The sequence below is a fragment of the Stenotrophomonas sp. YJH_SMC_64 genome, from assembly GCF_059371375.1.
Map to the genome: position 1 here is coordinate 1 of NZ_JCAFUN010000001.1, position 230,686 is coordinate 230,686.

The window sequence follows — 230,686 nt, forward strand, 5'->3', positions numbered from 1 at the left end:
CTCAACCAACTGTTCGGGCGGTTCAGGGAGAATCCGGCGTGGGGACCCAAGCTACTTCTCGGTCGCAAGACCTGGATCCACACGGTCGCCCACGCCGGGCTCTCGGCACCCAAGGTGCCAGATTGGCAAGAGATAAGATCCGCGCCACGCGTGGATGAAGAAGCCCGGGTGTGCAGACACCCGGGCTTTTCTGTTTGCCCTTCAATGAGGCAGACCCACGCCATGCGTGGATGAACGAGACCGGGCAAGCCACCGCAGCAGCAGGCCCGCGACGATTGCCAGCAGCGCCACGGCAGCGGCCACCACGCCCAGCGAGGCAAGCCCAAAGCGTTCGATGGCGCCACCTCCCAGCAGCGCGCCCAGGCCGATGCCGGCGTTGGCCGCGGACACATTCAAGGTTCCCGCCAGCGCCTGCGCCTGCGGCGCCGCACGCATCACCCGCACCTGGCACAGCGGGAACAATGCGGTATGCGCCACACCCCACAGGGCCAGTGCGATCAGCACGAACGTGCCGTGGCCGGCCAGCCCGACACTGGCCAGCATGCCCAGCGCCAGCACCGCGCAGAACACCAGGGTCGCGCCCAGCGGCGCACGATCGACCCAGCGCCCACCCAGTGCATTGCCGATCAACCCGACAGCCCCGAAGCCCATCAGCCACCAGCCCACCTGTGCCGCCGGTACCTGCATCAGCCGCTCCAGCACATCGGCCAGGTAGGTATAGGCAGCAAACATCGCGGTGAACACCAGCACCGACAGCAGCACATCGCCCAGCAACTGCGGCTGGCGCAGCACTCGTGCCTGTTCGCCCAGCGCGCGCCGCGGTCCGGCCACGGTGTCCGGCATCCACAACGCCAGCGCGCCGGCCATCAACAGCGACAGGGCCGCCAACAGCCAGAAGCTGCCGCGCCAATCGAGGGCGTCGGCAGCCAACGTACCCACCGGGATACCGAACAGCATTGCGGCGGTGATACCCAGGTAGACCCGCGCGACCGCACGACCGCCCTGCCCTGCAGGGGCCAGCTGCGCAGCAGTCTCACTGGCGGTGCCCCAGAACACCGGCAGGGCCAGTGCCGGCAGCACCCGCGCCAGCGCCAGCAGCCACGGCTGCGTGGCCATCGCGGCCAGCGCGTTGGAACCCGCGAACAACAGCAGGATGGCCACGAACAGGCGGCGCCGGCCGACGTGTGACAGCAGCGCGGTCAACGGTGGCCCGGCCAGCATCACGGTGAACGCGAACAAGGTAACCAGCTGCCCGGCGCGGGCGATGCCCAGGCCAAGGTCGCGCGCCAGCGCCGGCAACAGGCCGACGATCAGGAACTCGGTGGTGACGATGACGAAGGCGGACACCGCCAGCAGGACAACCGAAAGGCGTGCGCGGGCGTTTGCGTGGACAGCGGCCGCAGCGGAATCGAGGGAGGACATGGGCGGGCATCAGAACAGGGGCCGCCAGCCTATTTCCTCCCCGGATTCCGATTACTGCTATGTTTTCCATCGATTCCGGACAGAAATTCCCCATGCTTCCCACCGAGCGCCTGCGCGGCATCGAGGCCTTCGTCGCCACCGCCGATGCCGGCAGCTTCACTGCCGCCGCCGAACGCCTGCACCTGACCAGTTCGGCGGTGGGCAAGACCATCGCGCGGCTGGAGGCACGCCTGGGCGCGCGGTTGTTCGAGCGCAGCACGCGCCGCCTTCGCCTGACTGAGGCCGGTGAGGGCTTCTACCGCACCTGCGTGCGGGTGCTGGGCGAGCTGGCCGATGCCGAGTCGGTGCTGGTCTCGCACGCAGACGCGCCCGTGGGCCGCCTGCGGGTGGATGCGCCGGCCACCTTCGGGCGCCTCAAAGTCTGGCCGTTGCTGCTGCAGCTGGCCGCCGAGTTTCCACAGTTGCATCCGCAGGTGACCTTCAGCGACCGCTTCAGCGACCTCGCCGAGGACGGCGTCGACCTCGCCGTGCGCATCGGCGGTCCCGAGCCGCTGCCCGCCACGCTGGGCAGCCGCCTGCTCGGTTACGAATGCCTGCGCTTCTGCGCCTCCCCGGCCTACCTGCTTCGGCATGGCCAGCCCCGCTCGGCCGCCGAGCTGGCCGGGCATGACGGTGTGCTGTTCGGACGCGCGGACGGCAGCATCGGGCCGTGGCAGGTGGCCGATGGCAGGCAGCGCAGTACACCGCTGCAGGCCCGCGCGCGCCTGGTGGTTGGCGGCGCCGAGGCCCAGGTGGCGGCGGTCGAGGCCGGCTTCGGCATCGCGCAGCTGGCCACCTGGCTGGTCGATGACGCGCTGGCGCGCGGCAGCCTGGTCTCGATCCTGCCATCGCTGGACTGCCGCGGCCTGCCGCTGCGCCTGCTGTGGCCGCAGGGCCGGCAACGGCTGCCACGCGTGGACGTGGCCCTGGACCGTCTTGGCGCCGGGTTGCAGATCGATCCGCCGCGCTGAGCGAAGCGCCATCGGCGGCGGTCGCATCGAACAGCTGCGACTGCCGGTCGCATTGCCCGCATCCCGCCCCTCACCCACCATCCGCGCAGCGTTTCAGCGTGGGCAGGACATGGACGGATTCCCCTGGTTGCTGGTTGCCGCCGCCGGTAGTGCCATCGCAGCCTTGCTGCATATCGGCTGCATTGCCTTCGGCGCCGCGTGGTACAGGTACTTCGGTGCTGGCCAGCGCATGGTCCGGCTGGCACAGGCCGGGCATTGGTGGCCACCGCTGATGACCGCCGGCATCACTGCCGTGCTGGTGGCCTGGACGCTGTACGCACTGGCAGCCGCGGGCTGGCATTCGCCGCTGCCGGCCAGCCGTCTGGTCCTGTCGGGTATCGCCCTGCTGTTGCTGCTGCGCGCGGCGATGGGCTTCGGGTTGGCGTTGTTCCGCCCGGGATACAACGGCGCACGTTTCTGGATAGTCAGTTCGCTGGTCTGCTTGGGTCTGGGCCTGGCCTTTGCGCTTGGCGCCCGCCAAGCGTGGGAAACGCTGGGCTAGCCGATGGAGGTGGGGCGACCGGGTAGAGTCGACTGCTTTCAGGCCAGGTCGCGGAAACCCCGCGCTTCGCGCGATAGTCGACTGACAGTCGACTCTACCCCGTCTCGCCACATCCCCAGCCCGGCGGCATTGGCCTTCACCAAGCACCCCACCATCACCCGCCCTTGGGGGCGGTGGAAGCAACCGTCAAGCATCTGCTGATGCCGGTACGGCATGAGGTCGGTGCCGATCGGCCTGAACCGGACCGCGCCCGACGCGGCCGTACCGCCGCGCGCGCCCTACAATGGGCGCATGCAGATCGGCCCGTACACCATTGCCCCCAACGTCGTGCTGGCGCCCATGGCCGGCGTCACCGACAAGCCCTTCCGCCTTCTGTGCAAACGGCTGGGCGCGGGTCTGGCCGCCTCGGAAATGACCATCAGTGATCCGCGCTTCTGGAACACGCGCAAGTCGATCCACCGCATGGACCATGACGGCGAACCGGCCCCGATCAGCGTGCAGATCGCCGGCACCGAGCCGCAGCAGCTGGCCGAGGCCGCGCGCTACAACGTCGACCACGGCGCGCAGATCATCGACATCAACATGGGCTGCCCGGCCAAGAAGGTGTGCAACGCCTGGGCCGGTTCGGCACTGATGCGCGACGAGCAACTGGTGGCGCGCATCCTCGAGGCCGTGGTCAACGCGGTGGACGTGCCGGTCACGCTGAAGATCCGTACCGGTTGGGACTGCGATCATCGCAATGGCCCGCTGATCGCACGCATCGCCGAGGACAGCGGTATCGCGGCACTGGCGGTGCACGGCCGTACCCGCGACCAGCACTACACCGGCCAGGCGGAGTACGCCACGATCGGCGAGATCAAGGCCGCGCTGCGCATTCCGGTGATCGCCAACGGCGATATCGATTCGCCGCAGAAGGCCGCCTACGTCCTGAAGGAAACCGGCGTGGATGCGGTGATGATCGGTCGCTCGGCGCAGGGTCGGCCGTGGATCTTCCGCGAAGTGGCGCACTACCTGGCCACCGGCGAGGAACTGCCACCGCCATCACTGGCGGAAGTGCGCGACATCCTGCTTGGCCACCTGCACGCGCTGCATGCGTTCTATGGCGAGCCGCAGGGCGTGCGCATCGCGCGCAAGCACCTGGGCTGGTATGCCAAGGACCGGCCGGAGAATGCCGCTTTCCGCGCGGTGGTCAACCGTGCCGAGGATCCGGCCAGCCAGATCGCATTGACCACCGAATACTTCGACCGCCTGATCGCCGGGGAACCGGCGCTGCCTTCGGCGGCCTGAGCCACCAGCCCCGCGTTTGCGAACAGTCGAGCCAGCTCGACGCTACAAGAGCCCACCATGACCCCGCCGATTTCCTCCCCGACCTATCTGCACGGGTTTTCCGGCACCGAGCAGCAGCGCCTGATGACCCAGGCCCGGCTGCTGGAATCGAGCATCTTCGGCCAGATCGACTACAGCGGCGCGCGGCGCCTGCTGGAAGTCGGCAGCGGCGTGGGCGCACAGACCGAGATCCTGCTGCGCCGCTTCCCCGAGCTGCACGTGACCGGCGTGGACCTGAGCGAAACGCAGCTGGCCACCGCGCGCGAGAACCTGGCGCGCACGCCGTGGTGCAGCGACCGCTATACCCTGCAGCAGGCCGATGCCAGTGAGCTGCCGTTCGAGGCACGCAGCTTCGACGCGGCGTTCCTGTGCTGGGTGCTGGAGCACGTGCCGTCACCCGCACGTGTGCTGAGCGAAGTGCGCCGGGTGCTGGCACCGGGTTCGCCGGTGTACATCACCGAAGTGATGAATGCCTCGTTCTTGCTCGATCCGTATTCGCCGCACATCTGGCGCTACTGGATGGCCTTCAACGATTTCCAGTACGACCACGGGGGCGACCCGTTCGTCGGCGCCAAGCTGGGCAACCTGCTGCTGGCCGGCGGCTTCCGCGACGTGCACACCGAGATCAAGACCATCCACCTGGACAACCGCGAGCCGGCGCGTCGCAAGACGATGATCGCGTTCTGGGAACAGCTGCTGCTGTCGGCCGCCGACCAGCTGCTGCAGGCCGGCTCGGTGGACGAGGAAACCGTGGAAGGCATGCGCCGCGAGTTCCGCCTGGTGCAGAACGACCCGAACGCGGTGTTCTTCTACTCGTTCGTGCAGGGCCGCGCGACGGTGTATTGAGGCCATCCTCGCCACAGGATGGCCTGCGGCTCCGGCGGCAACCGGCTAGAATCCGGCAGTCCCGGCCTCGGAACGGCGCGTGCCGGGATCCCCCTCTATTGCCCTCAGGCATCGGTGTGCGGGTACGTCGCGCATGGATGGACCTTACCTGCGAGCGCATGATGAGTGACAGCGGCCGAACGCCTTTCTCCGCCCATGATGTGAACCTGCCGGGCGGGCTCCCGCCCGGCCAGACGCGTCTGCTCGCCGGGATCATCGCGCTGTTGTGCATTCTCTACGTCGCATTCGCACTGACGCCTTCTTCCTACTCGCTCGCCTACGAGTATCTGGGCCTGGCGCCACAGCAGCCCTTGCTCGGCACCGCGCGCTACATCCGCACCGACGAATGGATGGTGTTCACGCCGTACATCCAGATCGCGGTCAACAACGACTTCGGGCAGGTCAATGCGCACCCGCCGTACCACGAATCACTGCGCACCTTCCAGGCGCTGCCGCTGCTCGACTGGGGCCTGCTGTTCAAGCCCTACCACTGGGCGTTCTTCGTGTTGCCAGCAGCGAACGCCTATTCGTTCTTCTTCATGTTCATGGCCATGGCCTTCCTGAGCGGATGGGCTCTGTTCCTGCGCCAACTGCGGATGCCGGTACCAGCCGCAGTGCTGGTTTCGGCCACGCTGTTCTTCGCGCCATTCGTGCAGGTCTGGTGGACCAGCAATGCCGGTGCCTTCGCGCTGGCGCCCTGGGCTGCGGTGGCATGGCTGGGCATCAGCCATCGCGCGCTGCGCATCGCAGCCAGCGCCTATGCACTGGCGGCATGGCTGATCTCGGTGTCCTACCCGCCTTTCATCATTTCCTCGGTGCTGGCGCTGGCAGTGCTGATACTGGCAGTCCGGCGCGATGCCCTCACGCTTCCACGACTGATCGATGCCGGCATCGCAGGCGCGCTGGCATTGGCCGTGTTCATCGGTTACTTCCACGACATCATCCCGATCGTGCGCAACACGGTTTATCCGGGCCAGCGCCAGAGCGCCGGAGGTGGGGTCGGGCTGACGTCCCTGTTCGCGCACGCCTTCCCGAACCTGATGACCTACCGTTTCGCACCGTTGCCGCTGTTCAAAGCATCCAACGATTGCGAAATCGCGGTGCTGGGCAGCCTGCTGCCGCTGTTCACCCTGGTGCTGGCTGATGGCACACGGCTGCGCGAATGGGCGAGAAGCCACCGCAGCAGCGTGCTGGCCCTCGCCGCTGGCGTACTGCTGATCGCCTGCTGGATCTTCCTGCCCGTGCCCGTTCTGGTCGGCAAGTTGACCGGACTCTCGATGGTGCCACCCGCACGCGCGCTGCTGGCGTTCGGCCTGCTGCTCAACATCGGCTGCGCGATGATCCTGGTGCGGTGCGGCGTACGCCTGGAGCGCAGGCGTCTGCTGCTGCTGGCTGCGCTGCTGATGGCTGGCAGCGTGGCCAAGTTCCTGTTCGGCGAAGGCCAGTTCAGCCGCCTGCACAGCGCCGCCGATGCCATTCCCTACCTCTGCTTGGCGGGGCTGGCCGTTGCCGCCCTCCGCCCAAAGCTCTCGGCGCATGCGGCCACCTTGGTCCTGGCCACCGCCGCTTTGGCCAATCTGCTGGGCAATGGCTTGTTCAACCCTGTGCAGCCTGCCGGGCCGATCTTTGCGATGGACCGCGCTGCCGTCCTGCACTCCCTGCAAGCCCGGGGCTCAGCCACCACGTCCGAAGGCGCGCTGGTGGCTCCCGGTGGGTTCGGGGCCCTCCTGCCGGGTGTTGGTATTCCCGCCGTGAACCATGTGCTGTACCTGCCACAGATGGAATACTTCCGCCGGTACTTCCCATTGATGCCCGACGAGGCGTTCAATTTCACCTTCAACCGCTACCACCACATCACCGTAGCGCCTGAGGGCGACGTACCGCAGGTGCTGCAGGGGGATCTGGTGGAACTGCCGGCAAAGGCCCTGCTGGCCCACCCAGCCCCATGAGTCCGATGACCACCATTACGCCCTCCGCATCCACGCCGGCTCGGATCGCCGTGATCATCCCCTGCTACAAAGTGACCCGCCACGTGCTGTCCGTCCTCGCGGCGATCGATGATGCGGTAACGGCGATCTACTGCGTGGATGATGCGTGCCCCGACGGCAGCGGCCGCCTGATCCAGGCCGAAGCCAACGACCCGCGTATCGCCGTGCTGTTCCATCAGCACAACCTGGGCGTCGGCGGCGCGATCAAGACCGGGTACCGCGCGGCCATCGCAGATGGCATGGACATTCTGGTGAAGGTCGATGGCGATGGGCAGATGGACCCGGCGCTGCTGATGGACTTTGTCGCGCCGATCGCCGACGGCCATGCCGACTACACCAAGGGCAACCGATTCTGGAACCTGACCCACATCCGCCGCATGCCCCCGGTGCGGCGCCTGGGCAACCTGCTGCTGTCCTTCATGACCAAGGCCTCATCCGGGTACTGGCAGGTGTTCGATCCGACCAACGGCTACACCGCCATCCATGCAAAGGTCGCCAGCCACCTGAAGCTCGAGGCGGTCAGCGACCGCTATTTCTTCGAGACCGACATGCTGTTCCGACTGAACACCGTGCGCGCGGTCGTGCAGGATGTGGCAATGGACGCCCACTACGGCGACGAAACCAGCAACCTGCGCATCGGTCGCATCCTGGGTGAGTTCAGCTTCAAGCACCTGCGCAACACGCTCAAGCGCATTGCCTACAACTATTTCCTGCGCGACCTCAGCATCGCGTCACTGGAGCTGATCGCCGGCAGCAGCCTGCTCGCCTTCGGGGGGCTGTTCGGGCTGTACCACTGGGTGCGGTCGGCCCAGGCCGATGTCGCCACGCCGGTGGGTACCATCATGATCGCCATGGTCGCGCTGATCTCCGGGCTGCAGTTCCTGCTGGCGTTCGTTGGCTTTGACATTGCCAACGTCCCACGCCAGGTGCTGAACCGTTCTATCAAGCTCAACCGCCAACCGCAGTAGAGCCACGCCATGCGTGGCTGCCACTGCCGATGTCACGCCATCCACGCATGGCGTGGATCTACGGGTGCGCCGCACCAGTCCCGGAGGCTGCCGGCTCGTGCCAGATCCGCTGCCACATCGCCGCCAGTCGGCGCCCGGCATCCGCGCGCGCGGCCGGGCTGCTGTAATCCGTCCGCACCTGCTCGGGCGTGATCGGTCGCCACCGCCCGTCGACCTGCTCGGCCACGGCGAAGTTGAAGGTGTAGTCCGGCTCCAGCCCCATGCGAAGGTCGCTCAGGACCAGCCGCCCGTCCACCACCTGTGCACGCATGAAGCCCCGGTTGAACCACGTCAGCTGCTGCACTGCCGGGATGCTCCCTGCTTCGCGCAACGCCTGTACATTGGACGCATGGCCTTCGAACTGCATCGGTCCATGGTCGGCCACCAGCGAGCGGTCGCCCACCACGTAGCCGTTCGGCGTCATCGCCACCACGCGCCACAGCAGGGTGTTGAACGGCATCGGCACCGAGAAGCGCGGTGCATCGCCCAGACCCATCGCCGCCAGGCTCTGCTGGGCAGCACGGTCGACCTGGGCCTTTGCGATCAGGCCCCAGCCCAGGTAGCCGCTGCTGACCAGCAATGCCACGCCCAGCACCTTGCCAGCCCAGGGGCGGGCGCGGCCAAACCAGGCCAGCACGCAACCCAGCAGCAGCCACACCGTGTAGCCAAGATCGATGATGAAGACACTGGAACCCATGGTCGGGTGTGGGCGCAGCGGCCACCACAACTGGGTGCCGTAGACGGTGAACGCATCCAGCACGGGATGGGTGACCAGCGCCAGCTGGATCGCCCAGAACCAGCGCACCGGTGACTGCGCGACGCGGCCGTTGCCGAAGCGCTTGAACAACCACCAGATCAGTGCCGCCACCCAGGGCAGCACCAGCAGCGAATGGCTGAAGCTGCGGTGCTCGATCATGCTCGCCACCGGGTCGGTGGCGGTTAAGCCGAGCCACAGCGCGTCGAGGTCCGGCAGAGTACCGAGCGCGGCACCGGCCAGCAGTGCCGCACGGCGATGGCCGGGCGGAGCAATGGCAGCGGCGACGGCGCCACCAAGTACGATCTGGGTCAGGGAATCCATGGGCCGATGCTAACGGCTTACGGGCGTGCCGTCTCACCCCCGGACACCGTTTCTGTAGAGTCGACTGTTAGTCGACTGCTCTTCCATCAGGCTGCGGACACCACGCGCTACGCGCGATAGTCGACTCTACGGAAACGGGTTACGCCGCCTGCGACAAGCGCGCGCCCTGCAGTTCCACCAGGGTCTGGCCATTGTGGTCCAGCAGGCGCAGCGCGCCATCATGGTCTTCGGCCAGTGCAGTCAGGCTCTCCACCCAGTCGCCGTCGTTGGCATAGACCAGGCCATCGCGTTCGATCAACGCAGCGCGATGGATGTGACCACAGACGATGCCATCCAGTCCGCGCCGGCGCACGTCATCCAGCCCGGCCTGCACGAAACGCTCGATGTAGCGTTCGGCGGCACCACTGCGCTTCTTCAGGAATTCCGACAGCGACCAGTAGCGCATGCCCAGCCGGCGCCGCACCGCGTTCAGCGCCTGGTTGCCGGTCAGGATGCGGTAGTACAGCCAGTCGCCGAACTTTTCCTGCAGGCCGCCGAAGTGGGTCACGCCGTCGTACTCGTCCCCGTGCGCGACCAGCAGGCGACGGCCATCGGCGGTCACATGGATGGCGCGGCGGCGCACCTGCATCGCTGGCAGCATCAGCCCGCACACCTGGCGCAGCGAGGCATCGTGGTTGCCGGGGATGTAGACGATCTCGGTCCCGGCACGGCGCAGCGCGTGCAGGGCCTGGATGACCTCGCTGTGCGACTGCCGCCAGTTGGCACGGCGATGGGCCATCCACCACAGGTCGATGATGTCGCCGACCAGGTACAGACGCTCACAGCGCAGCTGCGAGAGAAAACGTGCCAGTTCGGTGGCATGGCAATGACGTGAACCCAGGTGCACGTCGGAGACGAACACTGCGCGCCGGTGCGGCGACAGGTTCGCCAGCACGCTCATGCCGGCGTCCCCGCATCGCGCAGGTAGCGTTTGCGCTTGTTCGGCCGGATCGCGCACAGGTCCACTTCGATCAGGCCGTCGATCGAATCGCTGAAGTCCGGGTCCACACCGAAGGCGAGGAAGCGCGCGCCACCGGGTTCGCACAGATCGGTGTACTGGCGATACAGCGTCGGCACGCCGGTGCCGAGTGCGGCCAGGTTGGCCTTGAGCACGTCGAACGCGGCGCCTGCATCCAGCTCACCGAAACTCGGCGGTGCGGCGAAGTACTGGAACGGCCGGTTCGATTCGGCCAGGCCAGCGGTACCGCCGTAATAGCGCTGGTAGTACGCCACCAGCTGCTCGCGCGCATCGCGTGGCAGCGCCGCGCTGATCGACACGGCGCCGAACAGGTAGCGGATGCCCGGCCGGCATTGCAGGTAGGCACCGATGCCCTGCCACAGGTAGTCCAGGCTGCGGCTGCCCCAGTAGTCGGGCACCACGAAGCTGCGGCCCAGTTCCAGGCCTTCGGCGATGTGGGTGATGGCATCGTCGGAATAGCGGAACAGCGACGCGCTGTAGAGCCCGGACAGTCCGTGCCGGGCCAGCGCATGGGCGCCGCGCATGATCCGGTAGGCGCCGGCGATGCGCTGCGCGGCTGCGTCCCAGATCACGATGTGTTCGTACCGCGGATCGTAATCGTCCAGGTCGCGGCTGCGCCCTGTGCCCTCGCCTACCTGGCGGAAGGTCAGCTCGCGCAGGCGGCCCAGCTCCAGCAGCAGCGGTGAATCGGTGCTGCAGGTCGCCAGCAGGATCTGCTTGCCGTCGGCGGTCTGGCCCAGCTGGGTGGCTGCGGCAATGCCGGCGGCAACCTGCGAAGGTGGTACCGGCGACGCCAGCGGCTCCGGACCTGCAACAGCAGCGGCATCGCCCGCCGCCCCATTACGGCCCAGCGCATACAGCGCGCGGCGCACGGCCAACAGCTGCGCGCCCGGGTCACCGCCCTTGCCCAGCTGCATCGGCTCACCGATGCTCAGGCGCAGCGGGCGGCCGCGGCGGGTGAACATCTCGCGCGCCAGCAGCGCGGTGCCGGCCGGCTTGAACAGGGTCGAGGCGCCGTAGAACAGCGCCGAGTTGCGCGCTTCCACCCGTACCGGCAGCACCGGCGCGCCGGCGGCACGGGCAAAGCGGACGAAACCGCGCTGCCAGCGACCATCGCGGATGCCTCGCAGCGAGAGGCGCGAGACCTCGCCGGCCGGGAACACGATCACGCACTGCTCGGCGGCCAGCGCCTCCTCCACAGCGTGCAGGCTGCCACGCTGGGCCTTGCCACCGAGGATGCGCACCGGCAACAGCAGGTCCTGAAGTGGCGCGATCGCCCCCAGCAGGTCGTTGGCCACGATCCGCACATCGCGGCGGATGCGGCCGACCGCGTCCAGCAGTGCCAGCGCGTCCAGTGCCCCGGAAGGGTGGTTGGCAACGATCAGCAGGCGGCCGGTGGCCGGGATCTTCGCCAGAGCGGCCGGGTCCACCTGGTACTGGCCATCGATGAACTCCAGCCCGGCAGCGACGAAGCCGAATCCACGCAATCCTGCACTGCGCTGCAGGAAAGCTTCGATCTGGTCCAACCGCGACCAGCGCCCGACGCTGCGAAGCAATGGCCGCGCCAGTTGGCCACGACGGCCATGGAACCAATCGGGAAAGCGTTGCTGGAGACGCTGTTCAAGTTCCTGCATGGCGGATCCACTCATGCCCGGCGACCGTATTGGCCGACAGCCTGCGCCCGGCAGGCGGCAGCCAGATGGCGGTTTCGGGGCAGAACGATGACGGTCGTCCCCGGCCGGAGGGGCCGCAACCGCCCCCCTCGCCACCCGGCCCGCCGTCACACTGGTGGAACACTGGGCCTCGAGGCCGGGGCCCAATCCCGTCAGGACGGCCCTTGCCGGGCCTACGCGGGCTTAACCACCGGCAACCGGTACAGGTTCACAATGCACAGGCGGCGCACCCCGTGTATCATGCGCGCCCATCTTTCCATCCGAATCAAGGGATATTACGCCTGATGTCCAGCTATCTCTTCACCTCCGAGTCGGTCTCCGAAGGCCATCCGGACAAGGTTGCCGACCAGATCTCCGATGCGGTGCTGGACGCGATCCTGACCCAGGACCGGCGCGCCCGCGTGGCCTGCGAGACCATGGTCAAGACCGGCGTTGCCATCGTGGCCGGTGAAATCACCACCAGCGCCTGGATCGACCTGGAAGCCCTGACCCGCAAGGTCATCACGGACATCGGCTATGACAGCTCCGACGTCGGCTTCGACGGCGCCACCTGCGGCGTGCTGAACCTGATCGGCAAGCAGTCGCCGCACATCGCCCAGGGCGTGGATCGCAAGAAGCCGGAAGAAATGGGCGCTGGCGACCAGGGCCTGATGTTCGGCTATGCCACCAACGAGACCGACAGCTACATGCCGGCCGCGATCCACCTGTCGCACCGCCTGGTCGAGCAGCAGGCCAAGATCCGCAAGAAGAAGAACTCGCCGCTGTCGTGGCTGCGTCCGGACGCCAAGAGCCAGGTCACCCTGCGCTATGAAAACGGCGTGGTCTCGGCCATCGACGCCGTGGTGCTGTCGACCCAGCATGCCCCGGGCATCAAGCAGAAGGACCTCATCGAGGCCGTCCGCGAAGAGATCATCAAGCCGGTGCTGCCGGCCAAGTGGCTGCACAAGGGCACCAAGTTCCACATCAACCCGACCGGCAAGTTCGAGATCGGCGGCCCGGTGGGCGACTGCGGCCTGACCGGCCGCAAGATCATCGTCGACACCTACGGCGGCTGGGCCCGTCACGGTGGTGGCGCCTTCTCCGGCAAGGATCCGTCCAAGGTCGATCGTTCGGCGGCCTACGCGGCCCGCTACGTCGCCAAGAACGTGGTTGCCGCCGGCCTGGCCGACCGTTGCGAAGTGCAGGTCTCCTACGCCATCGGCGTGGCTGAGCCGACCTCGATCTCGGTCACCACCTTCGGCACCGGCAAGATCAGCGACGACAAGATCGAGAAGCTGATCCGCAAGCACTTCGACCTGCGCCCGTACGGCATCATCAAGATGCTGGACCTGATCCACCCGATGTACCAGCAGACCGCGGCCTATGGCCACTTCGGCCGCAAGCCGAAGGAGTTCAGCTACCTCAACGGCGAAGGCGAGACCGTCAACGCCACGGCCTTCTCCTGGGAGAAGACCGACCGCGCCGCCGCCCTGCGCGCCGATGCGAAGCTGAAGTAAAGCCGGCGGGTAGAGCCGACCGGTAGAGCCGACTGTTAGTCGGCTGACCTTGAAGAAGGGCCGCGCAAGCGGCCCTTCTGCTTTCTGGTAGAGCCGGCCGCTGGCCGGCTTTTTCATGGCCTCCGGAAACAATCGCGCGGTTGCCGATACAATCCGCCGCATGTCGACCGAACTGAAAACCCACCAGCTGTCCATGACCGTGCTGATGTCGCCGGAAATGGCCAATTTCTCCGGCAAGGTCCACGGTGGTGCGATCCTGCGCCTGCTCGACCAGGTCGCCTACGCCTGCGCCAGCCGTTACGCCGGCAGCTACGTAGTCACCCTGTCGGTGGACCAGGTGATGTTCCGCCAGCCCATCGCGGTGGGCGAACTGGTCAGCTTCCTGGCCTCGGTGAACTACACCGGCACCTCGTCGATGGAGATCGGCATCAAGGTGGTGGCCGAGGACATCCTCAAGCGCAGCGTGCGCCACGCCAACAGCTGCTTCTTCACGATGGTGGCGGTGGACGAGGAAGGCCGGCCGACGCCGGTGCCGCCCCTGCAGCCGGCCACATCCGACGAGAAGCGCCGCCAGGCCGCCGCACAGATCCGCCGCCAGCTGCGTCAGGAAATGGAACAGCGCCATCTGGAACTGCTGGCGTCGAACCCGCCGTCGCCGGAGGAATGAGGTAGTGCCGGCCGCTGGCCGGCAACCTCGTGCGTGCCGCCAAACATCATGAGGTTGCCGGCCAGCGGCCGGCACTACCGCTACACCTCACCCGGTGTTCTGCACGCCCTGCGAAACACCGTTCACGCACGCAACCAGCGCGCGCAGCAGGTCGTCGTCCTCGCGGCCGCTGGCCCGCCAGCGCTGCAGCAGATCCACCTGCAGCACGCTGATCGGATCGACGTAGGGATTTCGCAGGCGGATCGACAGCGCCAGCCGCGCGTCGTGGTCCAGCAGCGTCTGCTGGTCCATCAACGCCAGCAGCCAGTGCCGGGTCAGGTCCAGCTCGCGCTGCACCTGCGGGAAGAAGCGTTCGTGCAGTTCGCCCGACAGCTTCGAGAACTGCTCGGCGATGGTGATATCGCCCTTGGACAGCACCATCGCGATGTCGTCCAGGAAGGTGCGGAAGAACGGCCAGTCGCGCGCCATCTCGCGCAAGGTACCCTCGTGACCGGCATCCACCGCCGCCTGCAGGCCACTGCCCACGCCATACCAACCGGGAATCACCGCGCGTGCCTGGCTCCAGGCGAATACCCACGGAATCGCACGCAGGTTGCCCAGTGCTGCGTCCTGGCCGAGCCGGCGCGAAGGACGCGAGCCCAGCGTCATCCGTTCGATCACATCGATCGGCGTGGCGGTACGGAAGTAATCCATGAAGCCGGCCTGGCCAACGAACGCGCGATACACCTCGCTGCTGGCCGATGACACTGCATCCATCACCGGTCGCCACTCATCCTCGCGCGGCTCGGCAGCGCGCGGGCGCAGGCTGGCGCGCAGCACCGCGCCGGTGGCCTGTTCCAGCGAGCGCAGCGCCAGCGCGCGGATACCGTACTTGCGATGGATCACCTCGCCCTGCTCGGTCACCCGCAGGCGACCATCGATGCTGCCGCGCGGCGACGCATCGACCGCATGCGTGGTCTTGCCACCGCCGCGACTGATCGAGCCGCCCCGGCCATGGAAGAAGGTCAGTCGGATGCCGGCCTCGGCCGCCACTTCCAGCAGTTCCACCTGTGCACGCTGCAGGCCCCAGCGCGAGGCCGCGATACCGCCGTCCTTGCTGCTGTCCGAATAGCCCAGCATCACCATCTGCACGTCGTCGCGTGCTTCCAGGTGCGCGCGATAGATCGGGTCGGCCAGCAGGTCACGCAGGGTCGCGGTGCCGCGCTTGAGATCATCCACCGTCTCGAACAGCGGTGCGATATCCAGCGGTACTGATCCGTTCTCTTCCACCAGGCCGCCACGGCGTGCCAGCGCCAGCACCGCCAGCACGTCGCTGCGGTCGTGCGCCATCGAGATGATGTAGCTGCCCAGCGCATCGCTGCCATGCCGCGCACGCGCATCGGCCAGCGCGGCGAACACCGCATCCAGCCGCTGGTTGCCTTCGTCGTCGCCGTTGGGCAATGCCGTTTCACCGCTGGCATGCGGGCTCAGCAGCCGCGCACGGCCCGCCGCATCCAGCGCCTGCCAGGCCTTTTCGCCACCCAGCACGGCGGCCAGCGCGCGCGCGTGCACGCTCGACTCCTGGCGCACATCCAACCGCGCCAGGTGGAAGCCGAACGTCTTCACCCGCCACAGCAGGCGCTGCACGGCAAAGCCGCCGGCATGTTCGCCGCGATTGGCGCGCAGGCTGTCGAGGATCAGCTGCAGGTCGTCGATCAGTTCGGCGGGGCCGGCGTAGGCGCCCCCGCCATCGTCCAGCGTCGCCTGCAAGCGTGCGCGCATGCGGTCGTTGAGCAGGCGGTACGGCATATCGGCGTGGCGCGGGCGCGACTGCACCTGCGGCAGCAGCTGCTGGTACTGCGCCACGCGCGCCTGCAGCGCATCGCTCACCCCTACCCGCTCGGTGGACTGGCTGAGCAGGCTGGCCAGCTGCAGCAGTTCCTTCTGGTAGCGCCCGAGCACCGCCTGCCGCTGCGCATCCAGCGTATTGCGGATGGTGTGGGCATCCACGTTCGGGTTGCCGTCCATGTCGCCGCCCACCCACGTGCCGAAGCGCAGCAGGCGCGGAAGCGGCAGTTCTTCGCCGTACGTATCGCGCAGCGCCTGCTGCAGCGATTCGTACAGCACCGGGATCACCCGGTACAGCACCTGCACCAGATAGAAGCCCACATGCTCGCGCTCGTCATCGACGGTCGGCCGCACCGGTGAAGAATCGGTGGTCTGCCACGACGCGGTGAGCGCCATGCGGAAGCGCGCGGCATCGGCGGCAGCCTCACCCGGCGTGCGCTGGCCGTCGAGGTTGTCGACCAGGCTGGCCACCATCAGCTGCTCCTTCTCCAGCAGCGCGCGGCGCACTGCTTCGGTCGGATGCGCGGTGAACACCGGTTCGATGTCGATGCGCGGGAGCCACTGCGCCAGTTCGTCCAGGCCCACGCCCTGCGCCTTCAGGTGCTGCAGTGCATCCTGCAGGCCATCCGGCTGCGCACCCGCGGTACCGGCGCGCTGGTAGTCACGGCGGCGGCGGATGCGATGCACGCGCTCGGCGATGTTGACCACCTGGAAGTAGGTGCTGAACGCCCGCACCATGGTCTCGGCCTGCTGCGGCGTGCGCCCGGCCAGGCCATCGGCCAGCTCCGACAGCGGCGCCTGGTTCTCGCGGCGGGCGATGGCACGGGTACGCACGTCCTCGACGTCATCAAGAAACGCGGCCGACACCTGTTCGACCAGCAGGTCGCCGACCAGTGCGCCAAGCCGGCGCACATCATCGCGAAGCGGAAGATCGGGAGAAGCAAACTCGATGCTGCTGCGGTACTCGTTCATCGGCGACGCACAGGCCTCGGTCAACGGATCCAGGCCCCAAGCCTATCCCAGATCGGGCGTCGTGCTGCGATGCAAAAATGGTTTCATCTGGTAGTGCCGGCCGCTGGCCGGCAACCTCAGGTTGCACGTCTCCATGAGGTTGCCGGCCAGCGCCCGGCACTACCAGGCCCGGTCAGCGCTTCTTCTTCGCCTTGCCCTGCTCGGCCGGGCCGATGGTCTGCTCCAGCCAGCGCTCGCTTTCGGCCAGCATGGTCATGATCGATTCGCGTGCGCGGTAGGCGTGCGATTCGTTCGGCAGCATCACCAGCCGCGCGGTGCCACCCAGGCCCTTCACCGCAGCAAACATGCGCTCGCTCTGGATCGGGAAGGTGCCGGAGTTGTTGTCGTCCACGCCGTGGATGAAGAGGATCGGGTCCTTGATCCTGTCGGCGTAGTTGAACGGCGCCATCTTCTGGTAGACGTCCTGCGCCTGCCAGTAGTTGCGCTCCTCGGCCTGGAAGCCGAACGGCGTGAGTGTGCGGTTGTAGGCGCCGCTGCGCGCGATACCCGCCTTGAACAGGCGCGTATGCGCCAGCAGGTTGGCGGTCATGAACGCACCGTAGGAATGGCCGCCGATGGCGATGTGGTCGCGATCGGTCACGCCACGGCGCACCACTTCATCCACCGCTGCCTGCGCGTTGGCCACCAGCTGTTCGATGTAGGTGTCGTTCGGCTCCTTGTCGCCCTCGCCGATGATCGGCATCGACGGGCTGGCCAGCACCACGTAGCCCTTGGCCAGGAACGCCTGCGGGCCCCAGTAGCTGACCGCGTTGAAGCGGTACGGCGAATCGGTCACCTGGCTGGCCGCGGCTGCGCTCTTGAACTCACCCGGATAGGCCCACATCAGCAGCGGGCGCGGGCCGTCGCGCTTCGGGTCGTAGCCCGGCGGCAGCAGCAGGGTCGCGGTCAGGTCGACGCCATCCTTGCGCTTGTAGCGGATCTGCTCCTTCTGCACGCCCTTCAACTGCGGCAGCGGATGGGCGAAGCGGGTCAGCGCACGCGGCGCAGCACCCGCATCGGCCAGCGACTGCACGTAGAAGTTGGCCGGCTCGTCCGGGCTCTCGCGGCTCAGCAGCAGCGAACTGCCCTGGTTGTCCAGCAATGCCACCGGCAGCGAATAGCTCGGCGCCTGCGAGTGGAACAGGCGGGTTGCCTTGCCCGTGGCGATGTCGAAGCGGTCCACGAACGGACGATCGCCTTACGGCGATGCACCGGCACCGGCCAGATACAGGCTGCTGCCATCGGCGCTGGTCTGCAGCAGCGAGCGCCCGCGGTCGTCGCTGGACAACAGCGGCCGGCCCGGATCGGAATAGCGGTCCTGCCCGTCTCGATCCCACAGCAGGCGCGGCTCGGCACCGGCGTTGTCCGGGGCGATCAACCAGGTCTTGGTCCTGCGGGTCTTCCACCACGATTCGGTCAGCAGGGCCAGGTCACCGCGGCCCCAGCTGATGCCGGCCAGGCGGCTGCCAAGCTGGGCCAGGGTGACCGGCGGTTTGTCGAACGGCGCGGCCTGCATCAGCACCGCATCGCGTACCTTGGCGTCCCTGTTCGGGTCGCCGCCGTCCTGCGCTTCGGCCCAGACCAGGGTGGCGTCGGCATCACCGCGCCAGCGGATGTCGCGCACGCCGGTCACTTCGGCGTCGTTGCCGGTCGGCAGCCCTTCCACCAGCGGGCGCACGGCCACGGTGTGCACCAGCTTGCCGCTGGCACGGTCGATCACTTCGATGCGGCGCGGGAAGCTGTCCACCGGCACCACGTACGAATACGGGCGCTGCACCGGCTGGCGCAGCACGAAGCGGCCATCCGGCGACACCGAGAAGCCCATGAAGATGCCGGCCGCGCCGATCGCGCGGGTACTGCCATCCAAGCTGACTTCCATCGGCTGGGTGGTCGCGTAGTAATCGAACTGGCGCGCATCAGCCTCGTTCTTCAGCAGGTCCTGGTAGGTACGGATCGACACCACGCCGCCGCCCTGGCTGGTCTGCTGCACTGCCGGGCCGGTCGGAATGCCGTCGGCGGCCGGGGCCGCACCGAGGTTGGCCGGGCGGGTGAACACCACCAGTCCGCGGCTGTCCGGCAGCCACTGGTAGCCGCTGCCGATCACCGTGTTCAGGCCGGCAACCAGGCGACGGGCGCGGCCGCCGGCCACGTCCACCAGCCACAGTTCATTGGCGCCACTGCCGGCGTCGACCTGGTTGAAGGCCAGCCACTTCTGGTCCGGCGACCACGTCACACTGGCGATCGACAGCTTGGCCGGCAGGCCGCTGATCTGCCGTTCCTTGCCATCGGCCACGTTCATCAGCCACAGCTTCTCGCCGAAGCTGAAGCGGCTGTCGGAGAACGTGCGCGGGTTGATGCGCAGGCCGGCCAGCTTCAGTTCCGGCTGCGCCACCACCTGGATCGACGGCAGCGACGGCATCTGCATCATCGCGGCCACGTCGCGGCGCGGCGACAGGTACAACGAGGGCGCACGGGGCGCGTCCACCACCGCCTGCAGCGCGGCCGACGGCAGTTCGTAGCCGTTGACGCCCTGGGCCTGTGCGGCCGCGGGCTGCGGCGCTGCCGCCCAGGCCAGTGGGGCCACTGCCAGCAGTCCCATCGACAGGACCAGGCCGGTCCAGCGCCGTGTGCGGCGCGCGTGCATGCTCATCGTTCCACCTGTGTGATACGTGAAAACACCGACCTTAACAGGCCGTGCACGCGGCCCCATCTGCCGATGGTTGGGTCATCCGGATGTCACGCCGGGGCCGCGATATAATGGGGGTTCTCCCCTGCCGAGGGGCGCTGCGACCGGATCCCACGAGGCCCGGCCAGGCTCGGTAAGGTGGCTTTGTAACAACGGCGCCCGGCTAGATGCGAGCATCCGCTCGTCCACAACCGGAGCACACGAATGAACGCTGTTGCCAAGACCTTCTCCACCGAAGGTGACTACAAGATCCGCGATATCACGCTGGCCGACTGGGGCCGCAAGGAACTGGACATCGCCGAGCACGAAATGCCGGGCCTGATGTCGATCCGCCGCAAGTACCAGGCCGAGCTGCCGCTGAAGGGCGTGCGCGTGACCGGCTCGCTGCACATGACCATCCAGACCGCGGTGCTGATCGAGACCCTGAAGGACATCGGCGCCGACGTGCGCTGGGCCTCGTGCAACATCTTCTCGACCCAGGACCACGCCGCTGCCGCCATCGCCGCCACCGGCACCCCGGTGTTCGCCTGGAAGGGCGAGACCCTGGAAGAGTACTGGGACTGCACCCTGGACGCGCTGACCTTCACCCTGGCCGATGGCACCCTGACCGGCCCGGAGCTGGTGGTGGACGACGGCGGCGACGTGACCCTGCTGATCCACAAGGGCTACGAACTGGAAAACGGCAGCGACTGGGTCAACACCCCCTCTGCCTCGCACGAAGAACAGGTCATCAAGAACCTGCTCAAGCGCGTCGCCAAGGAGCGCCCGGGTTACTGGGGCCGCGTGGTCAAGGACTGGAAGGGCGTCTCCGAAGAGACCACCACCGGCGTGCACCGCCTGTACCAGCTGGCCCAGGCCGGCACCCTGCTGATCCCGGCGATCAACGTCAACGACTCGGTCACCAAGAGCAAGTTCGACAACCTGTACGGCTGCCGCGAGTCGCTGGCCGACGGCCTGAAGCGCGCGATGGACGTGATGCTGGCCGGCAAGGTGGCCGTGGTCTGCGGTTACGGCGACGTCGGCAAGGGCTGCGCCGCCTCGCTGCGTGCCTACGGCGCGCGCGTGATCGTCACCGAAATCGACCCGATCTGCGCCCTGCAGGCGGCGATGGAAGGCTATGAAGTCAACACCATCGAATCGACCCTGGGCCGTGCCGACCTGTACGTCACCACCACCGGCAACAAGGACATCATCCGCATCGAGCACCTGAGCGCGATGAAGGACCAGGCCATCGTCTGCAACATCGGCCACTTCGACAACGAGATCCAGGTCGATGCGCTGGTGTCGTTCGCCGGCATCAAGCACGTCAACATCAAGCCGCAGGTGGACAAGTACATCTTCCCGAACGGCAACGCGATCTTCCTGCTGGCCGAAGGCCGCCTGGTGAACCTGGGCTGCGCCACCGGCCACCCGAGCTTCGTGATGTCCAACAGCTTCGCCAACCAGACCCTGGCACAGATCGACCTGTGGGCGAACAAGGACAGCTACGAGAAGAAGGTCTACCTGCTGCCGAAGAAGCTGGACGAGGAAGTGGCCCGCCTGCACCTGGAAAAGATCGGCGTGAAGCTGACCACCCTGAGCCAGGAACAGGCCGACTACATCGGCGTGCCGGTGGAAGGCCCGTTCAAGCCGGACCACTACCGCTACTGATGCCTGCGGGGTGCCGGCCAGCGGCCGGCACTACCTGTGCATGCAACACCACGGAACGGGCGCCTTCGGGCGTCCGTTCTGCGTTTGCGTGTGGTCGTACACCCCGCATCCAGTCCCCACTGGTAGATCCACGCCATGCGTGGATGCTCCGGCAGTAGCTTCGGTCAAGGCAACGCGCCCAGCGCGCGCTACGATGCAGCCATGACCCCGGCCATCAACCTGCTCAAGCGCGAGAAAATCGCCCACACCGTGCGCAGCTACGTGCACGACGCCCACGCCGAATCCTATGGCGGCGAAGCCGTGGACAAGCTCGGCCTCGATCCGGCCCAGGTGTTCAAGACCCTGCTGGCCAGCACCGAGACACACGAACTGCTGGTGGCGATCGTGCCGGTGGCCGGCCAGCTGGACCTGAAGGCACTGGCCGAAGCCGCCGGCTGCAAGAAGTGCGAGATGGCCGCCGCCGATGCCGCGCAGCGCGCGACCGGTTACCTGGTCGGTGGCATCAGCCCGCTCGGGCAGAAGAAGCGCCTGCGCACCTTCCTGGACGCCAGCGCCGAAGCGCTGCCCAGCCTGCATGTCAGCGCCGGTCGCCGTGGCCTGGAAGTGGAACTGGCGCCGGCCGATCTGCTGCGCCTGACAACCGGCAACTACGCTGCCATCGGCAAGTCACGCTGATGCGCTGGCCGTGGTCTGCAGCGCCGATACCCCGGCTCGACGATGCACAGGCCGATGTGCTGCTGCAGGACCTGTTGTCGCGCGACGCAACGCGCATCACCGATGCCGCCCGCGTCGTCGCACGACTGTTCAGTGCCTCATCGTTGGACGCGTTGAGCGCACATGTGGATCTGATCGAACAACGCTGCCAGGGCATCGCGCTTGGCGGCATGCTGATCAGCAACCAGGCGTATCTGAAGGCCGCCCTGCGTCGGCTGCGTTACTGGCGTGCACGCGAGGGTTGCCTGTGCGCGCTCAACCCCGGCTACCCGTTCTTCGATCCCCGTCGCCTGATTGAACAAGGACAGATGCAGCTGCTCTCGGTGGAAGAGGCTGAGGGCTGCTGGGGCGACTGCCACGCCGTTGCCTGCACGCAATGCGGCCAGCATTGGCAGGCCATCGACCGCGAGTACCATTACCCGTGGTGGGAATGGAAAGCTGCCTGAAGGCCAAGCGGCCACGCATGGCGTGGCTCTACTGCGGTCCGCACATTCACGCGATGCGTGGATGACAAATGTTGCTCACGGCCGCCAGTTCGCGTTGTTCTCCCAGAACTCGACGGAACGCCGGTAGGCTTCGCGGTCCAGCGGCACGCCGGATCCGCCCTCGTCCACGCCCAGCGCATTGCGCATCATCGTGATCGGTGCCATCGGTACCTCTTCCGGTTCGGCGGTGTAGATGCAGCCGACGATGCCCCAGTCGGCCTCGATCGGCGAGCCTTCCCTGGCCAGCTGCCCGGCGCTGTACAGGATCACCACCAGGTAGCTCGCACGCGGTGATTCCACGCCCTCGAACCAGCGCACCAGCACCGGTAGTTCCTCGCGGTTGCGCGCTTCGTAACCACTGCGCAGCAGGTGGCGGTTGGCCTCGGTGATCGGTACGGTCAGGCAGCGCGTGCTGGTCCAGTTCTCGTAGACGAACAGCTTGCAGAACGGCGCGTAGCCATCCAGCACCTTCAGCGGCGCATGCGCATTGAGGTGTGCCTCGAACTGCTCGGCGGTGCAGTCCTGGATGGTGTTGCCACGCGGCACGCGCGGGAACAGGCGGGGACGGGCGAAATCGGTGAGGACGATGGACATGGCGCGGGTGTGATCAGGAGTTCTGCTGCACAGGGTAACCGCCCCGGAGGCAGACAGGGCCGGATGCCGATGGTCACTGGCGCCCGCGTCCGGCTTGCAGCACTCTGCGGGCGACCCAATGCAAGGATCGCAGGCTCATGGATGCAGCACGCGCGTTGTCCCGTTCCGCCCGCCGTCGGCGATGGCCGATCGTCCTGGCCACCCTCCTGCTGGCGCCGCCATTGCTGTTCGCCGCCGCACTGCTCTGGCCGCTGTCGGCACCTCCGTTGCCCGAGCCGGGCAACAGCCGCGTGATCGTCAACGCGCGGGTGGTGGACGTGGCGCGCGGCCAGGTCAGCGAACCCACCACCGTGACAGTGCGCCACGGCACCATCACTGCCATTGGGGAAGATCCGCAGGACGCGCGGCTTCCCGTGCTCGACGCCGGCGGCCGCTGGCTGCTGCCCGGTTTCTGGGACATGCACACCCATGCACTGCAATTGTCGCCGCAGCTGCAGTTCCCGCTGATGCTGGCCAACGGCATCACCGGCACCCGCGACATGATGGACTGCCCGCAGACCACCGATCCGCTGATCGCCTGCGTGGCCGACAAGCGCCACTGGACCGCACAGGCCATTGCCGGGCAGCAGGTTGCACCGCGCTTCGTACAGATCGCCAGTTTCTACTTCGAAGATCCGTCACTCACGCCGGAGGCCGCCGCTGCGCGTGCACGGACGTACAGCGCGCGCGGGGTCGACGCGTTGAAGGTCTACAACCGGCTGCGTGCGGACACCTATCAGCGGCTGGCCACCGAGGCGCAGCAGCTGCGCCGTCCGTTGGTCGGCCACCTGCCCAAGGCGGTGCCTCTGGACGACGCGGTGCAGGCGGGCCAGCGCAGCTTCGAGCACGCCCATCTGTTCGTGCGCCACTGCTTCGACAACGCGGCGGCATGGCGGGGTGGCACGCTCGACGGCGAAGACCCGATCGTATTGGCCGAACGCATGGTTGCCAGCTATCAGCCCACGCTCTGCAACAAGGCGTTCGCTTTGATGCAGGCCAGCGGTGCCGCGTTCGTACCGACCCATGTCACCCGCGAAGAAGATGCGCGCGCAAGCGACCCCGCCTTCGTCGACGATCCGCGCCTGGCCTATCTGGACCCGCTTTCACGCTGGGCGTGGCGTGATGACCTGCAGGCCACCGCAGCGCGCTATCCCGGCCGACGCGGCCAAGACGCACTGAAGACCTACTTCGAGCATGGCCTGGCTCTCACCGGTGCGGCCCATCGTGCCGGCGTCACCGTGCTGGTCGGCACCGATACCGGATTGGGCGGCTTCCGCTACCACGATGAACTGCAGTGGCTGCGACAGGCCGGCCTGAGCCAGGCCGACGTGCTGCGCGCAGCTACGCTGCAGGCCGCACGTCATCTGCAACGGCAGGCATCGCATGGAAGCGTCGAGGTCGGCAAAGCCGCAGACCTGGTGCTGCTTGATGGCAACCCGCTGCACGACATCGCCAATACCCGCCGCGTGCATGCCGTGCTGCTGGCCGGCCACCTCTATGACCGCCCGCGGCTGGATGCGCTACAGACTTATGCGCGCAGGCAGGCACGCTCGCCCGCAGTGATGGCACGCCTGCTGTGGGGATTCATCACCAGCCCGGTCAGTGCCGAGCTGTAGCGGCAGCTACAACGCCATCCGCTCGCGCAGTTCACGTGCCTGCCGCCGCGATACCTCCACCTCGCTGCCGTCGTCCAGCGCCAGATCGTAGCCATCTGCAATGTTGGGCGTCACGCCACGAATGCGGCGCAGGTTGACCAGCGTGTTGCGGTTGGCGCGGAAGAACAACTCCGGCGGCAGGCGTGCTTCCAGCGCGCTCAGGCTGCGGGTCAGCAGGGCGTTCTGGTCGCGGAACCACAGTCGCGTGTAGTTGCCATCCACCACCAGCCGACGGATCTCCGAGACCGCGACGAACCAGCAGCGTTCGCCCTCGCGCACGAACACCTGGTCCTGCGCGCCCAGCGTGCTGCGCGGCTCCGGCGTTTCGCCCGCCACCACCTCGCGCTGGCGCGCCCGCTGCAACGCTTCCAGCAAGCGCGGCGCCTCGACCGGCTTCACCAGATAGTCCAGCGCGTTGGCCTGGAAGGCGCGCACTGCGTAGGTGTCGTAGGCAGTAACGAAGACCACCGCCGGCACCGTCTCCAGCCCATCCAGCACATCGAAGCCGCTGCCGGAGGGCATCTGCACATCCAGCAGCACCAGGTCCGGCGCCAGTGTGGCGATCGCCTCGCGTGCAGCGGGCACATCGTCGGCCTCGCCCACGCACTGCACCCAAGGCAGCGCCGACAACAGCGTGCGCAGCTCCTGGCGCGCCAGCCGTGCATCATCAACGATCAACACACGCAGCACGCCACTCATTGCGGAATCTCCAGCAGGGCCTGCATGCGGTCGCCGACCGGCTGCAGCATGAAACTCCCCTGCGTGCCAAGCTGCGCACGCAGGTAGGCAAGGCCGACGCCATGGCCATGGGCAGGCTCGCTGGCGCCGCCCAGCGGATTGTCGACCTGCAGACGCAGCACATCATTGTCCAGCGTGGCACGGATCTGCACCTCACCGCCGCCCGGGCGGCTGGCGATGCCATGCTTGATCGCGTTTTCCACCAGCAGCTGCAGCGCCATCGCCGGCAGTTGTGCCTGCAGGGCGTCGGCATCGATCTGCCGGTTCACCTGCAGGCGCTGTTCGAAGTGGACTGCCTCGATGGCCAGGTAGTCGTCCACTACCGCCAGTTCCTCGGCCAGCGTGACCTGCTCGCTGCGGTTGTGTGCCAGCGCCTGGCGCAGCGTGCGCGACAGGTGGGTGACCATGTCGCGCGCACGCTCCGGGTCTTCCAGGATCAGCGCGCGCAGGTTGTTCAGCGCATTGAACATGAAATGCGGGTTGAGCCGTGCACGCAGTGCATCGCGCTCCAGCGCGCTGCGCTCGGCCTCGGCACGCAGGCGGGCCAGTTCCGCACTGCGTATCCGGCGCAGGCTGTGCAGGCCTGCCCAGAGCGCTGCCCACAGGGCCAGCATCACCGCAGTGGTGTACCAGTAGAGCAGCAGCGCCTTGGGGCTGAAGTCGGCCGTCTGCCGCCCCAGGCTCACCCAGTTCCAGGCCAGCGCCGAGTGCAGCGCGATGTTCACCAGCAGCTGCGCCACTGCCGCGCCCAATGCCACCGACAGCGCCAGCCGCAGCAACAGCCCGGCCGTGCCGCGCGCCCACCACTCGGCACGCAGCGCCAGCGCGCGGATGGCACCGCTGCACCCGAACAGGGCCAACGCCAGGCCCAGCGTGATCAACACGCCTGCGCTTCCGGCATCGCTGAAATAGGCCTGGCGCAGGCCGATTCCGGCAACGCCATAGAGCGCCCACACCAGCGCATTGAGCAGCCAGAAGCGTACCGTCGAGGAGGAATCCGGCATGTCCATTCCGAGGCGTGTTGAAACTCAGTGGTGGTGGTCGAGGAAGGCCTGCACCTGACCGCGCAGCCAGCGCGGATCATCCCACATCAGGAAGTGGAAACCCTGCGCGCTCATCGCGATCTGCACGCCCTGCAGTTTCGCGTACTGCGCCTGGAACACCGCGCGCGTGCTGTCCTCGGTGCCGCCCATCGGCTGGTAGCCGGCCCAGCTGCCCAGCACCAGCGTCGGTGCGGTGATCGAGGCGATGCTGTCACGCAAGTCGGTGGTCATCACCGCATGCATGGCGTCAGCGGTGGTCTGGCGGTCGCTGGCTTCGCCCCAGCGGCCCAGTTCGGCCTGCCGTTGCGGATCGCGGGTCATGCCCGGCAGGCCGGCTTTCAGCTGCGCCTGCCACTGCGCGGCATCGGCGGCGAGCATGCCCTTGCGCAGCTGGTCGGCCATCGGCAGCACGCTGTCTGCGGTGGCGTTCGGGTCACGCGCCGCCGGCAGGAACGGCAATGCGTCGACCACCACCAGCGCACTGACTGCCTTCGGCTCGGCCTGCGCCATCTGCAGCCCCAGCAGGCCGCCAAGACTGTGGCCGATCACCACCACCGGGCCCAGCTGTTGGTCATGCAGGTAGGCAAGCAGCTGCCCGCGCATGGCCGGCAGGAATTCGGCCGGGCGCGGGTCGGCTGGCGCAGCGCCGGCAAAGCCCGGCAGCTGCACCAGATGGCACTGCACGTCCTTCAGCGCCAGGCAGGTCTCGCGCCAGACCTCGGCGCTGCTGTTCAGGCCGGGGATCATCAGCAGCGGACGGCCCTTGCCGACCACCTCGACCTGCACCTTGCCGGTGCCGGTGGCCGCCGCCGCATGCGCCGAGCCGGAACCGAGCACGGCCATCGCCATGCCGATCATCGCCAGCCGGGCCAGGGCCTTCATTGCGTACCAGAGTGCCAGGAAGATCTTCATCGTCTGCTCCTTCATTGGGTGGGTGGTGCCGGGATGGGAGCAGCGTGGGCCTGGCGGAGGCACCCCGGTTGCGATTTCGGAGCAGCGGCCGCACGGCGGGGCGAACGGTCGCGGGCTGGGGACGACGGGCTCTCACGCAATCATCATGCATCCATCTTGATGAAGAGATATACTGTTCCGCACCGACCGCCGCCATCCGCGCCATGACCGCCATCAGCTTCGAGTTCTATCCGCCCAAGACCGACGAACAGCGCAGCCAGCTGGACCGTGCTGCGGCCAAGCTGAAGGACTACGCCCCCGAATACGTGTCGTGTACCTTCGGCGCCGGTGGCTCGACCCTGAGCTATACCTCCGAGACCGTGCGCCACCTCAACCAGCACCATGGGTTCGATGCCGCGCCGCACCTGTCGTGCGTGGGCGGCACCCGCCAGGAGATCCGCGAACTGCTCAAGCTGTACCGCGCCATCGGCTGCCGTCGCCTGGTCGCGCTGCGCGGTGACCTTCCCTCGGGCATGGGCTTCCCCGGCGACATGCGCTACGCCGCCGAGCTGATCGACTTCATCCGCACCGAGCACGGCGATGCGTTCCACATCGAAGTGGGCGCGTATCCGGAAACGCATCCGCAGGCGACCGATGCGCTGGCTGACCTGAAGCACTTCAAGGCCAAGATCGATGCCGGTGCCGATGCGGCGATCACCCAGTACTTCTTCAACCCGGACGCCTACTTCCACTTCGTCGATGAAGTGCGCCGGCTCGGCGTGCAGGTGCCGATCACGCCCGGCATCATGCCGATCGCCAACTTCAGCCAGTTGCGCCGCTTCTCCGAGCAGTGTGGTGCGGAGATTCCGCGCTGGATCGGCCGCAAGATGCAGGCCTACGGCGATGACGCCGAGTCGGTACGTGCATTCGGCACGGAAGTGGTGGCCCGGCTGTGCCAGCGCCTGATCGAAGGCGGCGCGCCCGGCCTGCACTTCTACACCTTGAACCTGGCCAAGCCGACCACCTCGGTGCTGAAGCTGCTGCAGGGCTGAAAGCACGCCATGCGGACCGGATCGGCGCTACCCTGCGAGGATGATCCGGCTTTCCTTCCTGCTGTTGCTGCTGCCGCTATGCGTACTGTCGAGCGTCGCCCACGCACAGTCCACGCGCCTGAACCGCTGCACCGATGCGCAGGGCCAGAGCGTGTATACCGACCGGCCCTGCGACAGCGTGGGTGCACGGTCACGGCTGCCGCCGCCCTCCCCGACCGGCAATACCGCAGCGCGCGACACGCTGGGTGCACGCTGCCCGCGCCGGCTGAGCGAGCTCGTGGACGCATTGCGCAACGGCATCCTCAGCAACGACGTCAATCGGCTGTCTTCACTGTACCTGTGGGGTTCGGTGTCCGACGCGGGCGCGCAGCGCATTCTCGGCCAACTGGAATCGTTGGCGCGGCGGCCGCTGGTGGACGTGGTGCCGGTGTATCCGCGGCAGGACCAGGTCGCAGTGCCGGAGGAGGGTCAGAGCCCTGCTGCGCAGGGGTCCGACCCTGAGCCGCCGGCCGTGCGGCATCCGGTCGGCCTGCGCCTGGAGCAGACCTTGCCGGGCAGCGTGGCGCGCGCTTCGACGGTGCTTGGGCTGCGGCGGCAGTATGGGTGTTTCTGGATCACGCTGTGATCGGGAGGGGTCAGAGCCCTGCTGCGCAGGGATCTGACCCCGCATGCCGGCTCACTCCGGCCACAGCCCGCGAATGGCGGCGATGCCCTGCCCGCCATGGCGACGCGCTTCGGCGACGTGACCGCGGCCCATGCCGCCCAGCGCATAGATCGGCAGTGACACCTGCGCCCGCAGCTCGGCGAACGCGTCCCAGCCCAGCGGCACCGCGTCCGGATGGCTGGCCGTGGCCTGCACCGGGCCCAGCACGGCGAAGTCGCAGCCCAGCTGCTGTGCTGCCTGCAGCTGCTGCAGGTCGTGGCAGGACGCGGCCACCAGCTTGCCCTCGGGCAGCGGGCGCTGCGACAGCTGCAGCAGCTGTTCGCTGCCCAGATGCACACCCACGCCCAATGCGCGTGCCAGTTCGATATCGCGATTGAGCAGCCACTGCACCCCGCTGCGACGATGCGCGCGCACGGCCTGTTCGACCATCGCCTGCCGCTGCGGATGCGCCGTCGGCAACCGCAGCTGGATGCGCTGCTGGCCCGCGGCCACCACGCGCTGCAGCTGTTCATGCCAATCCTGCAAGCCGCCCTCATCATCGGCCGGCGCCGGGGTGATCAGGTAGCTGTCGGGCTGGCGCAGGGCAGCCACCACCGGCAGGTCGGCCGGTGGCATTGAATAGCGGCCCAGCTTGTCCGGCGCCACCCAGGTGATTGCCTGGCCCTCCCGCCCGCGCGGCGTCCCCTTCCAGCTGCGCACATGGCGCACCTCCAGGGTCAGGTGCTTGTCCGGATAGCGCTGCGGCACATCCATCAGCCACTCGCCGACATCGGCCTCGATGCCCAGTTCCTCGCGCAGCTCGCGCACCAGCGCCTGTTCGGAGGTCTCGCCGGATTCGCGTTTGCCGCCGGGAAACTCCCACAGGCCGGCCATGTCGCGGTTCTCGGTACGGCGGTTGAGCAGCACGCGGCCACGGGCGTCGGTGATGACGGCGGCCACGACATGGATCGATCGGGTGGGGGAAGGCATGGGGGGAAGCATGCCCAGAACAGGGCGGCCGGCGCAATCACGGATCCGCTGCAACTCCCCTGCCACAAACGAAAAGCCCCGCTTTCGCGGGGCTCTTCGGCATCAGCTCAGCTGGCCGTGGCAGTGCTTGTACTTCTTGCCACTGCCGCACGGGCACGGATCGTTGCGGCCGATCTTCGGCTCGTCGCGCTGCATCTGCGCCACGCCCTGCTGGGCAGCCTGCACCTGCGCGGCTTCCTCGTCGGCGCTGTAGCCGCCCACGTCCTGGTGCTGGAACTGCGACTGGCTCAGGCGGGCTTCGGCCTGCTGGCGTTCGGCCGCTTCCAGCGCCTGCACTTCCTCGTCGCTGCGGATGCGCACGCGCGACAGCAGGGTCACCACTTCGCGCTTGACGTTTTCCAGCATGTCCGAGAACAGTTCGAAGGCTTCCTTCTTGTATTCCTGCTTGGGCTGCTTCTGCGCGTAACCACGCAGGTAGATGCCCTGGCGCAGGTAATCCATGCGCGCCAGGTGCTCCTTCCAGCTCTGGTCCAGCACGGTCAGCATCACGTGCTTCTCCAGCGCGCGCATGGTCTCTTCGCCCACACTGGCTTCCTTCTCGGCGAAGTGCTGGTTGACGCGTTCCTGCACCTTGGCGGCAATCGCCTCGGCGTCCAGCTCCTCGTGTTCCTTGACCAGGTCGGTCAGCGACATCTGCAGGCCAAAGTCCGACTCCAGGGTCGCTTCCAGGCCACGCAGGTCCCACTGCTCGTCGATCGAGTTCGGCGGCACGAAGCGGGCCACCACGTCGAAGATCACGTCGTCGCGGATGCCGTCGACGTTGTCCTTCACCGACTCGGCGTCCAGCAGTTCGTCGCGCTGGGCGTAGATCACCTTGCGCTGGTCGTTGTTGACGTCGTCGAAGTCCAGCAGGTTCTTGCGGATGTCGAAATTGTGGGCCTCGACCTTGCGCTGCGATTTCTCGATCATTCGAGTGACCAATCGATCCTCAATGACGTCCTCTTCCTTCATGCCCATCATGCGCATCATCTTCTGGACACGCTCTCCCCCAAACACCCGGAGAAGATTGTCTTCCAATGCAAGGTAGAAGCGGGACGAACCCGGGTCACCCTGGCGGCCCGAACGGCCACGCAACTGGTTGTCGATACGGCGCGACTCATGGCGCTCGGTGCCGACGATGTGCAGGCCGCCCGCCGCCTTCACTGCCTCGTGGCGCTTCTGCCAGTCGGCCTTGACCGCGGCCTTCTGCTCGTCGGTCGCGTCCTCGCCCAGCGCGTGGAGCTCTGCTTCCAACGAACCGCCCAGCACGATGTCGGTACCACGGCCGGCCATGTTGGTGGCGATGGTCACCGCGCCCGGACGGCCGGCGTTGGCGACGATGGTCGCTTCGCGGTCGTGCTGCTTGGCATTGAGCACTTCGTGCTTCACACCGGCCTTGCTCAGGTGCTCGGACAGCATTTCCGAAGTTTCAATCGAGGTGGTACCGACCAGCACCGGCTGGCCGCGCTTGGCGCACTCTTCGATGTCGGCCAGCACCGCATTGAACTTGCCCTTGCGGTTGAGGAACACCTGGTCCGGGCTGTCCTTGCGGATGGTCGGGCGGTTGGTCGGGATCACCACCACTTCCAGGCCGTAGATGCTCTGGAACTCGAAGGCTTCGGTATCGGCCGTGCCGGTCATGCCGGACAGCTTCTTGTACATGCGGAACAGGTTCTGGAAGGTGATGCTCGCCAGCGTCTGGTTCTCGCGCTGGACCGGCACGCCTTCCTTCGCTTCCACCGCCTGGTGCAGGCCATCGGACCAGCGGCGGCCGGCCAGGGTACGGCCGGTGAACTCATCGACGATGACCACTTCGCCGTCGCGCACGATGTAGTCAACGTCACGCTGGTAGATCGCGTGCGCGCGCAGGGCGGCGTTGAGATGGTGGACCACGGTCAGGTTCTGCGCCGCGTACAGGCCTTCGGTTTCGCCGTTGAGGATGCCGGCTTCCACCAGCAGCTGCTCGGCGTGCTCCATGCCCGCTTCGGACAGGTGCACCTGCTTGCCCTTCTCGTCGACCCAGAAGTCGCCCTCGCCGTCTTCCGCTTCCTGCTTGACCAGGTGCGGCACGACGCGGTTGACACGGATGTACAGCTCCGGGGAATCGTCGGCCGGGCCGGAGATGATCAACGGGGTACGCGCTTCGTCGATCAGGATGGAGTCGACTTCGTCGACGATGGCGTAGTGCAGGCCGCGCTGGTAGCGGTCGGCCTTGGACAGCGCCATGTTGTCGCGCAGGTAGTCGAAACCGAATTCGTTGTTGGTGCCGTAGGTGATGTCGGCGGCGTAGGCTTCGCGCTTGTCGCTGTGCGGCATGCCCGGGTAGACCACGCCCACGCTCAGGCCCAGCCAGTTGTACAGCTTGCCCATCTGCGCGGCGTCGCGGCGGGCCAGGTAGTCGTTCACGGTGACCACGTGCACGCCCTTGCCTTCCAGCGCGTTGAGGTACACCGGCAGGGTCGCCACCAGGGTCTTGCCTTCACCGGTGCGCATTTCTGCGATCTTGCCCAGGTGAAGCACCATGCCGCCGATCAGCTGCACGTCGTAGTGGCGCATGCCCAGCACGCGGCGGCCGGCTTCACGGCAGACCGCGAAGGCTTCCGGCAGCACCTTGTCCAGGGCTTCACCATCGGCGATGCGCTGCTTGAACTCCGGCGTCTTGGCCTGAAGCTGCTCGTCGGAAAGCTTCTCGATCTCCGGCTCCAGCGCATTGATCTTGGCGACGATGCGGTTGAGCTGGCGCAGCTGTCGTTCGTTACGACTGCCAAATACGCGGGTAAGCAGGCTGTTGATCATTGAAGGAACCGGGTTGGATGGACACGACGCCCGGCCTCCCCCTTGGGATCCGTCCGCCGCAAACGAAACAGGGCGCCTGGCGCCCTGTCGATGGCAACACCCATTGTAGCTTGGGACGGCCGCAAGGGGTTTCAACCCTTTGGCGGCAATGGCATCCGAACATTCCCGGTAGTGCCGGCCGCTGGCCGGCAATCCGCGATGCTGCCGAAATCCATGAGGTTGCCGGCCAGCGGCCGGCACTACCAGATCAACCGCATCGGGTCAGAGCCCTCCCGCGGCGCGGAAGGGATCCGACCCGGGCATCAGCCGCGGCTGATGCGGCCGACCGGCGTGTTGCCGCCGTCGCCGAGGAACTTGCGCGGGTTGACCACGTTGCCGTTCTCCCACACCTCGAAGTGCACGTGTGCGCCGGTCGAACGACCGGTGGAACCGGCCTTGGCCACTTCCTGCCCGGCACGGACCAGGTCACCGGCCTTCACCACCAGGCGCGAATTGTGCGCGTAGCGGGTGACGTAGCCATTACCGTGGTCGACATCGACCACGTTGCCGTAGCCGCCCTTCACGCCGGCGAAGCTGACCACGCCTTCGGCCACGGCCATCACCGGGTCGCCGACCTTGGCGTGGAAGTCCATGCCCTTGTGGGTGGCGGCACCGCGGCCGAACGGGTCGGCACGGGTGCCGAAGCCGGAGGTCACGTAGCTGTTGCGGATCGGCATGCGCGACGGCACGGCGTTCTGCTGCAGCTGGTGGTCGAACATCAGCGATTCCATCACCGACAACTGGCGGCCTGAAGCAGCGAAACGCTGCTCCAGCACCTGTAAGTCGGCGTTGACGTCCTTGACCGGGATGTCGCTGGTCGGGCCGCCGGCATCGCCGTCACCGAGGCCAGGCGTCTCGTTGAAGTCGAACTCGCCGTCTTCCAGCTTGCCCATCTGGGTCAGCCGTTCGCCAAGGGCGTTCAGGCGGGTAGCCTGCGCCTGCAGCTCGCCGAGGCGTGCCGCCAGCGCGTTGACCTGGGTCTGCGCGTCGCGCTTGACCTTGGCCAGTTCCGCATCCTGGCGCTCGACCTTGGCCTGCAGCCGGGAATCATTCAGCGCGCTGGCGCCAATGCCGCCAGCAAGGCCGATAATGCAGCCTACCCCGAGCACGCTGCCCAGCAGGGCGCGGGGGCGGTCCTCGAAATAGAACCGCAAACGCGCGATCGGCGACGACTTGGCCTGTCCTTCACGCGTTTTGATTACGATCTTTTTGAATGCCATCAGTGAGTTTTCATGTCTGAGCCGAAATCCAGCGTTCGCCCCGCGTCAGTGCCGAAGCCGGCGCTGGATGCGGTGATGGCGGACAAAAGCGGGAACCCGCTGCGGCGTGCCTTGTGGCTCGACGCGCTGGACCGTCAGTTGCGCCCCCAGTTGCCGCCACCTCTGCGCAGCCGTTGCCGGCTGGCCAATGTGGACGGGGAACACCTCGTTTTTCTCGTCGAGTCCCCGGTCTGGCATGCCAAGTTGCGGCTTGCCGAAGCCCAGTTGCTCGACGCGGCCCGTTCCATCGGGCTGAAGGCCACCAGGGTGACCATCAAGACTGCGTCTCCCACTCCCACGCGCTCCCCAGCGCTCGACAACCGGAATGGACCCCACGCAGTTTCAGCCGCCACGCACAAAGGGCTACGCGACGCCTTGGCTTGCCTGCAGGACGTTCCCTCGAAGCCGAAGAAGCGGTCCTGACGACAACGGAGCATCCGGCTCCGCTCCCCGTCGCGCGTGTCACCACGGCGTGAAACATTTCGGGGGCCGGGTCGCATCCTAGCTGCCATCCGGGGGCCTGTCGTTAGATTGTTGTTAAAACTGCGTTAAATTCAGGCTTCCGATCCAACAGGTTCACAAAACCGTGACCTCGAACCGGCCTTGACGCGTGTCAAGCATGCTGAATGCGCCGAACACGCCTGAAACGACAACGCCGCCTTGGAAGGCGGCGTTTTTGTCTTTTAATTCAACAACCTACAGAAATCAGGCGTAGGCCGGAGTGGCATATTCGACCGGATCCGGCGTTGCCGGCGAGTCGAAACTGACCCATTCCCAGGCAGTGGCGTCGGCCATCAGCGCCCGCACCAGCTTGTTGTTGAGGGCGTGACCGGACTTGAAGCCTTCGTAGGCACCCAGCACCTGGCCACCGGCCAGATAGAGGTCGCCGATCGCATCGAGGATCTTGTGGCGCACGAATTCGTCGGCATAGCGCAGGCCGTCTTCGTTGAGCACGCGGAACTCGTCCAGCACGATGGCGTTGTCCATCGAACCGCCCAGGCCCAGGTTGCGCTCGCGCATGTATTCCAGGTCGCGCATGAAGCCGAAGGTGCGCGCGCGGGAGATTTCCTTGGTGTAGGCCAGCGTCGAGAACTCGATTTCCTGGCGCGACTGCTTGGCCGGAATCATCGGGTGGTCGAACTGGATGGTGAAGCCCAGCTTGTAGCCCTCGTACGGGCTGAAGCGGGCCACCTTGTCGCCCTCGGTCACTTCCACGGTCTTCAGCACGCGGATGAAGCGCTTGGACGCATCCTGTTCCACGATGCCCGCCGACTGCAGCAGGAACACGAACGGGCCGGCCGAACCGTCCATGATCGGCAGCTCGGCCGAGGACAGTTCGACAATGATGTTGTCCACGCCCAGGCCGGCCAGCGCCGACATCAGGTGTTCGACGGTCTGGATCTTGGCGTCGTTGCAGGTCAGGCCGGTGCACAGGGTCACTTCGGTGACCAGCTCGGCCTTGGCCGGCACTTCCACCACCGGGTCCAGGTCCACGCGGCGGAACACGATGCCATGGTTGACCGGTGCCGGGCGCAGGGTCATGTAGACCTTGTCGCCGCTGTGCAGGCCAACGCCGGTGGCGCGGATCGTGTTCTTGAGGGTGCGTTGCTGGATCATGGGGGATGGACCGGAAGTGACACATTAGATTAACACGCACGGTCCCCTACCCCGGCTGAAAGGCAGGCAGGACACACCGGCGCGCCAATGGGACGCACATGACGCAGGGCGGCCGGGCCCATCCTGGCCCGGCGCCCGCGTTTTCAGGACATGGTGGCGCAACCCGGGGAGGACAACCCCGGGCCGGCCCGCTCAGTCCGCCTGGCGGCGCAGGAACGCCGGGATGTCCAGGTAATCGTTCGGCAGTTCTGCCGCGGCCGGGGCCGAAGAGGACGGCGCCGACGGGGCCGAAGCCGCCGCGGTATCGCTGCTGGCGCGACGCAGGCCCAGGCCCATGCCGCCGACGGCCTTGGACACGGCGTCGCCGCCGTTGTCGAAGTCGCCGAACTCCGGCTGGCCGGTGGTGGCGTTGCGGACCAGCTTGATCGGCGCGCGCTCGCCCGGACGCTGGGCCTTGCTGGCCGACACGCGGTTCAGGCCGGTGGCAACCACGGTCACGCGCACTTCGTCCTGCATGTCCGGGTCGAGCACGGTGCCAACCACCACGGTGGCGTCTTCCGAAGCGAAGCCGTCGATGGTGCGGCCGATCTCGTCGAACTCGGCCATGGTGAAGTCCGCACCGGCGGTGATGTTGACCAGGATGCCGTTGGCACCGGCCAGGTTCACGTCGTCCAGCAGCGGGTTCTGGATGGCCGATTCGGCAGCGGCCTGGGCGCGGTCATCGCCACGGGCGGTGCCGGTACCCATCATCGCCAGGCCCATTTCGGACATGACGGTGCGCACGTCGGCGAAGTCGACGTTGATCAGGCCCGGACGCACGATCAGGTCGGCGATGCCCTGCACGGCGCCCTGCAGCACGTCGTTGGCGGCGCGGAATGCCTGGATCATGGTCGCGTTGCGGCCCAGCACGGTGATCAGCTTCTCGTTCGGGATGGTGATCAGCGAGTCGCAGTGCTGGCTCAGTTCCTCGATGCCCTTCAGCGCCACCTGCATGCGGCGACGGCCTTCGAACGGGAACGGCTTGGTGACCACGGCCACGGTCAGGATGCCCATCTCCTTGGCCAGCTGCGCCACCACCGGTGCAGCGCCGGTGCCGGTGCCGCCGCCCATGCCGGCGGTGATGAACACCATGTCCGCGCCCTGCAGGGCGTCCATGATGCGCTCACGGTCTTCCAGCGCGGCCTGGCGGCCGACTTCCGGGTTCGCGCCTGCGCCCAGGCCCTTGGTCACGTTGGTACCCAGCTGCAGCTGCAGCTTGGCACCGCAATTCTTGATGGCCTGCGAGTCGGTGTTGGCGGTGATGAACTCCACGCCGTCCACCGCCGAGTTGACCATGTGCGCCACGGCATTGCCGCCGCCGCCGCCCACGCCAACCACCTTGATCACCGCATTGGGTGCCATCTTTTCGATCAGTTCAAAATGCGCCATGTCCGTGTCCTCGTTGTATCCGCTTGTCGGTGGCATGGACGGTCGGGCCTCCTGCCTTCGCGTGTCATGTTGCCGTTGCGGCTGTGTGGGTTGTGTATTGCGTTGCTGCGTTGTGATGCGGGTACTGCAGGTGCTGCGCCGGGGTGACCCCCGGTGTTACGGGTTCCGCGTCAGAACTCGCCGCGGAACCAGGTCTTGAGTTTCTTGAACATGCTTCCGGCGCGCCCGGTCGGCAGCGACGGCCGCCGCGGGTGCTCGATCTGGCTGCCCATCAGCAGCAGGCCCACGCCGGTGGCATGCACCGGGTTGCCCACCACTTCGCCCAGGCCGGTGACGTGCTGCGGGATGCCCACGCGCACCGGCATCTGCAGCATTTCCTCGGCCAGCTCGACCACGCCTTCCATCTTCGAGGCACCACCGGTCAGCACCATGCCGGCGCGCACCAGTTCCTCGAAGCCGGAGCGGCGCAGTTCGGCCTGCACCATCTCGAAGATTTCCTCGTAACGGCCCTGCACCGCCTGCGCCAGCGAATGGCGCGGCATGCGGCGCGGCGGGCGGTCGCCCACCGACGGCACCTGGATGCTTTCCTCGGCAGTGGCCAGCTGGGCCAAGGCGCAGGCGTAGCGCACCTTGATCTGCTCGGCTTCCGGGGTGGGCGTGCGCAGCATGTGCGCGATGTCATTGGTGACGTGGTCGCCGGCGATCGGCAGCGAAGCCGTGTGGCAGATCGCGCCCTGCACGAACACCGCGATGTCGGTGGTGCCGGCGCCCATGTCGACCAGCACCACGCCCAGCTCGCGTTCGTCGGCGGTCAGCACCGCAACGCTGGAGGCCAGCGAGGACAGCACCAGGTCATCCACCTGCAGGCCGCAGCGCTGCACGCACTTGCTGATGTTGGCCGCGGCCGACTGTGCGCACACCACCAGGTGCGCATGCACCTCCAGGCGCACGCCGGTCATGCCGACCGGGTTGCGGATGCCTTCCTGCGAATCGTCCAGCACGTACTCGCGCGGGATCGCGTGCAGGATCTTCTGGTCGGCCGGAATCGCCACCGCCTTGGCCGCATCGAGTACGCGATCCAGGTCGCCCCAGGTCACTTCCCCGTCGCGGATCGGCACGATGCCCGGCGAGTTCTTGCACTGCACGTGATTGCCGGAGATCGAGGCGTACACCGAGCGGATCTCGCAGCCGGCCATCAGCTCGGCTTCTTCCACCGCGCGCTGGATCGACTGCACGGTCGATTCGATGTCCACCACCACGCCGCGCTTCAAACCGCGCGACTCGTGCGAGCCGATGCCGATCACTTCGATCGGGTTGCCCGGCGAATACTCGCCCACCAGCGCCACCACCTTGGAGGTGCCGATGTCCAGGCCAACGATCAGCGATTTGTCACCCTTGCGATTCATGTCCTTTCCTGCGTGCTTCTGGCCGGGGTCGCCGGCGCTTTCGCCGGCGTGGCCGGGGTACCCCAGCTCAGCGTGAAACCATTGGTGTAGCGGAGGTCGGCGCGCTCGATCGGCGCGTCCTGACGGTTGAGCTGCGGCAGTACCTTGACGAAGCGCTGCATGCGCGAGCGCGCGTCGTCGCGGCCGACCACCACTTCGGTGCCGTTGCTCAGCACCAGCGACCAGCTGCCGCGTGCATCCATCGTCACCCGGCGCACATCGACGCCGGCCGGTGCGAACAATGCACGCGAGTCGCTGTACAGCTTCATCACTTCTTCGGTCTGGCTGTCCGGGCCATCCAGTTCGGGCAGCGCAAGGTCGGCCAGCTTCTTCGGCGTGGGGAACAGCTTGCCCTGCTCGGAAACCAGGCGGTCGTTGCCCCAGCGCGCGAACGGCTTGTGCTCGACCAGGGTTACTTCCAGCACATCCGGCCACTGCTTGCGTACCCGTGCGCTTTCCACCCACGGCAGCTTTTCCAGTGCGTCCTGGGCATCCTGCAGCTTGACCGCGAAGAACCCGGCGCGCGCATACGGCAGCAGCACCTGCTGCAGCTGTTCGGCCGGTACCCGCTTGAACTCGCCATGCACGCGCAGCTTCGCCAGCGGCCAGCGCTCGGCGCCGACCCAGCCATTGACCACGGCCACCACCGGCAGTGCAACCACCGACAGCGCCAACAGCCAGACGAAGATGCGCAGCACCGCGTTCATGCGTGCGAGGCCTCCAGGGTCTGTTCCAGCACGCGCCACACCAGCTCATCGAAGCTGATGCCGGCCTGGCCTGCGGCCTTGGGCACCAGCGAATGGCTGGTCATGCCCGGCGCGGTATTCACTTCCAGCAGGAAGAAGCGGCCGCTGCTGCGGTCGCGCATCACGTCCACGCGGCCCCAACCACGGCAGCCAGCAGCGCGGAACGCGGCCAGCGCGATGCGGCGGATTTCCTCTTCGTCGCCACCGTCCAGGCCCGGGCACAGGTACTGGGTGTCCTCGGCGATGTACTTGGCGTTGTAGTCGTACCACTGGCCCTTGGGCACGATGCGGATCGACGGCAGCGCGACGTCGCCGAGAATGGCCACGGTCAGTTCGTCGCCGACCACCATCTGCTCCATCAGCAGCTGGCCGTCGTAGCGCGCAGCCAGGGCCACGGCCTCGTCCAGGCCGGCGTCGTCGGTGACCCGGCTGATGCCCACGCTGGAGCCTTCGTTGGCCGGCTTCACCACCACCGGCAGGCCCAGCTCGGCCGCCAGCGCATGCACGTTCGATGCGTCGACCTTGCGGTATTGCGGGGTCGGCAGGCCCAGCGACAACCACACCTGCTTGGTACGGATCTTGTCCATGCTCAGCGCAGAGCCCAGCACGTCCGAGCCGGTGTACGGCACGCCGAAGGCGTCCATCAGGCCCTGCACGATGCCGTCCTCACCACCACCGTTGTGGCCGTGCAGGATGTTGAACACACGGTCGATGCCGCCGGCAGCCAGCGCCTTGGCCAGCGCCGGAATGCCGTCCACCGCGAACGCATCGACACCGCGCGACTGCAGTGCTTCCAGTACGTTGCGGCCGGAATCCAGCGACACCTCGCGTTCGCTGGAAGTGCCGCCGAGCAGCACGGCGACGCGACCGAATACAGCCGGGTCGCTCACGCGCAGCGGCGGGAAGGTCAGCGCGCTCACGCCTCGCCCTCCCCCTTGAAGCCTTCCACCGCGATGTGGGTAGCCACGGCGCCGATGTCGCCCGCCCCCATCATCAGCAGCAGGTCACCGTCCTGCAGCACGTCCGGCAGCACGCTGGCCAGCTCGGCGGCCTTGCCAACCACCACCGGTTCGCTGCGGCCGCGCGCGCGGATGGCGCGGGCCAGCGCATGCGAGTCGGCACCGGCAATCGGTTCCTCGCCAGCCGGGTAGACCTCGCTCAGCACCAGCGCATCGACGCTGGACAGCACCGCGGCGAACTTGTCGAACTGGTCGCGGGTTCGGCTGTAGCGGTGCGGCTGGAAGGCCACCACCAAGCGCTTGTCGGCCCAGCCACCACGGGCGGCGGCGAACACGGCTTCCAGCTCGCTCGGGTGATGACCGTAGTCATCGATGATGCGCACCTTGGCGCCACTGGCGGTGGTCACTTCGCCCAGATCGTTGAAGCGACGGCCGACACCGGCGAAGCCTTCCAGCGCACGCGCGATGGCGTCCGGGGCCACGCCCAGCTGCCAGCCCACTGCGGCGGCGGCCAGTGCGTTGAGTACGTTGTGCCTGCCCGGCAGTGCCAGTACCACTTCCTGGCTGGTGCCCTGCGGCAGGCGCAGGGTGAAGCGCATGCGCGCCCCTTCCTGCACCACGTTCTCGGCGCGCACGTCGGCCTGCGGGCTCATGCCGTAGCTCATCACGTGGCGCGGGGTCCTGGCGGCCAGCGCAGCCACTTCCGGGTCGTCGATGCACAGCACCGCCAGGCCATAGAACGGCAGGCGCTGCAGGAACTCGGCAAACGCCGCCTGCACGCGGGCAAAGTCGTTGCCGTAGTTCTCCAGATGATCGGCATCGATGTTGGTGATGATCGACATCAGCGGGTTCAGGCGCAGGAAGCTGCCATCGCTTTCGTCAGCCTCGGCCACCAGCCACTGGCCACCGCCCAGCTTGGCGTTGGCGCCGGCGGCCAGCAGCTGGCCACCGATCACGAACGTCGGGTCCAGGCCGCCTTCGCTCAGCACCGCAGCGGTGAGGCTGGTGGTGGTGGTCTTGCCATGGGTACCGGCCACGGCGATGCCGCGACGGAAGCGCATCAGCTCGGCCAGCATGGCCGCACGCGGCATGATCGGAATGCGCTGGCTGCGCGCTTCCATCAGTTCCGGGTTGTCTTCGCGGATGGCGCTGGAGACCACCACGCAGTCGGTGCCCAGCACGTTGGCCGCCGAGTGGCCGCGCATGATGCGCGCACCCAGGCTGGCCAGGCGGCGGGTCGCCACGTTGTCGGCGTTGTCCGAGCCGGACACTTCATAGCCCAGCGTCAGCATCACTTCGGCGATACCGCTCATGCCGGTGCCGCCGATGCCGACGAAATGCACGCGCGGGAACGCGCGCACCAGGTCGTTGGTGTCGTGCAGGCGGCGGATCATGCGCGGCCTCGCGCAGGGCAGGCGCGGTGGCATGCCTTCTTCATACAGCTTCCTCGAGAATGATATCGGCGATGCGCTCGGCGGCATCGACCTTGGCCAGGGCACGCGCGGCTTGCGCCATCTGCATGCGGCGGGCGGGATTTTCGGACAGATCGCGCAGCAGTGCGGCAATGCCGTCGGCCAGCGTTCCGTCCTGCTTCAGCAAAACCGCCGCGCCGCGCTCGACCAGGTACTCCGCATTGCGGGTCTGGTGATCGTCGACGGCAGCGGGGAATGGCACCAGCACACTGCCGACACCGACCGCGCACAGCTCGGCCAGCGTGGACGCGCCGGAGCGGCATACGACCAGATCGGCCCAGGCAAACGCCTCGGCCATGTCGGCGATGAACGGGGTGATCTCCGCCTGCACGCCGGCCTTGGCATACGCCTCGACCGCTTCGGCATGCATCTTCTCGCCGCTCTGGTGGCGCACCTGCACCGGAACCCCGGCACCGAGCGCAGCGATCGCCTGCGGCACGCCGGTATTGAGCGCGCGTGCACCCTGGCTGCCGCCCACCACCAGCACGCGCAGCGGACCCTGGCGGTCGGCGAAGCGCTGTTCCGGCGGTGCGATGGCGGCGATCTCCGCACGCACCGGGTTGCCGACAAACTCCTCGCCCTTGGCGAAGGTGCCCGGGAACCCGGTCAGCAGACGGCGTGCATAGCGCGACAGGATGCGATTGGTCAGGCCCGGTGCGCGGTTCTGCTCATGCACGATCAGCGGCAGGCCATGCAGGCGCGTGGCCATGCCGCCGGGACCGGAGGCGAATCCACCGAAGGCCACCACCGCACGCGGCTGGCGCTTGCGGATGATCATGCCGGCCGCGCGCAGCGCGCGCATCAGCCGCCACGGCGCGCCCAGCAGGGCCAGCTTGCCCTTGCCGCGCAGGCCGGTGATGGCCAGCGTGTCGATCGGAATGTCGTGCTGCGGTACCAGACGGGTTTCCATCGCACCGTCGGCGCCCATCCAGGTGACCGGCACGCCGCGCGCGCGCAGCACGCGGGCCACGGCCAGGCCGGGGAAGATGTGACCGCCGGTACCACCGGCCAGGATCATCACCGGGCGCACGTTGTCGGTGGCTTTGCTCATGACAGCCTCCCGAAGGTCGGTTCGATGCGCGACTGCAGGCGGCTGGTGCCACGCGCAGCGTTCGCTGCAGCGGCAGCCACCGGCTCGGCGCTCATCGGTACGCTGGCGGCCACCGGCGCGGCCGGCTCGTCGCTCGGCTCGGCAGCGGCGTCTTCGGTGCCGCCGATGCGCACGGCCTGGCGGCGCTCGGCGCGCTTGAGTTCATAGGACACGCGCAGCAGCAGGCCCATCGCCACGCAGGTCATCAGCACCGACGAGCCGCCGGAGGAGATCAACGGCAGGGTCAGGCCCTTGGTCGGCAGGATGCCCAGGTTCACGCCGATCGAAACGAAGGTCTGCATGCTGATCCACAGGCCGATGCCGAAGGCGATGTAGCCGGAGAAGTGCCGCTTCATCTCCACGCATCGCATGCCCAGCCAGAAGGTCCGGCCGACCAGCAGCGCGTACAGGGCCACGATCACGCAGGTGCCCAGGAAGCCGAATTCCTCGGCGGTGACCGAGAAGATGAAGTCGGTATGCGCTTCGGGCAGGTAGTACAGCTTCTGCACCGAGTTGCCCAGGCCGACGCCGGTCCACTCGCCACGGCCCACCGCCATCAGCGCGTTGGACAGCTGGTAGCCGTCGCCCTGCTGGTCGGCCCATGGGTCCAGGAAGGAGGTGATGCGGCGCATGCGGTACGGCTCGATGATCGCCAGTGCGCTCATGCCGACCAGGCCGATGATCACCGGCATCGACATGCGCGGCATGTTCACCCCGCCCAGCACCAGCATGCCGGCGGTGATCGCCAGCAGCAGGGTGGACGAGCCGAAGTCCGGCTGCAGCAGCAGCAGCACCACCAGCGCCCCGGCCACGCCCAGCGGCTTGAGCATCGCCGGCCAGGTTGCGTTGACCTCGTCGCGGAAACGCACCAGGTAGCTCGACAGCCAGACGATGTAGAGCACTTTCACCGCTTCAACCGTCTGGAACTTGGAGATGCCCAGGTTGATCCAGCGGCGCGCACCGTTGACCGTACTGCCCAGGCCCGGCGTGAACACCGCCAGCAGCAGCACGAAGCAGCCCAGCAGGAGCATCTGGTTGTACTGCTCGATGGACTTCAGCTCGGTGCGGGCGGCGATGACCGCCAGCACGATACCGACCGCCAGGAAGATCAGGTGGCGGTTGAGGTAGTAGAACGGGCTGCTCATCAAGGCGATCGAGCTGGACGCCACCATCACCACGCCCACGCCGGTGAGCGCGATGATCGCGCCCAGCAGCCACTTGTCGTAGCTGCCTTCGATGGCTTCAAGGCGTGTTGCCTGGCGGGACAGGTCGTTCATCTCAGCGCACCTTCAACGTGGCCAGGCCGATCAGCACGAGCACGACGGAGATGATCCAGAAGCGCACGATCACGCGCGGCTCCGGCCAGCCCTTCAGTTCAAAGTGGTGGTGGATCGGCGCCATGCGGAACACGCGCTTGCCGGTCAGCTTGAACGAAGCGACCTGGATCATCACCGACAGCGTTTCGATGACGAACACGCCGCCCATGATCACCAGCACCAGTTCCTGGCGGGTGATCACCGCGATCGTGCCCAGCACCGCACCCAGCGCCAGCGCGCCGATGTCGCCCATGAACACCATGGCCGGATAGGTGTTGAACCACAGGAAGCCGAGGCCGGCGCCGGCAATGGCCGCGCAGATGATGACCAGCTCGCCGGCCCCCGGAATCTGCGGGATCTGCAGGTAGTTGGCGAACACCACGTTGCCCGAGGCATAGGCGAACACGCCCAGCGCGCAGGCCACCAGCACGGTCGGCATGATCGCCAGGCCGTCCAGGCCGTCGGTCAGGTTCACCGCATTGGAGAAACCGACGATCCAGAAGTAGGCGATGGCCACGAAGCCGATGCCGGCCAGCGGCAGCGCGATCGACTTGAACATCGGGATGTAGAAGGTCAGCGCCGCCGGCACGTCGGCCGTGTAGAACAGGAACAGGCCCGCAGCCAGGCCGAAGATCGACTGCAGCAGGTACTTCCAGCGCGACTTCAGGCCGTTCGGGTCACGGCGGACGATCTTGATCCAGTCGTCATACCAGCCGATGGCGCCGAAGCACAGCATCACGGCCAGCACCAGCCACACGTAGCGGTTGCGCAGGTCAGCCCACATCAGCACCGACAGGGTGATGGTGAGCAGGATCAGCGAACCGCCCATGGTCGGCGTACCGGCCTTGGAGAAATGGGTCTGCGGACCGTCCTTGCGGATCGGCTGGCCGCCCTTGAACTGGGCAAGCTTGCGGATCATCGCCGGGCCGAGCCACAGCGACAGGAACAGCGCCGTCAACGCGGCAAGGATGGCGCGGAACGTCTGGTAGTTGAACAGCCCGAACAGGCTCTCCAACTGCTGCAACCATCGAGCCAGTTCATACAACATGCGGGGATTCCTCTCCTTGCGCCAGCAGCGCTTTGACGATCAGGTCCATGGCACTGCCACGGGAACCCTTGACCAGGCAGCGCACACCAGCGTGCAACTCATCCTGCAGCGCCTGTGACAGCGCACCATGGGTAGCGAAATGGCGACCGCCTTCACCGAAGGCGGCCGCAGCGGCGGCACTGAGCGGACCCAGCGCATACAGCCGCTTCAGGCCAGCAGCGCGTGCGCGGATACCAGCCTGCGCATGCAGCGCCTCGGCGTCCGGGCCCAGTTCGCGCATGTCGCCCAGCACCAGCCAGCCCTCTTCCGGGGCGGCGGCCAGGGCATCGATGGCCGCAGCCAGCGAGCCGGGATTGGCGTTGTAGCTGTCATCCACCAGCACCGCGCCGTTGCGCAGCTGATGGGCGATCTGGCGGCCCGGCACCGGCTGCGCTTCGGCCAGGCCGGCAGCGATCAGCGCCAGGTCGACGCCCGCGGCCAGCGCCAGGCTGGCGGCGGCCAGTGCATTGCTGACGTTGTGGCGACCCGGCAGGCCGAGCACTACGCGTGCTTCGCCGGCTGGCGAAACCAGGGTGAACTGGCTGCCCTGCGCACCGGCGCGGATGTCGCGCGCGGTCACGTCGGCGGTATGTTCCAGGCCGTAGCGCAGCACGCGGCAACGCGGCGGGGTGCCGACGAAATGCTGTTCGAACCAGCGGCCGTAGGCATCGTCGGCGTTGATCACCGCCACGCCATCGGCCGGCAGTGCGGCATAGATCGCGCCCTTGGTCACCGCCACGCCGAGCAGGCTGCCCATGCGTTCCAGGTGTGCCGGGGCGATGTTGTTGACCAGCGCATAGCGCGGGCGGGCGATGTCGGTCAGGTAGGCGATGTCGCCCGGCTTGCCGGCGCCCATCTCGTAGACGGCGAAGTCGGCATCTTCCGGCGCATCGATCACCGCCAGCGGCAGGCCGATCTCGTTGTTGCGGTTGCCCGGGTTGGCGTAGACCACCTTGTGCGCGTGCTGTGCCACCTGCTGCAGGATCGACAGCAGCAGGCTCTTCACGCTGGTCTTGCCGTTGCTGCCGGTGATCGCGAACACCTCGGTGCCGCGGTCACGCTGCATGCCGGTGGCGATCTTCGCCAGCGCCAGCTCGCTGTCGGCCACCAGCACCTGCGGCAGTTCGATCGGCAGCAGGCGCTCGACCAGCAACGCGCTGGCACCACGCGCCAGCGCGTCGGCAGCGAAATCATGGCCATCGAAACGTTCGCCACGCAGCGCCACGTACAGGCTGCCCGGGCCAAGGTTGCGGGTGTCATGGCTGACCGCATCGATCGCCACGTCGTCGCCGTGGATCTCGCCGCCAGCCCAATGTGCGATCAGCGAAAGCAGGGTGCGCTTCATGCGGCGCCCTCCCCGGCCTGTGCGGCTAGAACACCGGCCTTGGCCGCCAGGGCAGCTGCCGCCACTTCGGTGTCGTCGAAGTCATGGCGCACGCCGTTCACTTCCTGGTACGGCTCGTGGCCCTTGCCGGCGATCAGGATGATGTCGCCGGCACCGGCACGCTTCACCGCCAGGCCGATCGCACGCGCGCGGCTGCGCTGCACGGTCACGGCATCGGCGTTCTGGAAGCCGGCCAGGATGTCGGCCACGATCACGTCGCCGTCCTCGCCACGCGGGTTGTCGTCGGTGACGATGACCTGGTTGGCCAGGCGCTCGGCGATCGCGGCCATCTGCGGACGCTTGCCGGTATCACGCTCGCCACCGCAGCCGAACACGCAGAACAGCGTGCCCTGCAGATGGCCGTGCAGGCTGTCCAGCGCCTGTTCCAGCGCGTCCGGGGTATGTGCGTAATCGACCACCACGGTCGGCAGGCCGTCTTCGCCGCCGAGGCGGTTCATGCGGCCACGGATCGGCTGCAGCGCCGACAGCACCTCGGCGATGCGCGGCAGCGGCTGGCCCTGCGCATGCAGGGTACCGGCCACCGCCAGCAGGTTGTCCACGTTGAAACGGCCCAGCAGCGGCGACTGCACCGCCGCGCGCTGGCCGTCGATGACCAGTTCGAAGGCAATGCCACGGCCATCCAGCTGCAGCGCCTCGGCGCGCACGCTGGCGTCAGTGGCACCGCGCGAGCTCAGGCCGATCGGCTGCACGCCCGCCGGCAAGCCGGCGAACAGGTGGCGGCCGAACGCGTCGTCCAGATTGATCACCGCGGCCTTCAGGCCCGGACGGTGGAACAGCCGCGCCTTGGCCGCGCCGTAGCTGGCCATGTCGCCGTGGTAGTCCAGATGGTCGCGGGTGAGGTTGGTGAACACCGCCACGTCGTAGTGCACGGCATCCACGCGACCCTGGTCCAGCGCATGCGAGCTGACTTCCATCGCCACCGCGCGCGCACCGGCGTCGCGCAGCTGCGCCAGCAGCGCATGCATCTGCAGCACCAGCGGCGTGGTGAAGCCGGTCGGCTCGACCGCGCCATAAAGTCCGGCGCCCAGCGTGCCGATACTGCCACTGGGCGTACCGAGCAGGTGCCAGGCCTGGGCCAGCAGCTGCACGGTGGAGGTCTTGCCGTTGGTGCCGGTGACACCGACCATCGCCATCGCCCGCGACGGCGCGCCATGGAACTGGTCGGCCATCGCACCCATGCGTGCGCGCAGGCCCGGCACGGCGATCGCGTCGGCCGGTGCCGGCAGTTCGACAGGCGCCGGCGGTTCAAACAGGATGACGCTGGCACCGGCGGCGCGGGCCTGCTCGACAAAGCCCAGGCCATGCGCGCCGAAACCGGCGATGGCGACGAAGGCATTGCCGGGACGCACGGCGCGGCTGTCCAGCACCAGGCCGGTCAGAACGGGGTCGTGCCCTGCAAGGGCAACGTCCGGAAGCAACTGCGAAAGCAACATCGAAGGACTCATTGCGTGCCTCCCGTAGTGGGCGGCGTCTGGGCGTGCGCGCTCGGCAGCGCAGCATCGAATTCAGCGGCGGCATCCACCGGCAGCGCGGTCTCGGCCGGCGGCGCAGGCAGGATCGAGGCCGAGTGGCCGACCTTGCCGGACTGCTGTGCGGCCAGCCACGACTGCAGGTCGTCCAGTGGCACGTCCATCAGGCGCAGGGTGCCTTCCATCACGTTGTGGTAGACCGGCGCCGACACCAGGCCACCGTAGAACTTGCCGGCCTGCGGATCGTTGATGACGATGACGGTGGCGAAGCGCGGGTTGGTGGCCGGTACCACGCCAGCGAACAGCGCGTTGTAATGGCCACGCTCGTAACCACCCGGACCGGCCTTGCGCGCGGTACCGGTCTTGCCGGCCACGCGGTAGCCCAGCACCGCCGCCTGCTTGGCGCCGCCCTGGGTGACCACGGTTTCCATCATCGCCACCACCTGCCTGGCGACGTTCTCGTCGATGATCTGCTGGCCTTCATTGCGCTGGCCCTTGACGAAGGTCGGTGCGATCAGACGACCGCCGTTGGCCAGTGCCGAATAGGCGGTAGCGATCTGCAGCGGCGTCACGTTCAGGCCGTAGCCGTAGGACATCGTGGTCTTGGTGGTACCCGACCAGCGCGCCGGGCGCAGCACCACGCCGCCGGATTCACCGGGGAAACCGCTGTGCGGTACCGAGCCATAGCCGAATCGGCGCACGCCGTCGTAGAACACCTGGTCCGGCATCTTCGCCGCGACCTTGGCCGCACCCACGTTCGAACTGCGGGTGATCACGCCGGTCACGTTCAGCACGCCGTTGTTGCGCGGCACGTCACGGATGGTGAAGCGACCCAGGGTCATGTAGCCCGGATTGGTGTCGATGATGGTGTCCTTGGTCACCGCACCGGCCTGCAGCGCGGTAGCGATGGTCAACGGCTTCATCGTCGAACCCGGCTCGACCAGGTCGGTCACCGCACGGTTGCGGCGCGCATCGGGCAGCGCGCCGGTCAGCGAATTCGGGTTGTAGGTCGGCAGGTTGACCATGGCCAGGATCTCGCCGGTGGTCACGTCCATGATCACCATTGAACCGCCCGCTGCCTTGTTGGCCACCAGCGCGTTGCGCAGTTCCTTGAAGGCCAGGTACTGGATGCGGCGGTCGATGCTGAGGGTCAGGTCCTTGCCCGGCTCGGCGGCGCGCAGCAGATCGCTCTCGACGGTCTCGCCCTTGCGGTTGCGGATCACCCGCTTCGCACCGGCCTTGCCGCGCAACCATTCGTCGAACGCCAGCTCCAGGCCTTCCTGGCCGCGGTCGTCGATGTTGGTGAAGCCCAGCACGTGCGCCATCGCTTCACCCTGCGGGTAGAAGCGGCGGAACTCGCGCTGCGCGGCCACGCCCGGAATCTTCAGCGCGACCACCTTCTCTGCCTCGTCCGGATTGATCCGGCGGCGCAGGTACATGAATTCCTTGTCCGACTTCTGCGACAGGCGGCTGCTCAGCTCATCCACCGACATGCCGACCGCCTGGGCCAGCTCCGGGATGCGCTCGGGCGAACGCAGCAGGTCCTGCGGATTGACCCAGATCGAGGCGACCGGCGTGGATACCGCCAGCGGCTCGCCGTTGCGGTCGGTGATCATGCCGCGCGAGGTCTTGATCGGCAGCTCGCGCAGGTAACGGGCCTCGCCCTGGCGCTGGTAGAAGTCGCTGTTGATGATCTGCACGTAGGCCGCGCGGCCGACCAGCGACACCGAGCACAGGCCGAGCGCGAGCGCGACCCAGCGCAGGCGCTGGCGCAGGTTGAAGGCATTGCGCGGGCGGTTGCGGCCGGCCTTGCTCATGGCCGCACCACCACGATGTCGGCGGCCTCGGGGAACTTCATGCCGAGCTTCTCGCGGGCAATGCGGTCCACGCGGTTGGCCTCGGCCAGGGTCGCCTGCTCCAGCTGCAGGCGGCCGAATTCGAGGTTGATGTCATCGCGCTTGCGTTCGGCGCGCGACAGCTCGATGAACGTCTGCCGGTGACGGTGACGCACGAACACGACGCCGATCGCCGAGGCCACGGTCGAGGCCAACAGGATGATCAGCAGCAGCCGGCTCATGCGTCGGCCTCCCGCTTCTGCGCCACGCGCAGCACGGCGCTGCGCGCACGCGGGTTGGCGGCCAGTTCCTCGTCGGTCGCCTTGATGGCACCGCCGATCAGGTCCAGCGTCGGCACGAACGCCACCGCCTCAGGCAGGCGGCGGTTGGCCGGCGGCGCCTTGGCCAGGCGGTTCATGTACTGCTTGACGATGCGGTCCTCCAGCGAATGGAAGCTGATCACCGCCAGCCGGCCACCGGGCTTGAGCCGTTCCACGGCCGCATCGAGCCCGGCTTCCAGATCGGCCAGCTCGCGGTTGATGTGGATGCGGATGGCCTGGAAGCTGCGCGTGGCCGGGTGGATCTTGTCTTTCCCACGCGGCATCACCGAGGCGATCAGCTCGGCCAGTTCGGCGGTGCGGGAGAAGGGCTGCTTCTCACGGCGGGCCACGATGGCACGGGCGATGCGGCGGCTCTGGCGTTCTTCGCCATAGGTCCACAGCACGTCGGCAATTTCGCGCTCTTCCACGCGGTTGATCCACTGCGCGGCGCTTTCACCGCTGTCCGGGTCCATGCGCATGTCCAGCGGGCCGTCCTTGCCGAAGCTGAAGCCACGTTCGGCCACGTCCAGCTGCGGCGACGACACGCCCAGGTCGAACAGCACGCCGTCCAGGCCTTCGGCCGTCGCATCCCACTGCAGCAGCTGGGCGAAGCTGCCACGGAAGATGGACACGCGCGGGTCCGGCGCGAAATCGCGCTCGGCAACGGCGATGGCTTCCGGATCCTTGTCCATGACCAGCAGGCGCCCCTCGGGACCGAGCTGGGTGAGCACGCCACGTGCATGACCGCCACGACCGAACGTGCCATCCAGATAACGTCCGTTTTCGATCACCCTCAGGCCTTCAAGGACCTGGGTGTACAGGACCGGCAGGTGCACCGCCGGCGACTGCGACACCGGAAGGTGACCGGTCTGCGCTTCTGGGCGCATCCGGGCACCCCGGCTCACAACTTCAGGTCGAGCAACCCATCACCCAGATCCTCGTCAGACAACGTCTGCTGGATCAGGGCCCGATGCGCCTGCTCGCTCCACAATTCGAACTTGTCGCCCATACCGAGCAATACCGCCTTCTTCTCAATGCCCACCGCACCGCGGTGGCTGGCGGGGATGCTGATGCGACCGTTGCCGTCGAGCTCCAGATGGGCGGCCGAGCCGACCAGCTTCTGCTGCAACAGGCGCACGACGCGCTGGGTGTTGGGCTTGGACATGACGTCGTCGCGGACCCGCTCCCATTCCGACTCTGCATACAGCCACAGGCAGCCGGCTTCGAACGGGTTGTAGGTCAGCACGAGACGGTTGTTGCTGGCGCGCGCGACGAGGTCGCGGTAAGCGGTGGGAACCGCCATGCGCCCTTTATCGTCAACTGTGATGGCCGTCTCGCCCTGGAACACGACGCGTGCACCTATCCTTCGCCCGGTGAAACATTGAACCACGAAAACCCACAAAACACCCGGATTTCCCTCTGATGCCCACCTTAGCAGCGGCCGAAGGGTTGTCAACAACTTTTCAGCGGGGAAATCGCCAGCCGCATCAATGGCTTGCAACAACCTTTAGAGAATTGTTCAAGGCTTATCCACAAGTTGCTGATCCGTCTCAATTTTTGAGATTGAACGGAAGTTCAGGGCTGTGGACAAGGCGTGAAACATCGCCCGCGCATTCATCCGGAAACGCCGCCGGACTGCGCAAACGATGCACAATGAGGCCATGTGCCTGCTCGCTCTTGGCTGGATGCACCACCCGCGCTGGCGGCTGGTAATGACCGGCAACCGTGATGAGTTCCACGCCCGCCCGACCGCGGCGCTGGCCCCCTGGCAGGATGAGACCTCCGTCATCGGAGGGCGCGACCTGCGCTCCGGCGGTGGCTGGGCCGGCGTCGGCGCCGGCGGCCGCATGGCCGTGGTCACCAATGTCCGTGATCCGCTGGCCGCACAGACCGGCCCGTCCCGGGGTGCACTGGTGGCCGACTTCCTGCGCGGCCGCGACTCCGCCGCCGTGCATATCGACCGGCTGGCCACCGTGGCGGGCGCGTATGCACCCTTCAACCTGCTGCTGGCCGATGGCGACAGCCTGGAGTACCTCGGCAACCACCCCGCCGAGCGCCAGAGCCTGGGCCCGGGTGTGCATGGCATGTCCAACGGCGCGCTGGACGCGCCCTGGCCGAAGACCCGACGGCTGATGGACGCGCTGTCGGCGTGGCTGAAGGCCGGCGATGAGGACCTGGCCCCGCTCTGGGCCGCGCTGGCCGACGAACATCGCCCCGCCGACAGCGACCTGCCCGACACCGGCATCGGCCTGGAACGCGAGCGCTGGCTGAGCCCGGCCTTCATCCGCGGCGACGATTACGGCACCCGCGCCAGCACCGTGCTGCTGATCGATGCCGATGGCCACGGCGAGATCCACGAGCGCCGCTTCGGCCCGCAGGGTGCAGCCAACGGACAGAGCCACGTCATTTTCTGACCCGGTAGTGCCGGCCGCCGGCCGGCATCTCTTTCCAGCAGGGTAGTGCCGGCCGCTGGCCGGCAACCTCCGGATTTTCAGGCAGGCCACGCAGCTGCCGGCCAGCGGCCGGCACTACCCGCTCCAGGACTGCCAACGGCGTCATTCAGCTTCCCGGCGCAGCGGCTTCTCGCCCGCGCCACAGGGCCTGCGCCGCTGCGGTCGTCCCACTGTGCCCTTTTTGCGTCTCGCACTGTGTCTATAAATGCCGCCCGCAACCTCCCAAGGTGGTCATGCCCGGCGCCATGCCGCGCGATCCACATCCACATGGAGGCCCCATGCGCCGTACCCTCATCCTGCTCGCCACCCACCTGCTCACCCTCGGCCTGGGCTTCGGCCTGGGCATCTACCTGCTGCCGATCCTGATCGCTCCCGATGACCCGCCGGTCGCGAAGGTGCAGGCGGCAATGGGCGACGCCCGCTACCACACCACCTTCCGTCACGACCTCAAGGGCAGCGACGCGGTGCACTGGGCCGAAGGCAAGGTCAGCGTCAGCGCCCGCCAGGTCGCGTTCGACGGCAAGATGGGCCCGGGGCCGGACTACAAGGTCTACCTGGTCCGCGACTTTGTCGACAACAAGACCGATTTCCTGAAGATCAAGGCGCAGGCCCAGCGCATCGGCGAGGTGAAGACCTTCAACCGCTTCCTGGTGGAGGTGCCTGCGAACGTGGACGTGGACGAATACACCACCGTGGTGGTGTGGTGTGAACGGTTCGAGCAGTTCATCTCCGCCGGGCAGTACCGTACGCCGGGTTGAGGACCGCGCGACGTCGAGGTAGTGCCGGCCGCTGGCCGGTATTCTGTCCGCCGCTGCTGGCAGCGTGAAGCTGCCGGCCAGCGGCCGGCACTACCGATGCGCGGTTCACGCATATGGAAGCACGCATGTAGAAGAAAGAGGCGGAGCCGGCCGATAAGCCGGGTTCTGTCGTGGACAGTCATTCCTCTAGGCGTTACGTCACCGCAACGCTCAAGCAACCTACCCGGATCCAACGCGGGCCGCGCCAAAGGATCCCTATTTGGTCTTGCTCCAGGTGGGGTTTGCCGTGCCGGTCTGTTGCCAGACTCGCGGTGCGCTCTTACCGCACCATTTCACCCTTACCGGCCTTCCGAAGAAGACGTAGGCGGTATCTTTCTGTTGCACTTTCCGTCGGCTTGCGCCGCCCAGGCGTTACCTGGCACCTTGCCCTATGGAGCCCGGACTTTCCTCGGCACCCCCGAAGGGATGACGCGACTGTCTGGCCGGCTCCGCCAGCGCACATTCTAGCCTACGCACGCCCTTCCTGCCGTGCTGATCGCGGCATCCGGTTCATCCATCCACGCATGGCGTGGATCTACCGATTCGCCGGACAGGGCCCGGCGAAACCCATACCGCTCCGGTGGATGCGGATTCCGCTCTGGTGAGTGCGGACCTTGGTCCGCACCATTCACGCTTCGTAGCCGACAATGTTCCTTTTTGTCGGTTGATATTAAAAACACCCGACGTTATGGAACAATGCCGTCATGGGAAACGCCGAGGCCAACGCACGAAAGCTGTTGCGACGCGCAGGCACCCTGCGCGCCCGCGAGCTGGTGACCGCCGGGATCGCCCGCGCCCAGCTGACCCGACTGGTCGAGGCCGGTGCGCTGATCCGGCTGTCTCGTGGCGTCTACGCGTTGGCGGAAAGAAACAGTGACGACACCGATGATGGACTGCGGATCATTGCCGAACGCCTGCCGCACCCCCGTCTGTGCCTGTTGAGTGCCCTGCGCCTGCATGGCCTGACCACCCAGGCGCCATTCGAACGCTGGGTCTCCATCGGCAACAGCGACCGCGTTCCGCGGATCGATTGGCCGCCCCTCCGAGTGGTCCGCATGTCGGCAAAGACCCTCAACGCGGGGCTGGAAGAGCGTCGCGTAGGCAAACATCTCATATACGTCAGCAATGTAGCCAAAACCGTCGTCGATTGCTTCAAGTTCCGCAATCTCGTAGGACTTGATGTCGCAATTGAAGCCCTGCGTGACGCGCTTCACAGCCGTGCGACCACGCCGGATGCGCTGATGGAGTATGCGCGGATCTGCCGCGTTGCCAGACTGATGAGACCGTACCTCGATGCCCTGGCGTGACCCACTCTCCACCACTCCCCCAGCGCGTTGCTTCCATCCGGCAACGGCTGCTCGATCTCGCTCGCAGCCGAGGCGAGGACTTTCAGTTCGTGCTGGACCGGTTCGCCGTTGAGCGCCTGCTCTACCGACTCTCCGCTTCCCGATACCGCGACCAGTTCCTGCTGAAGGGCGCCATGTTGTTTGCAGTGTGGTTCGACGCGCCCCACCGTCCCACGCGGGATGCCGATTTTCTGCGATTCGGCTCTGCAGATCCCGACCATCTGCTGCACATCGCACGGTCGCTCTGTGCAATACCGGACGACGACGGCCTATGCTTCGACCCGGGCAGCATCGCCATCGAGGCCACCCGCGAAGAAGCGGAGTATGAGGGGTTGCGAATCCGCCTGACCGCACATCTTGGCCGCTCGCGCTGCCACGTACAGTGGGACGTGGGGTTTGGCGATGCGGTGACTCCCCCACCGCCGGAAATCGCCTACCCGGTGATGCTGGATGGCTTTCCTCTCCCCTGCCTGCACGTCTATCCGCGCGAGACCGTGTTTGCCGAAAAGCTGGAGGCCATTGCGGCACTGGGCATCGCAAACAGCAGGATGAAGGACTTCTTCGACTTGCTGGCACTGGTCCGCGAAGACGCCATGGATCGTCCACACCTTGTTGCGGCCATTGGCGCGACGTTTGATCGGCGAGGGACCCCGGCGCCGCCCCCCTTGCCCTACGGACTGACACAGTCGTTCGCCGCAGATACCCAGAAGCAGACCCAGTGGCGCGCCTTCCTGCGCAGGAATCGCCTGATCGCGCCGGATCTCTCTTCGGTGATTGCCGAGATTGCCGACTATCTGGACACCCTCGACACAACCGTACAGTCCTGACGTCGCAGGGCCTGGCGCCATCGGTTCCGCCCGGGTAGGTGCAGACCCTGGCGCGGCCCATTCATCCACGCATGGCGTGGATCTACCGATTCCGCTGCTCTGGTGGGTGCGGATTCCGCTTTGGTGGGTGCGGACCTTGGTCCGCACGATCCATCAACTGCCGTACAACGCCTTGCGCGGTGCACCGGTCAACTCTGCCGCCAGCTTCGCCGCGGTCGACGGCGGCAGATGCTCGCTCAGCTTGGCGTAGACGCGGCGGCCATGCGCCAACTGCGCTTCTTCATCGTCGCCAGCGCCCTGCACCATCACCACGAACTCGCCCTTGCGCTGGTTCTCGTCGGCTTCCACCTTCGCCAGCAGTCCGGCCAGATCGCCATCGAGCACGGTCTCGAACAGCTTGGTCAGCTCACGCGCCAGCACCGCAGGGCGTTCGCCGCCGAAGATCGCCGCCATGTCCGCCAGCGACTCGGCGATGCGATGCGAGGATTCGTAGAACACCATCGTGCGTACTTCACCGGCCAGCGCCTGCAGGCGGTCGCGGCGGCCGCTGGCCTTGGCCGGCAGGAAACCCTCGAAGCTGAAGCGGTCACTGGGCAGGCCCGCCACGCTCAAAGCGGCGATGGCAGCACAGGCACCGGGAATCGGGCTGACCTTGATGCCCGCCGCACGCGCGGCACGCACCAGGCGGAAGCCGGGATCGCTGACCAGCGGGGTACCGGCATCGCTCACCAGCGCCAGCGACTCGCCCGCCTGCAGGCGCGAGACCAAGCGCTGGGCCAGGGCCTCTTCATTGTGTTCGTGCAGGGCCACCAGCGGTTGCTGGATGCCAAAATGGGACAGCAGCTGGCCGCTGCGGCGGGTGTCTTCGGCACAGATGGCCGCCACCGAGCGCAGCACCTCCTGCGCGCGCGGGCTCAGATCGGCCAGGTTGCCGATCGGGGTGGCGACGACGTACAGGGTTGGCACACTCATTTCAGCGGTACTCACGGGGCAAGGGTAGAATCGTAGCGTGTACCCGGCCAAGGCCGCTGCCCTCATCGCATGGACCCGATCATGAACAAGCCCGCCGCACGGATCTCCGCCCTGTCGTTGTCGTTGTCGTTGTCGCTGATGCTGATGGCCGGCTGTGCCACCACCAGCCTGACCAGCGCGCCCGAATCGCCGGCCCAGAGCCAGGCGCTGGCGCTGATCGACCAGGGCAAGCCGCGCGACGCCGCACTGCAGCTGGAAGGCCTGGCTGCCACCCTGCGCGGCGGAGCCCGCGCCAATGCCCTGGCCGATGCGGCCTGGGCCTGGCACCTGGCCGGCGACAGCGCCCGCGCGCGCAGCCTGCTGGGCCAGCTCACCGCCCGCCAGCTGACCGGCGCCAGCCTGCAGCGCTACCAGTTGACCAGTGCCGAGCTGGCGCTGGCCGACAAGCAGCCGGGGCAGGCCCTGGCCCTGCTGAAGGACCACGGCGACAACGTGCTGCCGGCACTGCGGACGCGCTGGTATCTGGCCCGCGCCACTGCGCTGCAGGGCACCGGCGATGCCTTCGGCGCCGCCACCGAACGTGCCCGCGCCCATGCCAGCCTGACCGGCAGTGCGCGCAGCGAGAACCAGGCCGCCATCGCCGGCCTGCTCGGTACCCTCGACGACGCCACCCTGCGCAGCCGTGCCGCCGCCCTGCCGGCCAACGACCCGCTGTACAACTTCGCCGGCCGCGCACTGATCGCACGCGGCCTGCCGCTGCCGCGACCGTTCGACCGCGATGGCGCCGCCCAGTTCGACACCAGCAAGCGCCCGCCGGCGATGAGCGACGGTTACCGCCCGCCGGCCAAGCTGGCTGTGCTGCTGCCGCTCAGCGGCCGCCTGGCCACCGCCGCGCAGCCGGTGCGCGATGGCCTGCTGGCCGCGTACTACGGCGAGACCCGCCGCCGCCCGGACATCAACTTCATCGACACCGCGGGTACCCCGGCCGGTGCCCTCGCCGCCTATGACAAGGCCGTGGCCTCCGGTGCCGACTTCGTGGTCGGCCCGCTGGGCCGCGACGAAGTGGACGCGGTGTACGGCCGTAAGCAGCTGCAGGTGCCGGTGCTGGCGCTGAACCGTGGCAAGGATGCGCCGCCGGCCGGCAGCGCCGGTTTCTCGCTGGCACCGGAAGATGACGGCATTGTCGCCGCTGAATACCTGCGTGGTCGCGAGCGCGGCAAGGCGCTGGTGATCAACAGCGCCGACGATACCGGCCGCCGTGCCGCCGCCGCCTTCGCCCAGCGCTTCGCCCAGCGTGGCGGCCAGGTGGTGGCCACCATCGGCGTCAGCGATGCAGTCGGCGATGTCGGTGCGCAGGTGCGCAATGCCGGCCAGGTCGATGCCGTATTCCTCGCCGTGCGTGCGCCGCAGGCGCGCCTGCTGGCGCCGCAGCTGGCGCTGGCCGGTGCCGGCGGCGCCACCCGCGTCGGCACCTCGCAACTCACCATCGGCAGCGGCAAGGTGGAAGAAGACGTGGCGCTGGACGGCATCGTTTACCCGAATGAAGCCTGGAACGTGCGCAGCGTGTCGGGCCTGCCGTCGGCCAGCCAGGTCGCGAGCACCCTGCCCAGCGCACGCGGTGCAGCCGGCCGCCTGTTCGCTTTCGGCGCCGATGCCTGGAAGATCACCGCCTATCTGGACAAGCTGTCCAACGAAGGCGGCCTGGACGGTGCCACCGGCACCCTGTTCCTGGACAGCAACGGCAACATCCTGCGCCAGCCGGCATGGTCCACCTTCAATGGCGGCCGGCCGATGCCGATCGTCGGTGGTCGCTGAGCGCAGCCAACGTGGCTCGGCGGTGGAAGCCGCCGCCGAGCAGCATCTGCAACAGGCGGGACTGCAGCCGCGTGCGCGCAACGTGCGCTATCGCGGCGGTGAACTGGACCTGGTGATGGACGATGCCGGCACCGTGGTGTTCGTGGAAGTGCGCTATCGCGCGCGATCGGATTTCGGTGGCGGTGCCGCTTCGGTGGATGTGCGCAAGTGCCGACGCCTGGCGCACGCCGCGCAGCTGTACCTGCAGGACAACCCGGCGCTGGCCAATGCACCCTGCCGTTTTGATGTGGTCGACGCCACCGGCGAGCCGCCGCAGCTGCGGTGGCTGCGTGATGCGTTCCGGCTGGATGATTGCTGATGGTTTCCGTCCGCCCTGGTAGAGGCCGACCTTGGTCGGCGCTTCTGTGCCAACCAAGGTTGGCACCTACCAGAGCGCAGCCAGGCCGGCACGACCACGGTGTGTGACTGATGCCTTCGATCATCACCCATGCTGCTCTGCCGCTGGCGCTGTGGTGCGCCGCGGATCGTGGCCGCATTCCGGCATGGCTGCTGGCCGCCGGTGTGGTCGCCGCGATGCTGCCCGATGCCGATGTACTGGCCTTTGCCCTGCATATTCCCTATGCCGATGCGTTCGGCCATCGCGGTGCCAGCCATTCGTTGTTGTTTGCCGGGGTGTTGGCCGCATTGGCGGCGTTGTGGTCTGCATTGTGCCAACCCAGGTTGGCACCTACCAAGGCGCGGCCAACGGTGGCATCGACCATGCAAGCCACCGTGTTCGTCTTCATCTGCGCGGCCAGCCATCCCCTGCTCGACGCCATGACCTCCGGCGGCCTTGGCGTTGCCCTGGCCTGGCCGTGGAGCGAACAGCGCTTCTTCGCCCCGTGGCGGCCGATCCGCGTTTCACCGTTTGCCCCGCAGTTCTTCAGCGCGCGCGGCATCGCTACCCTGCTCTCTGAACTGCGCTGGGTCTGGCTGCCGCTGGCCGGCGCCGTTGTTGCCTGGAAACTGATCCAACCCGCTCCTGCTGCCCCACGAGATCTGTCATGAGTACTGCCCTGCCCGCCGCATTGATTGCCGAACTGTCTGCCCTGCTGGGCGCGGAGGGCTGGCGCATGGATGACAACGCGCTGGAGGCGAACGCGCAGGACAACTCGTGGCGCCACCAGCGCCCCGCTGCCGTCGCGCTGCCCGCCAGCGTCGAACAGGTGCAGGCACTGGTGCGTGCCTGTCGCGTGCATGGCGTAGCGCTGGTCGCGCGCGGCGCCGGCACCGGCACCACCGGTGCAGCCGTGCCGTTGCCGGGCAGCATCGTGTTGTCGTTCACCCGCATGGACCGCATCGTGGAGATCCGTGCCGGTGATCGCTGCGCCGTGGTGCAGCCCGGCGTGCTCAATGGAACGCTGCAGCAGGCGCTGGCGCCACATGGCCTGTTCTGGGCACCGGACCCATCCAGCGCGGAGATCTGCAGCGTGGGTGGCAACCTGGCCTGCAACGCCGGTGGCCCGCGCGCGGTGAAGTACGGCACCAGCCGCGACAACGTACTCGGTCTGGTCGCCGTCACCGGCACCGGCGAGGTGATCCGCTGCGGTGGTGCCTACACCAAGGATTCCACCGGCTACGACCTCACCCACCTGCTGGTGGGCAGCGAAGGCACGCTGGCGCTGATCGTGGAAGCCACCCTCAAGCTCACTCCGCTGCCGGTCAGCCAGGCCGGGCTGCGCGTGTTGTACCGCGATGCGGATGCCGCCGCAGCCGCCGTGTCGCGGTTGATGTCGCAGCCGGTGGTACCCACCCGCCTGGAATTCATGGACGCACGCAGCCTGGAGCTGCTGCGGCTCAATGGCGCCGATGTTCCGGAGGCCGGTGCGATGCTGCTGGTCGAGGCCGATGGTGACCACGACACCCTGCCCTATCTGTTGCAGGCATTGGCCAGCGCCGCCGAAGGCGACGGCATGATCGAGCTGGACGTGGCGATGGAAGGCCGCGCGCGCGACCAGCTGTGGGCGGCGCGCAAGGCGCTGTCGCCGGCACTGCGGACGGTCGCGCCCGGCAAGATCAATGAAGACGTGGTGGTGCCAGTGTCGCGCATTCCGGAACTGGTGGCCGGTGTACAGGCATTGGCGCGCGACTACACGCTGACCATCGTCACCTTCGGTCACGCTGGCAACGGCAACCTGCACGTCAACATTCTTTACCACCCGGACGACGCCGACGAGAACGCACGCGCGCATGCCGCACTGCCGAAGATCTTCGAACTGACGCTGTCACTGGGCGGCACGCTGTCCGGCGAGCATGGCATTGGTTTGGCCAAGCGCGATTTCATGGCCCAGGCGTTCAGCCCGGCCACGCTGGCGACGATGCGCGCGATCAAGGCCGCGCTGGACCCGGACGGCATCCTCAATCCAGGCAAGGTGCTGCCGCTGGCATAGGCCGCGTGCACTCCTTTAGGGCCGAGCCCATGCTCGGCTGCTCGTCGACCCGGTCCCGATCAAGCCCGCGCTGCGCGTGGCAAGCCGAGCGTGGGCTCGGCTCTACAAGGACTTGTCGCTTGCACTATCGATCAGCGTCTGCCGGAAGCTGGGCAGCAGCACGCGGTTGCCATGCCCACTCAGGTGATCATTGTCGAAGAACAGCGGTTCACCCTCTTCCACCGCCGAGCAGGTCTGCGGCCCGCACAGCAACGGTAGCGGGTCCCACACCGTGAGCCATGGATAGCGCGCCGCCAGCTCGGCCAGCAACGCCATCTGCGGCGCGCGCAGCCTTTCCAGATCGGCACGCGGCATGCTCAGGCCACCGGCACAGGCAGGATTGCGGCGGTTGAACCAATCCGAACAACGGTAGGCCCCGGCCTTGAACAACGGCAGCGGTGCATCCACAACCACGTGCACGGCCAGCTCCTGCAAACGCCCAAGAACACGATCAGCCTCGTCACGCGCGGCCTGTGCATGGGCCGGGGTGCGCTCGTCCAACAGCTGTTGATAGATCTGTTGTGCATCCTGGCGCTGCCAATCGAACCCACGCAGCTCCGGCATGCGCAATGCTGCCAGCAGCACGATGTCACCCGGACGCGCCTCACGCTCGATACTCGACAATGCGTTTTCAATGAAGTCCCGACAGTCGGCCGGGCTGGCCCGCAGTAGATTGACGAAGCTGCAACCACCGCGGTCATCCTGGCGCATCTCCATGCCGGTCTGGCGCGCGACCATGCTGGTCATGGTGCGGTAGGCCGCCGCATGCGAATCCCCCACCACGAACAGGCGCCGCCCTTCGAGCGCCGGCGCGCTCACCGGCTCCAGCGACCGCCATGCGGGATAGCGACGCGCCTGCCATGCGTAGCCATCGCGGGTAACGCTGAGCGAGATCTGCTCGTGGTATTCCACCGTAGCCCACGCGCCTGCGCCGCATAGCGCGACCACTGGCAGCCCCATCGCCAGCACCTTGGCCGGTGCCAGCCGCAGCAGCGGCGCCGCACTGCGCAGCGGGCGCTCGATGAAGTGGTAGGACGCGGCCGACACCGCCAGCAGCAGTACCGGATACAGCCACAGCGCAGCACCGTGCAGGCCGCAGGTCCAGCGCAGCAGCACCAGCAGCGGCCAATGCCACAGGTACAGCGAATAGGACAGCCTGCCCAGATACGCCAGCGGCGCGCACCCCAATGCGCGGCCGATGCGCGATGTACCCGGCGCCGACACACTCGCCAGCAGCATCAACGTGCCAGCCACGGTAGCCAGCACGCCCGGAACCGGCATCGCCAGCTGCGGTGCAATCACCACGCCTGCACCCAGCAGCGCCAGACCGGCCACGGCAACCGCATCCCCGTTCTGGCCCGGCGTGCGCGTGCGCATCCACTGGTACAGCAGCGCGCCCGCGGCCAACTCCCAGAACCGTGCGGGCAGCAGATAGAACGCCGCCGCCGGTGCCGTTTGCGCCTGCCAGCCTGCCCACGCCAGCGACAGCAGGGTCAACACCGGCAACAGCCAACGCGACCATGGCCAGCGCTCACGCCCACGCAACCACACGAAGAACAGCAGCGGGAAGACCAGGTAGAACTGCTCCTCCACGCCCAGCGTCCAGGTGTGCAGGAAAGGGTTCAGTTCCACGCCGGGTGAGAAGTAATCGTCCTGCTGACCCGCCAGCACGATGTTGCTGAAGCCGATCAGCGCGGCCCAGCCGGTCTGGTCGAACTGCTCGTTGCGCCACGCGCGGGGAATGAACAGCGCCGACAGCACAAAGGTCGCCATCAGCATCACCAGCAGCGCCGGCAACAAGCGCAGCACGCGGCGCCGGTAGAAATCAAGCAGCATTGCGCCCAGCGACGCATTGGCGCGCGAGGCCAGCGACTGGCTGATCACGAAGCCGGACACCACGAAGAACAGATCCACGCCGGTGAAACCGCCGGGCAACCACGCCGCATTGGTGTGGAAGACCACGACGGCCAGCACCGCCAATGCACGCAGGCCATCGATGGCGGCGTTGTGGGAACGTTCGGGAGGGGACATGCGCGTGGTCAGTAGCGAGCGATCCGGCAGCATCGCCACCGGCTGCACAGTCACTCAATGGACAATCACGACAGATGGGGCCTTCGTTCAGATACAGTCAAGACTTCGATCCTGCCATCTGCTTCTCCGCGCGGTGTACCCCAGTCGACTGACGACCATTCCCCCCCTCGCCGGCACATCGGCAAGGCGAGATAGGTCGTCATTGCCGTACGCGCACGTCATCCGGCATGGAGGCGAAGCATCCATTCGCAATGGCAAGCTCATTGGAACCTGAGTTCTTCCCCATGCAGCGACTGGATGAAGACTACTGGTAGGTTGCTGTGATGGTGATCTCGGTCTGCACCGAGCCCGCGTTGATACCACTGGTGGAGGGCAGGTAGTAGCCCGCACGCAGCGTGTAGCTGGCCGTCGCTCCAGTCACTATGACAGGAATGTCCTTGTCTCCCTTCTTCAGAGGTGTCGATCCGCTCGCGCCTGCCAGCAGCACAATGGAAAGGCCCTTGGCGGGCTCGCTCGTCGCCGTGTTTTTCCACCGCAGGGCATCGCCCTCCGCAGCGGTCCCATCAAAGGAAAGCAGTGCCTTGGTGACGCCGATGCATCCGGTGAAATTCAGATTGCTGGTCTTGAGATTGTTGTTGCCCACATTGAGTGCATCGGCCTTGACGCTGTCGAGCGTGATGGCGGGGGTGGCCAGCGCACAGGTACCCGGCAACACTCGGCCACTGATGGAAAGTGTCTGGCTGCTGGCCGGCGATGCGGCCATCAGCAATGCAAGCATGGCCGGCAGATGACGGTACTGATCGATCATGGAGATTCTCCTGGAGCAAGCGAAGATTGAATGTCAGGACCTGGAATCGCGGTCTCTACCCGCAACCCGGCGTCGCCCATTGGCGTGCACAGCGCCTGGGTCCAGGACAGGCCATAGGCGTCAGGTTTGGCGGGCATGCGGTACAGCAGTCGACAGCGGCTGGGGCCATCGGCATCGACGATCAATGCTCCTTCATCCTGGGCACCGCGCAGATGAATCACGCCCCCCTGCCCAACGGCTCCGCGCGGCGTGCCGTTCTCCTCCTGCACGCGCGCGGCAAACGGCAACGGCTGCCCAAGCGCGTCCGTCGCATCGATGAACAAGGAGCGCTCGCGTCGCACTTCGAACGGAACACGTACGATGCTGCCCGCTGTCGGCGCGATGCGCCGGGAGGTCTGTAGGAGTTCCACTTCCAGCGGCAAACCGGACGGGTCAAGATCAATGCGGTTCCAGCGGTAAGGGCTGATGTGCGGCAGCAGCGCATAACCACGGCGATCAACACGGAGATCAGCGCCGGCTCCGATGCGGGCGCCGTGCGCGCCGGGCGCCTGCACCAGCGCAAATCCCTCTCCCACTGGCTGCCCCAGGGTGATCCCACCACGGTGCAAGGCGATGCTGCCGGCGGCCCCCAGCGTGTGACTGCTGAAATGCCCGGCTCGGGTGAAGCCCGCGCTGAGATGTGCGTAGCGGCCTTGATAATCGGCGAATGCAGTGCTGCTGCGTACCCCGCCCGCCCGCTGCTCTCCAGACAGTGAATAGTTGAGCGCGCGACGCTCTCCCACCGCACCTGTCAGGCTCAGCTGGGCCTGGCCTCCACCGTCAGAGCGACCCACGCGGGTGCTGGTCCGCTGCGTGCTGCCGTGGGATCCCAAGGGCAGACTGACCGTGAGGTCGTAGCGGGTGTCCTGACGACCGTTTCCCTGCCGGAAACGCATGACGGATACGCCGTAGTTGACCTTCCCCGCAACGGTATTGAAGCTCAGCTGCAGATCATTCTGGCGCTGCGTGCTGTCCCAGTACGCGACGTGGCCGCCGTCGAGATGCAGGCTGCTGCGCTCCCCGATCCTCTGTGAGAAGTTCAGCTGGTAGCGCTGGCGCGCACGTCCCACTGGATGCCACTCGTCCGAGCGGGCCGTTGCCAGATCGTGCAGCGTGAGGAAGCCCCGGGTGCTGTAACGATACGCCGCAAGCCCGAAGTTGGTGCCACTTTCTGCCAGGTAGCGCTGATAGTTCACCCGGTAGCTGTTGCCGATCAGGGGCCGCCCGTCCGCCTGGCGGGCGCGCGAATGGGTGACGTCCATGCCCAGCGCGCCGACAGGAGTGTTGACCGCCACCCCCAGCAGGCCGGCACCGTATCCTTCAGCCAGCTGCAATCCCCCGAGAGCTGTCAGTCGATTGTTCAGTCCATGCGCATGGGTGGCCTCGGCGAAGCCCAGCCGCTGCAGGACGTGACGGCCTCTTAGTGCACCGGCGGTCACGCTTGAGCGGGACGTACCCGCGCGCAGCGCCTGTGGCACCGCCGAGAAGCTGACGGTGAACTGCTGCTGCCGGCCATCGGCTTCCATTACGATCACCTGCAGGTCACCACCAAAGTTGGTGGGATACAGATCGTCTATCGCGAACGGCCCTGGAGCGACGTTTACTTCATGGATGACAACACCGTCCTGCTCGATGCGCACCACTGCACTGCTGTCGGCAATGCCACGTACCACCGGTGCATATCCGCGCAGTGAATCAGGCAGCATCCGTTCATCACTGGCGATACGCACCCCCGTGAACGGCACACTGTCAAACAGCTGCCCACTGGTGTTGCCCTCACCCAGCAACAGCTGGCTGTTCCACCCGGGAATGTCACGCTGGGCGTAACTGTTGATGGTGGTACGGCGCACCTGCCCCCGCGCATGGTTGAAGGCGGTGCGATGGCGGAAGCGCCAGCTCCCGATGTTCGCACCCATGCGCAGGCCGAGGTGGCTGCGATCGACGCCTGCACTACGGCCATGGCTGGCGCTGTAGTCCACGAACAGGGCGTTGATGCCTGGATCACGTAGCTCAACCGGCACCAGGCCTCGTGCCGCCCTCGCCTGTGCAGCCTGCGGCACGGAGATCAGCAGCTGCAGCGTGCCGCTGTCGAATGTCACTGTTGCCCCCGCGATCACGGACGGCAGGTCGATACAACCCGTTGCCCGCTCCAGCGCCATTCGATAGGTGGCCTGCAGTTCCAGCTCCCGCAGCAGATCCGCAGACAGGCAGGCACCCGCCCGGTCAGGGTCGTCGCCCGCTACGAAGGTGATGTCGCGTGTCTGCAGGTACTGGCCGTTGACCAGCACATCAACGCGGTAGTCGCCTGCGGGCATGGGGTTGCCGCGCACATAGCGACGCATATCGATGGTTCGCCCACCCACGAGGAAGCCGTCACTGAATTCAAGGCCCGTTTCGGTCTCCGCGTGGGCAGGTAACGCCAGTCCCGAAAGAGCGAATGCCATGGCCGATGCAAGCCGTGAAGCACACAGACCTGGACGCGGCGTAGTGGAAGGGATCATGCCCGCATTCCATTCATGCGCGACGCACCTCAGTAGTAATCTGCCAGCAACGTTGCTTCACCACGTATCGATCCGGTGCGCAGCGTCCCGGTCGTGCGCAGGTAGCGCGCACTGAATGGAACCGGCAGGGCACTGCCTGATGCGGCGCCATGGGTCCAGGGGGCTTTCATCCGCACAGGATTCCCTCCACTGAGGATCTGCACTGCCACACCATTGGCGGTACTGCCCGGCGCCGCCTTCAGCGTGTTTGACGTGCTGGCAGGATCGTGAACGTCCACCAGCTCCAGAACCAGTCGGCGCCCGGAGGCGGCACAGCTGACGCGCACATTGAACGACTTCTCGCCCGCGCTGCCGTTGCGCTGCAGGGTTACCGCGTCCACCGGATCCAGGTCGACGTTCTGCGGAGTGACCGCGCAGGTCTGGGCACGAAAGCGGAAACCAAGGTTGAAACGATGGAACCCACCCGTGCCGCCAGACGTCGTGCGCAGGGAGCCCGCAGGCCGGCGGGCCACGTCGTGCATTGGTCCGCCCCGTGAGAACGCGATGACCTGCACGGTGACGTTCTTTCTTGCTCCATTCAGCGAGTACCGGCTCGGAACACCGTCGCGCAGCGGAACGCCACCTTCCTCGACCTCCTCGATCGGGCATTCGGGATCGGATATTTCGCAGCCACCATAGCTGTAGCTGAAGGCCAACAAGGGCGAGGTGGAATCCATTTCGTAGGCGGCAATCGCGCGGCTCCCCCAGGGCACGTCGCGAACGTACTTCATTCCGGTCAGCTGAAGCAGCTCCTCCATCTGCGTTTCACCTGCGTCGCAGACCAGGGTCAGCATTCCAGAATGGAAGCCCAGAGTGATATCGGCACGGTCGGTAAAGGCGACGTCGAAAACGTGATCGAGCTGTGCGTCGCCCCCCGGTGCGCGGCAGGTCGCGCTCGCACTGAAAGCAACCGTCGCTCCCAACAGGGCGAGGCAGCCAGCGTATGCAGGACAGAGCGACATCATTGGCATCTACTGGGGCAAAGGCGGGGACACGCACCGTACGCGCTTGCCGAGCCATCGCCCATGCAGAAAGTTGCAATTGCCGCAATGACGGGCTTTTGCAACATTCTTCATATCGTTGGGGACTACACCCGGACAGACTCCCGCCAACCCACGACATCGCTGTCGTGCAGGATTCCATTGCAGAGAGAACAGTCCATGCCCCTTCAAACGCAACTGCTGTGCGGGGCCTTCCTGGCCCTGACGATTCCCTCCCTGGCCCACGCCGAGCGCCTGGAAATCACCGGATCGCTGGAAACGTCCACCTGTACGGTCGGCACGACCGGTGGCGCGATCACCGTGCCGATGGGCAAGGTTGATCTTGTCTCGGTGAACGCGGCAACACGTGCAGGCCAGAAGAACTTCACCATCAACCTTGACTGCAGCGGCTCCGGTGCCGCGCAGAAGGTTGGCGTCCGCTTCGGTGGTACGCAGCATGACAGCACCGGCAATCTCGCACTGACAGCGGCCTCGACAGCACGCAACGTCGGGGTTGCGCTGTATGACGCGGACGACAATCACCAGCGCATCGGTGATGACCCGACGCGGTGGCTGACGATTGCCGCCGGTGGCAGTGGACAGCTGACGTATAGCGCCTGGTACGCATCGCCCTCACAGAATGCGCAGGCCGGGCAGGCCAACGCATCCGGTGACTTCGTCGTTCTCTACGACTGACTTCCGTGGCAGCCTGGCCGGATGCGCCAGGCTGTCGTCGTCCAGCGAGGCGCCGCATGAAATTCTCATTCCTTTCGGGGCTGTCCGCGTTGCTGGCTGCCCTATTCGCCCTTCCCGGCCAGGCCGCCGTGACACTGCAGGGAACCCGCATCGTGCACGATGCCGCCAAGGGCCGCGATGTCACAGTGAAAGCGAGCAACGTCGGCGAGCAGCCTGCCATGACCCAGGTCTGGATCGACGATGGCGACAGCCACGCACGACCGGAAGATGTACGCACGCCCTTCCGGCTGACGCCGGCCGAACCGCGCCTGCTGCTGTCACAGCATGCCCAGGCATTTCGCATCACCTATGCACCGCGCCCCTCGGATCCGCCGGTGCCCATGGATCGCGAGTCGGTGTTCTACTTCAATCTGTTGGACATACCGCCCAAGCCTTCCGGAACTGCAGACCGCAACCTGCTTCAGTTCGCAGTGCGCACGCGGGTGAAGCTGTTCCATCGCCCGGCAGGGCTGCCGGGCAATGCGCGCGATGCAGCAGCTGCCCTGCTGTGGTCCGGCGATGGCGATGGCCTGCAGGTGCGTAACCCAAGCGCGTACCACGTGTCGCTGAGTTCGTTGACGCTTGCCGACGGCCGCAGCGTCGAGGTGGACATGATCGCGCCGGGAGCACAGGTACGCTATGCACTGCCGGATGGCGCAGTCATCCCAGCGTCAGTGTCATTCACATGGCTGGATGACTACGGCACACCTCGCGATTCGGAAGCCCGCGTTGAGCGGTAGACCCGTGTCGCTGATGCAGAGCCGAGCTTGCGCCCACCTTTCATGTATTGCGTAGAAGCAGCCGAGCATGACTCGGCTCTACAGGATACGAATCGTGTGCAGACCTTTGCCGGTCACGCGAAGTGCTGGTAGCCGCCGTCGGCGGCTTCGCCATCCACGTGCACGCCTTGCCCTTCGGCAATGCGGCCGATGCGGGTGAGCGGCAGGTCCAGCGATTCGGCCAGGTAGTGCAGTGCGTCGCGCTGGTCGGCGGCGGCGGTGAAGCACAGTTCGTAGTCGTCGCCACCGCGCAGTGCGCAGTCGCGTGCATCGTCGCGGCCGAGCAGCTCACGCAGCGCGTGCGAGATCGGCAGCGAATCGGCATCCACATGCGCGGCCACGTTGCTGCGTGCGGCGATGTGGCCCAGGTCGGCCAGCAGGCCGTCTGACACGTCCACCGCCGCATGCGCGAACGCACGCAGGCGCAGGCCGAGGGTGACGCGCGGCGTCGGCCGCAGCAGGCGCAGACGCAGGCTCTCGTAGTCGGCCAGCAACGTGGCGGTGGCCAGGTTCAGCGCGCCCTGCTGCCACAGGCGCAGCGCACCGGCGGCATCGCCCAGCGTGCCACTGACCCAGATGTCGTCGCCCACCTGCGCGCGGTCGCGGCGCAATGCCTGGCCACGGCCGACCTGTCCCATCGCAGTAACCGACAGCGACAGCGGGCCACGCGTGGTATCGCCACCAATCAGTGCAATGTCATGCTGGTCGGCGAGGGCGAAGAAGCCATCGGCGAAGGCCTCGATCCAGTCTTCAGAGGCTTCCGGCAGGGACAGCGCCAGCGTGCACCACGCCGGGCGCGCGCCCATCGCGGCGAGGTCCGACAGGTTGACCGCCAAGGTCTTCCAGCCAATGTCGAAGGCCCGGGTTTCCACCGGGAAATGCACACCGCTGTTGAGCGTGTCGGCGGTGACCACCAGCTGTTCGTTGGCCCGCGGCTGCAGCAGCGCAGCGTCATCGCCGATGCCGAGCAGGATGTCGTCGCGCTCGAGGGTGCGGGCGCGGATACGGTCTATGAGGGCGAATTCGGCCAGGGACATGGGGCGTTCCGGCGGGTTGCATGGATGGGCGGCGGGCGCGGATGCCGACCAGGTGAACCGGCTGGGGGGGGTAGAGTCGACTGTCAGTCGACTGCTCTCCGGTCCGACACTACGACTGCTGATCGAAAGGCAGTCGACTGACAGTCGACTCTACCGAAGCAGATTCCCGCGCCGTTCAATGAACGATGCGGGACGCAGCGGGTCAGTGACCCGATTCGACCTTGCGCCATTCCACGGCGGCACGATCCAGCACGCCGTTGACGTAGGTGTGGCCATGTTCGGAACCAAAGCGCTTGGCCGATTCGATGGCTTCGTTGATCACCACGCGGTACGGCACGTCCAGGCGATAACGCAGCTCGTAGCCGGCCAGGCGCAGCACCGCGCGCTCGATCGCGTCCACTTCCTCGATGCCACGGTCCAGGTACGGGCCGAGGGCTTCGTCAATATCACGACGGTTGTCGAGCACACCGTGCAGCAGCGCCTCGAAATACGCCAGGTCGGCGATTTCACGGGCCTGCTCGTGGGCGAACTGGGCGATCAGCGACTGGGCGTTGCCGCCAGAGATCTGCCAGGCGTAGATGGCCTGCACGGCGCGACGGCGTGCGCGCGAGCGCAGCACCGGGTCGACGCCATCGCGGCGGACGGGTTTACCGGAGGGCTTGCCCTGGGTGTTCTTGTTCATGGCAGCTGCTCCAGAAGGTTGACCATTTCCAATGCGGCGAGTGCGACTTCCTCGCCCTTGTTGCCGTGGCTGCCGCCTGCGCGGGCCTCGGCGTCTTCAACGCGTTCCACCGCCAGCACGCCGTTCAGCACCGGCACGCCGAAGTCCAGCTGCACGCGCATCAGGCCTTCGGCGCAGCGGTCGGCCACGTGTTCGTAGTGGCGGGTGTCGCCACGGATCACGCAGCCCAGGGTGAGGATGGCGGCGTGTTCATGGGCGGCGGCCAGGCGCGCGGCCACCAGCGGCAGCTCCCAGGCACCCGGCACGCGGATCACGTCGATGTTGGCTTCGGCGATGCCGTTGCCGGCCAGGCTCTGGCGGGCGCCGGCGACCAGCGTATCGGTGATGCGGGCGTTCCAGCGGCTGGCCAGGATGGCGAAGCGCGCCGATTCGGGAGTGCGAAGATCGCCTTCGTAGTGGCTCATATGCGGCTTGGGGGATTCGATAAGGAGGTAATTCTAGCGTGGATGGGCCCCGGCCGTGGCTGGCGGGGGCGCAAGGGCGTGCCGACCAACGGTCGGCACCCACCGGTGGCATGGGGTCGGCACCCACCGGTAGTGCCGGCCGCTGGCCGCAATTCCCATTACAGGGTGACCGTCTCCACCACTTCCAGGCCGTACCCGGCCAGGCCGATCTGGCGGCGCGGGGTGCCCAGCACGCGCAGCTTGCCCAGGCCCAGGTCGGACAGGATCTGCGCGCCGGCACCGTTGCGGCGCCACTGGCTCACGTCCTTGTCCTTGCCCGGTACCACCGGCGCCGGCTGCTGGCGCAGGCGGGCCAGCAGGGCTTCACCGTCGCGCGGGGCCTGCAGCACCACCATCACGCCGGCGCCTTCGGCATCGATCGCGCGCAGGGCATCGGTGGCAGCCACGCCGAAGTCGTCACGGCGCCAGTGCAGCAGGTCGGCCAGCGGGTTTTCCACCTGCACGCGTACCAGGGTCGGTGTTTCCGCATCCGGCGTGCCACGAACCAGCGCGAAATGCAGGTCGTGGGCGATGCGGTCGCGGTAGGTCACCAGCTTGAACGGGCCGAACTCGGTGTCGATCTCGCGCTCGTCCACGCGTTCAACGGTCTTTTCGGTGGCCAGGCGGTAGGCGATCAGGTCGGCGATGGAGCCCATCTTCAGGCCGTGCTCGCGGGCGAACACTTCCAGCTCCGGGCGGCGCGCCATGCTGCCATCCGGGTTCAGGATCTCCACCAGCACGCCGGCCGGTTCCAGCCCGGCCAGCATGGCCATGTCCACGGCGGCTTCGGTGTGGCCGGCGCGGGTCAACACGCCGCCCGGCTGGGCGATCAGCGGGAAAATGTGGCCCGGCTGGTGCAGGTCCGACGGCTTGGCGTTGGGCTTCACCGCGGTACGGATGGTATGGGCGCGGTCGTGTGCCGAAATGCCGGTGGTGACGCCCTCGGCGGCCTCGATGCTGACCGTGAAGTTGGTCTGGAACTGCGCGGTATTGGCCTGCACCATCGGCGCCAGGCCCAGATCGGCGGCGCGGGTACGGTTCAGCGGCAAGCACACCAGGCCACGCCCGTGGGTGACCATGAAGTTGATGTCGCTGGCCTTGACCAGCTCGGCGGCCATGATCAGGTCGCCTTCGTTCTCGCGGTCCTCGTCATCGACGATGACCACCATGCGGCCCAGGCGGATGTCTTCCAGGATTTCCGGAATAGGGGCGAAATTCATGCTGCATCTCCTTGCGGGTGCTGACCGTTGGCCGGCACGCTGATCAGGCGCTCGACATAGCGGGCGACCAGATCGATTTCAAGATTGACCGCGCTGCCCACGCCAGCGGCGGAGAACGCGGTGTTGGCCACGGTGTGCGGGATGAGGGCGACTTCGAAGCCTTCATCGTCCACTTCGTTGACGGTCAGGCTGACCCCATCCACGCAGATCGAGCCCTTCTTGGCGATGTAGCGGCGCAGCGAGGCCGGCGCGGCGAAGCGCCAGCGCTGGGCACGCGCGTCTTCGTGGATGGACAGCACCTGGCCGAGACCATCGACGTGGCCGCTGACCAGATGGCCGCCGAGACGATCGGTCGGGCGCATGGCGCGTTCGAGGTTGATGACCGCACCCTCGCCGAGCTGGCCCAGCGTGGTCAGGCCCAGGGTCTCGGTGGAGGCATCGGCCTGGAAGCTGCTGACGTCGAATGCGATGACGGTGAGGCAGACACCGTTGATGGCGATGCTCTCGCCCATCTGCACGTTGTCGAACGGCAGATTCCCGACATTGAAGGTGAAGCGGACATCGCCGCCGATGGGTTCGCGAGCGGCCAGACGACCGACGCCTTCGATGATTCCAGTAAACAAGAAACGTTCTCCGCAGGATGTGAGCGAAAAACGCCGCAAGGCAAACAGGCGCACGCAGGGCATTCGCCCTGTGGCACCGTCTTCTTTCATCCGGACTATGACCGTCGGCTCCGGCATTGGACCGGATCTGCTGACCCCCGGCCGTGGGCCGGGGCGCTCGCGGGCTCGTGCTTGCGCACCTACCGCCGGTGGGGAATTGCACCCCGCCCTGAAGACGTTTGTGTACCGGCGAACCGGCCTGGCCAGTGTACCAGCCCGGGCTGAACGGGGTCGGATGCCACAGCTGTGACGGCCGTCGCTCGCAATTTGTAAAACTTTCATTAAAATCCTGCCCTGGACGACATGATGTCGCCACGGGCAGCCGCAAGGGCAGGCCCGCCAATGGACTGAAATTCACAGGAATTCCCATGCGCAAGATCCTGATCGTGGCCGCCCTGCTGGCCGCCGCCCCGTTCACTGCGTCGGCCGACGCCCTGAGCTACACCTACGTTGAAGGTGGCTGGACGCAGGTCAAGGTTGACGACAACGCACTGGACGACCCGAAGGTCGACGGCGGCTACCTGCGTGGTTCGGTCGCGCTGGCCGAACAGGTCTACGTGTTCGGCGGCTGGTCGCGTACCAGCAAGACCCGCCATTACGGCGAAGATTCGCTGAAGCTGGAACTCAACCAGCCGGAGCTGGGCATTGGTTACCACATGCCGTGGTCCGATCGCGTGGACTTCACCGCCGATGCCGCCTGGGTGCGTCAGAACGCCGAATCGACCCTGCGCTATGACGGCGTGCGTTACCACGGCAAGGACCACACCAACCTGGGCCGCGTCACCATGGGTATCCGCGGCAAGCCGTCGCGCATGACCGAAGCCTGGGCCAAGGCCGGCTACATGGATGGCGGCAACAACTTCAAGGGCACCTGGGTTGGCACGGTCGGCGGCCAGATCAACTTCACCAGGACCTGGGGTCTGGTGGGCGAGATCTCCGGCTACCGCGACGTCACCCAGTACTCGGTTGGCGTGCGCGCCAGCTTCTGATCCAACGATCGCTTCTCGTCGAGCGATCGAACGGGCCCCGCAAGGGGCCCGTTTTTTTGGCCGGTGTGCAGCCACCATGTGACCGCTGGTCGCCATCGAAAGTACTGCTGGATGCGCTAGGCTTGCGCGCCTCTGGAAAAGGAAAACACCGTCATGAAGACCTTCACCCGTACCCTGCTGGCCAGCGCCCTGCTGTGCGCCCCGCTGATGGCCGGCGCCGCATCGGCCCAGCTGACCCCCGAGCAGGCCTTCGACCTGTACGCGCGCACCCTGCTGGAAGATGACGCGGCTGCTACCCGCACGCTCAACGATGCGCTGAAACCCGCCTTTGAAGGCCAGGACGCGGTGACCCCGACCCCGGGCGCACTGGCCAAGGCCCTGGCCGAACCGTGGCAGACCGTGCTGGCCAGCGCCGGTGACAAGACCGGCGCTGCGGCCACTGAAGCGCTGTACGCCAAGGCCCTGCGCGATTCAAAGTGCCGCGCGACCAAGAGCGTGGTCGAAGACAACGAATACGTTGAAGACCAGAAGCTGGCGCGCATCAGCTTCAGCTGCCAGGTGCCCGACCTGGGCAAGGTGCGCCCGCTGTTCGCCGCCAGCCTGGCCGCCGATGCCAGCCCGGCCTCGCGCAAGCAGTTCACCGATGCCTATACCCAGGCACTGCAGAGTGGCGCGCGCGTGCCGGTCAGCGGCACCTTCACCCTGTACCCGGCCAAGGACAATGGCTACTGGTACAGCGGCAACTTCGATGATCTGGTAGGCACCGTGGCCGGTGCACTGGCACCGTTCGAAGACTGGATGCAGGACGTGCAGGCCGCCAGCGCACCGAAGGTGACCGGCGTACCGGGCTGCGACCTGCTGCTGCAGCAGCACCGCGCCTGCGTGGCGAAGATCGCGCCGGACCAGATCAGCGGCGTGGATGCGATGGCCGAGGAACTGAAAACAAAGGCGCAGGTGCAGTCGGCCGAAGCGATGACGCAGGAGTGCAAGGCACTGCGCCCGATCGCCGAGATGATGTGGACCGACGAGTGCAGGTGAGGGCGCAGGGGCCGAACGCAGCCGCATTGGCGATATCCGGCTCGACCCCGGCCGCAGGTTCGGACGAGTTGCATGGACAGGCCTGGGGGCGGGGGGCATTCTCCCCCGCCCCGTCCCGATGGAATCACCGTGCACCGCCCTCTTCTCTGCCTGCTTGCCCTGGGCATGCACCTGCCTTTGGCAACTGCCCGCGACAGAACCCCGGAAGACGTCGTTTCCCAGCATCTGCAGGCCATGCATGAACGCAACGACTTCGCACTGCAGATGCTTGTCCAGAAGCAGCAGGCCGACCGGACCGGTGCAACCAGTGATCTCTTCAATGCTCCGCCCATGGCGGAGTTGCTGGCGACCTGGACGAGGAACATCGAGCGCCATGTCGATCCGATCGACGGCGTGGATTCGCCACATCTTGTCTGGGCGCTGCAGGTTCTGGCCAACAGCCGATGCAAGCCCTACCGAAGCGAGGCATGGCACAGTCTGACCGAAGGCATGCAGGTTGCCGACGTGCACTTCAGCTGCCGCGTGGGCGATGTCGAGCGTCTTCGGTACCTGTCCGAGGCTACGGTCTTCGATGGCGGTGAGCAGAGCGAGCAGCGCTTCTGGAGAGCCTATATCGAGACGTTGCGCGACGGCCCCTTCCACGAGATCGTTGGCACCACGCGCGTGGTATCGACCACTCGCGAACCCGCCTGGCACAGCGAGAAGTCGAGGCATCCGAATGAAGACTTCCCCTCCGGCCGCGTCGAACATGACATATACGTGGTTCTGACCGAAGCACTGATCGCACAGCCGCGCCACCTGGACCGCGCGGGCACGCGTGACGCCATCGCACAGATGACAGGCATCGTCGAGTGTGACGACCTGCTGCAACAGCATCGCCGCTGCATGGCACGCATTGCGCCGCAGGAACTGAAGGGGGTGAGTGACCTGGCCACTACCCTGAGCAAGCGGCGACAGCAGATTCCCGAGGCGGAGCTGCTGCAGCAATGCATGGCCTTGCGGCCCGCAATGCAGGCACTCTGGACGCATGAGTGCCACTAGGCCGCGAACAGCCGAACGCACTTTCAGAACCGTTGCATGGCCCATTGCGGTGTGCATGGTCAATGCTGTTGCTCTCTTCCACCGGGGCAACCGCATGAAACATCGTACAGGGTCGACCACGGTCATGCTGCTGGCGCTGATGGTGTGTGGGCAGGCCGAAGCGCACAGGCCCAAGACCTTCATCATCCGCCCATCGGTTGCCTTCGAGTCGAACCAGCTACGCGACAGGGACATCGATGCACAGCTGAGCGAAGACGACGACTGCCGTGCATTCCTGATATACCACGATGAATGTGCGCCGACGGTATTGCCGGACGAGTACGACGACGGCATCAGCCGGCGCAGGCTGCGGTCGAAGTCAACGCAACTGACGGGGGAAGCGCTCGGTGCCTACTGCCGGGACCTGCACATGCTGTGGAAGCAGCAATGGGCAGAGCAGTGCCCCGCCGACGAGGACGAGGGCACCTGACGACACAGGAGATGCCGTCATTCCCTCACGGGCGCAACAACAGTCTGATGTCCTCGCCCACCTGGCGCTGGTCAACCACACGCAGGCGGCGCTGCTGGTCCATTGCATCGATGCCGAGGCCGGCCAGCAGCGGGCGTCCGTTATCGCCCAGCAACGTGGGGGCCTGGTACAGCAGCAGCTCGTCCACCCAGCCGCCGCGCAGCAGCGCACCGGCCAGCGTCGCGCCGGCTTCTGTATGCACTTCGTTGATGCCGCGCTCGGCCAGCAGCGCCAGCACCGCGCCCAGGTCCAGCCGCCCTTCAACGCAGGGCACGCTGGCGAATTCGGCGTCGGCCGCATCCGGTGCACTCACCGCTGCATCGTGCAGGTACAGCGTCGGTGCCCCACCCTCGCGCACACGGCTGCACTCCAGTGAGCGCAGGCGCGAATCCAGCACCACGCGCAGTGGCGGCATCACCTCGGTATCGGCCAGGCGCGCGGTCAGCATCGGGTCGTCGGCCAGCACGGTATCGGCGCCGGTCAGGATCGCACCTGCGCGCGCGCGCCAGTGCTGCACGTCTTCGCGCGCGGCCGGGCCGGTGATCCACTTGGAGCTGCCATCGGCCATCGCGGTGCGACCGTCGACGCTGGCCGCCAGCTTCACCCGCAGCCACGGCCGGTTGCGCTCCACGCGCGATAGGAAGCCCTTGTTGAGCTCACGCGCCTGCGTCGCCATCAGTCCTTCGGCAACCTCGATGCCGGCATTGCGCAGCAGATCGAAGCCACCACCATCGACCTTCGGGAACGGATCGCGCATCGCGGCAACGACGCGCGACACGCCCGCTTCGATCAAGGCCAGCGCGCACGGCGGTGTGCGCCCGTAGTGCGCACAAGGCTCCAGGGTGACGTAGGCGGTGGCACCACGCGCCTCGCTTCCGGCCTCGCGCAGGGCGAACACTTCAGCATGCGGACCGCCGGCGCGCTGATGCCAGCCCTGCCCGACCACGCGTTCGCCGTGGGCGATGACGCAACCGACCATTGGGTTGGGGCGGGTGGTATAGGCAGCACGCTCGGCCAGGCGCAGTGCGTTGGCCATGTGCAGGTGGTCGAGGACGGAGAACGGGATGCTCATGCCACCATGGTACCGCCGCTGGCGTAGATCCATGCCATCAGTGCCAACCAAGGTTGGCCCCCACCAGAGCAACGGCCATTGTGCCAACCAAGGTTGGCACCCACCAAGGCAGAAGCGGTCAGCCCTTCTTCTTCTTGGTCAGGGCAATCACGTCGCCCAGCAGCTGCAGCTGTTCGGTACTGGACGGCAGGTCACGTTCCAGCTTCTCGATCTCCTCGCGGAAATCGGCAACGTCCTCGAAGCTGCGATAGACCGAAGCAAACCGCACATAGCCGACATGATCGAGCTTGCGCAGTTCGTTCATGACGAACTCGCCGACCTTGATCGAAGGCACTTCACGCTCGCCGCTGATGCGCAGCTGGTGAACCACCGCCCGCACCGCCGCTTCGATCTTGTCTTCGGCCACCGCACGCTTCTGCAGTGCGCGGTCGAAACCAGCGCGGACCTTGCGCTGGTCGAAGGCTTCGCGGGTGCCATCGCTCTTGATGATCGCCGGCAGCTTCAGTTCAACCGTTTCCATGGTGCTGAAGCGCTCGCCGCAGGCTTCGCATTCACGCCGACGGCGGATCGTCGCGCCGTCTTCGGAGACGCGCGAGTCGATGACCCGGGTATCGGCATGTTGGCAGAAGGGGCAATGCATGGAACGCCTGGCTCAGGGGGCAACCTAGATGCCACGGTCATGGCAGCGTCGCAAAGGTACCTGAGAAAGGGTCCAGCAGCAAATGCTGCCTGCGCGAAAGCCGGAATGGGCGCCTGATGCGCTCTTGGGCCGCCACTCAGCCGGCCGGGCCGGACGCCGGAGTATTCCCGCCCCAGCGCAACCACAACAGGTGCGCGGCCAGCACCAGCAGCAGTGGGCCAAACCCGAGAAAGCCCAAGGTCGAGATCTCCCCTTCCTTGAAGGTGAAATACAGCGTGGCGGCGACGACACCCAGCGCGGCCAGTATTCCCAGCACCAGGCCAATCCATGCGACCACCGGCGCCTGATGCAGGCCTGCGCGACCACGCCACAGGAAGAGGCCGCTCAGCCACATCCAGGACAGCAGGCCGAGCACTCCGGCCGATGACCAGAGCAGCAACAGCGAGTGCTCATCGCCAGTCAGATACTTGCCATCCAGCACGACCATCAACCCCAATACTGCCCCGGTGCCTCCTGCCGCCGCGGTGGGCAGGCCCACCAGCAGGCCTGCTATCCCCATCCATCGTTTGTGCTGCTGCTCATCCATGCGTTCCATTCCCTTTGATTGGCCGCGTCAGGCGCGGCGCTTGAGCCACACCAGCATGGCGGCCGGTACCAGCATCGACGGCCCCAGCAGCAGTAGTTCCAACGCGGCGCCCCCCTGCTGGAAGCCGAACCATGCGGTCATCCAGAGAACCGGCAGCGCTGCCAGCCCACCGGCCAGCAGCAGCCACCACCAGATCGCGCGCACCTGCAGGCCGGCCCGGCCCTGCAGCAGGTAGCCGGCGCTGAGCCACAGCCAGGCCAGGCAACCCGCCACGCCGGCCAGGCCCCACAGCAGTGGCACCAGATCGGGGGAGCGGTTGCCGCCGAAGGATTGCACGCCAACAACCAGGAACATCACCGCGACCGCGCCGCCCATCGCCAGGCCGGGCAGGCCGAGCAGTACCGCCAACGCGGCATACAGGTACTTGAGGCGGCGCTCATCCATGCGCGGTTACTCCGATGCCCGCGCTCGTACGGGCGGCACATCCACGGTATCGGCACGCGCACGCAGCAACATCAGCATGCCGGTGGGCACCAGCAGCGACGGCCCTGCGAAGAGACCGCTCACCACCGCCGGGCCCAACCCGGAGAAGGTATATATCGCCAATCCCAGCAACGGCAGGCCCGCCAGCACGCCCATGCCCAGCAACCACCACCAGCGTGGCGAGGCCGTGCGCAGGCCCTGCAGTCCATCACGCAACCAGATGACGCTGAGCGCGACCCAGGCCACCAGGCCGGCAAGCGCGGCCGTTCCCCAGACGCACATGACGGCAGCGAACCACAGCTTGTCAGCATCCAGCGAGACCAGGCCGATCACCCCCATGACCAGGGCGATGCAGGCACCGACGCCGCCCGCGAAAAGGCTGGGCAGGCCGAACAGCGCGGCCAGCACCACGTACAGATACTTGAGGCGGCGCTCATCCATGCGCGGTTGCTCCAATACCGGGGTCAGAGCCCTTCCCTGCGGGAAGGGATCCGACCCCTGTTTCGATCAGCCGTAGACCGGGTACTTGCGGCACTGCGCGCTGACGGCGTCGCGCACGCGGGCGATGACAGCGTCGTCGTTCGGTGCATCAAGCACGTCGGCGATCCAGTTGGCCAGGTCCACGCAGTCCTGTTCGACGTAGCCACGGGTGGTCACCGCCGGGGTGCCCAGGCGCAGGCCCGAGGTCACGAACGGCGAGCGCGGGTCGTTCGGCACCGAGTTCTTGTTGACGGTGATGTGGGCCTTGCCCAGCGCGGCCTCCGCGTCCTTGCCGGACACGTCCTTGCCGATCATGTCGACCAGCATCAGGTGGTTCTGGGTACCACCGGAGACGATCTTGTAGCCGCGCGCGATCAGCGTGTTGGCCATCGCCTGGGCGTTCTTCACCACCTGCTGCTGATAGGCCTTGAAGCCCGGTTCCAGCGCTTCCTTGAAGGCCACGGCCTTGCCGGCGATGACGTGCATCAGCGGACCACCCTGGATGCCCGGGAACACGATCGACTGCAGCTTCTTGACCAGGTCTTCGTCGGCGCCCTTGGCGACGATGATGCCGCCACGCGGGCCGCGCAGGGTCTTGTGGGTGGTCGAGGTGACCACGTGAGCATGTTCCAGCGGGCTCGGGTAGACGCCGGCGGCGACCAGGCCGGCGACGTGCGCCATGTCCACGAACAGGTAGGCACCGACCTTGTCGGCGATGGCACGGAAGCGCGCCCAGTCGATCACCTGCGAGTAGGCCGAGAAACCAGCCACGACCATCTTCGGCTTGTGCTCCAGGGCCAGGCGCTCGACTTCGTCGTAATCGATCAGGCCCTGGTCGTTCACGCCGTACTGCACGGCGTTGAACAGCTTGCCCGAGGCATTCACCTTGGCACCGTGGGTGAGGTGGCCGCCGTGGGCCAGGCTCATGCCAAGGATGGTGTCGCCCGGCTGCAGCAGCGCGAAGTACACGGCCTGGTTGGCCTGCGAACCGCTGTGCGGCTGCACGTTCGCGTAGTCGGCGCCGAACAGCTGCTTCAGGCGGTCGATCGCCAGCTGCTCGGCGATGTCCACGTATTCGCAGCCACCGTAGTAGCGCTTGCCCGGGTAGCCTTCGGCGTACTTGTTGGTCAGCTGGCTGCCCTGGGCTTCCATCACCGCCGGGCTGGTGTAATTCTCGCTGGCGATCAGCTCGACGTGGTCTTCCTGGCGCTGGGTTTCAGCGGCGATGGCCTTGGCCAGTTCGGGATCGTAGGATTCGATGCGGACGTCACGCGGGAACATCGGGTACTCCAGCAGGCAGGGAAAAGGGGTACGGCTCAGCCCTCGATTGTAGCCCCGCACTGGCCCGCTGGGGCCGAAACGGACGGGGCCGGCATTCCCGAAGGAATCCGGCCCCGTATGGTTTCGAGGGATGTTGTGGGGTCAGACCCCTTTCCGATGGAAAGGGGTCCGACCCCGGCCGCGATCCTCAGCGGCTGCTGAGCACGTACTGGGCGATCACACCGGTGGCGATGGCCACCAGCAGCATGTTGCCGCGGTCATCGCGGATCCACTGGTGCCCGTAGGGCGGGCGACGCAGGTTGTAGCGCGGGTAGTCGTTCACCACGTAGATCGGGCCGCGGTAGTAGTCGCGATAGCGGTGGCCGACCTTCCAGCCATAGCCCGGGCCGTAGGCCGGACGATAGACCACGCGCGGCGGTGCCGGGCGGTAATAGCGGTCATGGTCGCGATGCCAGTCGCGACGGTCGCGTTCCCAGTCGCGACGGGCCTCGCGGCGGTCGCGCTCCCAGTCGCGGCGCTCCTGGCGCCACTCACGGCGATCCTCGCGCCATTCACGGCGGTCGTGGTCGCGGCGATGGTCGTTGTCGGCGAATGCCGGGGCCACGGCGCCCAGTGCCAGCACAGAGGCCACGGCACTGGCCATTACTCGATTGATGCGCATGTCAGACCTCTGCTTGGTGGGTGGTGAGCCCATATTGCGCAACCGATCTGAACCGTTTCCGGCTGGAAACGCTTCCCGCTGCAGGACTGTGACCGAGTATTCAGGCGATAGCCAGCCCGGCGGCGCCTCCCGGGAGCGGCCCGGAACCGGTTCCGGCTATAATTGGCGGTATTCCATTTCAGTCTGTGCCCGCTGCCGCAACGGGATCTACCCGTGACGGGTCGGGCGCAGGGCCGCGCCTACGGAGACCGCATGTCCTCGCAATACATCTACACCATGAACCGCGTGTCCAAGGTGGTCCCGCCCAAGCGGCAGATCATCAAGGACATCTCGCTGTCCTTCTTCCCGGGCGCGAAGATCGGCCTGCTGGGCCTGAACGGCGCCGGCAAGTCCACCGTGCTGAAGATCATGGCCGGCGTGGACACCGATTTCGAGGGCGAGGCCCGCCCGCAGCCGGGCATCAAGGTCGGTTACCTGGCGCAGGAACCGGAACTGGACCCGACCAAGACCGTGCGTGAAGCGGTCGAGGAAGGCGTGGGCGAAGTGCTGCAGGCCCAGGCCGCGCTGGAAGCGGTGTACGCCGCCTACGCCGAGGAAGGCGCCGACTTCGACGCGCTGGCCAAGGAACAGGAGCGCCTGGAGGCGATCCTGGCCGCTGGCGACGCACACACGCTGGAAAACCAGCTGGACGTGGCCGCCGACGCGCTGCGCCTGCCGCCGTGGGATGCCATCGTCGGCAAGCTGTCAGGTGGTGAAAAGCGCCGCGTGGCCCTGTGCCGCCTGCTGCTGCAGAAGCCGGACATGCTGCTGCTCGACGAACCGACCAACCACCTCGACGCCGAGTCGGTGGAATGGCTGGAACAGTTCCTGGCGCGCTACACCGGCACCGTGGTGGCCGTCACCCACGATCGCTACTTCCTGGACAACGCCGCCGAGTGGATCCTGGAACTGGACCGCGGCCGCGGCATTCCGTGGAAGGGCAACTACACCGACTGGCTGACCCAGAAGGACGAGCGCCTGAAGCAGGAAGACAACCAGGAAAAGGCCCGCCAGAAGGCGATCCAGAAGGAACTGGAGTGGTCGCGCCAGAACGCCAAGGGCGGCCGCACCAAGGGCAAGGCCCGTCTGGCCCGCCTGGAAGAGCTGCAGTCGGTCGATTACCAGAAGCGCAACGAGACCAACGAAATCTTCATCCCGCCGGGCGAGCGCCTGGGCAATGCGGTGATGGAGTTCAAGAACGTCTCCAAGAAGTTCGGCGACCGCCTGCTGTTCGACAACCTGAGCTTCCTGGTGCCGGCCGGTGCCATCGTCGGCATCATCGGCCCGAACGGTGCCGGTAAGTCGACCCTGTTCAAGATGATCACCGGCCAGGAAAAGCCGGATACCGGCGAGATCGTGGTCGGCCCGACCGTGAAGCTGTCCTACGTGGACCAGAGCCGCGACGCGCTGGAAGGCAACCACAACGTCTTCCAGGAAATCGCTGGCGGCCTGGACATCCTCAACATCAACGGCATCGAGATCCAGTCGCGCGCCTACATCGGCCGCTTCAACTTCAAGGGCCAGGACCAGCAGAAGATGGTCGGTTCGCTGTCCGGTGGTGAGCGTGGCCGCCTGCACATGGCCAAGACCCTGCTGCAGGGTGGCAACGTGCTGCTGCTCGACGAACCGTCCAACGACCTGGACATCGAAACCCTGCGTGCGCTGGAAGATGCGCTGCTGGAGTTCCCGGGCAACACCTTCGTCATTTCGCACGACCGCTGGTTCCTGGATCGCATTGCGACCCACATCCTGGCGTTCGAAGGCGACTCGCACGTGGAGTTCTTCCAGGGCAACTACCGCGAGTACGAAGAAGACAAGCGCCGCCGCATGGGCGACGACGCCGCGCCGAAGCGCCTGCGCTTCAAGGCGCTGAAGTAAGGCAACCGGAAAGGCCGCGCTCGCGCGGCCTTTCTCATTTCGGTAGGTCACCACCGTTGGTGGTGACGCTTTGAAGCGTACCGACCAACGGTCGGTACCCACGTTCTGCATTCGGGTAGGTCACGACCGTTGGTCGTGACACCTTACTGTCGCGAGAAGCCCCATGTCCCTGTTCGAGCGCCTGTTCCAGCTGCAGCAGCACGGCACCACCGTGCGCACCGAGCTGCTGGCCGGTGTCACCACCTTCCTGACGATGTCCTACATCGTCTTCGTGAACCCCGAGATTCTCGGCACCACCGGCATGGATGCGGGCGCGGTGTTCGTGGCCACCTGCCTGGCCGCCGCACTGGGTTCGGCGGTGATGGCGCTGGCCGCCAACTTCCCGGTCGGCATGGCACCAGGCATGGGCCTGAACGCGTTCTTCGCCTTCACCGTGGTCGGCGCCGCCGGCCTGCCGTGGCAGCAGGCACTGGGTGCGGTGTTCATCTCAGGCCTGGTGTTCCTGGTGCTGTCGCTGACCGGAGTACGCGCGTGGCTGGTGTCGGGTATTCCCTCATCGCTGCGCTCGGCCATCGTGGCCGGCATCGGCCTGTTCCTGGCGATCATCGCGCTGCAGAAGTCCGGCGTGATCGTCGGCAATGAAGACACACTGGTGGCACTGGGCCCGTTGAACACGGCGCCGCCGCTGCTGGCACTGGCCGGCTTCCTGCTGATCGCGGTGCTGGAAGCGCGCCGCATCCGCGGTGCGATCCTGATCGGCATCCTGGCCGTGACCGGCGCTGGCTGGGCATTGGGCGACGTGCAGTACCAGGGTCTGGTCTCGCTGCCGCCGAGCCTGGCGCCGACCTTCCTGCAGCTGGACCTGCCGGGCCTGCTGCACCATGACGGCGGCGCACCCATCGCAGTGCTGCTGCAGGTGGTGCTGGTCTTCGTGCTGGTGGAAGTGTTCGATGCCACCGGCACGCTGTACGGCGTGGTCGGCCGTGCCGGCCTGCTGAAGCTGCCGGGTGCGCAGAAGCGTTTCGGCCGCGCGCTGCTGGCCGACAGCACCGCGATCGTGGCCGGCTCGATGCTCGGCACCAGCAGTACCACCGCTTTCGCTGAAAGTGCCTCGGGCGTGCAGGTGGGCGGCCGCACCGGCCTGACCGCACTGGTGGTGTCGGCGCTGTTTCTGGCGGCGCTGCTGTTCTCGCCGTTGGCAGCGATGGTGCCCAGCTATGCCACCGCGCCGGCCCTGTTGTTCGTGGCTGGCCTGATGCTGCGTGAGCTGGTGGAAGTGGACTGGAGCGACCTGACCGAATCGGTGCCGGCGGCGCTGTGTGCGCTGGCGATGCCGTTCACCTACTCGATTGCCAACGGCCTGGCGTTCGGCTTCATCGCCTATGCCGCGCTGAAGGCGGGTACCGGGCGCTGGCGCGAAGTGCATCCGGCGGTGTGGCTGGTGGCGGTGCTGTTCACCCTGCGCTACGCGTTGGAATAAGCGGTAGGCGATGCCGGCCAGCGGCCGGCACTACCAGATGGTGATTCACCTGCCATCCGGGGCGCGATGCCGGCCAGCGGCCGGCACTACCGGGTGGTGATTCACCTGCCACCTTGGGCGCGATGCCGGCCAGCGGCCGGCACCACCCGGCGCGGGGTTCACCTTCCACGCACGGTGCTCTGGGATGATGCAGGCATGGTTCGGCCCGACCTTCCCGCGGATCCGTCTTCGCCGTTGCGCCGCCGGCTGCTGCGCGCGGCGGTTCTGGCGCCGTTGGCCGCTACCCTCGCCACCCTGCCCGGCTGCTCGCTGCCGGTGCAGGTGGATGGCACCTTCCTGCAGCCGTGGCGCAGCCACCTGCAGTGGCGCCTGGCCGACTGGCAGCGATCCTTGAAGCTTGCGCATACGCTGGGCTGCCGTCAGCTGGTGCTGCAGTGGACTGGCATCGTCGGTGGCAGCGACGGCGACTGGTCGCTGCCCGACGGTAGCCTGCAGCAGCTGTTCACCGCGGCCAGCGAGAACGACATCCGCATCCGCGTCGGCCTGCCCTTCCAGCAACGCTGGTGGCAGGCGATCGCTGCCGACGACGCCACGCTGCAGGCCTTCCTGGCCGACAGCCTGGCGCACGCACGTAGCTGGTTGGCACAGGCGCCCTGGGCGCAGCAGCCGGCCTTCGAGGGCTGGTACCTGCCCTACGAACTGGAGCAGTACCACTGGGCTGACCCGGCCCGCCAGCAGTGGCTGGCGCAATGGCTGCACCGGCTGGTGCAGGCCGCCAGCGCGCGCGGCGGCGACTGTGCGATTTCCTGCTACTTCAGCCGCCTGCAGACCGACGGCAACCTGGTCATGCTGTGGCAGGCGGTGCTGGCACAGGCCACGCTGCGGCCGATGGTGCAGGACGGCGTGGGCGTTGCCGGCGCTGGCAACGTGCAGCAGCTGCAACCGCTGCTCGATCATTTCCACGCACACGGCATCGGTTTCGATGCGATCGTTGAGTTGTTCCGCGAACTGCCTGGCGGTCCCGCCGACGGCAGCGGATTCAAGGGCGAAACGGCCGATGCCGCACGCGTCCAGCGGCAGTTGGCATGGGCACGCGCCAGCGGCGCACAGCACGTGCTGGTCTATGCGCTGGAGCCATGGCTGACCCAGGACACACCGCAGGCCGCCGCGCTGCGACGACGTTGGGGCCTGCCTCAGTAGTAGAGGATGGCGGTGGCGAACAGGCCCTTGGCGCGCTGCGTATCGCCGCCACCGATGGCGAAGCGGTACTGCACGGTCAGGTCCAGGTAGGAACGCGGCGTGTTGTAGTGGTCCTCGCGGAACCAGTAGCGCACGCCCACGCCTGGCCCTGCGCCGAGTGACCAGCTGCGCTGCGTATCGTTGAGCGCGAACGACTGCGCCGGGAACAGCGGGTAACGGATGTCGCGCACCCGCGAGCGCTGGTCCAGCCAGTCCGCCCCCACCACGACATACGGCGTGACCACCCAATGGGTCTGCCCGGCACCAAAGCGGAAGCTGCGGCCGGCGCGTAGTTCACCGGCAGCGAACCACTGTTCGCGATGCAGGCGCCCGTTGGCATCGCCGATTCGACGCACCGGCGCGCCATTGGCATCGAGTGCATCGAGGGTGAAGTGCGCGCTGTTGTCATCCCAGGTATAGCCGCCCTGCGCGTAGCCGCTGACCATCCACCACCGGTTGACGTCGGTGCGCAGATCGGTGCCGTGGTAATAGCCATAGGTCAGGTAGGACATCCAGCCACCGGAACCGCTGGCCAAGCGGTAGCGGGCCAGCGTGCTGGCTTCCAGTGGCGGGTTCCGGGCCAGCTGCAGGCGGCACTGCACGGCCGCCGAGGCGGGGTAGACCTCGCCCTGGCGGGTTGCGCTGCCGAGGAACTGGCGGCGCTCGAGGCCGGCGCTCAGGCCGGTCTGGCCGAAGGCGTAGCGCATGCCGAACGAAGCGATGGTGGACGGCCAGCCGGTGGTGGAACGCGAATGGCTGAGGCGTTCGGCGCGTGCACGCGCATCCGGCGTTGATTCGCCGGTGCACGGGTCCACCGCGCGGATCGATTCGTAAGTGCCACCCTCGTCGTACAGCGTGTTGAGCAGGCGTGCGTAGAGTTCCAGCGTGCCATGCTGGTCGTTGAAGGCCGGGGGCCGCCAGAACGCCTCCAGCGTGCTGAACACCGAATCGCCCGGCGTGCTGATCGCTGCACCGCCGACATTGGTCGCCGCCTGGCGCGCACCACGGAAACCCGCCGAGGCGATCACGCCCCACTCGCGCGAGTAATTGGCGATGGCATTGCGCACGTTGTAGCGTTGGCGCTCATCCAGTGGCAGCTCACCGGCATCGGCGCGATCAATGGCGCTACGCAGCAGCGTCACCGCCTGTGGATGGTCGCCGTTGGCTGCGCTGGCGTAGGCCTGGTCGAGCACTACGCTTTTCGGTGCCCTGCCGGTGGCCTCGGCGGCACGGAAATCGGCCAGTGCGCGCGCCGGCTCATGGGCCTTCTGGTTGAGGTAGCCGCGCTGCATCAGCGCCCCCGCGTCATCAGGGTGCTGTGCCAGTGCCGCATCCAGGCGCTGCCGCGCTTCATCCTGCTGGGCACGGTTGCCCGCCGCCAGCGTGGTGGTCAGCAGGCCTTGCAGGTTCGCGTCGTCCGGCGCGAGTTGCACGGCCTGCCGTGCCTCACCGATGGCATCGGCGTAATCCTGGCGCGCATAGGCAGCGTAGGCACGCTGTGCGGCACCACCATCGCCCTGCAGGTCGGCCGGCATCAGCTCGCAGACGCTGCCGCTGTCAACGGACTGGCAGTGCTGGACTGGTGCCAGGTACGCTTCGGCACCGATGCGGGGAAGCTCGCGACTGGAGCGGATCGCCCGGCTGCGTTGCTCGATGCCCTGCTGCAAAAGCTGCTGTGACCGTGCATCGCCTTCACCTGCCGGTACCGCCGCCTGCAACGGTGCCAGCAGTGCAGCTGCGCGCAACCGATCGCCTGCGGCCAGCGCCGCATCCACCGCCAGCAGGCGCACGTTGCGCTGCTGCATTGCTGACCCCGGCGCAGCGAGTGCGGTGTCGAAGTCCTCATTGGCGAGCACGGTATTGCCCTGGCGCTGGCGCAGGTAGCCGCGCATCACCCGTGCATTGAGATCCTGGCCGTCGGCCTGCAACGCCTGGTCGGCACTGCGCTCAGCGTCGGCCAGCTGATCGCCCTGCAGCTGCGCGGTGATCAGCAGCAACCGGTATGAAGCAACGTCGGGGGCCAGCTCCACGGCAGCGTGCGCCTGCTCAATGGCGGCGGCATTCTCGCCTGCAGACAGCGATTGATAGGCCTGCTGGGCCAGCAGCAGCGCGCGTTGGCGGCCCAGTGCCACCCGCCGCGCGCGCAACTCCTCGACGTTCGGTGCGCCCAGCTGCAGCGCGGTACCGATGGCGGCGTCGGCCTGTCCGGGCTGTTGCTGTGCCTCCAGCGCCGCCACCCACAGCAGCGCCCATGCGCCCTGTTGCGGCTGCTGCCGGAACGCCTGCTCGGCCTTGCTGGCGGCGACGCCCATGTGGCCGGCGTCGTAGGCCGCATAGGCTTCGGTTGCCAGCATATAGGCCTGCCGGCTATTGCGGTCGGTCACCGTTGCGGGTGCACGCGGTACCGCTCCGGTACGCGCCGCACCTGTGCTCGTCCTGGGTGCAGCGGCCAGCGCCGGCAAGGCCGGATCCTTCAACCCCGCATCCAGTGCACGACGTGCCTGCTGCTGCGCCTCGGCACCCCGCCCCAGTTTCTGCAGCGCATAGATCTGCAGCAGGCGCAGCCGCACCACGTCCGGGCGCAACCGGATCGCTTCGCTGGACTGCCGGTAGGCCGCGGGGTAATCGCCACGTTCATAGGCGGCAAACGCCTGCTCGGCGATGCGGTAGGCGGCACCGGACAATGGCAGTGGTGCATCGGTCTGTGCCAGCACCGGCGCGGCGGCCGTGGCCAATGCCACGGTGATGACAGTGGACAGCAGCGTGGTCTTCATGCCGGCAAGGCTCCGGGCGGCGGTGACTGCAGCGTGGCCGCACGCCGGCGCTGCTCCTGCATCGCCTGGGCCACGGCCTCTTCAGTGGTGATGCCCTGCTTGACCAGGTAGTCGCCGATGCGGCCGTCGCGCTGCGGCATGTAGTCGTCCAGTGCGATCTCGAAGCGTGCGTGATCGATCAGGCGCATTTCCACCAGCAGATCGCCCAGCAGGGGCACGTTGTCCAGCTGCCATTGCCGGTCGCCACCGATCAGCCGCAGGCCGGCGTTGATCTCGCTTTCGCGGGCGATACTCTGTTCAATGTGGTTGCTGCGCGTCTCCTGCTTCAGCAGGGCCAACGCGTCTTCGGGCAACGGGCTGGCCACGGCCAGCCGCAGGGTGCCTTCCTGGCGCGGCGGCAGCGGCAGCATGCGCCATTGCACGCAGGCATCGGCACTGATCGGGAACTGGCAGGCGCGCAGGTAGTCCACGTCGATAACCGCGCGTGGCAGGTCACCCTGGAAGGCGATGGCCTCGGCCAGCGTTTCATCATCCAACCAGCCCTGGGTGAGCAGGATGCGGCCCAGCGGTTGCTGGCGGCCTGCCTGCTGCTGCTCCAGCGCCTGCTGCAGGCGTTCGGGTTCCACCGCCTGCCAGGTGGTCAACAGCTCACCGAGCTGCTTGCGGGTCTGCACCAGCTGCGCCGCATCGGGGAAGTCGTGCATGGTCTTGTCCCAGACCATGCGCTTGCCGAACAGCAGGTAGGCCAGGAACACCTTCCAGGCACGGGCGGTGGCCATGAAATTGATCATGTTGCCGACCACCATGCGCGGGATCGACATCAGCGCGTGCTCCCAGCCGTACAACCGGTTGACGAAGTAGAAGCGCTGCACGATCCGGGTCGCCAGCGCTGCGGTGGTCAGCAGCGCGACATTCATCTGCCAGGTACCGGCCTGGAACACGCTGGGAAACTGCATCGTCCACAGCCCGGTCATCTTCAACAGCCAGAACAGCAGCAGCTGCAGGAAGATGATGTAGGCGATGATGCTGACGAACGAGGTGATGATGCCCTTTCGGTCGCGCGCCAGCAGGTACTTGGTGGCCAGCGATCCGCGCCAGCCCAGCGACTCCCAGCTCTGCAGGCCGATGCCCAGCACCCAGCGCGCCTTCTGCCGGTACGACGCGCGGAAGTTGTCGGGGAAGTACTCGCGAACGCACAGCGCCATCTGCTGGGTGCGCTCGCGCACCGGCCCCCAGCCGAACCAGGATGGGCGGCGCACGCGGAACTGCACGGGGAAGCGGGCGAAGATCGACTGCATGCCCATGGCTGCCAGCCTCGCGCCGACGTCGTAATCCTCGGTGAGGCTGTCGGTGTTGAAAGGCTGGTTGTCGGTCTGCGCGCTCAATGCCAGCAGCGCGCGCCGCGAGAAACAGGTACCAACACCGGCCGACGGCACCATGCCGGACACGCTCTCGCGCACCACCAGATCCTTGGCGTGCCATTCGGCGAACTCGTCCATGTAGACCCCGGCCACCAGTTCGTACCACTCGCGGTCTAGCGAGGTGACCGGCAGCTGGATCATGTCCTTGCGCGGCAGCAGGTAGTTGTAGAAGCGCAGTTCCATCGGGTGCAGCACGTCCTCGCTGTCGTGCAGGATCACGCCGGCGAACTCGATGTCGTGGCGCTTCTCGTAATCGAAGATCGCCAGGATCAGCCAGTTCAGGCAGTCGGCCTTGCTGGTCGGCCCGTCATGCGGCACCTCCACGCGGCGCAGGCGCTTGTAGCGGCGGCGCATGCGCTCGACTTCATCGATGGTCTGCTGGTCGTTGGGATAGGTGCCGACGAACACGACGTACTCACGGTAGTCGAGCACGTTGATCATGTTCTCCACCATCTGCGCGATGACGTCGTACTCCATCCACGCCGGCACCATGATTGCCAGCGGCTGTTGCGGCCGCTGCATCAGGTCTTCCTGGGTCAGCGGCCGGTACGCTTCGCGGCGCTTGATGGTGAGCGCGCGCCAACTCTCGCGCACCCAGTACCAGACGTCGATGAACAGATCATCAAGGCTGGAGATCAGGATCAGCACGGCCACCGCCGCCGCCGTGGTTTCCAGGACGGCGTAGTAGTTGGCCAGCTGGATGTTCCAGAACAGACCGTCCACGGTGGATCAGTGCCCTGTGTTGGCGGACTTGCGGCGGCGCACCTGGGTGACGCGGGCGGCCAGCAGCGCGAACACGATCACGCCGACCAGCAGCAGCAACCAGACCATGTGCCGTTCCCACTTCGATTGTGGATTGCCATCCTGGGCAACTCGGCCCCCGTAAGGATCCTGGCGATCGAACTCGCGCACGGCATCACTGCCGTCGAGCACCGCCAGATCACCGCGCAGCAGCCGGAACGGTGCGCCGAACGACGGTGCCTGTGCACCCAGATCGCTGTACAGCACGCCAAGCTGGCCGCCGGAGGTGCCGACCTGCACCACCGCGGCGCGATCCAGGCCGCTGACATCCAGCAGCGGCTGAGGCTTCCCGCCGATCAGCAGGTGGCCGTCCTTCAGGCCGGCCACATCGACACCCGACGGCGCCACACCGAAAGCCAGCCACGGCGCACCCGGGCTGATCGCCGCACCGGCATCGACCACCTTCAGCTCCGACGCCTCTGGCGAGGCCCCCACTGCACTGGCCACCGCGATCACCTTGCGCAGCGATGCCGGCGCGTCCTGCAGCCACGTAGCGGGCACGAACATCTGGTTGCCGCGTGACAGCTGGCTGCTGGCACCGACGAAGTCACTGCCCAGCGAACGTTTGGCCAGGGTCAGGTGGCTGCTGGGCAGGATCGAGACCGGATACGCGGTGGCCGGATCGTGGCAATAGGGGCGTGCCGGCTGGCGCAGGAAGCTGACGCGGATCTCGTTGCGTGCCGACAGCGCGTAGGCCGGCACCCTGGCCACCAGCCGCTGCGGCTGGCCGTTGGCCGACAGCACCTTGCCGCCCAGCAGGTAATCGTTGAAATGGATCGTGGCCACCGCGCCCTGCCCGGCCGCATTGGGGGCCGCCGAGACATCGATCACCACTTCCTCGGGCAGGCGGCCGTCGGCCGACAGCGCCCCCAGATCAAAGCTGGCGCTGCGGTCGGCGCGGGTCACCACATCCATGGAGCCGGCAATGTTGCCGAGCCGGCTCAGCAGCACCTGGTCACCGTCCAGCTTCGGCGTGCCCGCTGCGCTGACCTGCAGGCTACGGCCCAGCGCATAGCTGCGCCACTGTTCGGCGAACAGCCCGGCGACCTTGCCCGCCGCCGCCGGGTCGACTACCAGCGTCGGACGGCCGGCAACGGCCACCACGCGGACCGAGGCGGTGGCCGCGGGCTTTTCCAGGCCGCCCATGTCGGTACCGCGCCACGCGGCGAACGCGGTGCCCGCATCGGCGCCGGTGGCGCCGACCTGTGCAGCGAGCGCATCCAGTCCCGCGCGCACGCCGGCCCGCAGCGCATCGCTGCCGATCATCACCTCGGCGGCCAGCGGCCCACTGTCACGCAGCGACAGCAGTGCCCCCACTTCGGCCAGATCCTTGATCGCATGCGCGCGCTCGCCAGTGGCCAGCGCGGCATAGGCCGGCACGACCTGCAGGCTGGCCGGGATGCTGATGCCGGTCAGGTCGACGCTGTCACCGACCTTGGGCAGCGCCAGCACCTGCACCTGCTTGCCACCGGCCTGCAGGGCCGTGCCAATGCGCCAGGCCGCGTCGTAGATGGGGGCCTGCAGCGCCTTGCCGTCCACCAGCAGGCGCACCTGCGGGGGCAGCGCGCCCCAGGCCTTGGCCACGGTGTCCACGGCGCGGCCGTCGAAGCGGTAGCTGAAGCGCGAGTCCGGCGACAGCCGCAGCACGTTGGCCGGCGCGCTCTGGTCGGCACATTGGTAGTCGGACACGATCGACCACCAGCCGACGCCGACCCGCACGAAGCCGTTCTGGCGGGGTTCGCCATCGATGGCCAGCAGCTGGCTGGCGTCACCCTGTGCATCGGTGATCGAGCGTGCGGCGATCGGATCGCCATCGACCGACCACAGGCCGGACGTGCGCCCGGCATGGCCGCGCACGTAGCGCCCGTCCAGCTGCAGCTGCGCATCGCGGGTGGCGACACCGGCCGGCACCGGCAGGTAGATCTCGCGCTGGCTCTCCTGCCCGCTGAGCACCAGCGGTTGGCGGAAACCGAGTTCGCGCAGGGTCATCTGCCGGCTGACCGTGCTGTCACCGCTCCACTCGGCGAACTGGCCGGCGACGCTGTCGGCGGCATGGGCACTGCCAACCACGCCCGACAGGACGAACGCGGCGGCGGATGCAAACAGGGGAGAGCGGCCGGTCTGGGTCATGGCGTCACTTCGCGTGGGTGGGGGTGGAGGGCGCCGCTGCTGCGGAGGCCGGGCGAGAATTCGGGAAGCGGCGTGCCACGCAGGGCGGCGACGATGCGCGCGCTGGCGCGGCCATCGCCGTAGGGGCTGGCGTCGGGATCGAAGCGGGTCGGGTGCGGTGGTTGTGCCAGTGCCGCGTTGACCGCCTCGACAATGCGCGAGGGCGTGGTGCCGACCAGCGTCACCACACCGGCCTCGACCGCCTCCGGGCGTTCGGTGACGTCGCGCATGACCAGCACCGGCTTGGCCAGCGCCGGTGCCTCTTCCTGCACGCCACCGGAGTCGGTGAGGATGACGTCGGCGCGCTGCATCAGCCGCACGAAGCGCAGGTAGTCCTGCGGCGGCACCAGGTGCACGTTGTCGAGATGGCCGAGGTGGGCGTTGACCGGGCCCTGCACGTTCGGGTTCAGATGCACCGGGTACAGCACCTGCAGGTCCGGCCGCCGGGCCAGCTCAGCCAGCGCGCGGCAGATGTCCTCGAAGCCCTGGCCGAAGCTCTCGCGGCGGTGGCCGGTAACCAGCAGCAGGCGACGATCGGGGTCAAGCATGTGGAAGGGTTCGTCAGCCCGCGCACGCAGCGCCGGGTCGGCATCCAGGCGCTCTACGGTCTGCTGCAGGGCATCGATGACGGTGTTGCCGGTGACCAGGATCTGCCCGCCCAGGTGTTCACCGGCCAGGTTGGCGCGCGAGCTGGGCGTCGGCGCGTACAGCTGGTGGCCGACCACATCGATCACCCGCCGGTTCATTTCCTCCGGCCACGGCCGGTTGATGTCACCGGTGCGCAGTCCGGCCTCGACATGGCCGATCGGAATGCGGTGGTGGAACGCGGCCAGAGCGGCGGTCATCGCGGTGGTGGTATCGCCGTGCACCAGCACCCGATCCGGACGAACCTGCGTGTACAGCGCGTCAAGCCGCTCGAACAGCTTCGCGCACAAGCCATTGAGGGTCTGGTTGGGCACCATGACATCGAGGTCATGGTCGGCGGTGATCTCGAACAGCGACATCACCTGGTCCAGCATTGCCCGGTGCTGGCCGGTGATGCAGACCACCGATTCGATGTCCGCAGCCTCGGCCAGGGCACGCACCAGCGGCCCCATCTTGATCGCTTCCGGTCGCGTGCCGAACACCGACAGGACCTTCACCGCAGCGCTCCGGACGGACGGCGCGAGGGAATGCCAGGAGCTGTAGCCACGTCTGGATCCTTTCGGCGTTCCCGTCCAACACCCGCAGGCAGGAGACGGTCACCTCATGAGGAAACTCCAAAATCGCGACGTACATCACATTCGAATGATGGTACGCGCGTCGTGGCATTGATCTTCATCGTTGGAAGATCAAGACGCAGTCAACGCCGCCCGTGGAACGGGCGACGTTGCAGTGAAACGCAGCAGTGGCCGCAGCCTGGGCTGCCTTACTCGTACTGGATGGTGAAGGTGGCCTGGCCGTTCGCGACACCCGCACCCACCGTGCCGGCCTGGGTCTGCACGTAACGGGCGCGCAGCGGCAGCGCCATGACGCTGGTCCCCGGCGCGGTGGTGCCCACGTTGATGGTCTGGCCGAAGCGGACTTCGCGCTCGGTGGTGCCGTCACGCTGGACCATCTGGATGCCGATGCGGGTGGCGCTGTTGCTGGCGGCGCTCAGCTTCAGCACGCCCGGCATGTTCGAGCTGTCCTGGTCGGCATCGAGGCGGATGCCGATCTTGCTCTGGTACTGGGCAACATTGCTGCCCTGGCAGTTCAGGCGGATCTCGAAATCACGATTGACCGCCTTGGAACCGACACCGGTGAAGCTGGTGTTGGGCACGCTGCCGAAATCGACGGCGATGTTGCGGCTGCCGGCCTGCACTTCGCAGGTCGGGCTGACCACGGTGGTGCCCGAGCCCTTGAAGGTCGAGGTCAGCACGGGGCGGCCAGGGCCATCGCCGTCGAAGTAGTACGTGGTGAAGCGGCCATTCGGCGCGATCACACCGGAACCGGTCTGCGCGGCAGTCTTGATCAGCTGGATGCGGAAGCGACCGCCGTTCAGCGTGACGGTCGTGTAACCGAAGGGAATCGAGTGCGGGTAATAGACCTGGAACGACCCTGCATCGCGGAAAAGCTTGATGCCGACGCCGGGGACATCAGTTTCAAAGGTGTCCGCAAAACCAGCAACCGGGCGCTTCTGTGCCGCGTTGACGTACTCGCCGATCGAACGGCCACCGTTCCAGTCGCAGCTGGCCACACGGTCGCGCTGGGTGATCGACTCGCTGATTTCCTTGATCACCCCGCCCACCGGTGTGCTGGGCAGGATCACGATCTGGCCCATGTCCATGGTGACGTCCTGGGCCGTGAACCAGCTGGAGCTGATCCGGCACGCAGCGCTGGCCTGCTGCGCCAGCAACACACCACCGAGCACGGCCACGGCAGCCAGCGCCTTGCGGCCTCGGGAAGAAATCATCGGCATGCTGCCTCCAGCGGGATGAAGCCGGTCTTGGACGCATCGGCGCCCGCCGGAACCTGGTAATCGACGGTGCAGCGCTGGTCGGCGCCGGCGCCCCACTCCACCAGCAGGCGGCCCTGGTTCTTTTCGCTGCGCACATACAGGCGGCCGCCCTGGCTGACCATGCCCACCGGCTGGCCCTGCTCGTCCTTGACCTGCGCACCGAACGGCATGGTGCGGCCATCCGGGTTGCGCACCTGGATCAGCAGCGCGTTGCCCTTGCGGGTATCGAAGCGCAGGTAGCTGATGGCACCGGCGAACGGCGCGATCGCCTGGCTGGTGCTTTCCAGCTCGACGTCGTGGGCCATGCCCTGCGGGTCGAGGGTGACGGTGTTGAGGCGGTACGGCGACACGTACGGCACCACGGCGTAGCCGCGGCCATCGACACGCAGGCCCGGGGCGTTGCTGACGATCGCATCGCGCGCGCCCGGTGCTTCCACCAGCACCATGGTGTCGCCACGCTGCGGGGTGAAGGTGAAACCACCCGGATGCACGACCACGCTGCCATTGGCACCCACCGAAGCCTGACGGAAGTCACGCGAGTGGCTGTAGCTGGCGTTCAATGCGGAATAGCGGCTGCGGTATTCGACGTTGCCGATCGCGGTGGTGCTGCCCTCGCGGGAATCGGACAGGGCCGCGCCATAGCTGAAGTTGTTGTCGACACCAGCCGAACCGGTGATGCCAACGCGGCTGTTGTCGTAGCCCCCGCGGTCGCGCACGCCGAGATCAGCACTGAACGACACCGGGTGGGTACCACGGCCCAGCGGCACGCTCATCGACAGCAGGTACTGGGTATCCGAGCGACCGAGTACGCCCTCTTCGGTGCGCAGCGCCGAGAAGCCGTAGTTCACCGAACGCCAGGCGTTGTTGTAGCCGACCTGGTACTGCTTGGAGGTGCCGGAACGGTCGTAGAAGTCGCGCACCGAGCCGGTCACGTACAGCGCGCCGCCACGACGGCCCAACGGCTGGTTCAGGGTCACCTGGAACTGGCTGCGCTGGCGGCCACGGGTGGTCGGATCGATGCCGCGCTTGTCCGAATCACGGCCGTACAGCGCATCCTGCAGGCTGTAGAAGCCTTCGGTCGAATAGCGGTAGGCGGCCAGGGTCAGGTTGGTCCCGGTCTCGCCGATCATGTTGCTGTAGCTCAAGCGCACGCTGGCACCGGTGTGGTTGCCGTAGTGGTCGAACGTCGTACGGGCGTGGGTGACGTCGGCGGCAAACGCGCCAACCGGCGTGGACAGGCCGACGCCGTACAGCAGCGACAGGTAGCCATCACTCAGTGCACTGCCGCCGTACAGCGTCAGCTGGTTGCCGATGCCGCGCTGGTAAGTGCCCTGCACCAGCCACGGCTCATCGGCCAGCAGCTTGTTGCGCACCTGGCCGGCGGTCAGCGAGTAACGCGACACGCCTTCGCGCAGCATCTGCGGCACCGAACCGAACGGCACCTTGAATTCGCGGCGACGGCCATCGGCTTCGATCACGCTCACTTCCAGATCGCCGCCGTAACCGGTCGGGTACAGGTCGTCGATGACGAAGCTGCCCGGAGACACCGTGGAGGAGTAGATCAGCTGCTCGTTCTGGCGCACTTCCACCCGCGCATTGGTCTCGGCAATACCGCGCACGACCGGCGCGTAGCCGCGCAGCGAATCGGGCAGCATGCGGTCGTCGCTGGCCAGGCTGGCACCGCGGTAGCCGATCGAATCGAACAGTTCACCGGTGGTGTAGGCCTCACCGATGGTGAGCATGCCGCGCACCTGCGGGATGCCGCGCTGCGCATAGGTGGCGATGCTCTGCCAATGGCGGCCGTCACCCTCGGTCCAGGTCAGGTTGGAGTCGTGGCGGAACTGCCAGCCACCCAGGTTCAGGCCGGCGTTGAGGCCGAGGTAGGCGCTGCGGTTGCGCTGGCCACCTTCGACACGGCTGTCGCTGTCGATGGCATTGAAGCTGTAGCCGACGAAGCCGGCATTGATGCCACGGTCCCACAGCGCCGGGTTGACGTAGCCACGCGCCTCGCGGCGCAGGAACACCTGCGGGATGCTCAGGTCGTAGCGCAGGTTGCCGCTGTCATAGACACCATAGGCATTGGCCATGCGCTGCTGGACCGGCACGCAGCTGGTCTTGTCGGTGGGCACGGACGGATCCTGCTGCAGCAGCACGGCCTCGCTGTCCACGCCCATTTCTTCCAGCATCGGCAGCGGCAGGCAGGCGTCGACACGGCCCTGCGCATCGGCCTTGAACTGCAGATCGCGACGGCCCTGCCAGGCACCGTTGACGTACACGTCGACACGATAGTTGCCGGCCACCATCGGGTTGCCGTTGCTGAAGGCCGCCAGGTCGACCTGCTTGGCCTGGCCAGACAGGAAGCTGGAGTTGAACTGGGCCGATTCCGGTGCACGCGCATTGGCCGCACCACTCTGCGCCATCAGCGCCTGTTCGCCGAGATTGGCCGGAGCAGCCAGCGCCCATCCTGGGCAGGCCACGCCAGCAACCAACAGGCAAAGCGCCTGATGGATCGACAATGTCAATCTGTTTCCGATCACACTGACATTCCTTCAATTCGCCGCACAGCGGCGGTGGCGGGATGCGCAGGCCAGGGGCCGGCGCGGCGCGTTCAGCCCCCGGTGCTGCCGAGGCGGATGGTGTGTTCCACCCGGCCGCCGTAGTCGTTGATGGTGATGAAGCGGACCTGGTCGGTGCCCGCCGGTGCGGCGAACTCCAGGCTCTGCTTCGGCGCGACCATCGCGCCCTTGTCCTCGACGGCCTTTTCACTGCTGCCGGTCACGGCATGTACTTCGGCCAGAGTGACGTGGAAGGGGCTCGGGTTTTCCACCCGCAGGCGGTCGCCATTGCGGGTCCAGCGCAGCGCTGCCGGTGCATCGTTGGCGACGCCCTTCAGGCCCTGCGGCCGGTAGAAAAGCTTCAGGCGCGAACGAAACGCGACCTGCAGGTAATTCTGTTCGCCGCTGTCAGCGTTGTCCGGGGACGGCGGCACATCCAGCACGTTGAGCCAGAACACCGACTCGCGGTCGGTCGGCAACTGCGCGCCGGAGAAGATCAGTCGCAGCGCCTGGCTGCGGCCCGGCTCGACACGCGCGATCGGCGGCGTCAGTACGAACGGGGCATCGCTGGTATCGGCGGTCTGGTTGGCGTCGCCGCTGTCGATCCAGGCCTGCACCAGCGCCGGCGAATCGCCCACGTTGTCGACCTGCACGGTGACTTCGCGCGCCTGCGCCGGATAGATCACTCGCGTGCCATTGACCACCACGCCGGCCAGAGCGTTCTGGCAGAAGGGCAGCGTGAACGCTGCCAGCAGCAGCGCCCGGGGAAAGAATGCTTTCATCGGAAGTACTACGCTCGAGGTATGTGGCCAGGGGCCGCGATGCACTGGCCGGCGCGTACGCCGGCCAGTGCGGGTACGGCTACGATCAGTTGTAGATGATCGTGTACTTGACGCTGCTGGTGACGTCGCCCGGGGTGGCGGCGGCAGTGGCGTAGTACTCAGCGTAGTAGTTCAGGTCGGCCGAGCCGTCGGTGCCGACGGTGACCCACTGCGAGTTGGTCTGGGCCAGGCCAGCGCCTGCAGCCTTGATCGGCAGGACCTGGTTGTTCGAGCCCAGCAGCTGCAGCTGCACGTTGGTGGCAGCGTTGGCCGAGGCCTGGTTCAGCAGGCGGCCGGTGTTGAAGTCAACGGTCGAACCCGGCTCGAAGTAGGTCGCGACGTTGCCGGCGCTGCACTTGGTCAGGTTGATGGCGAACGGGGTACGACCGGCAACGGCACCGGCGGTGGCCAGGGTGTTCTTGGACACGGTCGGCAGGTTGACGGCGAAGTCCTTGCCGCCCGGGGTCGAGATGGTGCAGGTCTTGTCGGTCACCTTGCCGTTGAAGGTGATGGTGCCGTCGGCGGCGTTGGCGGCCAGCGGAGCGGCGGCCAGCATCAGAGCGGCAATGAGGTTGATCTTGTGCATTCGCTTTTACCTAACCCTACTGAAGAGATGAGAAGTAGAGGAGGAAGCAAGGAGCACTGCCGGGCTATCAAGACCCATCCTTGCGTCTCACCTGTGGCCGGACTCGGACATACCTTCCCCTGAATCCGTGACGCAAGTATAGGCACAACTGTGATGAAAGTCTCATTATTTTTCTGAACGCCAATTCATTGACGCCTCAAATGTGACGTGTTAGGCGAAATCATGATTGGGGGAGCGCAAGGAATTTGACGGTGGCCGGATCAGGCCACAAACGACCCTGCATGACGCACCTGGTGGCGCATTCGGCATGCGCGTAAACAGGCCTTTTTAAGGCGGAAATCACCTTATTTGATGCGCATCACTCTTTGTTGGTGATGGCCCTAGCAGATTCGGAATCGTCCTATTAAAGACGGATCGAACCTGTCGCTAACTAGGACACACCGAACCAGAGAACGTGTCATGAGAACCTCCCTTCTGCTGTGCGTGGCCCTGATGTCCGTCAGTGCGCTGGCCCAAGCCAGCAGCGGCAGCATTCGTTTCAGCGGCCGTATCGCCGAGCCGGGCTGCATGACCAACCTGTCCCAGGGCGAGCTGAGCCTGGCGGCCTGCCCGCCGTCGGCCAAGGGCTCGACGGTGGCTGTGACGGCGCTGGCCGATGGCCAAGCCGCGACGCTGCGCGACGGCAAGCGCCAGGGGCAGAAGCTGTCGGTGTCGGCCAGCGCGATGCGCGCCGGCGATATCGCCTTCTCCGAGCGCTACAGCGTGCAGGCTTCGAAGCAGCAGCCGCTGCAGGGTGCCTACCTGGTGGTGGTCGACTACCTGTAAGCCGACGTGTTTATGCCGGCGGCAGCTCGAAGACCTGGCGCAGGTAGGCCAGGTAGCCGGGGTCGTCGCACATGCTCTTGCCCGGCGAATCGCTGAGCTTGGCCACCGGCTGGCCGTTGCAGCGGACCATCTTGATCACGATGTTCAGCGGCGTCGGACCCAGATCATTGGTCAGGTGGGTGCCGACGCCGAACGCGACCTGGCAGCGACCACGGAAGTAGTCGTACAGGCGCATGACCTTGGCGATGTCGAGCCCATCGCTGAACACCAGCACCTTGCTGCGCGGATCGACGCGGCGCTGCTGGAAGTGCGCCAGCATGCGGTCGCCCCAGTCGAACGGATCGCCCGAATCGTGGCGGACACCGTCGAACAGCTTGCAGAAGTACATATCGAAGTCGCGCAGGAACGCATCCAGGCCGACCACGTCGGACAGCGCGATACCTAGGTCGCCGCGATACTCGCGTGCCCACGATTCCAGCGCCGCCACCTGCGAGTCACGCAGGCGTGGGCCCAGCGCCTGGAAGGCCTGCAGATACTCATGGGCCATGGTGCCGTGCGGGGTCATGCCATACAGGCGGGCGAAGTGCACGTTGCTGGTGCCGACCAGCTGCGGGCCCAGTGCATCGCGCAGCAGCGGCAGCAGGCGCGCGTGCCAGTCGCGCGAGTAGCGGCGACGGCTGCCGTAGTCGGCGATGCGGCACTGTTCGAAACCGGGGGTATCGCGCAGCAGCGCGGCCTTGGCCTGCAGGCGGCGCTCGCCTTCGGCGAAGTCGGCGGTGGTGGTGTTGCGGAACCAGACTTCGTTGATGATCGCCAGCAGCGGCACTTCGAACAGGATGGTGTGCAGCCACGGGCCGGTGATGTCCAGTTCGATCTCGCCAGGCACGGCCTTCGACGCGCGCAGCTGGATGTACTTGCGGTCGAGGTGGAACAGGCCGAGGAAATCGGCGAAGTCGGGCTTCACGAAGCGCAGGCCACGCATGTAATCCAGCTCCGCGTCGCTGAAACGCAGGCTGCACAGGTGGTCGATCTCTTCGTCGATCTGGTCGATGTAATGGGCCAGGTCGATGCCGGGCGTGCGGCACTTGAACCGGTACTGCACCTGGGCACCGGGGTGCTGGTGGAGCACCGCCTGCATCATGGTGAACTTGTACAGGTCGGTGTCGAGCAGGGACTGGATGATAGGCATGGGGCGGATTATGCGCCCAGCAGGGTGAACCGGGGGCGCGGCCAGTGGATCCACACCATGCGTGGATGACCCTATCCATGCAGCCGAGCGTGGGCTCGGCTCTACAACGACCTGCGCAGCAGGCGCGGCACCAGCATCAGGGCGTGCGCCCAGATCGCGCCCCACACCGCCACGCGCACCGGCAGCGAACGCTGACTGGCCTCGAACTTCCGGAAATAGCGCCACAGGCCCCGGTGCTTGTGCCATTCCACGAAGAACGGCCGTGAGCGGCTGGAGACACCGCGCACATGGGTGACCTGCAGGTCGTTGGCGATCGCCACCACCGCGCCAGCCTCACGTGCGCGCCGGCACAAGTCCAGGTCTTCGGCGTGCAGGCGATAGCCGGCGTCCCAGCCACCGATGCGGTCGAACAGCGCACGCGGCATCAGCAGCAGCGCGCCAGACAACGCCGGCACCCGCTGCAGCGCCTGCTGCGGATCGCGCGGGACCGACAGCTTCGAGCCTTTGCCGGGCGAACGCAGCATCAACAGGAAATCCGGATCACGACGGCGCACGGCCTCGTCGGCATGGCCATGCTCGTCCAGCTGTTCGACACCCAGCAGGCAATCCCCCAACCGTTCGGCACGGCTGCGCAGCTCGGCCAGAGTATCGGGCTCGACCATCAGGTCCGGGTTGATGAAGGCCAGCCACGGGCTGTGCGAATCGGCCACCCCCTGATTGTTTGCGGCGGCAAAGCCGGGATTGTCCGGATTGCCGACAAAACGCACGCGCGGGTCGTGGCTGGCATGGCGCTGCACGATATCCAGCGTGCCATCCATCGAGCCGTTGTCGATCACCCGGATTTCGGCCACGTCCCGCGCCTGGCACAGACGGGAGAGACAGGCATCGATGGTGCTGCCGCTCTGGTAGGTGACGACGATGGCGGCGATGGCAACATTCAAACGGGTGGCTCCGGCGCGGAAGGAACGAACAGGTCGCCCTGTTCCTTCGGCATTATCGCCTGCCGCATGCGCTGCTGCAGGTCGGCACGCAGCCCGTGCAGCGGGTCGTGCATCAGGAAGTCCGCCAACCGAGGCACCCAGCCCGGCCAGCGCGCAGCCAGCGCTTCAAGATCGCCGTCACGGCTGACCGCCTCCCCCGCCCGGCTGACGAAGGCGGTCTCGCACAGCACGTTGCGCCATCCCAGGCCGGCCATGCGTAGGCTCAGGTCCACCAGCGCCGCGTTCCAGCCGGCGTAGCTGTCCACGTCCAGGCCCCCGGCACGTCGACGCGCGTTGCCCCGCACCAGCACCGCATGGGTGACTGCGGACGGCAGCTCGGGGTGCAGGGTTGGCAATGTGGCACAGGTATGCGCCAGCAGGGCCGGATCATGGGGTTCGGGATTGATTTCGCCCAGCCGTGGCCACGCAGCGGTTTCGCCGGCATTGCACCACGGGGTTGCGGTGGCGATGGCGGCATCGCGGGCGAAGGTGTCCTGCAGCTGCTGCAGCCAGCCTGGCGCGGGCACGCTGTCCGGTGCCAGCACCGCCACGTCCATGCCATCGCAGGCGCGCAACATCTCGTCCAGGTGGGCCACCTCGCCCAGCGGCCGCGCGCGGCGGGTGTACTCGGCCTGCAGTGGCGTATGCGCCAACCAGTGTTCCACCACCGCCTGCGCGCGCGGCCCGGTCTGCGCATCGTCCGCCAACCAGACCGCGGTGCCCGGCGCGGTGCCGGCATCCAGTGCGGCCAGGCAGCGGTCGAGCGCGGCATCGTCCACGCACAGCGGCAACAACACGATCGCCCCCATCCCGCCTCCGTGGTTGTCGTTAGCCACAGCCTAGCACCGGGAGGGTATCGGCCGGGTTGCACCGGCACCCGCTTCAGGCCAGGGCAACAGCAACAGCCGAAGCAAGAGCTGGGTTCCTGGGGTTGGCGGGGTGGGTCCGGTTGCGGGGGACGCTGCAAGTCCCCCTTCCGGGGCCCGGCCCAGCCGCTGGCGGCTGGGCCGGCCTGTGGGTTTACGGCGTGTCCTGCCAACCCACACCGCCCCGCCACCCCTCAGTAAACCCGCTGTTGCTGTTGCTGTTGCTCCAGCTCCGGCCTCTGCGGGTACCGGGCGCAGCCCGGCCGCAAACCCCCTTACTTCTTTGCGCGCGGCTGGTTCAGCGGCTCCATCGCACGGAAGCGCTGGCTGTACTCGTCGGTCAGATTCCGCGCTTCCTGCCCGTTGCGCACGATGCTCGGGGTCAGCAGCACGATCACCTCCGAACGGCGGCTGGTGCGGCTCTTCTGCCCGAACAGCGCGCCGACCACCGGAATCCGGCTCAGGCCGGGAATGCCGCTGCTGCCATCGGTGGCCGAATCGGTGATCAGGCCGGCCAGCATGATGGTGTCGCCGCTCTGCACCGCCGCTTCGGTCGACAGCTTCTTGGTGGAAATCCGCGGGTTGCAGTTGCGCTCGGTCGGATTGCAGTTGTCGGGCACGTTCGAGGCGCTGCTCACTTCCTGCACGATATCGAGGAACACCGTGCCATCGCGGGTTACGCGCGGGCGCACCTTCAGGATCACGCCGGTGTCGATGTACTGCACAGAGCTGTAGGTGCCGGTGCCGATACCGGTGTTGACCGTGGTGGTGTTGATCGGCACCTTGTCGCCCACGTTGAGCGTGGCCTCGGCGTTGTTGCGCACGAACACCGAGGGGGTCTGCAGCAGGCGTACATCGGTGACCTTGTCCAGCGCGCTCACCACCGCCGCACCATTGTGGCCGGTGAATGCCCAGCCCAGGCCTTCGCCACCGGTCGCGGCACCGGCGAAGCTGCTCCAGGAGCCACCCGCTGCTGCCGGCAGGGTCACGCCGCCCAATGCTCCCGTCAGTGCACGCCCGGCCACGGCATTGTCGAAGAACCAGTTCACGCCGTACTTCAGGTCACCATCCAGCGACACCTCGGCCACCTGGGCTTCGATGTGCACCTGCAGCGGCATCACGTCCAGCTTCTCGATCACCTCGCGAATCGAGCGCCAGGCCTGCGGGGTCGAACGCACCAGCAGGGTATTGGTCTCCTCCACCGCCGACACGCCCACGCGATCGCCTTCCACTTCCAGGCTGACGCTGACGTTGCCGGACTGGCGCTGCGGCAGGTTCATGCTGCCGTTGCCGGCACCGCTGGAACCACTGCCCGGGGTCGAACCGAAACTGCTGCTGTTGTTGCTGTCCATGCCGCGCTCGCCATCGCTGCCCAGCTGCGATGGAATCGCGCCGGGTGCCAGCGATGCCGGGCTGGAGCCGCCACGATTGCCGCTGCTGGCGAAGGCTTCACTGAGGCGCTCGGCCAGGTCGCGCGCCTTGATGTAGCGCAGCTCGTAGGAGAACAGGCGGGCGCTGCCACCGGCGGTATCGATACGGTCCAGCCACTGCTGGATCTGGTCCAGGTAACGCACCTGCGGGGTGATCACCAGCACGGCGTTGGCGTTTTCCAGCGGCAGGAAGCGGAACATGCCGGCGCTGGGGGTCTTGCTCTCCTCGCCGAACACCTTCTCCAGGTCGGCAGCGACCTGCTCGGCCTTGCCCGACTGGATCGGGAACACGCCCACCGACATGCCCGACAGCCAGTCGACGTCGAAGATCTCGACGGTGCGCATGTAGTTTTCCAGCTCGGCGCGGGTACCGCCCAGGGTGATCACGTTGCGGCCGCTGTCGACGTTGACGATCGCATTGGGCCGCGCATAAGGCTCCAGCACCTTCTTCATCTCGGTGGCGGAGATGAACTGCAGCGGGATCACCCGTACCTCGAAGCCACGCGCACTGGCTGCAGGCGCCGTGCTCGGCGCAACCGTACCGGCCAGCGCCTGGTCGGCAGCGACGATGTTGTAGCGGCCACCGCTGTAGACCATGCGGGCGTTGTTCCAGCCCAGCACCATCTCCAGCAGGTTCAACGCCTGCGCCGGCGACACCGGCTTGGGCGTGGCCAGGGTCACCGTGCCCTGCACGCCCGGTGCGATCACGTAGTTCTGGCCCAGCATGTCACCGAGGATGGCCTTGACCACCGCGTGCACCGACTCGCCTTCGAAATTGAAGGTTGCTTCACCGGTGCTGGCGCCATGCAGCGCCGGAGCCGGTGCACGTGCTGCTTCGCGGTTGATCATGGTGCCGGTGCCACGGCGGATCACCGCCTGCGGAGCGCCCTGGGCGTCACGGGCAGCATCTGCTGCGACATCAGCTGCCTGGCCGGCCTCGGCAGTCGGCGACAGATTGCCCTTGCGCTGCACATGCGGCGCGGACACGGTGCTGCAGCCGACCAGCAGCGCGAGGGCAAAGGACCAGGGAAGAAAACGCAGGCTCATGCATTCACTCTATCGGTTGGTGCCATCGCCCGGGGGCTGCGACGGTTGTTGCTGCTGTTGTTGCTGCAGCTGGCGGCGACGGGCCTGGATGCGTTCGCGGATGGCCTGCATCTGCGCTTCGCTGGGGCCATTGGTGTTGGCAGGAGGTGCCGCGGCGGCGGCTGATGGCACGCTGCTGGCGGGCTGCGGCTGCGCGGTTGCGGTTGCAGCAGCCGGAGGTGGGGATGGCATCGGCGGTGCGCCCGCCGGCGGTGGCACAACGACCGCACCCGCCGGCGGCGCGCCATTGGCACCCCGCAGTACGGTGGGCGGCTCGCCGCCCTGGCCATTGAACACGGCCAGTTCCAGCACCTGGCTGCCGCCTGGGCCGATCACCGTGGCCTGGCGCGGCGCAAGCCCCACAAGTTGCCAGCCGTCCACCGCTTCGCCGTTGAGGCGCAGCCGCAGCGAACGGTTCTGTTCGGTGGTGAAGGTGGCCATGCCGAAGTCGCCGGTCAGCAGCACGCCGGTCAGGCGCAGCGCGGCGCTGGCGGCCGGCTCGCTGCCACCGAGCAGGTAGGGCTTCGGCCTGCGGTCCTCGGCGAACAGCGGTCGCTCACCGATCGCGCTGTAGCTGTCGGCGCTGGGCATGCGTTCTGCGGCCAACGGCGGCAGCACCGGCAGCGAAGGCACCGCATCGGCATCGCCATCCGCACCTGGCAACTGGCTACCCAGACCGAAGCCGGTGGCCAGCCAGACCGCCGCAGCCCAACCGGCCAGGGCCAGCAGGAAACCGGTGCGCAGGCTGATCTGCTCAAGTTTCATCAGCGACCTCCTGTCCCTCGACCGGCGCCGCCGGTGCGGGGGCGGGTGGCGCTGAAGCCGGCTGCGGCGCGGACACCGGTTCGGCGGCAGGCGTCGGCGCACTGCCATCGGCAGCAGCCCCCGGCAGCAGGTAACCAGCCAGTTCGAATGACACATCCAGGCCGAGCCCGGATTCATTCGGCGACTGCTGGAAGCGCTGCGCGATCAGGTTGAGGTTGTCGACGAACAGGCGCGGGCTGCCGGTCTCCAGGCTGTGCAGCACCGTGGCCAGTTCGGCCACGCCACAGCGCAGGCGCACCTGCATGGCGACGCGCACGAACTCGGCGTCGCGGCGGTTGTCGGTGAGCGGCGTGCGGTTGCTGATGGTGCAGCTGCGGTTGCCCGGGCTGGCCATCGCCACCGCATCCTGCAGCTTCGCGCCGAGCGCAGCGGCTGCAGCCTCGGCGGTGGCCTCGCGCAGGAAGCCCGGCCGCTGCTGCAGTGCCTCGCGGGTGGCACGCAGGCGCTGCTCGATCTGCGGCTGCTGCTGCAGCTGCGCCTGCACGCGCTGCTCGCGCTCGCGCAGGGCGGCGACATCAGCATCGATTTCGCGCAGCGGCCGGGTGAACCAGGGGTGCACCAGCAGCAGGTAGGCCAGGCCCAGCACTGCCAGCAACAGTGCCAGTGCCAGCCAGCGGTCACGGCGTGCGCTTGGCATCGGCATCGGCCGCCTCCCGGTTCGGGGCTACCGCCGGCAACGGCTGCAGTTCAGCGGTCATGGTGAAGCGGTCGCGGCCACTGGCGGCGCCATCGGCCTGCAGTACGCCGGTCAGGTTGACCTTGCGCCACTGCGGCGCATCCTGCAGCAGCTGCACCAGCTGCGAGGCCTCGCGGCTCAGGCCGATCAGCTGCAGGTTGTTGTTCTCGATGGCCAGTTTTTCCAGGTACGTTCCCTCCGGCAGGCGCCGGGTCAGTTCGTTCCAGATCTCCACCGTACCCGCGCGCTGGCCGCGCTGCTTTTCGAGGAACACGGCACCGTCGATCAGCGCCTGCAGCTGGGCACGTTCGCTGGCCACGCCACGTGCACTGCGCGCGCTGCGCTCCACCTGGGCACGCAGTTCGTCGGCTGCCGCGCGGCGATTGTCCAGCACCTGCAGGCCAGACAGCACCAGCATCACCACCGCGGCCACGGCCAGCAGAAGGTTCCAGCGCCGCATCGGGTCGGCCTGCAGCTGACGCTGCGCGGGCGGCAGCAGGTTCACCTGCAGGATGTTGCCCTGCGCGTCAATGGCATCGACACCGGACAGTGCATCGGCCCATTGGCCCACGTTGCTGCGCCAGGCCTCGAGCTGCCGCAACGGCCAGGCCACCAGTTCGACCTGCAGCTGGCCCTCGCCCGCCGCGCCACGTTCACGCACGTCATAGCTGACCTGGCTGGATTCAAAAGGCGTCTGCCGGTCGATCTCGAAACCGACCACCGCACGCAGGCGGTCAGCCGCCGCCGCCGGCAGGCGCAGCTGCCGGCGCAGCACATCGCTTGCCGGCAGCAGCCACACCCGCGGCAAGCTGCGCAGGCGGGCTTCCAGCACGCGATCCAGTTCGGCCGGGGACAGCGGCCACGGCAGCCGTACGACCGGTTCGCGGCGCTCCCCCGCCTCACGCCAGACCTGAAGGTGGTCGCCTTCGCGCTGCAGCAGCAGGCGCGCCTGTGCCCAGCCCAGTGCCCACTGCCAACGTGCCGGCACCCAGGCCAGCAGCGATTGCCGCCACCAGCGCAGGAAACGGCCGGCGCCAGGGCCGATCCGGCCCTGTACCTGCCGCACACTGTCCTGCCATGCCGTCATCTTGCTGTCATTCCCTGCTCCCAGCGAAGCACTGTGTAGGACCGCCCGGGAACCCCGCCCGAGCCATTGCGTACCACTGCCTGCAACACCGACCGGCGTCCACTGCCGTCGGTTGCACGAGACTCGATACTATAGGTGCCGCTGCTGCTGGCAAGCGTTGTCGCACCGCCAGCGGTATCTGCGTCACGCTCCTGCTGTGCGCGCTGCGCCAGCACGGTATCCGCATCCAGGCCCAGCGCGGTCAGCACCGGCGCGCTGGCAAACTGGGGATCCGGGCGCGCCTGGCGGCTGTACAGGGTCAGGTGCGGCAGCATGGCCTGGTACAGCGGGCCGCGCATGCCGAGTATCCGCTGCAGCTCGCCAAGCGTCTCGAAACGCTTGTTGCGGGGGCCATAGGGCAGGCCTGCGGCGGCATAGTCGGGCGCTTCGGCACCGCCGCCGGGCTGCAGCAGGCTGTCCTCGTCGCGCCAGTCGACGATCGCGCCGGCCAGCTGGCGGGCCTGCGCTTCGTCTTCACCCAGCGCCTTGAGGAAGGCGCTCAGCAGGGCCACGTCGGCCAGGTTCAGGTTGATCTTGCCGTTCTCGTCCAGCACCTTGATCTCGATGCTGGCGTCATCGAACTGCCAACGATAGACACGGCCATCGGCGCGCCAGGGCGCCCGCTGCGGATCGGCGGACAGGCGCGTCAGCGCGTACTCAAGTCCCGCCCGTGCACGCTCCTGGCCACGCGCATCATCATCCAGCACCCGCTGCTGCAGGTGCTCGACCCGCGCGCTCAACGCGAACGCGCCCACCAACGCCGTCATCAGGGCGATCAGCCACAGGACCAGTACCAGCGCCGCGCCGTGCGCCCGGCTCATCGCGCTCCTCCACTGCCGCCCGCGCGCGGAGCGACCACCAGTGCAGGCCAGGGAGCGCCCTTGGCGGGCACGATCTGGATCTCCACCAGCATCGGCAGGCGCCGGGTGTCATCCCAGCGCGGCGTCCAATCAGTCACCTGCCCGGTGCTGGCATCGATGCCGCGATAGCGTAGTTGCACCGACTTGAGGTTCTCCACCAGCACCTCCGGTGGGCGCGGCGGAGTTTCGGCGATGCGCTCGCCCTCCTGCAGCAGCACCAGGTCGAGCAGGAGGCGTTGCTGGCCGCTGCGGCCATCCACCTGCAGTGCATGCAGGTAGGCACCACCACGGCCCAGATAGCCCGGTAGATCGGCCGCGAACAGCATGCGTTGCTCTTCGCCCTGGAAGAAGATCGGTTCGCGGGTGGGATCGGGCACTTCCAGCGGCGTGCGCAGCGCACCGGCCAGCTGGCGCCGCAGCAGAGCCTCGACCGCACGCATGCGTTCGCTCTCGGCGGCAATCTGCTCGCCACGCTGGCTCACCGCCATCGCCGAGCGCACGCTGGCAAAGGCCAACGCCAGGCCACCGGCCAACAGCACCGTGGCCAACATCACTTCCACCAGGGTAAAGCCTGCGGCGCGTCGCTTCATCGCGCGCTCTCCAGGTCCGGCGGCAGCAGGCGCAGGCTGCGCCAGCGCAGTTGTTCGCGTTCGCCTTCGCCCCAGCGCACCTGAAGCTGCAGCTCGGCCAGCCAGGGAGCCCCCGGCGATTGCGCCTGTGCCTGTACCGCGTTGGCGGCACGCGGCTCGACCCATGGCTGTACCTGCAGCTCCCAATGGTATCGGCCCTGTTCCCAGTCGCCCTGCTGGCTGCCCACCTGCAATGGCGCGGCGACACCGGCTTCGGCCAGCAGCGATTGCGCATGCAGCACCGCACGCGTGCGCAGCTCGGCCTCTCGGACCTGTTTCGCGCCACCTGACAGGCTGCCCAGAAGCAGCGTCAGCGCCAGGCCCAGCAAGGCGAAGGCGATGATCACTTCCAGCAACGTAAAACCACGCGCCTGCCGCTTCATGGCGCCTGCCACGGGCCGGAGCGGACCTCGCCGGTCAGCCAGCCGACATCGATGCGCCATTCGGCGCCCTCACGTTGCAGGCGGATGCGGCCACCACTGGAGCCACCATCGGGATGGAACTCGATCACGCCCTGCCCCGGCGCGGTGGCCAGCTGCGCGGCACCTTCGAACTGCACCTGCAGCTGCGTCGGCACATCGCCCTGCCGCTGGTTGGCCCCCTGCCAACGGCGACGCGCCGGTTCGATCACGAAGCGCTGCGGCTCACCGCGCGCGATGGCCTGGGCGCGCACCATGCGCAGCTGGTTGGCGATGTCCTTGCCGGCGCTGCGCAGCTGCATGCCGGCAAAGCCGCGCGACAGACCCGCGGCGGTGATCAGGCCGATCGCGGCGATCAGCGCGATCACCAGCAGCATTTCCAGCAGCGACAGGCCCGCTGCGCGCCTGCCGTGCAGGCGCGGGCGAGGCAGCCGGCGCGGCAGGAAATGCGTCATGCCCGGTTACGGCTGGTAGCGGATGTCAGCGTCGACGCTGCTGCCGCCGGCCTTGCCGTCCTTGCCCAGGCTGATCAGTTCATACGGCTGGCCTTCGCCCGGCGCGCGGTACTCCAGCGCGTGGCCCCACGGGTCATTCAGGTCGGCCGGCTTGGCGTACGGGCCCAGCCAGCCGCCGACACCTGCCGGTGCGGTCACCAGATCGTTGAGCGAGCCAGGCAGCTTGCCGGTATCGATCTGGTAGTTGTCGACCTTGGAGGCAACGGTCTGCACCTGGGCCTTGGCGATGTTCGCCTTGCCACGGTCGGCACCGCCCAGCACGCGGCTGGCGACCAGGGTCAGCACCGCGCCGATCAGCACGATGACGATGATGATCTCCAGCAGGCTCATGCCCGACTGGTTGCGCGCGGCAGTGAAGGAAAGGCGGATCGGTCGACGGGAAGCAATCATGGTCGGTCCTTTCAGTTGCGGAGTGTCGGGGTTGCGTAGGGAGCCATCGTCAGCCGATGGCATTGGTCAGGTCGTACAACGGCACCAGCACGGCCACGATCACCGCACCGACCACCGAGGCCAGCACCAGGGTGATCGCCGGCACCATCGCGGCCAACAGGCGGTCGATGCGACGGGCGCTGTCCTGTTCAAACGTGTCGGCAGCTTTCAGCAGCATGGTATCGAGGGCACCGGATTCCTCGCCGACCTGGATCATCTGCAGGGCCAGGCGTGGGAAACGCTTGCCGCGTGACAGTGCCAGCGACAGGCCGGCACCGTTCTTCACTTCGTCGGCGGCCGCTTCCACATCAGCGGCCAGCGCGCGGTTGACCAGCACGTTGCGTGCGATGCCCAGCGCCCCGAGCAGCGGCACGCCATTGCGCAGCAGGGTGCCCAGCGTGCGCGCCAGCCGCGCGGTTTCCAGTTCGGCCAGCAGGCGGCCGATGCCGCGACGCTGCAGCAGCCATCCATCCAGCGCCAGCCGGAACGCCGGTTGCCGTACCTTGCGTTCGAAGAACAATGCCAGCAGTGCGGGCACCACCAGCAGCAGCACCCACCAGTCGCGCACGAACAGGCCCAGCTGCAGTACCGCATTGGTGAACCACGGCAGCGCCACGTCCAGGCTTTCGTACATCTGCGCGAACTGTGGCACCACGTAACCGAGCAGGAACAGCAGCGCACCGCCCACCACCACCAGCAGGATGGCCGGATAGACCAGTGCGTTGATCACCTTGCCCTGCAGCGCGCGGCTGCGTTCGAGGTAGTCGGCCAGCCGCTGCAGGGTCTCGTGCAGGCTGCCACCCGCCTCGCCGGCACGCACCATGTTCACGTACAGGCGCGAGAACAGGCCGTGCTGGCGCTCCAGCGCGGTCGACAGCGGCGCACCGCCGCGCACCACGTCGCGGATGTCGGTGATCGCACGCCGCGAGCGTTCGTCTTCCGGAAGACCGAGCAGGATCGACAGTGCACGGTCCAGCGGCTGGCCGGCACCAAGCAGGGTCGCCAGCTGCTGGGTGAACTGCAGCAGCCCCGCGCCCTGCAACGGGCGCTGGCGCAGCAGCGTGCGCCAGCTGCTGCCGCCGACCACGCCGCCGTCGGCCAGCTGGGTCTCCATCGGCAGGTGGCCCTGATCCTGCAGGCGCGCGACCAGTTCGGCCTCGCTGGCGGCTTCCATCTGCCCGTCGAAGATCTCGCCGTGCGAATTGAGCGCTTTGTAGCGGTAGTTCGGCATGTCAGCCCCGGCGTCCTGCGCGCATCAGCTTTCCTCGGTCACGCGCAGCACTTCCTCGATGGTGGTCTGGCCGCTGAGTGCTTTGGCCAGGCCATCCTCGTACATGGTGCGCATGCCGGCTTCACGGGCGATGCGTTCGATCTCGCCCATGCCATCGCGGCGCATCACCGCACGCCGCAGCGCGTCGTTCATCACCAGGAATTCCATGATGGTGGTGCGGCCCAGGTAACCAGTCGGCGCCAGTGCCGAGGGCTTCGGGCGGTATAGATGGATCGGCCCTTCCGGCTGCAGGCGGCGCAGCTCGAAACGCTCGATCTCCTCCGGCGAGGCTTCATAGCGCTCGGCGTGGGTCGGCTCCAGCCGACGCACCAGGCGCTGGGCCAGGATGCCGTTGATGGTGGACGTGAGTAGATAGTCCTCCACGCCCATGTCGAGCAGGCGGGTGATGCCGCCGGCCGCATTGTTGGTGTGCAGGGTGGACAGCACCAGGTGGCCGGTCAGCGCCGACTGGATCGCGATGCGCGCGGTTTCCAGGTCGCGCATTTCGCCGATCATGATGATGTCCGGGTCCTGGCGCACGATGCTGCGCAGTGCGTTGGCGAAGTCCAGGCCGATCTGCGGCTTGGCCTGGATCTGGTTGATGCCCTCGATCTGGTACTCGACCGGATCTTCCACCGTGATGATCTTGACGTCGGCGGTGTTGAGCTGGCTCAGCGCGGTGTACAGCGTGGTGGTCTTGCCCGAACCGGTCGGGCCTGTGACCAGCAGGATGCCGTGCGGTTGTTCCAGCACTTTGCGGAACTGCGGCAGGAACGCATCGGTGAAGCCGAGACGATGGAAATCGAACACCACCGTTTCGCGGTCGAGCAGGCGCATCACCACGCTTTCGCCGTGCGCGGTCGGCACCGTGCTCACGCGCAGGTCCAGCTCCTTGCCCTGCACGCGCAGCATGATGCGGCCGTCCTGCGGCAGGCGGCGCTCGGCGATGTTGAGGCGGGCCATGATCTTGATGCGGCTGATCACCGCTGCGGTGAGGTTGGCCGGCGGGCTTTCGCCTTCCACCAGCACGCCGTCGACGCGGTAACGCACCTTCAGCCGGCTTTCGAACGGCTCGACGTGGATGTCCGAAGCGCGCAGTTCCACCGCACGCTGGATCACCAGGTTGACCAGGCGGATCACCGGCGCTTCCGAGGCCAGGTCGCGCAGGTGCTCGATATCGTCGACCGCGCCGCCCTCGCCGTCTGCGGTTTCAACAATCGCGCCCATCGCGCTGCGGCCCTGGCCGAACCAGCGCTCGACCAGATCATCGATCTCCGCACGCATGCCCAGCACCGGGGTCACCGGTACGCCAAGTGCCAGCTGCACAGCCTGCTGCGGATAGGGATCGTGGGCATCGGCCAGCCACAGCCGTACACCCTGTTCATCCAGCGCCAGCGGGCATACATGGAACTGTTTGAGGAAACGCAGGGACAGCGGCAGGCCCTCGGCCAGACCCTGGGGCGGTGAATCCGGCAGCTGCTTGCCATCCAGCAGCGGCAGGCCCAGCACCTCGGCGCTGGCCTGCGCCTGGTCACGTTCGGACACCAGCCCCAGCCGCACCAGCAGGCCAAGCAGGCTGCCGCCGGCCTCCGCGTGCAGCGGCCGTGCCCGTGCAAGATCGCTCTCCTTGAGGCGGCCACGCGCCAACAACGCATCCAGGATGCGGCCTTCAGCGTCGTCGGCAGCGGTTGCAGCAAGGGCGTTCACGTGACTCTCCTGTCAATCGGCTCGACTTTAGCAGTTACGTCGTGATTTCCGTCGCCCCGCCGCCCGCTTTCGTAAAAAGACGAAGCCCGTCACATGCGGGTGACGGGCTTCGGCCATTCAACTACCGCACTGCGCGCTTACTGCGTGGCGAGAATGCTCACACCGCTGTAAGCCGCCTCGCCCACCACCTTGATGTAGTAGGTGCCGGCAGTCGGTGCCGTCACCCGCACCGTTTCCGAGGTGCCCGGACGGGTCGAGCGCGCATCGTTGTCGGTGGCACTCGGCTCGCGGCCCTTGGCCAGGTAGACCGACACGTTGCCGGTGCCACCATAGGTGATGATGCTGAGCTGCTTGCCTGCCGCGGCTTCGAAGCTGTAAAGCACGCTGCTGCCGGCGGCACCACTCAACCCGCCGATGGCCACCTTGTTGGTCAGCGGCTTGGCCACCGGCCCGCAGTTCTCGGTGCACGGCTCTTCCAGGGCCTTGTCCAGCGCGGCCTTGGCATCGACGATGCCGGTACCGATCGGGGTGGCGGACGGAATGCTGACCGGGAACGGACGTGCCGTTTCCTTCAGCAGGGTACGCATGCCCGCCGGCGCGAGCGGGTCGCGGTTGGCGGCGATCAGCGCGCTCTGCACCAGCGCGGCGACGGCAGCCACATGCGGTGCCGCCATCGACGTGCCGGCCTTGCCGCCAAGGGTGTAACCCTCGGTGGAACCGGCTGCCGGCGGCGACGTCTTGCTGCTGGACACCGCCTGCCAGACATAGCCGTTCGGATTGCCGTCGGTGACGCCACCGCCCGGGCCGGACAGATCGATGCGGGTACCGAAGTTGGAGTAGTAGGCCATGGCGCCGGTGATGCCGGTCGCGCCGACCGAGACCACGCCATCGCAGTTGGCCGGGCGGGCGTTGGCGACATTCATCGAGTCGTTGCCGGCTGCCACCACCACCAGGGTACCGCGGTTGGTGGCACCGGTGATGGCCGCCTGGTAGGCCGGATCGCAGCTGCCGGAGCCGCCCAGGCTCATGTTGATGATCTCGGCCGGATTCTGGTTGGCAGGGATGCCGGCCACGGTACCGCCCGAGGCCCAGGTGATGGCGTCGGTGATGTCCGACAGGGTGCCACCGCAGTAGCCGAGCACGCGCACCGGCAACACCTTGGCCTTGTAGGCCAGGCCGGCGGTATGCAGGCCGTTGTTGGTGGCCTCGGCGATGGTGCCGGTCACATGGGTACCGTGCCAGCTGCTGTCGCGTACCGGCGAACCGTCGTAGCAGGCATTGGCGGTGGGCATCCAGTCACCGTAGTCGAGTGCACCCGGCACGCGGCCATCGGCGGCACGACGCGAGCGGCTGGCCTGGCTGATGAAGTCGTAGCCCTCCAGCAGGGTGCCGGCGGCGAAATCCGGGTGCTCGGGCAGGATGCCGGTATCGAGCACGGCCACCACGATGCCCTCGCCCTGCGAGACGTCCCATGCGGCCGGTGCGTTCACGCCACCGACCGGGTTGTGGAAGTGCCAGTTGTGGCTCTGGTAGTACGGATCGTTGGGCACGAAGCTGGGCGACGCATCGGACTTCGCGACGGCGTCCGCACGCGGCGACGACGCGGCATCGATCGGATACATGATGGCGTCGGCCACCGCATATTCGACGGTCGGGTCAGCCTTCAGTTCGCCCAGCACCTTGTCCAGTTCGGCGCGCGCGATCCCTCCCTGCAGGCGGATCAGATCGGCACCGATGCCCAGCTTGCGGGCCACCTGCGGGCGCAGCGCGGCACTGCGCGCAGCCGCGTTGGTACCTGCCGGCACGGCGCGGGCGATGGCCGAGTTGACCACGGCCAGCTTGGCGTTCGCATCGGCAGCTGCGGCGCTGCCAGCGCGGTACTTCACGATGATGCCATCCACCTGCTGCGTCTTCGGGCCGGACAACGGCGCATTTGCTTTCAGGTCGGCGGCCTGTGCCAGGCCAACACCGGTCAGCGACAGCACGGCGGCTGCCAACACATTGATGCGAAGGTTCTGCTTCTTGATCACGTCGAATTCCTCTTCTGGGTCATGGATCGAACCAACACTGCGGCCATCATTCCTTGACGACTCCCGGCCGGCCCAGCCGGGATTGCCGTGACCTCCCCCCAGGCCCTCGTTGCAGGTGCTGCGCCGGCGTGGGTGGCCGCCGGCGCGATGGAGTGGCTTACCAGCCGAAGCCGGCACCGACGCCGACCGAGCTGTCGTCGCTGCTGAAGGCGCCGCCGAACGTCACCGTGGCGCGATCGCTGATCGCACGCTGGTAACCCAGCGACAGTGCCGATTCACCGCCCTGGAAGCCGATGCCGACGCCGACCCGGTTCTGGGTACGGATGCCGGCAGCACTGGTGGCCATGTTGAGCATCGCCGCGCTCATCGCGCCCTGGCGGTCGATGCGGCGATCCATGTGGCGCAGGCGTCCGTCGATCTCGCCCTTGAACACATCGAAGCTGTCGGCGACGGCCTGGACGCGGCTGTCGGTATAGCTGTTGGCGGTAGCCATGCCACGATCGAGCTGGCCCTTGTTGACCGCATCGGTGGCGGCGGTACCGGCCGCCACGTTGGTGACCTGGCGTTCGTTGCCTTCGCTGCCCACCGACACCGTGTTGGCACGATCAGCAACCGAGCCCTGGCCCAGCGCCACCGCGTTCGCAGCGGTGGCATTGGCACCTTGGCCGATTGCGGTGGACGAGGCGCCGCTGGCCACTGCGCCGTCGCCCATGGCGACCGCGTTGAGGCCCGATGCCGGGGTGCCCACCGGGATGCCCGCGCCCGCCGCCGCAGCGGTCGGCGTGCCCTGCACGCGTGCGCTGCTGGCCGGTGCTGCATCGGCCGCCGCCGGTGCTTCGGCAACGCTGGCCAGTGCGCTTTCATCCAAGGAGGCACTCATTGCGCGCAGGCTGGCAGCACCTGCACGCGTGCCACCTGCAGTACGGCGGTCAATCTCACTGACCTTGCGGTCCAGCGCACCCAATGCATCGCCGACGTTGCTGTAGGTGGCGCCCTGGATCACATAGTTCGGTGCCACGAATACGCCCTGCATGCCGACGCTGGCACCGCCGCCGAGGAAGCTGGCGGCATCGCTGAGCGACTGGAACAGCTGGCCGCCATTGATCGCCTGGCGGCTGCCAGCGGCGATGCTGCCGGCACCGACATTGTCGATGGTGGTGCCCTGGAAGCCGGACAGGGTCAGGCGGTCACGACTGGCGTCGTCGTAGCCGACCGCACTGGCCGCCGTGGTCTCCACCGTGGCGATGCGCGAATCGAAATCACCGACGCGGGTTTCCACCGCGCCCACGCGCTGGTTGGTGACGTTGAGCTGGGAACCGGTCACCGCGTCACTGCTGCCGGCAGCGATGCGGCCATCAGCCACGTTGACGATGCGGCGGGTGGCCGGGCCATCGGTGGGGTTGCCACTGCCCACCGACACAACATTGGCATCCAGCGCACGCGCTCCAGCACCGATTGCAACCGAGTTGACGCCGACCGCACCCGCACCGGCGCCAACGGCCAGTGCGCCGGAGGCAGACACCGTGGCATTGGCACCCAGCGCGATGCTGCGTGCGCCCGCCGCATTGGCCACCGAGCCCATCGCTACCGAATCGGTACCGATGGCGTTCGCGGTTCCCGTGCCATTGGCGCGGAAATATCGGTTGGTGGTGTTGGCGGTAAACGCAACGGCGTCCAGCTGCCCGCGATTCACTGCGTCATTGATTTCGGTACCGTTGGCGACATTGGTGACCTGCCGGTTGTTGACGGCACTGCCGACGGACACGGTATTGGCACGATCGGCCACCGAGCCTCCACCCAGTGCGACACTGCCGGCAGCCGAAGCGTTGGCACTGACACCCACCGCCGTGGCATTCAAACCGGTGGCCTTGCTGCCGTAACCGACCGCGGTACCCAGGCGGCCGCTGGCTTCGGCATAGCTGCCCAGCGCCGAAGCGCCATCGGCCGAGGCACTGGCGCGGAAACCACTGGCCTGCGACTGCGTGCCGGTAGCCGTGGCCTGCGCACCGTTGGCCGTGCTGTAGGGGCCCTTGGCCTGGGCCCCGGCGCCAGTGGCGCTGGCGCCGGTTTCACTGGCGCTGGCGCCGCTGCCCAGCGCAACGCTGTCGACACCACTGGCCTGCGCAGCATTGCCCAGTGCGGCAGCGTTGTTGCCGGTGGCCAGTGCATCGAAGCCAACCGCCGTGGCGTTGGTGGCCATGGCGTTGGCGCCGCTGCCCAGCGCGGTCGCGCCGTTGCCGATCGCATTGGCCGCATTGCCGGCCGCCAGCGCATTTTCGCCATCGACCAGTGCACCGGCCTCGCCATCGGCATTGCCGCTGGCCTGGAACTGCCGGCTGGTCTTGTCGGCGACACTGGCAACGGTGTCGAGCTGGCCCTTGTTCACCGCATCGGTGGCTTCGGTACCGGCTGCAACGTGGGTGACCTGGCGTTCGCTGCCGGCCTTGCCAACGGCCACCGTGTTGTCGCGGTCAGCCTTGGAACCGGCACCGAGCGCAACGCTGTTGCTGCCATTGGCGGTGGCATTGGCACCGAGCGCCGTGGCGTTGGTGCCTGCCGACCAGGCATTCCAGCCGATGGCGGTAGCGTAATCCTCGGTGGCCCATGCACCGGCACCGAATGCTGCCGCACCGGTGCCACTGGCGCGCGACGGAATCAGGCCGAAGAAGGTGCTGCCGCCGATCGCCACGCTTTCCGCACCGCTGGCTTCACTCGACTGACCCACCGCAACCGCGCCGGTGCCCGCCGCCGCGGCCCCGAAGCCCACCGCCGTGGTGTTGGCACCGCTGGCAGCCGAGCCGTAGCCGAGTGCGGTGCCAAGGCGACCGGTTGCTTCGGCATAGCCACCCACCGCTGTGGTGCCATCGGCGGAGGCCGCGCTGCGGAAGCCGCTGGCAAGGGACTGTGCGCCACTGGCGTTGGATTCAGTACCGTTGGCGGTGCTGTAGACACCGCTTGCCTGTGCACGCGCGCCCGCCGCGCTTGTTCCCACTTCGCTGGCGCTGGCACCGCTGCCCAGGGCCAGGCTGTCCTCGCCGGTGGCCTGTGCGGTGTTGCCCAGTGCCGCCGCGTTGGTGCCGGTCGCCAGCGCATCGATGCCGACGGCGGTGGCGTTGGCGGCCAGCGCATTGGCACCACTGCCGAGCGCAGTGGCACCGTTGCCGATCGCGTTGGCCGCATCACCTGCTGCCAGCGCATTGTCACCCTCCACCAGCGCGCCGGTTTCACCATCGGCATTGCCACTGGCCTGGAACTGCCTGCTGGTCTTCTCCGCAGCGGCGGCTACGGCATCGAGCTGGTTCTTGTTGACCGCATCGTTGCCCTGTGTGCCATCGGCCACGTTGGTGACCTGGCGGGTGTTGCCGCCGCCGCCCACCGATACGGTGTTGTCGCGGTCCGCAATCGAATCCGCACCGAGCGCCACGCTGTTGGCCGCGCGCGATTCCGCCGCATTGCCCAGCGCGGTGCTGTTGATGCCCCCCGACCAGGCGCCACCGCCCACCGCCGTGGAGTAGTTGCCCGAGGCTTCGGTCGCCAGCACGCCGAACAGCGAGCCGCCGACGGCGACGCTGTTGGTGCCGGTGGCCAGGCTGCCCTGGCCGGTGGCGGTGCTGTAGGCGCCGGACGCTTGCGAATCGCCGCCCAGGGCCACGCTGTTGGAACCCGAGGCGTTGGCGAAGTTGCCGAAGGCGGTGGCATTGAAGGCCGAGGCCTGTGCGTAGCCGCCGATGGCGGTGCTGTAACCACCGGTGGCTTCGGCACCGATACCGAACGCTGCCGCAGCCGTGCCGCTGGCCACGCTCTCGCTGCCGACCGCGGTGGCACCACTGCCACTGGCATTGCTGAAGTAACCCACGGCTACGGCTTCTTCGCCGGAGGCTTCGGACAAGGCACCGCTGGCGGTGCTGCCTGCGCCGCTGGCGATGCTGGCCGCGCCGAACGCTGCACTCTGCTCACCGCTGGCTTCGCTTTCCGCACCCTGCGCGGTGGCGTATTCGCCGGTGGCCTGTGCATTGGCGCCTACGGCACTGGCATTGGCGGCGGTCGCCAGCGCGTTGAAGCCGATCGCCTGCGCGTTGCCGGCCAGCGCATTGGCACCGCTGCCAAGCGCGGTGGCACCATTGCCGATGGCGTTGGCTGCATCACCTGCGGCCAGTGCGTTGTCGCCCTCCACCAGCGCACCCGCCACATCGTCGCCGTTGCCGCTGGCCTGGAAGAAGCGGCTGGTGGTTGCTGCGGTACTTGCCACCGCATCCAGCTGTGCCTTGTTCACCGCATCGGTGGCCTGGGTACCGGCGGCGACGTTGGTGACCTGGCGCTCGTTGCCGCTGCTGCCCACCGACACCGTGCGTGCGCGGTTGGCGACCGAGCCCGCGCCGAGTGCGACGGCGTTGCTGGCACTGGCATTGCTGCCCGCACCCAGCGCGATCGCACTTTCGCCGCCGGCCACCGTGTTGGTGCCGATGGCGATGCTGTTGATGCTGTTGCCCAGTGCCTGGAAGCCCAGCGCCACGCTGTTGTCGCCATAGCCGAAGGCACCACGGCCGACTGCGGTGGCGCTGGTTCCGTTGGCCCAGCTGTTGTAACCGATCGACGTGGCGCCAGCGCCGCTGGCCCACGCCGCGTTGCCGAACGCCGAGGCATTGGTGGCGGTCGCCCACGCACCGGAACCAAAGGCGCTGGCGCCGCTGGCGGTGGCCCAGCTGTAGCCGCCCACCGCGGTACTGTCATCGCTGCTGGCAAACGCACTGTCACCCACCGCCACCGCATACGCGCCGGTGGCGCGCGACTTGCCGCCGGCGGCGAAGCTGTTGTCACCACTGGCCTTGGCCGCATTGCCGAAGGCGCTGCTGGCTGCACCGCTGGCCTGCGCAGCGCTGCCGACCGCCGTGGCATCGGCCACGGCCGTGGTACCCACCTGCTGCGCCTTGCCATCTGCACCGATGATGGGTTGGTTGAACTCGTCGTAGGCCTGGCCCAGGCCACCGATGGCGACACCGCCATTGCCGGTGGCCGTGCTGTTGCGGCCCACCGCCACGCTGTCATCGCCGATGGCCGACGCGGCCGCGCCATGTGCAACCGCGCCGGCACCGATCGCATTGCTCGACGAACCGGCCGCGATGGCACCCTCGCCTTCCGCCAGCGCACCGGCATCACTGCCAGCTTCAGGCTGGGCCTGGAAGAAGCGCGCGGTGCTGTCGGCGGTGCTGGCCACCGCATCCAGCTGCGCCTTGTTCACCGCATCGGTGGCTTCACTGCCGGCTGCAACGCTGGTGATCTGCCGCTCGTTGCCGGCACTGCCGACGGCCACGCTGTTGGCACGCACCGCTTCGGAGTTCGCGCCCAGCGCGACGCTGTTGGCGCCGCGTGCCGTAGCGTAGTAGCCCACTGCGGTGCTCTGCGCACCACTGGCCCAGGTCTGCGCGCCAAGCGCGCTGGCGTTCTCGCCCGGCGCATAGGCGAAGTAGCCCACCGCAGTGGCTTCGGCGCCGGAGGCTTCGCTGAGGCTGCCGTTGGCCACGGCACGGTCGCCGCTGGCGATGGCGCCGGCACCCACCGCGGTCGCGGCTTCACCACTGGCCTGTGTCTGTACGAAGAAGCCCAGGCCGGGAATCAGGTCGGCCGGGCCACCAATGGCGACGCTGCTGGTGCCCGTGGCATTGCTCTGCGTACCCAATGCCGTGGAGTAATCACCGATGGCATTGGAGACCGCACCGAACGCCGACGCCTGCGCGCCGGACGCATAGGCCCCCACGCCATAGGACGACGCGGCAAAACCGCTGGCATCGGCACTGGCGCCGACGGCCGTGCCACCCACACCGGCACTGGTGGCGCCGGTGACCACCGGCACGCCACCACTGGTGATCAGCGGGTTGCCGTTGGCATCCACCGCAGCGCCACCGACGGCCACGCTGCCCGGTCCGTTGGCCTGCGCGTTGTTGCCGAATGCTGCGCTGTTCTGGCCCGAGGCCAGTGCGTTGTTGCCCACCGCAGTCGCGTTCTGCGCAACGGCAGTGGCACCGGCACCGACCGCCGTGGTGCCAGTGCCGATGGCATTGGCGGCCTCGCCTGCGGCCAGCGCGTCGTCACCTTCAGCCAGCGCACCGGCATCGCTGTTGCTGCTGCCGGTGGCCTGGAAGCGCTTGGCGGTGGCATCGGCCACTGCGGCAACATCCTTCAACTGGCCAACGTTGACCGCATCGGTATCTTCGGTGCCGGCGGCAACGCTGGTGATCTGGCGGGTCAGGCCATATCCGGCGGCACCGACGGACACGGTATCGACACGGTCAGCCAGCGAACCGGCGCCCAACGCCACGCTGCCGGTAGCGACCGCGGCCGAATTGGAGCCCAGCGCGGTGCTGTATTCACCGACGGCCGTGCTGAACGCACCGACTGCAATCGAGGCTTCGTTGGCAGCCGTGGCGCCGCGGCCCAATGCGGTACTGCCGGGGCCCATCGCTACGGCACCGCCACCGACGGCGGTCGCGCCATCGGCGGTGGCTTCGGACAGTGCACCCAGTGCCGTTGCTGCACCGTTTTCGCTGGCGGCGTACGCGCTGGCACCGACGGCGGTATCGCCAAGGCCGAACGCTGCTGCGCTTTGCCCGACCACCACGCTGGCATCGCCGATCGCCAGCGCGCCCTGGCCGAATGCGCTGGCGCCGATGCCTGCAGCAATGGCCTGGGTACCGATGGCAGTGGTGGCGTTGGCCAGCGACTGCGCACCGGCACCGGCGGCCAGTGCGCCCTCGCCCTCGATCTTCGCCGCGTCGCTGTCATCGCCTGCGCCGTCGGCCTTGAAGTACCGGTTGCCGTCGGCGGCCACGTCGGCCAGCGCGGCCTGCGTGGCGCGCGCCTGCGCGTCCAGCTGCGCCTTGTTCACTGCGTCGGTCGCCTGCGTGCCTGCGGCGACATTGGTGACCTGCCGTTCCTTGCCTGCATCGCCGACGGAGACGGTGTTGGCACGCGTGGCTTTGGAGCCGGCGCCCAGCGCCACGCTGTTGGCCGCACTGGCACTGCTGTTGCTGCCGATCGCCACCGCATTGCTGCCCTTGGCCGTGGCCGAGCCTTCGATCAGGCACTTTTCGAGCAGCTTGCCGCTGAATGCCACGCAGGTGGCGCTACCGCCGATCTGCACCGACTGTGCGGTGGCAGAGCCACTCATGCCCAATCCCAATACCAGGCCCAGTGCCACCGCCAGCAGTGCGGGCGTGGCCTGTGTCGCACCGCGGCGCTGGTCGACGACCCCACCGCTGCTGCTGTCGGAGGAAGCCAGTTCCGAGGCCACCACCAACTGACCCAATGCTTTGTTCCAGACCTTGCGATAAATCCGATTCATCGGTACGGCTCCTGATTGGACTGGTTTTGGGCAAAGCAACGCCACCGCTGGGCTTTCCGGCCCAACGTCCCCTGGGGGCGTTTATTCGCGTGATTTACTGCGGGGTATTGCCGAACGGCGCGCAGCGACAGAAAACCGAGCGCGTGCGCCAACCGGTTACTGCGAAATGAATGATTTTGAAACGGGGTTCAAGTGTTAACGGCAACTTTGCAGATCGTCAAGACTTTGACACGACAAATCCTATTGCCGTGAAGCAGTTCACTCTTTTCCCTGTTTATGAAAGGATTTTGTTAGCGACGCGTGACGCAACCCTGTCGCCTGAAAATCCATGTAACTCGCGGGTGCATCAGGATTTTCACACGCGCAAAGAAAAAACCCGCCGATCAACGGCGGGTTTTTCCATACGCAACGGCATTGAAGCCTGCGCGGTGTGGTGCGATCAGCCGCACCACACCCGCGCGTTGCGGAACATGCGCATCCACGGCGAATCACCCTGCCACTCGGCCGGGGCCCAGCTCATGTTGAGCGCGCGCGGGGTGCGTTCCGGGTGCGGCATCATGATGGTCACGCGGCCGTCGCTGCTGGTCAGGCCGGTGATGCCGTCCGGCGAACCGTTCGGATTCAGCGGGTACTGGCTGGCCACGTTGCCGTGGCCATCGATATAGCGCAGCGAAACACGGGCCGCGGCCTGGTCGACCGCGTTGTCGAACACCGCCTGGCCTTCGCCATGCGCCACTGCTACCTGCAGGCGCGAACCGGCCATGCCACGCAGCAGGATCGACGGAGATTCCACCACTTCCAGCAGCGCGGTACGGGCTTCGAACTGCTCGCTGGCATTGCGGCGGAACTGCGGCCAGTGTTCGGCACCGGGAATGATGTCCTTCAGCTGGCTCATCATCTGGCAGCCGTTGCACACGCCCAGGGCGAAGCTGTCCTCGCGCGCGAAGAACGCGGCGAAGGCATCACGCAGCGCGCTGCGCTCCAGGATCGAGGTGGCCCAGCCACGACCAGCGCCAAGCACGTCGCCGTAACTGAAGCCGCCGCAGGCGACCAGGCCGGTGAAGTCCTGCAGGGCGACGCGGCCTTCGATCAGGTCGCTCATGTGCACATCGAAGGGCCGGAAGCCGGCACGTTCGAAGATGTTCGCCATTTCGATCTGGCCGTTGACGCCCTGCTCGCGCAGCACGGCCACGCGCGGACGCGCACCGGTGCTGATGAACGGGGCGGCCACGTCTTCATTGATGTCGAAGCTGAGCTTGGGCTTCAGGCCCGGTGCGTTGAAGGCACGGGCGATCTCACGCTCGGCGTCGGCGTTGGCCGGGTTGTCGCGGCGCTTCTGCATCGCGTGGGTGACCGACCACCATGCGTCGAACAGCAACTCCCAGCGCCATTCAGCCAGGTTCTCGCCAGCCAGCGACACGCGCACCACCGGTGCGGTGGTCGGCTTGGCGATGCGCTGCGCGCACTCGGTCAGTGCATGGCGCTCGACCAGATCGGCGAACGCTGCGCGGTCTTCGCGTGCGATCTGCACCACCGCGCCCAGCTCTTCGTTGAACAGGCTGCGGAATGGATCGTCGCCCCAGGCATCGAGGGTGATGTCCAGCCCCAGGCGCGACGTGAAGGCCATTTCGCACAGCGCGGCGAAGGCACCGCCGTCGCTGCGGTCGTGGTAGGCCAGCAGCAGGCCGGCCTGGCGCGCATCGCGGATCAGCTCGAAGAAGCCACGCAGGCGCTGCGGGTCGTCCAGATCCGGGGCAGCGCCGGCGAACGCCGGCAGGTCACCGTGGTCGGCATGCACCTGGGCCAGGATGGAACCGCCCAGGCGCTGCTTGCCGGCGCCAAGGCCGATCAGCCACAGCTCGCTTTCCACGTCGCGGTCGAGCAGCGGGGTCAGCTGCTGGCGCACATCGGCGACCGGTGCGAACGCAGAGATCACCAGCGACACCGGCGACACGCTCTTGTGCGCTTGGCCCTGGTCGTGCCACTGCGCCTGCATCGACAGCGAGTCCTTGCCCACCGGAATGCTGATGTCCAGCTGCGGGCACAGTTCCATGCCCACGGCCTTCACCGCGTCGTACAGCAGCGCGTCTTCGCCGGGGTGGCCGGCCGCGGCCATCCAGTTCGCCGACAGTTTGATCTCATCCAGCGCATCGACCGGGGCCGCGCACAGGTTGGTCAACGCTTCGCCGACGGCCATGCGTGCCGAAGCCGCCGCATCGAGCAGGGCCAGCGGGGTGCGCTCGCCGATCGACATCGCCTCGCCGGCCACGCCGTCGAAGTCGGCCACGGTGATGGCCACATCGGCCACCGGCAGCTGCCACGGGCCAACCATCTGTTCGCGTGCGGTCAGACCACCGACGCTGCGGTCACCGATGGTGACCAGGAAGTTCTTCGAGGCCACCGTCGGGTGCGCAAGCACGCGCAGACCCGCTTCCTGCAGGTCCAGGCCTGCGGTCTTCAGCGCCGGCCAGCGCGGTGCCGGCGGGTGTGCGGTATCGCGGTGCATCTTCGGCGGCTTGCCGAACAGCACGTCCATCGGCAGGTCGATCGGCGCATCGGCCGGGGTGTGGCCCGGCACGGCGCCATAGGCCACCACCAGGTGTTGCTCGGCGGTGGCCACGCCGACCGCAGCGAACGGGCAGCGCTCGCGGGCGCACAGCGCGGCGAACTCGGCCAGGCGCTCCTGGGCGACGCCGAGCACGTAGCGTTCCTGCGATTCGTTGCACCACAGCTGCATCGGCGACAGCGACGGATCATCGGTGGGCACCTTGCCCAGATCGATCACGCCACCGACCTTGGAGTCGTGCAGCAGCTCGGGGATGGCATTGGACAGGCCACCGGCACCGACGTCGTGGAAGAACTTGATCGGGTTGTTGCTGCCCATCGCCACGCAGCGGTCGATGACCTCCTGGCAGCGGCGCTCCATTTCCGGGTTGTCGCGCTGCACGCTGGCGAAATCCAGGTCCTCGGCGCTTTCGCCGGAGGCCACCGAACTGGCGGCACCGCCGCCCAGGCCGATCAGCATCGCCGGGCCACCGAGCACGATGACCGCATCACCGGGCTGCAGCTGGATCTTGTCGACCTGGGTACGGTCGATGGCGCCGAGGCCGCCGGCCAGCATGATCGGCTTGTCGTAGGCACGCACCAGATCGGCGCCTTCCGGCAGCTCGAAGCTGCGGAAGTAGCCAAGCAGGTTCGGGCGGCCGAACTCGTTGTTGAACGCGGCGCCGCCGAGCGGACCATCGGTCATGATTTCCAGCGCGGGCGCCATGCGCGGGTTCAGCGCGCGCGGCGCCTCCCACGGCTGCGGCAGCTCGGGAATACGCAGGTGCGAGACCGAGAAGCCGGTCAGGCCCGCCTTCGGCTTGCCGCCACGGCCGGTCGCGCCTTCGTCGCGGATTTCACCACCGGCGCCGGTCGAGGCGCCCGGGAACGGTGCGATGGCGGTCGGGTGGTTGTGGGTCTCCACCTTGATCTGGAACGCGCTGGGCACCTGCGGTTCACGACGGTACTCGCCGCTGGCCGGATCGGGGCGGTAGCGCGACGCCGGATGGCCTTCGATCACCGCGGCGTTGTCGCTGTACGCACTGAGCGTGTGCTGCGGGGTCTGCTGGTGGGTGTTCTTGATCATCCGGAACAGCGAGCGGTCCTGCTCCTGGCCGTCGATGGTCCAGCTGGCGTTGAAGATCTTGTGGCGGCAGTGCTCGGAATTGGCCTGCGCGAACATCATCAGTTCGACGTCCGACGGCGAGCGGCCCAGCGCGGTGAAGCGTTCGCGCAGGTAATCGATCTCGTCCTGGGCCATGGCCAGGCCGAGGCGCTCGTTGGCGGCCTCCAGCTGGTCCACCGGCACGCGTTCCAGTTCGCCGCGGGCGGGCGCCGAGAACAGCGCCTGGCCCTGCTGCACGGTCTCCAGCACTGACTGCGTCATCGGGTCGTGCAGTGCCTTGACCAGCGCCTGCTGCACGTCGGCATCGGCCGGCCAGCCCTGCACGTCGATACGCAGGCCCCGCTCGACCCGGCTTACCGGCTGGCCGGCACCGCGCACCAGTTCGGTGGCCTTGCTCGACCACGGCGACAGCGTACCCAGGCGCGGCACCACGATGCGGCTGACCGCGCCGTCGGCCACGGCTTCTGCCTGCGGCGCAGCTTCGAGGATGCGGCACAGGGTGGCGAGGTCGGGAGCGGCGCTGCCTTCGGGCTGCACGAAGTAGACGTGCCAGGCACCGCTGATGCGCAGGGAGGGAGCGATGGACTGCAGGCGGGATTCAAGACGTTCGCGGCGGAACGGCGACAGGGCGGGCGCGCCCTCGAGGACCATCATGTCCGGGGAACCGTAGTTGGGAAACGGGCCCGACATTGTACCGGAAGCGGGGGAAGGGCTCTGGCCGGGCGGCGCCCGGCACCCGCCGAGGCCAGGGCAACGACAACGGCAACAGCAACTGCCAAAGCAAAAGCTGGGTTCCCGTGGGATGGCGGGGTGGGTCCGGTGGCGGGGGACGCCGTAAACCCGTCCTTGGGGGCTTGGCCGCGGCATCCATGCCGCGGACACCCCCGCCACCGGACCCACCCCGCCTCCGACAGATTTCCGCGATCTGCAGTAGATCCACGCCATGCGTGGATGCTCCCCGGTAGTGCCGGCCGCTGGCCGGCAACAAGGGAACGTCGGAAGTCAGGCATTTAAGAGCGCAGCGACCGGCTTCTGCTTTTGATTTTTTGTTCTGTCTTTCGTGGCTGACCGCGCAGGAACCTGTCCGTGGCCGGGCGGGTGGGCTGCGCAGGGGCGTGAGCCGCATGGATGCGGCGACCGAGCTTACATGGACGTACTTGCAGCGTCCCCTGCGCAGCCCACCCGCCCGGCCAACCACCAGAAATCCGCTGTCAGCGACCCACCCCAGCCACGAGGGGGCTCCGCCGATGGCCGCCGACCGCGCGCAGCGCCGCTCTCCATCCGAATCCCGGAACCATGCGCTTGCTCACGGATTGACCACGCGATTGATGACAACGTTGTCCCCACCTGGCGCCGGACTCTCTCCCCGGCCTCCCAGGTACCTCCGTCCGGCCCCACCCGTCGCCTTCCCGGGCGACGCCCGGACCTGCGTCACGCGCGGCGCCATCGGGGCCCGCGCGCCCTTTGATCGGAGACTTACCCATGTACGACCCGATTGTGCGCAGTGCCGAACGTGCGACCCGAAGCTGTCGTCCCCGCCGCCTGGCCTGGCTGCTTGCCGTGGCCGCCGGTGCCGCTGCCCTGCCCGGCCTGGCGCAGGCCGCCAGCTGTGCCGGCGTGGCCCAGTGGGACCAGGCCAAGATCTACCGGGCCGGCGATACCCTGCAGAAAGGAGGCGTCCTCTATCGGGCGAACCAGGACATCTGGAACGCACCGCCGGACCATCCGGCCGGTGCGCCCTACTACACCAACCTCGGCGCCTGTGATGGCGGCGGCGCCAACCAGCCGCCGGTGGTCAGCCTGACCTCGCCGGCCAACGGCGCCACCTTCAGCGCCGGCAGCACGGTCAACGTGACCGCCACCGCCAGTGATCCGGACGGCAGCGTCGCCAAGGTCGAGTTCTTCCGCGATGGCAGCACGCTGGGCGTGGCCACCAGTGCACCGTATGCGGCCAGCTGGACCAATGCCAGCGCCGGCAGCCACACGCTGCGCGCGGTAGCCACCGACAACAACAACGCCACCAGCAGCACCGCGACCATCACCATCACCGTCAACGCCGCCGGTGGCGATACCACCGCACCGAGCGTGCCGGGCGGACTGGCGGTCGGCACGCGTACCGCCAACAGCATCGCGCTCAGCTGGAGCCCGTCCACCGACAACACCGGTGGCAGCGGCGTGGCCGGCTATGACGTGTACCGCAACGGCAGCCTGGTCGGTTCACCATCCAGTGCCAGCTACGTCGATGGCGGCCTGACTGCATCGACCACCTACCGCTACCGTGTGCGTGCCCGCGACAACGCCGGCAACGCGTCCGCGCAGGGCACCGAGATCAGCGCCACCACGCTGGCCGGCGACGGCGGCACCTCCGGCAAGCGGGTCATCGGCTACTTCACCCAGTGGGGCATCTACGGCCGCAACTACCGGGTCAAGAACATCGACAGCAGCGGTTCGGCCGCGCGCCTGACCCACATCAATTACGCCTTCGGCAACGTGCGCAACAACCGCTGCGAAGTGGGCGTCACCCAGCCGTCGGATCCGAACAGCGGTGCCGGTGGTGATGCCTTCGCCGACTACACCAAGGCCTTCAGTGCCGCCGAGAGTGTCAGTGGCAGCGCGGATACCTGGGACCAGCCGCTGCGCGGCAACTGGAACCAGCTCAAGCAGCTCAAGGCCAAGTACCCCGGCATGAAGGTGCTGATCTCGCTGGGTGGCTGGACCTGGTCGCGCGGCTTCTCCAGCGCCGCGCGCCCGGAAAACCGCCAGGCCTTCGTCGCCTCGTGCATCGATGCCTACATCAAGGGCAACCTGCCGGTAACCGACGGTGCCGGTGGTGCCGGTGCCGCGCTGGGCGTGTTCGACGGCATCGACATCGACTGGGAATACCCGGTGGCGTGCGGCATCGAATGCGGCAAGCCGGAAGACAACGCCAACTTCACCGCGCTGATGGCCGAGTTCCGCCGCCAGCTCGATGCAGTGCGTCCGGGCCTGCTGCTGACGGTGGCGGTGGGTGCCGGCATCGACAAGATCCGCGTCACCGACCCGGCCGCGTACCACCCGTACCTGGACTACATCAACGTGATGACCTACGACTTCCACGGCGCGTGGGATGCGAAGACCAATCACCAGTCGGCGCTGTTTGATTCGCCGAATGATCCGTCCACCGGCGACCAGAAGCTGTACAACAGCAACGACGCCATCGAGGCCTTCATCAGCCGTGGCGTGCCTGCCGCCAAGCTCAACCTGGGCATCGGCTACTACGGGCGTGGCTGGACCGGTGTGGCCAACGCCAACAACGGCCTGTACCAGACCGCGACCGGCGCTGCCCCGGGCACGTATGAAGCCGGCATCGAGGACTGGAAGGTGCTGAAGAACCTGGCGTGGCCGGGCTACACCGACAACACCGCCGGTGCCACCTGGATCTACAACGGCAGCACGCTGTGGAGCTTCGACACCCCGGCCAACATCACCCGCAAGATGGGTTACGTGAAGACCCAGGGCCTGGGCGGCGCGTTCGTCTGGGAGTTCAGTGGTGACGATGCGCAGGGCACGCTGACCAAGGCGGTCAGTGATGGCCTGAAGTAAGAAAAAAGCCGGGGATGCGACACGCGTCCCCGGCTTCCCACCTGTAGGTCGGCGGCGATCAGCGCTTGGCCGACAGCTTTTCCAGCGCCGCGCGCAGCTGCGCCGGCGGCAGGTAGCCCCCCAGCTGGGTGCCGTCCGGCGCGAAGATCGCCGGCGTGCCGTTCACGCCCAGCTGCTGGCCCAGTGCGTACTGCATCGCCACCGGGTTGGTGCAGTTCTTTGCCGGCACGTTGCCACCGCGCTTGGCGTTGGTCAGTGCCTGGCGGCGATCGGCCGCACACCAGACCGAGATCATGTCGGTGTAGTCCTTGCTGCCGAGGCCCATGCGCGGGAATGCCAGATACTCGACGGAGATACCGTTGCGGTTGAGCTCGGCGATGTCCTGGTGCAGCTTGCGGCAATAGCCGCACTCGATGTCGGTGAACACGCTGATGGTGTACTTGGCATTCGGCGCAGCAAACACGATGCGGTCGCCGTGGTTGGCCTTGGCCAGCAGATCGCGACGGTAGCCGAGCAGGCCTTCGCTGTTGGCCGGGCCCTTGGCACGGGTGTCGTAAGGCTGCGACTGGAACAGGTAGCGACCGTCGTCGGACACGTACAGCAGCTGACCGGAAACGACCACCTCGCGGAAGCCGGGGAACGGCGCGGCACCGATGTAGTCCACCTTGAAACCGGGGTTCAGGGCAGTCAACGCGGCGCGCACGGCCTGGTCGGCAGGCGCGTTGGCGGCCGGGCCGGGCTTGGCAGCGGCGGCAGGCGCCTTGGCGGCTGGCGGGGCCGGCTGGGCGCAGGCGGTCAGGCTGAGCGCACCGAACACGGCGGCGATGGCAAATCGGAGCATGGAGCAGTCCGCGACAGAAGAAGACCCCGGATTCTGACACAGCCACCGGCACCGGGCCGCGACGCCGCGCACCGCCCGGGGCCGGGGTTCAGGACACGGCTCAGCCGCGCGGATGATGCCGGGCGTGCAGTTTCTGCAGGTGCTCGCGCGCCACCAGGGTGTAGATCTGGGTGGTCGACAACGAGCTGTGGCCAAGCAGCATCTGCAGCGCGCGCAGGTCGGCACCGCGGTTGAGCAGATGGGTGGCGAAGCTGTGGCGCAGGCCGTGCGGGCTGATCCGCGCCGGGTCGATGCCGGCCACCTGCGCGTGGCGCTTGACCAGGTGCCAGAACGCCTGCCGGGTCAGCGCATGCAGCGTCGGCTCGACAAACAATGGGGTCTGCCCATCGGCCAGCGCCTGCACCTTGCCCTTGCCGACCAGCAGCGGGCGCGATGCCTGTAGATAGCGCTCCAGCCAGTGCTGCGATTCCTCACCCAGCGGCACCAGCCGTTCCTTGCTGCCCTTGCCGGTGACCCGCAGCACGCCCTGGCGCAGGTTGACCGCGGTGGCCGGCAGCAGCACCAGCTCGCTCACGCGCAGGCCGGCGGCGTACATCAACTCCAGCATGGCGCGGTCGCGCAGGCCCAGCGGGCTGTCGATATCCGGCGCTGCCAACAGCGCGTCGATCTGGCTTTCGGCCAGCGCCTTGGGCAGCAATCGTGGCAGCTTGGGCGGATCCAGCAGCGCGCTGGGGTCCTCGCCGCGTTCGCCACGGCGCACGCCATCGGCGAAGAACGCCCGCAGCGCCGACAGCAACCGCGCATTGCTGCGCGGCGACCAGCCATGACGGGTGCGCCAGGCCAGGTAGTCGAACAACCCCGGGCGCTCGATGCCGGCCAGGCCACCATCGCGCCCATCCATCCAGCGCGCCAGCCCTTCCAGGTCGCGCCGGTAGCTGTCGAGGGTGGCGCGGGCCAGACCGTTCTCGGCCCAGATCGCATCGAGGAAGCGCTGGATGCGCATGCTGTCGTCGGCGCGCAGTTCGGGCAGTTGCTGGACCAGCTGGCGGCGTTCGGCGGGGGTGGAAACAAGGGCCATGCGTGCAGGATACGAGGGCCACTGCGGATGCGGCCAGCATTGCGTATGCTCGGCGCATGTCCCGCCCCGCCATTGATACGGCCCCTGCGGCCACTACCGAGCTGCCCCGCCCGCGTGCATTGCTGCTGTGGCGCGTGCTGGCGATGGTCTACGACGCGCTTCCGGTGCTGGCGCTGTGGATGTTGGCCGGCACCCTGTTCACCCTTGCCTACACCTTCAGCGGCCACGCCCAGCGCGAGAACATCGCACCGTTCAGCGCCTGGCAGTGGCTGCTGTGGGCGGTGTGCTGGCTGGTCACGGGGTGGTATGCCACGGCCAGCTGGCGCCGCGGTGGGCAGACGCTGGGCATGCGGCCGTGGCGCTTGAAGCTGGAATCGAGTGATGGCGCGCCCCTGCGACGCACGCAGCTTTGGCTGCGCTTCGTGGTGGGCACGCTGTCGCTGCTGCTGGGCGGCCTGGGATTCTGGTGGGCGTGGGCTGACCGCCAGCGGCTGACCTGGCACGACCGCGCCAGCGGCACCCGCGTGGTGCGCATGCCCAAGCGCTGATGCGCATCCAGTAGCGTCGAGCCATCCTCGGCAGTTTCGCGATGCACTCGAGAGCCGAGCATGGGCTCGGCTCTACACGGTCAACGCAGCGATCAGCCGGCTGGCGCCGGGTCCGGCAGGATCACCGCCGGCTGCGTCCAGAGGTCGAAGAAGGCGGACGCAAACGCATTGGCCTGCACATCATCGGCCACCGGCGACTGTCCGCTCAACTGCGCACGGGTCTTTACGAAGTCCTGCCACAGCTTCAGGCTGGCCTTCTTCAGGCGCCTCTGCTCCCCCGCGTCGGTGGCCGCCAGATAGCGCGCATAGAGGTCGCGCATCGGTTTGCCCTGAGCCTCATAGGCCGCCGGGAGCGCCGGCAGTTGGGCCGGGGTGAATGCCACCGTTGCCGCCGGCACCTGGTAGCCGCCAGGCCCGAAGGCCGCCTTCAGGTCTTCCCCGGCGTCCAGGTACTTGAAGAAGCCGGGCACGTTGTAGAGCTTGGTCCGGTAGTCGGACGAGGTATCCGGGCTGTTGGACACCACCGTATCGGGCAGCTCCCCCATCAGCCCAACGTCCCAACGACGCGGAATGAACATACCGGTCGCCTTCACGTAGGGGCCCTCGATCTCCACGTCGTTCAGTTCGATCTTCGACGCCAGGCCACCGGAGTTGGTCTTGCTGGTGACGTACTGCTCGGTGACGATCACGTACTCGGCCATGGCCGGGTTGATCAACCCACCGATCCCATCGGCGTAGACAACCATGCGTACGCTGCCGATCTTCTCGCTCTGCAGTCGGTACTGGCCCGGCTCCAGGACCAGGGGCATGGAGGTGTGCGGCGGCAGGGTATGCACCTGCTGGTCGACCGACAAGGTCAGCGGTGCATCCGTCGGGTTGTCGATCTCAAAGTCGACGGTGGACCGGCTGCAGCCGGCAGAAAGCAGCACGGCCGCGATGTACGGCAGAAAGCGTTGGAAGCTCATGTTCGTCCTTGAAGTGAAACGGAAACAGCCGGGCCTTGCCCGGCTCCCTGGGAATCAACCCGACTTGCGCCGGAACAGCAATCCCGATATCGCCAGCATCACGATCGGCGGCAACGCATAGGCAATGCGGTAATCGAACTTCAACGCGCCGGCCATGCGGCCGAAGAACAGCTGCAGCAGCCAGAAGCCCAGCGCGAACAGGATGCCGAGGAACAGGCGCTTGCCCATGCCACCACTGCGCAGCGAGCCGAACGCGAACGGCACCGCCGCCAGGCACAGCGCCAGCACGTTCACCGGGTAGAACCAGCGGCTCCAGTACACATCCTCGTAGTCGCGCGCATCCAGACCGTTGCGCTCGCGGTATTCGATGCTGGTGCGCAGTTCGGCCACGCTGAGGTTGCGCGGCTTGGCGATGCCGGTGGCCAGCGCGCCGGCGTCCAGCTTGGAGTTCCACGGCTCGCGCGCCACTTCCTCGCGCGTGGCCGAACGTTCACCGAAGGTATCGCGGCGCACGCCGGTCAGCACCCAGCCGTCACGGTCATGCTCGGCCGTGTCCGCATGGGTCAGCGAGGCGATCCGACCATCCTCGGCAATGCGATACAGGCGCACGTCACGCAGGATCAGCCGCGTGCCCTTGTCGCCCACCAGCTGCTCTTCGCCACCGGCGGCGCTGAGGAAGGTATCGCCCTCGCGCGCCCACAGGCCGGAATAGCGGGTGGTGGAGATGTCCCGCCCCCATTTGGCACTGGACTTCAGCGCATCGGCACGGTCCTGGCCCCAGGGGCCCAGCGTCTCGGCGCTGAGCACCATCACTGCGGTAAGCAACGACAGGGCGATGGCCACCGATACGCTCAGGCGCTTGCGCGACAGGCCCAGCGCACGCAGCGCGGTCAGCTCGGAGGTCGCGGCCAGCTGGCCCAGGCCCATCAGCGCACCGATCACCGCAGCCGTGGGGAACATGGTGTAGGCACGACGTGGCACCGTATACAGCACCCAGGCGGCCGCATGCCCCAGGGTGTAGCCGTTCTTGCCGATGTCCTTGAACTCGCCGGAAAACGCCATCACCACGTCCAGGCCCACCAGCACGGCCCAGGTCAGCAGCACCGTGGTGAACACCGACTGGCCGAGATACAGGTCGAAACGCATCGGGCGCAGTCTCATGCGCGGGCTCCCTTCGGGCGGCCCAGGCGGCCATCACGTGCATACATCCAGATCGCCAGCGCCAGCAGCGGCAGGGTCAGCCACCACAGGCCAAGCGCAGGCGGAATCTTGCCGTTGGCGATCCAGCCACTGCCGATGAACATCAGGTTGGTGCCCACCATGTAGGCCATCAGCGCCAGCATCATCCGCCCGTAGCGCTGCTGGCGCGGCGAGCTGCGGCCCAGCGGCACGGTCAGCAGCGCAAACGCCAGCGCGATCAACGGCGGGGCAAGGCGGCGATGCAGCTGTGCCTGCGCCTCGGGTCGGTGATCGCCGAACAGCTGCGTGGTCGGCATCAGTTCCGGATCATCGCCGGTACGGGTCTGCGCACCGTCGGGCAGGGCCACATCGTTGCGGGCGAAGGTGGCCAGGCGGTAATCCAGCCCCCCGGCCACCGGTCCTTCCACCTGGTGGCCATCATCCAGCTCCAGGAAGCGCTGGCGGGCGCCTTCGAAGAACATGCGCCCCCCTGCGGCGGACACCACTTCCAGGCGATCGTCCTTCTGCCGCTGCAGGAAGACCCGGCCCAGCTGGGTACCATCGGGCGAGATCGAGGACAGGTAGACCACGCCACCATTGGGCAGCTGGGTGAAGCGGCCCGGCTCCAGGCCCGCCATCAGCACGCTTCGATTGGCCTCGATGATCATCTGCTCGGCCACCCGGCCGGCCCACGGGCCCAGCCACAAGGAGCAGGCGCCGACCAGCGCCACCACCGGCACCACCAGCATCAGCAGCGGCCGCAGCAGGCGTTTGGGGCCCACGCCAATGGCAGTGATGACGGCCATTTCCGAGTCGCGGTAGAGACGGGCCACCGCCAGCAGCAGGCCCAGCATCAACGCCAGCGGCAGGATCAGTGGCAAGTAGGCGATGAACTGCAGGCCCAGTTGGGAGAACAGCAGCTTGGCCGGCAGGCGCCCGTCGGCGATGTTGCCGAGGATGTCCACCAGCACGCCGCCCACGCTGACCACCAGCAGGACGATCAGGGTAGCCAGGAAACTCTGGACGAAATCGCCCAGCAGGTATCGGTCGAGCTTCAGCATGGGGCGGTGGTTTAAACTCTGGGGTTCGTTCGCGGTGCCGCCCAGTCTACTGTCTGGGCGTAAACGGCCTGCGATTGTACGGACTCGCCAATGGAATCTGCTCAATGGCCCTCGAATTCACCCTGAACCACGTTGCTCCGGCCGCCGCCGCCGTTGATTGCCTGGTGGTCGGCGCGTACGCCGACCATACCCTGACCCCCGCCGCACAGGCCCTGGACGCCGCCAGCGGCGGCCGCCTGGCCTCGCTGGCCCAGCGCGGCGACCTGTCCGGCAAGACCGGCGCCACCACCCTGCTGCACGACCTGCCGGGCGTGTCCGCCCCGCGCGTGCTGGTGGTCGGCCTCGGTGACGCCGCCCGCTTCGGTGTGCCGCAGTACCTGAAGGCCGTTGGCGACGCCGTGCGCGCGCTGAAAGCGGGCGCTACCCGCAGCGCACTGTTCACCCTGTCCGAAGTGGCCATCAAGGACCGCGACGCGGCCTGGGCGATCCGCCAGGCGGTGATCGCCGCCGATCACGCTGCCTACCGCTACACCGCCACTCTGGGCAAGAAGAAGGCCGACGACGCCGGCCTGGCCCAGCTGGCCATCGCCGGTGACGACGCCCAGGCCCTGGCCCAGGGCCAGGCCATCGCCGCCGGTGTCGAGTTCGCCCGCGAGCTGGGCAACCTGCCGCCGAACTACTGCACCCCGGCCTACCTGGCCGAGGTGGGCGTGAAGTTCGCCGGTGAGCATGACGGTGCCGAGGCCGAGATTCTCGATGAGCACCAGATGGAAGCGCTGGGCATGGGCTCGCTGCTGGCCGTGGCCCGTGGTTCGGCCAACCGCCCGCGCCTGGTGGTGCTGAAGTGGAACGGCGGCGGCGACGCCAAGCCGTACGTGCTGGTCGGCAAGGGCATCACCTTCGATACCGGTGGCGTCAACCTGAAGACCCAGGGCGGCATCGAAGAGATGAAGTACGACATGTGCGGTGGCGCCAACGTCATCGGCACCTTCGTCGCCGCGGTCAAGGCCAAGCTGCCGCTGAACCTGGTGGTGGTGGTGCCGGCGGTGGAAAACGCCATCGACGGCAACGCCTACCGCCCGTCCGACGTGATCACCTCGATGTCGGGCAAGACCATCGAAGTGGGCAACACCGACGCCGAAGGCCGCCTGATCCTGTGCGATGCGCTGACCTATGCGCAGCGCTTCGAACCGGCCGCGCTGGTCGACGTCGCCACCCTGACCGGTGCCTGCATGGTCGCCTTGGGCCACCAGACCGCCGGCCTGATGAGCAAGCACGACGACCTGGCCAATGAACTGCTGGCCGCCGGCGAGCATGTGTTCGACCGCGCCTGGCGCCTGCCGTTGTGGGACGAGTACCAGCCGATGCTGGATTCGACCTTCGCCGACGTCTACAACATCGGCGGCCGCTGGGCCGGCGCGATCACCGCGGGCTGCTTCCTGTCGCGCTTCACCGAAGGCCAGCGCTGGGCCCATCTGGACATCGCCGGCGTGGCCAGCGATGAAGGCAAGCGTGGCATGGCCACCGGCCGCCCGGTCGGCCTGCTGAGCCAGTGGCTGCTGGACCAGGCCACCCGCGCCTGATGCCGTACCCGACCCTGGCCGGCCCCCGCTGGCCAGGGCCTCGCCCGGCACCGCCGGGCCCCTGCCTGACCCGGATCCTGCCATGCCCCGCGCCGACTTCTACCTGATCGCCAAGCCCCGCTTCCTGACCGAGCCGCTGCGCCTGGTCTGCGAACTGGCGCGCAAGGCCAACGACGCCGGGTTGTTCACCCTGGTGCTGGCCCGCGACCAGGCCCAGGCCGAGGAGCTGGACGAGCTGCTGTGGGCGTTCGACAACGATGCCTACATCCCGCACCAGATCGCCGGCGAAGACATGGACGAGGAAGAGGCCCTGGTGCTGATCGCCGTACCCGGCACCGACGCGCCGGCACGCCCGCTGGTGATCAACCTGCGCGATGAACCCTGGCTGGGCCAGTGCGAACGCGTGCTGGAAGTGGTCCCGGCCGATCCGGAAGCGCGCGAACCGCTGCGCGAACGCTGGCGCCAGTACAAGGCCGCCGGTTACGAGCTGAACAAGCACGACATGTAAGCGCGCCCCGGCCCCCTTGATGGGCCGCCGCCGCGCCCTGATCCTTCAACGATTACCTCCTGGTTCCCCCGCATGACCCAACTCGCCTCCAGCTACGACCCGAAGTCCTTCGAGACCGACCTCTACGAGGCCTGGGAGAAGGCCGGCCACTTCAAGCCGTCCGGCAAGGGCGAGCCGTACACCATCCTGCTGCCGCCGCCGAATGTGACCGGCACGCTGCACATGGGCCATGCGTTCCAGCAGACCCTGATGGACGCGCTGGTGCGCTACCACCGCATGCGCGGCTACGACACGCTGTGGCAAGTCGGTACCGACCACGCCGGCATCGCCACCGAAATGGTGGTCAGCCGCAACCTGGCGCTGGAAGGCAAGGGTGAGACCCGTGATTCGCTGGGCCGCGAAGGCTTCATCGGCAAGGTCTGGGAGTGGAAGCAGCAGTCCGGCGATACCATCGAGCGCCAGATGCGCCGCCTCGGCACCTCCGCCGACTGGTCGCGCAGCACCTTCACCATGGACCCGCAGCCGTCGGCGGCAGTGAACGAAGCCTTCGTGCGCTGGTACGAGCAGGGCCTGATCTACCGCGGCCAGCGCCTGGTCAACTGGGACCCGGTGCTGAAGACCGCCATTTCCGACCTGGAAGTGGAGAGCGCCGAGGAAGACGGCTTCCTGTGGTCGATCGCCTACACGCTGGATGAGGGCCTGAGCTACGAGCACGTCGAGCGCGATGCCGACGGCGTGGAAACCCTGCGCGAAACCCGCGACTACCTGGTGGTCGCCACCACCCGCCCGGAAACCCTGCTGGGCGATACCGCGGTGATGGTGCACCCGGAAGACGAGCGCTACGCGCACCTGATCGGCAAGAGCGTGGTGCTGCCGCTGACCGGCCGCCGCGTGCCGGTGATCGCCGACGACTACGTGGACCGCGCGTTCGGCACCGGCGTGGTCAAGGTCACCCCAGCGCATGATTTCAACGACTACGAAGTGGGCGTGCGCCACAGCCTGCCGATGATCAACCTGTTCACCCCGGTGGCAGCGCTGAACGAAAACGCGCCGGAGCGTTTCCAGGGTCTGGACCGCTACGCCGCGCGCAAGGCCGTGCTGGCCGAACTGGAAGACCTGGGCATCCTGGTCGAGACCAAGGCGCACAAGCTGCAGGTGCCGCGCGGTGACCGCACCGGCCAGGTGATCGAGCCGTACCTGACCGACCAGTGGTTCGTGAAGATGGACGACCTGGCCAAGCGCGGCCTGGAACTGGTCGAGGACGGAAGCATTTCCTTCGTGCCGCCGAACTGGATCAACACCTACCGCCACTGGATGAACAACATCCAGGACTGGTGCATCAGCCGCCAGCTGTGGTGGGGCCACCGCATTCCGGCGTGGTTCGACGAAGCCACCGGCAGCTGCTACGTCGGTCGCAGCGAAGAGGAAGTACGGGCGAAGCACAACCTGGGCAGCGACGTGGTGCTGAACCAGGAAAGCGACGTGCTGGAGACCTGGTTCTCCTCGCAGCTGTGGCCGTTCTCCACCCTGGGCTGGCCCAACGAGCAGGCCATGGCCGAGCGTGGCTTTGATCGCTACCTGCCGTCGTCGGTGCTGATCACCGGCTTCGACATCATCTTCTTCTGGGTGGCGCGCATGATCATGGCCACCGACAACCTGGTCGGGAAGATCCCGTTCAAGGACGTCTACTTCACCGGCCTGATCCGCGACGGCCAGGGCCAGAAGATGTCCAAGAGCAAGGGCAACGTGCTCGACCCGCTGGACATCATCGACGGCATCACCATCGACGACCTGGTCGCCAAGCGCACCGGCGGCCTGATGCAGCCGAAGATGGTTGAGAAGATCGAGAAGGCCACCCGCAAGGAATTCCCGGACGGCATCGCCGCCCACGGTGCCGATGCGCTGCGCTTCACCATCGCCGCGCTGGCCACCCACGGCCGCGACATCAAGTTCGACATGAACCGCGCCGAGGGCTACAAGAACTTCTGCAACAAGCTGTGGAACGCCAGCCGCTTCGCGCTGATGAACACCGAGGGCGCGGCGTTCACCGGCGTGCCCAGGCCGCGTACCGATGCCGAGTGCTGGATCCTCTCGCGCCTGGCCGCCACCACCGCCGAAGCGCAGGGCCATTTCGCCGCCTACCGCTTCGACCTGCTGGCGCAGTGCCTGTACGAGTTCGCCTGGAACGCGTTCTGCGACTGGTTCCTGGAACTGAGCAAGCCGGCACTGAACGGCGCAGACGCCGCCGACGCCGAAAGCACCCGCCACACCCTGCTGTACGTGCTGGAAGCGCTGCTGCGCCTGCTGCACCCGCTCACGCCGTTCATCACCGAACAGCTGTGGCAGCAGCTGGCCCCGCGCCTGGGCCTGGCCGAAACCACGCTGTCGCTGCGCCCGTACCCGACCGCCGCCGAGTTCGAAGGCGATTTCGCCCAGGCCGAGGCCGACGTGGAATGGCTGAAGGCGGTGATCAGTGCCGTGCGCCGCGTGCGCAGTGAGCTGAACGTCGCGCCGTCCAAGCTGGTGCCACTGCGCCTGCAGGCCGGGCTGGAGCAGGACCGCGTGCGCATCGAACGCTTCAGCGCCTCGCTGTCGTTCCTGCTGAAGCTGGACAGCATCCAGTGGCTGGCCGAAGGCGAAAGCGCACCGCCGGCCGCCGCCGCGATCGTGGGCGAGCTGAAGCTGCTGGTGCCGCTGGAAGGCCTGGTCGATCTCGATGCCGAGCGCGTGCGCCTGGACAAGGAAATCGCCCGCGTCGAAGCGGAGAAGGAAAAGAGCGAGACCAAGCTGGCCAAGTTCACCGACAAGGTGCCGCCGGCCGTGGTCGAGCAGGAGCGCGTGCGACTGGCCGACTGGAACACCCAGCTGGCCGGCCTGCGCGAGCAGCGCGCGAAGCTCTAAGCGCCGCGCTCTGGTGCGTGCCAACCAGGGTTGGCACCTGCCCTGCCCCGCTCTGGTGGGTGCGGACCTTGGTCCGCACTGAGCGATGTGCCAACCAAGGTTGGCACCCACCAAACCCGGAACATTTCCCCGGCATGGCATCATCGCCCGATGCCTCTTTCCATCTTCCTGCTGGTCCTCGCGGCTGCGGCCCTGCATGCCAGCTGGAATGCGATCGTCAAACGCGGGCCGGACAAGTTCCTCGGCACCGTGCTGGTCACCGGCAGCGCCGCGCTGCTGTCGGCGGCCGCCCTGCCCTTCCTGCCGTTCCCGGCCGCGCACAGCTGGCCCTGGCTGGCTGCGTCCGTGCTGCTGCAGGTGACCTACTACGGACTGGTGGCACGCTGCTACCAGCAGGTCGACATGAGCCTGGCCTATCCGCTGATGCGTGGCAGCGCGCCGATCCTGGTTGCGCTGGCCGGCACCCTGCTGGGCGAGCAACTGCCCCCGGCGGCGTGGCTGGGCGTGGTGCTGGTGAGCACCGGCATCCTGTGCATGGCACTGGGCGCACGTGGCGGCCAGCTGCGGCTGCCGCTGCTGACCGCGGCGATGATCGCCACCTACACCCTGGTCGATGCGCAGGGCGCGCGCCAGTCCGGTGGTGCGCTCAGCTATACGCTATGGCTGTTCCTGCTGTCAGGCATCCCACTACCCCTGTGGGCGTTGTACACCCGCGGCGGCGCAGTGCTGGACTATGCGCGCCAGCACTGGCCGCTGGGACTGGCCGGTGGCGTCGGCACCACGGCGTCCTACGCGATGGCATTGTGGGCCATGACCCAGGCGCCGGTGGCGATGGTCTCGGCGCTGCGTGAATCCTCGATCCTGTTCGCGTTGCTGATCTCGGTGTTCGTGCTGCGCGAGCGGATTCCGCGTGCGCGCTGGCTGGCGGCGGCGCTGATCGTCGGCGGTGTGTTGGCACTGCGGCTGGCGTGAGAAAAGCGTGCCAACCAAGGTTGGCACCTAGCACGGCAGGTGACGTGTCGATGACAGCGGAGATCCACCGGTAGTGCCGGCCGCTGGCCGGCAACCCTTCTCCGTTACAGCGGCGGCATCGTCTGCAGGTCGCCGTCGACCAGTTCGATCGCCATCACCACCGCGTCTTCGCGGCCCTGTGCGGCCGGATAGTAGCGCGGGCGGCGGCCGATCTCGTTGAAGCCTTCGCTGTGGTACAGCGCCAGCGCCGGCGTGTTGGACGGACGCACTTCCAGGAACACACGCTGCGCACCGCGGTTGCCTGCCAGCTGCACCAGTGCGCGCAGCAGTTGGCGACCCAGCCCACGCGACTGCGCCAGCGGATCGATGCAGATGTTCAATACATGTGCCTCATCGGCGGCAATACTGAGCACGCCGTAGCCGATCAGCTGGCCATCGCGCTCCATCGCCAGGCCGGGATAACCGGCACGCAGGCAATCAACGAAGATGCCGCGGGTCCATGGGAACGGATACCCACGCACTTCAATCGCCATCACCGCATTGAGGTCGCTCTCGCGCAATGCGCGCAGGCTGACCGGGCCGGGCTGGCTGACCGCACTCATGGTGCGCCCCGCTTGCGCAGGGCGCGCAACTGCGGCCACAACGCGCGCTTGGCGGCCGGGTCCTGACGCAGCTGGTCCAGCGGCCAGCTGTCCATCAGCGCCTGCGTGGCGGGGTCGTTGGGATTACAGCCGGAGGCACGCAGCAGTGCGATCTGCAGGCGATCCGGGAGCCGCACCACCGGCTGCCGCGCATTGCCACCCGGCAGCGGGCGGCCAGCGGCGGGCGCGGTGTCCGGTGCGCTGACCGGGGTCTCGCGACGCGGCGGCACCGGGCGTTCCTGGCGGGAACCCGGTGTGGCTTCAGCCGGAGGCTCGCGCGCGGGGGCGATTGGTGCCCGCACCTGCTCCACCGCTGGCGCGGCAACCGCATCGGCTTCGGCCACGCTCAACTGCAGCGCGGCATCCAGCTCCGCAGCCAACTGGCCGTCGTGATAGACGGTATAGCCCATGGCCTGCAGCCAGGCCTGCTGGGCCGGTGACCACAGCACGGGCAGTTCCTGGCTCACGCGGCCTCGGGCTTCTTGCGCAGGCGCTGCGCGGCCCACATCACCGGGCCGGACAAGGCGTACAGGATGCCGACCGCGAACAGCACGCGCGGCAGGTCGATCACCGCGATGGCGATCGCCACCGGCACCAGGGCCAGCACCAGGAACGGCACGCGGTCGGAACGGGTGCCCTTGGCGCCGCCACCCTTGAAGCTCCAGAAGCGGATACGGCTGACCATCAACAGCGCCGCGACGATCGTCACCGCCAGCGCCACGTAGCGCAGCTGGTTGCCGTCCCAGCCCAGGTTGCCATCGGCGAAGGCCCAGACGAAGGACATCATCAGCCCGGCCGCGGCCGGGCTGGCCAGGCCGACGAACCAGCGTTTGTCGACCACCGCGACCTGGGTGTTGAAGCGGGCCAGGCGCAGCGCCGCGCAGGCGGCATACAGGAAGGCCACGGCCCAGCCGACGCGGCCGAGCAGCGGGTCATCGAACTTCAGCCACGACAGCGACCAGTGGTACATCACCAGCGCCGGGGCCATGCCGAAGCTGACCAGGTCGGCCAGCGAGTCGTACTGGACGCCGAACTCGCTGCTGGTACCGGTCAGGCGCGCCACGCGCCCGTCCAGGCCATCCATCACCGCCGCCACGAACACGGCGATGCTGGCATTGACGAAATCCCCGTTGGCCGCGGCGATGATCGCGTAGAAGCCGGCGAACAGGCCGGCGGTGGTGAACAGGTTGGGCAGCAGGTAAATCGTGCGCGAACGCGGCGGCGGTGTGATCGGGTCCATGGAATCCAGTTTAATCGACTTGCCAGTGCTCGGCGCCAATGCTGCAATCGGCGTTCTACGCCCATTCCGCGGAGTTTGCCATGCGTGCCCTGTCCTGCCTTGGATGCCTGCTGCTGTTGGCCAGTGCCAACGCCGTGGCCGGCCCGGTCTATAAATGGAAGGACGCCCATGGCGTGACCCAGTATTCGGAGACCCCGCCGGCGGGCAAGAAGTTCGAGACCCGCGAACAGGCCCGCACCCCGCAGGCCGCGGCCAGCGCCGAGACCCCGGCCGCGCCGGTGCCGGAGCAGTGCAGCACCGCCCGTGCCAACCTGGCCCTGCTGGAAGGCTCCGGCCAGGTGATGCAGGACACCAATGGCGACGGGAAGGCCGATACCGCGTTGACCGCGGAACAGCGCAGCGCGCAGAAAGGATTGGCTGAAGCGGCCATCAAGGCGTACTGCCCGGCGGAGTGAGGGTATCGGCAGGGCTTGCAGCCCTGCACCTGCTTCAAGCAACGGCAACGTCAAATGCCAAAGCGGCTCTGGTTTTCTACTGGTTTGGCGGAGCGGTGTGGGCTGGCAGGACACGCCGTAAACCCCCCTTCCGGGGTCCGGCCCAGCCGCTGGCGGCTGTGCGTTCGGGCGCTTGCGAAGCAGTGCTTCGCAAGCAAAGCGCCCTCACCCCTGGGGGCTCGATGGCGCCATCCATGGCGCCAACGGTCCTGCCAACCCACACCGCCCCACCCCCGACAGGTTCCTGGTGACGGTGGTAGATCCACGCCATGCGTGGATGAAATCTGTCAGATCTCGAATTGAATCCGGGGTCAGATCCGTTTTCCTGCGGAAAACGGATCTGACCCCAGGAGCCATTCCGACAGCTCGCAGGAAACTGTCGAAGGCGGGGTGGGTCCGGTTGCGGGAGTGTCCGCGGCATGGATGCCGCGGCCAAGCCCCCAGGGATGGGTTTACGGCGTCTCCCGCAACCGGACCCACCCCGCCTCCCACGGGAAGCCCGCTGTTGCTTCGGCAGTTGCTTCTGAGGTTGCCGGCCAGCGGCCGGCACTACTGCGGGTGCAGGGCGCAGCCCTGCCGATACCCCTCTCCCCGGCCGGGCTGGCAGAATAGGCGTCTCTGCCGTTATCCGAAGCCGACGATGCGCCTCTCCCAGTTCCACCTGCACACCACCAAGGAAACCCCCAGCGACGCCGAGCTCACCAGCCACCGGCTGATGCTGCGCGCGGGCATGATCCGCAAGCTGGCATCGGGCCTGTACACCTGGTCGCCGCTGGGCCTGCGCGTGCTGCGCAAGGTTGAACGCATCGTGCGCGAGGAAATGGACCGCGCCGGTGCCGTGGAATTCCAGATCCCGACCATCCAGCCGAAGGAACTGTGGGAGCAGACCGGCCGCTGGCAGAAGTTCGGCCCGCAGCTGCTGAAGATCAAGGACCGCAAGGACCAGGTGTTCTGCTACAGCCCGACCGCCGAAGAAGCCGCCTGCGACTTCGCGCGCAGCGAGCTGTCCAGCTACAAGCAGCTGCCGGTGAATTTCTACCAGGTACAGACCAAGTTCCGCGACGAGATCCGCCCGCGCTTCGGCGTGATGCGTTCGCGCGAATTCCTGATGAAGGACGCCTATTCGTTCCACCTGCACGATGAGTGCCTGGTGCGCGAATACGAGAACATGAAGTCGGCCTACAGCCGCATCTTCACCCGCCTCGGCCTGGACTTCCGCATGGTGCAGGCCGACTCCGGTGCGATCGGTGGCGATGCCTCGCAGGAATTCCACGTCATCGCCGATTCCGGCGAGGACGCGCTGGTGTTCTCCACCGGTTCGGACTACGCCGCGAACATGGAAGCGGCGATCGCCGCCGACCCGGCACCGCGTGCGGCTGCCAGTGAAGCCATGCGCAAGGTCGACACCCCTACCCAGAAAACCTGCGAGGACGTCGCGGCGCTGCTCGGCATCGAGCTGCAGCGCACGGTGAAGTCGGTGGCGCTGATCGCCGGTGAAGGCGAAGCACGGCAGTTCGTGCTGGTGCTGGTGCGCGGCGACCATGAGGTCAACGAAATCAAGCTGGCCAAGGTTGCCGGCCTGGACGAACAGCGCTTTGCCAGCGAGGCGGAAATCGCCGAGTACCTGGGCAGCGTGCCGGGCTTCCTCGGTCCGGTCGCCCCGGCCAAGGCCATCCGCGTGGTCGCCGACCGCGAAGTGGCCGCGATGTCCGACTTCGTCGTCGGCGCCAACGAAGCCGGTTTCCACCTGGCCGGGGTCAACTGGGGCCGCGACCTGCCGGAACCGGAAGTGGCCGACATCCGCAACGTGCGTGCCGGTGACCGCGCGCTGGACGGTGGCGAACTGAAGATCGCCCGTGGCATCGAAGTCGGCCACGTGTTCCAGCTCGGCCGCAAATATGCCGAAGCGCTGGATGCCACCGTGCTGGACGAGAACGGCAAGGCGGCGGTGATGGCGATGGGCTGCTACGGCATCGGTATCTCGCGCGTGGTGGCTGCCGCGATCGAACAGAACCATGACGATGCCGGCATCATCTGGCCGGACGCGATGGCGCCGTGGCAGGTGGTGGTGTGCGTGATCAACCCGAAGGGCGACGCCGCCGTGGCCGATGCTGCTGCCAGCCTGCTGCAGGAACTCCGCGACGCCGGCCTCGATGCCGCGCTGGACGACCGTGGCCTGCGCCCGGGTGCGATGTTCGCCGACATGGAACTGATCGGCATCCCGCACCGCGTGGTGGTGAGCGAGCGCGGCCTGGCCGCCGGTACCTACGAGTACCGCTCGCGCCGCGCCAGCGAAGCGGAAAGCCTGGACAAGGCCACCCTGCTGCAGCGACTGCAGGGCTGATCAGGAGAAGACCGGGGCACGCCCCGGTCTTTTTTTTTGCCTGTCGCCCAGTTGAGCAATATTGCAGCGGACATAATCCGGTCAGAATCGACGCAATGCAGCCGGGATGCTGCCAGGCCATGACCCGCCTGCATTTGTGCTGTGATTAATTCATCTTTATTCTGTCCCGCGACGCCATGGACTGGCTCGTCCCGTCCACATTTTAGTTTCCGGAGTAACCGTAAATGAGCATTGACCTGACCGGCCTGTCGGCACGCGAGCTGGGCGCCCTGATCCGTACCGCCAAGAAGCAGCAGACCATCGTCGCCAAGCGCCGGCCAATCACCAAGGTCCGGGCCCAGCTGACCAAGCTGGCCAAGACCGAGGGTTACACCATCGAAGAACTGTTCGGCGGCGCCCCGGCACCGCGCGCGCGCAAAGCCGCCCCGGCAGCCAAGGCACCGTCCAAGACCGCCGGCCGCAAGCTGGGCAAGGTTGCCCCGAAGTACCGCAACCCGGCCAACCCCAAGGAAACCTGGACCGGTCGTGGCAAGCAGCCGCGCTGGATGGCCGAGCTGACCGCCAAGGGCAACAAGAAGCCGGAAGATTTCCTGATCAAGAAGGCCTGAGGCCGGATCGGGATGCAATGAAAAACGCCGGCGGAAGCCGGCGTTTTTCATTCTTCGGTGTGCGGGCCAACGGTCCACACCTACAGGGTTTTGCGCGCCGGCATCAGCAGGTTGCCGAACAGCAGGCCGGCCACCAGCGCCATCACCACGTTGAGCACGGTGAGGAACACGCTTTGGCCCGCGCCAACGTCCTGCTGCTGGACCAGGGTCAGCACGCCGCGCAGGCTGGTGCTGCCGGGCACCATCATGATGATGCCGGGCAGGCGGATGATCGCTCCTGGGCGGCCAACGAGGCGGCCGAACAGATTGCCACCGGCGGTCAGCAACATCGCTGACAGGAAGATGCCGGCCGGCGCGCCCCAGGCGTGCCCGCCGAACTTGGAGATCGCGTAACCCGCCACCGAGGCTGCGATCACCCACGGGTAATCGCGCCGGTTGGCCTTGAACAGCATCGCGAAGGCGAATGCCGCGGTCAGCAGCGAACCCCACTCCACCCACGGCCCCTGCGGCCGCGTGGCGCGGATCACCGGGTCCAGGCCGAGTACATCGGCCAGGGTCACCGCGATCATCGCGCCCACGCTGAGCTTCATGATGGTGGTCAACGCGCCGGCGAAGCGCGCGGTACCGGAGACCCAATGCTGGCTGGCGAGTTCATTGACCGCATTGGTCAGCGACATGCCCGGCAGCAGCACCACCAGCGAGGCGATGATCACCGTGTTGAGGTTGAGTGCGCCAACAAAGGACGCGACCAGGGTTGCGACCATGCCGGCCAGCAGCGCCGCCAGCGCCTCGGCCGCTTCACGGGTGGCCGGGCGACGGTCGGTGACCATGCCGAGCAGGCCGATCATCAGGCCGATGACACCGGCGGTGGCGATGTCCAGCCACGGCAGCTTCCACATGCCGGCCACGCCGGCCGCGCCCAGGGTGAATGAAAGAATGGTGCGCAGCTTGCCGCGCCGGCCCGGATCCTTGTCCAACTGGCGCAGCGCGGTGTGGCCCTGGGCAATGCTCATCCGCCCGTTGGACACTTCCTCGGCGATATGGTCGGCGACGCTGAGCTTGTGCAGGTCGTTCTCGCCGGGTGCCAGGCGGATCACGCGGGTGATGTCGCTGGAGCCGATCGCCTGTGCCGGGTCGCTGAAACTGAGGATGATACCGGTGGGATTCGACCACGGTTCACAATCCAGATCGAGCTGGCGGGCCAGTGCCACCACTGCCGTTTCCAGGCGCTGGGCCGTGGTGCCGTAGCTGTGCAGGCGTCCGGCGATCTCGGAAACAAAGGCCACGCGCTGCGCGTAGGTGGCCTGGGGCGTGGGGATCGTGTGAGCGTCTGCGGACATGCGCCGTAGTATTACCTACTGCCGGGCCGCACTGGATAAATTCATCCGGGTTCGACGCGATGCCCCAGACAGAACGGTTATGCTGCGACCCGAATGGCCCAAGTGACCCCGAACCACGCCCCCCAGCTCGAACAGGATGCCCATGACCCGGGCCTGATCCGCCTGTCCGGCACCTGGACCTTGAAGACCGCGCTGGCCGCGGCCGAAGTCCTGCGCGGCGTTCCCGACACGCTGACCGGCATCGACGCCACCGGCATCGAGAAGATGGATTCGGCCGGCGTGCTGCAGGTACTGCGCGTAGCGCATCGCGCCGACCTTGGCGAGGACGCGTTGCAGTTCCGGCCGGACCACCAGGCGCTGGTCTGCACCATCGAGGAAGTGGCCGACGACCGGCCCCGGCCCAAGCGCGATTTCGGCGTGCTGGCGGCGCTGGAACGGCTCGGTGTCAGCGTCCATGCCACTGGCCACAACATCAAGGCGCTGTGCAGTTTCCTCGGCGAGAACCTGGTCAAGGCAGCACGCCTGGTCAAGGAGCCCCGCCGTTTCCGCCTGACCGCCACCGTCCACCAGATGGAGCAGGTCGGGCTGGACGCAGTACCGCTGGTGGCGCTGCTGTCGTACCTGGTCGGCGCGGTGATCGCCTTCCTCGGCTCGACCATCCTGCGCGACTTCGGCGCCGAGATCTACGTGGTCGAGCTGGTCAACATCGCCTTCCTGCGCGAGTTCGCGGTACTGCTGACCGCGATCGTGCTGGCCGGCCGCACCGCCAGTGCGTTCACCGCGCAGATCGGCGCGATGAAGGCGCGCGAGGAAATCGACGCGATGCGCACGCTGGGCCTGGATCCGATCGACCTGCTGGTGCTGCCACGCCTGCTGGCGCTGCTGGTCACCCTGCCCCTGCTGACCTTCATCGCGATGATCGCGGGCCTGGCCGGCGGCATCACTGTCGGCGCGTTCGACCTCGACATCCCGCCGCAGATGTACATCGCGCGCATGCACGAGACGATGGAAGTGCGGCACATGCTGGTCGGCCTGTCGAAGGCGCCGGTGTTCGCGCTGGTGATCGGCCTGATCGGCTGCCTGGAAGGGCTGAAGGTGGAAGGCACGGCGCAGTCGGTCGGCGAACGCACCACCTCCAGCGTGGTGCAGACGATCTCGCTGGTGATCATCATCGACGCCTTCGCGGCGTTGTGGTTCATGCACATGGACTGGTGACATGAGCACGCATCCGACTCCCGAAGAAATACCCATGCAGGACGGCGACGGCCACGACCTGGCCATCCGCGTGCGTGGGCTGGTCAACCGCTTCGGCAGCCAGACCGTGCATGAAGACCTGGACCTGGACGTGCGCCGTGGCGAGATCCTGGGCGTGGTGGGTGGCTCGGGCACCGGCAAGTCGGTGCTGATGCGCTCGATCCTGGGCCTGCGCACACCCGACGCCGGCCAGATCGAAGTGCTGGGCCGCGATGCGCGTGCCGACGACGCCGAGAGCCGCCTGCACATCGAACGCAATACCGGCGTGCTGTTCCAGGACGGCGCCCTGTTCTCTTCACTGACCGTGGGCGAGAACGTGCAGGTGCCCTTGAAGGAACACCACCGCGAATTGCCCGAGCGCTGGCACTACGAGCTGGCGCTGCTGAAGGTGAAGCTGGCCGGCCTGCCCGCCGATGCGATCAACAAGCTGCCATCGCAGTTGTCCGGTGGCATGCGCAAGCGCGCCGGCCTGGCCCGCGCGCTGGCGCTGGACCCGCCGCTGCTGTTCCTGGATGAACCGACCGCAGGCCTCGACCCGATCGGTGCGGCCGCGTTCGACCGCCTGATCAAGACCCTGCAGGAGGCGCTGGGGCTGACCGTGTTCCTGATCACCCACGACCTGGACACGCTGTACGCCATCTGCGACCGGGTGGCGGTGATCGCCGACCGCAAAGTGGTGGCCAACGCGCCACTGCCGGACATCGAGAAACTGGATCATCCGTGGATCCAGGAATACTTCCACGGACCGCGTGCGCGTGCCGCGCGCGGCGAACAGATCGAGAGTGCCTGAGCCATGGAAACCAAAGCCAACTACGTGCTGATCGGCGCGTTCACCCTGATCACCGGCCTGGCCCTGCTGGCCTTCGGCCTGTGGGCGGCCAAGTACTCCTCCGACCGCACCTGGCAGGAATACCGCGTGGTGTTCCGCGAGGCGGTGACCGGCCTGTCGGTGGGCAGCCCGGTGCAGTACAACGGCATCGCGGTCGGTTCGATCATCGAACTGAACCTGGTGCCGGACGACCCGCGCCAGGTGGTCGCACGCATCCGCCTGAACTCGACCACCCCGGTCAAGACCGATACCCGTGCCAAGCTGGCGATCACCAGCCTGACCGGCCCGTCGATCATCCAGCTCAGCGGCGGCACGCCGCAGTCGCCGGCGCTGACCACGGTCAACAAGGACCCGGCGCCGATCATCCCGACCACGCCGTCGGCGCTGCAGAACATCACCGACGTCGCCAACCGCATCGTCGAGCGCATGGACCAGATCCTCAGCGACCGCAACGTGGCCTCGATCAACGCGACGCTGGCCAACCTGGAGACGATCAGCGGCGGCCTGGCCGACCGTGACCAGGGTACCCAGGCGCTGCTGCTCAGCGCGCGCGATGCCGCCCGCAGTCTGGACACCACGCTGAAGACCACCAACGGCACCATCGAGCGCCTGGACAGGAACCTGGTGCAGCAGCTGCCGGGCATCATCGACAAGCTGGACGGCACCCTGGCCAAGCTCGACTCGGCCGCCGGCAACGCCGATTCGATCCTTGGCGAGAACCGCGCCGCGATCAACAGCTTCGCCAATGATGGCCTCGGCCAGCTGGGCCCGACGCTGACCGAACTGCGCGGCCTGATCCGCGACCTGCGCCGGGTCAGCGACCGCCTCGAGAACAATCCCGCGCGCTACCTGCTGGGCCGCGACGCACCGAAGGAGTTCGAACCCAAATGAGCCCGATGCCCCTTCCGCGCCTGCTGCTGGCCGCTTCGCTGGTCACCCTGCTGGGCGGCTGCTCCATCCTTGGCAGCAGCGAGAAAACCGCAGTGACGCTGTACTCGCCCGCCGTGCAGGTGAAGGCCGATCCGGCGTGGCCGCAGGCCAGCTGGCAGCTGGTACTGGCCAAGCCCAGCGCCGCACGCATGGTCGACAGCCCGCGCATCAACGTGCGGCCGACCCCGTCGCAGTTGGAGATCTACAAGGGCGCCAGCTGGGCCCAGCCGGCCACCGACATGATCGAGGACACCCTGCTGCGCGGCTTTGAGGATTCCGGACGCATCCACGGCGTCGCCCGCAGCACCGCCGGCATCCGCGCCGACTACAAGCTGTCCACCGACGTGCGCCGCTTCGAGTCGGACTACCAGGGCCAGGCCACGCCGACGGTGGTGATCGAGGTCAACGCCAAGCTGATCCACGTCGCCGACCAGCGCGTGGTCGCCGACCGTACCTTCCGCCAGGCACAGCCGGTCGGCAGTACCGACGTGCCGGCCGTCACCGCCGCCTTCGAACGTGGCCTGCAGCAGCTGGCGCAGGACATGGTGGGCTGGACGCTGGTCAGCGGGCAGAACGACACTACGGCGGCCAAGCGCTGATAGGCCGAGGGGGTCAGAGCCCTTTCCCGACGGGAAAGGGATCCGACCCCAGAACCCGATGCGTGACGGGGTCGGATCCCTTTCGCGCTGCGAAAGGGCTCTGCCCCCATCGTCATCAACGGGGCGTGATCCAGCGGAACGTCAGGTTGATCCGCTCACCCTGCACGCGCGCCATCTTCGGCAGCGCGTGCTGGTAGAAGCGCTGGGTCTGCCCCGCCATCACCAGCAGGTCTCCGTGGCCGAGCAGATACTCCGCCTTCCGCGCCGGATCGTCGCGCCGCCGCAGCAGGAAGCGCCGCGGCGCGCCCAGGCTCAGCGAGGCGATCACCGGCGCCGGGCCCAGTTCGGGTTCGTCATCACTGTGCCAGCCCATGTAATCGCCGCCGCTGCGATAGCGGTTCAGCAGTACGCTGTTGAAGGCATGTCCACAGAATGCCTGCAGCCGTTCGCGAAGCGGCAGCAGGGCCGGCTGCCACGGCTCAGGCAGGAAATCGGTACCCGAATAGCGATAGCGCGCCTCGGCATCCCCCATCCAGCAGCTCAGGCGGGGCGAATCGACGATACGGCCGAACATTCGGATGCGATGCACCTGCCAGGGGATACGTTGCTCCAGTTGCTGCTGCATAAGGTCCGCCTGGTCCGCGGCCAGCCAGCCCCGATGCCAGTGGATGTCGGCGTCGTCCAGTGGGAAATGCATACCAGCACGCTAGCACACCCCCTCCGCGGCCAGCGACTATGATGGTCGACCGCATTCCTGCGCGCCGCCTGACGATGATGACGATGAAGCACTCCTGGTACAGCCTCAAATGGCGACTTCGCCAGGCGTCCCGCCGGCTGGCCTCGGTGATTCACAACCTGCGCCAGGTTGGCCCGGCCGCCACGCTGCGCAAGGTCAGGGCCGTGCTTCGCCCACATCCACCGGCCGCAGCATCGGTGCCCGATCAAGCAGTGCGCTCTTCCGGCGAGGCGCGCAGCACCGCCCCTGCACGTGCTGGATACGTGCTGGTGCTTGATGCCAGCGCGCCCGATCCGACCCGCGATTCCGGCTCGGTCCGGATGTGCAAGATCCTCCAGTCGATCCGCGAGCTGGGATGGCAACCGGTGTTCATGCCGGACAATGGTGTCATCAGTGCCGACAGTGGCGCCTTCCTCAACGCACTGGGCGTGGACCTGATCGGCATCGCAGGCCGCCCACGCCTCGACCAGTGGCTGCGCGTGCACGGCCAGCAGCTGCGTGCGACCTTGCTCAGCCGCCACCATGTGGCGGCAGCCCACATCGGGCTGATCCGCGATTACGCTGTCGGCAAGGTGATCTTCGACACCGTGGACCTGCACCATGTGCGTGAGCAGCGTGCTGCGGACCTGCGCCAGGACCCGGACCTGCAGCGGCGGGCCGCACGCACGCGGCAAAGCGAGTTCGCCCTGATCAACGCCAGCGACACGACGCTGGTGGTCAGCCAGACCGAGCTGGAGATGCTGCAGGCGCAACTGCCCGGCAGCGACATCCGGCTGCTGTCCAACATCCATGACGTACAGGGGGGCACACGCCGGTTCGAGGAGACCGCTGACCTGTACTTCGTGGGGGGCTATGCCCATCAACCCAACCAGGAAGCGCTGGAATGGCTGGTCGGCGAGATCCATCCCCGCATCCGTGCGCAGCGCCCGGAGATCGTCCTGCACCTGATCGGAGAGATTCCGGAAGACGTGGCGGCGCGCTATGCCGGCAACGGTGTCATCGTCCACGGCCACGTAGCATCACTGCAGCCCTTCCTGTCGCGCTGCAGGATCGCGCTCGCCCCGCTCCTCTCCGGCGCAGGCGTGAAAGGCAAGGTCAATGAGGCCATGAGCCACGGTGTTCCGGTAGTGGCCACGCCCATTGCTGCCGAAGGCATGTTCCTGGTCGATGGTCAGAATGCACTGATCGCGGCAGATACCGAGGCGTTCAGCAACGCCATCCTGCGCCTGTACTCGGATGAGGCGTTGTGGTCCCACATCTCCGAACAGGGCTACCACAACATCCGCGAGCACTTCTCCAGCGATGCGGCGCGCAGGAGTCTGGAAGCACTCCTGCGCGACTGATCACTCCGGCGCGAACGCCGATTCAACCTCGCGCGAACGCCACGCCCGTTTTTTCCTTCAGTTCGTCATCGCTGACACCCGGCGCCGCTTCCACCAGCACCAGACCGGCATCGGTGACGTCGAATACAGCCAGGTCGGTGATGATGCGGTCGACCACGCCGACGCCGGTCAGCGGCAGTGTGCATTCGGCCAGGATCTTGTGCTCGCCGTTCTTCGCGGTGTGCTCCATCAGCACCACCACGCGCTGCACGCCGGCCACCAGGTCCATCGCGCCGCCCATGCCCTTGACCATCTTGCCGGGCACCATCCAGTTGGCCAGGTCGCCCTTGTCGGTCACCTGCATGGCGCCGAGGATGGCCAGGTTGACGTGGCCGCCACGGATCATCGCAAAGCTGTCATGGCTGCCGAAATAGCTGGCACCGGCACGCGCGGTGACGGTCTGCTTGCCGGCATTGATCAGGTCCGCGTCGACTTCGGCTTCGGTCGGGAACGGGCCGATGCCCAGCAGGCCGTTTTCCGACTGCAGCCACACGTCCACGCCCTCGGGGATGTGGTTGGCGACCAGGGTCGGCAGGCCGATGCCCAGGTTCACGTAGGCACCGTCGGTCAGTTCCTGGGCAGCGCGCGCTGCCATCTCGTCACGGGTCCACGCCATGTCAGTTGCCCTCCGCGCGGATGGTGCGCTGTTCGATGCGTTTTTCAGGATGCGCGTTGTGCACGATGCGGTGCACGTAGATGCCCGGCAGGTGCACCTGGTCCGGATCGATGGCGCCGACCGGCACCACCTCCTCCACTTCCACGATGCAGACCTTGCCGGCCATCGCACAGGCAGGGTTGAAGTTGCGCGCGGTCTTGCGGAACACCAGGTTGCCGGCCTCGTCGGCCTTCCACGCCTTGACCAGCGCCACGTCGGCGCGCAGCGCGGTTTCCATCACGTAGTGCTTGCCGTCGAACTCGCGGGTTTCCTTGCCTTCGGCCACCACCGTGCCGTAGCCGGTGGCGGTGAAGAACGCCGGGATGCCGGCGCCACCGGCGCGCAGGCGCTCGGCCAGGGTGCCCTGCGGGTTGAATTCCAGCTCCAGTTCACCGGCCAGGAACTGCCGCTCGAACTCCTTGTTCTCACCCACGTAGGACGAAATCATCTTCCTGATCTGCCGCGTCTCCAGCAGCTGGCCCAGGCCGAAGCCATCGACCCCCGCGTTGTTGGAGATCACGGTCAAGCCCTTGGCCCCGCTGTCGCGCAGCGCGGCGATCAGTGCCTCGGGAATGCCGCACAGGCCGAAGCCTCCGACAGCCAGGGTCTGGCCATCGGCGATGACGCCCTCCAGCGCCTGCGCCGCCGTGGCAAAGCGCTTGCCGCGCTTGCCGGTGGAAGTCACGTGTTCCATTTCTACAGCCCCACACGGGAAGAATGAGCGCATTCTAGCGCTACACCTGCATACCGCTGGGATGCGCCGCAGCATGGCGCCACGGCGCGTTCCGACTCAGCGGGTGCGCAGCGTCTTCACCGCGACGCGATGTTCCAGCGCCAGCAGCACCGCAAACCCCAGCAGCAGTGTTACCGGCATGCGGACTCGATCGACACTGGTGCGCAGGTGCCAGTCCAGGTCATGCGGCGTTCCCAGGTAGACCAGGAAGAGCACCGCTGCGTACGCCAGCGCCGCCAGCATGGCAGCCGATGCCGCCGGAACCCGCAGCACCGGGCGCCAGAGCACCGCCAGCACCAGCAACGGCACCAGCACCCAGACATCCAGCAGCAGGCGCCCGACGATCGGCAGGGTACCGCCCTCGCTGCCAAGCCGCGCCAATAGCTGCGCCTTCATGTCGCTTCCCGCCAGGTCATTGCCAACCCCTGCCTGCCCGACGGCCAGCTTCCATGCCAGCAGTGGCAGCAGGGCCACAACCGCGGCCAGGAGGATGCGCCAGCCCAGGCGACGCTCACGCAGCGCGCCTTCGCCCAGCACCACGGCCGTCAACAGAACCGCAAGCACGGCGCCCTCGTTCTTCAACATCGACAGCACTGCCACCAGCAGGGTGAATGCGACCAGCTCGCGACTACCACCATGCTTCCCGGACATGCGGTAGCGCACCGCTGTCGCCACGGCAGCGACGGCGTAGACCGCCACCAGAGGATCCATGTAGCCGTTGATCAGCATGTCGCGCCCCAGGCGCAGCAGCAGCACTGCGAACAGCACCCCGCACCAGCGCCATCGGAAACTCGGGGCGATCAGCAGCAGTGCCGGCAGCAGCAGCAGCGGTGCCACCGCCTTGGGCAGCAGTTCGTTCCAGTGCCCGGCCAAACCTGCTGCGCAGGCCATCAACAACGGAACCAGCGCGGGATAGTCGTTGTGGCTCCACGGCGCGTAATCATCCAGCTGGGCGTACAACGTGCCCTCCAGGTAGATCCGCTTGGCATGGAAGAGCCAGATCGAACGCGGGTCCCAGCCATCGCTGGGGCTTCCCAGTGCGATCAACACCAGCACCAGAACGGCCAGGACCAGAGGCGCGGTACGCAGGTCACGCACGGCCGACAGGGCGAGCAGCGCGCTGAGCACGACCGCGCAGAATGCCACCTGCACCGGCCAGCCCGTCAGGCCTATGGCGGCCAGGCCATAGCAGAGAAGAATGGAGACCAGCATGGCCAGCGCCGCACGGCGCCCTGATTCAGCGGCAGTCGACAAGAACGACATCTGCCTTCCTCCCTTGGACATGACACTGGTCAACCAGCGGATCACCGGCCCTCAGCAGGCGCTGCGGGGTATCGGTATCGCTGAACCGGACCGGATACAGCGCCTCCCACATGCGTTGCTGGATCAAGGGATCGTCCTTCAGCCCCTGCCCGAGCGAAAGCAGCGAGGGAGCGATCGGCTGCGCGCGTACCAGATCGCGTGCATCCACCACCTCACGTGGTACGGATGCGTCAAATCCCGCGTCCTCAACGAAGGCCTGGCGCAGCAACGACGTCTGATAGTCCGATCGCTTGGCGACCGATACGAGGGAAGCGGCCAACAGCAGCAACAGGAACCCGGCAATCGCCAGGTCCCGGCGCGAAGTGCGCAGGGGGGGAGAGGTGGAGGTCATGTCATCCATGAAACATTTCAAGGAACCAACGGAAAAACCAATGCGCCAGCAGCACCCGGGCTATTGGCAACGATAGTCGGACGGCATCCGGCTGTCGCGGAAAGGATCAGTGAGCGCATCGGTGTACTGCCCCATCAGCAGGCGGTGGGTCGGCAGCAGGTTCTGCCGGTAGAAGCGGCCGAACGATGCGAGGCGCTCGCCGCGCGCGGTCAACCGCACACAACCATCATGGATCTGCACGGTTCCGGACTGCAGCTGCTCGGTCAGGCGCACTTCCACCAGGTGATGCTCGCGGACGTACTCTTCAGTGAACACCTGGCGGAACGCGTCTTCGCGTATCCCACCGCCACGCTGTTGCAGTTTCTCCAGGATGTAGAAGGACAGCGAGCGGTCGATGACGGTCGGGACCGAGATCGCGAACACATAGCCTCCCAGCAACCAGATGGCGGCCAGCTGGATCAGCTCGAGGCGGCTGAAATCCCTGAACCACTTCAACGCATACAGGCCCGCAAACACCACCACCACTGCGATCACCGCGTCGAGGATGCTGGCATACAGCACCACGTTCACGCGGAACTGGCGCATGTGGACGTAGTAGACCAGCAGCAGGACGGCAATGAATGCAAGGGTTGCCAGCGCGGCACGCAGATATTTGTTCATTTGAACACCAGGAACTTGTTGGCGACGAAGCTGACGGCCATCTGCATTCCGGTCGCCAGCACGAACCCTGCGCGGTAGTCCAGGCCCCATCGATCGGCCCAGACGTACATCACCAGCGCATGCAGGACGGCGATCGCGGCGTAGATCAGCAGGAACAGCGAGCCCTGCCGCGCCAGGCTGCCCTGCCTGCCATGGAAAACGAAGTAGCGGCTGCCGAGGAACGACACAGTGATGCCGAAGACCGCTGCAATCGCATTGGCCATCGCGGCCAGCGGGACGTGCAGCACCTCGATGTTGAAGTGCAGCACTCCATAGTGCACTGCGGTGGCGACCAGGCCATTGATCACGTAGCGGACGGCCTGTCCGCCCAGCGCACCCTTAGCCACTGCGGCGGCAGGCATGCAGGACCTCGTCGATGAATTCGCGATAGCTGCCCACGCTCATGACGCCACCGCCGCGCATCATCCCCGACAACATCAGGATGATCAGCGTCAGTGCCGCGGTCTGCAGGAACACCAGCACCAGGATGCCGAATGCCAGCGAGAACCAGCCCTGCGATGCAAAGCCCAGCATCTTCAGCCCGGTGGCAACGATCCCGCCGATGATCGACAGTGCCGCCACCATGGTGCAGGCGATGCCCACGCGTACCAGCACATCCTCGGCAAACACCATCAGTGCACGGAATCCGTGCAGGGCCAGGCCGACGAAGTTCATCTTGCTGCGACCGGCATAGCGCGGACCACGATCCAGCGCACAGGTCTGCACGCGCAGCTTCGAGCCCAGTACGCAGGCTGCAACGTGGATCCACAGCTCCTGCATCGATGCCAACCGGCGCACCGCCGGCATCTTCGCCGCCATGAAGTTGCCGAAGCTGATCTGGCGTCCGCTGAGCAGCGAGAACAGCAGCTTGTAGACGATGTAGAACGACTTGAACTTCAGCGATTCGACCCGGCTGCGACGGCTGGCCACCACCACGTCGACATCGGCCGAATCCAGGCCCGCCACCAGCTCGGTGATGCTCTCCGGCGTATCCTCGCCATCGGAATCCATCACCACGACAATATCATTGCCATCGAAGTGCTCGGCCACATAGCCCAGGCCGATGGCGATCGCACGCTGATGCCCGACATTGCGACGCAGGCGGATCACCACGCCCTCCAGCCCCGAAGCCTCAATGGCGCTGATCGGCAATGGTTGCCGCACCGAGCCGTCGTCCACGGCCACCACATAGGTGTCCGGACCCTGGGTGCGGGCGAGCTCTACGAACAACTTCGAGGAGGCTTCCAGGTCCTCGTAGACCGGCATCACCACGATCTTTCGCATCGTCGCCACCTCAGGCCTGCAAGCGATGGCGGAAGTAGGCGATGGTCTCCTTCAGGCCGTCCTCCAGGCCGACCTTGGGCTCCCAGCCCAGATCCGCTTTGGCCAGGCTGATATCCGGCTGGCGTTGGCGTGGATCATCCGAGGGGAGCGGACGGTACTCGATCTTCGACGCGCCGCCGACCAGACGGAGCACGGTCTCGGCCAGTTCCAGCATCGTGTACTCGGACGGATTGCCGATATTGATCGGACCGGTGAGATCAGCCGGCGAGTCCATCAGCCGCAACATGCCCTCGATCAGGTCATCGACATAGCAGAAGCTGCGCGTCTGGCTGCCATCGCCATAGATGGTGATCGGCTCGCCCTTCAGCGCCTGCACGATGAAGTTGCTGACCACCCGGCCGTCATTGGGATGCATGCGCGGACCATACGTGTTGAAGATGCGCATGACCTTGATCTCCAGCTGATGCTGGCGCCAGTAGTCGAAGAACAGCGTTTCGGCGCAACGCTTGCCCTCGTCATAGCAGCTGCGGATGCCGATCGGGTTGACCCGGCCCCAGTAGCCTTCCACCTGCGGGTGGATTTCCGGATCGCCGTACACCTCGCTGGTGCTGGCCTGCAGGATGCGCGCACGCAGGCGCTTGGCCAGGCCGAGCATATTGATCGCCCCATGCACGCTGGTCTTGGTGGTCTGCACCGGGTCCTGCTGGTAGTGGATCGGTGACGCCGGGCAGGCCAGGTTGAAGATCCGGTCCACTTCCACATAGAGCGGGAACGTCACGTCATGGCGCATGAGCTCGAACCGTGGGTGGCCCAGCAGCCCATCCACGTTCGCCTTGCTGCCGGTGTAGAAGTTGTCCACGCAGAGGACGTCATGGCCGCCCGCGATGAGCCGATCGCACAGATGCGACCCGAGGAAGCCCGCGCCACCGGTCACCAGCACGCGTTTCTGATCGTGAGTGAATTTCAAAGCAAACCTCGATCCTTCTGGAACAGCAGGCCAATCGGCGATGGCCACTCGGGCCATGTCCTCGGTCGTCAGCGCGCAATTGTATGCGAACTGCCTGCTGGCCATGGCCCATCGACGGGGAATCGGCCGGCCCCACTCCCCTGCCAACGCTACTGCCCGGGCGCCCGTGGCTCACCGGCCGTTTGCAGACCCTCCCGCTATAATCGGGTTTCTCTATCCGGATGGACTGGTTCGATGCCCCTGCCCGCCTTCAAGGCCTATGACATCCGTGGCCGCGTGCCCGAGGAACTGAACGAAGACCTGGCCCGCCGCATTGGTGTTGCACTGGCCGCCCAGCTCGCACCGGGCCCGGTGGTGCTGGGCCATGACGTGCGCCTGACCAGCCCGGCGCTGCAGGACGCACTGGCGGCCGGCCTGCGCGGCACCGGCCGTGAAGTGATCGACATCGGCCTGTGCGGCACCGAGGAGGTCTATTTCCAGACCGACCACCTGGAGGCGGCCGGCGGCGTGATGGTCACCGCCAGCCACAACCCGATGGATTACAACGGCATGAAGCTGGTCAAGGAGAAAGCACGGCCGATCAGTTCCGACACCGGCCTGTTCGCGATTTCCGATGCAGTGGCCACCGATACCTCCGAGGCCCAGCCGCCGCGCGCAGGCCTGGCTGCCCGGCACGACAAAAGCGCCTACATCCAGCACCTGCTGGGCTATGTCGATGCCGGCAAGCTCAAGCCGCTGAAGCTGGTGGTCAATGCGGGCAATGGCGGCGCCGGTGCCATCGTTGACCTGTTGGCACCGCACCTGCCGTTCGAATTCATCCGCATCTGCCACGAGCCGGACGGCAGCTTCCCCAACGGCATCCCCAACCCGCTGCTGCCGGAGAACCGCGCCGCCACTGCCGACGCGGTGCGCGAACACGGCGCCGACTTCGGCATCGCCTGGGATGGCGACTTCGACCGTTGCTTCTTCTTCGACCACACCGGCCGCTTCATCGAGGGCTATTACCTGGTCGGCCTGCTGGCCAAGGCGATCCTGGCCCGCAATCCGGGCGGCAGGATCGTGCATGACCCGCGCCTGGTCTGGAACACTGTGGACATGGTCGAGCAGGCGGGCGGCGTGCCGGTGCAGTGCAAGAGCGGCCACGCCTTCATCAAGGAAAAGATGCGTGCCGAGGACGCGGTGTACGGTGGCGAGATGAGCGCCCACCACTACTTCCGCGAGTTCGCCTACGCCGACTCCGGCATGATCCCGTGGCTGCTGATCGCCCAGCTGATCTCCGAAAGCGGTCGTTCGCTGGCCGACTGGGTTGAAGACCGCATGGCCGCCTACCCGTGCAGTGGCGAGATCAACTTCAAGGTCGCCGATGCCAAGGCCGCCGTTGCACGCGTGATGGAGCACTTCGCGGCGCAGTCGCCCACGCTGGACCACACCGACGGCATCAGCGCCGACTTCGGCAGCTGGCGCTTCAACCTGCGCAGCTCCAACACCGAACCGCTGCTGCGCTTGAACGTCGAAGCGCGCGGTGACGCTGCGTTGATGCAGGCGCGTACCGACGAAATTTCCCGTCTGATCCAGCAGTAACCGAGGCCCGCATGAGCAGCATCCAGCCCGTCATCCTGTCCGGTGGGTCCGGTACACGCCTATGGCCGCTTTCGCGCGAGGCCTACCCGAAGCAGTTCCTGCCACTGGCCGGCGAGCTGACGATGCTGCAGGCCACCTGGCAACGCGTCGCCCCACTGGCGGCGCGTGGCCCGCTGGTGATTGCCAACGAAGAGCACCGCTTCGTCGCCGCCGAGCAGCTGCAGCAGGTCGGCGCTGAACCGGCCGCGATCATCCTTGAACCGGTGGGCCGCAATACCGCACCGGCTATCGCCGTGGCCGCGCTGGAGGCCACCCGTGACGGTGCCGACGCGCTGCTGCTGGTGCTGCCCTCCGATCATGTGATCACCGACGAGGCGGCCTTCCGCAACGCGGTGCAGGCCGCCGCCAGTGCCGCTGAAGCCGGCAAGCTGGTCACGTTCGGCATCGTGCCGACCGGCCCGGAAACCGGCTACGGCTATATCAAGGCTGCCGACGGCCAGGGCCTGCGTGCCGTCGAACGCTTCGTCGAAAAGCCCGACCTGGAGACCGCCACCGGCTACGTCAGCAGCGGTCAGTACTACTGGAACAGCGGCATGTTCCTGTTCAAGGCCTCGCGCTACCTGCAGGAACTGGAGTGCTTCCAGCCGGCGATGCTGGCCAGCAGCCGCCAGGCCTGGCAGCAGGCGCGCCGCGATGCCGACTTCACCCGCTTGGACAGGGATGCCTTCACGGCGGTGCAGTCGGACTCGATCGACTACGCGGTGATGGAAAAGACTGCCGATGCAGTCGTGATCCCGCTGGATGCCGGCTGGAACGACGTCGGTTCGTGGACCGCGCTGCGCGATGTCTCGCAGCAGGATGGCGACGGCAATGCCCACCAGGGCGATGTGATCGCCATCGACTGCCGCAATACCTATGCCTATGCGCAGCGCCTGGTGGCCCTGGTCGGCCTGGACGATGTGATCGTGGTCGAGACCGACGACGCCGTGCTGATCGGCAAGGCCGACCGCATGCAGGAGGTCAAGACGGTAGTGGCGAAGCTGAAGGCTGAAGGCCGCAGCGAGGCGACCTGGCACCGCAAGGTGTATCGCCCGTGGGGCGCCTACGACTCGATCGACAACGGTGAGCGCTTCCAGGTCAAGCGGATCACGGTCAAGCCCGGCGGCACGCTCAGCCTGCAGATGCATCACCACCGCGCCGAACACTGGATCGTGGTCAGCGGCACCGCGGAGGTGACCCGCGGCAACGAGGTGATCCTGCTCAGCGAGAACCAGAGCACCTACATCCCGCTGGGCGTGACGCATCGCCTGCGCAATCCCGGCAAGCTGCCACTGGAACTGATCGAAGTGCAGTCGGGCAGCTACCTGGGCGAGGATGACATCGTGCGGTTCGAGGATACGTACGGGCGCAGTTGAGGCATCAACGCCTGCGCCCCACGGTAGCGCCGGCCCATGGCCGGCGAGCGCAGCGGCTTGCAAGCATCCGCCGGGCGTGGCCCGGCGCTACCCTTATCGGGCAATCTCTGCCATCACCCGCTTCAGGCCGTCCTGCCATGCCGGCAGCACGATGCCGAAATCCTGTTGCAGTTTGCGGTTGTCCAGCACCGACCAGGCTGGGCGCTTGGCCGGGGTCGGATACTCGGAACTGGAAATCGCCTCGACGGTCGGCACCTTGACCAGCGCGCCAGTGGCCAACGCTTCGGCGAAGATCGCCTCGGCAAAGCCGTGCCAGCTGGTCTGGCCACTGGCGGTCAGATGCCAGGTGCCGGACAGACGGCCCGGGTGCTGCAATGCCTGCGCGGTCACATCGGCAATCAGCGCGGCCGGCGTGGGCGTACCGACCTGGTCGGCCACCACCCGCAACACATCGCGCTCGGCGCCCACGCGCAGCATGGTGCGCAGGAAGTTCGCGCCATGCGAGGCATAGACCCAGGCCGTGCGGAAGATCAGGTGGCGGCCACCGGCCGCGCGTACGGCCTCCTCGCCATCGCGCTTGCTGGTGCCATATACACCCAGCGGTGCGGTCGGTTCGTCCTCGCGGTAGGGCGCGCTGCCTTGGCCATCGAACACGTAGTCGGTGGAGTAATGCACGAATGGCACGCCATGCGCGGCACACCAGCGCGCGATCATCCCCGGCGCCTGCGCATTGGCCGCAAAGGCCGCGTCGACCTCCTGTTCGGCACGATCGACGGACGTGTAGGCCGCGGCGTTGACCACGATCGACGGCTGCAGCCGGTCCAGCAGGGCCGGCAGGCTTTCAGGCTGGCCGAAATCGGCGGTTTCGCAGGCGCTGCCATCCGGCAGAGCGCCGCTGCGGGTGGTCGCGACCACCTTGCCCAGCGGCGCCAGCGCGCGCAGCAGCTCCTGGCCGACCTGGCCGTTGCCACCGAAGACCAGAACGGTCATGGCACGTAGACCGGCAGGCGGTCTTCGGCGATGTCCTTCAGGAAGGGGGCATTCTCGTCCTTGGCCGACAACGTTGGCACACTGAGCGGCCAGTCCACGGCGATATCGGCATCGTTCCAGCGCACGCCGGCATCGAAGTCCTTCAGGTAGACCTCGGTGCACAGATAGCTGAACACCGCGCGCTCGGACAGTACGGCAAAGCCGTGGGCGAAGCCTTCCGGAATCCAGAACTGCTTCTTGTTCTCCGCGCTCAGCACCACCGCTTCCCACTGGCCGAAGGTCGGCGAGCCGCGACGGATGTCGACGGCCACGTCATAGACCTCGCCTTCCAGCACGCTGACCAGCTTGCCCTGCGGGCGCGGCCACTGGTAATGCAGCCCGCGCAGGACACCCTTGGCCGAGGTCGAGACGTTGCTCTGCACGAAGCGATCCGGCAGGCCCAGCGCGGCGAAGCGCTCGGCGTTCCAGATTTCGAAGAAGTAACCGCGAGCATCGCCGAACACGGCCGGTTCGATCACTACGCAACCGGGCAACCTGGTTTCAATCACTTTCACGGAACAACTCCACGCAGGGCGAGCTTGTGCAGGTACTGGCCGTAGCCGTTCTTGATCAGTGGTGCAGCCAGGGCTTCCAGCTGTTCGGCATTGATCCAGCCCTGCCCGAACGCGATTTCCTCCGGGCAGCAGACCTGCAGGCCCTGGCGGGTCTGGATGGTCTCGATGAAATTGGAGGCTTCCAGCAGCGACTGGTGGGTGCCGGTATCGAGCCAGGCATAACCGCGGCCCAGTGGCTCGAGGTGCAGCAGGCCCTGCTCCAGGTACCTGCGGTTGAGATCGGTGATCTCCAGCTCGCCGCGGGCCGAGGGCTTCAGCTCGGCGGCGTAGTCACAGGCATGCGCATCGTAGAAGTACAGGCCGGTCACCGCGTAGTTCGAGCGCGGGTTGAGCGGCTTCTCGACAAGCCCGACCACCTTGCCACTGGCGTCGAACTCGGCCACGCCATAGCGCTCGGGGTCGTTGACCCAGTAGCCAAACACCGTGGCCCCCTGGTCACGTGCGTCGGCGCGGCGCAGCATTTCGCTCAGCCCATGGCCGTGGAAGATGTTGTCCCCCAGCACCAGGCAACTCGGCTTGCCGGCAACGAAATCGCGACCGATCAGATAGGCTTGGGCCAGGCCATCGGGGCTGGGCTGCACGGCGTACTGGATGTCCATGCCCCACTGCGAACCGTCGCCCAGCAGCTGCCGGAACAGCGCCTGTTCGTGCGGGGTGTTGATGATCAGCACCTCGCGGATGCCCGCCAGCATCAGCACGCTGAGCGGGTAGTAGATCATCGGCTTGTCGTACACCGGCAGCAGCTGCTTGCTGACACCCTGGGTGATAGGGTACAGCCGGGTGCCGGAGCCACCGGCGAGGATGATGCCCTTGCGCTGGGTCATGTCGTCTCCTGCGCTCAGGCCGCGGTACCGATGCGCTGCAGGCGATAGCTGCCATCGAGCACGCTGTTGACCCACGCCTGGTTGTCCAGGTACCAGTCCACGGTGCGGCTGATGCCCTGCTCGAAGGTATAGGCCGGCTCCCAGCCCAGTTCGTTCTTCAGCTTGGAGGCATCGATCGCATAGCGGCGGTCATGTCCGGGGCGGTCGGCCACATGGGTGATCTGGCTGCTGCGCGGCTGGCCGTCCGCACGCGGGCGGCGCTGGTCCAGCAGTGCGCAGATGGCCTGCACCACTTCGATGTTCTGCTTTTCCGAGTTGCCGCCGACATTGTAGGTCTCGCCAATCTGGCCCTTGGCCAGCACGGTACGGATCGCTTCGCAGTGGTCGGACACGAACAGCCAGTCGCGCACCTGCCTGCCATCGCCGTACACGGGCAGCGGCTCGCCGGCCAGCGCCCTGGCGATCACCAGCGGGATCAGCTTCTCGGGGAAGTGGTACGGGCCATAGTTGTTGGAACAGTGGGTGGTCAGCACCGGCAGCCCGTAGGTGTGGTGGAAGGCCCGCACCAGATGGTCGGAAGCCGCCTTGGACGCCGAGTACGGCGAATTCGGCGCATAGGTCGAGGTTTCGCTGAACTTGCCGGTCTCACCGAGGGTGCCGTACACCTCGTCAGTGGACACGTGCAGAAAGCGGAACGCCGCGCCCTGCTCGGCCGGGAGCGCTTTCCAATGGTCGCGCACCGCCTCCAGAAGGCCCAAGGTGCCGACCACATTGGTCTGGATGAAGGCACCCGGACCATCGATCGAGCGATCCACGTGGCTCTCGGCCGCGAAGTTCAGCACCGCCTCCGGCTGGTGTTCGGCCAACAGCCGGGCGACCTGGGCCTGGTCACCGATGTCGCCCTGCACGAACACATGGTTGGAATCACCGTCCAGGCTGGACAGGGTCTTCAGGTTGCCGGCATAGGACAGGATGTCGAGGTTGACGATCTTCACGCCTCGGGCAACCGCCTCAAGGACGAAATTGCCGCCGATGAAACCGGCACCGCCGGTGACGAGCCAGGTAGGCACCATCCAATCTCCAGGTTCAGGGGACGTGCTCCCTGACGGGATGGCACATCAAAGTACTGAGGATACCGTCCTCATGCCCGATCCGGCATGACTGTGCACAGTGCGACGAGCCGGCGACGACCAGGTGGCCCCGCCGGAACAGCTGCCGGCCCCCCTCTTGACCGCCGGGCCACCCGCAGGCACCACCATGCCCAATTGGACGCCAGTGGCTATACTCTGGCCCGGAATTCAGGCTGCCCTTCGGATTCAGCATCTCCAACCACAAGGATATCGACGGAAAACGCATGCAACGAACTGATCGCGCACTCTGTGTGGACCTGGATGGCACCCTGCTGCGATCGGATCTGCTGTACGAATCCCTGCTGACCCTGCTGGCCAGCAATCCCCTGTATGTCTTCCTGCTGCCGCTATGGCTGCTGCGTGGCAAGGCCGCGCTGAAACATGAGATTGCCTCACGGGTCAGGCTGCCGGTTGAATTCCTGCCCTACGACGAGCGGGTGCTGGAGTTGCTGAAAACGACCGAACAGAGGCCCCGCGTCCTCTGCTCGGCGTCTGACAGCAGCCTGGTCAACGCCATTGCCACCCATCTGGGGATATTCGACGAAGTCATGGCCAGCGATGGTCAGCGCAACCTCGCCGGTCACCACAAAGCGGAAGCGCTCAATGCGCGCTTCGGTGCGGGTCAGTACGATTACATGGGCAATGCCAGCGTGGACCTGCAGGTCTGGAAGCACGCCGGAGGCGCCTACGTGGTCAACGCCAGCGCCGGGCTCGCCGCCAGCGCAGCCCGGCAGACTGCCGTGCATGCGCATTGGCCGGCCCGTGGCGGTGGCATCCGCACCTGGATCAAGGCACTGCGCATCTATCAGTGGGCCAAGAACCTGCTGGTCCTGGTTCCGCTGCTGACCGCCCATCGCTTCTTTGATCTACCCGCAGTGCTGGATGCGGCCACCGCATTCATTGCGTTCGGACTGTGCGCATCGGGTGTGTACCTGCTCAATGACCTGCTGGACCTGGCCCCGGACCGGCAGCATGCGCGCAAGCGCAAGCGCCCGTTCGCCGCCGGTAACCTGCCGCTGCTGCACGGCCTGCTGGCAGCGCCGTTGCTGACCCTGGTCGGGTTCGCGCTGGCCCTGTGGACCAGCCCGGCCTTCGCCCTGGTGCTGTTCGGCTACTACGTCATGACCCTGGCCTATTCGTTCGTGCTCAAGCGCATGGTCATGATCGATGTCGTCGTGCTCGCGGCCCTGTACACGGTGCGCATCATCGGGGGAGCTGTAGCGATCGACGTGGAGCTGTCGTTCTGGCTGCTTGCATTCTCCATGTTCATTTTCCTGAGCCTGGCCCTGCTCAAGCGCTACACCGAGCTGGAGGCTGTGGTCTCGGCCGGCAAGACCAAGGCCAGCGGCCGTGGCTATGCCGTCGGCGACCTGCCGCTGATCCAGTCCTTCGGTGCCGCCGCCGGCTACATCGGCGTGCTGGTGTTCGCGCTGTACATCAACAGCCCGGAGAGCCTGGCCCTCTACCAGCAGCCGAAAATACTATGGCTGCTGTGCCCGGTCCTGCTGTACTGGATCAGCCGTGCCTGGATCATCGCCCACCGCGGCAACATGCATGACGATCCGATTGTCTTCGCTGCGCGCGACCGCGTCAGCCAGGCCATCGCCCTGCTCGCGCTGGTCATTGTTGGCTGCGCGACGTTCCAGTGGTAGCCACTGACTGCCCCCTTCCTGCCAGAGTCCCTGGAATCACATGTATACCGCCTTCATTCCCTTGATCCTGTTCTCCGTCGCGCTGAACGCCAGTGCACAGCTGTTCTTGCGCCAGGGCATGCCCCAGGTTGCGCTGGTAACGTCTGATGGCATGTTCCCGCTGCTCGCCAGCGGCCTGCGCGTGATCTTCAATCCCTGGGTGTTCGCCGGCCTGTCCTGCTATGCAGTCAGCATCGTGCTGTGGATGTACGTGCTGTCCAAGGTCCAGGTGAGTTTCGCTTACCCGTTCCTGAGTGTCGGCTACGTCATCGTCGTTGCTGCCGCCTATTTCTGGTTCCGCGAACCGGTGAGCATCATGAAGCTCGCGGGGGTCGCACTGATCTGCGTCGGTGTCGTTCTCGTCGCGAAGGGAGGTTGAACAATGGCCCGTCACATCGTCATTGGTGGCAGTGGTTTCACCGGCACCTACCTGGTGCGTTCGCTGCTGTCGCAGAACCAGCAGGTTACGATCATCGACATCGCCGTCCTTCCCACCGAGTTCTCGGGACGAGTGGACTATCACTGCATCGACATCGTGGTCCCCGGTGCGCTGCAGCAGGTGGCCCTGGCCGAGGGCGATATCGTCTATCACCTGGCGGCGCGCCAGTTCCACAACGACGTGCCACACCACAACCAGGATGCGTGGTTCGCCGAAGTCAATGTTGGCGGCACCGCCAACGTGCTCGAATGGATGTCGCAGCTGGCGACGCCACGGCTGGTCTATACCAGCACGGACATGGTCTACGGCCTGCCGCAGAAGCTGCCGGTCCCGCCGGATCACGCCAAGAATCCGCTGGGGCCCTACGGGCGCAGCAAGGCGGCGTCCGAACAGCTGTGCGAACAGGCCCGTGGCCGCGGTTTCAGGATCACCATCCTTCGCCCGAGAATGATCGTCGGCCCGGGTCGATTCGGCATCCTGACCAAGCTGTTCAAGCTGATGGACCTGAATCTCCCCATCCCGACCATCGGCAGCGGCCGAAACCGCTACCAGATGATCGCCGTGGAAGATGTCGTCAACGCCATCCAGCTGTCGGTGGCGCACGATCTGCCCGCCGTCGCTCTGAGCCTGGGCTCGGGCCCGGCTCCGGTGGTGCGCGAGCTGCTGCGCAACACGATCCGGCGCATTGGTTCGCATTCCATGGTCATTCCGGTGCCTGCCGGTCCGCTCAAGCTGACGCTCTCGCTGTTGGAGAAGCTGGGCAAGCCGCTGCTGCACCGCGAGCAGTACCAGATCGCCGACATCAACTACGTGGTCGATATCGCACCGACCGAATCCACGCTGCAGTGGGCGCCGACCAAGAATGACGAAGACATGCTGGTGGCGGCCTACGAGCACTACAGCAAGTCCCGCTGATCCCGAAAATACTTCGGCCCCGGCCCTGGATTCTTCGACATGACCTGTCTTGCCCGGTCTCGCTGACCTACTGAATCAACCCACATCCAATGCACATGGAAAGTCGTCCCTCTTCTTCCGATGCCCTCCTGCCCGACGGCCAGGCTGCGCGCAGGTTCGTCGCCTGTGCTGTTGGACTGGTTGTCCTGCTGGCCGTTTCGAAAGCGCTCGCCGCCTACAGCGGCGTAAAGGCAGCTACCTACATACTGCCCATCCTGGCGGTCCTTGTTCTTGCACCCCGCATTGGTCTGGCCTGGGCCGCCCCTGCGGTCAAGGCATTGCTGGTCCTTTCCCTGTCCGCACTGCTTTTGAACATCGTGCCGGACTCGACATGGGACGGCAACATGTACCACAAGGTCGCCATTGTCGCGCTGCACGATGGCTGGAATCCGTGGCTTTTCCCTGAGTTTTCCGACTGGGCCGCTACGCGAAGCGAGATCTACTATTCGTCCAGCGTATGGGACGGCAATCCGAACGCCATGTGGGTCAGCCACTACCCGAACCTGTCCTGGCTGTTCAGTGCAGCCTTGATGGACTACGGATTTGGATGGGAGTCCGGCAAGGCATTGAACCTGCTTCTTGCGATCGCCCTGTTCGTATATGCGCGCACTGTCTTCAGGCAGTACCTGCCGAACCGCTGGCAGGTGGAAGTTCTCGCGCTGCTTGCGGTGGCATGCCAGCCAATCGTCGGTCAGCTGCCCACAAACTATGTGGATGGCTGCACGTATTCGGTCATTGCGCTCACAACGCTTTGCATCCTTGATCGCGATCGAAGTCCTGCCGTCAACGTGATCGTCTGGTGCAGCCTGATCATTCTTGCCGGCGTGAAGTTCACCGGTGCCCTGTACGCAGCGATGCTTGCGCTTCCATTCCTGGTGGTACGCCGACCGGGCCTGAAAGAGATTGCGACCTGGTCCCTGCTGGGAGCCATTGCACTGTCCCACCCCTACCTCAACCACATCGCCTCGGACCTGGATATCGGCTACCCGGTTACGGGTACGGATATCGTTCTGCGTGGACAGGCCGAGGCATCGGTGCTTGAGAAGCCGCGGATCCGGACACTTGCAGAATCACTGCTCGCCCACACGTCAAACGCCACTACGTTCCCGGGCATGAAGATTCCAGGCACCTTCGCCATGGACGAGATCAAACAATCGGGTGCACCGGATCCGCGATTCGCCGGATTCGGCCCCTTGTTCTCACTTGCCCTGATGATCGCCGCAGTGGCAATTGTTCTTGCACTGGTGCTGGAACGGCGCAATCGCCGCCAGTGTATCAATCACTGGTACCTGCTGGCCGCCGTAGCGTATCTGGTGGTCATGGCCATCGCGCATGCAGCGCCCTGGTGGGCTCGCTATGTCCCGTTCCTGTACCTCGCCCTGATACTTGTACTGCTCGTCTGTTCAGGATCTACGATCAGGGGAGTCCGCGTTGCATCTTCGCTTGCCAGCCTGGTGATGGTGGTTAACGCCGTCCTGGTCTTTGCCGGCGTGGCGCAGTACACCAGTGATTTCGCCCTTCGTCCCGCAATGCAGGCCAACCGGGCCATCAGTGCGCAATACCAGCAGGGCGAGCACGTCATTGTCGCGGCTCCGCAGTTCTTTGGTTTCTCCACCCTTTATCACACGCAGCACGTCCTCGGCATAAAGGATGTCGAGTATCAGGTCTCTGGAATGGACAACACGGCATGTGAAGGTCCGCAGCAGATCGGCGACTGGATCGGCTTCTCCAAGCTCTGCAGATAAACAGCGGTCTGGACGACCCGGCGCCAGGTACATGGAACCCTTGGCGCTGATCGAATCGAACACCTGCCGGGCGGGCGCCACCATACGCATTCGCATGGTCACCCCAAGCCAGCTAGAATCGGGGTCCCACCCCCGAACCGGTTGCTGTTCCAGGACCGGATGTTCTCCCTGTTTAGTGAAGGACCCCGTACCAGATGAAAATCCTCGTCGCGTACAAGCGCGTGGTGGACTACAACGTCCGCATTCAGGTCAAGCCGGACGGTTCCGGCGTGGTCACCGACGGCGTCAAGCTGTCCCCCAACCCCTTCGATGAAATCGCCCTGGAAGAAGCCCTGCGCCTGCGCGACAAGGGCATCGCCAGCGAAGTCGTGGTTGCCACCATTGCCCCCGCCGATGCCCAGGCGCACCTGCGCAACGGCCTGGCCATGGGCGCCAATCGCGCCATCCACGTCGTCACCGACCAGGCCATCCAGCCGCTGACCGCCGCACGCACCCTGCTCAAGCTGATCGAGAAGGAACAGCCGGACCTGGTGATCCTCGGCAAGCAGGCCATCGACGACGACGCCAACCAGACCGGCCAGATGCTGGCCACGCTGTGGGGCCGCCCGCAGGCGACCTTCGCCAGCAAGCTCGAGATCGCCGGCGGCAAGGCCACGGTGACCCGCGAAGTCGACGCCGGCCTGGAAACGCTGGAAGTGGACCTGCCGGCCGTGGTCACCACCGACCTGCGCCTGAACGAACCGCGCTTCATCAAGCTGCCGGACATCATGAAGGCCAAGGCCAAGCCGCTGGAAACGCTGCAGCTGGCCGACCTCGGCGTTGAAGCCGCCGATACCTTCAAGACCACCCACTACGCCGCGCCGTCCAAGCGCAGCAAGGGCGTGATGGTCAAGGACGCGGCCGAACTGGTTGCTGCACTCAAGCAGAAGGGGTTGCTGTAATGAGCAAGATTCTCGTCATCGCCGAGCACCACGACGGCAAGCTCAACGCCGCCACCGCCAAGACCATCAGCGCCGCTGTCGCCATCAGCGGTGCCAGCATCGATGTGGTGGTGCTGGCCGCCGATCCGGCTGCGGTCGCCGCCGAGGCCGCGAAGATCGCTGGCGTCGCCAAGGTCCTGACCGTGGCCAATGCCGCCAACGCGCAGGCCATCGCCCAGGTGCTCGCGCCGCAGATCGCGCAGCTGGCCAAGGGCTACACCCACGTGTTCGGACCGTCGACCACCTTCGGCAAGGACCTGATGCCGTGCGTTGCCGCGCTGCTAGGCGTCAACCAGGTCTCCGACCTGATGACCGTCGAAGGCAGCCACACCTTCAAGCGCCCGATCTACGCTGGCAACGCAATCATCACTGTAGAAGCCCCGGCTGACCAGATCGTGGTCGCCACCGTGCGCGCCGCGTCGTGGCCGGAAGCCGCCCAGGGCGGCAGTGCCGCCATTGAAGCGGCCAGCGTCGATGCTGCCCTGCCGACCCATACCCGCTTCATCGGCCTGGCCGCCGGTGCCAGCGACCGCCCGGACCTGCAGAGCGCCAAGCGCGTGGTCTCCGGTGGTCGTGGTGTCGGTTCGGAAGAGAACTTCAAGGTTATCTTCCAGCTGGCCGACAAGCTCGGTGCCGCCGTCGGCGCTTCGCGTGCCGCGGTTGATGCCGGCTATGTGCCCAGCGACCTGCAGGTTGGCCAGACCGGTAAGATCATCGCGCCGGAACTGTACGTGGCCGTGGGTATCAGCGGCGCGATCCAGCACCTGACCGGCATCAAGGATGCCGGCACCATCGTGGCCATCAACAAGGACGGCGATGCGCCGATCTTCGAGATTGCCGATATCGGTCTGGTGGGTGATCTGTTTGCAATCCTGCCGGAGCTGGAAGCGGCGCTCTGACGTGTACCTGCCGCTGGCTCCGGCCAGCGGCACAGTCCCTTTGAATTCAAGCAGGCAATCGTGAGTACTCCCTACAAGAAGGTAATGGTTGTCTTCGGCACCCGTCCGGAAGCCATCAAGATGGCCCCGGTGGTGGAAGCCCTGAAGGCCCGGCCTGAGATCGAGACGATCGTTGCGGTTACCGCGCAGCATCGACAGATGCTCGACCAGGTCATGGACCTGTTCGGTATCACGCCGGATGTCGACCTCAATGTGATGGAACCTGGCCAGACGCTGGCAGGCCTGTTCGCCAAGATCCTGACCGGCATGACCGCCGTCATCGCCGAGCACAAGCCGGACCTGGTGCTGGTGCATGGCGATACCAGCACCACGCTGGCCAGTGCGCTGGCCGCGTTCTACAACCGCGTGGCCGTCGGCCATGTGGAAGCAGGACTGCGCACCGGTGACATTTACGCGCCGTGGCCTGAAGAGGCCAACCGCCGCCTGACCGGGCCGCTGACCCGCCTGCACTTCGCGCCGACCACCCGCTCGCGCGACAACCTGCTGGCTGAAGGTACGTCTAGCGATGACATCCACGTCACCGGCAACACCGTGATTGATGCCCTGCTCAACGTCGCCGACAAGCTGAAGCACGACACCGCGCTGATTGAATCGATGCGGGCCCGTTTCCCGTTCCTTGATGCTTCCAAGCGGCTGGTACTGGTGACCGGCCATCGCCGTGAAAACTTCGGCAGCGGCTTCGAGAGCATCTGCGAAGCACTGAAGGCCCTGGCCGCGCGCGGCGATACGCAGATCGTCTATCCGGTCCACCTCAACCCCAACGTGCAGGGACCGGTCAACCGGATCCTCGCCGATGCCCCGGGCGTGGTCCTGATCGAGCCGCAGGATTACCTGCCGTTCGTCTACCTGATGACCCAGGCGACGTTGATCATCACCGACTCCGGTGGCGTGCAGGAAGAAGCCCCGTCACTGGGCAAGCCGGTGCTGGTAATGCGCGATACCACCGAGCGCCCTGAAGCGGTGGGCGCAGGCACCGTACTGCTGGTTGGCACCGATGCTGGCAGGATCGTGGCTGAGGCCACCCGCCTGCTCGACGACGAAGCCGCCTACCAGTCAATGGCACATGCCCATAATCCGTATGGTGATGGCAAGGCCGCTGCACGCATCGCTGCCTTGATCCAGGGCGAGGCGATGCCGGCCTGACCCGATGCGCGGGCAACGGCAAGCTAGGCTTGTCGTTGACCCGCCATCGCCGCATCACGACAGACCGCGGCCAGGCGCTCAGCCAGGCGATCCCAACGATACTCGGCGAAAGCATCCTGCCCCAGGCGCAGGCCTTCATCCAGCCGCCCTTGCTGCTTGCGCTGCAGTAGTTCGTGCAGAAGTGCGCTGATCGCAGCAACCTCATTGGCGGCCAGAAACCCGCAACGCTCCCTGCCGATGATGGCGGCCGCCGGATCGGCGGCATCCGGCTGCAGATGCAGTACCGGCCGGCCCGAACCCAGGTATTCCAGCAGCTTGCCCGGGATCTGGGTCATGCCTGCGTTGCCGATGTTGACCAGGACATCCGCACTGCGCTGCAGTTCGATGGCCTGGGAATGATCCAGGCTTCCGGCAAATCGCAGGACCTGCGGATGCTCCGCGCACGCTTTCGCCAGTTCTGGTGGCAGACCAGGGCCAGCGATGGTGAGCGTGCAGCCGGGCGATGCCAGCACCGCGCGGACCAGCGGCATGGGGTCGCGGAACGGATAGAAGCGCCCCGTGTAGACCAGCTGCAACCCGCCGGCCGACCTGACAACCTCGGGCAGCGGCGGTTCCACCCTGGCGAATCCCTGCGGAATCACGCTGAGCGGCGCGATCCCGGGACCATGCCGCTCCTGCATCAGGGCCGCGGTGGCCTCGGAAGTAACGACAATAGCGGCCGCCTCGTGGCAAACCCGCCTTTCAAGCTCGAGCGACGCCGCCCTCCAGCGTTCGGGGGTATAGGACGTCAGCACGGGATCACCAAGTTCGGCAACGAAAGGAATGCCGGACTCGCGCGAGAGCGCAGAAGCCAACAACAGCCCTGCCACAGGCTCATGTGATCCGATGATCACCTGCGGCGACCACTGGCTGATCAGTTGCCGGCCATGACGCAGGGCACCGCCGATCCAACGCGAGCGGCCATCCGGGAAAACCCGCGCATCCAGGAACGAGCGCAGCCATGCGATCGCGCGCCCCTTCCGGTTCAACGCCGCCGTCCCAGCCGTCGGCGCGGCCTGTGAAGCCACCTGTGGGGACGGGCGCGTTCCCGCAACCGCGTCCTGGCGCCGCAGACGGCGCAGATGGCCCAGTACGCGCGACGTCACATCAATCAGAGCCTCGACGCCCTGCGGCGAGGTCCGATGCACCTGCAGACCGGGTGGGTCCTCCATCCGTCGCATGCCGGCACCACATGCCCGGGTCAGGACATGGACATCATGCCCAAGACTGGCCAGTCCGCTGGCCAGCTGGGTCACCCGCAGTGATTGGGGTGACGGGTTGGGCTGGAAGTCGTGCGCGCAGATCAGGATGCGCATGGCCTGCATGCCACCGTTCGTCATGGTTTGACCGACGCTACCCATGCGATCGCAGTCCTGTTCCTGCTCCAACCCGTAACCTGCTCAGGACGCCCGCGTAACGACGTCCAGCATCGCATCGCCCGACTGCTGCAGCGTGCTGAAGGGAGGCGCTTCGATCATCGCCAATCCCGCTTCCATCAGCTCTGGGTAATTCCGCATGACATGCGACAACTCACCGTACAAGGCCGACACATCCTTCTCGGCCGGCGCGCGGCTGCGTTCCGCGACTTCCTTGTGGCTGAGCTTGTCGTGCGTGACCGCGATGGGGGCAACCCGGCAAGCCGGTGTTCCCGCAGACAGTTCGGCTGCGCAGCCGGTATTGGACAGTACCATCGGTAGGCCGAAGTGGGCTGCCTCCAGGTTCACCAACCCATAGCCTTCGAACAGGGAGGGGAGCACGAACAGATGTGCATGGGAATACTCACGGCTCAGTTCGCGGCGCTTGAGCGAGCCCAGCAGTTCCACCGAACCGGCAAGGTCCAGCCGGCGAATGGTCTCCTCGACCTTGGCAGCGTTCCCCGATTCAGCCAGCGCACCTGCGATGCGCAGCGTCGCCTGCGGCGCCTCCTGCCTGAGCCTGGCAAATGCCTCCAGCAGGCAAATCACGTTCTTCTGCGGATAGAGATTGCCCACGAACAGAATCCTGAACGCATCGCGCTTTCCGCGCGCCCTGCGCAGGTAGTCTGCCGGCGGACGATACAGGTCAACGACGTTCAGGCCGTGCGGCACCGTTGTCACCTTCGAACGCGCCAGCTTCTGGTACACGCACGCGTAGTCGGCCACTTCGCTCGAAACGGCAATGTACTCGTCGACGCGAGCACGCTCGCGCTCGAGCGCCGGATCCTGCAGCTGCCAGAAATAGATGTTGTGCAGCACCTCGACGACCTTGCAACCGGGTTCGATCGTGTGCAGGCCATCGTAGGCATGGCTGACCACCAGCGACTCGAAGCGCCCGCGCGTGACCGTCTCGCCCAGCAGCGCCGATTGCCCATCCAGGTACACCAGCTCGCCGGGGAACTGCTGCGCGATGCGGCTGTTGAGTGAAGGCGATCCCAGCACAATCAGGTAAGGCACGAAATTCTTGGTACGCAGGTGCCGTGCGAAATCACAGACCCATTGCTCAAGCCCACCGAAGGTATGGTCCTCGGCAACAAGCAATGCGCATCGGGTGCGCACCGCGCTTACCGCCAGCGACTGCAGCACGCTGCTGTCGGCATGCGCGTTGGCCTGGATCATGCCTGCATTCTTGAGCAGTCGGCCGGCAGCACTGCGGAAGTAACCCTCGCGCGGCGTAACCACCGGTCGTTCCAGCTTGCGGAATCGATGCTCCAGCACTTCCTGGCGCAGATTGCGGGCGATGCGCCACAGCGAATGCCGGTCACGGGTACGCTCGACTGCCAGCGTCGCGATTTCGTTGACCATTTCGTCGGCCAGCAGGGCGGCGTGCTTCAGGCCGGCCGAGGCCGACTGCAGCTTGCGCGACATGTCGGAAAGCTTGAACGAGCCGAAGGTGTTGAGTGCGTCTGCGAACTCCCACCAGGATTCCGCGGACGACACCGCACGCGACGAGGTGATCACTGCCAGCACCATCGCGGCACCTTCAGGTGCCTCCAGGCAGGTCGCCGCAACCATCTCGGCCTTGAACAGCTGCGAGTAGCCGGCCAGCAATTCGTCCGACTTGTGGCCGGACATGCCCGGGAAGGCAAAGAACACATGCAGGCGGTTTTCGGCCGCAGGCGTTGCGCCGTTGTCCTGCGAGGCCCCCGGCTCGGTACCGTCGATCAGCGCGATATCCAGGCGACCCGGCTCACGGGAAGGGGCCCAACCGATACGGCGTGCCGAATGCGCAGCCAGGCGGGTCAGGTCACTGCCGAGCAGATCCGTGCTGTAGCCCTCAACCGGGCCGCCCACTTTGTCGGACGCCCAGCCGAGCACGGCATCGAGCATTGTGGAAATGTCGACCAGATGCGCTGCCTGATTGTTGCCGATGATTGGATTCATACCGTTTCCACCAGATCCTTGACTGCCGTGATTCCCTTCCTAAAATCTGAATACATCGTCTCCAGGCATCCAAGGTTCCTGTCGATCATCCAGTCCTGCGTCTGCAGGTCGGGAATGTAGCCCTCCCGGAAATCGGCATGATCGACATAGGCGTAACCATAGGCGTCGAAATCGCCGATCAGGTGGAAATCAACCACAGGAAGCACGCCATGCGCGAAGTAGTCACACAGCTTTGTCGGCGACGCCACGCGATTCACCGTACAGGCTTCACGCAGGGCGAATCCAAAGTTCGAGTACCGATAGACCTGCTCCAGCTTTTCCTTACTGGCGTAGCCCTTGAAAACCTCCACCGGGATGCCGCGGCTGGAAAGCTTCGGGGCAAATGCTTCCACATCGTGGGAGTAGATCTCGTAATTGCAGAACGGTGCGGCGGCCATGATGTCGGCCATCTCGTCCACCCGCTGCCAGACCTGGGCACCACCGGCATAGACAGCGGTCGGCCGCCCGTTCTGCCGCCGCGCGATGCGCGACGCAGCCACGCGCTGCACCGACTGGCCAAGCGAGCCGAAGTCGAAGACCGGAACGTGGATGAAATCGACGTTTGCAGCGTCAGGGTACTTGGCCAGGAAGTGCTCCTTCATGGCCAGCGTCACAACCGAAGCATGCTTGAGCTTGGAGATGATCTGCCGTTCGACCTCTGCGAAGATCCGCGAACGCTCGGGCGAACCGAGCATCAGTTCTTCCTCCGGAACCACGCCGTGGATGTCCACGTACATCTTGGACGCGTCAAAGTGCGGAAGCATGTACTCGCACTGATGCATCGTGTGGATGTAGACGAAATCCGCCGCATCGAAGATGCGTGCCACGAAGTCGGAATGGGCCTTGGAATGGGGATTGACCCGATACGCCTTGATCAGCTCGTCCGCGTACACCACTTCCGGCTCCTGCGCAGCCGGGTACCATTCCTGGAAGTCAATGTAGGTGCGCGGATAGTCTTCGAACACGCCGTCAATGGTCTTGATACGGCTCATCCAGCCGTCCATGTAACGATCATTTGCGGGATACGGCGAGACTATGGTCAATTGGCGCTTCTTGGCCATCTACTGAAATTCCTTTGATTTACTTCTTATCGGCGTCAGAAAAGGCGACGGATTGAACGGAAGGGTGCGGTAAGGCGCCAGGAGTGGGAGGCGTAAACCTGCTCTAGGCGACGAGCAATCTCCTCGTTCTCCTTCTGCAGGTTCTGCAACGCCTTCTCTGCCTCGGTGTGCCGGCGCTCAGCCTCGGAATGCCGGCGTTCACCCGCCTCCGCGCGCAATGTGGCCTGATGCTCCGCGGTCTGTGCGTTGCTCAGCTGCGTCTCCACCTCCAGCACCCGATCGCGGAGTTCACTGCGCCCCTGCTCCAGGCCCGCGATGAGGTTCAGCTGGCGTGCCTGCTCGGCCGCGAGGCGCTCCACATCCGCCCGGATCGCGTCACCTTGCCGCAGCGCATCATCCAGCTTCGCGCCCAGTTCGTTGCGCTGCCGGATGGTGGCCTCCAGCTCTATCGCAACAGACGCAAGACGATCATGCACATGGCCATAGCACCCCAGCAGATCCAGCCCCTGCTCCACCAGCCCAGGCATGACACGCTGCGCCGCCGATTCGGATGCATAGATCGCCAGCAGCTGTTTGCCACTGTACTGCGGATCCGGCAGCAGCCCGACATCGATGACGCCCACGTGGACCAGGCGGAAGCCATTGGGAAGATCGCGCTGCAGGTTGTGCCAGTGGAAACTGTAGAAGTGTTCCTCGTGGCGCTCTTCAAGCGACTCCTGGAACGGAACCAGCATGACGAAATACTCGCGGGCATGAGCGGTCAGCTTGGCTGCCGCGTCCCACGGTTCGTGGAAATGCTCGAGCGTATTGGAGGAGAAGATCACGTCGTAGCCGAGGTCCACCCCTTCCGCCAGGAGATCGTCAGTGGCGAATGCGATCTGTGGATAGTTGCGGCGTGCCTGCTCGATGGCGGACGCAGAGAAATCCAGGCCGGCCACCTGATCAAGTCCCAACTCGGACTTGATCACCTGCGTGCCGTCACCCATCGCACAACCCCAGTCGCACAGACCCAGGCCGTTGTGCTTCACGTCATCCACGAACCAGGCCGGCAACAGGCGGCAGGCAACCATCCCGAAGAACTGGCTCTGCTTCTGACCTTCGTTCTGGATCCAGTCCTGCTGGAAACGCGATTCCCAGTAGTCCTGCCCGTTGATGTCGATGCTTGTCATAGCGGATTTCCCGTGATCTTCATGAAATCAAAGCACCTTCTTCTCGATGGGCACAATGAAGGTACCGTAGCGGAACTCCTTCATGAATATCTTCAAATACTGCGCACCTTCGATGTACTCGAAGTACTGGATGCTGTCGGAGGAACGGTCTTCCAGCGCTGCAACCAGCACGTAGTCACCTTCGCGCAGGTTGCAGTCAAGCGTGAATGCAACTTCCACGGTATCGCCCTGCGTATCGAGGCGCAGCCGCGGCGAATCCCATGTGGTACCCACCACCAAATCGCTGCCGGCCATGTCCTTTAGCGAGAACGCCATGCTGAGGCACTCCCGATTCGCCGATGGCGGAATCCTGGCCTTGATGCGGATGCACAGCTTCTCGCCGGTGAAGAACATGTTGCGACGCTGGCCATCGACCGCTTCGGTTTCCACCGCAAGGATGGAGCCGACATGGCTGCCCCAGTGGTTGACCGGCTTGCGCGCGCGCAGCTGTTCCTGCGCCTTGTCATCGGCGATTTCCTGGGTCGCGTTGGCCACCGCCTCTTCGCGCTCGTGTTCCAGGCGTGCCGAATCCTCCTCGAACAGGTTCTGCATGTACTGCGCGGTGACCGCGAACACCGAGCCGGACATGCGCGGGCGCCCCTTGTCCAGCCAGATGCTGCGATCACACAGCGAGCGCACCGCGCCAACATCGTGGGAGACGAACAGAATCGAAAGACCGGACTCGCGGAGCTTCTTGATGCGTGCCATGCACTTGGCATTGAACTTCGCATCACCCACGGCAAGTGCTTCGTCGATGATCAACAGTTCAGGGCTGGTATGGATGGCAACCGAGAAGCCCAGGCGGACGTACATGCCACTGGAGTACGTCTTGACCGGCTGGTCAAGGAACTCCCCGATGTCGGCGAATCCGACGATCTCGTCGAATCGCTGATCGATCTCACTCCGGGTCAAGCCCAGCACCTGCCCATTCAGCAACAGGTTCTCGCGCCCGGTGAACTCGGGATTGAAACCCGCGCCCAGCTCCAGCAGCGCGGCAACCCGCCCCTTGGTCCGCACCGAGCCCTCGGTGGGCTGCAGGGTGCCGCAGATGAGCTGGAGCAGGGTCGACTTGCCCGAACCATTACGGCCGATGATGCCGACGGTCTCGCCCTTGCCGACCTCGAAGGAAAGGCCACGCAGCGCCCAGAACTCGCGGTGATAAGCCACCTCATTCATGCCCAGCACGCGCCTGAGCGGCGGCATGAACATTTCCTTCAGGCGATCCGAGGGCTTGGCGTACATCGCGTAGGCCTTGCCCAGATCGTGCGCGGCAATGACCACTTCTTCCGGCGGGATGATGCGCTTGATCTCGTGCGCGGGATCGTGCTCGAAGACACTGTCAAAGGACATCGGCAAACCCCTTTCTGGTGGCCTGGAACAACGTGTACCCCAGATGCGCCACGACCAGCCCGACCAGGCTCATGATGCCCAGGATCAACAGGTCGGGGGCCTGCCCTTGCAGCGCGGCTGCCCGGCCCGCCTCGATCGGGAAGGTCATCGGATTGGCCAGCATCCACGACTTGAACTTCTCCGGGAAAGCGCTGCCCGGGAAGAAGATCGGCGACATGAACATCGTGCTGATGACCACGAAGCCGACGATATGGGTTACGTCACGCACATACACGCCAATGGCCGCCAGGAACCAGGACAGCCCCAGTACCAGCAGCACTACCGGAATCAGCAGGACGGGAAGCCAGACGATCTGCCAATGGATGTGTGCGCCGAGCACGAACGCCAGGCACGCCAGTACCACCACACCCACCATGAAGTTGAACAGCGCGGCCCCCATGTTGACGACCGGCAGCACTTCCAGCGGGAACACCACCCGCTTTACATAGTTCGCATTGCCAGTGATCGAGATCGGCGCCCGCGAAATGCACTCGGCAAACACGTTGAACATGATCATGCCCAGGAACAGCGGCACCGAGAAATTGCCCTCCGCACCGGGGATGTTCCAGCGTGCCTTGAAGATCGTCCCGAACACGAAGCTGTAGATGGTCAGCAACATCAGGTTATTGATGATGTACCACAGCAGGCCGCCATAGGCCCCGCGGTAACGCCCTTCAATTTCGCGCCTTACCAGCGAAAGGGTGAACGTCTTGTTCCGCCATAGCTGGGCCCACGGACCCAGCACAAGCGTATGCAGCAGCTTTCCAATACGCCCACTCATCAGCGGCACCCGATCTGCATAGTCAAGGAGATATCTTGCATCAACCCAGCGCCCGCTCCAGATCCACCTGCAGATCCCCCAGATCCTCAACACCCACGCTCAGCCGCACCAGCGCATCGCTGATGCCCAGCTGCTCACGGCGCGCAACCGGGATCGACGCGTGCGTCATCACCGCCGGGTGGTTGACCAGGCTTTCCACGCCGCCCAGCGACTCGGCCAGGGTGAACAGCTCGGTCTTCTCGCAGAAGCGCTTGGCCGCCTCGAACCCGCCCTTCAGCACGATCGAGACGATGCCGCCGTAACCAGCCATCTGCTTGCCGGCCAGCTCATGCTGCGGGTGCGAGGGCAGGCCCGGGTAGATCACCTTCTCCACCGCCGGGTGCTTTTCCAGCCACTGGGCCAGCGCCAGCGCGTTGGCGCAGTGCGCCTTCATGCGCAGCGGCAGGGTCTTCAGGCCACGCAGGGCCAGGAAGCTGTCGAACGGGCCCTGCACGCCACCCACCGAGTTCTGCAGGAAGGCCATCTGCTCGGCCAGTTCGGCGTTGTCGCCAACCACCACCATGCCACCGACCATGTCCGAGTGGCCGTTGAGGTACTTGGTGGCCGAATGCAGCACCAGGTCCGCGCCCAGTTCCAGCGGACGCTGCAGCATCGGCGAGGCGAAGGTGTTGTCGACCACCACGATCAGGCCATGGCGCTTGGCGATGGCGGCGACCGCGGCGATGTCCACGATCTTCAGCATCGGGTTGGTCGGGGTCTCGATCCACACCATCTTCGTCTTCGACGTGATGGACGCTTCAAACGCAGCCAGGTCGGTCAGGTCGACGAAGCTGAAATCCAGTCCGGCGGTGCGGCGGCGCACGCGCTCGAACAGGCGGAAGCTGCCGCCGTAGATGTCATCCATCGCCACCACGTGGCTGCCAGCGTCCAGCAGCTCGATCACGGTCGAGCTGGCCGCCATGCCCGAGGCGAAGGCGAAGCCGCGGGTGCCACCTTCCAGCGATGCCACGCAGCGCTCGTAGGCGAAGCGGGTCGGGTTGTGGGTACGCGAGTACTCGAAACCCTGGTGCTCACCCGGGCTGGACTGCGCATAGGTCGAGGTGGCGTAGATCGGCGGCATCACCGCGCCGGTGCTGGGGTCGGGCGACTGGCCGCCGTGGATGGCCAGCGTGGCCAGGGCGAGGGCGCGATCCTGGGAAGTAGCGTTGGACATGTTCTTTCCTGATGGGCGCCGAAGCTCGGCGCCGTCGAAGGTGCGGAAGTCTACCAGCGCGGCCTTAACGACCTTTGACGCGGATAAACCGGGATTCAGCAGCGAACGTCTGCGATCGGCGGCTTACTGCACGCGACGGCGCAGATAGTTCAGCAGGTCGATACGGGTGATCAGGCCCAGGAAGGCATTGCCGTCCATCACGATCGCCACCTGGCCGCGGTCGAACACCGGCAGCAGCGCCTCGATCGGCGACTTCACGTCCAGCCGGTCCAGCTTGCTGACCATCGCCGTGGCAACGGTGTCGCGGAAGCGTGCTTCGTCACCATAGACGTGCAGCAGCACGTCGCTTTCGTCGACGATGCCGACCAGCTGGTCACCGTCCATCACCGGCAGCTGCGACACGTCGTACAGCTTCATGCGCTGGTAAGCGGTGGTCAGCAGGTCGTTCGGTCCGATCACGACAGTGTCGCGCTGGCCGTACGGGCGCAGGATCAGGTCGCGCAGGTCGCCGTGCTGCGGGCGCTGCAGGAAGCCGTTGTCCAGCATCCAGTAGTCGTTGTACATCTTCGACAGGTACTTGTTGCCGGTATCCGGCACCAGCACCAGCACCTTCTTCGGCGTGGTCTGCTCCTTGCAGTACTTCAGGCCGGCGGCCAGCAGCGTGCCGGTGGACGAACCGCCCAGGATGCCTTCCTTGCCCAGCAGTTCGCGCGCGGTGTGGAAGCTCTCGGCATCGCTGATGGCATAGACCTTCTTCACGCGGCTGAAGTCGGAGATCGACGGCAGGAAGTCCTCGCCGATGCCCTCCACCAGCCAGCTGCCCGACTTGTCGTTCAGATTGCCGTCGTTGATGTACTCGGCCAGGATCGAGCCGACCGGATCGGCCAGCACCAGCTCGGTCTTCGGCGACAGCTTGGCGAAGGCGCGCGACAGGCCGGTCATGGTGCCGGAGCTGCCACAGCCGAACACGATGGCGTCGAGGTCGCCGCCCATCTGCTCCAGGATTTCCGGGCCGGTACCGAATTCATGCGCGGCCGGGTTGTCCGGGTTGCCGAACTGGTTGATGAAGTAGGCGCCCGGGGTCTGCTCGGCGATGGTCTTGGCCAGGTCCTGGTAGTACTCCGGATGGCCCTTGGCCACGTCCGAGCGGGTCAAGCGTACTTCGGCGCCCATCGCCTTCAGGTTGAAGATCTTCTCGCGGCTCATCTTGTCGGGAACGACCAGGATCAGCTTGTAACCCTTCTGCTGCGCGACCAGGGCCAGGCCCAGCCCGGTGTTGCCGGCGGTACCCTCGACCAGGGTCGCACCCGGCTTCAGGTCGCCGCGCTGCTCCGCCGCCTCGATCATCGACAGGCCGATGCGATCCTTGATCGATCCACCCGGGTTGGCGCTTTCGAGCTTCAGGTAGAGCTCGCAGACGCCGGTGTCCAGGCGCTGGGCCTTGACGATCGGGGTCTGGCCGATGAGTTCGAGGACGGAAGAATGAATGGGCATTCGGAGGACTTTCGGTTCGCGCCGCAGGGGGCCGGACCGATGATTATCCGTCGGATGGCGATGAATGTCAGGTCGGCGCGGAGACGGGCCGCAAGCCCGCAGAAAGAGATGCGGACGGCCCCGGATCGACGAGGAGACCGGTACCGCCCGCATCGGTGAGTTGTGCCTGCAGGCCAAGGCACCACCGCCTGTGGTGCCTTGGCGCGGCCGCCTCATCGGCGGTGCCGCGATGCCGGGGCAGGAGCGCCCGGCGGGGCCATCGATGGCCGGGTCACGCCGTTCCGGGCGTGACGGGGTGCGTCAAAGCGTGGGGGACGTCGTTGGGAGCGGTGTTTCGTACATTCGCAGAAGTCGTTGCTTGGCCAGCAGCTTCTCGCGCTTCATGCGACCCAGGGTGACATCATCGATCGGGAGTACACCCAACTCCGCGTCCATGCACTTCTTGTTCAACTTGCGGTGCTGGTCATGGAGTGCCCTGAACTCCGGATCACGCGCGCGACGTGCGTCGATCTCGCTCTGGGGCTGATCTTCAAACATGATGGACCTCCTTCGACAGATACACGAACGCCCCGGCCGCAAGGCACGGGGCGTTGTTCATGGAGGAGCGCCGGTCGATGGCCACCTGGACGCCTGCAACGACCTGCGGCACTGGCCTGCGCACGTCGATCTGCTGCGGTTCGCGCCCTGCTTGCATCGGCCCGGCCCTCCCATCGTCCGGTCAGCGGCATTGCGTCCCGGACGATTGACCCTACGCCTGCTCAAGGCGGGGTACAAGACCCCTGCGTCAAAAAGACCGAACCCCGCCGGGGCGGGGTTCAGGCTGAATGCTCATCACAACGAAAAACAAACAATATCAAGCAATTACGGGGCGATGATGACCTCGGCCGAACGTGCCTGGGTGGAGGCCGCCTTCTTGCCGGCAAGCTGGATCCGGTTGCTCGCGACACCCGCCGCAACCAGGGCATCGCGCAGGGCCTCGGCACGCTTCTGGCCTACGCCGTTGGCACTGTCGTAAGCCTCGATGCGCAGGCGGCCCTTCTTGCCGATGTTCAGGTATTCGGCCAACGCCTTGGCCTGGTTGCGGGCGCCGCCGGACAGGCTGGAGGCGCCAGCGGCAAACGCATCGCCACGGAAGGTGAAGACCTCGCCGCGGCCATCGAACTTCGAGCCCGGCAGCTTCTGACCGGACACCAGCTCGGCTTCCTCGCGGGCCAGCTTGGCGGCGTTCTGCTGGGCGGCGCTGAGGCGCTGCTGCTGCTTGCCGGCGACGCTGGTCAGGGCGTTCTCGGCGTCCTGGCGGGCCAGGGTCTCGGCCTCGGCGGCCTGGCGCAGGCGTTCAGCCTCCTCGGCCTGCATCTGTGCCTGCATGCGCAGCTGTTCGGCTTCCTGGCGGGCACGCGCGGCATCGCGGCGGCTGGCCTCGATCAGCAGGTCGCTGCGGGTCCGCTCCAGGCGGTCGACCTCGCGGGCGGCCAGCGCGGTACGCACGGCCGTCTCGGCGATCTCCACCCGGCGCTCAGCCAGGTAGGTGGCCAGCTCCTGGTCGCGGCGCTTGGCCTTGTCCAGGGTGGCGATGGCCTGCTGGGCCTGCATGCGCTCGAAGGCGCCCAGCTCAGCGGTATCCGGGTTGGCCTGGATGGCCATCAGGCGCTGGCTCAGCTGCGCCACCATCGGGTTGTCGGCGGCCACGGCCAGGGTCGGCAGCGCCAGCAGCGCGGCCAGGGTTGCGGCAGTCATCGGCTTCACCGGCGATCCTCCCCGGTCGACAGCTGGCGTTGCAGCTGGTTGACCTCGTTGCGGCGCAGCTGCAGCTGCGCGGTCACGGTGGCTTCCTCGCTGCGCACGCGGGCCAGGTCGGCATCGGCGGCGGCACGCAGGGCCATGGCCGGGGCATTCTTGCGCTCGCGGCGGTCGCCGGCGGCGCGCTGGGCCTGCTCCAGCCCCTGCCGGGCCAGCCCGATCAGGTCCGGGGCGTACTGGTCGGCATCGGCCTGGGTGGCCTTGTCGACCGCCTGCCGGGCCTGGGCCAGTTCCATCGCGCCATCCTGCGCCCAGGCGGGGGCAGACAGTGCGAATGCAAACGCCATCACATACAGGCTGTGGCGCATTCGTGCGAAGCTAAGTCGTTTCATTGGGGAGGCCGTACCGGTTGTCGGTTCACGGCCATTGTCGTCAAGCCGACACCGTGCTGGCAACGGGCGTCGGCCGTTTCGTTGGGGAAAATTCGCAATGGATATCGGCTACTTCCTGAAGCTGATGACCGAAAAGAACGCTTCGGACATGTTTCTGACCACCGGGGCACCGGTCTACATCAAGATCGAGGGGAAGCTCTATCCGCTGGGCAACACCGGCCTGCCGCCGGGCATGGTCAAGAAGATCGCCTACTCGCTGATGGACGAAGGCCAGGTGCCGCAGTTCGAGCGCGAGCTGGAACTCAACATGGCCATCGCCCTGCCCGATGCCGGTCGCTTCCGCGTCAATGTGTTCAAGCAGCGCGGCGAAGTGGGCATGGTCATCCGTGCCATCCGCAGCCGGATTCCGAGCATCGAGGAGCTGAACCTGCCGCAGGTGCTGAAGGACGTCATCATGACCCCGCGCGGGCTGGTGCTGGTGGTGGGGTCCACCGGTTCCGGCAAGTCCACCTCGCTGGCGTCGATGATCGACCACCGCAACAGCACCACCACCGGTCACATCCTCACCATCGAAGACCCGATCGAGTACCTGCACAAGCACAAGATGTCGATCGTCAACCAGCGCGAGGTCGGGCTGGATACCCATGCCTTCCACAACGCGCTGAAGAACGCCATGCGTGAGGCGCCGGACGTGATCCTGATCGGCGAGATCCTGGACGCAGAGACGATGGAAGCGGCGATCGCCTTCGCCGAAACCGGTCACCTGTGCCTGGCCACCCTGCACTCCAACAACGCCGACCAGACCATCGAGCGCATCCTCAACTTCTTCCCGGAAAGCGCGCACAAGAACGTGCTGATGAACCTGGCGCTGAACCTGCGTGCGGTGATCAGCCAGCGCCTGGTGAAGAACAAGGAAGGCCGTCGCCTGCCGGCCACCGAAGTGCTGCTCAACACGCCGATGATCCGCGACCTGCTGCGTCGCGGCCAGGTGCACGAGATCAAGGCGGCGATGGAAGCATCGCTGGAAGAGGGCATGGAGAGTTTCGACCAGTGCCTGTTCCGGCTGGCCAAGGCCGGCACCATCGAGCAGGAGGAAGCGCTGCGCGCGGCCGACTCGCGCGATGGCCTGGCACTGAAGTTCCGCCTGTCCGAAGGCAGCAGCGGCGAGCATGACCCATACGCGGATTTCTCGGCCGGCGCACCCAGCATCACCCACGGCTTCTGACCGCACGAAAAAGGGGACGGAGGGGATTAAGTCGTATATGCACTTACGACTCAATCCCCTCCGTCCCCTTTTCCTGAAGAATTCAGGGGCCGTCTCATCCAATGAGACCCCTCATCCGTAGGTTTCCTCAATGGAAACCATCCGCAAGCTGGCCATTCTGGCCGATGCCGCCAAATACGACGCCTCCTGCGCCTCCAGCGGCTCGGGCAAGCGCGATTCGCGCGCCAGCGGCGGTATCGGCAGCACCGAGGGCATGGGCATCTGCCACAGCTATACGCCCGATGGCCGCTGCGTATCGCTGCTGAAGATCCTGCTGACCAACTTCTGCGTCTACGACTGCGCCTATTGCGTCAATCGCGTGTCCAGCAATGTGCCACGCGCGCGCTTCAGCGTGGACGAGGTGGTCACGCTCACCCTGGACTTCTACAAGCGCAACTACATCGAGGGCCTGTTCCTCTCCAGCGGCATCATCCGCAATGCGGACTACACCATGGAGCAGATGGTGGAGGTGGCCCGGCAACTGCGCGAAGAACACCGCTACGCCGGCTACATCCACCTCAAGACCATTCCCGAGGCGTCGCCGGAACTGCTGGCCAGCGCCGGGCGTTACGCCGACCGCCTGTCGATCAACGTCGAACTGCCCACCGAAGCCGGGCTGAGCGCCTTGGCGCCGGAGAAGACGGTGCATTCGATACGCGGCGCGATGGGCGAACTGCGTTGGCGCATCGAGGAAGCCAAGGAGGCGCGCAAGGCCCCCGCAGCGGTGGCGCCGACGGCCAGCCGCAGCGCACGCCCGCGCCCTCCCCGTTTCGCCCCGGCCGGGCAGAGCACGCAGATGATCGTCGGTGCGGACGGGGCCAACGACCAGCAGATCCTGGCCAGCGCCGACAGCCTGTACGGCAGTTACCGGATGCGCCGGGTCTACTACTCCGCGTTCAGCCCGATTCCCGATGCCAGCCGGCAGCTGCCGCTGCAGCCTCCACCCCTGCAACGCGAGCACCGGCTGTACCAGGCCGACTGGCTGTTGCGCTTCTATGGCTACGGCGTGGACGAGATCACCGACACCACCCAGGGCGGAATGCTCGATCTGGACATCGATCCGAAGATGGCCTGGGCGATCCGCCATCCCGAACGCTTCCCGGTCGATCTGAACCGTGCACCGAAGGAAATGCTGCTGCGGGTGCCCGGCCTCGGCGTGCGCAATGCAGAGCGCGTGCTGATGGCGCGCCGGCACGGGCGCCTGCGCGTGGCGGACATCGCCCGCCTGAAGGCGCCGATGAGCAAACTGCTACCGTTCGTGCTGTTGGCCGACCATCACCCGCGCAAGGCACTGGATGACCCGGCCGCGCTGCGAGCACAACTGGCCCCGCCGCCGCGCCAGGGATCACTGTTCGATGCACCGCCGGCAGCCTGACGCGCCGCGCTGGTCGCAGCGGGTGGATCCGCCGTGGTCGCTGCAGGCCTGGCGCGACGGCGCGCGTGATGCGCTGCTGCGGGGCGTGCGGCCCGAGCAATTGGACTGGCTCGAAGGCGGCGAGGCATCGCTGCTGGATGCGCCGCCGGTGCAGCAGGCACCGGTGGCAGCACAGGCAAGCGTTCCCGGCGTCCCGCGCGAATTCCTGGAACTGGCCGACACCTGCCTGTGCCATGGCGAACCGCAGCGCCTGTCACTGCTGTACCGGCTGCTGTGGCGGATCACCCATGGCGAACGCGCGGTGCTGACCAATCCCGCCGATGCCGATGTGCTGCGTGCGATGACATTGGCCCAGGCCGTCCGCCGTGACACGCACAAGATGAAGGCATTCGTGCGCTTCCGCGAGCTGCCCGGCCAACCTGATGCGTTCATCGCCTGGTTCGAGCCACAGCACCACATCGTCGACCGGGTCGCGCCGTTCTTCGCACGCCGCTTCACCGGCATGCGCTGGGCGATCCTCACTCCTTCGCGCAGCGTGGCGTGGGATGGACAGGCGCTGACCTTCGGCCCCGGCGCACGCCGCGAGGACGCCCCGGCCGAAGATGCGCGCGAGGCCCTGTGGCAGACCTATTACGCCAGCATCTTCAATCCGGCCCGGCTCAACACCCGGATGATGATGCAGGAGATGCCGGCCAGATACTGGCGCCACCTGCCCGAGGCGCAGCTGCTGCCGCGCCTGGTGCGCGATGCGGGCGATCGCGTGCAGGAAATGCATGACCGGCCCGCGCAGGCACCCCAGCGCAGGATTCCCATGCGTGGGGACGCTGCGGCAGCGCGCCCAGATACCGCCAGCCTGCAGACGCTGCGACAACAGGCCAGCGCCTGCCGCCAGTGCCCGCTGTGGGAGACCGCCACGCAGACGGTGTTCGGCCAGGGGCCGGCCGATGCGCAGGTGATGGTGATCGGCGAGCAGCCTGGCGATACCGAGGATCTGCGCGGCCAGCCGTTCGCCGGCCCTGCCGGCCAGTTGCTGGACCGCGCATTGGCCGAGCTGGGAATCGATCGCGCCACGCTGTACCTGACCAACGCGGTGAAGCACTTCCACCATGAGCGGCGCGGCAAGGTAAGGCTGCACAAGCGGCCGGAAAGCCGCCACATCCAGGCCTGCCGGCCGTGGCTGATGGGCGAGATCGCGCGCGTGCGGCCGCAGCTCATCGTCTGCCTGGGCGCAACCGCGGCAGCCTCGGTATTTGGCCGTGATTTCAATCTGTCGCGCGACCGTGGACGCTGGCACACGCTGGAGGAAGGCACCCGCGGCTACGCCACCGTGCACCCGGCGTGGGTGCTGCGGCAAGGCGATGGCGCGCGCCGCGAACGGGCCTATGCACTGTTCCGCGATGATCTCGCGCAACTGCTGCAAAAAGGGGACGGAGGGGATTAAGTCGTGAATGCACTTGCGACTTGATCCCCTCCGTCCCTCTACTTTCAGGCTGCGTCGGGCTGGTTTTCCGGGCGCGCGCGGTCGAAGGCGTCCAGCGCCTGACAGGCGGCCTCGATGCGGCGAAGGGTCGGGTACGGCGCAAGGTCCAGGCCAAAACGATGGGCGTTGTACAGCTGCGGCAGCAGGCAGAGGTCGGCCAACCCGGGGCGGTCACCGTGGCAGAAGGTGCCGGTGTCACGGCTGTTGGCCAGCATCGCCTCCATTGCCGCGAAGCCCTCGGCCATCCAGTGCAGGGTCCACTGCATACGGGCATCGGCCGGCAGCTGCAGACTGCGTTCCAGGTACTGCATCACCCGCAGATTGTTGATCGGGTGGATGTCGCAGGCCACCAGCTGGGCCAGTGCCCGCACCCGCGCGCGGCCGGCGGCGTCGGCCGGCAGCAGCGGCACCTGCGGGAAGCGCTCGTCCAGGTACTCGACGATCGCCAGCGACTGCGTCAGCGCATGCCCTTCGTGCAGCAGGGTCGGCACCAGCTGCTGCGGATTGAGCCTGCGATAGGCGTCGAGGTGTTGTTCGCCGCCGTCGCGCACCAGATGCACCGGCCGGGCCTCCCAGGCCAGGCCCTTCAGCTCCAGGCCGATGCGCACGCGGTAGGCGGCGCTGGATCGCCAGTAGGTGTACAGCACGATGCCGTCGTCGACCGGAATCTCCATGGCCGCCTCCATGCTCAGGGCTTGGCGGCCTGTTCGATGCGCTGCTCGATCGCACCGAAGATGCTGTTACCGGCGGCATCGAGCATCTCGATGCGGACCACGTCGCCGAACGACATGAACGGCGTGCTCGGCTTGCCGTCGCGCAGGGTTTCGACCACGCGCTGCTCGGCGAAGCACGACGCACCCTTGCTGGTGTCTTCATTGGCGATGGTGCCCGAGCCGACGATGGTGCCGGCGCCCAACGGACGGGTCTTGGCCGCATGCGCGACCAACTGGGCGAAATTGAACTGCATGTCCACGCCCGCTTCCGGCGCACCGAACCACTTGCCGTTGATGTGGGTCAGCAGCGGCAGGTGCACCTTGCTGTCCTGCCACGCAGCGCCCAGTTCGTCGGGGGTGACGAACACCGGCGACAGCGCCGAGCGCGGCTTGGACTGCAGGAAGCCGAAGCCCTTGGCCAGCTCGCCCGGAATCAGGTTGCGCAGCGACACATCGTTGACCAGGCCGACCAGCTGGATGTGGCCCGCCGCCTGTTCGGGGGTGGCCGCCATCGGCACGTCGTCGGTGATCACCACGATCTCCGCTTCCAGGTCGATACCGTAGTCCTCGCTGACCACCTTGACCGCATCGCGCGGGCCGTAGAAGCCGGCGCTGGTAGCCTGGTACATCAGCGGATCGTTGTAGAAGCTCTCCGGCACCTCGGCGCCACGGGCACGGCGCACACGCTCGACGTGCGGCAGGTAGGCGCTGCCGTCGACGAATTCATAGGCGCGCGGCATCGGCGCGGCCAGGGCCTGCGGGTCGAGGTCGAACACACCGTCGGCGTCGCCGGCATTGAGCGATTCGTACAGGGCGTTCAGGCGCGGCGCGATGTGGCTCCAGTCTTCCAGAGCCTGCTGCAGGGTGGCGGCAATGCCGGTGGCGCGCACGCCGTGGCGCAGGTCACGCGAGACGACGATCAGGGTGCCGTCGCGGCCGCCTTCCTTCAAAGAACCAAGCTTCATGGGTGGGTGTCCGGAGTCGTGGGCAAACAAGTTTCAAGTGTAATCAAATCTGCGGCGGCGCCAAGCTGCAGCGCGGCATCGGCCCACCCTACCGTAGTGGGGGGTTCGGCAGGGCTTGCAGCCCTGCACCGGCTCAATGCAACAGCAACGGCAACGTCAAAAGCGGCTCTGGCTTTCTGCTGGTTGGGCGGGGCGGTGTGGGCCGGCAGGACACGCCGTAAACCCGTCCATGGGGGCTCGATGGCGCCATCCATGGCGCCAACGGTCCTGCCCACCCACACCGCCGCACCCCCGACAGGTTCCCAATGACTGATCGAACATCCACATCATTCATCGTCGAGATCCGTCAGACACCGAAATTGATCGAATGAGATTCGACAGATCGCGGAAAACTGTCGAAGGCGGGGTGGGTCCGGTGACAGGGGCGTGAGCCGCATGGATGCGGCGACCGAGCTTACATGGACGTACTTGCAGCGCCCCCTGCCACCGGACCCACCCCGCCTCCCACAGGAACCCGGCCTTTGACGTTGCGTCAGCCTCTGCGGGTGCAGGGCGCAGCCCTGCAGAGAGAACCCCTACCTGAACAGGTCTTTTTGCGTGAAGTCTCAAACATCGTTTAGACTTGCGCAGTCTGCAGCGGCCGTCCGTTTCCCTCCGGGATCGCCGGCGACCAGGGTCCGCCCTCTTCGCCCGCCCCCACTCCGACGCCGTTCGTCACGCATTCCAGCCTGCGCTTCGTGCCGGCTGCACCCAATTCTCGCAGCGCGGTTCACGGGAACGCTCCGAGTCAGCCGATCAGTTTGATCTGCCCCCGTCTGTCCGTTCGGACAGGCGTTTCTTGTACTTGGAGCAAACTCAATGTCTTTTGAATCGCTGGGCCTGGCGCCCTTCCTGCTGCGTGCGCTTGCCGAGCAGGGCTACGAAAACCCGACCCCGATCCAGCAGCAGGCGATCCCGCTGGCACTGGCCGGTCGTGACCTGCTGGCCGGCGCACAGACCGGCACCGGCAAGACCGCCGCCTTCGGCCTGCCGCTGCTGCAGCACCTGGGCACCGCCTCGCAGGAAGTGCGCAGCGGCCCGCGCAAGCCGCGCGCGCTGATCCTGGCACCGACCCGCGAACTGGCCACCCAGGTGCACGACAGCCTGCGCGGCTACAGCAAGTACCTGCGCATTCCCAGCGCCTGCATCTACGGCGGTGTCGGCATGGGCAACCAGCTGGACATCCTGCGCCGTGGCGTGGACCTGCTGGTGGCATGCCCGGGCCGCCTGATCGACCACCTGGAGCGTCGCAGCATCGACCTGTCCGGCATTGAACTGCTGGTGCTGGACGAAGCCGACCGCATGCTCGACATGGGCTTCCTGCCGTCGATCAAGCGCATCCTGGCCAAGCTGCCGAAGCAGAACCGGCAGACCCTGCTGTTCTCGGCCACCTTCGAGGACAACATCCGCCAGCTGGCGCTGGAGTTCATGCGCAACCCGGAACAGATCCAGGTGACGCCGAAGAACACCGTGGCCGAAACCATCACCCACCGCGTGCACCCGGTCGATGCCGGTCGCAAGCGCGACCTGCTGCTGCACCTGCTGGCGCAGGACAGCCGCGAGCAGACCCTGGTGTTCGCCCGCACCAAGCACGGCAGCGACAAGCTGGCCTCGTTCCTGGAAAAGTCGGGCATCAAGACCGCGGCGATCCACGGCAACAAGAGCCAGGGACAGCGCCTGCGTGCACTGGGTGACTTCAAGGCCGGCCGCGTGACCGTGCTGGTGGCGACCGATATCGCTGCGCGCGGCATCGACATCAACGAGCTGCCGAAGGTGATCAACTTCGACCTGCCGATGGTGGCCGAGGACTACGTGCACCGCATCGGCCGTACCGGCCGCAACGGCGCGACCGGCCAGGCGATTTCGCTGGTGGCACAGGATGAAGTGAAGCTGCTGCGTGCGATCGTGCGCCTGCTGGGCCGCGACATGGACATCCGCGATGTGCCGGGCTTCGAGCTGCAGACGCCGATCCGCTGGGGCAACAGTGCGCCGGGCAAGGCCGAGCACGATACCGGCGAGCGCGCACCGCGCAAGAGCCATGCGCGCCGTCCGCACGGTGATGCGCCGCGCCACGCGCACGCAGGCCCGAAGAAGGCCGGCGGTGGCCGTCGCGAAGGCGGTGGCAATGGCCAGCAGCGTGCAGGTGCCGGCCAGGGCCAGCGCCGTGGTGGTGGCGGCAATGGTGGCGGCCGCGGTCGTGGCCAGGGTGGCAACGGCGGCGGTCGCGCCGGCTGATCCCAGCTGACATCGAGGGTGCTTCCCGCTGCGCGGGGACTATCGAGGGACGGCGCTGACGCGCCGTCCTTTTTTTGTTGCCGGCTACCGGGTGATAACGCACGCGGTGGCAGTACCGAGGGCGGATGGGCATGGGGGCAGCGCAGAACACGCTGTAAATACGTCCATGTAAGCTCGATGGCGCCATCCATGGCGCCAACGGTTCTGCGCTGCCCCCATGCCCATCCGCTTCAAGCATTGCCTGCGCCTTCTTCTCCCGCCGGGTAGCCGGGAGAAGAAAGATCAAATTCAAATTCAAATTCAAATTCAAACTCAAATTCAAAGGCAAAAGCCGAAGTCGCAATTCCTGGCTTTGCTTTTGCTTTTGCTTTTGTATTTGCCCTTGCTCCCGCCTTGGGGTCTGATGCGTCCGCGCCCGCAGGAAACTGTCATGGGAGGCAGGGGGCCTCAGCCAGGACCGTTGGCGCCAAGGATGGCGCCATCGAGCCCCCATGGATGGGTTTACGGCGTGTCCTGGCTGAGGCCCCCTGCCTCCCAAGCACAACAGAAACTCGGCGCCAAACACCTCAACCCCGCGCTTTCGCCGGATTCACCAGATTCCCGAAGAAGATCGCGTTGATCAGCAGTCGGTCCGTTCCGTGCCAGTACTTGCGGTGTGCCGGGTCATCGGCAAACAGCACCACGTTGCCCTGCCCCTGCGCCGACACCAGCAGCCATGCACTGCCTGCCACCCGCGTGCGGTTACGCTCGGACAGGTAGCCGTTCACCCGCGGCGGCGTGTCGATGCGCACCACCGTGGAGAACGGGTTCGCGCTCGGCTGCAGCGTCCCCGTGTTCTCCTTGTTGATCGCCAGCTGCCGGCGCGGCACGCCGAATGCCAGCGGATGGCTGGTATCCACGTCGGCACTGAGAATGTTGCCGCTGACCCGCTCGATCGCGGCAATGTCGCGCTGATCGCCGAACGCACGGCGGCTTTCGTCAGCAGCGTCTTCTTCCTTGCCGAGCTTTTCGCCGTCGGCGAGCTTCTGCTCGATCGCCCACTTCGAGGCACTGCCGTAGGTCACCAGTGAACCACCGGCCTGCACCCAGCGCTTCAGTGCAGCCACCGCCGTGGCATCGACGCCCGTGTAGGTGCCACCGGACAGCACGATCGTGGTGTAGCGGTCCAGCGGTACCTTGCCCAGCTGCTGCGGATCCAGCTTGCTGGCTGGCAACTGCAGCTGCTGGTCTAGCAGGAACCACGCCGATCCGATTTCGGTGGCGGCCACGCCCTCGCCCATCACCAGTGCCACCGCAGGCTTGCGCAGCGCCTTGACGCCGTCACTGCCGAGGTCGATGCCTTCGCGGCTGCGGCCGCTGGACAGCGCGTGGACCTGTACGCCCGCCTCGCGCGCGGCGGATGTCACTGTCTCGAGCAGCGCCGCGCCCTGCAGCGATTGCCCGGCAACCGGAATGACCAGGCTGCCGGCGGCGAAGCTGACGTCACCCTGCGCGGTCGCGGTGGTGAACGGCTGGAATGCCGCGCGTGCATTCACGCCCTTGCCCTGCAGCGCGGCCAGCGCGCGCCCGGCGTTGTAGTCGCGCCAGTCGATGGCGTAGGCGAATCCGGCCTCGCCGCCCAGCACCGCGCCCTGCTCCAACGGCAGCGCGGCCACGCGTGCGCCGCCTTCGATACGGCTGCGACTGCCCGCAAAGGCCAGGCCGTAGGCTGGTGCGATCGCATAGCTGGTGCTGCCGTAGAACACATCACCCTTGATCGGCGGCGTCTCGGCAAAGATCGAATGCACCAGGCGGAACTGCGCCTGCTGCACCGGCACCACGTAGGCGCTGCCGGCATCGAAGCGCTGCCCATCGACAGTGACTGCACGGTCCAGTGCGCGCACCTCGATCCGGTGCAGCAGCAGCAGTTCCAGCAGGCGACGGGTCAGGGCCGGGTCATGCGCATCGCCGAACACGAAGCTTTTCACAGGCTGCTGCGCAGCCTGCTTCAGCGCGCTCTGGAAGAACTGCTTCTGCAGGTCGAACAGGCCGCTGCGCTCGGTCACCGCGCCACGCACCGTGCCCAGCCCGGTGGCGACCTGGTTGCGGATGGTGAAGGGGAAGGTCAGCAGGCCATTCACCGATTCCTGCACGCGGCCGCGCGAGCTGGCCTGCTCGACGGTAACGCCGACAGCGCCATGGAAGTCCGGATAGGTGGAACCGTACACCGGCGAGAAGTTGTCGAAATTCTCGCCGGTGTAGTACAGCGACCCCAGCGCATCCAGCGCCTGCGCGTGGTACTTGGCGAGGGTCTTGTTGAATTCATACGACGCCGCCGGAATCAGCGGGCTGTGCATGCTCTTCGGCGAGGGCTCGAAGTAGTAGGTGCTGTCCTTGCCCATTTCGTGGAAGTCGATCTGCACGTTCGGGTACCACTGGTGGAACACCTCCACCTTCGGCCGTGAGTCCTGCTGGGTCAGGGCCAGCCAGTCGCGGTTGAGATCGGTGAAGTAGTGGTTGGTACGACCCTGCGGGAACGGCTCGACGTGTTCCTTGTCGGCGGGGTCGGCAGAAGCTGGGTCGGACGCCCAGGCGTTGTGCCAGTTGGCAGCACGGTCACGACCATCCGGATTCTGCGCCGGATCGAACAGCACCACTGCCTGCTGCAGCCATTGCTGGGTTTCTGCGCTGCGGTTGGCCACCAGGTAGTACGCCGTCAGCATCGCTGCCTCGGCACTGGAGGTCTCGTTGCCGTGGACGCTGTAGCCCAGCCACACCACCACCGGGCTGTCACCGGCGGCGCTGCGCGGCTGCGCCGGATCGGCCAGGGTCGCGTGCTGCTGGCGGATCTGTTCCAGCCGCGCATGATTGCCTGCAGCGGTGACGGTGGCGATCAACAGCGGGCGGCCTTCATAGCTGCGGCCGATCTCGCGCACGCTGATCTTGTCCGAGCGTTTCGCCAGTTCCTGGAAGTACGCCACCAGCTGGTCGTGCCGTGTGTAACGGCTGCCGATCGAGTAGCCGAGGAACTGCTCCGGCGTCGGCACCGCTGCATCGAACGCCGCTGCGTCGGTGACCTGCGGAAAGAAGTACGCGCTCTGTGCCTGCGCCGGCTGCGGCGAGGACAGTGCGGTGGCGGCGGCAAGCAGCAACGGAAGAACGGCACGGCGATGCAAGGACACGGTGACTCCCCTGGAACACAACGGCAGACGATCGCGCGGCCGGTCCCCTCAGGTGACCGGCCGCGGCGGATGGATCAGAAGCGGTAATCGAAGCCCAGCGTGAAGTAGCGGCCACGCAGGTCGTACTGGCTGAAGTCGTACGGCGCGCGGATGCCCGGGAACGAGGCGTCGTACGGCGGCGTCTTGTCGGCCAGGTTCTGCACCTTGGCATACACGGTCAGCTTGTCGATGCCGGTGTAGGCCAGGTACAGGTCGTACTGGCTGTAGCTGCCGACGCGCTGCTGCACGGCTTTGGCGGCGGTGCTGGCCTCCTGGCGGTAGCTGCTGGTGTAGTACCAGGTCACGGCTGCGTTGAAATCACCGTACTTCCAGTCCAGCGTGGTGGTGGCCTTGTCCTTGGGCAGGGTCGCGCCCAGGTTGCTGCCGGCGTAGTCGACCAGCGGCCCACCGACCACGGTCGGGCGACGGTAGTCGCGCACGTGGGTGTAGGCCGAGGACACGGTGAAGTCACCCAGTGCCGCGGTCGGGATGCGCTGGCGCAGCTCGACATCGATGCCCGAGGTCTTCAGCTCGCTCAGGTTCTGGTAGCGGTTGTAGACCGCCTGCAGCTTGCCACGCTCATCGCGCTGCACGGCGCCGGCCACGTTGTCGTTGACCAGGGTCTGGGTGTTGTTGGTGCCGACCAGGTTGTCCAGCTGGATGCGGTAGTAGTCCACGCTCAGGTTGGTGTTGGCCCACGGCGACAGCACCACACCGAAGTTGACGCTCCTGGTGCGCTCCGGCTTCAGTTCGTTGTTGCCGACGGTGAAGAAGGTGGGGTTCTGGCGCGAGCCCGGCACGTCCGGATCACGCGGGTCGACCACGCTACCGTAGGCGATGCTGGTGCTGTTGGAGTTTTCCGACAGCGACGGTGCACGGAAGCCCTTCGACGCCGACGCACGCACCAGCAGGACATCCAGCGGCTGCCAGCGCAGGCCGATCTTCGGCGAGAACGCATCGCCGAAATCATCGTAGTGATCAGCGCGCGCGGCGGCGGACAGCTCCAGCGTCGAGGCCAGCGGCACGTTCACTTCGGCGTAGGCCGCACTGACCTGGCGCTTGCCGTGCACTTCAGCAATGGCCGGGCGCACCTGCAGGCCGGCATCGATCTGCCACGGGTTGTTGGAGTCGAGCTTTTCGCGGCGCCACTCGGCACCCGCAGCGAAGCCGATCTCGCCGGCCCAGGTATGGCCCAGGCTGCCGGAAATCTTCGCATCGATACCCTGCAGCTTGGATTCGGCCGGACGCAGCGTGGCGATGTTGATCGAATCACGCACCGACTGCGGCGTGGCCGCCGGGTTGAGCAGGTTGTAGCTGCCCGTGGCCAGCGCGTCGGCCAGCGCCCAGCGGTTGGCGAAGCCACCGGACACGCTCTCACGCTCGCTGCTGCGCGCACCGAATGCAGCCACTTCCCAATCCCACTTCGCGGTGGTGCCGCGCAGGCCGAACACACCGCGGTAGGCGGTGGAACGGTTGGTCTTGATCGTGCCGCCCAGGTCGAAGAAGGTGTACTCGACGGGAATCGCGCGACCGTACGGGTTGTACGGATTGTTGGCCGGCAGCAGCGACGACACCGGCTCGGCCAGTCCGCTGTTCGCGTTCAGTGCGAAGCGGCCGCTCTCCAGGGTGAAGAACGGGCTGCTGCCGAACCACGCGGCACTCTTGATCTGGCTGTACAGCACTTCGCCGAACGCTTCGACGTTGTCGTTCAGGCGGAAGGTACCGTTGGCGTAGGCCTGGTAGCGCTTGGTCGAGGGGATCAGCGTGGTGAACGGTGCCTGGTTGAAGCCGCAGGTGTCGCCGGCCAGGCCGTCGATCGGTGCGCTGGCGACGCGGGTGGTGCCGGTCGGGCAGTTACCGTTGGCATCGAGCATCGGCACCGAGACGCCGTTGACCAGGTAGCGCGCGCCCTTGGCCGACCAGCCGTTCCAGCGGCCACCCGGCTTGTCGGTGTAGATGCCGCTCCTGGTCAGGTTGCGCTCGTCCTGGTCCAGGCGCTCACGGTTGTACCCCTGCAGGCTGAAGAGGATGTTGTAGCCATCGGTGTCGAGATCACCGAGGCCGCCGACGAACTTCAGGTTCTGCTCGTGCAGGCCGCCCTGGTCGGCACCGCCGAAGCTGCCGCCGATCTCGGCGCCTTCGAAGTTCTGCCGGGTGATGATGTTGACCACGCCGGCCACGGCGTCGGAGCCGTACACCGCCGAGGCGCCGTCCTTGAGCACCTCAATGCGCTCGACCGCGACCAGCGGCAGCGCATTGAGATCGACGAAGGTGTCGGACAGACCGCCGGCCGGGAAGCCGTAGTTGGCCAGGCGACGGCCGTTGAGCAGCACCAGCGTGTTTTTCTGCGACAGGCCACGCAGGCCGATGCCCGCCGAGCCGGACGCCCAACCATTGTTGGTGGTTTCGTTGCTGGCGTTGCCGGTGTTGGCCGAGATCGAACGCAGTACATCGGCCACGGTGGCCTTGCCGGTCTGTTCCAACTGTTGGCGGCCGATCACCTGCACCGGGTTGGAGGCCTCGGTATCGGTGCGCTTGATGTTGGAACCGGTGACGCGCACGGCGGCCAGGGTACTGGCTTCGCCACTGGCATCGGCGGAGGTTTCGGCGGCGGCGGACAAAGGCGCGGCCAGAGCGACGGCCAGGGCCGCCACGAGCAGGGTGTGCTTGGGCATGACGATGTGGGGGAGGTGGAAAGGGCGACGTAGTTCCGCAGTAGTCCATGCCTGGCCGGGATCCGGCCAATAACATCTCTTCATACGGATATAAGAGAAACTATCATCTCTTCATCCGGATGGAAAGAGTTACTTCACGAAAGCCCAACATCCGCTCAGGATGGCCGGCCACCTGCGGCGTACAATCGCGCCATGGAAATCTTCAAAGTCTTCATGCTCGAGGCGGCGCACCGCCTCCCCAACGTGCCGCCGGGGCACAAGTGCGCGCGCCTGCATGGCCACTCGTTCCGGGTGGAACTGAAGGTCGAGGGCGAGCCGGGGGCGCAGACCGGCTGGATCATGGATTTCGGCGACGTGAAGGCGGCCTTCCAGCCGATCTACGACCGCCTGGACCATCACTACCTCAATGACATCCCCGGCCTGGAGAACCCGACCAGCGAGAACCTGGCGGTGTGGATCTGGAACGAACTCAAGCCCAGCCTGCCGGCGCTGAGCGAGATCACCGTGCACGAAACCTGCACCTCCGGCTGCCGCTACCGCGGCCCGACGGCCTGATCAACCCATTGATCTGAAAGGTGTTTCAAAGGCGCCTGGGGCGCCTTTGTTATTTTTGTTGCATTGCCGCATCAACGGCGTATGCTGCAATGCATCAAGCCACTCCCTGATGCCCCCATGGCCGCCGCCTTCAGCGATCGCTTCAGTGATGCCACCCGCCAGCTCGCAGCCGCAGCAACCCGCGCGAACCGGTTGGCGTTGGAGAACGCGGAAAGCATGTTCGGCGTGCAGCTGAAGGCGATGGAGCGCAACCTGACCGCGACCGGCGGCTGGTTGGGGGAACTGGCCCGTAGTGACGACACGGCCGGGATGCTCAACAAGGGCGCACAGCTGTGGCAGGACAACCTGCAGCGGCTGGGCCAGGCCCAGCAGGACGTGGTCGGTCTCGGCCTGCAGGCCGGCAAGGCCTGGTCCGAACTGGTGCAGGGCTACAACGAATCAACGGCGGACGCGAACAACCACTGACGCGACGCAACGCTCATTGCGTGGGTCCCTCCCCCCACGCAATCCGGACCCGGCAGATCCCTCCCTCTGCCGGGTCTTTTTTTTGCCTGGCGTCTGCATTGAAGAGCGCTTCCTCGTCTGGATTCGCCGCGAACTGAAGGGCCCCGCCGGGACAGGCAGGGGCCTGGGCAAATGTCCCCCGGCGCCGGCCGTTGGCCGTCACCTCCTCCTTTACTTTGCCCAAACCCCTGCCCGCCCCGACGAGGCTCGGCGTGCGGTGAGGAAAGCGCAGCACGCGCGGCCGCCTTTCAAGGAAGCGCCGACAAACTCCGAACGCCGGGCGGATGCCCTTGCGTACGAAGTAAAGGGGGAGGTGACGGCCAACGGCCGGCGCCGGAGGACATTCGTACGCAAGGGCATCCGCCCGGCGCCACGCAGAATGAATCCGCCACACGCGTGTCTTCGTCCCGATTCCCCGCGAACTGACGGGCCCCGCCGAGACAAGCAGGGGCCTGGGCAAATGTCCCCCGGCGCCGGCCGTTGGCCGTCCCCTCCTCCTTTACTTTGCCCAACCCCCTGCCCGCCCCGACGAGGCTCGGCTTGCGGTGGGTAAGGCTGCGAACAATCTGCCTTCAATGAGGCGCCGACGAACTCCGAACGCAGGGCGGATGCCCTTGCGTACGAAGTAAAGGGGGAGGTGACGGCCAACGGCCGGCGCCGGAGGACATTCGTACGCAAGGGCATCCGCCCGGCGCCACGCAGATTGAACCCGCCGCACGCGATGCAGGAACGGCTCAGCGCCCGCGAGCACCGTGCCAGTGCTGGTGCCACGCCTGGAACATCAGCACGTTCCACAGGTGCGTGTGCCACTTGCGTTCGCCACGCAGGAACGCTTCCCAGATGCCGCGCACGCGTGCCGCATCGAAGCAGCCCTGGTTGCGCAGCAGCTGCGGGTCCAGCAGTGCCTCCGCCCAGTCGCGCAGCGGGCCCGCCAACCAGCGCGCCATCGGCGGTCCGAAGCCGCGCTTGGGGCGATACACCAGCGGCTCGGGCAGGTAGCGCGCCAGCAGGTGCTTGAGGATCCGCTTGTGCTCACCGTCGTGGTACTTCAGGTGCTGCGGCAGGCGCCAGGCCAACCGCACCACCTCCATGTCCAGCAGCGGCGCGCGCGTCTCCACGCCCGCCGCCATGCCCGCGCGATCGACCTTGGCGAGGATGCCCTCCGCCAGATCCATGCGGAAATCCAGCAGCTGGATGCGGGCCTCGGCCGGCAGCGCCGTGTCCTGCTGCTGGAAGATCGTCATCGGCTCGCGTGCACCCAGCACCACCTGCGCCGGCTGCCGCCAGCGCGTCACGCGCTGCAGGTAGTGACCTTCCACGTCGTTGGCGGCGACTTCCGCCACCAGTGCGCGCCAGCCGCCCAGGCGGCCGCGCTCGACATTCATGCGGTTGCCGCTGCGCCGCGCCAGATCACGCACCCAGTCCGGCAGGCCACCGCACAGGCGCGCATTGCGCAGCGCGCGGCCATAGCTGGGGTGGCCGAAGAACAGTTCATCGCCACCGTCGCCGGTGAGGGCCACCGGCTTGCGCGCGCCCAGCAGTTCACTGGCCAGCAGGGTCGGCAGCTGAGAGGCATCGGCGAACGGTTCGCACCAGACCTGCGGCAGCCGCTGCAGCAGATCCAGGCCTTGTCGCGCGTCCATCCGGTGCAGGTGGTGTTGCACGCCCAGATGCCGCGCGACCTGCGAGGCCCAATCGCTCTCGTCATGGCCGGGATCGTCGAAGCCAACCGTCCACGCTTCGATCGGAAGCGTCGACTGTGCCTGCATCATCGCCGTCACCAGCGAGGAATCGGTGCCGCCGGACAGGAACGCGCCGCAGGCCAGCGGCGAATGCATGCGTGCGGCGATGGCCTTCTGCAGCACAGCTTCCAGCTGGTCGGTCGCCTGCTCCAGGCTCGGCGCCGGCAGCAGCGGTTCCTGCAGTGCGCTCTGCATCGCATCGCGTGCGCACCAGTAGCGTGAACCACTCTGTGCGGTCTGGCTGGAGCCGCCAGCCGCATGGTCATTCAGATCGATGCGCAGCATCGCGCCTGCCACCAGCTTGTGGATGCCGCGGTAGATGGTGTGCGGTGCCGGCACGTAGTCATGGCGCAGCAGCAGGCTCAGCGCATCCTGGTCGATGCTCGGGGCGAAACCGGCAAAGGCCTGGAGTGCCTTCATTTCCGAGGCGAACAGGAACCGGCCCTGGTACCAGCCGTAGTACAGCGGCCGCTCGCCAACCGGGTCGCGGGCCAGCCACAGTTCGCGCGACTCGCGGTCCCATACGCTGAAACCGAACGCGCCCTCGATGCGGGAAAGCGCCCGTTCCACGCCCCATTCGATGATCGCCTGCAGCAGCAGCCGCGCATCGCTGCAGCTGCGTGGCAGATCGCGCAGCTGCGACTGCAGGTCGGCCCGGTTGTACAACCGGCCATCCAGGCACAGCACGTAACGGCCACAGTCCGAACTCAGGGGCTGCAACGGCGTATCGGTTGGCGCCCGGCAGTGGCCCAGCGCCAGGCCGGCCTCGGCATCGGTCCAGTAGCCGATGCGCCCCCGGCCGCGCTGCTGCAGGGCGCGCAGCATTGGCGCCAGCTGCTGCAGCAGGTGTTCGTCCTCGGCGGGCGGCAGCCAGGCCCCGACCACGCCGCTCATCGGGCACCTCCGCAGCGGCAGCGGCGGGACGGGTTCAGCAGGCAGGCGGCGGCGGGCGACATGGGAGCGACACGCGGAGCGGAGGAGACTCCATGCTCGGCCCGCCCCCGGCCCTGCGTCAGTCGCATTGCTGTCAGCGATGGTCACCGTGCGTATCACGAAGGTAACGTTTTGTAACAGCATCAGGCTATGCTGGACGCCAAGTTGTTGCCAGGCCTGAGGCCCGGCCCGTGCGCCAGCAACCCCGGCTGAATGGCGCCCGCCCCCGGGACCCGGGCGGCCCGAAGGCTGGGATAGCATCGCCGCGCTCGTGCCGTGGCGGTACGTGTGCGTCCACGGAGGCCTTGAAAATGCTGGATATCGTACTGGTCGAAGACGATGCCCGCCTGGGTACGATGGTCAGCGACTATCTGCAGCGGCATGGCTACCAGGTGGCCCACGAGCGCAGCGGTGAGCGTGCGGTGGCCCGGATCCTGGCCGACAAGCCCGCCCTGGTCCTGCTCGATGTCGGCCTGCCCGACCAGGATGGTTTCGAAGTGTGTCGGCAGATCCGCCCCCACTATGACGGCATCATCTGCGTGCTGACCGCCCGCACCGACAACATCGACCAGGTGCTGGGACTGGAACTGGGCGCCGATGATTACATCGGCAAGCCGATCGAACCACGGGTGCTGCTGGCCCGCCTGCGCGCCCACCTGCGCCGCCACCGCCGGGTCGAACCACGCGACGGCAGCCTCCGCTTCGGCGAGCTGAGCATCGACCCGTCCACCCGCAACGTGCACCTGCAGGGCGCGCTGCTGGAGCTCACCACTGCCGAGTTCGACCTGCTGTTCCTGCTGGCCAGCAATGCCGGCCAGATCCTGGACCGCGATGCGCTGCTGCGCGGCCTGCGCGGGATCGCCTTCGACGGCCTGGACCGTTCGATCGATGCACGCATCTCGCGCCTGCGCCGCAAGCTGGGCGACAACCCTGAACAACCGGAGCGGATCAAGACCGTGCGTGGCCGCGGCTACCTGTTCAGCCGCTCGGCATGGGGATGAAGCGCACGCCCTCGGCGATGCGCGGCCACGCCTTCCACTTCCTGCGCTATGGCATCGGCTTCCTGGTCGCCCACCTGCTACTGATCGTGCTGGGCCTGTGGGCCTGGGATGCGCTGCTGGAAGACCGCACCGAAGCCGGACTGCTGGCCGAGATGCGCGGCACCCATGCCCTGCTGCAGCACCGCTTCGCCGAAACCCCGCGCGAGCAGTGGCCGACGCTGGCGCGCGAACTGGACGCCGACTTCGCCTATGCCCTGCGCATGGTGCCGTTGGCAGAGGCGATGAAGGCGCTGCCGGCCAGCCAGCGCCCCCCCTTCAGCAACGGCCGGGTGCAGATCGACCTGGAGCACATGCGCAGCCTGCAGCGGATCGGCGACAGCGACTACGCGGTGATGCTTGGGCCGTTGGACGAAGCGCTGCCTGACGAGGGCTGGCAGGACAGCGAAGTGTCAGGCGTGGCGATCCTGCTGCTGATCCTGATGGTGGCCGTGGCGCTGCCGATGTACGTGATGGTCTACCGCCTGTGGCGCGACGTCTCGCAGCTGGCCCAGGCCGCGCGGCAGATGCGCGACGGACAGCTGGACACGCGCGCCCCGCGCGCCGGCACTGCGCTGGTGCGGCCGCTGGCCAATGCCTTCAATCACATGGCCGAGCAGCTGCAGCAGTTGCTGGAAAGCCAGCGCGTGCTGGCCCAGGCAGTGGCGCACGAAGTCCGCACGCCGCTGGCGCGGATGCGTTTCGGCCTGGCCGACCTGGAGGACACCGCGCTGGACGAGATCCAGCGTGATGCCTTGGGCGGCCTGCGCACTGATGTCGATCGGCTGCAGCACCTCACCGATGCCGGCGTCGAGTACGCCGCGCTCGGCCGCTGCCATCAGCTGACCCGCCAGCGCCTGCAGCTGGCGGCACTGGTACGCGGCGTGGTGGCCCAGTTCGCACCGCTGCCGATGCCGGTACAGCAGGTGCTGTCGCCGGCGGGCCTGGTCAACGTCAACCGGCACATGCTGGAACTGGCACTGCGCAACCTGCTCGGCAATGCCCTGCGCTATGCGCGGCGGCAGATCCGTATCGCCAGCACGGTCAACGACGGCTGGCTGTGCCTGCAGGTGGAGGACGATGGCCCCGGCATCGCACCCGAACTGCGCGGCCAGGTGCTGCAACCCTATGTGCGGCTGGATCCGGGTAGCCCCGGTTTCGGCCTCGGACTGGCGCTGGTGCAGGTGGTGGCCGACAAGCATGGCGGCCAGGTCGAAGTAACCGATTCGGAGCTGGGTGGTGCCTGCATCCGACTGCACCTGCCGCTGGAAAGCGGCGCTGCCGTGGAGTGCGATGCGGCCTGCTAGGCCGCTGGTTCCGCACGCGGCAACGCAAACGCGAACAACGCGCCGCGCTCGCTGTCACGCAGTTCGATGCGACGGCCGTGCAACTGCACGATGCGCTGCACGATCAGCAGGCCCAACCCGCCGTTCTCTCCACGTCGCGCGCCCAGCGCGGCCGGTGCCTGGAACAGCTGCGTGCGCAGCGCAGGGGCAACACCAGGTCCATCATCGGCCACGCTCACCTCCACGCTGTCCGGCGTCGCGCGCAGGCACACCTCGATCCGCCCACCGTCGGGCGCATGCCGCAGCGCGTTGTCGAGCAGGTTGGTCAGCACCCGCTCGACCAGGCCCAGATCGGCGCGCACCAGCGGCAGGCCGGGCGGGAAGTCCGCGTGCAGGTACTGGTTGCGAGCCTGCGCCGCCAGCTCGAATTTCTGCAGCACGTCCTGCAGCAGCTCCGGCAATGCGAACACCTCCCACTCCAGGCGCACTTCGCCATGCTCCAGCCGCGCCAGCTCGAATAGCGCACGCGCCAGCCGGCCAACCTTGGCGCTCTGCGCCAGCGCGATACCGAGGTAGCGGCGGCGCTCGTCCGGCGACAGCGTGGCGTCCTTCAGCGCCAGCGTTTCCAGATAGCCATGCAGCGACGACAACGGCGTGCGCAGGTCGTGCGAGATGTTGGCGACCAGCTCGCGGCGCTGCAGGTCCTGCTGGCGCAGCTGCTGCCACTGCTCGCCCAGCCGCTGCGCCATCTGCGCGTGTGCGTGTTCGAGGATCACCAGCTCGTCGCGCTCACCGGGACGCAGCGGCTCCGGCGGCGGCAATGGCGTGGGTGCGTCGATGTCAAAGGCCTGGATGCGCCGGGTCAGCCGCCGCAGCGGGCGCGTCACCCAGTAGAAGGCCACCAGCCCGGCCAGCAGGCCCAGGCTGCCGACAAGCATCACCGACCACAGCGTGGTGTTCCACTGGCTGCCGGCGGCAAGGTCGTCGGACAGCATCTGACGGTGTTCGCCGACCAGCACCACGTACACATAACCGGCCTGGCGACCCTGCACGATCAGCGGCGCGGCACTGAACACCTTGCGGCCATCCGCGCTGCGCGGGTCATCGCCCAGGATCGGCAACGGTGCACCGGCCAGCAGCCGGCGCAGCGGTGCCACGTCCACCCGGTTGCGCACCAGATGACCTGTCGGCGCATCGTGGCCGAGGATGCGGCCCTGGTCGTCCAGCAGGTAGACCTCGACGCTGGGATTGACCGCCATCAATTGGCCGAACAGCGCGCGCACCGCGGCATCACGCATGCCGCTGGTATCCATCAGTTCGCTGCGCTGGGCAATGTGCTCGGCCAGGCCCAGCGACAACCGCTGCACCACTTCCTGCTCGTGGCGGGTGTTGGCGCGCATCTGCAGCGCCAGCAACGCCATGCAGCACATCAGCATCAGCGCAGCGATCACCGCCGCCAGCTTCTGCCACAGGTTCGGCTTGATCATGCCGCCGCCCCGGCAGGATCGACCAGCTTGTAGCCACGGCCCCACACCGTCAGCAGCCGCCGTGGATTGGCCGGGTCCGGCTCGATCTTGCTGCGCAGGCGATTGATGTGGGTGTTGACCGTGTGCTCGTAGCCATCGTGCTGGTAGCCCCAGACCTGGTTGAGCAGCTCCATGCGCGCGAACACCTGGTCCGGATGACGGGCGAAGAACAGCAGCAGGTCAAACTCGCGCGGGGTCAGCTCCAGCGCATTGCCATCCACCGACGCGGTACGCGCGACCGGGTCCAGCTGCAGACCACCCAGCTCGATCGCGCCGGCATCGATGCGCGCGCTCTGCGCCATCGCCTCGGCCCGGCGCAGCAGCGCACGCACGCGGGCCACCAGTTCCGGCATCGAGAAGGGCTTGGCCAGGTAATCATCCGCACCCAGTTCCAGGCCGACGATGCGCTGCGTTTCGCTGCCACGCGCACTGATGATGATGATCGGCACATAGCGCGCCATCGCGCGTGCACGCTGGCACACCTGCAGGCCGTCCACGCCGGGCAGCATCACGTCCAGCACCAGCGCATCCCATGGCCCTTCCTGCTCCAGCAGGCGCAGGCCGGCATCGCCGCTGGCGGCATGGGCGACGTCGTAGCCCTCATCGCCCAGATGCATGCGCAGCAGGTCGGCGATGTGGGCATCGTCTTCAACGATCAGCACGCGTTTGGTGGACATCGGCAGCTCGGGGCCAGTGGGGAGGCTGGCTGCATTGTGGCGCGGGATGGACGCCGATACCTCACGAAAAATTGAATCCTGCGTGAGGATTCGTTGACCCGGGCGGGCGCAGCATGGCCCCGTCGCCCCTTCCCGGAGTCCGCCATGTCCCTTACCCGACGCCATCTGCTGGGCCTGGGCGGTGTTGCCACCGCCGCCGGCCTGCTCGGCCTGGGGGCCTGCAGCCGTGCCGCCCCGGCCGCCGCTGAAGCGCGCCCGTCGCGACAGTTCGAGGTCATGCGCAGCGATGCCGACTGGCGCCAGCGCCTGACCCCGGCGCAGTACGCAGTGCTGCGCCAGCAGGCGACCGAGCGCCCGTACAGCAGCCCGCTCAACAAGGAACACCGGCAGGGCACGTTTGCCTGCGCCGGCTGTGCGCTGCCGCTGTTCTCCTCCTCCACCAAGTTCGAGAGCGGCACCGGCTGGCCCAGCTTCTGGGCGCCGCTGCACAACGCCATCGGCGAAGACCGCGACGTCACCTTCGGCATGCTGCGGGTGGAGGTGCACTGCCGTCGCTGCGGTGGCCACCTCGGCCATGTGTTCAACGACGGGCCTCGCCCAACCGGACTTCGCTACTGCATGAACGGCGCGGCGATGGTGTTCGTTCCCGGTGCCGCTGAGGGCGGTACCGCCGATGGCTGGCGGGTGCCGGTCGGTTCTTCCCCTGCTTCCGGAGCCTGACGATGCTGCTGTTGCTGCTTGCCTACCTGGGGGGCGCGCTGACCCTGCTGAGTCCCTGCATCCTGCCGGTGCTGCCGTTCGTGTTCGCCCGTGCCGACCGCCCCTTCCTGCGCAGCACGCTGCCGCTGCTGCTGGGCATGGCACTCACCTTCACCGTGGTCGCCAGCCTGGCTGCGGTGGGCAGCCAATGGGTGGCACAGGCCAACCAGGTCGGACGCTGGATCGCCCTGCTGCTGATGGCGCTGTTCGCACTGGCATTGCTCTGGCCACGACTGGCCGACCACCTGCTGGCGCCGTTCCAGCGCGTGGGTGCCCGCTTGAGCGCGCGTGCCGATGCGGCCGACGCAGCGGGGCGTGGCGGCGCGTGGACCTCGCTGCTGATCGGCATCGCCACCGGCCTGCTGTGGGCACCCTGCGCCGGGCCGATCCTCGGCCTGGTGCTGACCGGTGCCGCGCTGCACGGGGCAAGCGCCGGCACCAGCACGCTGCTGCTGGCCTACGCACTGGGCGCGATTACCGCACTGGCGCTGGCGGTATGGGTAGGTGGCCGCGTGTTCCGCGCGCTGCAGGCGCGGCTCGGCCTCGGCGATGTGCTGCGCAAGGTACTGGGCGTGGCTGCACTGCTGGCGGTCGTGGCGATCGGACTGGGCTGGGATACCGGCCTGCTGACCCGCCTGTCCACGGTCAGCACCGCGCGCATCGAGCAGGGCCTGCTGGATGCCGCTCCCGGCGCGCAACCGGCAGCACCGTCGATGACGATGATGGCGGGCCCCGATGCGGGTGCCAGTGCACCGCTGCCAGTGGAAGGCACCCTGCCCGCGCTGGACGGTGCCACCGGCTGGCTCAACAGCCCGCCGCTGACGGCCCAGCAGCTGCGCGGCAAGGTGGTGCTGGTCGATTTCTGGACGTACTCGTGCATCAACTGCCTGCGCGCGATGCCGTTCGTGCACGAATGGGAGCGCCGTTATCGCGACCACGGCCTGGTGGTGATCGGCGTGCACACCCCGGAGTTCGCCTTCGAGCGTGACCCGCGCAACGTCATGAAGGCGGTGCAGCAGCTGAAGGTTGAGTACCCGGTGGCACTGGACAACCAGTACACGATCTGGCGCGCGTTCAACAACCGCTACTGGCCGGCGCAGTACTTCGTCGATGCGCAGGGCAACATCCGCGGCCACCAGTTCGGCGAGGGCAACTATGCGCGCTCGGAACAGGTGATCCGTCGCTTGCTGACCGAGGCCGGCCAGACGAACCTGCCGCCGCCGGCCGATCCGGCCGCCGCCGATCTGAAGGGCGTGGCTGCGCAGGCCGACATGGGCAATCTGCGCTCGCCGGAAACCTATCTGGGCCACGCCCGTGCCGAGCAGTTCGCCTCGCCCGGTGGGCAGCGCAGCGACACCGCGTTCGACTACACGTTGCCGGCCAGCCTGGCGTTGAACCAGTGGGGCCTGTCCGGACGCTGGACCGTTACCGACGAGGCTGCGCAGCTGCAGCAGGCCGGTGGCCGCATCGCCTTCCAGTTCCATGCGCGCGACCTGCACCTGGTGCTGGCACCGGGCCAGGAAGGAAAGCCGGTGCGCTTCCGCGTCCTGCTGGATGGCAAGCCATTGCCCACCACCGATGCCGGCACTGATGTCGGCGCCGATGGCAGCGGCGTGGTCGACGAGCACCGCCTCTACCAGCTGGTGCGCCAACGCGGCACGGTCAGCCCGCACCGCTTCGAGATCGAGTTCCTCGATGCGGGCGTGCAGGCCTATGCCTTCACCTTCGGTTGAACCGGGAGGACACGATGAAATTCTCCTTTGAACAGGGCATTGCCGCTGGCGTTGCCGGACTGGTGGCCACGGCACTCATCGCCGGCGTGCTGCTCGTTGACCATGGCGCCATCGCGGCACCGGTCGAAGCCAGCGCGCAGACCCAGGCACTCCCTGTACCCACGGGCGACGCTGCGTTCCGCGATGACGCCACCCACGCCAGCGTGGTGTTCGCCGGCGGTTGCTTCTGGGGCGTGCAGGGTGTGTTCCAGCATGTCAAAGGCGTGAGTAATGCGGTGTCCGGCTACATCGGTGGCAGCGCTGCCAATGCCCGCTATGAGCGGGTCAGCAGCGGTCAGACCGGTCATGCCGAAGCGGTGAAGGTCGACTACGACCCACGCCAGGTCAGCTATGGGCAGTTGATGCAGGTGTTCTTTTCGGTGGTGCACGACCCGACCCAGCTCAACCGCCAGGGGCCCGACCACGGCAGCCAGTACCGGTCGGCGATCTTCACTGATGACGCCCGCCAGCAGGCAGCCAGCCGCGCCTACATCGCCCAGCTCGGCCAGGCCGGCAGCTACCGCGCACCGATCGTCACCCAGCTGGTCAGCGGCCAGCGCTTCTACCCGGCCGAGAGCTACCACCAGAACTACATGACCAACTACCCGCAGGCCGCGTACATCCGCTACTACGACGCGCCGAAGCTGGCCGCGCTGGGCAGGCAGTTCCCGGGGCTGTACCGGCGCGATGCGGTGCTGGTGCCGATGCGCTGACGGCATTTCCGTGGGGCCGGCTGGCGCTCGGTGACGCTCCTGCCAATGCGGTAACGATCCGGGTAGTGCCGGCCGCTGGCCGGCTCTTGCGGTTCCAGGGAATGCCGGCCAGCGGCCGGCACTACCAAAAAAAGAAGCACGGCCATCCAGCCGTGCGCTTGGAAAGTACCGGCCTTGCCCCGATCAGGCCCGGCCGACAACGACATGCTAGGCTCGCCGTCATCATGGGTACAGCACCAGATGGCGGGAAACTCGATGGATACAGATGATCAGAGCGCAATGATCCCCCCCCGCTACCAACGGCTGTCCGACGAACTGGCCGAGGCCATCCATGGCGGCCGGCTTCCGGTAGGCAGCCGCCTGCCCTCGCTGCGGCAGATGGCGTCGCAGCGCCGGCTCAGCCTGAACACGGTGATCGCCGCCTACCGCCAGCTGGAAGACGCTGGTCTGGTCATTCCGCGGCCCAAGGCCGGCTTCGAGGTCGCGCCGCGGCTGTCGGTGCCGGAACGTTCGCTGCGCGACACACCTTCTGCGCCCACCGCGCCGCTGCAGCAGGTACTGATGGCCCGCGTGCTGGAAGCACAGCGCCGCCCCGGCGTGATCGACCTGGCCTTTGCCGGCCCGCGCGGTCGCCAGTTCTACCCCGGAGCGCAGCTGGCCAAGCACACGGCGCAGGTACTGCGCCATGGCCAGCAGACCGTGGAGACCTATGCGCGCCCCAACGGCTCGCCACGGCTGCTGGCGCAGATCGTGCGCCGCGGCCCGCGCATGGGCCTGCATACCCACAGCGAACGCCTGCTGCTGACCCACGGTGCGATGGAAGGGCTGCAGCTGGCGCTACGCGCGGTCACCCAGCCCGGTGATGCGGTCGGCATCGAGGCGCCGTCCTACTTCAACCTCTACCCGTTGCTGGCCAACCTCGGCCTGCAGGCCATCGAACTGCCCACCCATCCGCAGCTCGGCCTGGATGTGGATGCGCTGGACGCGCTGCTGGAGCACACGCCGCTGGCCGCACTGGTGGTGATGCCGACCGTGCATAACCCGCTCGGCTGTACCATGCCGACCGCGGCCAAGCAACGCCTGGCCGAACTGGTCAACGCACGCCAGCTGCCGCTGATCGAAGATGCGGTGTATGCCGAACTGCAGTTCTGCGAACCGCCGGCGCCGTTGCTGAAAGCCTTCGATCGCGATGGCTGGGTGATGGTGGTCGGCGGCTTTTCCAAGACGCTGGCGCCGGATTACCGCATCGGCTGGCTCGATGGCGGCCGCTTCGCCGAGCGCATCGCGCTGCTGAAATTCCAGTCCACCGGCGGCGAGCCGCAGCTGCTGGGCGACGCGGTGGCGGCCTATCTGGAAGCGGGCAGCTACGAGCACCACCTGCATCGCATGCGCCGGCTGTACCGCGAACAGGTCGGACGGCTGCGCCAGCTGGTGGCCGAACACTTCCCGGCCGGCACCCGCGCCACCGAACCGCAGGGTGGCTTCCTGCTGTGGCTGGAACTGCCCGGCGTGGACACGCGCGAGCTGTTCGAGCGTGCACTGCAGGAGGACATCGTGTTCATGCCCGGCCAGGTGTATTCACGCGGCGCGCGGTATCGCCATTGCCTGCGGCTGTCGTGCTGCCAGACGCTGGATGCGCGCTTCATCGGCGCGGTGGAGCGGTTGGGTGCGATCGCGCGGGAGCTGGCGGCCGCAGCACGGTAGTGCCGGGCGCTGGCCGGCAACTGCACGCAGGTGGATACATCGAGGTTGCCGGCCAGCGGCCGGCACTACCCCAGGTCAATCGAGCAGATGCGTGCTCAGGATCTGGCCATCCGCTCCCGGCAGATGTGGCAGCCGCCCCCAGCACGGCATCGGCAGGCGCTGCTGCAGCGTTGCGATGTTCTTATCCTGGCGCTGCATCGCCGGGTCGATGTGGTTGCCGATCCAGCCCAGGCACTCCACGCCGCTGGCCTGCAACGACTGCGCGGTCAGACGCGCGTGGTTGACACAGCCCAGCCGCATGCCCACCACCAGCAACACCGGCAACCGCAATGTGCGCACCAGGTCGAGCTGGTCGAGCGTGGCCGAGACTGGTGCCAGCCAACCGCCAACCCCCTCCACCACCACGACATCGGCCTGCGCGCGCAGCCGCTCGAACGCTGCCACGATCGGCGCCAGCTCCACCTGCACGCCGTCCTCGGCAGCGGCCAGCTCCGGTGCCAGCGGCTGGCGCAACGCATACGGGTTCAGATCGGCATAGTCCGGTACCGGCCAGCTGGCCGCCTGCAGCGCCAATGCGTCTTCGTTGCGCAGGCCCTGGCCCAGGTCTTCGCTGCCGCTGGCCACCGGCTTCATCCCCACCGCACGCAGGCCGCGCCGGCGCAGTGCGTGCAGCAGCGCGGTGCTGGCCGCGGTCTTGCCGATCTCGGTATCGGTGCCGGTGACGAACAGGGCGGGCGGCAGCGTGGCGGGCATCGGCATCGACGGGCTCCAACAGGGCAACAGTGTGTGCATTATCGCTGGCCCGGCACGCTTGCTAGACTGCTGGCATGTTCGCCAATGCCTCGCTCACCGGCAGCAAGCCGGAACAATACGCCCAGCTGCTGGAACAGGCCCGTGGCCTGGTCTACGCCGAGTCCGACCGCATCGCCAACGCGGCCAACCTCTCGGCCCTGGTCTACCACGCCCTGCCCGACCTGAACTGGGTGGGCTTCTACCTGTACGACGGCAAGGAACTGGTGGTCGGCCCGTTCCAGGGCCTGCCGGCCTGCGTGCGCATCCCGCTGGACAAGGGCGTGTGCGGTGCCGCCGCCAGCCAGCGCGTGACCCAGCGCGTAGAGGACGTCGACGCCTTCCCCGGCCACATCGCCTGCGATTCGGCCTCGCGCTCGGAACTGGTGGTGCCGCTGCTGCGCGGCGATGAACTGATCGGCGTGTTCGACATCGACAGCCCGAAGGTCGGCCGCTTCGATGCCGACGACCAAGCTGGCCTGGAAGCCATCGCCCGCGTGTTCGTCGAGGCGCTGGGATGAGCGCACCGAAGCTGCGCAACATCGGCCCGAAAAGTGCGGCGTGGCTGCGCCAGGTCGGCCTGCGCAGCCGCGACGACCTGGTCGCGATCGGAGCCGTCGGCGCCTTCGTCAAGGTCAAGCGCGCCGGCTTCAAGCCCAGCCTGAACCTGCTGTACTCGCTGGAAGGCGCTTTGCTGGACTGCCATTGGCAGGAGCTGAGCGAGCCACAGCGTGAAGCACTGGTGCAGGATTACGAAGCACGCATCGCTGCGCATCCGCTGAAGGCAGCCGGCCCGGCGTCGGGCCCGGTGCATGAGCAGCGCTTCGATGCCGACGATGACGCTGAGGACAGCGTGGCCGAGGGCGCGGACGAGGATTGAGGCCTCCGCGTTCCTGGGGATGCCGGCCAGCGGCCGGCACTACCAGTGTGATGCGGGATCGGTAGCGCCGGGCCATGCCCGGCGAGTGCGCTCAGGGCTGCTGCAGCTCCAGCAGCTCACCCACCAGCCCGATCTCGCCGCGCTCCAGCCACACCCGCAGGCGCGTGCCGTGGTCGATACGCAGCGCCCAGCACAGCGACATGGGCAGGCCGCAGACCTGCGACAGCACCATGCGCAACGGGCCGCCATGGCTGACCACCAGCGTCGGCACCGGATCGTCATCATCGAGCAGACGATCCAGCGCGCGCGCGATGCGCCGCTCGAAGTGGCCCCAGCTCTCGCCATTGGGCGGCGGGAACGCGTGCGGATCGGCATGGAAGGCCGCCAGTGCATCCTCCGGCAGGTCGAACAGTGACCGCCCGTCCCAATCGCCGAAGTCCAGTTCTTCCCATTCCTCGTCCGCTTCCACGTCCAGCCCACGCGGCGTGGCCAGGGCCATCGCCGTATGCAGCGCGCGCAACCGCGGTGAACTGATCACCCGCTCCCAGCGTTGCCCGGCATAGGCCTCGACAAGCTCCTGTGGCAGGCCGGCCAGCTGCGGTGGGTCGCTGCGGCCATCAAGGAACTCATCACGGCCATTGCCGGCATGGCGGACCAGGTCGAGGATCATGCGCGCGTCCCGGACGGGCGACGCAGGTACAGCGGAAAACGGGCGGACATCGGCAACGGCACCACGGGATCGAGCAACCATTCTAAAGGCACAGCAAAGGCAGTCGCGCAGGCGCGACGCAACGGGACGGCCTGCGATGCCGTAGACTGCGCGCACTTCCAGGTGACCTGCGGCCATGGCCGGCAGGTTGAAACGGGAAGCCGGTGACGCGTGATTCCACGCCAGGCCGGCGCTGCCCCCGCAACGGTAAGCACGTCAGTTCCAGGCAACACCGCCACTGTGCCGCAGGCATGGGAAGGCGCCTGGACGGTGGCCTCGCGCCAGCCGGCGGCAAGCCCGGAGACCGGCCCGGAAGCCTCAGGTCGCGATGCGGTGGGCATGGCGCTGGATGACCGTGGCGTGCGCTGCGGCATCGGCGCACGCCTGCCTTCGCGGCTCCTCCCCTTCGCCACGCGGGCGTGCGTGGCACCCGGAGTCCCCCATGAAGCTGCAGTCCCGAATGCTGTCCCTGGCCGTGCTGGCCGCCCTGCCCGCGCTGGCCCAGGCCGCCAATGACACCACCGCGCTCGACCAGATCCTGGTCACTGCCACCCGCACCCCGATCGCCCTGCAGGACAGCATCGCGCCGGCGCAGGTGATCGACCGCGCCCAGATCGAATCCAGCCAGGCCACTTCGCTGCAGGAACTGCTGCGCGGTCGCGCCGGCATCAACCTGGCCAATGCCGGCGGCCTCGGCAAGCAGAGCTCGCTGTTCCTGCGCGGTACCAATTCCGGCCACACCGTAGTGCTGGTGGACGGCGTGCGCATCAACAGCGCCGACCTCGGCCTGGCCATGTACCAGGACCTGCCGCTGGCGCAGATCGAGCGCGTGGAAATCGTGCGCGGCCCGCAGTCGAGCCTGTACGGCGCCGACGCCATCGGTGGCGTGATCCAGATATTCACCCGCCGCAACCAGGGCGATTTCGCCCCGCACTTCCAGCTTGGCGGTGGCAGCAACGGCCTGCGTGAAGCCAGCGGTGGCATTGGCGGTGGTACCGAGCGCGGCTGGTTCGGTGCCGACATCGCCTACCAGCATTCCGATGGCATCGATGCCTGCCGCGGCTCGGCCACGCTGTTCACCGGCTGTTTCGCCGACGAGCCCGATCGCGACGGCTACCGCAACCTGTCCAAGAGCCTGCGCGGTGGCTACATCTTCAACGACCAGTGGAACGTGGAAGGCAGCGCATTGCGCGCCGACGGCAGGAACCATTACGACGGTTACTACAACTATTCAGAAACCCGCCAGCAGGTGCTGGCCGGCAAGGTGCGCTACACCCCGTCCGAGCGCCTGGCATTCACCGCCAACGTCGGCCGCAGTGACAACGAGTCGGACAACTTCGGCGACTTCGGTGCACGTGGCAGCGCACAGACCCACCGCGACAGCGCCTCCCTGCAGGGCGATTTCGGCGTGGCCGAGGGCCAGCTGCTGAGCGCAGGCGTGGACTGGAGCGAAGACAACCTGGATGGCAGCAGCGCGGGTTACCTGGTCGACAGCCGCCGCAACACCGGCGTATTCGTGCAGTACCAGGGCCGCTTCGGCCGCCACCAGCTGCAGGCCAGCGCACGCAACGACGACAACCAGCAGTTCGGCAACCACGCCACCGGCAGCGTTGGCTGGGCGATGGAGCTGGGCCACGGCCTGCGCCTCAACGCCAGCTATGGCACGGCGTTCAAGGCACCGACCTTCAGCGATCTGTACGACCCGTGGAGCGGCGTGCCGACGTTGAAGCCGGAGAAGTCCAAGAGCGCCAACCTCGGCGTTTCGCAGCAGGGCCAGGGCTGGCACTGGGGCCTGGACGTGTATGAAACCCGCATCGATGACCTGATCACCTACGATGCGGCAACCTTCAAGATGCAGCAGGTGGAGAAGGCCCGCATCCGCGGTGCCGAGCTGACCGGTGGCGTGCTGCTGGCCGGCTTCGACATCAACGCGCAGCTGAGCTACACCGACCCGCGCAACCGCACCGGCGGCAGCACCCAGTTCGACAACTGGCTGCCACGCCGCGCGCAGCAGACCGCGCGCCTGGACATCGACCGTCGCTTCGGCGATTTCCGCGCAGGCCTGACCGTGCAGGGTGCCGGCAAGCGCTACGACGATGCCGCCAACACGGTGAAGGTGGGAGGCTACGGCACGCTGGACCTGCGCGCTGAGTACGCACTGACGCCATCGTGGTCGCTGCTGGCGCGCGCTGCCAACGTGTTCGACCGCCGCTATGAAACAGTGGCATGGTTCAACCAGCCCGGCCGCGAGTACCAGCTGAGCGTGCGTTACCAGCCGAAGTGACCGCGACGGTCATGGTGGTGCCGGCCAGCGGCTGGCAACATCATGACCTTCGGCAACGCATCCCGGGTTGCCGGCCAGCGGCCGGCACTACCCATTGCGTTGGCCGGGTTGCCGGCCAGCGGCCGGCACTACCCCTCTGCTTCAGCCCCGCAACCCCGGCAGTTCACGCAGGTCGTCGATCACCGCCACCGCATGCGCGGTGGCCAGGTCCAGGCCGCGCGGATAGCCGTAGCGCACCAGCGCGATCGGCATGCCGGCCTCTTCGGCGGCGCGGTAGTCGGTCAACGAATCACCCACCATCAGGCAGGACTCCACCGGCAGCCCGAAATGCGCGGCGATGTGCCGCAGTGGCTCGCCACTGGGCTTGCGCTGCGGCAGCGAATCCCCCCCCAGTACCAGCGCGAATGCATCACCGATACCCAGGTGCTGCAGCAGCGGCGGCACCAGTGCTTCAGGCTTGTTGGTACAGATCGCCAGTGGCACGTTGCGCGCACGCAGTTGCGCCAGCGCTTCGCCCACGCCATCGAACAGCCGCGGGCTGCGCAGCAGGCACTCACGGTAGTGCACCATGAACACCGGCATCACCTCGGCCAGGTCCACCTCGCGGCCGGCGGCCTGCACCGCCTGCTCGACCAGACGACGCACACCGTCACCGATCCAGCCCAGCACGGTGGCTTCCGGCACGCGCGCCACGCCGATGTCTTCCAGCGTGCGGTTCAGCGCTTCGGCAATATCGGCAGCGCTGTCGACCAGCGTGCCATCGAGGTCGAACACGACCAGCGGATACGGATACGGCAAGGGACTGCACCTGCATGACGTGGGGCCGTCCATTGTACGCCGCAGTATTTTGGGCAGGCCTGCCTCAACCGATCCGGCGCGCGCGCGTGGCCAGGAACGTGGGCAGGTAACGGTCGATCAGGAAGCGCGGCTGCGGCTGCCAGTCTTCCATGAAGCGATCGATCACGAAGCCGGCATCCAGCTGTCCACCGATCAGTTCGGTCAGGCTGTGGCCGAAGGTCAGCGCATCGCCCCGCGCCAGTTTCGCCTCGCGCTCGGCCGGTGGCAGGTCTTCCAGATCCGAATAGGGAATGGCGTACTGCGGTCGGATCAGGCCCTGTGCATCCAGCTGCGGATCGCGTGCACCGACGAACAACACCGGGTTGTAGAAGCTGGCCATCAGCATGCCATCACGCGCCAGCACGCGGCGGCATTCGGTCCACACCGGCCGGACGTCGGGCACGTACAGGTTGGAGATCGGGTGGAACACCACATCGAAGCTGTCGTTGGCGAAGGCGTGCAGATCGCGCATGTCGCCCTGCACCGTGCGCAGCCGCAGGCCGTCGCGCGCCGCCACGCTGCGGTCCTGTTCCAGCTGCCCATCGGACAGATCGAACACAGTGACGTCGGCCCCGGCCGCCGCCAGCACCGGTGCCTGCTGGCCACCGCCCGAGGCCAGGCACAGGATGCGGCGGCCGCGCACATCACCCAGCCAGTCCAGCGGCAGGGCGCGGGGCGTCAGGTGCACCTGCCAACGTCCTTCGCGCGCGGCGGCAACGGTTGAACTTTCCACCGGGCGCGACCATTCGCGCACTTCACTGGCCTGGCGGTCCCAGGCAGCACGGTTGTGGTCGATCAAGGCCTGTCCGTGGTTCATGTGTTCTCCTTGCCCGGTGGGCGCCAATCCAGATCCTGGAAGGCCGGGCTGGCGAAACACTCGGCCAGGAAGTCCAGGAATCGCCGCATGATAGCGGGCTGCTGGCGCCGTGATGCGTACACGGCATGAATGCCGAGTTCGTCCAGACTGAACTCGGGCAACAACTCGATCAGCTCGCCACTGCGCAGCAGTGGCGCCACCTGGTAGGTCGGCAGCATCGCGATGCCGGCGCCCGCACGCACCGCTTCCAGCAACAGCGAGGCTTCGTTGGCGCTGATGTTGCCGCCCACCGCCACCGACAGCGAACGGCCATCGCGGTGCAGCTGCCACAGGCTCTTGCCCACGTAGTGATGGGTCAGGCAGTTGTGCGCGGCCAGGTGTTCCGGGGCGGTAGGCGTACCGCGCGCCTGCAGGTACGACGGCGTCGCGCACAGCACCGAGCGGCAGGTGGCCAGCCGTCGTGCGATCAGGCTGGGATCGATCTGGCGGGCGATGCGCACCGCAAGGTCCACCCGCTCTTCCACCAGGTTCACCATGCGGTCGACCAGCAGCAGCTCGATGCGCGCCGCCGGATGGCGTGCGACAAAAGCGGCCACCGCACGCGCCAGGTGGCTCTGCCCGAACGACACGCTGGCGGTCACCCGCAGCGTGCCATGCGGTTCGGGATCGTCGCTGGCCAGCTCGCCCTGCAGTTCCTCGCCGATGGCCAGCATCTGCCGGAAGCGCGCCAGCGCCGCCTCGCCCGGGCCGGTCAGGCTGACCCGGCGCGTGGTCCGGTGCAGCAGGCGCGCGCCCAGCCAAGCCTCGACCTCGGCCAGGTAGCGGCTGACCATCGCCCGCGACATGTCCAGCACCTCGGCGGCGGCGGTGAGGCTGCCGCGCTCGGCCACCTCGACGAATACGGTCATGGCGGTCAGTCGGTCCATATGCTCGATCCATGCAACAAACAAGCGCGTTATACGCTGTTTTTCGAGCGACTGCAGCGGCCTAGAGTGGCCCCATTCCCACCCCACACCGCCCCACGGAGTCCTGCCATGAAGATCGCCCTCGTTGGTTCCACCGGCAACATCGGCCGCCAGATCGCCCGCCACGCGCTGGCCAACGGCCACGAACTCACCGTCATCGTGCGCAGCGCGCAGGATCTTCCGGCCGAACTGGCCGGTGCCCATCCGGTGATCGCCTCGCTGGATGACCAGGATGCCCTGGTCGCCGCCATCGCCGGCCACGACGTGCTGGCCAGCGCCTATGGCCCGCGTCCGGGCGATGACATCGGCCGCGTCGGCGAAGTGGCCGCGCAGCTGGCCGCCGCCGCGCGCAAGGCCGGCGTACCGCGCCTGGTGGTGGTCGGTGGCGCCGGCAGCCTGGAAGTCGCGCCGGGCGTGCAGCTGGTCGATACCCCCAACTTCCCGGAGGCCTACAAGCCGTACGCGCTGGCCCATCGTGAAGCCTTCAATCGCCTGCAGGCGGTGGACGACCTGGACTGGACCTTCTTCTCGCCGGCCGCCGAAATCGGCCCGGGCGAAGAGCGCGGCCAGTACCGCGTGCAGCCCAAGGCCTTCCTCGCTGATGCCAGCGGCCACAGCCGCATCAGCTACGCCGACTACGGCGCCGCGTTCGTCGCCGAGCTGGAAGCGCAGCAGTACCCGAAGCAGATCATCACGGCCGCGTACTGATCATGGCGTCCGCCGGGCATGGCCCGGCGCTACCCAGCTGTAGAGCCGAAGGCAACGGCAGGAGCCGTTGCCAGCGTCGCTTGCGACGGCCCGCAGGGGCCCGGGCAAGGACGCCCGGCATAGCCCACGTTCGGCTCCCCATTCGACACAAGGAATTTCCAATGCGCACCGCTGCCCTGCTGCTTCCCCTCGCCCTGGCCGCCAGCTTCACCAGTGCGCCGCTGCTGGCCGCACCGGCCACCGCGGCGCCCGCGGCAGCGACAAAATCCCAGCTGCACCTGCAGACCTTCCATCCCGGTCCGCAGGCGATGTTCTCGGTGTCCTCGGTGCTGATCGAAGGCCGCCGCGATGCGATCCTGGTCAACGCGCAGTTCGGCGCCAGCGATGCGCGCAAGCTGGTCGAGCTGATCCGCGCCAGCGGCAAGCAGCTGACAACGATCTACATCAGCCACGGTGATCCGGACTACTACTTCGGCCTGGCTACCCTGCAGGACGCGTTCCCGCAGGCACGCATCGTCGCCACTGCGCAGACCGTTGCCCACATCCAGCAGACCCAGGCCGGCAAGCTGGCCTACTGGGGGCCGAAGATGGGTGCCGACGTGCCGTCGCGCATCGTGGTGCCGCAGGTGCTGGATGGCGATGCCCTGCAGCTGGAAGGCCAGCGCCTGCCGCTGATCGGCCTGGATGGCCCGGCCCCGGACCGCACGGTGCTGTGGGTGCCGTCGCTGCGCGCGATCGTCGGCGGCATTCCGGTGGTGGCCGGTGAACACGTGTGGATGGCCGACACGCAGACGCCGAAGTCGCATGCCGACTGGCTGCAGACCCTGCAGCGGTTGCAGGCGCTGAAGCCGAAGGTGGTGGTGCCGGGGCATTACGCGCCGGGTGCCGCACTGGATGCCAGCGCGCTGGTGTTCACGGCGGACTACATCCGCGCGTTCGATGCCGAGACGGCAAAGGCCAAGGACAGTGCGGCGCTGGTGAAGGCGATGCAGGCGCGCTATCCGAAGCTGGCGGGCGTGGCGTCGCTGGAACTGAGTGCGAAGGTGGCCAAGGGCGAGATGCAGTGGCCGTGAGGTAGGGAGTTTTCTTTTTGCAGGGCTGCGCCCTGCACCCGCTCAATGCAACGGCAACAGCCGAAGCAACGGCAGAAGCTGGTTTCCTGAGGGTGGGCGGGGGGGGTCCGGTTGCGGGGGACGCTGCAAGTACGTCCATGTAAGCTCGATCGCGGCTTGCTCGTGTGCGCTGTCCTGCGCACACGGCAAGACCGGGGTTGGGCGTCCTGCCCAACCCGCCCGAGGCATGCCTCGGGCCCATGCGGCTCACGCCCCCGCAACCGGACCCACCCCGCCTTCGACAGTTTCCTGCTGCTGATGGAACCTGCTGCTGTTGGTGGGTGCCGACCGTTGGTCGGCACGGGGCCGGATCCCGTTGCTGCGCAACGGGCTCTGACCCCACTGTTTGATGATTAGGTATCTGTGGGATTGATCATGTCGTGCTCGAACAATTCCCCCTGCACCACCGGCTCCTTTTCGCGGAAGCCACCCAGCCCGACGCCGACCAGGCGGTAGCGCGTCTCCGCCGGCAGGTCGACGCGGGCGCGCAGGGCCAGCGCGATGTCGCGCAGCTCTTCCATCGATTCCGGCGGGCGCTCCGGGGTGAAGCTGCGGGTGAGGATGCGGAACTGCGCGGTCTTCAGTTTCAGCACCACGGTGTGGCCGATGCGCTCGGTCTTGCGCGTGGCGTTCCAGGTCTTCCCTGCCAGCTGCACGATCGCCTCGGTCAGGTCTTCCAGCAGCAGGTCTTCGGCGAAGGTGTCCTCCGAGGAGATCGACTGCACCTGCTGGTCCGGTTCCACCGGCCGCTCGTCGATGCCACGTGCGCGGTTGTACAGGCTGCGGCCGAAGCTGCCGAATGCCTCTTCCAGATCGATCAAGGCCCACTGCCGCAGGTCGCCGCAGTTGACGATGCCGCGCGCGGCCAGCTTGCCTTCCATGACCTTGCCGACGCCGGGCACGCGGTTCACCGGCAGCGGCGCCAGGAACGCATCCACGCGCTGCGGTGGAATCACGAACTGGCCGTCGGGCTTGCGCCAGTCCGAGGCGATCTTGGCCAGGAACTTGTTCGGCGCGATCCCGGCTGAAGCAGTCAGGTTCGTTTCCTCGCGGATCTGCGCGCGGATGGTGCGGGCGATGTCGGTGGCCAGTTCGATGCCACTCTTCGGCTCGGTCACGTCCAGGTAGGCCTCGTCCAGCGACAACGGCTCGACCAGGTCGGTATGGCGCAGGAAGATCGCGCGTACCTGCTGTGACACCGCCTTGTAACGCGCGAAGTCCGGCGGCACGAAGATCGCGTCCGGGCACAGGCGCTCGGCACGCACGGCGGGCATCGCCGAACGCACGCCGAACACGCGCGCCTCGTAGGACGCCGCACACACCACCGAGCGGGCGCCACGCCATGCCACGACCACCGGCTTGCCGCGCAGTGACGGATCGTCGCGCTGCTCCACCGACGCGTAGAACGCGTCCATGTCAACGTGGATGATCTTGCGCAGTCGGGTCATGTCAGGTGGGAAAGGCGGGGCCGGGCCGGGTGGGCCACACGCCGAAGTATGGTCGTTGCACATCAACAGGATGCGCGTATTCCCTTGAAAACACTACGGTTGCGTACGGTTGAAATGTTTGATCGGCGCAGTTTCCACGGGCATTCTCGGGCGCTTGTTTCCCTGTTCTTCGCTTCCAGGATTGTGCTTCATGACCCGTCTCCACGCGTTCAACCGCGAACAGCTGCTGGCCAGCGCACGCGGTGAACTGTTCGGCACCGCTGCCGGCCGTCTGCCCAACGACCCGATGCTGATGTTCGACCGCATCACCGACATCCGCGAGGACGGCGGACCGCATGGCAAAGGCATGGTACGCGCCGAACTGGATATCCGCCCGGACCTGTGGTTCTTCGGCTGCCATTTCATCGGCGACCCGGTGATGCCCGGCTGCCTGGGCCTGGACGCCATGTGGCAGCTGACCGGCTTCTTCCTGACCTGGCTGGGCGCCCCCGGCAAGGGCCGCGCGCTGGGCTGTGGCGAAGTGAAGTTCACCGGCCAGGTGCTGCCGGAAGCCAAGCTGGTGCGTTACGAGATCGACATCAGCCGCGTCATCAACCGCAAGCTGGTGATGGCCCAGTCGGACGCCCGCATGTACGTGGATGACCGCGAAATCTACAGCGCGCGCGACCTGCGCGTCGGCCTGTTCACCGAAACCGGGAGCTTCTGATGCGTCGCGTCGTCATCACCGGCATGGGCATCACGTCCTGCCTCGGCAATGATCTGGATACCGTTTCGGCCGCGCTGCGCGAAGGGCGCTCGGGCATCACCGCCCTGGCCGACCACGCCGAAGCGGGCCTGCGCAGCCAGGTCGGCGGTCGTGTCGACCTCGATCTGGAGGCGCTGATCGACCGCAAGCAGAAGCGCTTCATGAGCGATGCGGCAGCCTTCGCCTATCTGGCCATGCGCGATGCCATCGCCGATGCCGGGCTCAGCGCCGAGCAGGTCAGCAGCCTGCGCACCGGCCTGATCGCCGGTTCCGGTGGCGGCTCCAGCGAATGGCAGATCGGCGCGGTCGACCTGCTGCGCGAACGTGGCGTGCGCAAGGTCGGCCCGTACATGGTGCCGCGCACGATGTGCTCGACGGTCTCGGCCTGCCTGGCCACGGCCTACCAGATCAAGGGCGTCAGCTATTCGCTGTCGGCCGCCTGCGCGACCTCGGCGCACTGCATCGGCGCGGCCGCGGACATGATCCGCCATGGCGCGCAGGACATCATGTTCGCCGGTGGCGGTGAAGACCTGCACTGGTCGATGAGCGTGATGTTCGATGCGATGGGCGCGCTGTCGACCAGCTTCAACGAAACCCCGGCCAGCGCCTCGCGTCCGTACGACAAGGACCGCGACGGCTTCGTCATCGCCGGTGGTGGCGGCATGCTGGTGCTGGAGGACTACGACCACGCCGTTGCGCGCGGCGCGCACATCCACGCCGAACTGATCGGCTATGGCGTGACCTCCGACGGCGCCGACATGGTCGCTCCGTCCGGCGAAGGCGCGGTGCGCTGCATGAAGATGGCGCTGCAGGGCGTCGATCGCCCGCTGGACTACCTCAATACCCACGGCACCTCCACGCCGCTGGGCGACGTCACCGAGCTCAATGCGATCCGCGAAGTGTTCGGCGATGCGGTGCCGCCGCTGTCCTCGACCAAGGCGCTGTCCGGCCATTCGCTCGGTGCGGCCAGCGTGCACGAGGCGATCTACTGCCTGCTGATGATGCGCGATGGCTTCGTTGCCGGTTCGGCCAACATCGGCGAGCTGGACCCGAAGGTGGAGAGCTTCCCGATCCTGCGCGAAAGCCGCGAGCAGAAGCTGGATACGGTGATGTCCAACAGCTTCGGCTTCGGTGGCACCAACGCCGCGCTGGTGTTCGGGCGAGTGTGATGGGGCAGGTGTGCCGACCAACGGTCGGCACCCACCAGGGCAGTAAAGAGTGCCAACCAAGGTTGGCACCCACCGGGGCATTGGGGTCTGCCGACCAACGGTCGGCACCTACCGGTTACCTCGGCAACAACGGCAGCAGCAGCGCGTGCGCGTCCACCAGCGATCCAACGATGCGGTGGCCCAGGGCACGCAACTCTTCATCCGGATGCACCAGGTCAGGCACCTGGATCACGGTCATGCCGGCCGCCAGCGCCGCACGCGTACCGGCCGGTGAGTCTTCCAGCGCCAGGCAGCGTTCCGGCGCCTGGCCCAGCCGCTGCGCGGCCAGCAGGTAGATATCCGGCGCCGGCTTCGGCCGCGCGACGTCGCCACTGGTGATCACCGCATCGAAGTACGGCAGCAGGCCGGCCGCAGCCAGCTTGCGGTTGGCACGCGGCTGCCGCGTGGTGGTTGCCACCGCACGCGGTACCGCATGCGCCTTCAGCAGTTGCAGCAACTCCAGGATTCCCGGCCGCAACGGCAGGCCGGTCTGCGTGCGTGCTTCATACAGGTCGTGGCAGCGCGCGGCCACCGCCTCGATCACGCTGTCCTCGATGCCCTGCGCACGCAGCAGCGCGTGCGTGTCACGGTCACCGAGGCCGACCATGCGCAGGAACACCGCCTCGTCCAGGCCCAGTCCGAACTCTTCGGCGGCCTGGCTCCAGCAGGCCAGCGAAACCCGCTCGCTGTCGATCATCAGGCCGTCCATGTCGAAGATGACGGCGTCGGGGAGGAACGGCAGCGCAGCGATGGTGGTCATGGAGCGAACAGCGTATCCAGGTCGGTGGAGGTGAGCTGCCGCCATTGCCCTTCGTCCAGCCCCTGCAGATCCAGCCCGCCGACGCGGCTGCGGTGCAGGGCCTGCACGTGGTTGCCGGTGGCGGCGAACATGCGGCGTACCTGATGGTAGCGGCCTTCGTGCAGCACCAGGCGCGCGCGGCGCGCATCCAGCACTTCCAGTTCAGCCGGCAGCAGGGGCGTCTTCTCGGACTCCAGCATCAGCGTCCCGCTGGCGAACAACGCTACCTCGTCGCCGCGCAGGTCGTCGCTCAACTCGACCTCATAGACTTTCGGCAGCTTCGACTTCGGCGAGATGATCCGGTGCAGCAGGCCGCCATCGTCGGTCAGCAGCAGCAGGCCACTGGTCTCGCGGTCGAGGCGGCCCACCGTGGACAGCACCGGATCGCGATCGCGGAAGCGCGGCGGCAGCAGATCGTAGATCAGGCGGCCGGTGTCCTTGGTCGAGCAGGTGTAGCCGGCCGGCTTGTGCAGCGCGATCGACAGGCCCACCGGCGGGTCCAGCGGCTCGCCGTCGACACGGATCGCCTCGTGCGGCACCTGGTCGTCGGCATACAGCACCTCGCCGTCGGCGTCGGTGACGCGGCCTTCGCGGAACATCCACTGCACCTGCTTGCGGCTGCCATAGCCCAGGTTGGCGATGAGCTTGACCAGCTTCACTTGCCCTTCCCCTTCACCGCTTCCACCAGCTTGAAGCCATCACGCTCGGCGATCACGCGCACCGCGCCAAAGCTCTCGTTGAGCGTGTACTCGTACGGCAGGTGGCGGTTGGCCACCACGTACAGGCGTCCGCCCGGGCGCAGCGCCTGCGCGGCCACGGCGATGAAGCGCTGGCCGATGTCCGGGCGATCGGCGCGCGACGGCGTGTGGAACGGCGGGTTGCTGATGATGACGTCGTAGGCCGGTTCGATACCCGCGGTGACGTCCTGCCACAGGAAGCGCAGCGGCAGCGGGCGCGGCGGCGGCGCCAGATTGAGTTCGGCCAGTGCCAGCGCGCGCTGCTCGGCTTCGTACAGGTCCAGCGCGGTGATCTTCGGGCAGCGTTCCAGCAGCTCGCGCGAAAGGTAGCCGTAACCCGCGCCGAGGTCGGCGGCACGCCCGGCCAGGTCGGCCGGCAGGTGTTCGGCCAACAGCGCCGACGCCGGGTCGATGCGATCCCAGGCGAACACGCCCGGGCGGCTGAGGAAACGGCCGCCGACGATAGGCCGCACCGCATCCAGTGCCGACCAGCGCTTGGCCAGGTCAGCGTCGTGCTGGCCCTGCATCGGCGCGGTCCAGTACACGCGGCAGTGGTTCTTGGTCAGGCTGCCGCCGAGGCCGGTCAGCTGCTTGAGGTCACCCTCGCCCGAGCGTGCGCCTTCGTTGTTGGACTGGCAGGCAACGATGCGGCCGCCGTCGGCGACCAGCG

192 protein-coding genes, 1 other RNA gene, 2 pseudogenes and 3 riboswitches (1 of these 198 cut by a window edge) are annotated in these 230,686 nt (G+C 67.0%); of the genes and pseudogenes, 75 read left to right on the top strand and 120 right to left on the bottom strand.

Annotated elements, in window-relative coordinates:
• Nucleotides 1-201: 201 nt before the first annotated feature.
• Entirely contained in the window at nt 202-1,422 is a 1,221-nt protein-coding gene (locus tag AC5P9L_RS00005) for an MFS transporter (RefSeq protein ID WP_323162998.1), read from the bottom strand.
• Between the two features lie 92 nt (nt 1,423-1,514).
• Between AC5P9L_RS00005 and AC5P9L_RS00010 the strand changes: the two genes are divergently transcribed.
• From AC5P9L_RS00010 to AC5P9L_RS00035, 6 genes are all read left to right on the top strand, one after another.
• Nucleotides 1,515-2,432: a LysR family transcriptional regulator gene (locus AC5P9L_RS00010; RefSeq protein WP_111205211.1), complete on the top strand. Its 918-nt coding sequence runs from the start codon at nt 1,515-1,517 to the stop codon at nt 2,430-2,432.
• Nucleotides 2,433-2,541: 109 nt separating this feature from the next.
• Nucleotides 2,542-2,973 carry a hypothetical protein gene (locus tag AC5P9L_RS00015; protein ID WP_049397447.1) on the top strand — a complete coding sequence of 144 codons (432 nt, stop codon included), beginning with the start codon at nt 2,542-2,544 and terminating at the stop codon, nt 2,971-2,973.
• Nucleotides 2,974-3,264: 291 nt separating this feature from the next.
• Complete coding sequence (gene dusB / locus AC5P9L_RS00020; protein WP_012479176.1) at nt 3,265-4,260, top strand: tRNA dihydrouridine synthase DusB; 996 nt, start codon at nt 3,265-3,267, stop codon at nt 4,258-4,260.
• A gap of 57 nt (nt 4,261-4,317) precedes the next feature.
• Nucleotides 4,318-5,145: a class I SAM-dependent methyltransferase gene (locus AC5P9L_RS00025; protein ID WP_043035378.1), complete on the top strand. Its 828-nt coding sequence runs from the start codon at nt 4,318-4,320 to the stop codon at nt 5,143-5,145.
• A 161-nt stretch (nt 5,146-5,306) separates the two neighbouring features.
• Entirely contained in the window at nt 5,307-7,133 is a 1,827-nt protein-coding gene (locus AC5P9L_RS00030) for a DUF7657 domain-containing protein (protein ID WP_279915842.1), read from the top strand.
• A complete protein-coding gene (locus AC5P9L_RS00035; RefSeq protein WP_024957298.1) occupies nt 7,130-8,140 on the top strand; it encodes a glycosyltransferase family 2 protein in 1,011 nt (336 codons plus the stop codon). Before AC5P9L_RS00030 ends, AC5P9L_RS00035 begins: the two co-directional genes overlap by 4 nt.
• Nucleotides 8,141-8,198: 58 nt before the next feature.
• Here AC5P9L_RS00035 and AC5P9L_RS00040 read toward each other — a convergent pair whose 3' ends face one another.
• From AC5P9L_RS00040 to olsF, 3 genes are all read right to left on the bottom strand, one after another.
• Complete coding sequence (locus AC5P9L_RS00040; RefSeq protein ID WP_043035376.1) at nt 8,199-9,257, bottom strand: metal-dependent hydrolase; 1,059 nt, start codon at nt 9,255-9,257, stop codon at nt 8,199-8,201.
• A gap of 139 nt (nt 9,258-9,396) precedes the next feature.
• Entirely contained in the window at nt 9,397-10,197 is an 801-nt protein-coding gene (locus tag AC5P9L_RS00045; protein ID WP_227415344.1) for a UDP-2,3-diacylglucosamine diphosphatase, read from the bottom strand.
• Complete coding sequence (olsF, locus tag AC5P9L_RS00050; RefSeq protein ID WP_227415348.1) at nt 10,194-11,909, bottom strand: bifunctional ornithine lipid synthase OlsF; 1,716 nt, start codon at nt 11,907-11,909, stop codon at nt 10,194-10,196. Before olsF ends, AC5P9L_RS00045 begins: the two co-directional genes overlap by 4 nt.
• 323 nt (nt 11,910-12,232) lie before the next feature.
• Between olsF and metK the strand changes: the two genes are divergently transcribed.
• On the top strand, nt 12,233-13,444 hold the full coding sequence (metK, locus tag AC5P9L_RS00055; RefSeq protein ID WP_227415343.1) for a methionine adenosyltransferase: 1,212 nt from the start codon (nt 12,233-12,235) through the stop codon (nt 13,442-13,444).
• 160 nt (nt 13,445-13,604) lie between these two features.
• Nucleotides 13,605-14,111 carry an acyl-CoA thioesterase gene (locus AC5P9L_RS00060; RefSeq protein WP_262101794.1) on the top strand — a complete coding sequence of 169 codons (507 nt, stop codon included), beginning with the start codon at nt 13,605-13,607 and terminating at the stop codon, nt 14,109-14,111.
• 87 nt (nt 14,112-14,198) lie between these two features.
• Here the strand turns inward: AC5P9L_RS00060 and ppc are convergent, their stop codons facing one another.
• Complete coding sequence (gene ppc / locus AC5P9L_RS00065; RefSeq protein ID WP_262101924.1) at nt 14,199-16,910, bottom strand: phosphoenolpyruvate carboxylase; 2,712 nt, start codon at nt 16,908-16,910, stop codon at nt 14,199-14,201.
• Nucleotides 16,911-17,082: 172 nt separating this feature from the next.
• A pseudogene (locus AC5P9L_RS00070) lies at nt 17,083-19,599 on the bottom strand (S9 family peptidase).
• Between the two features lie 120 nt (nt 19,600-19,719).
• Nucleotides 19,720-19,803: riboswitch (S-adenosyl-L-homocysteine riboswitch) on the top strand.
• A gap of 36 nt (nt 19,804-19,839) precedes the next feature.
• Here AC5P9L_RS00070 and ahcY point away from each other — a divergent pair.
• From ahcY to AC5P9L_RS00085, 3 genes are all read left to right on the top strand, one after another.
• Nucleotides 19,840-21,285, top strand: coding sequence for an adenosylhomocysteinase (gene ahcY / locus AC5P9L_RS00075; RefSeq protein ID WP_024957291.1), 1,446 nt, complete (start codon nt 19,840-19,842; stop codon nt 21,283-21,285).
• Between the two features lie 201 nt (nt 21,286-21,486).
• Nucleotides 21,487-21,960, top strand: coding sequence for a Cys-tRNA(Pro) deacylase (gene ybaK, locus AC5P9L_RS00080; RefSeq protein ID WP_012479168.1), 474 nt, complete (start codon nt 21,487-21,489; stop codon nt 21,958-21,960).
• A complete protein-coding gene (locus AC5P9L_RS00085; protein WP_012479167.1) occupies nt 21,960-22,445 on the top strand; it encodes a hypothetical protein in 486 nt (161 codons plus the stop codon). Before ybaK ends, AC5P9L_RS00085 begins: the two co-directional genes overlap by 1 nt.
• A 75-nt stretch (nt 22,446-22,520) precedes the next feature.
• Here AC5P9L_RS00085 and AC5P9L_RS00090 read toward each other — a convergent pair whose 3' ends face one another.
• A complete protein-coding gene (locus AC5P9L_RS00090; protein ID WP_049433190.1) occupies nt 22,521-23,078 on the bottom strand; it encodes a DUF3228 family protein in 558 nt (185 codons plus the stop codon).
• 137 nt (nt 23,079-23,215) lie between these two features.
• On the opposite strand from AC5P9L_RS00090, the gene AC5P9L_RS00095 reads away from it, so the two are divergent.
• Nucleotides 23,216-24,733, top strand: coding sequence for an amidohydrolase family protein (locus tag AC5P9L_RS00095; RefSeq protein ID WP_062607800.1), 1,518 nt, complete (start codon nt 23,216-23,218; stop codon nt 24,731-24,733).
• A gap of 6 nt (nt 24,734-24,739) precedes the next feature.
• On the opposite strand, the gene AC5P9L_RS00100 is transcribed toward AC5P9L_RS00095, so the two are convergent.
• The 3 genes from AC5P9L_RS00100 to AC5P9L_RS00110 are packed head-to-tail and all read right to left on the bottom strand — an operon-like array spanning nt 24,740 to nt 27,465.
• The gene (locus AC5P9L_RS00100) at nt 24,740-25,471 is read right to left on the bottom strand and encodes a LytR/AlgR family response regulator transcription factor (RefSeq protein WP_099595953.1); all 732 of its coding nucleotides are present in this window, start codon (nt 25,469-25,471) and stop codon (nt 24,740-24,742) included.
• Nucleotides 25,468-26,514 (bottom strand): sensor histidine kinase, encoded by a 1,047-nt coding sequence (locus AC5P9L_RS00105; protein WP_062607872.1) that lies wholly within the window; start codon nt 26,512-26,514, stop codon nt 25,468-25,470. The genes AC5P9L_RS00100 and AC5P9L_RS00105 overlap by 4 nt, the downstream gene beginning before the upstream one ends.
• Before the next feature lie 24 nt (nt 26,515-26,538).
• On the bottom strand, nt 26,539-27,465 hold the full coding sequence (locus AC5P9L_RS00110; protein ID WP_062607804.1) for an alpha/beta fold hydrolase: 927 nt from the start codon (nt 27,463-27,465) through the stop codon (nt 26,539-26,541).
• A gap of 203 nt (nt 27,466-27,668) precedes the next feature.
• Between AC5P9L_RS00110 and metF the strand changes: the two genes are divergently transcribed.
• Together metF and AC5P9L_RS00120 are read left to right on the top strand one after the other, a co-directional pair.
• On the top strand, nt 27,669-28,496 hold the full coding sequence (gene metF, locus AC5P9L_RS00115) for a methylenetetrahydrofolate reductase [NAD(P)H] (RefSeq protein WP_033834442.1): 828 nt from the start codon (nt 27,669-27,671) through the stop codon (nt 28,494-28,496).
• Nucleotides 28,497-28,536: 40 nt separating this feature from the next.
• Nucleotides 28,537-29,121 carry a DUF4124 domain-containing protein gene (locus AC5P9L_RS00120; protein WP_005408090.1) on the top strand — a complete coding sequence of 195 codons (585 nt, stop codon included), beginning with the start codon at nt 28,537-28,539 and terminating at the stop codon, nt 29,119-29,121.
• Between the two features lie 51 nt (nt 29,122-29,172).
• On the opposite strand, the gene AC5P9L_RS00125 is transcribed toward AC5P9L_RS00120, so the two are convergent.
• The 3 genes from AC5P9L_RS00125 to AC5P9L_RS00135 form a co-directional block, all read right to left on the bottom strand.
• Nucleotides 29,173-30,129, bottom strand: coding sequence for a Nudix family hydrolase (locus tag AC5P9L_RS00125; protein WP_062607806.1), 957 nt, complete (start codon nt 30,127-30,129; stop codon nt 29,173-29,175).
• Between the two features lie 102 nt (nt 30,130-30,231).
• Complete coding sequence (gene secA, locus AC5P9L_RS00130; protein ID WP_012479159.1) at nt 30,232-32,964, bottom strand: preprotein translocase subunit SecA; 2,733 nt, start codon at nt 32,962-32,964, stop codon at nt 30,232-30,234.
• Nucleotides 32,965-33,266: 302 nt separating this feature from the next.
• Complete coding sequence (locus tag AC5P9L_RS00135; protein ID WP_005408087.1) at nt 33,267-34,223, bottom strand: M23 family metallopeptidase; 957 nt, start codon at nt 34,221-34,223, stop codon at nt 33,267-33,269.
• A 12-nt stretch (nt 34,224-34,235) separates the two neighbouring features.
• Between AC5P9L_RS00135 and AC5P9L_RS00140 the strand changes: the two genes are divergently transcribed.
• Nucleotides 34,236-34,685: a DciA family protein gene (locus AC5P9L_RS00140; RefSeq protein WP_005408086.1), complete on the top strand. Its 450-nt coding sequence runs from the start codon at nt 34,236-34,238 to the stop codon at nt 34,683-34,685.
• A gap of 282 nt (nt 34,686-34,967) precedes the next feature.
• Here the strand turns inward: AC5P9L_RS00140 and lpxC are convergent, their stop codons facing one another.
• The 15 genes and pseudogenes from lpxC to mraZ all read right to left on the bottom strand — a co-directional run bounded on the left by lpxC (nt 34,968) and on the right by mraZ (nt 51,799).
• Nucleotides 34,968-35,879, bottom strand: coding sequence for a UDP-3-O-acyl-N-acetylglucosamine deacetylase (lpxC, locus tag AC5P9L_RS00145; protein ID WP_227415341.1), 912 nt, complete (start codon nt 35,877-35,879; stop codon nt 34,968-34,970).
• 192 nt (nt 35,880-36,071) lie between these two features.
• Nucleotides 36,072-37,307, bottom strand: coding sequence for a cell division protein FtsZ (ftsZ, locus tag AC5P9L_RS00150; protein ID WP_005408084.1), 1,236 nt, complete (start codon nt 37,305-37,307; stop codon nt 36,072-36,074).
• Nucleotides 37,308-37,477: 170 nt separating this feature from the next.
• On the bottom strand, nt 37,478-38,713 hold the full coding sequence (ftsA, locus tag AC5P9L_RS00155) for a cell division protein FtsA (protein WP_005408083.1): 1,236 nt from the start codon (nt 38,711-38,713) through the stop codon (nt 37,478-37,480).
• Nucleotides 38,714-38,781: 68 nt separating this feature from the next.
• Nucleotides 38,782-39,459, bottom strand: a pseudogene (locus AC5P9L_RS00160) (cell division protein FtsQ/DivIB); the annotation flags it as partial.
• Complete coding sequence (locus AC5P9L_RS00165; RefSeq protein WP_154329237.1) at nt 39,456-40,418, bottom strand: D-alanine--D-alanine ligase; 963 nt, start codon at nt 40,416-40,418, stop codon at nt 39,456-39,458. The pseudogene AC5P9L_RS00160 and the gene AC5P9L_RS00165, both read right to left, overlap by 4 nt.
• Nucleotides 40,415-41,851 carry a UDP-N-acetylmuramate--L-alanine ligase gene (murC, locus tag AC5P9L_RS00170; RefSeq protein ID WP_111174035.1) on the bottom strand — a complete coding sequence of 479 codons (1,437 nt, stop codon included), beginning with the start codon at nt 41,849-41,851 and terminating at the stop codon, nt 40,415-40,417. The genes AC5P9L_RS00165 and murC overlap by 4 nt, the downstream gene beginning before the upstream one ends.
• A 40-nt stretch (nt 41,852-41,891) precedes the next feature.
• The gene (gene murG, locus AC5P9L_RS00175) at nt 41,892-42,980 is read right to left on the bottom strand and encodes an undecaprenyldiphospho-muramoylpentapeptide beta-N-acetylglucosaminyltransferase (RefSeq protein ID WP_099595957.1); all 1,089 of its coding nucleotides are present in this window, start codon (nt 42,978-42,980) and stop codon (nt 41,892-41,894) included.
• Nucleotides 42,977-44,296 carry a putative lipid II flippase FtsW gene (gene ftsW / locus AC5P9L_RS00180; RefSeq protein ID WP_279915732.1) on the bottom strand — a complete coding sequence of 440 codons (1,320 nt, stop codon included), beginning with the start codon at nt 44,294-44,296 and terminating at the stop codon, nt 42,977-42,979. Before ftsW ends, murG begins: the two co-directional genes overlap by 4 nt.
• Nucleotide 44,297: 1 nt before the next feature.
• Nucleotides 44,298-45,383, bottom strand: coding sequence for a phospho-N-acetylmuramoyl-pentapeptide-transferase (mraY, locus tag AC5P9L_RS00185; protein ID WP_010481929.1), 1,086 nt, complete (start codon nt 45,381-45,383; stop codon nt 44,298-44,300).
• Nucleotides 45,373-46,767, bottom strand: a complete 1,395-nt coding sequence (locus AC5P9L_RS00190; protein ID WP_106549216.1) for a UDP-N-acetylmuramoyl-tripeptide--D-alanyl-D-alanine ligase — start codon at nt 46,765-46,767, stop codon at nt 45,373-45,375. The genes mraY and AC5P9L_RS00190 overlap by 11 nt, the downstream gene beginning before the upstream one ends.
• Complete coding sequence (locus AC5P9L_RS00195) at nt 46,764-48,272, bottom strand: UDP-N-acetylmuramoyl-L-alanyl-D-glutamate--2,6-diaminopimelate ligase (protein WP_279915733.1); 1,509 nt, start codon at nt 48,270-48,272, stop codon at nt 46,764-46,766. The genes AC5P9L_RS00190 and AC5P9L_RS00195 overlap by 4 nt, the downstream gene beginning before the upstream one ends.
• Complete coding sequence (locus tag AC5P9L_RS00200) at nt 48,269-50,113, bottom strand: peptidoglycan D,D-transpeptidase FtsI family protein (protein WP_005412243.1); 1,845 nt, start codon at nt 50,111-50,113, stop codon at nt 48,269-48,271. Before AC5P9L_RS00200 ends, AC5P9L_RS00195 begins: the two co-directional genes overlap by 4 nt.
• The gene (gene ftsL, locus AC5P9L_RS00205; RefSeq protein WP_005412242.1) at nt 50,110-50,373 is read right to left on the bottom strand and encodes a cell division protein FtsL; all 264 of its coding nucleotides are present in this window, start codon (nt 50,371-50,373) and stop codon (nt 50,110-50,112) included. The genes AC5P9L_RS00200 and ftsL overlap by 4 nt, the downstream gene beginning before the upstream one ends.
• The gene (gene rsmH / locus AC5P9L_RS00210) at nt 50,370-51,338 is read right to left on the bottom strand and encodes a 16S rRNA (cytosine(1402)-N(4))-methyltransferase RsmH (RefSeq protein ID WP_012479154.1); all 969 of its coding nucleotides are present in this window, start codon (nt 51,336-51,338) and stop codon (nt 50,370-50,372) included. Before rsmH ends, ftsL begins: the two co-directional genes overlap by 4 nt.
• Nucleotides 51,339-51,352: 14 nt before the next feature.
• Complete coding sequence (gene mraZ, locus AC5P9L_RS00215; protein WP_004143635.1) at nt 51,353-51,799, bottom strand: division/cell wall cluster transcriptional repressor MraZ; 447 nt, start codon at nt 51,797-51,799, stop codon at nt 51,353-51,355.
• A gap of 313 nt (nt 51,800-52,112) precedes the next feature.
• On the opposite strand from mraZ, the gene AC5P9L_RS00220 reads away from it, so the two are divergent.
• Both AC5P9L_RS00220 and AC5P9L_RS00225 read left to right on the top strand, forming a co-directional pair.
• Nucleotides 52,113-52,865 carry an NRDE family protein gene (locus AC5P9L_RS00220; RefSeq protein ID WP_227415338.1) on the top strand — a complete coding sequence of 251 codons (753 nt, stop codon included), beginning with the start codon at nt 52,113-52,115 and terminating at the stop codon, nt 52,863-52,865.
• A 317-nt stretch (nt 52,866-53,182) separates the two neighbouring features.
• Nucleotides 53,183-53,662, top strand: coding sequence for a DM13 domain-containing protein (locus tag AC5P9L_RS00225; protein WP_049459440.1), 480 nt, complete (start codon nt 53,183-53,185; stop codon nt 53,660-53,662).
• A gap of 138 nt (nt 53,663-53,800) precedes the next feature.
• Here AC5P9L_RS00225 and rnpB read toward each other — a convergent pair.
• Nucleotides 53,801-54,152, bottom strand: an RNA gene (gene rnpB, locus AC5P9L_RS00230) — RNase P RNA component class A.
• A gap of 253 nt (nt 54,153-54,405) precedes the next feature.
• Between rnpB and AC5P9L_RS00235 the strand changes: the two genes are divergently transcribed.
• Together AC5P9L_RS00235 and AC5P9L_RS00240 are read left to right on the top strand one after the other, a co-directional pair.
• A complete protein-coding gene (locus AC5P9L_RS00235; RefSeq protein ID WP_227415337.1) occupies nt 54,406-55,008 on the top strand; it encodes a type IV toxin-antitoxin system AbiEi family antitoxin domain-containing protein in 603 nt (200 codons plus the stop codon).
• Entirely contained in the window at nt 55,005-55,874 is an 870-nt protein-coding gene (locus AC5P9L_RS00240) for a nucleotidyl transferase AbiEii/AbiGii toxin family protein (RefSeq protein ID WP_172459916.1), read from the top strand. Before AC5P9L_RS00235 ends, AC5P9L_RS00240 begins: the two co-directional genes overlap by 4 nt.
• A 153-nt stretch (nt 55,875-56,027) precedes the next feature.
• Here AC5P9L_RS00240 and rsmI read toward each other — a convergent pair whose 3' ends face one another.
• Nucleotides 56,028-56,846 (bottom strand): 16S rRNA (cytidine(1402)-2'-O)-methyltransferase, encoded by an 819-nt coding sequence (gene rsmI / locus AC5P9L_RS00245; RefSeq protein WP_005412235.1) that lies wholly within the window; start codon nt 56,844-56,846, stop codon nt 56,028-56,030.
• A gap of 81 nt (nt 56,847-56,927) precedes the next feature.
• On the opposite strand from rsmI, the gene AC5P9L_RS00250 reads away from it, so the two are divergent.
• The 4 genes from AC5P9L_RS00250 to AC5P9L_RS00265 all read left to right on the top strand — a co-directional run bounded on the left by AC5P9L_RS00250 (nt 56,928) and on the right by AC5P9L_RS00265 (nt 61,090).
• Complete coding sequence (locus AC5P9L_RS00250; RefSeq protein WP_227415336.1) at nt 56,928-58,661, top strand: penicillin-binding protein activator; 1,734 nt, start codon at nt 56,928-56,930, stop codon at nt 58,659-58,661.
• Nucleotides 58,651-59,019 (top strand): YraN family protein, encoded by a 369-nt coding sequence (locus tag AC5P9L_RS00255; RefSeq protein WP_024957270.1) that lies wholly within the window; start codon nt 58,651-58,653, stop codon nt 59,017-59,019. The genes AC5P9L_RS00250 and AC5P9L_RS00255 overlap by 11 nt, the downstream gene beginning before the upstream one ends.
• Nucleotides 59,020-59,129: 110 nt before the next feature.
• Complete coding sequence (locus tag AC5P9L_RS00260) at nt 59,130-59,708, top strand: metal-dependent hydrolase (RefSeq protein WP_227415335.1); 579 nt, start codon at nt 59,130-59,132, stop codon at nt 59,706-59,708.
• Nucleotides 59,705-61,090 (top strand): FAD-binding oxidoreductase, encoded by a 1,386-nt coding sequence (locus AC5P9L_RS00265; protein WP_012479147.1) that lies wholly within the window; start codon nt 59,705-59,707, stop codon nt 61,088-61,090. The genes AC5P9L_RS00260 and AC5P9L_RS00265 overlap by 4 nt, the downstream gene beginning before the upstream one ends.
• 102 nt (nt 61,091-61,192) lie before the next feature.
• Here AC5P9L_RS00265 and AC5P9L_RS00270 read toward each other — a convergent pair whose 3' ends face one another.
• From AC5P9L_RS00270 to AC5P9L_RS00285, 4 genes are all read right to left on the bottom strand, one after another.
• Entirely contained in the window at nt 61,193-63,193 is a 2,001-nt protein-coding gene (locus AC5P9L_RS00270) for an acyltransferase family protein (RefSeq protein WP_315974383.1), read from the bottom strand.
• Nucleotides 63,194-63,464: 271 nt separating this feature from the next.
• On the bottom strand, nt 63,465-63,968 hold the full coding sequence (locus tag AC5P9L_RS00275) for a fimbrial protein (protein ID WP_012479145.1): 504 nt from the start codon (nt 63,966-63,968) through the stop codon (nt 63,465-63,467).
• Nucleotides 63,965-66,451 (bottom strand): fimbria/pilus outer membrane usher protein, encoded by a 2,487-nt coding sequence (locus AC5P9L_RS00280; RefSeq protein ID WP_223846469.1) that lies wholly within the window; start codon nt 66,449-66,451, stop codon nt 63,965-63,967. Before AC5P9L_RS00280 ends, AC5P9L_RS00275 begins: the two co-directional genes overlap by 4 nt.
• Nucleotides 66,452-66,537: 86 nt before the next feature.
• Entirely contained in the window at nt 66,538-67,509 is a 972-nt protein-coding gene (locus AC5P9L_RS00285; protein WP_158230244.1) for a fimbrial protein, read from the bottom strand.
• A 198-nt stretch (nt 67,510-67,707) separates the two neighbouring features.
• Here AC5P9L_RS00285 and AC5P9L_RS00290 point away from each other — a divergent pair, with 198 nt between their 5' ends.
• Both AC5P9L_RS00290 and AC5P9L_RS00295 read left to right on the top strand, forming a co-directional pair.
• Nucleotides 67,708-68,223, top strand: a complete 516-nt coding sequence (locus tag AC5P9L_RS00290) for a fimbrial protein (protein WP_043033817.1) — start codon at nt 67,708-67,710, stop codon at nt 68,221-68,223.
• A 56-nt stretch (nt 68,224-68,279) separates the two neighbouring features.
• Nucleotides 68,280-69,002, top strand: coding sequence for a fimbrial biogenesis chaperone (locus AC5P9L_RS00295; protein WP_012479141.1), 723 nt, complete (start codon nt 68,280-68,282; stop codon nt 69,000-69,002).
• Nucleotides 69,003-69,115: 113 nt separating this feature from the next.
• On the opposite strand, the gene thiL is transcribed toward AC5P9L_RS00295, so the two are convergent.
• The 5 genes from thiL to AC5P9L_RS00320 form a co-directional block, all read right to left on the bottom strand.
• The gene (gene thiL / locus AC5P9L_RS00300; RefSeq protein ID WP_080334762.1) at nt 69,116-70,078 is read right to left on the bottom strand and encodes a thiamine-phosphate kinase; all 963 of its coding nucleotides are present in this window, start codon (nt 70,076-70,078) and stop codon (nt 69,116-69,118) included.
• 202 nt (nt 70,079-70,280) lie between these two features.
• On the bottom strand, nt 70,281-70,760 hold the full coding sequence (nusB, locus tag AC5P9L_RS00305; protein WP_012479139.1) for a transcription antitermination factor NusB: 480 nt from the start codon (nt 70,758-70,760) through the stop codon (nt 70,281-70,283).
• Complete coding sequence (gene ribH, locus AC5P9L_RS00310; RefSeq protein WP_012479138.1) at nt 70,757-71,224, bottom strand: 6,7-dimethyl-8-ribityllumazine synthase; 468 nt, start codon at nt 71,222-71,224, stop codon at nt 70,757-70,759. The genes nusB and ribH overlap by 4 nt, the downstream gene beginning before the upstream one ends.
• A gap of 158 nt (nt 71,225-71,382) precedes the next feature.
• Nucleotides 71,383-72,483, bottom strand: a complete 1,101-nt coding sequence (gene ribB / locus AC5P9L_RS00315; RefSeq protein WP_262101896.1) for a 3,4-dihydroxy-2-butanone-4-phosphate synthase — start codon at nt 72,481-72,483, stop codon at nt 71,383-71,385.
• Nucleotides 72,480-73,106, bottom strand: coding sequence for a riboflavin synthase (locus AC5P9L_RS00320; RefSeq protein WP_262101895.1), 627 nt, complete (start codon nt 73,104-73,106; stop codon nt 72,480-72,482). Before AC5P9L_RS00320 ends, ribB begins: the two co-directional genes overlap by 4 nt.
• A 74-nt stretch (nt 73,107-73,180) precedes the next feature.
• Nucleotides 73,181-73,326, bottom strand: a riboswitch (FMN riboswitch).
• Nucleotides 73,327-73,513: 187 nt separating this feature from the next.
• Between AC5P9L_RS00320 and AC5P9L_RS00325 the strand changes: the two genes are divergently transcribed.
• The 4 genes from AC5P9L_RS00325 (at nt 73,514) to AC5P9L_RS00340 (ending at nt 76,682) form a co-directional block, all read left to right on the top strand.
• Nucleotides 73,514-74,134, top strand: a complete 621-nt coding sequence (locus tag AC5P9L_RS00325) for a hypothetical protein (RefSeq protein WP_049397405.1) — start codon at nt 73,514-73,516, stop codon at nt 74,132-74,134.
• A 153-nt stretch (nt 74,135-74,287) separates the two neighbouring features.
• On the top strand, nt 74,288-75,172 hold the full coding sequence (locus AC5P9L_RS00330; protein WP_049397403.1) for a hypothetical protein: 885 nt from the start codon (nt 74,288-74,290) through the stop codon (nt 75,170-75,172).
• A 129-nt stretch (nt 75,173-75,301) separates the two neighbouring features.
• The gene (locus tag AC5P9L_RS00335) at nt 75,302-76,213 is read left to right on the top strand and encodes a hypothetical protein (RefSeq protein ID WP_133050600.1); all 912 of its coding nucleotides are present in this window, start codon (nt 75,302-75,304) and stop codon (nt 76,211-76,213) included.
• Nucleotides 76,214-76,268: 55 nt separating this feature from the next.
• Nucleotides 76,269-76,682: a hypothetical protein gene (locus tag AC5P9L_RS00340; RefSeq protein WP_223846467.1), complete on the top strand. Its 414-nt coding sequence runs from the start codon at nt 76,269-76,271 to the stop codon at nt 76,680-76,682.
• 25 nt (nt 76,683-76,707) lie between these two features.
• On the opposite strand, the gene ribD is transcribed toward AC5P9L_RS00340, so the two are convergent.
• The 7 genes from ribD to AC5P9L_RS00375 form a co-directional block, all read right to left on the bottom strand.
• On the bottom strand, nt 76,708-77,793 hold the full coding sequence (gene ribD / locus AC5P9L_RS00345; RefSeq protein ID WP_049397401.1) for a bifunctional diaminohydroxyphosphoribosylaminopyrimidine deaminase/5-amino-6-(5-phosphoribosylamino)uracil reductase RibD: 1,086 nt from the start codon (nt 77,791-77,793) through the stop codon (nt 76,708-76,710).
• Nucleotides 77,794-77,911: 118 nt separating this feature from the next.
• On the bottom strand, nt 77,912-78,433 hold the full coding sequence (gene nrdR, locus AC5P9L_RS00350) for a transcriptional regulator NrdR (RefSeq protein WP_049397400.1): 522 nt from the start codon (nt 78,431-78,433) through the stop codon (nt 77,912-77,914).
• A 136-nt stretch (nt 78,434-78,569) separates the two neighbouring features.
• Nucleotides 78,570-79,019, bottom strand: a complete 450-nt coding sequence (locus AC5P9L_RS00355) for a hypothetical protein (protein WP_049397456.1) — start codon at nt 79,017-79,019, stop codon at nt 78,570-78,572.
• A 27-nt stretch (nt 79,020-79,046) separates the two neighbouring features.
• Complete coding sequence (locus AC5P9L_RS00360; RefSeq protein WP_049397398.1) at nt 79,047-79,463, bottom strand: hypothetical protein; 417 nt, start codon at nt 79,461-79,463, stop codon at nt 79,047-79,049.
• 6 nt (nt 79,464-79,469) lie between these two features.
• Nucleotides 79,470-79,943 (bottom strand): hypothetical protein, encoded by a 474-nt coding sequence (locus tag AC5P9L_RS00365; protein WP_049397397.1) that lies wholly within the window; start codon nt 79,941-79,943, stop codon nt 79,470-79,472.
• A 66-nt stretch (nt 79,944-80,009) separates the two neighbouring features.
• Nucleotides 80,010-81,263 (bottom strand): serine hydroxymethyltransferase, encoded by a 1,254-nt coding sequence (glyA, locus tag AC5P9L_RS00370; RefSeq protein ID WP_010481990.1) that lies wholly within the window; start codon nt 81,261-81,263, stop codon nt 80,010-80,012.
• A 187-nt stretch (nt 81,264-81,450) separates the two neighbouring features.
• Nucleotides 81,451-81,924 carry an RcnB family protein gene (locus AC5P9L_RS00375; RefSeq protein WP_012479128.1) on the bottom strand — a complete coding sequence of 158 codons (474 nt, stop codon included), beginning with the start codon at nt 81,922-81,924 and terminating at the stop codon, nt 81,451-81,453.
• A gap of 252 nt (nt 81,925-82,176) precedes the next feature.
• Here AC5P9L_RS00375 and ettA point away from each other — a divergent pair, with 252 nt between their 5' ends.
• The 3 genes from ettA to AC5P9L_RS00390 all read left to right on the top strand — a co-directional run bounded on the left by ettA (nt 82,177) and on the right by AC5P9L_RS00390 (nt 86,521).
• A complete protein-coding gene (gene ettA, locus AC5P9L_RS00380; protein WP_005408049.1) occupies nt 82,177-83,841 on the top strand; it encodes an energy-dependent translational throttle protein EttA in 1,665 nt (554 codons plus the stop codon).
• Between the two features lie 163 nt (nt 83,842-84,004).
• Nucleotides 84,005-85,321, top strand: a complete 1,317-nt coding sequence (locus AC5P9L_RS00385; RefSeq protein ID WP_005408048.1) for an NCS2 family permease — start codon at nt 84,005-84,007, stop codon at nt 85,319-85,321.
• 195 nt (nt 85,322-85,516) lie between these two features.
• Nucleotides 85,517-86,521 carry a DUF4434 domain-containing protein gene (locus AC5P9L_RS00390; RefSeq protein WP_262101894.1) on the top strand — a complete coding sequence of 335 codons (1,005 nt, stop codon included), beginning with the start codon at nt 85,517-85,519 and terminating at the stop codon, nt 86,519-86,521.
• On the opposite strand, the gene AC5P9L_RS00395 is transcribed toward AC5P9L_RS00390, so the two are convergent.
• The 8 genes from AC5P9L_RS00395 to AC5P9L_RS00430 all read right to left on the bottom strand — a co-directional run bounded on the left by AC5P9L_RS00395 (nt 86,515) and on the right by AC5P9L_RS00430 (nt 100,166).
• A complete protein-coding gene (locus AC5P9L_RS00395; protein ID WP_138970072.1) occupies nt 86,515-89,334 on the bottom strand; it encodes an NfrA family protein in 2,820 nt (939 codons plus the stop codon). The genes AC5P9L_RS00390 and AC5P9L_RS00395 overlap by 7 nt on opposite strands.
• Nucleotides 89,331-91,478: a glycosyl transferase family protein gene (locus tag AC5P9L_RS00400; RefSeq protein WP_138970073.1), complete on the bottom strand. Its 2,148-nt coding sequence runs from the start codon at nt 91,476-91,478 to the stop codon at nt 89,331-89,333. The genes AC5P9L_RS00395 and AC5P9L_RS00400 overlap by 4 nt, the downstream gene beginning before the upstream one ends.
• 6 nt (nt 91,479-91,484) lie before the next feature.
• The gene (locus AC5P9L_RS00405) at nt 91,485-93,686 is read right to left on the bottom strand and encodes a cellulose biosynthesis cyclic di-GMP-binding regulatory protein BcsB (RefSeq protein WP_262101892.1); all 2,202 of its coding nucleotides are present in this window, start codon (nt 93,684-93,686) and stop codon (nt 91,485-91,487) included.
• Nucleotides 93,683-94,867 (bottom strand): non-hydrolyzing UDP-N-acetylglucosamine 2-epimerase, encoded by a 1,185-nt coding sequence (gene wecB, locus AC5P9L_RS00410; protein ID WP_262101891.1) that lies wholly within the window; start codon nt 94,865-94,867, stop codon nt 93,683-93,685. Before wecB (AC5P9L_RS00410) ends, AC5P9L_RS00405 begins: the two co-directional genes overlap by 4 nt.
• 266 nt (nt 94,868-95,133) lie before the next feature.
• Entirely contained in the window at nt 95,134-96,165 is a 1,032-nt protein-coding gene (locus AC5P9L_RS00415; protein WP_262101890.1) for a fimbrial protein, read from the bottom strand.
• Complete coding sequence (locus tag AC5P9L_RS00420; protein WP_315974382.1) at nt 96,156-98,720, bottom strand: fimbria/pilus outer membrane usher protein; 2,565 nt, start codon at nt 98,718-98,720, stop codon at nt 96,156-96,158. The genes AC5P9L_RS00415 and AC5P9L_RS00420 overlap by 10 nt, the downstream gene beginning before the upstream one ends.
• Before the next feature lie 92 nt (nt 98,721-98,812).
• Nucleotides 98,813-99,541, bottom strand: a complete 729-nt coding sequence (locus AC5P9L_RS00425) for a fimbrial biogenesis chaperone (RefSeq protein WP_005408039.1) — start codon at nt 99,539-99,541, stop codon at nt 98,813-98,815.
• Between the two features lie 85 nt (nt 99,542-99,626).
• Nucleotides 99,627-100,166: a fimbrial protein gene (locus AC5P9L_RS00430; RefSeq protein ID WP_005408038.1), complete on the bottom strand. Its 540-nt coding sequence runs from the start codon at nt 100,164-100,166 to the stop codon at nt 99,627-99,629.
• A 459-nt stretch (nt 100,167-100,625) separates the two neighbouring features.
• On the opposite strand from AC5P9L_RS00430, the gene AC5P9L_RS00435 reads away from it, so the two are divergent.
• On the top strand, nt 100,626-100,991 hold the full coding sequence (locus AC5P9L_RS00435) for a hypothetical protein (protein WP_005408037.1): 366 nt from the start codon (nt 100,626-100,628) through the stop codon (nt 100,989-100,991).
• Nucleotides 100,992-101,001: 10 nt separating this feature from the next.
• Here the strand turns inward: AC5P9L_RS00435 and pncB are convergent, their stop codons facing one another.
• The 17 genes from pncB to purL all read right to left on the bottom strand — a co-directional run bounded on the left by pncB (nt 101,002) and on the right by purL (nt 128,691).
• Complete coding sequence (gene pncB, locus AC5P9L_RS00440) at nt 101,002-102,180, bottom strand: nicotinate phosphoribosyltransferase (protein WP_088436097.1); 1,179 nt, start codon at nt 102,178-102,180, stop codon at nt 101,002-101,004.
• A gap of 101 nt (nt 102,181-102,281) precedes the next feature.
• Nucleotides 102,282-103,121: a glycosyltransferase family 2 protein gene (locus AC5P9L_RS00445; protein ID WP_262094960.1), complete on the bottom strand. Its 840-nt coding sequence runs from the start codon at nt 103,119-103,121 to the stop codon at nt 102,282-102,284.
• Nucleotides 103,118-103,969, bottom strand: a complete 852-nt coding sequence (locus tag AC5P9L_RS00450; protein WP_005412209.1) for a glycosyltransferase family 2 protein — start codon at nt 103,967-103,969, stop codon at nt 103,118-103,120. Before AC5P9L_RS00450 ends, AC5P9L_RS00445 begins: the two co-directional genes overlap by 4 nt.
• A 332-nt stretch (nt 103,970-104,301) precedes the next feature.
• The gene (gene gspD, locus AC5P9L_RS00455) at nt 104,302-106,503 is read right to left on the bottom strand and encodes a type II secretion system secretin GspD (protein WP_005408033.1); all 2,202 of its coding nucleotides are present in this window, start codon (nt 106,501-106,503) and stop codon (nt 104,302-104,304) included.
• Between the two features lie 9 nt (nt 106,504-106,512).
• A complete protein-coding gene (locus AC5P9L_RS00460) occupies nt 106,513-107,307 on the bottom strand; it encodes a type II secretion system protein, XpsN-like (protein ID WP_279915556.1) in 795 nt (264 codons plus the stop codon).
• Nucleotides 107,297-108,010 (bottom strand): type II secretion system protein GspM, encoded by a 714-nt coding sequence (gspM, locus tag AC5P9L_RS00465; RefSeq protein ID WP_062607829.1) that lies wholly within the window; start codon nt 108,008-108,010, stop codon nt 107,297-107,299. Before gspM ends, AC5P9L_RS00460 begins: the two co-directional genes overlap by 11 nt.
• On the bottom strand, nt 107,985-109,130 hold the full coding sequence (locus tag AC5P9L_RS00470) for a PilN domain-containing protein (RefSeq protein WP_279915555.1): 1,146 nt from the start codon (nt 109,128-109,130) through the stop codon (nt 107,985-107,987). Before AC5P9L_RS00470 ends, gspM begins: the two co-directional genes overlap by 26 nt.
• Nucleotides 109,127-109,990 carry a type II secretion system minor pseudopilin gene (locus tag AC5P9L_RS00475; RefSeq protein ID WP_049461009.1) on the bottom strand — a complete coding sequence of 288 codons (864 nt, stop codon included), beginning with the start codon at nt 109,988-109,990 and terminating at the stop codon, nt 109,127-109,129. The genes AC5P9L_RS00470 and AC5P9L_RS00475 overlap by 4 nt, the downstream gene beginning before the upstream one ends.
• Nucleotides 109,987-110,619: a type II secretion system protein J gene (locus tag AC5P9L_RS00480; RefSeq protein WP_005412204.1), complete on the bottom strand. Its 633-nt coding sequence runs from the start codon at nt 110,617-110,619 to the stop codon at nt 109,987-109,989. The genes AC5P9L_RS00475 and AC5P9L_RS00480 overlap by 4 nt, the downstream gene beginning before the upstream one ends.
• Nucleotides 110,616-111,041, bottom strand: coding sequence for a type II secretion system protein XpsI (gene xpsI / locus AC5P9L_RS00485; RefSeq protein ID WP_005408027.1), 426 nt, complete (start codon nt 111,039-111,041; stop codon nt 110,616-110,618). The genes AC5P9L_RS00480 and xpsI overlap by 4 nt, the downstream gene beginning before the upstream one ends.
• The gene (gene xpsH, locus AC5P9L_RS00490) at nt 111,038-111,532 is read right to left on the bottom strand and encodes a type II secretion system protein XpsH (protein ID WP_005412202.1); all 495 of its coding nucleotides are present in this window, start codon (nt 111,530-111,532) and stop codon (nt 111,038-111,040) included. Before xpsH ends, xpsI begins: the two co-directional genes overlap by 4 nt.
• Before the next feature lie 6 nt (nt 111,533-111,538).
• On the bottom strand, nt 111,539-111,982 hold the full coding sequence (gspG, locus tag AC5P9L_RS00495) for a type II secretion system major pseudopilin GspG (protein WP_004142831.1): 444 nt from the start codon (nt 111,980-111,982) through the stop codon (nt 111,539-111,541).
• 49 nt (nt 111,983-112,031) lie between these two features.
• Nucleotides 112,032-113,252, bottom strand: a complete 1,221-nt coding sequence (gene xpsF / locus AC5P9L_RS00500) for a type II secretion system protein XpsF (protein WP_114619157.1) — start codon at nt 113,250-113,252, stop codon at nt 112,032-112,034.
• Nucleotides 113,253-113,276: 24 nt separating this feature from the next.
• Nucleotides 113,277-114,998 (bottom strand): type II secretion system ATPase GspE, encoded by a 1,722-nt coding sequence (gene gspE, locus AC5P9L_RS00505; protein WP_005408024.1) that lies wholly within the window; start codon nt 114,996-114,998, stop codon nt 113,277-113,279.
• Between the two features lie 137 nt (nt 114,999-115,135).
• The gene (locus AC5P9L_RS00510; protein ID WP_111196639.1) at nt 115,136-117,028 is read right to left on the bottom strand and encodes a S8 family serine peptidase; all 1,893 of its coding nucleotides are present in this window, start codon (nt 117,026-117,028) and stop codon (nt 115,136-115,138) included.
• 157 nt (nt 117,029-117,185) lie between these two features.
• Nucleotides 117,186-124,367, bottom strand: coding sequence for an ESPR-type extended signal peptide-containing protein (locus AC5P9L_RS00515; protein WP_495230528.1), 7,182 nt, complete (start codon nt 124,365-124,367; stop codon nt 117,186-117,188).
• Between the two features lie 439 nt (nt 124,368-124,806).
• Entirely contained in the window at nt 124,807-128,691 is a 3,885-nt protein-coding gene (gene purL, locus AC5P9L_RS00520) for a phosphoribosylformylglycinamidine synthase (RefSeq protein WP_181453536.1), read from the bottom strand.
• 828 nt (nt 128,692-129,519) lie between these two features.
• On the opposite strand from purL, the gene AC5P9L_RS00525 reads away from it, so the two are divergent.
• A complete protein-coding gene (locus AC5P9L_RS00525; protein WP_111118574.1) occupies nt 129,520-131,619 on the top strand; it encodes a glycosyl hydrolase family 18 protein in 2,100 nt (699 codons plus the stop codon).
• A gap of 58 nt (nt 131,620-131,677) precedes the next feature.
• Here AC5P9L_RS00525 and AC5P9L_RS00530 read toward each other — a convergent pair whose 3' ends face one another.
• Both AC5P9L_RS00530 and xerD read right to left on the bottom strand, forming a co-directional pair.
• On the bottom strand, nt 131,678-132,460 hold the full coding sequence (locus tag AC5P9L_RS00530) for a DsbC family protein (RefSeq protein ID WP_005408019.1): 783 nt from the start codon (nt 132,458-132,460) through the stop codon (nt 131,678-131,680).
• A gap of 100 nt (nt 132,461-132,560) precedes the next feature.
• Nucleotides 132,561-133,538, bottom strand: a complete 978-nt coding sequence (gene xerD, locus AC5P9L_RS00535) for a site-specific tyrosine recombinase XerD (RefSeq protein WP_024958537.1) — start codon at nt 133,536-133,538, stop codon at nt 132,561-132,563.
• Nucleotides 133,539-133,594: 56 nt separating this feature from the next.
• On the opposite strand from xerD, the gene AC5P9L_RS00540 reads away from it, so the two are divergent.
• Nucleotides 133,595-134,086: an RDD family protein gene (locus AC5P9L_RS00540; protein ID WP_032966420.1), complete on the top strand. Its 492-nt coding sequence runs from the start codon at nt 133,595-133,597 to the stop codon at nt 134,084-134,086.
• Between the two features lie 92 nt (nt 134,087-134,178).
• On the opposite strand, the gene AC5P9L_RS00545 is transcribed toward AC5P9L_RS00540, so the two are convergent.
• The 3 genes from AC5P9L_RS00545 to lptF are packed head-to-tail and all read right to left on the bottom strand — an operon-like array spanning nt 134,179 to nt 137,291.
• On the bottom strand, nt 134,179-135,051 hold the full coding sequence (locus AC5P9L_RS00545; RefSeq protein WP_227415325.1) for a hypothetical protein: 873 nt from the start codon (nt 135,049-135,051) through the stop codon (nt 134,179-134,181).
• Between the two features lie 54 nt (nt 135,052-135,105).
• On the bottom strand, nt 135,106-136,212 hold the full coding sequence (lptG, locus tag AC5P9L_RS00550; RefSeq protein WP_005408015.1) for an LPS export ABC transporter permease LptG: 1,107 nt from the start codon (nt 136,210-136,212) through the stop codon (nt 135,106-135,108).
• Nucleotides 136,209-137,291, bottom strand: a complete 1,083-nt coding sequence (gene lptF, locus AC5P9L_RS00555; RefSeq protein WP_227415324.1) for an LPS export ABC transporter permease LptF — start codon at nt 137,289-137,291, stop codon at nt 136,209-136,211. The genes lptG and lptF overlap by 4 nt, the downstream gene beginning before the upstream one ends.
• Nucleotides 137,292-137,395: 104 nt before the next feature.
• On the opposite strand from lptF, the gene AC5P9L_RS00560 reads away from it, so the two are divergent.
• From AC5P9L_RS00560 to AC5P9L_RS00575, 4 genes are all read left to right on the top strand, one after another.
• Entirely contained in the window at nt 137,396-138,874 is a 1,479-nt protein-coding gene (locus AC5P9L_RS00560; protein WP_495230529.1) for a leucyl aminopeptidase, read from the top strand.
• Nucleotides 138,875-138,956: 82 nt separating this feature from the next.
• Nucleotides 138,957-139,382: a DNA polymerase III subunit chi gene (locus AC5P9L_RS00565; protein WP_005408012.1), complete on the top strand. Its 426-nt coding sequence runs from the start codon at nt 138,957-138,959 to the stop codon at nt 139,380-139,382.
• A 72-nt stretch (nt 139,383-139,454) separates the two neighbouring features.
• Nucleotides 139,455-142,283, top strand: a complete 2,829-nt coding sequence (locus tag AC5P9L_RS00570) for a valine--tRNA ligase (RefSeq protein WP_227415323.1) — start codon at nt 139,455-139,457, stop codon at nt 142,281-142,283.
• 150 nt (nt 142,284-142,433) lie between these two features.
• Entirely contained in the window at nt 142,434-143,255 is an 822-nt protein-coding gene (locus tag AC5P9L_RS00575; RefSeq protein ID WP_495230530.1) for an EamA family transporter, read from the top strand.
• Nucleotides 143,256-143,359: 104 nt separating this feature from the next.
• Here the strand turns inward: AC5P9L_RS00575 and rimI are convergent, their stop codons facing one another.
• From rimI to pssA, 3 genes are read right to left on the bottom strand one after another with little or no spacing between them, the layout of a single operon-like run.
• Nucleotides 143,360-143,857, bottom strand: a complete 498-nt coding sequence (gene rimI, locus AC5P9L_RS00580; protein ID WP_032964690.1) for a ribosomal protein S18-alanine N-acetyltransferase — start codon at nt 143,855-143,857, stop codon at nt 143,360-143,362.
• Entirely contained in the window at nt 143,854-144,363 is a 510-nt protein-coding gene (locus AC5P9L_RS00585) for a hypothetical protein (protein ID WP_111189077.1), read from the bottom strand. The genes rimI and AC5P9L_RS00585 overlap by 4 nt, the downstream gene beginning before the upstream one ends.
• On the bottom strand, nt 144,360-145,136 hold the full coding sequence (pssA, locus tag AC5P9L_RS00590) for a CDP-diacylglycerol--serine O-phosphatidyltransferase (RefSeq protein WP_059036242.1): 777 nt from the start codon (nt 145,134-145,136) through the stop codon (nt 144,360-144,362). Before pssA ends, AC5P9L_RS00585 begins: the two co-directional genes overlap by 4 nt.
• An 80-nt stretch (nt 145,137-145,216) precedes the next feature.
• Here pssA and AC5P9L_RS00595 point away from each other — a divergent pair, with 80 nt between their 5' ends.
• The 3 genes from AC5P9L_RS00595 to AC5P9L_RS00605 all read left to right on the top strand — a co-directional run bounded on the left by AC5P9L_RS00595 (nt 145,217) and on the right by AC5P9L_RS00605 (nt 148,582).
• The gene (locus AC5P9L_RS00595; protein ID WP_005408006.1) at nt 145,217-145,591 is read left to right on the top strand and encodes a DUF4124 domain-containing protein; all 375 of its coding nucleotides are present in this window, start codon (nt 145,217-145,219) and stop codon (nt 145,589-145,591) included.
• Between the two features lie 679 nt (nt 145,592-146,270).
• Nucleotides 146,271-147,974, top strand: coding sequence for a proline--tRNA ligase (locus AC5P9L_RS00600; protein WP_062607850.1), 1,704 nt, complete (start codon nt 146,271-146,273; stop codon nt 147,972-147,974).
• 224 nt (nt 147,975-148,198) lie between these two features.
• A complete protein-coding gene (locus AC5P9L_RS00605; RefSeq protein ID WP_005408004.1) occupies nt 148,199-148,582 on the top strand; it encodes an H-NS histone family protein in 384 nt (127 codons plus the stop codon).
• An 80-nt stretch (nt 148,583-148,662) separates the two neighbouring features.
• Here AC5P9L_RS00605 and AC5P9L_RS00610 read toward each other — a convergent pair whose 3' ends face one another.
• Complete coding sequence (locus AC5P9L_RS00610; RefSeq protein WP_049427914.1) at nt 148,663-149,922, bottom strand: threonine/serine exporter family protein; 1,260 nt, start codon at nt 149,920-149,922, stop codon at nt 148,663-148,665.
• Between the two features lie 93 nt (nt 149,923-150,015).
• Between AC5P9L_RS00610 and AC5P9L_RS00615 the strand changes: the two genes are divergently transcribed.
• From AC5P9L_RS00615 to AC5P9L_RS00630, 4 genes are read left to right on the top strand one after another with little or no spacing between them, the layout of a single operon-like run.
• A complete protein-coding gene (locus AC5P9L_RS00615) occupies nt 150,016-151,137 on the top strand; it encodes an ABC transporter permease (RefSeq protein WP_005408002.1) in 1,122 nt (373 codons plus the stop codon).
• A gap of 1 nt (nt 151,138) precedes the next feature.
• Nucleotides 151,139-151,966, top strand: a complete 828-nt coding sequence (locus AC5P9L_RS00620; protein ID WP_005408001.1) for an ABC transporter ATP-binding protein — start codon at nt 151,139-151,141, stop codon at nt 151,964-151,966.
• Nucleotides 151,967-151,969: 3 nt separating this feature from the next.
• A complete protein-coding gene (locus AC5P9L_RS00625) occupies nt 151,970-152,896 on the top strand; it encodes an MlaD family protein (protein ID WP_005408000.1) in 927 nt (308 codons plus the stop codon).
• Complete coding sequence (locus AC5P9L_RS00630) at nt 152,893-153,534, top strand: ABC-type transport auxiliary lipoprotein family protein (protein WP_111189313.1); 642 nt, start codon at nt 152,893-152,895, stop codon at nt 153,532-153,534. Before AC5P9L_RS00625 ends, AC5P9L_RS00630 begins: the two co-directional genes overlap by 4 nt.
• A 115-nt stretch (nt 153,535-153,649) precedes the next feature.
• Here AC5P9L_RS00630 and AC5P9L_RS00635 read toward each other — a convergent pair whose 3' ends face one another.
• A complete protein-coding gene (locus tag AC5P9L_RS00635; RefSeq protein WP_111173915.1) occupies nt 153,650-154,231 on the bottom strand; it encodes an alpha-ketoglutarate-dependent dioxygenase AlkB family protein in 582 nt (193 codons plus the stop codon).
• 83 nt (nt 154,232-154,314) lie between these two features.
• On the opposite strand from AC5P9L_RS00635, the gene AC5P9L_RS00640 reads away from it, so the two are divergent.
• On the top strand, nt 154,315-155,613 hold the full coding sequence (locus AC5P9L_RS00640; protein WP_181453352.1) for a glycosyltransferase: 1,299 nt from the start codon (nt 154,315-154,317) through the stop codon (nt 155,611-155,613).
• A gap of 22 nt (nt 155,614-155,635) precedes the next feature.
• Here the strand turns inward: AC5P9L_RS00640 and AC5P9L_RS00645 are convergent, their stop codons facing one another.
• The 8 genes from AC5P9L_RS00645 to AC5P9L_RS00680 form a co-directional block, all read right to left on the bottom strand.
• Nucleotides 155,636-156,268, bottom strand: a complete 633-nt coding sequence (locus AC5P9L_RS00645; protein ID WP_111173913.1) for a CoA transferase subunit B — start codon at nt 156,266-156,268, stop codon at nt 155,636-155,638.
• A gap of 1 nt (nt 156,269) precedes the next feature.
• Nucleotides 156,270-157,001 (bottom strand): CoA transferase subunit A, encoded by a 732-nt coding sequence (locus AC5P9L_RS00650; protein ID WP_111189312.1) that lies wholly within the window; start codon nt 156,999-157,001, stop codon nt 156,270-156,272.
• 96 nt (nt 157,002-157,097) lie between these two features.
• Nucleotides 157,098-158,303, bottom strand: a complete 1,206-nt coding sequence (locus tag AC5P9L_RS00655; protein ID WP_111173911.1) for a hypothetical protein — start codon at nt 158,301-158,303, stop codon at nt 157,098-157,100.
• Nucleotides 158,278-158,703, bottom strand: a complete 426-nt coding sequence (locus tag AC5P9L_RS00660) for a hypothetical protein (RefSeq protein ID WP_111173910.1) — start codon at nt 158,701-158,703, stop codon at nt 158,278-158,280. The genes AC5P9L_RS00655 and AC5P9L_RS00660 overlap by 26 nt, the downstream gene beginning before the upstream one ends.
• A 51-nt stretch (nt 158,704-158,754) precedes the next feature.
• The gene (locus tag AC5P9L_RS00665) at nt 158,755-159,354 is read right to left on the bottom strand and encodes a hypothetical protein (RefSeq protein ID WP_111189311.1); all 600 of its coding nucleotides are present in this window, start codon (nt 159,352-159,354) and stop codon (nt 158,755-158,757) included.
• Nucleotides 159,351-159,755, bottom strand: a complete 405-nt coding sequence (locus tag AC5P9L_RS00670) for a GtrA family protein (RefSeq protein WP_111189310.1) — start codon at nt 159,753-159,755, stop codon at nt 159,351-159,353. The genes AC5P9L_RS00665 and AC5P9L_RS00670 overlap by 4 nt, the downstream gene beginning before the upstream one ends.
• The gene (locus AC5P9L_RS00675; protein WP_099527085.1) at nt 159,733-160,677 is read right to left on the bottom strand and encodes a glycosyltransferase; all 945 of its coding nucleotides are present in this window, start codon (nt 160,675-160,677) and stop codon (nt 159,733-159,735) included. Before AC5P9L_RS00675 ends, AC5P9L_RS00670 begins: the two co-directional genes overlap by 23 nt.
• Before the next feature lie 10 nt (nt 160,678-160,687).
• On the bottom strand, nt 160,688-161,644 hold the full coding sequence (locus AC5P9L_RS00680) for a UDP-glucuronic acid decarboxylase family protein (protein WP_099527084.1): 957 nt from the start codon (nt 161,642-161,644) through the stop codon (nt 160,688-160,690).
• 234 nt (nt 161,645-161,878) lie between these two features.
• Here AC5P9L_RS00680 and AC5P9L_RS00685 point away from each other — a divergent pair, with 234 nt between their 5' ends.
• Together AC5P9L_RS00685 and AC5P9L_RS00690 are read left to right on the top strand one after the other, a co-directional pair.
• The gene (locus tag AC5P9L_RS00685) at nt 161,879-163,225 is read left to right on the top strand and encodes a phosphohexomutase domain-containing protein (RefSeq protein WP_150359453.1); all 1,347 of its coding nucleotides are present in this window, start codon (nt 161,879-161,881) and stop codon (nt 163,223-163,225) included.
• A gap of 11 nt (nt 163,226-163,236) precedes the next feature.
• Nucleotides 163,237-164,640, top strand: a complete 1,404-nt coding sequence (locus AC5P9L_RS00690) for a mannose-1-phosphate guanylyltransferase/mannose-6-phosphate isomerase (RefSeq protein WP_111189308.1) — start codon at nt 163,237-163,239, stop codon at nt 164,638-164,640.
• Nucleotides 164,641-164,733: 93 nt separating this feature from the next.
• On the opposite strand, the gene rfbD is transcribed toward AC5P9L_RS00690, so the two are convergent.
• Genes rfbD through rfbB form a run of 4 tightly spaced genes read right to left on the bottom strand, consistent with a single transcriptional unit; the run spans nt 164,734 to nt 168,138 of the window.
• Nucleotides 164,734-165,630, bottom strand: coding sequence for a dTDP-4-dehydrorhamnose reductase (gene rfbD, locus AC5P9L_RS00695; RefSeq protein WP_111189307.1), 897 nt, complete (start codon nt 165,628-165,630; stop codon nt 164,734-164,736).
• Entirely contained in the window at nt 165,627-166,184 is a 558-nt protein-coding gene (gene rfbC / locus AC5P9L_RS00700; protein ID WP_111189306.1) for a dTDP-4-dehydrorhamnose 3,5-epimerase, read from the bottom strand. The genes rfbD and rfbC overlap by 4 nt, the downstream gene beginning before the upstream one ends.
• Nucleotides 166,181-167,068: a glucose-1-phosphate thymidylyltransferase RfbA gene (gene rfbA, locus AC5P9L_RS00705; RefSeq protein ID WP_111189305.1), complete on the bottom strand. Its 888-nt coding sequence runs from the start codon at nt 167,066-167,068 to the stop codon at nt 166,181-166,183. Before rfbA ends, rfbC begins: the two co-directional genes overlap by 4 nt.
• Nucleotides 167,069-167,082: 14 nt before the next feature.
• Nucleotides 167,083-168,138 (bottom strand): dTDP-glucose 4,6-dehydratase, encoded by a 1,056-nt coding sequence (rfbB, locus tag AC5P9L_RS00710; RefSeq protein ID WP_111111844.1) that lies wholly within the window; start codon nt 168,136-168,138, stop codon nt 167,083-167,085.
• 284 nt (nt 168,139-168,422) lie between these two features.
• Between rfbB and AC5P9L_RS00715 the strand changes: the two genes are divergently transcribed.
• From AC5P9L_RS00715 to wecB (AC5P9L_RS00745), 7 genes are all read left to right on the top strand, one after another.
• Nucleotides 168,423-169,850: a UbiA family prenyltransferase gene (locus AC5P9L_RS00715; RefSeq protein ID WP_111189304.1), complete on the top strand. Its 1,428-nt coding sequence runs from the start codon at nt 168,423-168,425 to the stop codon at nt 169,848-169,850.
• A gap of 40 nt (nt 169,851-169,890) precedes the next feature.
• A complete protein-coding gene (locus tag AC5P9L_RS00720; protein ID WP_111111829.1) occupies nt 169,891-170,268 on the top strand; it encodes an SMR family transporter in 378 nt (125 codons plus the stop codon).
• Between the two features lie 3 nt (nt 170,269-170,271).
• Nucleotides 170,272-171,243: an NAD-dependent epimerase/dehydratase family protein gene (locus tag AC5P9L_RS00725; protein ID WP_111189303.1), complete on the top strand. Its 972-nt coding sequence runs from the start codon at nt 170,272-170,274 to the stop codon at nt 171,241-171,243.
• Nucleotides 171,244-171,338: 95 nt separating this feature from the next.
• On the top strand, nt 171,339-173,027 hold the full coding sequence (locus AC5P9L_RS00730) for a hypothetical protein (RefSeq protein ID WP_138927654.1): 1,689 nt from the start codon (nt 171,339-171,341) through the stop codon (nt 173,025-173,027).
• A gap of 194 nt (nt 173,028-173,221) precedes the next feature.
• The gene (locus tag AC5P9L_RS00735) at nt 173,222-173,968 is read left to right on the top strand and encodes an electron transfer flavoprotein subunit beta/FixA family protein (protein WP_100438845.1); all 747 of its coding nucleotides are present in this window, start codon (nt 173,222-173,224) and stop codon (nt 173,966-173,968) included.
• The gene (locus AC5P9L_RS00740) at nt 173,968-174,906 is read left to right on the top strand and encodes an electron transfer flavoprotein subunit alpha/FixB family protein (RefSeq protein WP_100438844.1); all 939 of its coding nucleotides are present in this window, start codon (nt 173,968-173,970) and stop codon (nt 174,904-174,906) included. Before AC5P9L_RS00735 ends, AC5P9L_RS00740 begins: the two co-directional genes overlap by 1 nt.
• Nucleotides 174,907-174,966: 60 nt before the next feature.
• Complete coding sequence (gene wecB, locus AC5P9L_RS00745; RefSeq protein WP_315973819.1) at nt 174,967-176,109, top strand: non-hydrolyzing UDP-N-acetylglucosamine 2-epimerase; 1,143 nt, start codon at nt 174,967-174,969, stop codon at nt 176,107-176,109.
• A 23-nt stretch (nt 176,110-176,132) separates the two neighbouring features.
• Here the strand turns inward: wecB (AC5P9L_RS00745) and AC5P9L_RS00750 are convergent, their stop codons facing one another.
• The 11 genes from AC5P9L_RS00750 to AC5P9L_RS00800 form a co-directional block, all read right to left on the bottom strand.
• The gene (locus AC5P9L_RS00750) at nt 176,133-177,464 is read right to left on the bottom strand and encodes a glycosyltransferase (protein WP_162292029.1); all 1,332 of its coding nucleotides are present in this window, start codon (nt 177,462-177,464) and stop codon (nt 176,133-176,135) included.
• A gap of 84 nt (nt 177,465-177,548) precedes the next feature.
• On the bottom strand, nt 177,549-179,507 hold the full coding sequence (locus AC5P9L_RS00755) for a glycosyltransferase family 4 protein (protein ID WP_100438841.1): 1,959 nt from the start codon (nt 179,505-179,507) through the stop codon (nt 177,549-177,551).
• A complete protein-coding gene (locus AC5P9L_RS00760) occupies nt 179,504-180,607 on the bottom strand; it encodes a glycosyltransferase family protein (RefSeq protein ID WP_138927653.1) in 1,104 nt (367 codons plus the stop codon). The genes AC5P9L_RS00755 and AC5P9L_RS00760 overlap by 4 nt, the downstream gene beginning before the upstream one ends.
• A 35-nt stretch (nt 180,608-180,642) precedes the next feature.
• Nucleotides 180,643-181,776, bottom strand: a complete 1,134-nt coding sequence (locus AC5P9L_RS00765; RefSeq protein WP_100438839.1) for a class I SAM-dependent methyltransferase — start codon at nt 181,774-181,776, stop codon at nt 180,643-180,645.
• A gap of 27 nt (nt 181,777-181,803) precedes the next feature.
• On the bottom strand, nt 181,804-183,165 hold the full coding sequence (locus AC5P9L_RS00770; RefSeq protein WP_157803282.1) for an ABC transporter ATP-binding protein: 1,362 nt from the start codon (nt 183,163-183,165) through the stop codon (nt 181,804-181,806).
• Nucleotides 183,155-183,985: an ABC transporter permease gene (locus AC5P9L_RS00775; protein ID WP_100438838.1), complete on the bottom strand. Its 831-nt coding sequence runs from the start codon at nt 183,983-183,985 to the stop codon at nt 183,155-183,157. Before AC5P9L_RS00775 ends, AC5P9L_RS00770 begins: the two co-directional genes overlap by 11 nt.
• A 40-nt stretch (nt 183,986-184,025) precedes the next feature.
• On the bottom strand, nt 184,026-185,198 hold the full coding sequence (locus AC5P9L_RS00780) for a cystathionine gamma-synthase (protein ID WP_100438837.1): 1,173 nt from the start codon (nt 185,196-185,198) through the stop codon (nt 184,026-184,028).
• Between the two features lie 123 nt (nt 185,199-185,321).
• Nucleotides 185,322-186,692, bottom strand: coding sequence for a pyridoxal-phosphate dependent enzyme (locus AC5P9L_RS00785; protein WP_111189301.1), 1,371 nt, complete (start codon nt 186,690-186,692; stop codon nt 185,322-185,324).
• Nucleotides 186,693-186,992: 300 nt separating this feature from the next.
• Entirely contained in the window at nt 186,993-187,229 is a 237-nt protein-coding gene (locus AC5P9L_RS00790) for an HP1242/YdcH family protein (RefSeq protein ID WP_005407964.1), read from the bottom strand.
• A 324-nt stretch (nt 187,230-187,553) separates the two neighbouring features.
• Complete coding sequence (locus AC5P9L_RS00795) at nt 187,554-188,438, bottom strand: OmpA family protein (protein ID WP_005407962.1); 885 nt, start codon at nt 188,436-188,438, stop codon at nt 187,554-187,556.
• A complete protein-coding gene (locus AC5P9L_RS00800) occupies nt 188,435-188,800 on the bottom strand; it encodes a DUF4398 domain-containing protein (protein ID WP_005407961.1) in 366 nt (121 codons plus the stop codon). The genes AC5P9L_RS00795 and AC5P9L_RS00800 overlap by 4 nt, the downstream gene beginning before the upstream one ends.
• 121 nt (nt 188,801-188,921) lie before the next feature.
• Between AC5P9L_RS00800 and AC5P9L_RS00805 the strand changes: the two genes are divergently transcribed.
• From AC5P9L_RS00805 to AC5P9L_RS00815, 3 genes are all read left to right on the top strand, one after another.
• Entirely contained in the window at nt 188,922-190,049 is a 1,128-nt protein-coding gene (locus AC5P9L_RS00805) for a PilT/PilU family type 4a pilus ATPase (protein ID WP_004141526.1), read from the top strand.
• Nucleotides 190,050-190,179: 130 nt separating this feature from the next.
• Complete coding sequence (locus AC5P9L_RS00810) at nt 190,180-191,463, top strand: putative DNA modification/repair radical SAM protein (RefSeq protein ID WP_005407960.1); 1,284 nt, start codon at nt 190,180-190,182, stop codon at nt 191,461-191,463.
• Nucleotides 191,444-192,904 (top strand): UdgX family uracil-DNA binding protein, encoded by a 1,461-nt coding sequence (locus AC5P9L_RS00815; protein WP_111189299.1) that lies wholly within the window; start codon nt 191,444-191,446, stop codon nt 192,902-192,904. The genes AC5P9L_RS00810 and AC5P9L_RS00815 overlap by 20 nt, the downstream gene beginning before the upstream one ends.
• Before the next feature lie 44 nt (nt 192,905-192,948).
• On the opposite strand, the gene maiA is transcribed toward AC5P9L_RS00815, so the two are convergent.
• Together maiA and AC5P9L_RS00825 are read right to left on the bottom strand one after the other, a co-directional pair.
• The gene (maiA, locus tag AC5P9L_RS00820; RefSeq protein WP_033835418.1) at nt 192,949-193,617 is read right to left on the bottom strand and encodes a maleylacetoacetate isomerase; all 669 of its coding nucleotides are present in this window, start codon (nt 193,615-193,617) and stop codon (nt 192,949-192,951) included.
• A 14-nt stretch (nt 193,618-193,631) separates the two neighbouring features.
• Nucleotides 193,632-194,621: a fumarylacetoacetate hydrolase family protein gene (locus tag AC5P9L_RS00825; protein ID WP_111189298.1), complete on the bottom strand. Its 990-nt coding sequence runs from the start codon at nt 194,619-194,621 to the stop codon at nt 193,632-193,634.
• 858 nt (nt 194,622-195,479) lie between these two features.
• Between AC5P9L_RS00825 and AC5P9L_RS00830 the strand changes: the two genes are divergently transcribed.
• A complete protein-coding gene (locus AC5P9L_RS00830) occupies nt 195,480-196,895 on the top strand; it encodes a DEAD/DEAH box helicase (protein ID WP_043033908.1) in 1,416 nt (471 codons plus the stop codon).
• Between the two features lie 566 nt (nt 196,896-197,461).
• On the opposite strand, the gene AC5P9L_RS00835 is transcribed toward AC5P9L_RS00830, so the two are convergent.
• Complete coding sequence (locus AC5P9L_RS00835) at nt 197,462-200,056, bottom strand: M14 family zinc carboxypeptidase (protein ID WP_111189504.1); 2,595 nt, start codon at nt 200,054-200,056, stop codon at nt 197,462-197,464.
• 74 nt (nt 200,057-200,130) lie between these two features.
• Nucleotides 200,131-202,770: a TonB-dependent receptor plug domain-containing protein gene (locus tag AC5P9L_RS00840; RefSeq protein ID WP_012479047.1), complete on the bottom strand. Its 2,640-nt coding sequence runs from the start codon at nt 202,768-202,770 to the stop codon at nt 200,131-200,133.
• Nucleotides 202,771-202,962: 192 nt separating this feature from the next.
• Between AC5P9L_RS00840 and queD the strand changes: the two genes are divergently transcribed.
• Together queD and AC5P9L_RS00850 are read left to right on the top strand one after the other, a co-directional pair.
• The gene (gene queD, locus AC5P9L_RS00845; protein ID WP_005407953.1) at nt 202,963-203,325 is read left to right on the top strand and encodes a 6-carboxytetrahydropterin synthase QueD; all 363 of its coding nucleotides are present in this window, start codon (nt 202,963-202,965) and stop codon (nt 203,323-203,325) included.
• A 117-nt stretch (nt 203,326-203,442) separates the two neighbouring features.
• Nucleotides 203,443-203,790, top strand: coding sequence for a phasin family protein (locus AC5P9L_RS00850; RefSeq protein WP_005407952.1), 348 nt, complete (start codon nt 203,443-203,445; stop codon nt 203,788-203,790).
• A gap of 773 nt (nt 203,791-204,563) precedes the next feature.
• Here the strand turns inward: AC5P9L_RS00850 and asnB are convergent.
• Nucleotides 204,564-206,465 carry an asparagine synthase (glutamine-hydrolyzing) gene (gene asnB, locus AC5P9L_RS00855; RefSeq protein WP_111189665.1) on the bottom strand — a complete coding sequence of 634 codons (1,902 nt, stop codon included), beginning with the start codon at nt 206,463-206,465 and terminating at the stop codon, nt 204,564-204,566.
• 350 nt (nt 206,466-206,815) lie between these two features.
• Between asnB and AC5P9L_RS00860 the strand changes: the two genes are divergently transcribed.
• Together AC5P9L_RS00860 and AC5P9L_RS00865 are read left to right on the top strand one after the other, a co-directional pair.
• Nucleotides 206,816-207,505: a winged helix-turn-helix domain-containing protein gene (locus AC5P9L_RS00860; RefSeq protein WP_005407950.1), complete on the top strand. Its 690-nt coding sequence runs from the start codon at nt 206,816-206,818 to the stop codon at nt 207,503-207,505.
• Entirely contained in the window at nt 207,502-208,848 is a 1,347-nt protein-coding gene (locus tag AC5P9L_RS00865; protein ID WP_043033912.1) for an ATP-binding protein, read from the top strand. Before AC5P9L_RS00860 ends, AC5P9L_RS00865 begins: the two co-directional genes overlap by 4 nt.
• Here AC5P9L_RS00865 and AC5P9L_RS00870 read toward each other — a convergent pair.
• Both AC5P9L_RS00870 and AC5P9L_RS00875 read right to left on the bottom strand, forming a co-directional pair.
• A complete protein-coding gene (locus tag AC5P9L_RS00870) occupies nt 208,845-210,314 on the bottom strand; it encodes a sensor histidine kinase (RefSeq protein WP_059036178.1) in 1,470 nt (489 codons plus the stop codon). The genes AC5P9L_RS00865 and AC5P9L_RS00870 overlap by 4 nt on opposite strands.
• Nucleotides 210,311-211,030, bottom strand: coding sequence for a response regulator transcription factor (locus tag AC5P9L_RS00875; protein WP_005407947.1), 720 nt, complete (start codon nt 211,028-211,030; stop codon nt 210,311-210,313). The genes AC5P9L_RS00870 and AC5P9L_RS00875 overlap by 4 nt, the downstream gene beginning before the upstream one ends.
• 144 nt (nt 211,031-211,174) lie before the next feature.
• Here AC5P9L_RS00875 and msrB point away from each other — a divergent pair, with 144 nt between their 5' ends.
• The 4 genes from msrB to AC5P9L_RS00895 all read left to right on the top strand — a co-directional run bounded on the left by msrB (nt 211,175) and on the right by AC5P9L_RS00895 (nt 215,978).
• On the top strand, nt 211,175-211,750 hold the full coding sequence (gene msrB / locus AC5P9L_RS00880; RefSeq protein ID WP_005407946.1) for a peptide-methionine (R)-S-oxide reductase MsrB: 576 nt from the start codon (nt 211,175-211,177) through the stop codon (nt 211,748-211,750).
• Nucleotides 211,751-211,752: 2 nt separating this feature from the next.
• Nucleotides 211,753-213,522 carry a cytochrome c biogenesis protein DipZ gene (locus tag AC5P9L_RS00885; protein ID WP_262101925.1) on the top strand — a complete coding sequence of 590 codons (1,770 nt, stop codon included), beginning with the start codon at nt 211,753-211,755 and terminating at the stop codon, nt 213,520-213,522.
• 14 nt (nt 213,523-213,536) lie between these two features.
• Nucleotides 213,537-214,274 carry a peptide-methionine (S)-S-oxide reductase MsrA gene (gene msrA, locus AC5P9L_RS00890; protein WP_049402691.1) on the top strand — a complete coding sequence of 246 codons (738 nt, stop codon included), beginning with the start codon at nt 213,537-213,539 and terminating at the stop codon, nt 214,272-214,274.
• 255 nt (nt 214,275-214,529) lie between these two features.
• Nucleotides 214,530-215,978 carry an aminotransferase-like domain-containing protein gene (locus tag AC5P9L_RS00895; RefSeq protein WP_049417425.1) on the top strand — a complete coding sequence of 483 codons (1,449 nt, stop codon included), beginning with the start codon at nt 214,530-214,532 and terminating at the stop codon, nt 215,976-215,978.
• 75 nt (nt 215,979-216,053) lie between these two features.
• Here AC5P9L_RS00895 and bioD read toward each other — a convergent pair whose 3' ends face one another.
• Nucleotides 216,054-216,737: a dethiobiotin synthase gene (gene bioD / locus AC5P9L_RS00900; RefSeq protein WP_262101926.1), complete on the bottom strand. Its 684-nt coding sequence runs from the start codon at nt 216,735-216,737 to the stop codon at nt 216,054-216,056.
• Between the two features lie 68 nt (nt 216,738-216,805).
• Here bioD and AC5P9L_RS00905 point away from each other — a divergent pair, with 68 nt between their 5' ends.
• Nucleotides 216,806-217,288, top strand: coding sequence for a GAF domain-containing protein (locus tag AC5P9L_RS00905; protein ID WP_005407940.1), 483 nt, complete (start codon nt 216,806-216,808; stop codon nt 217,286-217,288).
• Nucleotides 217,285-217,647 (top strand): TfoX/Sxy family protein, encoded by a 363-nt coding sequence (locus AC5P9L_RS00910; protein ID WP_005407939.1) that lies wholly within the window; start codon nt 217,285-217,287, stop codon nt 217,645-217,647. Before AC5P9L_RS00905 ends, AC5P9L_RS00910 begins: the two co-directional genes overlap by 4 nt.
• A gap of 91 nt (nt 217,648-217,738) precedes the next feature.
• On the opposite strand, the gene AC5P9L_RS00915 is transcribed toward AC5P9L_RS00910, so the two are convergent.
• On the bottom strand, nt 217,739-218,317 hold the full coding sequence (locus AC5P9L_RS00915) for a histidine phosphatase family protein (RefSeq protein WP_005407938.1): 579 nt from the start codon (nt 218,315-218,317) through the stop codon (nt 217,739-217,741).
• 143 nt (nt 218,318-218,460) lie between these two features.
• Nucleotides 218,461-218,683: riboswitch (cobalamin riboswitch) on the top strand.
• A 115-nt stretch (nt 218,684-218,798) separates the two neighbouring features.
• On the opposite strand from AC5P9L_RS00915, the gene btuB reads away from it, so the two are divergent.
• On the top strand, nt 218,799-220,640 hold the full coding sequence (gene btuB / locus AC5P9L_RS00920) for a TonB-dependent vitamin B12 receptor (protein ID WP_049418782.1): 1,842 nt from the start codon (nt 218,799-218,801) through the stop codon (nt 220,638-220,640).
• 141 nt (nt 220,641-220,781) lie between these two features.
• Here btuB and gph read toward each other — a convergent pair whose 3' ends face one another.
• From gph to AC5P9L_RS00935, 3 genes are all read right to left on the bottom strand, one after another.
• Nucleotides 220,782-221,438 carry a phosphoglycolate phosphatase gene (gene gph / locus AC5P9L_RS00925; protein ID WP_065184091.1) on the bottom strand — a complete coding sequence of 219 codons (657 nt, stop codon included), beginning with the start codon at nt 221,436-221,438 and terminating at the stop codon, nt 220,782-220,784.
• Nucleotides 221,439-221,502: 64 nt separating this feature from the next.
• Entirely contained in the window at nt 221,503-222,294 is a 792-nt protein-coding gene (locus AC5P9L_RS00930; RefSeq protein WP_495230531.1) for a class I SAM-dependent methyltransferase, read from the bottom strand.
• Nucleotides 222,291-223,220, bottom strand: a complete 930-nt coding sequence (locus AC5P9L_RS00935) for a LysR family transcriptional regulator (RefSeq protein WP_012479035.1) — start codon at nt 223,218-223,220, stop codon at nt 222,291-222,293. The genes AC5P9L_RS00930 and AC5P9L_RS00935 overlap by 4 nt, the downstream gene beginning before the upstream one ends.
• Before the next feature lie 108 nt (nt 223,221-223,328).
• Here AC5P9L_RS00935 and AC5P9L_RS00940 point away from each other — a divergent pair, with 108 nt between their 5' ends.
• Nucleotides 223,329-223,967 (top strand): NAD(P)-dependent oxidoreductase, encoded by a 639-nt coding sequence (locus tag AC5P9L_RS00940; protein WP_012479034.1) that lies wholly within the window; start codon nt 223,329-223,331, stop codon nt 223,965-223,967.
• A gap of 161 nt (nt 223,968-224,128) precedes the next feature.
• Nucleotides 224,129-225,040, top strand: a complete 912-nt coding sequence (locus AC5P9L_RS00945) for an MBL fold metallo-hydrolase (RefSeq protein WP_111189398.1) — start codon at nt 224,129-224,131, stop codon at nt 225,038-225,040.
• Nucleotides 225,041-225,432: 392 nt separating this feature from the next.
• Here AC5P9L_RS00945 and dinB read toward each other — a convergent pair whose 3' ends face one another.
• Entirely contained in the window at nt 225,433-226,527 is a 1,095-nt protein-coding gene (gene dinB, locus AC5P9L_RS00950) for a DNA polymerase IV (protein ID WP_262101929.1), read from the bottom strand.
• Between the two features lie 190 nt (nt 226,528-226,717).
• Between dinB and fabA the strand changes: the two genes are divergently transcribed.
• Complete coding sequence (gene fabA, locus AC5P9L_RS00955; protein ID WP_005407930.1) at nt 226,718-227,233, top strand: 3-hydroxyacyl-[acyl-carrier-protein] dehydratase FabA; 516 nt, start codon at nt 226,718-226,720, stop codon at nt 227,231-227,233.
• Complete coding sequence (gene fabB, locus AC5P9L_RS00960) at nt 227,233-228,441, top strand: beta-ketoacyl-ACP synthase I (RefSeq protein WP_012479031.1); 1,209 nt, start codon at nt 227,233-227,235, stop codon at nt 228,439-228,441. Before fabA ends, fabB begins: the two co-directional genes overlap by 1 nt.
• Nucleotides 228,442-228,556: 115 nt before the next feature.
• On the opposite strand, the gene AC5P9L_RS00965 is transcribed toward fabB, so the two are convergent.
• The 3 genes in view from AC5P9L_RS00965 to AC5P9L_RS00975 are tightly spaced (each overlapping or abutting the next) and all read right to left on the bottom strand, a layout consistent with a single transcriptional unit that may run on beyond the window.
• Nucleotides 228,557-229,240 carry an HAD family hydrolase gene (locus AC5P9L_RS00965; RefSeq protein WP_049453936.1) on the bottom strand — a complete coding sequence of 228 codons (684 nt, stop codon included), beginning with the start codon at nt 229,238-229,240 and terminating at the stop codon, nt 228,557-228,559.
• Nucleotides 229,237-229,938, bottom strand: coding sequence for a pseudouridine synthase (locus AC5P9L_RS00970; protein ID WP_005407927.1), 702 nt, complete (start codon nt 229,936-229,938; stop codon nt 229,237-229,239). The genes AC5P9L_RS00965 and AC5P9L_RS00970 overlap by 4 nt, the downstream gene beginning before the upstream one ends.
• Nucleotides 229,935-230,686, bottom strand: partial view of a class I SAM-dependent methyltransferase gene (locus tag AC5P9L_RS00975; RefSeq protein ID WP_099524721.1) — the 3' portion only. It continues 313 nt past the right edge of the window; only the last 752 of its 1,065 coding nucleotides appear in the window; its start codon lies beyond the right edge, outside the window; the stop codon is at nt 229,935-229,937. Before AC5P9L_RS00975 ends, AC5P9L_RS00970 begins: the two co-directional genes overlap by 4 nt.

Coding starts and splice junctions, on each gene's coding strand:
- AC5P9L_RS00005 (WP_323162998.1), bottom strand. CDS start 1,422: ATGTCCTCCCTCGATTCCGCTGCGGCCGCTGTCCACGCAAACGCCCGC.
- AC5P9L_RS00010 (WP_111205211.1), top strand. CDS start 1,515: ATGCTTCCCACCGAGCGCCTGCGCGGCATCGAGGCCTTCGTCGCCACC.
- AC5P9L_RS00015 (WP_049397447.1), top strand. CDS start 2,542: ATGGACGGATTCCCCTGGTTGCTGGTTGCCGCCGCCGGTAGTGCCATC.
- dusB (WP_012479176.1), top strand. CDS start 3,265: ATGCAGATCGGCCCGTACACCATTGCCCCCAACGTCGTGCTGGCGCCC.
- AC5P9L_RS00025 (WP_043035378.1), top strand. CDS start 4,318: ATGACCCCGCCGATTTCCTCCCCGACCTATCTGCACGGGTTTTCCGGC.
- AC5P9L_RS00030 (WP_279915842.1), top strand. CDS start 5,307: ATGAGTGACAGCGGCCGAACGCCTTTCTCCGCCCATGATGTGAACCTG.
- AC5P9L_RS00035 (WP_024957298.1), top strand. CDS start 7,130: ATGAGTCCGATGACCACCATTACGCCCTCCGCATCCACGCCGGCTCGG.
- AC5P9L_RS00040 (WP_043035376.1), bottom strand. CDS start 9,257: ATGGATTCCCTGACCCAGATCGTACTTGGTGGCGCCGTCGCCGCTGCC.
- AC5P9L_RS00045 (WP_227415344.1), bottom strand. CDS start 10,197: ATGAGCGTGCTGGCGAACCTGTCGCCGCACCGGCGCGCAGTGTTCGTC.
- olsF (WP_227415348.1), bottom strand. CDS start 11,909: ATGCAGGAACTTGAACAGCGTCTCCAGCAACGCTTTCCCGATTGGTTC.
- metK (WP_227415343.1), top strand. CDS start 12,233: ATGTCCAGCTATCTCTTCACCTCCGAGTCGGTCTCCGAAGGCCATCCG.
- AC5P9L_RS00060 (WP_262101794.1), top strand. CDS start 13,605: ATGTCGACCGAACTGAAAACCCACCAGCTGTCCATGACCGTGCTGATG.
- ppc (WP_262101924.1), bottom strand. CDS start 16,910: ATGAACGAGTACCGCAGCAGCATCGAGTTTGCTTCTCCCGATCTTCCG.
- ahcY (WP_024957291.1), top strand. CDS start 19,840: ATGAACGCTGTTGCCAAGACCTTCTCCACCGAAGGTGACTACAAGATC.
- ybaK (WP_012479168.1), top strand. CDS start 21,487: ATGACCCCGGCCATCAACCTGCTCAAGCGCGAGAAAATCGCCCACACC.
- AC5P9L_RS00085 (WP_012479167.1), top strand. CDS start 21,960: ATGCGCTGGCCGTGGTCTGCAGCGCCGATACCCCGGCTCGACGATGCA.
- AC5P9L_RS00090 (WP_049433190.1), bottom strand. CDS start 23,078: ATGTCCATCGTCCTCACCGATTTCGCCCGTCCCCGCCTGTTCCCGCGC.
- AC5P9L_RS00095 (WP_062607800.1), top strand. CDS start 23,216: ATGGATGCAGCACGCGCGTTGTCCCGTTCCGCCCGCCGTCGGCGATGG.
- AC5P9L_RS00100 (WP_099595953.1), bottom strand. CDS start 25,471: ATGAGTGGCGTGCTGCGTGTGTTGATCGTTGATGATGCACGGCTGGCG.
- AC5P9L_RS00105 (WP_062607872.1), bottom strand. CDS start 26,514: ATGCCGGATTCCTCCTCGACGGTACGCTTCTGGCTGCTCAATGCGCTG.
- AC5P9L_RS00110 (WP_062607804.1), bottom strand. CDS start 27,465: ATGAAGATCTTCCTGGCACTCTGGTACGCAATGAAGGCCCTGGCCCGG.
- metF (WP_033834442.1), top strand. CDS start 27,669: ATGACCGCCATCAGCTTCGAGTTCTATCCGCCCAAGACCGACGAACAG.
- AC5P9L_RS00120 (WP_005408090.1), top strand. CDS start 28,537: ATGATCCGGCTTTCCTTCCTGCTGTTGCTGCTGCCGCTATGCGTACTG.
- AC5P9L_RS00125 (WP_062607806.1), bottom strand. CDS start 30,129: ATGCCTTCCCCCACCCGATCGATCCATGTCGTGGCCGCCGTCATCACC.
- secA (WP_012479159.1), bottom strand. CDS start 32,964: ATGATCAACAGCCTGCTTACCCGCGTATTTGGCAGTCGTAACGAACGA.
- AC5P9L_RS00135 (WP_005408087.1), bottom strand. CDS start 34,223: ATGGCATTCAAAAAGATCGTAATCAAAACGCGTGAAGGACAGGCCAAG.
- AC5P9L_RS00140 (WP_005408086.1), top strand. CDS start 34,236: ATGTCTGAGCCGAAATCCAGCGTTCGCCCCGCGTCAGTGCCGAAGCCG.
- lpxC (WP_227415341.1), bottom strand. CDS start 35,879: ATGATCCAGCAACGCACCCTCAAGAACACGATCCGCGCCACCGGCGTT.
- ftsZ (WP_005408084.1), bottom strand. CDS start 37,307: ATGGCGCATTTTGAACTGATCGAAAAGATGGCACCCAATGCGGTGATC.
- ftsA (WP_005408083.1), bottom strand. CDS start 38,713: ATGAATCGCAAGGGTGACAAATCGCTGATCGTTGGCCTGGACATCGGC.
- murC (WP_111174035.1), bottom strand. CDS start 41,851: ATGATCCGCCGCCTGCACGACACCAACGACCTGGTGCGCGCGTTCCCG.
- murG (WP_099595957.1), bottom strand. CDS start 42,980: ATGAGCAAAGCCACCGACAACGTGCGCCCGGTGATGATCCTGGCCGGT.
- ftsW (WP_279915732.1), bottom strand. CDS start 44,296: ATGAACGACCTGTCCCGCCAGGCAACACGCCTTGAAGCCATCGAAGGC.
- mraY (WP_010481929.1), bottom strand. CDS start 45,383: ATGTTGTATGAACTGGCTCGATGGTTGCAGCAGTTGGAGAGCCTGTTC.
- AC5P9L_RS00190 (WP_106549216.1), bottom strand. CDS start 46,767: ATGAAGCGCACCCTGCTTTCGCTGATCGCACATTGGGCTGGCGGCGAG.
- AC5P9L_RS00195 (WP_279915733.1), bottom strand. CDS start 48,272: ATGAGTCCTTCGATGTTGCTTTCGCAGTTGCTTCCGGACGTTGCCCTT.
- AC5P9L_RS00200 (WP_005412243.1), bottom strand. CDS start 50,113: ATGAGCAAGGCCGGCCGCAACCGCCCGCGCAATGCCTTCAACCTGCGC.
- ftsL (WP_005412242.1), bottom strand. CDS start 50,373: ATGAGCCGGCTGCTGCTGATCATCCTGTTGGCCTCGACCGTGGCCTCG.
- rsmH (WP_012479154.1), bottom strand. CDS start 51,338: ATGCGCCCAGAAGCGCAGACCGGTCACCTTCCGGTGTCGCAGTCGCCG.
- AC5P9L_RS00220 (WP_227415338.1), top strand. CDS start 52,113: ATGTGCCTGCTCGCTCTTGGCTGGATGCACCACCCGCGCTGGCGGCTG.
- AC5P9L_RS00225 (WP_049459440.1), top strand. CDS start 53,183: ATGCGCCGTACCCTCATCCTGCTCGCCACCCACCTGCTCACCCTCGGC.
- AC5P9L_RS00235 (WP_227415337.1), top strand. CDS start 54,406: ATGGGAAACGCCGAGGCCAACGCACGAAAGCTGTTGCGACGCGCAGGC.
- rsmI (WP_005412235.1), bottom strand. CDS start 56,846: ATGAGTGTGCCAACCCTGTACGTCGTCGCCACCCCGATCGGCAACCTG.
- AC5P9L_RS00250 (WP_227415336.1), top strand. CDS start 56,928: ATGAACAAGCCCGCCGCACGGATCTCCGCCCTGTCGTTGTCGTTGTCG.
- AC5P9L_RS00260 (WP_227415335.1), top strand. CDS start 59,130: ATGCCTTCGATCATCACCCATGCTGCTCTGCCGCTGGCGCTGTGGTGC.
- AC5P9L_RS00265 (WP_012479147.1), top strand. CDS start 59,705: ATGAGTACTGCCCTGCCCGCCGCATTGATTGCCGAACTGTCTGCCCTG.
- AC5P9L_RS00270 (WP_315974383.1), bottom strand. CDS start 63,193: ATGCTGCCGGATCGCTCGCTACTGACCACGCGCATGTCCCCTCCCGAA.
- AC5P9L_RS00275 (WP_012479145.1), bottom strand. CDS start 63,968: ATGATCGATCAGTACCGTCATCTGCCGGCCATGCTTGCATTGCTGATG.
- AC5P9L_RS00280 (WP_223846469.1), bottom strand. CDS start 66,451: ATGGCATTCGCTCTTTCGGGACTGGCGTTACCTGCCCACGCGGAGACC.
- AC5P9L_RS00285 (WP_158230244.1), bottom strand. CDS start 67,509: ATGTCGCTCTGTCCTGCATACGCTGGCTGCCTCGCCCTGTTGGGAGCG.
- AC5P9L_RS00290 (WP_043033817.1), top strand. CDS start 67,708: ATGCCCCTTCAAACGCAACTGCTGTGCGGGGCCTTCCTGGCCCTGACG.
- AC5P9L_RS00295 (WP_012479141.1), top strand. CDS start 68,280: ATGAAATTCTCATTCCTTTCGGGGCTGTCCGCGTTGCTGGCTGCCCTA.
- thiL (WP_080334762.1), bottom strand. CDS start 70,078: ATGTCCCTGGCCGAATTCGCCCTCATAGACCGTATCCGCGCCCGCACC.
- nusB (WP_012479139.1), bottom strand. CDS start 70,760: ATGAACAAGAACACCCAGGGCAAGCCCTCCGGTAAACCCGTCCGCCGC.
- ribH (WP_012479138.1), bottom strand. CDS start 71,224: ATGAGCCACTACGAAGGCGATCTTCGCACTCCCGAATCGGCGCGCTTC.
- ribB (WP_262101896.1), bottom strand. CDS start 72,483: ATGAATTTCGCCCCTATTCCGGAAATCCTGGAAGACATCCGCCTGGGC.
- AC5P9L_RS00325 (WP_049397405.1), top strand. CDS start 73,514: ATGCGCAAGATCCTGATCGTGGCCGCCCTGCTGGCCGCCGCCCCGTTC.
- AC5P9L_RS00330 (WP_049397403.1), top strand. CDS start 74,288: ATGAAGACCTTCACCCGTACCCTGCTGGCCAGCGCCCTGCTGTGCGCC.
- AC5P9L_RS00340 (WP_223846467.1), top strand. CDS start 76,269: ATGGTCAATGCTGTTGCTCTCTTCCACCGGGGCAACCGCATGAAACAT.
- ribD (WP_049397401.1), bottom strand. CDS start 77,793: ATGAGCATCCCGTTCTCCGTCCTCGACCACCTGCACATGGCCAACGCA.
- nrdR (WP_049397400.1), bottom strand. CDS start 78,433: ATGCATTGCCCCTTCTGCCAACATGCCGATACCCGGGTCATCGACTCG.
- AC5P9L_RS00355 (WP_049397456.1), bottom strand. CDS start 79,019: ATGGATGAGCAGCAGCACAAACGATGGATGGGGATAGCAGGCCTGCTG.
- AC5P9L_RS00360 (WP_049397398.1), bottom strand. CDS start 79,463: ATGGATGAGCGCCGCCTCAAGTACCTGTATGCCGCGTTGGCGGTACTG.
- AC5P9L_RS00365 (WP_049397397.1), bottom strand. CDS start 79,943: ATGGATGAGCGCCGCCTCAAGTATCTGTACGTGGTGCTGGCCGCGCTG.
- glyA (WP_010481990.1), bottom strand. CDS start 81,263: ATGTTCCCGCGTGACGTCCGCATCGAATCCTACGATCCCGAACTGGCC.
- AC5P9L_RS00375 (WP_012479128.1), bottom strand. CDS start 81,924: ATGCGCATCAATCGAGTAATGGCCAGTGCCGTGGCCTCTGTGCTGGCA.
- ettA (WP_005408049.1), top strand. CDS start 82,177: ATGTCCTCGCAATACATCTACACCATGAACCGCGTGTCCAAGGTGGTC.
- AC5P9L_RS00385 (WP_005408048.1), top strand. CDS start 84,005: ATGTCCCTGTTCGAGCGCCTGTTCCAGCTGCAGCAGCACGGCACCACC.
- AC5P9L_RS00390 (WP_262101894.1), top strand. CDS start 85,517: ATGGTTCGGCCCGACCTTCCCGCGGATCCGTCTTCGCCGTTGCGCCGC.
- AC5P9L_RS00395 (WP_138970072.1), bottom strand. CDS start 89,334: ATGAAGACCACGCTGCTGTCCACTGTCATCACCGTGGCATTGGCCACG.
- AC5P9L_RS00405 (WP_262101892.1), bottom strand. CDS start 93,686: ATGACCCAGACCGGCCGCTCTCCCCTGTTTGCATCCGCCGCCGCGTTC.
- AC5P9L_RS00415 (WP_262101890.1), bottom strand. CDS start 96,165: ATGCCGATGATTTCTTCCCGAGGCCGCAAGGCGCTGGCTGCCGTGGCC.
- AC5P9L_RS00425 (WP_005408039.1), bottom strand. CDS start 99,541: ATGAAAGCATTCTTTCCCCGGGCGCTGCTGCTGGCAGCGTTCACGCTG.
- AC5P9L_RS00430 (WP_005408038.1), bottom strand. CDS start 100,166: ATGCACAAGATCAACCTCATTGCCGCTCTGATGCTGGCCGCCGCTCCG.
- AC5P9L_RS00435 (WP_005408037.1), top strand. CDS start 100,626: ATGAGAACCTCCCTTCTGCTGTGCGTGGCCCTGATGTCCGTCAGTGCG.
- pncB (WP_088436097.1), bottom strand. CDS start 102,180: ATGCCTATCATCCAGTCCCTGCTCGACACCGACCTGTACAAGTTCACC.
- AC5P9L_RS00450 (WP_005412209.1), bottom strand. CDS start 103,969: ATGGGGGCGATCGTGTTGTTGCCGCTGTGCGTGGACGATGCCGCGCTC.
- gspD (WP_005408033.1), bottom strand. CDS start 106,503: ATGAGCCTGCGTTTTCTTCCCTGGTCCTTTGCCCTCGCGCTGCTGGTC.
- AC5P9L_RS00460 (WP_279915556.1), bottom strand. CDS start 107,307: ATGAAACTTGAGCAGATCAGCCTGCGCACCGGTTTCCTGCTGGCCCTG.
- gspM (WP_062607829.1), bottom strand. CDS start 108,010: ATGCCGATGCCAAGCGCACGCCGTGACCGCTGGCTGGCACTGGCACTG.
- AC5P9L_RS00470 (WP_279915555.1), bottom strand. CDS start 109,130: ATGACGGCATGGCAGGACAGTGTGCGGCAGGTACAGGGCCGGATCGGC.
- AC5P9L_RS00475 (WP_049461009.1), bottom strand. CDS start 109,990: ATGAGCCGGGCGCACGGCGCGGCGCTGGTACTGGTCCTGTGGCTGATC.
- AC5P9L_RS00480 (WP_005412204.1), bottom strand. CDS start 110,619: ATGAAGCGACGCGCCGCAGGCTTTACCCTGGTGGAAGTGATGTTGGCC.
- xpsI (WP_005408027.1), bottom strand. CDS start 111,041: ATGAAGCGGCAGGCGCGTGGTTTTACGTTGCTGGAAGTGATCATCGCC.
- xpsH (WP_005412202.1), bottom strand. CDS start 111,532: ATGACGCATTTCCTGCCGCGCCGGCTGCCTCGCCCGCGCCTGCACGGC.
- gspG (WP_004142831.1), bottom strand. CDS start 111,982: ATGATTGCTTCCCGTCGACCGATCCGCCTTTCCTTCACTGCCGCGCGC.
- xpsF (WP_114619157.1), bottom strand. CDS start 113,252: ATGCCGAACTACCGCTACAAAGCGCTCAATTCGCACGGCGAGATCTTC.
- AC5P9L_RS00515 (WP_495230528.1), bottom strand. CDS start 124,367: ATGAATCGGATTTATCGCAAGGTCTGGAACAAAGCATTGGGTCAGTTG.
- purL (WP_181453536.1), bottom strand. CDS start 128,691: ATGATGGTCCTCGAGGGCGCGCCCGCCCTGTCGCCGTTCCGCCGCGAA.
- AC5P9L_RS00525 (WP_111118574.1), top strand. CDS start 129,520: ATGTACGACCCGATTGTGCGCAGTGCCGAACGTGCGACCCGAAGCTGT.
- AC5P9L_RS00530 (WP_005408019.1), bottom strand. CDS start 132,460: ATGCTCCGATTTGCCATCGCCGCCGTGTTCGGTGCGCTCAGCCTGACC.
- xerD (WP_024958537.1), bottom strand. CDS start 133,538: ATGGCCCTTGTTTCCACCCCCGCCGAACGCCGCCAGCTGGTCCAGCAA.
- AC5P9L_RS00540 (WP_032966420.1), top strand. CDS start 133,595: ATGTCCCGCCCCGCCATTGATACGGCCCCTGCGGCCACTACCGAGCTG.
- AC5P9L_RS00545 (WP_227415325.1), bottom strand. CDS start 135,051: ATGAGCTTCCAACGCTTTCTGCCGTACATCGCGGCCGTGCTGCTTTCT.
- lptG (WP_005408015.1), bottom strand. CDS start 136,212: ATGAGACTGCGCCCGATGCGTTTCGACCTGTATCTCGGCCAGTCGGTG.
- lptF (WP_227415324.1), bottom strand. CDS start 137,291: ATGCTGAAGCTCGACCGATACCTGCTGGGCGATTTCGTCCAGAGTTTC.
- AC5P9L_RS00560 (WP_495230529.1), top strand. CDS start 137,396: ATGGCCCTCGAATTCACCCTGAACCACGTTGCTCCGGCCGCCGCCGCC.
- AC5P9L_RS00565 (WP_005408012.1), top strand. CDS start 138,957: ATGCCCCGCGCCGACTTCTACCTGATCGCCAAGCCCCGCTTCCTGACC.
- AC5P9L_RS00570 (WP_227415323.1), top strand. CDS start 139,455: ATGACCCAACTCGCCTCCAGCTACGACCCGAAGTCCTTCGAGACCGAC.
- AC5P9L_RS00575 (WP_495230530.1), top strand. CDS start 142,434: ATGCCTCTTTCCATCTTCCTGCTGGTCCTCGCGGCTGCGGCCCTGCAT.
- rimI (WP_032964690.1), bottom strand. CDS start 143,857: ATGAGTGCGGTCAGCCAGCCCGGCCCGGTCAGCCTGCGCGCATTGCGC.
- pssA (WP_059036242.1), bottom strand. CDS start 145,136: ATGGACCCGATCACACCGCCGCCGCGTTCGCGCACGATTTACCTGCTG.
- AC5P9L_RS00595 (WP_005408006.1), top strand. CDS start 145,217: ATGCGTGCCCTGTCCTGCCTTGGATGCCTGCTGCTGTTGGCCAGTGCC.
- AC5P9L_RS00600 (WP_062607850.1), top strand. CDS start 146,271: ATGCGCCTCTCCCAGTTCCACCTGCACACCACCAAGGAAACCCCCAGC.
- AC5P9L_RS00605 (WP_005408004.1), top strand. CDS start 148,199: ATGAGCATTGACCTGACCGGCCTGTCGGCACGCGAGCTGGGCGCCCTG.
- AC5P9L_RS00610 (WP_049427914.1), bottom strand. CDS start 149,922: ATGTCCGCAGACGCTCACACGATCCCCACGCCCCAGGCCACCTACGCG.
- AC5P9L_RS00615 (WP_005408002.1), top strand. CDS start 150,016: ATGGCCCAAGTGACCCCGAACCACGCCCCCCAGCTCGAACAGGATGCC.
- AC5P9L_RS00620 (WP_005408001.1), top strand. CDS start 151,139: ATGAGCACGCATCCGACTCCCGAAGAAATACCCATGCAGGACGGCGAC.
- AC5P9L_RS00625 (WP_005408000.1), top strand. CDS start 151,970: ATGGAAACCAAAGCCAACTACGTGCTGATCGGCGCGTTCACCCTGATC.
- AC5P9L_RS00630 (WP_111189313.1), top strand. CDS start 152,893: ATGAGCCCGATGCCCCTTCCGCGCCTGCTGCTGGCCGCTTCGCTGGTC.
- AC5P9L_RS00635 (WP_111173915.1), bottom strand. CDS start 154,231: ATGCATTTCCCACTGGACGACGCCGACATCCACTGGCATCGGGGCTGG.
- AC5P9L_RS00640 (WP_181453352.1), top strand. CDS start 154,315: ATGAAGCACTCCTGGTACAGCCTCAAATGGCGACTTCGCCAGGCGTCC.
- AC5P9L_RS00645 (WP_111173913.1), bottom strand. CDS start 156,268: ATGGCGTGGACCCGTGACGAGATGGCAGCGCGCGCTGCCCAGGAACTG.
- AC5P9L_RS00650 (WP_111189312.1), bottom strand. CDS start 157,001: ATGGAACACGTGACTTCCACCGGCAAGCGCGGCAAGCGCTTTGCCACG.
- AC5P9L_RS00655 (WP_111173911.1), bottom strand. CDS start 158,303: ATGTCGTTCTTGTCGACTGCCGCTGAATCAGGGCGCCGTGCGGCGCTG.
- AC5P9L_RS00660 (WP_111173910.1), bottom strand. CDS start 158,703: ATGGATGACATGACCTCCACCTCTCCCCCCCTGCGCACTTCGCGCCGG.
- AC5P9L_RS00665 (WP_111189311.1), bottom strand. CDS start 159,354: ATGAACAAATATCTGCGTGCCGCGCTGGCAACCCTTGCATTCATTGCC.
- AC5P9L_RS00670 (WP_111189310.1), bottom strand. CDS start 159,755: ATGCCTGCCGCCGCAGTGGCTAAGGGTGCGCTGGGCGGACAGGCCGTC.
- AC5P9L_RS00675 (WP_099527085.1), bottom strand. CDS start 160,677: ATGCGAAAGATCGTGGTGATGCCGGTCTACGAGGACCTGGAAGCCTCC.
- AC5P9L_RS00685 (WP_150359453.1), top strand. CDS start 161,879: ATGCCCCTGCCCGCCTTCAAGGCCTATGACATCCGTGGCCGCGTGCCC.
- AC5P9L_RS00690 (WP_111189308.1), top strand. CDS start 163,237: ATGAGCAGCATCCAGCCCGTCATCCTGTCCGGTGGGTCCGGTACACGC.
- rfbD (WP_111189307.1), bottom strand. CDS start 165,630: ATGACCGTTCTGGTCTTCGGTGGCAACGGCCAGGTCGGCCAGGAGCTG.
- rfbA (WP_111189305.1), bottom strand. CDS start 167,068: ATGACCCAGCGCAAGGGCATCATCCTCGCCGGTGGCTCCGGCACCCGG.
- AC5P9L_RS00715 (WP_111189304.1), top strand. CDS start 168,423: ATGCAACGAACTGATCGCGCACTCTGTGTGGACCTGGATGGCACCCTG.
- AC5P9L_RS00720 (WP_111111829.1), top strand. CDS start 169,891: ATGTATACCGCCTTCATTCCCTTGATCCTGTTCTCCGTCGCGCTGAAC.
- AC5P9L_RS00725 (WP_111189303.1), top strand. CDS start 170,272: ATGGCCCGTCACATCGTCATTGGTGGCAGTGGTTTCACCGGCACCTAC.
- AC5P9L_RS00730 (WP_138927654.1), top strand. CDS start 171,339: ATGGAAAGTCGTCCCTCTTCTTCCGATGCCCTCCTGCCCGACGGCCAG.
- AC5P9L_RS00735 (WP_100438845.1), top strand. CDS start 173,222: ATGAAAATCCTCGTCGCGTACAAGCGCGTGGTGGACTACAACGTCCGC.
- AC5P9L_RS00740 (WP_100438844.1), top strand. CDS start 173,968: ATGAGCAAGATTCTCGTCATCGCCGAGCACCACGACGGCAAGCTCAAC.
- AC5P9L_RS00750 (WP_162292029.1), bottom strand. CDS start 177,464: ATGCGCATCCTGATCTGCGCGCACGACTTCCAGCCCAACCCGTCACCC.
- AC5P9L_RS00755 (WP_100438841.1), bottom strand. CDS start 179,507: ATGAATCCAATCATCGGCAACAATCAGGCAGCGCATCTGGTCGACATT.
- AC5P9L_RS00760 (WP_138927653.1), bottom strand. CDS start 180,607: ATGGCCAAGAAGCGCCAATTGACCATAGTCTCGCCGTATCCCGCAAAT.
- AC5P9L_RS00765 (WP_100438839.1), bottom strand. CDS start 181,776: ATGACAAGCATCGACATCAACGGGCAGGACTACTGGGAATCGCGTTTC.
- AC5P9L_RS00770 (WP_157803282.1), bottom strand. CDS start 183,165: ATGTCCTTTGACAGTGTCTTCGAGCACGATCCCGCGCACGAGATCAAG.
- AC5P9L_RS00775 (WP_100438838.1), bottom strand. CDS start 183,985: ATGAGTGGGCGTATTGGAAAGCTGCTGCATACGCTTGTGCTGGGTCCG.
- AC5P9L_RS00780 (WP_100438837.1), bottom strand. CDS start 185,198: ATGTCCAACGCTACTTCCCAGGATCGCGCCCTCGCCCTGGCCACGCTG.
- AC5P9L_RS00785 (WP_111189301.1), bottom strand. CDS start 186,692: ATGCCCATTCATTCTTCCGTCCTCGAACTCATCGGCCAGACCCCGATC.
- AC5P9L_RS00790 (WP_005407964.1), bottom strand. CDS start 187,229: ATGTTTGAAGATCAGCCCCAGAGCGAGATCGACGCACGTCGCGCGCGT.
- AC5P9L_RS00800 (WP_005407961.1), bottom strand. CDS start 188,800: ATGCGCCACAGCCTGTATGTGATGGCGTTTGCATTCGCACTGTCTGCC.
- AC5P9L_RS00805 (WP_004141526.1), top strand. CDS start 188,922: ATGGATATCGGCTACTTCCTGAAGCTGATGACCGAAAAGAACGCTTCG.
- AC5P9L_RS00810 (WP_005407960.1), top strand. CDS start 190,180: ATGGAAACCATCCGCAAGCTGGCCATTCTGGCCGATGCCGCCAAATAC.
- AC5P9L_RS00815 (WP_111189299.1), top strand. CDS start 191,444: ATGCACCGCCGGCAGCCTGACGCGCCGCGCTGGTCGCAGCGGGTGGAT.
- maiA (WP_033835418.1), bottom strand. CDS start 193,617: ATGGAGATTCCGGTCGACGACGGCATCGTGCTGTACACCTACTGGCGA.
- AC5P9L_RS00825 (WP_111189298.1), bottom strand. CDS start 194,621: ATGAAGCTTGGTTCTTTGAAGGAAGGCGGCCGCGACGGCACCCTGATC.
- AC5P9L_RS00830 (WP_043033908.1), top strand. CDS start 195,480: ATGTCTTTTGAATCGCTGGGCCTGGCGCCCTTCCTGCTGCGTGCGCTT.
- AC5P9L_RS00840 (WP_012479047.1), bottom strand. CDS start 202,770: ATGCCCAAGCACACCCTGCTCGTGGCGGCCCTGGCCGTCGCTCTGGCC.
- queD (WP_005407953.1), top strand. CDS start 202,963: ATGGAAATCTTCAAAGTCTTCATGCTCGAGGCGGCGCACCGCCTCCCC.
- AC5P9L_RS00850 (WP_005407952.1), top strand. CDS start 203,443: ATGGCCGCCGCCTTCAGCGATCGCTTCAGTGATGCCACCCGCCAGCTC.
- asnB (WP_111189665.1), bottom strand. CDS start 206,465: ATGAGCGGCGTGGTCGGGGCCTGGCTGCCGCCCGCCGAGGACGAACAC.
- AC5P9L_RS00860 (WP_005407950.1), top strand. CDS start 206,816: ATGCTGGATATCGTACTGGTCGAAGACGATGCCCGCCTGGGTACGATG.
- AC5P9L_RS00865 (WP_043033912.1), top strand. CDS start 207,502: ATGAAGCGCACGCCCTCGGCGATGCGCGGCCACGCCTTCCACTTCCTG.
- AC5P9L_RS00870 (WP_059036178.1), bottom strand. CDS start 210,314: ATGATCAAGCCGAACCTGTGGCAGAAGCTGGCGGCGGTGATCGCTGCG.
- AC5P9L_RS00875 (WP_005407947.1), bottom strand. CDS start 211,030: ATGTCCACCAAACGCGTGCTGATCGTTGAAGACGATGCCCACATCGCC.
- msrB (WP_005407946.1), top strand. CDS start 211,175: ATGTCCCTTACCCGACGCCATCTGCTGGGCCTGGGCGGTGTTGCCACC.
- AC5P9L_RS00885 (WP_262101925.1), top strand. CDS start 211,753: ATGCTGCTGTTGCTGCTTGCCTACCTGGGGGGCGCGCTGACCCTGCTG.
- msrA (WP_049402691.1), top strand. CDS start 213,537: ATGAAATTCTCCTTTGAACAGGGCATTGCCGCTGGCGTTGCCGGACTG.
- AC5P9L_RS00895 (WP_049417425.1), top strand. CDS start 214,530: ATGGATACAGATGATCAGAGCGCAATGATCCCCCCCCGCTACCAACGG.
- bioD (WP_262101926.1), bottom strand. CDS start 216,737: ATGCCGATGCCCGCCACGCTGCCGCCCGCCCTGTTCGTCACCGGCACC.
- AC5P9L_RS00905 (WP_005407940.1), top strand. CDS start 216,806: ATGTTCGCCAATGCCTCGCTCACCGGCAGCAAGCCGGAACAATACGCC.
- AC5P9L_RS00910 (WP_005407939.1), top strand. CDS start 217,285: ATGAGCGCACCGAAGCTGCGCAACATCGGCCCGAAAAGTGCGGCGTGG.
- AC5P9L_RS00915 (WP_005407938.1), bottom strand. CDS start 218,317: ATGATCCTCGACCTGGTCCGCCATGCCGGCAATGGCCGTGATGAGTTC.
- btuB (WP_049418782.1), top strand. CDS start 218,799: ATGAAGCTGCAGTCCCGAATGCTGTCCCTGGCCGTGCTGGCCGCCCTG.
- AC5P9L_RS00930 (WP_495230531.1), bottom strand. CDS start 222,294: ATGAACCACGGACAGGCCTTGATCGACCACAACCGTGCTGCCTGGGAC.
- AC5P9L_RS00935 (WP_012479035.1), bottom strand. CDS start 223,220: ATGGACCGACTGACCGCCATGACCGTATTCGTCGAGGTGGCCGAGCGC.
- AC5P9L_RS00940 (WP_012479034.1), top strand. CDS start 223,329: ATGAAGATCGCCCTCGTTGGTTCCACCGGCAACATCGGCCGCCAGATC.
- AC5P9L_RS00945 (WP_111189398.1), top strand. CDS start 224,129: ATGCGCACCGCTGCCCTGCTGCTTCCCCTCGCCCTGGCCGCCAGCTTC.
- dinB (WP_262101929.1), bottom strand. CDS start 226,527: ATGACCCGACTGCGCAAGATCATCCACGTTGACATGGACGCGTTCTAC.
- fabA (WP_005407930.1), top strand. CDS start 226,718: ATGACCCGTCTCCACGCGTTCAACCGCGAACAGCTGCTGGCCAGCGCA.
- fabB (WP_012479031.1), top strand. CDS start 227,233: ATGCGTCGCGTCGTCATCACCGGCATGGGCATCACGTCCTGCCTCGGC.
- AC5P9L_RS00965 (WP_049453936.1), bottom strand. CDS start 229,240: ATGACCACCATCGCTGCGCTGCCGTTCCTCCCCGACGCCGTCATCTTC.